Raw genomic sequence first — 225,667 nt, 5'->3', positions numbered from 1 at the left:
TGTTCCTTCCACCACTGCAATTCGTCCTGACGGTTGCCCATGATGATGGTCGGACGCGGCTTGCCGGCGGCGGCGAAGGCCTGTGCCGCGCCATAGCCGTCGCCGCCCTGATCGACGACGCCGACGATTTCCGGCAGCGACGGCAGGATCGTTGCGACCGCCTTCTGTGCTGTGGTCTGATCCCAGTCGCCGGTCACCGAACCGACGATCTTGAACTTGGGATGAGCGGCGACGCCTTCCAGAATTCCGGCGTGGATGGCGTCATCGATCGAGGTCCCAGCAAGGCCGCGAATTTCCAGCAGATTGCCGCCCTCGGGATGGAACTTGGCCATCTGCTCGACCTCCTGCCTGCCCATGTCCTTGAAGTCGACGACCACGCGATAAGCGCAGGGCTCAGTGACGATGCCGTCGAAGGAGACGACGACGATGCCGGCATCGCAGGCCTGCTTGACGGCGCCGTTGAGCGCGTCCGGCGAGGCGGCGTTGATGACGATGGCATCATAGCCTTGCAGGATCAGGTTCTGGACCTGGGCTGCCTGGGTCGGCACCTCCTTATCGGCGGTCGTGAAGATGTCTGCGGCTGCGACCACCCCGTCGGCGACCGCCTTCTTGGTGACGATGGCATAGCTGTCGAGCATCGCCTGCCGCCACGAATTGCCGGCATAATTGTTGGAAAAGGCGATCTTCTTGTCGCTGGTGTCGGCAAACGCGGCGCCTGACGCGAGCATCGCCGCAAGGGCACTCAAGACGAGTATCTTCTTCATCTGTTATCCTCCCATGGATTGCTGGTCGTTGTTGGCTACTGGTGGCTGTTTTGACGTCCCTCGTTTCAATATTGCCCTCGTTTCAATAATATTGTCAGACAAATTTAGATGGGCGCACTTGTCAACAGCGATCGGTGACGGTTTGACGATCAACTTGCGGTGCAATGATTGAAAAGCGTTCCGCTCCTGGTCTAGGGGTGGGGCAGGAGACCGAAATCGAGATGGCAGCGACGCCGACTTTTGCGCCGGGCGCACCCGGAATTCCGGCGCGCTGGACGTCAAGCGCCAAGAGCGGCGTCGGCACCGCGCTTTCGCCGGCCTGCCCTGTCTGGTTCACGATCAGCCACGGCATCCTCAACGAGGTCTATTATCCCCGCCTCGACAGCGCCTGCACCCGAGACATGGGACTGGTCGTCACCGGCCCCGGCTTCTATTTCTCGGAAGAAAAGCGCGATGCCGTGCACAGTGTCGAGCCGTTCGAGGATGGGGTGCCCGCCTACAGGCTGGTCAACACCGCCGCCACCTACCGGATCGAAAAGCGTATCGTTACGGATCCGGATCGTCCTGTTTTGCTGCAGGAAATCAGCTTCACGCCGCTGACAGGCACACATGCCGACCACCGCGTCTACGCGCTGCTGGCGCCGCATCTGGTCAACGCCGGCATGGCCAACACCGCCTGGGTCGACCACCACGAGGGAAAGCCTGTCCTGTTTGCCTCCGGGCGTGGCGTTTGCCTGGCGCTCGCATCGTCGCTGCCCTGGGGAGCATGCTCGGCCGGCTATGTCGGTGTCTCCGACGGCTGGCAGCAACTCCGTCGTGACGGCCGGCTCGACCCGGCCTGCCGCAGGGCCGAGGACGGCAATGTCGCGCTGACCGGCGAGATCGGATTTTCGGCTGCGAACCCCAAGGCGTTACTGGCGCTGGGTTTCGCAACGACGCCGCAAGAGGCGGCGGAAAATGCCTCGGCCAGCCTGAAGCGAGGCTTTGCGCCCGCGGCCGAATCGTATGTCGAGAAATGGCGGGAGTGGCAGGCTGGCTTGCTGCCGCTGGACCGGCATGGTGCGGGGATCAACACCTATCGCCTCAGTACGGCGGTTCTGGCAACGCATCGCTCATCCACCGGAGCGGCCGTCGCCAGCCTGTCGATCCCATGGGGCTTCAGCAAGGGCGACGACGATATCGGCGGCTATCATCTGGTCTGGCCGCGCGACCTGGTCGAAACCGCGGGCGGTTTCCTCGCCGCCGGCGATCCGGCGCAAGCGTCGCTTGAGATCCTCGCCTATCTCCGCTCGATCCAGCAGCCGGATGGGCATTGGCCGCAGAACGCCTGGCTCGACGGATCTGCCTATTGGCCGGGCATCCAGATGGACGAATGCGCATTTCCGCTGCTGCTCGCAGACGCGCTGCGCCGGGCCGGGCATCTGGCAGACGCCGCGTTGCGCTCCTTCATGCCAATGATCGAGCGCGCCGCTTCCTACGTCGTGCGCAACGGTCCCGTCACCGGCGAAGACCGCTGGGAAGAGGATGCCGGCTACAGCCCGTTCACGCTGGCCGTCGAGATCGCCGCCCTGCTGGCGGCGGCCGACATGTTCGAAACTTGCGGCAAAGCGGAGCCGGCAAATTATCTGCGGGAAACCGCCGATGTCTGGAACGACCAGATCGAGCGCTGGACCTATGTCACCGGCACCCCACTCGGGAAAGAGGTCGGCGTCGAGGGCTATTACGTCCGTATCGCACCGCCCGACACCGCCGGCGCGGCGTCGCCGAGGGACGGCTATGTGCCGATCAAGAACCGGCCGCCCGGCGATAGCGACCGGCCGGCCGAGGCGATCGTCAGCCCGGATGCGCTGGCGCTCGTCCGCTTCGGCCTCAGGGCCGCCGACGATCCGCGCATCGTCGACACGGTCAAGGTCATCGATGCGCGGCTGCGCTGCGACCTGCCACAGGGGCCCGTCTGGTATCGCTATAGCGGCGACGGCTATGGCGAACACGCCGACGGCGCGCCCTTCGACGGGACCGGCCAGGGCCGGCCCTGGCCGCTGCTGGTCGGCGAGCGCGCCCATTACGAACTGGCGGCGGGACACAAGGACAAAGCAGCGAGCCTGTTAAAGACCCTCGAGGATTCCGCCGGGTCTGGCGGCCTGCTGCCCGAGCAGGTCTGGGATGGTCCCGACATGGCCGAACACGAACTGCGGCACGGCGGACCGTCGGGCAGCGCCATGCCGCTGGTCTGGGCGCATTCGGAGCACATCAAGCTGCTGCGCTCGCTCAATGACGGCGCCGTCTTCGACATGCCGCTGCAAGGCGTGAAACGCTACATCGAGGACAGGACCGTGGCGCCGCGCCGGACATGGCGCTTCAATCACAAGCTCCGCGCCATGCCCGCCGGCAAGCTGCTGCGCGTCGAACTGCTGGCCCGGGCGGTGGTGCATTGGAGCAGCGACGGGTGGGCGACCATCCATGACGCCGCGACGACCGAGAACGCCTTCGGCATCCATCTCACCGACCTGCCCGTTGCCGATGTCCCGCCGGGCAATATGATCGTCTTTACTTTTTTCTGGCCCGATGCCGGCCGTTGGGAGAAGGTCGACTTTTCCGTCGGTATCGACAAGCTGGACAGAGCATGATCCCGAACCGAAGGTCCGCGTTTGCGAAAAGTGGAAACCGGTTTTCGGAAAAGGTCATGCTCCAACGAGAGAGCAAGCATGATCCCGAACCGAAGGTCCGCGTTAGCGAAAAGTGGAAACCGGTTTTCGGAAATGATCATGCTCCAAAGATAGAGCAATTAGATCTTCTATCCCTCAAGAAGCAGGACGAAAAACATGCAGATCGGAATGATGGGACTGGGCAGGATGGGCGCCAACATGGTGCGGCGTCTGCTGCGCGATGGCCACGAATGCGTGGTCTACGACATCAACCCGGCCACCGTTGAAGCCCTTGTGACCGCTGGCGCGATCGGAGCCGCTTCGATGGAGGAGTTCGTCGGCAAGCTGACCAAGCCGCGCAGCGCCTGGCTGATGCTGCCGGCGGCGATCACCAGCCGGATCGTCGACCAGGTTGCCGACCTGATGGAGCCGGGCGACATCATCGTCGACGGCGGCAATTCCTATTATCACGAGGCTGTCGACCACGCGGCGCGCCTGGCATCGAAAGGTTTGAACTATGTCGATGTCGGCACCAGCGGCGGCGTCTGGGGCCTCGAGCGCGGCTATTGCTTGATGATCGGCGGCCCCGACAGCGCGGTCCAGCATCTCGATCCGGTCTTCGCCACCTTGGCGCCGGGCGCCGATGCCGGGGTGCCTGCCCCCGGCAAGGATGCCGGAACCGCCCCGTTCGGCTATCTCCATTGCGGGCCGAGCGGCGCCGGTCATTTCGTCAAGATGGTCCACAACGGCATCGAGTACGGTGTCATGGCCGCCTATGCCGAGGGCATGAACATCCTGAAGTCGGCGAATGCCGGCAAGAGACAGCGGACCGCCGACGCCGAAACCAGTCCATTGGAAAACCCTCAATATTACCAGTTCGACATCGATATCGCCGAGGTAGCCGAGGTCTGGCGGCATGGCAGCGTCATCGGCTCCTGGCTGCTCGACCTCACGGCAGGCGCGTTGAAGGCCGATTCGGGGCTGACGCAGTTTGGCGGACGGGTTTCGGATTCCGGCGAAGGCCGCTGGACGCTGAAGGCGGCGATCGACACTGGCGTGCCGGCGCCGGTTCTGTCCTCGGCCCTGTTCGACCGCTTCTCCTCGCAAGGCGAATCCGAATTCGCCGACAAGCTGCTGTCCGCCATGCGCTATGCCTTTGGCGGCCATGTCGAAAAGCCGAAGACCGGATCGTGACGGGGAAGACACGCTCATGAACCAGGAACGGTCCGACACGCTGGTGCTTTTCGGAGCGACCGGCGACCTCGCCCACAAAAAAATCTTTCCGGCACTTTATGCCATGGTGGCCAAGGGAACGCTCACAGAGCCGGTGATCGGCGTCGCTTTCGACGCCTGGGACCTGAAGCAGTTGCAAGCGCGCGCCCGCGACGGCATCATTAGGGACATCGGCAAGGTCGATGAAAAGATCTTTGCGAAACTTGCCTCGCTGCTTCGCTATGTCAGCGGCGACTACCGCAGCGCCGCGACCTTCGAGAAGCTGAAAAGCGCGCTCGGAGCCGCGCAGCACCCGCTGCACTATCTGGCGGTGCCGCCGACCATGTTCGAGACGGTTATCCAGGGGCTGGAGCAGTCGGGCGCAGCCCAGGGCGCCCGTCTGATGGTGGAAAAGCCTTTCGGTCAGGATCTGCAATCGGCGCGCTGGCTGAACCGGGTCCTGCACCTGGTGTTCGACGAGCAGTCGATCTTTCGCATCGACCACTATCTGGGCAAGGAGGCGATCCAGAACCTGCTCTACTTCCGCTTCGCCAATTCCTTTCTCGAGCCGATCTGGAACCGCAATTTCGTCGAGAGCGTGCAGATCACCATGGCCGAGGATTTCGGCGTCGAAGGCCGCGGCCGCTTCTACGACGAGGTCGGCTGCATCCGCGACGTCATCGAGAACCATCTGCTCAACATCCTGCTACTGCTGGCCATGGAGCCGCCCGTTGGCCGCTCGGCCGACGATCTGATCGACGAGAAGGTGCAGGTGCTGCGGGCGATCCGGACGCTGACCAGGGACGATGTCGTGCGCGGCCAGTTCAAAGGCTATCTCAGCGAGCCGGGCGTCGCGCCGAATTCGCCGGTCGAGACCTTCGCGGCGGTGCGTTTCTTCGTCGACACCTGGCGCTGGCGCGACGTGCCCTTCTTCATCCGCGCCGGCAAATGCATGCCGGTGCACGCCACCGAGGTCATCGTGCGTTTGAAGCGGCCCCCGCTCGACGTCTTCGACCCGATCAAGCCGGGCGACGCAAACTACGTTCGTTTCCGCATCGACCCGCAGGTGGCGATCTCGATCGGCGCCCAGCGCAAGGCCGCTGGTGACGACATGATCGGCGAGCAAGTCGAACTCACCGCGCTCGACGACAGCAAGGGCGACATGCCGCCCTATGAGCGGCTGATCGGCGACGCCATGAACGGCAATGGCCAGCTGTTCACCCGCCAGGACGCCAGCGAGCTCGCCTGGCGGATCGTTGGCCCGGTGCTTGGCGACAGCACCCCACCACACCTTTATGAGCCGGGGACGTGGGGCCCGGCCGATGCGATGGCCGGGTTCGGACCGCCGAACGGCTGGATCAATCCGGCGAAATGAACTCGGAGGCGACGCAATGGCCAAAGCGGCGAAAAAGCCGGCACCGGACAGCGAAAAAATCGTGCTTGCGATCGATATTGGCGGCTCCCATGTCAAGATCCTCACCAGCGCCGGCGGCGAGGAGCGCAGGGCCGATTCCGGACCCGGCCTGACACCGCAGCAGATGATCGCGACCGTGCGGACGCTCGCCGATGGCTTGCCCTACGACGTCGTTTCGATCGGTTATCCCGGCCCTGTGCACCACAACAGGCCACTGGCTGACCCCGCCAATCTCGGCAAGGGCTGGGTCGGATTTGACTTCGCAACGCAGTTCGGCAAGCCGGTGAAGCTGGTCAACGACGCGCTGATGCAGGCCGTCGGCAGCTATGAAGGCGGGCGCATGCTGTTCCTGGGTCTTGGAACCGGCCTCGGTGCTGCGATGATCCTCGACAACGTCGCCCAGCCGATGGAACTCGCGCATCTGCCTTACAAGAAGCGCGGCAGCTTCGAGGACTATGTCGGGGAACGCGGCCTTGAGAAGCGCGGCAAGAAGAAATGGCGCAAATACGTCTTTGACGTCGTCGAGCTGCTGCGCGCCGCCCTTCAGCCTGACTATGTGGTCATCGGCGGTGGCAATATCGACAAACTCGACGAATTGCCTGCCGGTTGCAGGCGTGGCGACAACACACGCGCCTTCGAAGGGGGATTTCGACTGTGGCGCGACAAATCCCTGATTGTCTGATATTGTAGCGGTTCGGGCGCAAACCTGTTGATCTGGCCCGGCCGTTAGTATTGTTATTCAAAATAATGTGTGGCGTGGTGCGGCGTCATTGCGTTATGCAGATTTGCCGACTAGGAATTCTGCGACCCCACTAACGGAGAAAATAGATTGACCGACGACAGCAACAAAGCCCGCAAGGACATCGACCTTCTCGAGCTGACCGCTCACATCGTGTCCGCTTACGTCGAGAAGAACCGCTTGCCCGCTTCCGGCCTCGGCGATCTCATCGCCAGCGTCAGCGCGTCGATAGGTGGGCTTGGACAGCCCGCCGTTCCGGTCGCAGCGCCGCTGATCCCGGCGGTCAATCCCAAGAAATCGGTGACGCCGGATTACATCATCTGCCTCGAAGACGGCAAGAAGTTCAAATCCCTGAAGCGCCATATCGGCGTTCATTTCGGGCTGACGCCGGATGCCTACCGCGCCAAATGGGGCTTGCCGGCTGACTATCCGATGGTCGCCCCCAATTATGCGGCCTCGCGCTCGCAGTTGGCGAAGGCGATCGGCCTTGGCCGCAAGGCCGCCCCGCCGGCGCCGGTCAAGAAGACCAGGAAGCCCAAGGCTACGGTCTGACGCGTTCGAAGCCGGCAAACGGAAGCCTCGAAGATTAGCGGGACAGCGCCCCGTCTGTCCGGCAGGACAGAAGGGGGGCGCGGGAGAACCTTTCCACCTCCGCCGAGCCGTGCAATTAGCATGGTAGCCGGGAATCCTTGATCCAGAGCCGATTTTTGCGCGCGCGTCGGACCGAACTGCGTTAAAAGCGCTGCGGTCGGACCAGCGCCCTCGTTGAAGTGCCCCGCCGGCCGACTTCCTTGCCACGGGGCCTGATTCATGACACCCGAACCTCACGCACCGCCCGACCGGCGCTATGCCGCCTTCCGGCACAAACCCTTCCTGAGCTATTGGGCGGCGCGCTTCCTCGCCACATTCGCCACCCAGATCGTATCCGTTGCCGTCGGCTGGCAGGTGTACGACCTGACCCGCGATCCGTTCGATCTCGGCCTTGTCGGCATTGTCCAGTTCCTGCCCTCGCTGCTGCTGGTGCTGATCACCGGGGTGGTCGCCGACCGTTTCGGCCGCCGTCTGATCATGGCGCTGATGGTGCTGCTGGAGGCGATCTGCGCGCTGGCCCTGCTGCTGCTGACGCTGCGCGGCCTGAGCGGACCGGGATTGATCTTCGGCGTGCTCGCCATGTTCGGCATCGCGCGGGCCTTCTTCGGACCCGCCGCGGCGTCGCTGTTCGCCAACCTTGTGCCGCCGGAGGACTTCGGCAACGCGATCGCCTGGAATTCGTCTGCCTGGCAGACGGCGACCATCGTCGGACCGGTCGCCGGCGGCCTGCTCTACGGGCTCTCGGCGCAAGCGGCATACGGCACCGCTGCCGTTCTGATGTTTGTCGCCGCGGTGCTGGTCTTCACCATCCCAAAGCCTGCCCAGCGCAGCGAGACCGACAGGCCGACGATGCAGACCCTGTTTGCCGGCTTCGGCTATATCTGGAGCGAGAAGATCGTGCTCGGCGCCATTTCGCTCGATTTGTTCGCCGTGCTTTTGTCCGGCGCCACGGCACTGCTGCCGGTCTATGCGCGCGACATCCTCGAACTCGGCCCATGGGGCCTGGGACTGTTGCGTTCGGCGCCGGGGATCGGCGCCATCTGCGTTGCCATCTGGCTGGCCGGACATCCGATCCGCAACCATGCCGGAGTGGTCATGCTCGGCTTCGTCGCGCTGTTCGGCGCCTTCACGGTGCTGTTCGGCCTTTCCACCATCACCTGGCTGTCGATCGCAGCGCTCGCCTTGCTCGGCGCCGCCGACATGTTCAGCGTCTATATCAGAGAGACGCTGATCCAGCTGTGGACGCCGGACAAGGTTCGCGGCCGCGTCAACGCCGTCAATCAGGTTTTCGTCGGCGCCTCCAACGAGCTCGGCGAATTCCGCGCCGGCACCATGGCGGCATTGATCGGCACCGTGCCCGCGGTGGTGATCGGCGGCGTCGGCGCAGTCGTTGTCGCCGGGCTGTGGGCGGTGCTGTTCCCGCAGCTGCGCAAGATCCGCCACCTCAACGGGCGAAACTGACCCGAGGCGCTCACGACAACGCCGGCTTGCCGAAGATCGTCTGCAGGAATTCGCCGAGCCAGCGCTTCAGATGCATGTCCCAGATCAGCCGGCCGCCGAGATGATCGCGACCGGGCTGCGCGCCGGGCAACTCGAAGCGATGCGCGCCGCGAACGACCCAGCGCTGCATCATCGCCCTGGTCAATTCGCCATGGAACTGGATGCCCCAGGCATTGTCGCCATAACGATACGCCTGGTTGGGATAGGTTTCGGCCGTCGCCAGCAGCGTCGCGTCCTTCGGCAGCGAAAAGCCCTCGCGGTGAAACTGATAGACCATCTCAGGCCAGCGCATCAGCTTCCGGCCCGCCTCGGTCGCTGTCAGCGGATACCAGCCGATCTCGACCAGCCCCTCGCCATGACCCTCGACCTTGCCGCCAAGATGGTTGACCAGCATCTGCGCGCCGAGGCAGATGCCGAGCAACGGCCGGTTCTCCCTGAGCGGAATTTTTAGCCAGTCGGTCTCACGGCGGACGAAGTCGTCCTCGTCATTGGCGCTCATCGGTCCGCCGAACACCACGGTTCCGGCATGATCGTCCAGTGTTTCCGGCAAGGCGTCGCCGAGCGGCGGGCAGCGGAGATCGAGGTCGAAGCCTTCTTCGATAAGCATATGGCCGACGCGCCCGGGGCTCGAACTCTCCTGATGCAGCACGATCAGGATTTTTGGTCTCGGCCTCGGCGTGGATGGCATGGGGAACCCCGTCTATTCGTCGCTCGATGTTCCAGCCGCGCCCGGCACTTCGGCGGCCGCCTTGCGGCGTGCCTCGACGCGGTCGTGGCGTTCGACATCCATCAGTTCGGCGACCCGCCAGACGATATTGTCCTCGAACTCGTGCAATTCGCCATCGGCGTAGACGATTTCCCACATCAGGCCGATGAAGGCTTTTCGCGCGTCCGGATCGAGCTGGCGCTTCAATATGCTGGTGAAGGCGTAGAGGTCGATCGCCTCATTGTCAGCCCGCTCGCCGGCAGCCGCCAGCGCGTCGAGCTCGTCGCCGCTGATCGAATAGCTTTCCGCCAGCACTACCTTGAACCGCTCCCATTCGGCATCCTGACGCACGCCGTCGGCACTCATCACATGGTAGAGAAGGGCGGATGCGGCAACGCGCGGATCATCGGCGTTGTTGCGGGCGCGGCCGTCTCCCGGCAGGTCCTTCAGAAACGACAGAACGCGTTCGAACATGTGATTCCTACTTCCCATCGGCCAAACCTATCAAGCGCAGCCAAATCAAAACAACCGAAACTTGCGCGGTTTTTGGTCTTCCTCGTCCGGATCGACGCCGGGATCGTCAGGCAGCCGAGCCATTTCCTCCACCGGTTCGACGGCGTCGCCATCCGGCGGCACCGTGGCAGACGCCGTGGCGTTGACCGGCGCAACATCGTCTTCGCCACTTTCCGATGCCGCCGCGGTGGTCGGCCTTTCGGCCGGACCGGCGGGGTTCAGCTCGATTACATTTTCCTTTGCCGGCTTCGTCGGCGCCGCGATTGTCGGCACCGCGGCGTCCGGCGCATCCTCGTCGCTGTCGATGAACTGGCCGAGCCGCTCCATCGGCGCACGCCACTCGAAGGCGTCAAGCTTGCCGGTGATCGGCGACACCGGCGCCCAGCGTTCGGAGACGACGCCGTCGGCGACCCAGGCCGGATCGCCGGGTGCACGCACTGCCTTGGACAGAAGCTGCCGCACCTTGCCCTGATCGCCGGTCTCGGCCTCCTCGATGTCGGCCAGAAGCAGGTAGGCGCCTTCGCGGCGATCCATGCGGATAGCCGCCTCGGCCTCTTTGCGGGCGGTTGAAAAGTCGTGCGCGTCGAGCGCGGCGCGCGCCACCGCCAGCGACGATTCGGCGTGGTTCTTCTTCATCTCCTGCAGCTTCTTTGCCCGGTTCAGCCGGTCGAGCACGGCATCGCCTGGCCGGGCGTGGGTGTAAAGCTCGGCGATCTCTGGATGCGGCTCGGCTTTCCACGCCGTTTCGAGGATCTTCGCGCCCTTGCGCACATCATTCTGTCTGAACAGCAGTTTGGCTGCGATCACCGCGGCCGGCGCGAAATCCGGCCGCAGCCGGTTGGCCTCCAGAGAAGCGGTTTTGGCGGCATTGGGATCGCTGTCGATCAGCGCCTGCGCCTTGGCCGTGAGCAGCACGGCCCGACGCCGATTGGCGGCATCGCGCTCGATCTGCCGCGTCGATTTCTGCGCCTCGACCAGTTTCAGCGCGCCGTCCCAGTCGCCGCGACCGGTCAGGTCTTCCAGTGTCGATTCGGCGGCCCAGGCCAGCTGCGGCGCCATCGCCGCGGCGCGGCCGGCGTAGTGCCGCGCCGCGTTGCGGTCGCCGAGGCGTTCGGCCTCGAGATAAAGCCCGCGCAGACCGAGCAGCCGCATTTCGGGATCGTCGAGCATGGTCTCGAATTTTTCGCGGGCACCCTCATGGTCACCTTCGAGCAGCGAGGCCTGCGCCTCCAGCAATTGGATCAGCGGCTCCTGGTCGGAGCGGATGAGCTTTGCCGCTTCCCTGGTCTTCTTGCGGGCGAGGGCTCCGTCACCGGCGCCGGCGGCAATCATGCCGGTCGACAGCGCCTGATAGCCGCGATCGCGACGGCGCACGCGGAAATAGCGCGAGATGGTGTAGGGGCTGTTCCACAGCGCCTTGAGCAGCCACCAGACGATCATCACCGCGGCAACCACGGCAACGACCGCCACCGCCGCCACCATCAGGCTGACCTGGTATTGATAGCCGCTGAAGGTGACGACCATCTCGCCCGGCCGGTCTGCCAGCCAGGCGAAACCCAGCCCGAGCGCGAAAACCACGGCGAGGAAAAGCAGAATGCGAATCATCGGGGTTGTCCTCACGCCTTCATCGCACTGGCGATCAGCGCGTCAACCTGCTTCTCGACCTCGATTCGCGCCTTCAATTTGCCGGCAAATTCGGCGCCGGCAGCCTTCACCGCCTCGGGCAGCGTATCGTATTCGCTGAGCGCCTTGGCGTAATCGCCCTGATTGACCGCCACCTCAATGCGGGCGACGGTTTCCGGAGCGCCAGCGCCTTCGACGGCACCGATCGGCCTGACCTTGACCAGCGATTGCGCGCTCGACAGCAGGTTTTGCAGGAAGCTGGCATTCTGGTCGGAAGGCTCGGAGGCAGCAACCATCGCATTGGCCGCGGCAGGCATTTCGGTTGCGATCTCCGACCGGGTCGGAACGCCCTTTTCGGCGTAGGGACGCAAGGCTGCGATCTCTGGAGCACCCGGCGAAATCGCCGTAAAAGTTTCGAGTTCGGCGGCGAATGGGGCGCCACGGTCGAGTGCCGCCTTCAGCGCCGATGCGGCGATGGCGAGCGCAACCTTGGGCTGCCCGGCCTGTGCCTCGACCTTGCCGGAAAGCTGCGACACCGACTGTTCCAGCGCCGCAAGCCGGCCGTCCTGCGCCTTCGCCGTCTCACCGGCGGATTTCACCGCTGCGTCGAGCCCGGCCAGCTTCTCATTGAGCGGTCCGAGATCGACCGGCGCCGTGTTGCCGGTCTGGCCAAGCGCCGCAACCGCCGTCTCGATCTGCCTGACCTTATCGCTGAGGGCTGCAAGCCCGGCAGTGTCGCCTGCTCCGCCCTGCTCGATCGCCGACTTCAGCGCCACGACATCCGTCTTGACCTGATCGAGCGCCGACGACAGCCCGTCCACCTTGGCCGAGGCATCATTGTTGCCGGCGGTATCCCTAAGCCCGGCAATCTCGCTCTTCAGCGAGGCGATTTCGCTGTTGACGCCATCGAGCGACACGCCGCCCGAGGATAAATCGCCAGCCCCTGGCGCGCCGAGCAGGCCGGCAAACTGCAGCGCTCCGGCGGCAGCCAGCGCGATGACGCCGCCGATGACGCCGGCGGCGATGCCGTTGATGCCGCCACGCTTCGGCTGTGCTGCCATGTCTTCAGTCGCTGTCTGGGTTTCCTTCGGCGCGTCCGCGGCGCCCGCCTTGGCCGAATCGTCCTTGGCCGATGCGTCGTCAAAATTGTAGTCGAAGGCCCGCTTTGCCGATGCCTCCGAGCCGGCCGGATAAGTTGGTTTGGGCCCTTCAGGACCTTTGGCGCCACCCTCTGGCGGCTGCTCCGAGCCGTCCGGCGGGGTCGCTTCGGCATGTTCCCACGGCTCGATGTCGGTCTGGTCGGCATGCACGGGTTCTTCAGGGGCTTCCGGCTGCGACGCGTTTGCCGCTTCCTCCGCCTTCGCCTCGTCGGTCCGCCCGTTGGCGGCATCCTCGTCGGCAACGCGCGAGACAGCGCCGGGTTCGAGCTCGATGGTCACCGGCTCGCGACGGCTTTTCGAATGCCGCATCTTCGGCGTCTTGACCATGCTTGGGCTCCTGAGAATTCGCTTCGGGATGGTTCAGAAAGGGTCTAGCACATCACCAAGCGGTGAAAAGGGGCGGCGTGATGACACGGGGTCAAGGCGACGTCCGCAAAAGCTCCAGCAGCGCCTCCTCGCTGGGCTCCGGCGCAACACGAAGCTGTTCTGAGTCAACAGTCTCCAAGGCTGCGGCGATACGTCCGGACAGGGCAAAAAAACATGTCTTTCTAAAAAGCTCAGCCAGCGCCGGCCGCCCGGCCAGTGCCTGCATCGCTGTGGCCGCCTTGGCCGAATAGAGCAGCACCGCCTCGACCGGCCGGCCGGACAAGCGCGCAAGAACGGCCTCGTCGGAATAATCCAGCGCAACGGTGTCATAGGTCTCGACGGCGCGAACCTGAACGCCTGCCGGCTGCAGCCGCTGTTCGAAACCCGAAAACCGCACCTGCCCGCACAGATAGACGATGGTTTGTCCGGCGTAGTCGCCGGCAAGCGCATCCGCCAGCGCCTCGGCATCGCCCGGCCCTTCGCTAACGGACAAAAACCCGGCTGCACGGGCGGCCCCCGCTGTCCGTCTGCCGACCGCATGGCAAGGCAAACCGGCGAGCGCCGTGCGGATCTCCTTCGGCGCATGGCGCACGGCATTGGCGCTGGTGACGACAACGGCCGCGGCATTATATGCCACCCTGTCCGCATCGACCCGCAGCGCCACCGTTTCGGTCAGCGGCAGCAGGATCGGCTTAAAACCCAGGTCCTCAAGCCGCTGTGCCGTGCGCGAGGCGCCCGGCTCCGGCCTCGTCACCAGGACGCGACGCATGTCAGGCCCAGCCGTCGAAGAATTTTTCGCCGGCCTTGGCCCGCACGGTCCTGGCGGCTTCTTCGCCGAGGCGCGCGGCATCCTGCGCCGGGCCTTCCGCCTTGACCTCATGGAATTGCGCGCCGTCCGGCGAGATGATCAGCCCGCCGAACAGGACCGTTTCGCGCGATATCGTCGCATGGCCGGCAATCGGCGTGCGGCAGGAACCGTCGAGCGCCGCCAGGAAAGCGCGTTCGCAGGCCAGCGCCTGCCCGGTCGGCACGTCGTGGATTGCCGTCAGCATCCTTTGCACGTCGTCATCGCCGATGCGGCTTTCGATGCAGATCGCGCCTTGCCCCGGCGCCGGCGGAAAGCTGTCGAGCGGCATCAGGTCGGTGATGACATCTTCGAGCCCGAGCCGCTTCAGCCCGGCATAGGCAAGGATGGTGCCGTCGGCGACGCCCTCGTCGAGCTTGCGCAGCCGCGTCTGCACATTGCCGCGGAACATCACCACGTCGAGGTCCGGCCGCATCCGCCGAATCAGCGCCTGACGCCTGAGCGACGACGAACCGACCTTCGCGCCGTGCGGCAATCCGACGATGGTTTTGGCCGCCTTGCCGACGAAAGCGTCGCGGGCATCCTCGCGTGGCAGGAAGGCAGACAGTTCCAGCCCGTCGGGCAACACCGTCGGCATGTCCTTCGACGAATGCACGGCGATGTCGATGCGGCGCGCCAGCAGCGCCTCCTCGATTTCCTTGGTGAACAGCCCCTTGCCGCCGGCTTCCGACAGCGGCCGGTCCTGGATGCGATCGCCGCTGGTCGAGATGACGACCACCTCGAATGCCTCAACCGGCATACCGTGAGCGGCCATCAGCCGCGCCTGCGTTTCATGCGCCTGCGCCAGCGCCAGCGGGCTGCCGCGTGTTCCGATTTTCAAGGTTGTTTGCATGGCGCGCCGTCCGTGATAACCCCCGACAGATTGAGGTCGTTTTCCCGGCTTTCTCCTAACGGGGAAAGGCCGGCTATACAATCATCGAGGACAGCGACGACTTGATCCGCGTTCTGGGCATTGAGACGAGTTGCGACGAAACCGCCGCCAGCGTGGTAGCGCTGGACGGCGGCGGCGCGCCGAAAATCCTGTCCGACATCGTGCTCAGCCAGATCGAAGAGCATGCTGCCTTTGGCGGCGTCGTCCCGGAAATCGCCGCGCGCGCCCATGTCGAGGCGCTGGACGGCATCATCGAGGCCGCGCTTGCCGATTCGGGAGTCGATCTCGCCGATATCAACGCGATCGCTGCGACCGCCGGTCCCGGCCTCGTCGGCGGTCTGATCGTCGGGCTGATGACGGCCAAGGCGATCGCAGCCGCGGCGAACAAGCCGCTGATCGCCATCAACCACCTCGAAGGCCATGCGCTGACCGCGCGGCTGACCGACGGGCTCGACTTTCCCTATCTGTTGCTGCTGGTGTCCGGCGGCCACACGCAAATCGTCGCGGTGCGCGGCGTCGGCGACTACCAGCGCTGGGCGACGACTATCGACGATGCGCTCGGCGAAGCTTTTGACAAGACCGCCAAAATGCTCGGCCTGCCCTATCCAGGCGGGCCCAATGTCGAGCAGGCGGCGGCAACCGGCGACGCCGCGCGCTTCGCCTTCCCGCGGCCGATGAAGGGCTCGGCGCAGCCCGATTTTTCCTTTTCCGGGCTGAAGACCGCCGTGCGCCAGGCAGCGACGGCCATTGCCCCTTTGAGCGACCAGGACGTCGCCGACATCTGCGCCTCGTTCCAGGCGGCGGTGGCGGATGCGCTGGATGATCGTGTTTCGAGGGCGCTGAACCGTTTCCGCCAGGCGTTTCCGAGCGAGTTGAAGCCTGCGCTCGTCGTTGCAGGCGGTGTCGCCGCCAACCGGACGATCAAGACGACACTCGAAACCCTGTGCGAAAAAGCCGGCTTTGCCTTCGTCGCGCCGCCGCTCAAGCTCTGCACCGACAATGCGGCGATGATCGCCTGGGCCGGCATCGAACGGCTGCGCGCCGGCATCGCGGATGAAAACAGCGCCGACTTCGTGCCGCGTTCGCGCTGGCCGCTGGACAGCATCTCCGCTCCGATGGTCGGCTCGGGCCGGCGCGGAGCCAAGGCATGAACGGCGACGGGCAAAAGCCGCCAAGCGGCTGGCGCATTGCCGTGCTCGGCGGCGGTGCCTGGGGCACGGCGCTGGCACTGGCCATGCTGCGAGCCGATCATTTCGTCCGCCTCTATGCGCGCAACCCGGAGACCGTCGCCGCGATCGACCGTGGCGAAAATCCGCGCTATCTGCCTGGCATCGCGCTCCAGGCCGGCATCGTCGCAACGAGCGACATCGAGGCCGCGCTCGACGGCGCCGACTGCGTGCTGGCGGTGGCGCCGGCGCAGGCGCTGCGCGCCATGCTGGCCACCGCCAAAGCCCATATGCCGAAAGACGTCCCGCTGGTCCTCTGCGCCAAGGGCATCGAACGCGACACCGGCGCGTTGCTGTCGGCGATCGCTGGAGAGATCCTGCCTGAAAATCCGGTCGCCGCCCTGTCCGGCCCGAGCTTCGCCACTGACGTCGCCAGGGGGCTGCCGACGGCCGTGGTGGTCGCCGCCGGCAATGAGGGTCTGGCGGCCGACCTGGCCGCGCGCTTTTCGGCGCAGAATCTGCGCTGCTATTCGAGCGACGACCTGATCGGCGTCGAGATCGGCGGCGCGCTGAAGAACGTCTTTGCCATTGCCGCCGGTGCGGTCACCGGCGCCGAGCTCGGCGCCAGCGCCCAGGCCGCCATGGTGACGCGCGGCTTTGTGGAATTGCGCCGCATCGGCGCTGCTTTCGGCGCCAGGCCGGAGACGCTGATGGGGCTTTCCGGCCTCGGCGACCTGTTGCTAACCTGCTCGTCCGCCCAGTCGCGCAATTTCGCCTACGGGCTGGCGCTTGGGCAAGGCAAGCCACTCGCCGGACTACCACTGGCCGAAGGCGTGCCGACGGCGGCGATCGCCGCCCGCATCGCCGCCGAGCGCAGCATCGATGCGCCGATCATCACCGCGGTCGCCGCCATACTGGACGGCACGATCACCATTCGCCAGGCTGTGTCGGCGCTGATGACAAGGCCGCTGAAGACCGAAACCGACGTGTAATGTCGAACAATCCGGAGATGGAAAGATGCTGTTTGCGTTGATTTGCAAGGACAAGCCTGGAGAGCTGCAGGTGCGGCTCGATACGCGGCCCGAGCATGTTGCCTTTTTGGAGGGACTGAACGGCGAGAACAAGTTGGCCTTCGCCGGTCCGTTCCTCGACGACGACGGCAAGCCGAACGGCAGCCTCGTCGTGGTCGAGGCGCCGAATCTGGAGGCGGCAGAAGCGCTGTCAGCGGCAGATCCCTTCGCCAGGGCCGGGCTGTTCGAAAGCGTCGAAATCCGGCAATGGAACTGGACCTTCAACAAGCCGGCGAGCGCATGAGCCCGAAAATCGGAATCGATTTTCGCAAAGGATCATGCCCTAAATCAAAGTGCTACAGCCTCCTTTGCGCGTCTAAAAACGCGCGGCGCTGTAGCTGATCGCCAGCCCCTGGAAGGAGCAAAACAATGAACTACTGGCTGTTCAAATCCGAACCATCGGTCTTCTCCTTCGAGGACCTCAAGGCGAAGGGCAAGGCCGGCACACAGTGGGACGGCGTGCGCAACTATGCGGCGCGCAACAACATGAAGGCGATGCAGATCGGCGATCTCGGCTTCTTCTACCATTCCAACGACGGGCTCGACGTGGTCGGCATCGTCGAGGTCTGCGCGCTGGCCCGTCAGGACAGCACCACGGACGATCCGCGCTGGGAATGCGTCGATATCCGCGCCGTCAGGGATGTGCCAAAGCCGGTGACGCTGGAACAGGTCAAGGCCAATCCAAAGCTTGCCGAGATGGCGCTGGTCCGGCTCGGACGGCTTTCCGTACAGCCGGTAACGTCGGCCGAATGGAAAGAGGTCTGCCGCATGGGCGACCTGACGCCAGCGCCGTGACAGCGCTGACGCCAAACAGCGCGAGAAACTTCATCCTCGACAACACGGCGCTGATGGCGCCGCCGCATGTGCCGGAGATCCTGCTGCATCTGGCCGACGAGGCGCATGAATTGTGGCAGCGGACCGAGGATGAGCTGGCCAAGATCGGCCTGCCGCCGCCTTTCTGGGCTTTCGCCTGGGCCGGCGGCCAAGGCCTTGCCCGCTACATCCTCGATAATCCATCTGATGTGCACGGCAAGCGCGTGCTCGACTTTGCCTCCGGTTCCGGCCTTGTCGCCATTGCCGCAGTGAAGGCCGGCGCGGCAGAGGTGATCGCCGCCGACATCGACCCGTTCTGCGCGACCGCGACCCGTCTCAACGCCGGGGCCAATGATGTCGCGATACAGTTCCTCGGCTCGGACTGCATCGGAACCGACGCTGGCTGGGATGTGGTTCTGGCCGGCGACGTCTTCTACGACCAGTTCCTCGCCGACAGGCTGAAGCCATGGTTCGCAACGCTCAAGGCGCGTGGCGCCGACATCCTCGTTGGCGATCCCGGCCGCTCCTATCTGCCGAAAGCTGGACTGGAGCCGCTCGCCGTCTACGAAGTGGCGGTAACCCGAGCGCTGGAAGACGCGTTGGTCAAACGCACCACCGTCTGGCGGTTTGCTTGACGGCACCGCCGAACAGGCGTTCCATCACGCATCGATTTTGACAATGCGCGGGCGAGGGCGTGCTGTTGAGCGAGACGCTTGCGGGGAGGGAAACCATGGATTTTTCAGCAGTGAACTGGCTGGCGGTGATCGTCGCCGCGGTGGTGGCGTGGTTGTTCGGCGCTGCCTGGTACATGGGCCTGAGCAAGCCCTGGCTCAAGGCCGCCAGGCTTGATCCGGCGACCATGAGTAAATCGCCGCTGCCCTTCGTCATCAGCTTCGTCGCGGAAATTGTCATGGCGCTCGTCATGTCCCTGATCGTCGGAGCGATGACCAGCGGCGAACCGAGCCTCGTTGCCGGGCTCGTCGTCGGCTTCGTTCTCTGGCTCGGATTCGTCGCCACCACGCTATCGGTCAACCATCGTTACCAAGGTTTCGGCTGGGATCTGACCATCATCGACTGCGGCCACTGGCTCGGCGTGATGCTCATCATTGGCGCGGTGATCGGCTGGTTCGGCGCAGGGGAAGTCGCGAGCTGACGACATTGCCGGCTGATTTCAGAGCGACCTAAAGCTCATTCGGGTCCGGCTGCGGGTTGTGAACTTCGTTGAGGAGCCAATCCCTGAACGCCACGATCCTGGCGTCGCTGGCGGATGCCACGGGATAGACCAGATGATAGGCGAAGTCGGGCGGAACCCTGATGCCGAGTTCGAAGGGCCGGATCAGCCGGCCCTCGGAAAGGTCGTTCGCCACCATGGCAAAATCGGCGAGCGCAACGGCATTGCCGTCGAGCGCGGCCTGGACGGCGTCGGTCGAGGTGCCGAACACGATCGTCCGACTGTCGTCGAAATCGTCGACGCCGGCCGCCGCCATCCACATCCGCCAATTCGGCCAGGTCACGCCTTGTCGCGCCCACTCGATATGGGCGAGCGTGTGATGGAAGAGATCGCGTGGCTCGCACAGCGGCGGGCCGGAGGCCAGCAGACTGGGGCTGCACACCGGAATGATGATGTTGTCGAACAGCCGATGGCTGCAAAGGCCCGGATATTTTCCCGCACCGAAACGGATGCCGACATCGACATCGTCGAGGTCGAAATCGCGCAATTCGGAGGCAATGTCGAAGCGGAGTTCGATGCCCGGCCGCTGCTTGCGAAAATCATCGACGCGCCGCATCAGCCATTTTGTCGCGAACTGGGCGTCGAGGGTTACTTTCAGCAGCGCCGTTCCACGCGCCAGTTTGTGCGCCCGTGAGACGGCCCGGCCAAGCAGGTCGAGCGCCTCGGTCGAGGCCTCGAACAGCACCGCGCCCGCCTCGGTCAGCCGGATCGTGCGGCTGGTGCGCGTGAACAGCACGATGCCGAGCTGATCCTCGATTTCCTTGATCTGGTGGCTGACCGCGGCCGGGGTCAGGCCAAGTTCGTCCGCGGCGCGGGTGAAATTGAGGTGCCGGGCGGCTGCTTCCAGCGTCCTCAGCGCACGGGTTCCAGGCAGCAGGCGCGCTATCACAATAGGACGAGGAGAGGCCGGTCGAGCATTTCCAATCCTCAAATAAAACTTGAAGATGCGGAGAAAACTACTCGTTTCTCGTTTTAATTTCAATCCGTCATGATGTGACCATCGAACCAACATCAAACCGGATTTTATGTCCGGAGAAGCGGATTGCACCATGTCTCACATCGTCCTGAGCTCTGAAACCATCCGCCCGGCCTGGCTGCGCGCGGTGTCTGATTGGTTCCGCCATGCAAAAATGGCGGTCAACCTCCCGCCCGAGAACGTCGACGACCTCCCGGACCGCCAACTGCGCGACATCGGCGCCGAACGCAAGGACGTCGCGCGCGCGATGGACCGGGAACTCGGCCGGCTGGGTCTGCTCGACATCGGCTGGCAGAGGCCGCGGGAGTAGGGGAGTAGGGGAGTAGGGGAGTAGGGGAGTAGGGGAGTAGGGGAGTAGGGGAGTAGGAAAACAAAAGGAAGCGGCGCGCCTGCGCAACCCTACTGACACTTTCTTCCTGCCCTACTGCCCTACTGCCCTACTGCCCTACTGCCCTACTCCCCTACTGCCCTACTGCCCTACTCCCCTACTCCCCTACTGCCTACTCCCTCACTCACCTCACCACCCTCATCACCGTGCGGTCCGACAGCAGCGGCAACAGCCGGGCCATCGTGCGTGCCGTCACCGCGACGCAGCCTTGCGTCGGTGTGAAGTCGGAGCGCGCCAGATGAAAGAAGATGGCGCTGCCGCGTCCGCGGCGGCGCGGCGAAATGTTCCAGTCGAGCACCAGGCAGGCGTCATAAAGCCGGTCGGCGCGCAGCATCCGTTCGTGGCTGGCGCCATAGGGAATCTTGACCGGACGGTTGTAGTTGCGATCCTCGGGCACTTCACACCAGCCGAGATCGCGACCGATCGGCGCCATCGCCAGCCGGGTTTTGCGGCCGCCGGGAAAATGGTCGTTACGGAAATATCCCGACAGTAACCGCATCGACCCAAGCGGCGTGGCGCCATCGCCTTCGCGCTTGCCGGCCGATATACCGCCGCGCCCCAGCGCACAGGAAAACACCAGTTTGCCAGCCTGCAGAAGTCCCTGGCTGGGGTGGCCGGGCCTGGCGCGCACGGTGAGAACACGAAGCCCTTTTCGCAAAAATGCGCTCGCCTCATTGCACGCGCGTTTTTTCTTGTATGATCGTGCCACGGAACAAATCATTGTGATCGGCTGTTGTGCCGGTCAGCTTCCGCATAAACAGGCAGCGGTCAACTGAATTTTCTTTTCAAAACAACGGATTGATCCATGACTTCACGCACCATTCTGATCGTCGATGACGATGACGACCTGCGCGGCACGCTCGTCGAGCAATTGTCTCTCTACGAAGAATTCGACGTCCTGCAGGAATCAACCGCCGCCAAAGGCATCGCCACGGCCCGCGGCGGCATCATCGATCTGCTCATCATGGATGTCGGCCTCCCTGACATGGATGGCCGCGAGGCGGTGAAGATGCTGCGCAAGGGCGGCTACAAGTCGCCTATCATCATGCTGACCGGACACGACACCGATTCCGACACGATTCTCGGCCTCGAAGCCGGCGCCAACGACTATGTGGTCAAGCCGTTCCGCTTCGCGGTTCTCCTGGCCCGCATCCGTGCCCAGCTTCGCCAGCATGAGCAGAGCGAAGACGCCACCTTTTCGGTCGGCCCCTACACTTTCAAGCCTAGCCAGAAGCTTCTGATCGACCAGCGCGGCGCCAAGGTGCGGCTGACCGAAAAGGAAGCCTCGATCATCAAGTATCTCTATCGCGCCGACCAGAAGGTGGTGACGCGCGACGTGCTGCTCGAGGAAGTGTGGGGCTACAATTCCGGCGTCACCACGCACACGCTGGAAACCCATGTCTATCGGCTGCGCCAGAAGATCGAGCGCGATCCTTCCAACGCAGAAATTCTTGTGACAGAAAGTGGTGGCTACAAGCTGGTTCCTTAAACATTTAATCATTCAATCAGCGGTTAGGGAGGCGCCGCTTTCGGGTACGATCCTGAGACTGGAGGTGGTTCTGGATCGAGCTCGCTGACGCAACGGCCTAAAAACCGGATTCGTTTCTTGGAAAGCCCGGTGCGTCGATTTCAAAGCGTTTAGAGCGTCCTTTGCCGCGTCCGAAGGAACGCTCGGCGCTCCATGGAGGGATTGGACTGGCCGTTCGGGGACACAGCTAGATGGCGTTGGATGACGACATCCGCATCCTTTCCGCCGTGAGGCTCTTCGAGAGCTTCACGGAGGAACAGCTGCGTCTGCTCGCCTTTGGCGCGGAAACCACCAGGCTGCAGGCCGACCACAAGCTCTACCGCGAGGACGACGAGGCCGATTGCGCCTATATCGTGGTCAGCGGGCGCATCGTGCTGTATCGCGAGCAGGATGGTGCCCGCGTCCCGATAGGCACGGCCGGCCCCGGTACGATGTTGAGCGAACTGGCGCTGATCGCCGACACCAACCGGCTGACCAGCGCATCCGCCGAGATCGATTCGGAAGTGCTGCGGCTCAGCCGCAAGATGTTCCACCGCATCCTGGAGGAATATCCCGATATCGCGGTCCACCTGCACCAGCGCATCTCCGAGGATTTTCTGGCAATGATCCGCCGCATCGAGAAGCTGGCCCCGCGTTTCGACGACTGAACCCTTTCAACTCGCTCTCGCAATCGATGATGCGTGAAGCTATCGAATCAGGGCGGCACGGCTGAGGTGTATCGAGATTCAGATCAGGCCGAGCCGAGAATGGTGGGGTCCGAGAACCGGAACGGAGCGTACTTTTGGGTACGTGAGCACGCGCATGACCCCGAAATCGAGATCGATTTCGGAAAGGATCATGCGCAAAACCAAAGTGCTACAGCGTCCTTTGCGCGCCAAAGAGGGCGCGCGGCGCTGTAGACAAGCGCAGGAGACCACCATTCGCAGGCCGGCCTCATCTGAATATCGATACACCTAGAGCGGGATGAGATTTATGGGAGTCGTGGGATTCCCAAATCAGCGATGATCTGATTCAACCTTGCTGCTGGGCAGGAGGCCAGCATTGATGGTTGGATATTCAATGGACCTGCGCGAACGGGTTGTTGCGGCGGTCAAGGTTGAAGGGCTTTCGCGGCGCGCGGCGGCTGCTCGATTTGGCGTCAGCTACAGCGCGGCGATCGAGTGGCTGAAGCGGGTGGAACAGACGGGGAGCGTGGCGCCCCGCCAAGTGGGCGGCTACAAGCCGAAGAAGATATCGGGAGCGTGGCGCGACTGGCTTGTCGAGCGCTGCCGGGAGAAGGACTTCACCTTGCGCGGGCTTGTGGCCGAACTTGGCGAGCGTGGCCTGAAGGTTGACTACCGCTCGGTGTGGGAGTTCGTGCACGCCGAGAAGCTGTCTCACAAAAAAAGACGCTGATCGCCGCCGAGCAAGATCGTCCCGATGTTGCGCGCCGACGGAGGCAATGGGTTCTGTATCAGGACCGGATCGACCCCGCCCGCCTGGTGTTCATCGACGAGACCTGGACCAAGACCAACATGGCCCCGCTCAGGGGTTGGGCACCGGTCGGACAGCGGATCAAGGCCAAAGTTCCCAATGGCCACTGGAAGACAATGACCTTTCTGGCTGCGCTGCGTCATGATCGCGTCGAAGCGCCCTGGCTCATCGACGGGCCGATCAACGGCGAGAGGTTCCTCCTCTATGTCGAGAAGGTTCTCGTGCCCACTCTCCAGCCGGGCGACATCGTTGTGATGGACAATCTCGGCAGCCACAAAGGCAAGGCCGTGCGTCGCGCCATCCGAAAGGCCGGCGCGAGGCTCTTCTTCCTGCCGAAATACTCGCCTGACCTCAATCCGATCGAACAGCTCTTCGCCAAGCTCAAGCACTGGCTGCGAAAGGCCGCGAAGCGCACCGTTGAAACGGTCTGCAACGCCATCGGCCAGATTCTCAACCGCGTCACACCGCTCGAGTGCTCAAATTACTTCGCAGACTCAGGCTATGACCGCAGGTAATCTCATCCCGCTCTAATCCAGGTCGAACCGCGCTATGACAGGCACATGGTCCGACGGCCGTTGCCAGCCGCGCGCCGGCCGCAGGATCTCGTAGCCGGCAAAGCTCGGCACCAGGTTTGGCGACGACCAGACATGGTCGAGCCGCCGGCCTCGATCCGACGCTTGCCAATCCTGCGCGCGATAGCTCCACCAGGTGTAGAGCTTCTGCTCATAAGGCACGTTGAGCCGCATCAGGTCGACCCAGTCGCCGGCGAGCCGCATCGCCTCGAAATTTTCCGTCTCGACCGGCGTATGGCTGACCACTTTCAGGAGCTGCTTGTGCGACCAGACATCATGCTCGAGCGGGGCGATGTTGAGGTCGCCGACCAGGATCGAGCCGGACACTTCGTCGTGCTCGGCGCGGATGGCGTTCATTTCAGCGACGAAATCCAGCTTGTGCTTGAACTTGCGGTTGATGATGGGGTCTGGCTCGTCGCCGCCGGCCGGAACGTAGAAGTTGTGCAGCAGGATCGCCTTGCCGCCGGCCCGCACGGTGACCGACAGATGCCGGCAGTCCTCGATCTCGCAGAAGCGGCGCTTTTCGACAATCGCGATCGGCCGGCGCGCCACCGTCGCCACGCCGTGATAGCCCTTCTGGCCGTGGAAGGCGATGTGCTGATAGCCGAGCTTGCGAAACGCCTTCTCGGGAAACAGTTCGTCCGGAACTTTGGTTTCCTGCAGGCAGAGCACGTCCGGTGCCTGTTCGACAAGCAGGCGTTCGACGAGCGGCATGCGCAGGCGGACGGAATTGATGTTCCAGGTGGCGATTGAAAAGGGCATATCTTGGGGTTCCGGGACAGCGCAAGATCCGCCAGAGGGCTCCGACGGGCTGGTGCCTTTTTGGCGAGGCAGTTCCGGAAACTACTGCCAGCCGCGCACCGCAAAAACAAGCCGGCTGTGCTCGAAGCGCGGCCCGGGCTGGCACCAGGGTTCGCTGAGATTTAGGTCAGGCCGAGTCGAGAATGGTGGGTTCCGAGAACCGGAGCGGAGCGTACTTAAAGTACGTGAGCACCGGAAGCGCAGGAAACCGCCATTCGCAGGCCGTGCCTCACCTGAATAACAGTGGATCCTACCGCGACCTGGTGTTCAGCTCGCGGTTGGCCGTGTAGTCGATGGCAAAAGTGTCGGGGGCGAAGCTTACGCCTTCCCTGACGTTGAAGATCATCACCGTCGTGTCCTTGCCTTGCGCGTCGGTGATCGTCCACTGGCGCAATTCGTAGGTTTTCGGATCGAACATCATGGTGATCCTCGAACTGCCGAACACCGATTTGTCGGCGAGTTGGATGGTGGTGACGTCGTTCTCTTCCTTGACGCTTTTGACGCGGCCGCCGGAGAGGTCGATCCTGGTGTCGAGCAGCAGCTTGAGCGGCGTTTTCGACAGTGGGTAGAGATCGGACGTTCTCAGCCGCTTGTTGAGGATGACCACCGACTTGCCGTCGGAAATCACCCGGAAATTCGACGTCCCATCATAGTTGAAGCGTATCTTGCCCGGCCGTTCCAGAAAGAACTTGCCGCCGGTCTGCTCGCCCTTGGGTCCGAACTGCACGAATTCGCCGGCCATCGATTTGACCGAGGAAAAATGGTCGGCGATCTTCTGCGCGGTGGCTGGCACCGCCGCTTGCGCCGACGCCAGCAACTGGACCCCGGGCACGACATTGATGGCTGCGGCACCTGCCAGGCCCAGGCCGAGGCCAAGCAGTTGGCGGCGGGTCGGGGCAAAATCGCTGATCGTGGCGAAAGAAGAGTTTTTCATGCCGGTTACTCTCGTCTGGTTTATCTGTTGTCGCAGTGTTTGGCCCCCCAGTTGGGCTTAAGTTTGGCGGCCGAACAGCGCTTGGTCGTTGCAAACGCGCCAGAAGGTTCAAAGTTGCTGCCGTCAGGTTTGCAGCCGCGAAAATCCTGTCGGGTGCCGGGCGGATCAGAACTTGTCGTCCTCCGTCGGCACCAGAATCTCGCGTTTTCCGGCATGGTTGGCCGGGCCGACAATGCCTTCCTTCTCCATCTTCTCGATGATCGAGGCGGCGCGGTTGTAGCCGATGCCGAGCCGGCGCTGGATGTAGCTGGTCGAGGCTTTGCCGTCACGCAGCACCACCGCAACCGCTTGGTCATAGGGATCGTCGGAATCCTCGAAATTGCCGCCGCCACCGCCCGAGCCACCCTTGCCCGACGGCTCGTCGTCGTCCTCGTCGTCATCCTCGGTAATGGCATCGAGATATTCCGGCACGCCCTGCAGCTTCAGATGCGCGACGATCTTCTCGACCTCGTCATCGGAAACGAAGGGACCGTGCACGCGCTGGATGCGGCCGCCGCCGGCCATGTAGAGCATGTCGCCCATGCCGAGCAGCTGCTCGGCACCCTGCTCGCCCAGAATTGTGCGGCTGTCGATCTTCGACGTCACCTGGAAGGAGATGCGGGTCGGGAAGTTGGCCTTGATCGTGCCGGTGATGACGTCGACCGACGGCCGCTGCGTCGCCATGATGACGTGGATGCCGGCAGCGCGCGCCATCTGCGCCAGGCGCTGCACCGCGCCTTCGATGTCCTTGCCGGCGACCATCATCAAATCGGCCATCTCGTCGATGATGACGACGATGTAGGGCATTGGCTCGAGATCGAGGTTTTCCGTCTCATAGACCGCTTCGCCGGTCTGGCGGTCGAAGCCGGTCTGCACGGTGCGCGAGATTTTTTCGCCCTTCTTCTCGGCCTGTTGCACCCGCGCGTTGAAACCGTCGATGTTGCGGACGCCGACCTTGGACATTTTGCGGTAGCGATCCTCCATCTCGCGCACGGTCCATTTCAGCGCCACCACCGCCTTCTTCGGATCGGTGACGACTGGCGTCAAAAGATGCGGGATGCCGTCATAGACCGAGAGCTCGAGCATTTTCGGGTCGATCATGATCAGCCGGCAGTCCTGCGGCGTCAGTCGGTAGAGCAGCGACAGGATCATGGTGTTGATGGCGACCGACTTGCCCGAGCCGGTGGTGCCGGCGACCAGCACGTGCGGCATCTTGGCGATGTCGACGATGACCGCCTCGCCATTGATGGTCTTGCCGAGCGCCAGCGCCAGCTTGGCCTTGGTGGTCTCGAAATCGCGGCTGGCCATGATCTCCCTGAGATAGACGGTCTCGCGCTTGGCGTTCGGCAGTTCGATGCCGATGGCGTTGCGGCCCGGCACCACGGCGACGCGGCAGGCGATCGCGCTCATCGAGCGGGCGATGTCGTCAGACAGGCCGATGACCCGCGACGATTTGATGCCGGGCGCCGGCTCCAACTCGTAAAGCGTGACGACCGGGCCGGGGCGGACATGGATGATCTCGCCCTTGACGCCGAAATCCTCCAGCACGCCCTCGAGCAGGCGGGCATTCTGCTCCAGCGCGTCCTTGGACAGGCTGGCGTCGCGCACGACGTTCTTCGGCTCGGACAGGAAATGCAGCGACGGCATTTCGAATTGTTCGGAGCCGATCAGCGAGGACTGGGCTTCGCGCTGGACACGCGCGCCCGGAACCGGCCGCGGCGCCGGCGCCGCGACGCGGGTGGCTGCATCGGAGCGGAACGGCTGCACCTTCGCATTGGGCGCAGCGCTGCGCGCGGGCTCCGGCGCAAAATCCATGTCGTCGTCATTGTCAAAAACATCGGCATCGTCGGGATCGAGCGAGGCGCTGCGGTCATTGACCATGGCGGCGAAGAATTCCGGCTCGACGCGGGCGCGGCCATCGGCGCTCATTCGCGATTCGGCGAACTCGGCCGATTCGACCCGTTCGGCAGCGCGCCGCCAGGCGCTGGCGCGCGGCTCCGGTTCGAAATCGTCGCGCTCGCGGCGGCGGGCGGCGCGGCGGCGGAGATAGGCCCGCAACGATAGCCACCAATGCGTGATCGCGCCTAGCGCCAGAATGCCCTCGTCGCCCTCATCCTCATCATTGTCGAAAAGCAGGTCGTCGTCCTGGTCCCTCGGATCGGCTGCGGCCGGTTGCTCGAGGACGGCGAAACCGTTCTTGCGTGCTATCAGCGCCGAGCCGTAGGCAAACAGCCACAGTGCCGGCGCGGCCAGAAGCACGGCGAGCACGCTGGCGACGAGACCGGTCGGATAGCCGCCGACGACGAGGCTGGGAATCTTGAGCACCATGTCGCCGAACACGCCGCCGAGACCGGTCGGCAGCGGCCAGGTCTTGGGCGGCACCACGCAGCCGGCCACGGCCGCAGCAAGCACCGCGTAGCCGAACCAGGCGAGCCCGCGCTTCGGCAGCCTGTCGACGCCGCGCGCCGAAAACAGCAGAAAGCCCCAGACCACCGCCGGCACCAGCGCTGCGACCGCGGCAAGGCCGAAGAACTGCATGGCTAGGTCGGAGAAGACAGCGCCCACATAGCCCATGGCGTTGGTGACGATGTTGTCGGTGGCGTGGGAGAAGCTTGGGTCGGCGACATTCCAGGTGGCCAGGCTGGCGACGCCGAAGGCGACCAGCGCAAACAGCCCGGCGCCGACCAGCCGGCCGACCTGACGCCGCGCGAACGCCCGGATGCCGTGCCCCGTGTCGGCCAGCGCAAGCGGTGCTGAAGCCCCTGAACGCATGCTCTTCCCCGTCTGTCGTTGCCTGGCCGATAGCGTGCGCGCAGCTCGGCAGATTCGGGCTCCAGACTATCGGCGGGAAGGTTAAGGCAGCATTAACTATAAGGGGTTGGGGGAAGTATCTTGCGGCTAATATCTGGCTTGGCCATCTGCACGCAAAAAAGAGGCCCGGAACCGGTCCGGGCCTCAATGCGTGAGCCCTTTTCGGGAGCGTCACGACGGGAGGATGCGGGGGCGGCCGAGGCCGCCCCAGACAAGACTCACAGGTGGCTAGCCTTACGGGTGATAGGCCGCTTCGCCATGCGCGGTGAGGTCGAGCCCTTCGCGCTCTGCTTCGGCTGTCGGGCGCAAGCCTACGATCATATCGACGATCTTGTAGAGGATGGCGCTGCCGATGCCCGACCACAGGACGGTCACCAGGACACCCTTGAACTGCGACCACAGCTGCGTCGCCGTGCCGGCGTAGCCGGCGGCGAAGTCGGCCGTCGAATAATCGACGATGCCGGCGCCGCCGAGGGCGGGGTTGACTAGGATGCCGGTGCCGAGCGCGCCGATGATGCCGCCGACGCAGTGGATGCCGAAGACATCGAGGCTGTCGTCGTAGCCGAACTTGTTCTTCACGACCGAGACGAAGAAGTAGCAGACGCAGCTGGCGACGATGCCGAGCACGATGACGCCCATCGGTCCGCCAAAGCCGGCAGCAGGCGTGACGGCGACAAGGCCGGTAACAGCGCCCGAAACCGCGCCAAGCATGGAGGCTTTGCCACGCAGCAGCGTTTCAAGCACGATCCAGGTCACTGCCGCCGCGGCTGTGGCGACGAAGGTGTTGACCATGGCCAGCACAGCATAGGCGTTGGCTTCGAGGTTCGAACCGGCGTTGAAGCCGAACCAGCCGACCCACAGCAGCGACGCGCCGACCATGGTCAGCGTCATCGAATGCGGCGCCATGACGTCCTTGTTGTAGCCGATGCGCTTGCCGATCATCAGTGCGCCGACAAGGCCGGCGATGCCCGCATTGATGTGAACGACGGTGCCGCCGGCGAAGTCGATGGCGCCGAAGCTGAAGATGAGCCCCGACGGGTCGCTGTAAGCGCTCGGGCCGCCCCAGAACCAGACCATATGCGCGATCGGGAAGTAGACGAATGTGACCCACAGGATGGTGAACAGGATCACAGCCGAAAACTTGACGCGTTCGGCGAAGGCGCCGACGATCAGGGCAGGCGTGATGCAGGCAAAGCTCATCTGGAAGATGACGAACACCAGCTCAGGAATGGCGACGCCCTTGGTAAAAGTTTCCGACACCGTCGTCACGTCGACCCCGGCGAGAAACATCTTGGAAAGGCCGCCGATGAAGGCGTTGCCGGGGGTGAAGGCAAGGCTGTAGCCGTAGAAAACCCAGACGATCATGACCACGCTGGTGATGGTGAAGACCTGCATCAGCACCGACAGCATATTCTTGGCGCGAACCAGGCCGCCGTAGAAAAGGGCAAGCCCGGGAATCGTCATCAGCAGCACCAGGATGGTGGAAATCATCATCCACGTCGTGTCGCCCTTGTCGACGGTAAAGGCCGGCGCTGCTGGCGCGGCCGGAGCGGCCGGCGCCGCTTCCTGCGCGAATGCGGCGACCGTGCCCAACGCTGCGATAGCGAGTGAGCCCAGCAGCGCGGTGCGCGCCGCCGACTTCAAAGTGGAAGGAATATTCATTGAACTCTCCATTGGAATATTTTTCCGCAGCTCAAAGCGCGTCGGTGTCTGTTTCGCCGGTGCGAATGCGCACCGCCTGGTCGATGCCGAAAACGAAGATCTTGCCGTCGCCGATCTGACCGGTCTTGGCCGCCGCGGTGATGGCTTCGACGGCCTTGTCGACCATGTCCAGGCCGACCGCGACTTCGATCTTGATCTTCGGCAGGAAGCTGACCGCGTATTCCGCCCCGCGATAGATTTCCGTGTGTCCCTTCTGACGCCCGTAGCCTTTGACTTCGGTGACGGTCAGGCCCTGGATGCCGACTGCGGTGAGCGCTTCGCGCACCTCGTCGAGCTTGAACGGCTTGATGATTGCCATCACGATTTTCATAAGGTTTCACCCTTTACTGTTGCGGGTCCCCGCGTTTGCACGACTTCGCCGATCCCCATGAGAGCCGGAGAGTGCCCGCTAGGATTCAAGCTCCGTGCCAGTTGCCGAAGCAGGGTGTTAAGCTGCTGTTAAATAACGACTTGGGGAAGGTTTGTCGGCTGACTGTTCATAGTCGCGGCAGCGCAGCTGATTAAAAAGTAGGCAATTTTGCAAAATTGCCTATTCCGCGGGCGGCCGCTTCAGCCTGATCAGGCCTTCCTGGGCAACCGAGGCGATCAACGTGCCGTCGCGGGCAAACAGCGACCCGCGCGTGAACCCCCGCGACCCTCGCGTCGACGGGCTGTCCTGCGTGTAGAGCATCCAGTCGTCGAGTGGATGGCTACGATGGAACCACATCGCGTGATCGAGGCTCGCCGCCTGGATGTCGCTATCGAAGATGGCGCGGCCATGCGCAAAGGTCGAGGTATCGAGCAGCGTCATGTCGGAAAGATAGGCAAGCACGGCCGCCTGCGTGGCGCGATCGCCCGGAACCGGGCCGGTCGTGCGGATCCATATGTTCTGTTTCGGCTCCAGCTTCTCCCGGCTGGTGTAATGCTCCAGCATCACCGGCTTCATCTCGATCGGCCGGTCACGCTCCCAGTAGCGCCTGATGCCGTCGGGCACGGCCGCGCCGAACTTGCCGATCAGTTCGCGCTGCGACAGCAATGTGTCGGGCGCCGGCACGTCCAGCGGCATCGGCACCTGGTGCTCGAGACCGACTTCGTCCTGCTGGAACGAGGCTTCCAGCGAAAAGATCGCCTGGCCGTGCTGGACCGCCACGACGCGGCGCGTGGTGAAGGAGCCGCCGTCGCGGATGCGGTCGACCTGGTAGATGATCGGCACCTTGGTGTCGCCCGGCCGCATGAAATAGCCATGCAGCGAATGGACGTGGCGTTCGGGCTCGACCGTTCGCTGGGCGGCGACCAGCGCCTGGGCGATGGTCTGGCCGCCGAAGACACGCTGCCAGTCGAGTTTGGGGCTGCGACCACGGTACAGGTTGTGTTCCAGCTGCTCGAGGTCGAGAATGCCGAGAAGCTCGTCCATGGCCGCCGTCATGTTTTCGCGCCCTCGTGTCGATTTGATTCCGAAGTTCGCCTAATTTTGATATTTCACTCGAAGCGAACTTCAGAAGCCACAAAAGTGTTATGGCGGTTTCCGACAGGAATGACGGGCAGTCAAGGCCGGAACGGAATTTGGCCGGAAAGGAATTTGGCCATGGTCGACGGCAAGGCGGATGCAAAAAACCAAGCCGCGCTCGACATTCTGGTCGCCGGCGCCGGCTATGTCGGCCTTGCCGCCGCCGTATCGCTGAAACAGGCGCGACCGAGCCTGGCGGTCGCTGTCGTCGACGCCGCGCCCGCCGGCATCTGGCAAAAGGATGGCCGCGCCTCGGCGATCGCCGCCGCCGCTTGCCGCATGCTCGACCAACTCGGCGTCTGGGCCGAAATCGCCCCCGAGGCGCAGGCGATCACCGAGATGATCGTCACCGATTCGCGTACTTCCGATCCGCTGCGCCCGGTGTTTCTCACTTTCGATGGCGAGGTCGCGCCTGGCGAAGCGTTTGCGCATATGGTCGCCAACAGGGATTTGAACGGCGCCTTGCGCCGGCGCGCTGAAACACTCGGCATCGACATCATCGAAGGCGTCGCCGTCAGTGCCTTCGACGTCAACGGCGCCGGCATCACCGTGCATCTTGCCGACGGCGCGACGCTGAAGGCGCGGCTGCTGATCGCCGCCGACGGCGTCAACTCGAAGCTGCGCGACATGGCCGGCATCAAGACGGTGAAATGGGACTACGGCCAGTCCGGCATCGTCTGCACCGTCGCGCATGAGCGGCCGCATAATGGCCGCGCCGAAGAGCATTTTCTGCCAGCCGGCCCGTTCGCCACGCTGCCGCTCAAGTCGGACAAGGACGGCACCAACCGCTCGTCGATCGTCTGGGTCGAGCGCTCGGAAGATGCCGAAAAACTGGTCGATAGCGACGACCTCGTCTTCGAGCACGAGCTGGAACAGCGGTTTGGCCTGAAGCTCGGCGAAATCCGCGTTGCCGACAGGCCGCGCGCCTGGCCGCTCGGCCTGACCATCGCCCGCGATTTCGTCGCGCCGCGTATTGCGCTCGCCGGCGACGCCGCCCACGGCATCCACCCGATCGCCGGCCAAGGCCTCAATCTCGGTTTTAAGGACGTCGCGGCATTGGCCGAAGTGGTGGTCGAGGCCGACCGACTCGGCCAGGATGTCGGCGCGCTCGACGTGCTCGAACGCTACCAGCAGTGGCGGCGCTTCGACACGCTGCAGATGGGCATCACCACCGATGTCCTGAACCGGCTGTTTTCCAACGACATCGGCCCGTTGCGCGCTGTCCGCGACATCGGCCTCGGTCTCGTCGAACGCATGCCGCGGCTGAAGGATTTCTTCATCCGCCAGGCGTCCGGTCTGTCCGGCGACACGCCGAAACTATTGAAAGGCGAGGCGATCTAGAGCCCTGAAGAGCGGCAAACCAATACTGCGCGTCAGGCAATTCGTTCAGTTGACCTCGAAGCCGAGTTTCTGGCGCAGCCTCAGCATCCGCTGGTCGGATATCTTCAGGGATTGCTCACCGGCCTGCGCCGCGCGGTTCACCATCTGCAGCAAATCGTTTCGCTCAGTCACACCCAGACGTTCGCGCAGGAACGGCGCCAGCTTGTCGATGACGATCGTGGCATCGTCGATCTGTGACGCCGCCCATTTGGCGTAGACCACGGCTTCATCGGTCTTCTTGGCGTCCGCAATCTCCGAAATCATCGACCGGATCGCAGCTTCGCGCTGCGGCAGGACAGGGCCGTTCTCGGAAACGATGGCCGTGATCAGCGTCGCGGCCGCCACGACCGGATCATCGATCGCCGCAGCGGTGAGAGCGCCGCCTGCTTGCGCAGTCTCTTGCGTCGAATGTTCCCTTGCACACGCCCGACGACGTCCGCGACCTCGCGCGCCGCGTCGTTCATGGCCTTCATCCGATACCACCAGAATGCCCGTGATCCCCAAACCGCAGCGACGATAGGAGAAGTGCTGCCTCGCTTCAACGCGCAAAAGTTGCGCCCGCCGAAGAAATTTTGATTCAGCCGGACGCAAACAGAATAATCGCTAATGGTGAAAACCTAAGGCTTAGGACCCGATACAGACTTCGGTTTTAGGTGGAAAGCGGAAGCTGGCCGACAGAGCGGCGAAAGTATGCTTGGTGCTGCCACGAGCTGCCCTTAATCCGAAGGTTACTCGTGACGTTTCATCATGCCCCCTCCGCGATTTTGGGGTAGATTGAAGACCTTGGCGTTCCCGTCGCCACGAACCCGGGAGAGGGCCATGGATATTGGCGCGTGGCTGCGCGATCTGGGGCTGGGACAGTACGAACAGGCGTTCCGCGAGAACGACATCGATGGCGACGTCTTAGCCGACCTCATCGCCGATGATCTGAGCGGACTAGGCGTCGTCTCGATCGGCCACCGCCGCAAGTTGCTCGCCGCCATCGCCGCCGTGCGCGCGGGCTCGCCTCCAGCCATGTCCCCATCCATCCAGCCACAGAGCACGATCTCCGCGACAGTGGCCCTGCCGTCCCCTGAGGCGGAGCGGCGCCAACTTAGTGTGATGTTCGTCGACCTCGTCGGCTCCACGGCGCTCGCCGCGCACCTGGACCCCGAGGACATGCGCGAGGTGATCGGGACCTACCACCGCCGCATTGCCGAGACGGTTGGTCGCTTCGGCGGCTTCGTCGCGAAGTACATGGGCGATGGAGTACTGGTCTATTTCGGCTGGCCCCAGGCCGACGAGGCCGAGCGCGCAGTACGCGCCGCCTTGGCCACGTTGGAAGCGGTTGGCCAGATTGCGCCCGCCGATGAGCGGTTGTCCGCACGCGTCGGCATCGCCAGTGGCCTCGCCGTCGTGGGCGACCTGCTGGGGGCTGGGGCCGCACAGGAGCAGGCTGTAATCGGCGAGACCCCGAACGTTGCCGCGCGGCTACAATCCCTCGCTGATCCTGGGTGCGCAGTGATCGACGCGGAAACACGGCGGCGCATCGGCGGCCTGTTCGAGTGCCGCGAGCTTGATGCGGTTCACCTCAAAGGGCTAACCGGCCCAGTCCGCACCTGGCAGGTGCTGGGCGAGGCCATGGTTCAGAGCCGCTTCGACGCGATGCATCCGGCCGCCCTCACGCCGCTGGTCGGGCGCGATGGCGAGCTCGATCTGCTGCTGCGCCGGTGGCATCAGGCGAAGGGCGGCGAAGGGCAGGTCGTGCTCATCGCCGGCGAGCCCGGCATCGGCAAGTCCCGCCTGATCGCTGCGCTCGAGGAGCACGTAGCTGGAGAGGTGCATCTCAAACTCAAGTACTTCTGCTCGCCCCATCACCGTGAGAGCGCCCTGCAACCGATCATCGCACGCTGGAAGAACGAGGTAGGCTTCGTGGACGGCGAGCCTGCGGAGGCTCGGCTCGACAAGCTGGAAATCCTGCTACACCCACTCGCCGCCTCGCATGAGCTGGCGCTCATTGCCGAGATGCTCGGCGTGCCGGGTGGCGAGCGGTACCCGCCACTGGCTCTCAGCCCGGAGCGCAAGAAGGAGCAGACCTTCGGGACACTGCTTCACATCCTCGATGAACGGGCCCGCCGATCCCCCGTGCTGATGCTGTTCGAGGACGTGCATTGGGCCGATCCAAGCTCGCTGGAGCTGTTGGACAGGTTGATCATGCGCTTGGTCTCGCTGCCAGTGCTGGTGGTCATCTCCTTCCGGCCGGAGTTTGAGGCGCCCTGGGTCGGGCTGGCGGGCGTGACCTTGATGGCGCTGAGTCGTCTCAGTCCGCGTCAAGCCGCGACGCTCGCCTCTCAGGTGGTCATGGGCCAAGCATTACCGGCCGGAATGCTGGATCGGATCGTGGCGCAGACCGACGGTGTGCCCCTGTTCATCGAGGAGTTGACCAAAACCGTGCTGGAGGGTGCCAGCCAGCCCGATGCTGCTGTCTCGGCGCTTCCGATCCCGAGCACTTTGCAGGCTTCATTGACCGCTCGGCTGGATCGGCTGCCGGCCGCCAAGCAGGTGGCGCAGATCGGCGCGGCACTCGGCCGGGAGTTCAACCATGAGCTGCTGGCCGCCGTGGCGGGACTACCCGAGGCAGCGTTGGCGCAGGGACTGGACGAGCTCGTCAATTCTGGTCTCGCGTTCCGGCGCGGCACGCCGCCCGAGGCGACCTACACGTTCAAGCACGCGCTCGTGCAGGACACCGCCTACGTGAGCCTCCTGCGTGGCACACGCCAGAAGTTGCACGCCCGGATCGCCCAGGTATTGGAAGAGCACTGGCCGGAAGTGGTCGAAACCCAGCCGGAGCTGCTGGCCCATCACTTTACCCAGGCGGAACTGACCGAGCGGGCTGCGGACTACTGGCAGCGGGCCGGGGAACGCACCTTCCGGCGCTCGGCCGTTGCGGAAGCCATCGGCCATCTTACCCGGAGCATTGACCTCGTGCGGACCTTGCCCGAGAGCCGCGCCCTGGCAGAGCGCGAACTTCATCTTCAGACTATGCTTGGTCAGGCGTGCATTGCCCGGTACGGCCACGCAGCACCTGAGACCGCCTCCGCTTTCGCCCGGGCGCAGGAGTTGGTAGAGGCCGTAGGCGACGTATCACAACAGTTTCCTGTGCTGTATGGGTTCTGGGCTGTCCAATTTGTACGCATGGCGCTTCCCGAGCAGCAGAAGCTGGCCAGGCAAATTCTCGCCTTGGCCGAGCTGCACCCAGACCCGGAGCGGCTGTGCTTGGCGCACCGGATGTGCGGCGCGACAGATGAGGTGGGGGGCGAGCTGCTCGCCGCCCGCGAGCACCTCGAGTGTGCCGTTGCGCTGTACGACCCGGAACGGCATGGTTCGACGGCCTTTGTTTTTGGCCAGGACCTTGGCGTGTCCGCGCTCGCCCACCTGACCTGGGTGCTGTGGCTGCTGGGCTACCCGGATCAGGCATCCCGCCGACAAGCCGAGGGATTGGCCTTAGCCCACCGGGTCGGCCATAAGAACACCCTCGGGTTTGCCCTGATGTACAGCGCGCTGGTGGGGGCTTTTGGCCGCGACGACAGCGCGGCCGCGGCGCATGCGGCGGCGTTGCTGGAGCTGGCCCGGGAACACAAGTTGGATCTATGGGCCGCCAGCGCGACGGTGGTCCAGGGCTGGGCCATGGCTCGCCACGGTCAGGAGGCCGCCGGGATAGAAGCGATCCAGCGCGGGCTTGCGGATTGGGGGAAGAGCGGCGCGGCGTGGATGCGTCCATTCTTCCTGGGCCTGCTGGCCGAGGCTTGTGCCGTCTCGGGGGACATGCAACGGGGGCTCGGTGCACTGGATGAGGCTCTGGCAGTGATCGAGGGGACAGGGGAGCGTTGGCCGGAGGCCGAACTGTATCGCTTGCGCGGGCAGCTTTTGGCAGCCCTGCCGGACGGAAGACCAGATGAGGCGAGCGCCGCATTTGAGCACGCGATCGAAATCGCCCGGCGTCAATCCGCGAAGTCCTGGGAGTTGCGTGCGGCCACCGGTCTTGCCCGGCTCTGGCGCGACCAAGGCAAGCCTGCCGATGCGCACACCCTGCTCGTGCCCGTGAATGAGTGGTTCTCCGAGGGCTTCGAGACCCCCGACCTGAGAGAGGCCAAGGCCTTTCTCGACACCCTGAGGTGACTCAAGTCAGCTCGATGTCACTAGGGGTGGAGGCAAAACTGACTGAATGCCCGCATCGGGCTCAAACCAGCCGCCTGTTATGAGGGGTCGAAACCGGAATTTCGGCTCCGGCGCGCGCCAGACGTGCTTCTGCGGCGCATTGCGGTCTTTGACGACAGCCATCAGTCGCTGGCGATCGGTCGGCGAAACGGTGAAGGATATTCCTGTGCGCATGCGACTCGCATGCGCTTCGCCAACGGAATCCAAGCAGGACTCTTATGTTAGGCCGATACCACTAGGACCCCGGCACGTTGTAAATCGCCCTGACCTCGATCGTGCCGATTTCGGCCAGCGGAATCCCGCCGGCAATCTCCAGCGCCTCGTCGATATCCCTGGCCTCGATCATGACGAAGCCGAGCAATTGCTCCTTGGTCTCGGCGAAGGGACCATCGGTAATCAGCCGCTTGCCCTTGCGCCGGCGCACGGTTTTCGAGGTTTTTACCGACTGCAGCGCCTGCGCGATGATCAGCCGGCCGCTTTGCTCCACCGACCTGTCATAGGCCAGTGAGTCGGCGTCGAGCCTGGCCAGTCTCTCCGGGCTCATTGCGTAAAGGTCTTTTTCCTCACCATAAACCAGGCAAACGTATTTCATCTCTCATCTTCCTTGTTGTGACGAACTGTTGGCAGCCAAGGTCTCAGCCGGGCTTTTTACCGCCGCATAATCGAGAAGGGATACCGCAACCCCGATCATGGCGACCGCAGCAAGCAATCGACCGAAACCGGAAGGTTGCCGATCCAACCAGTCGGCTTCCTGTTCAGCCGCCTTTCGGCCGGTGTCTCGCCAGTGAGCAGAAAACAGATTGTTCATGGTGTCCTCCATTCGGCCGCGAAACCCGTGGCCGCCCGCAGGACGGCCGAGGCAGATGGAAGTCGACATTTTTGCAGGCGGATTTTTTTGGACTGGCCATTGGCGCGAAAGCACGGGGTGGCCTTCGTGCCCGCGCGCGCTATAGTCGACCAGACGCCGACCCCGGCTCAGCCACCACATCAAGGAGGAATTCATGGACCGCACCGCAAACGCCGTCTGGAAAGGCAATCTGAAAGAGGGCAACGGCACGCTCGACACGCAGAGCGGGGCTCTGAAAGGCACGCCCTACTCGTTCAAGATGCGCTTCGAGGATGAAAGCGGCAAGTCCGGCACCAATCCGGAGGAACTCATCGCAGCGGCGCATGCCGGTTGCTTTGCCATGCAGCTTTCGCACGTCCTGGCCGAGAACGGCACCCCCGCCACCGAACTCTACGCCAAGGCCGTGGTGACGCTGGTTCCAGGCACCGGCATCACCGGCAGCGCGCTCACGCTGGTTGGCAAGGTGCCGGGCATCGATGCCGCGAAATTCCAGGAGCTGGCCGAACAGGCCAAGGCCGGGTGTCCGGTCTCGAAGGCGCTCGGCGCCATCAACGTGTCACTCGACGCCAAGCTCGGCTGAGAGCGCTCCACGTCTGTTGAAGCAGGCTCCGCCCTCATTGCCCTGCCGGGCAAAGAGCCGGCCGCCACCGCGGCACACTTCCTGCAACGCTGACAATTGGCGAAAACCGTCGAGAGCGTCCCTCTCCCCGTCACTCTACGGGGAGAGGTCGCCGGCAGGCGAGTGAGGGGCAGCGCCAACCGGTCGATAGTGGCGGCGAACAGGATTCCTAGGAGGGGGCGCTGTCCTCTCACACGGTCGTTACCGTCCGTCGCCGGTCAGCTCGTCGATGCGTGCGCGCAGCTGCGCAACCTCCTCCTCGAGTGCGCGCACCCGGCCTTCGAGATCGGACCCCGGCGAAGGCGCCTGCAAAGGCGCCGCGGCAGCGGACAGCTGCACAGGCCTGCCCAAGAGATGCACATAGCGGTCCTCACGCTGGCCGGGAGCACGATCGATCTGCTGAACGAGCGGCGGCTTGCGGCCGATCAACAGGTCGAGATTGCTGCGAAGCTCGTCGATGGAGGGCAACCGCGCCATGCGCTCAGCTCGCGCCAGCAATTCATAAGCGGTCTGCGAACCGCGCAGCAACAGCAGCCCAAGCAGCGCGATCTGCACCGAGGTCAGCGAAAAGCGCTGCGCGACGACATGCTCGTAGCGCTCGACGCGCGAGGCAAAGACCTGCCTGACCAAGCCCTTGTGCTCGAGCTGGCCAAGCGCTCGTCTCACCTCGACAAGCTCGACCGACATCACCGGCTCGCGCGCCGTCTTCTGGTTGGCGGCGGCAAGTGCCGCATTGAGCGTCAACGGGTAGATATCGGGCGTCAGTTCCTTCTTTTCGATCAGGCAACCGAGCACGCGCGCTTCGACGGGAGAGAGAATGGGGAGTTCGGAATCGGTCATCGGATGGCTATTCCTTCTGAGGCCGGCGGGACAGCGCCCCCCTCTGTCCTGCCGGACATCTCCCCCACTTGGGGGAGATTGGATGTCACCTCGGCTTTCGCCAATCTCCAACATTGCAGACGGGGCGATATCGGTGAAGCTGCCGATCTCCCCACCTGTGGGGGAGATGTCCGGCAGGACAGAGGGGGGCGCGAAGGATCACTACCGACGAGATGTTCCCTGCAGCAACCCGTCCGAAGCTAAACCCTTCTCTCCACCATCATCTTCTTGATCTCGGCGATCGCCTTGGCCGGGTTGAGGCCCTTGGGACAGGTCTGGGCGCAGTTCATGATGGTGTGGCAGCGATAGAGCCGGAACGGGTCTTCGAGATTGTCGAGCCGCTCGCCCTTGGCCTCGTCCCGGGAATCGATCAGCCAGCGATAGGCCTGCAGCAGCGTCGCCGGACCGAGATAGCGGTCGCCGTTCCACCAATAGCTCGGGCATGAGGTCGAGCAGCAGGCGCACAAGATGCATTCGTAGAGCCCGTCGAGCTTTTCGCGGTCCTCATGGCTTTGCAGCCATTCCTTGGCCGGCTCGGGCGATACCGTCTTCAGCCACGGCTCGATCGAGGCGTGCTGGGCGTAGAAATTGGTCAGGTCGGGCACCAGGTCCTTGACCACCGGCATATGCGGCAGCGGGTAGACCTTGATCGCGCCGGAAATATCGTCGCAGCCCTTGGTGCAGGCGAGCGTGTTGGAACCGTCGATATTCATGGCGCAGGAGCCGCAAATGCCCTCGCGGCAGGAGCGGCGCAGCGTCAGTGTCGGGTCGATCTTGTTCTTGATCCAGAGCAGCGCGTCGAGCACCATCGGCCCGCAATCGTCCATGTCGACGAAATAGGTGTCCATGCGCGGGTTCTCGTCATCGTCCGGCGACCAGCGGTAGATGCGGTACTCCCGCAGATTGGTAGCATTCTCCGGCTTCGGCCAGGTTTTCCCGGCCTTAATCTTCGAGTTTTTCGGAAGGGTGAGTTCGACCATTATCTCAGGTCCTTTCGGATGACGAGCTTCAGCCCGGACCAAGTCCCGTTCACGGCGGCCATCATCAATACACTCTCGCCTTGGGCGCGATCTTGGCCAGGTTGATGCCGCCGTCTGCTTCCCTGAGCAGCGGCTCGGTGTGCACCGGCCGATAGCTGAGCGACACCTCGCCGGCCTCGCTGAGCCGGGCCAGCGTGTGCTTGCGCCAGTTCGCATCGTCGCGCGCCGAAAAATCTTCCCGCGCATGCGCGCCGCGGCTCTCCTTGCGCGCCTCGGCGGCGTAGACCGTGGTGATGGCGTTGGCCATCAGGTTTTCCAGCTCCAGCGTCTCGACCAGGTCGGAGTTCCAGATCATCGAGCGGTCGAACACTTTTACGTCCTTGAGCTCGCCCCAGATCTGCGAAATGCGCTTGCAGCCGCTTTGCAGCGATTCCTGGGTGCGGAACACCGCCGCATCGTCCTGCATCGCCTTCTGCATCTTTTCGCGCAAGACCGCCGTCGGCGTCGAGCCGTTGGCGTGGCGCAGCCGGTCGAAGCGGTCCATGGTCTTGTCGACCGAGGCCTCATTGGGAGACGGGATCGCCGCGTTGCGGTCGATCACCTGGCCGGCCCGGATCGCCGCCGCGCGGCCGAACACCACCAGATCGATCAGCGAGTTGGAGCCCAGCCGGTTGGCGCCGTGGACGGAGGCGCAGCCGGCTTCGCCGACCGCCATCAGCCCGGGCGACACCTGGTCCGGGTTCAAGGCGGTGGGGTTGAGCACCTCGCCCCAGTAATTGGTCGGCACGCCGCCCATATTGTAATGGACCGTCGGCAGCACCGGGATCGGCTCCTTGGTCAGGTCGACGCCGGCAAAGATTTTTGCCGACTCCGAAATTCCAGGAAGTCGCTCGTGCAAAACGGCCGGATCGAGGTGGTCGAGGTGGAGGAAAATATGGTCCTTGTTCTTGCCGACGCCGCGTCCCTCGCGGATCTCCAGCGTCATGCAGCGCGAGACCACGTCACGCGAGGCAAGGTCCTTGGCCGACGGCGCATAACGTTCCATGAAGCGCTCGCCTTCTGAATTGACGAGATAGCCGCCTTCGCCGCGGGCGCCCTCGGTGATCAGGCAGCCGGCGCCGTAGATGCCGGTCGGGTGAAACTGCACGAACTCCATATCCTGCAGCGGCAGCCCGGCCCGCGCCGCCATGCCGCCGCCGTCGCCGGTGCAGGTGTGCGCCGAGGTCGCCGAGAAATAGGCGCGGCCATAGCCGCCGGTCGCCAGCACCACCATTTTTGCCGAAAAACGGTGGATGGTGCCGTCGTCGAGGTTCCAGGCGACGACGCCGGTGCAGGTGCCGTCCGGCTGCATGATCAGGTCGAGCGCGAAATACTCGATGAAGAACTGCGCGTTGTTCTTCAGCGACTGGCCGTAGAGCGTATGCAGGATGGCGTGGCCGGTGCGGTCGGCGGCCGCGCAGGTGCGCTGCACCGGCGGGCCGTCGCCGAAATTCATCATATGGCCGCCGAACGGCCGCTGGTAGATCTTGCCCTCTTCGGTGCGCGAGAACGGCACGCCGTAATGCTCGAGCTCGTAGACGGCGGCGGGTGCTTCGCGCACCAGATATTCCATGGCGTCGACGTCGCCGAGCCAGTCCGATCCTTTCACGGTGTCGTACATGTGCCACTGCCAGGAATCGGGGCCCATGTTGGACAGCGAGGCGGCGATGCCGCCCTGAGCGGCGACAGTGTGCGACCGCGTCGGGAAAACCTTGGTGATGCAGGCGGTGCGCAGGCCCTGTTCGGCCATGCCGAGCGTGGCGCGCAGGCCGGCGCCGCCGGCGCCGACGACAACCACGTCGAATTTGTGATCGACATAGCTGTAGGCGGCGGACGCCGTGTTGGCGTTGTTCGCGTCCTTGGCCAAATTTCAGCCTCCAAATGCCAGTTTGAGCAGGGCGAAGATCGAGGCGACGCCGACCACTATGGGAAAGAATGTGTTGAGCGCGAGCAGCGCCAGCCTCATGCCCTCGCCATGCACATAATCCTCGATGATCGCCTGCATGCCGAGCCGCATATGGTAGAGCCCGGACAACAGCACCAGGGCCAGGACCAGCGCCACGAACGGGTTGGCAAGTGCGGCGCGCACTTGCGCATAGCCGGCGCCGTTCAGCGCGATCAGAAAGCCGACGAAGAACAGGATCAGCGGAATGTTGGCTATCGCCGTCAGGCGCTGGCGCCAGAAATGCTCCGTGCCCTCGCGGGCGGAGCCGAGGCCGCGGACCTTTGCCAGCGGGGTGCGCATGTCGGTGTTATGGTGGCTCACGATCAGGCTCCCCGCGCCATGTAGCCGGCGATCCAGATCAGCAGCGTCAGTACGATCGAGCCGGCCAGCGTCGCCCAGGCGACCCTGGAGGCGGTGTCCTTTTCAAGACCAGCCCCGGTGTCCCAGATCAGATGGCGCACGCCGCCCAGCATGTGGTGCATCAGCGCCCAGGTATAGAACAACAGCACCAGCCGCCCCAGCCAGGAGCCGAAGGCCCAGTTGACGGCGTCGAAGGTGGACTGCGAGCTCGCCGCCGCCATCAGCCACAGCGCGACCAGCAGCGTGCCGAAATAGAGCGCGCCACCGGTGATGCGATGGATAATCGACATCGTCATCGTGATCGGCGGTCGATAGACGGTCAGATGCGGCGACAGCGGCCGTTCACGTCTGGCAAATTCGCGGGTGGCTGGTGATTTGCTCATGGCTCCCCCAGTTCGGCGTCTCTGGAGCCCCAGGTGGAAATGCGGCTTTACCGCTTCCGGTTGCGACTTTGGACAGCCCGGTTTCTAATGCTCTTTTTGCACCGCGTCAAAGCCGGAAAATCGTTTCGAAAACGTAATTTAGTCTGACAAAAGGCAGTGTTTGGCTTCAATCGATTAGGGCGCGACCCTAAGCCGGCGCAACGTTCGCTGCGATGCAACATATTTGCCCGGCTTAGGCGTTCAGGGTGTGTTGAGATTCACGTCAGGCTGAGTCGAAAATGGTGGATGCCGAGAACCGGAGCGTAGCGTACTTTCGGTTACGTGAGCATCGGAAGCGCAGGGAGCCACCATCTGCAGGCCGGCCTCACCTGAACACGCCCGGTCAGCGGGTGCAGGTCAGCGGGGTGGCGCCGCCCTTCATCACCAGCGCGTCGCGCCCGTCGATCACGATTGCGTCATGCTCCGCGCCGAAGCGGCTGTTTTGATTGGCTGGGGAGGCCGGCAGGTCCTCGCTGGCGCCGTCCGGGCCAAGCACCCGCACCGAGGTGCCGAGATTTTCGATGGTGATCCTGGCGCCATCGGCGCAAGTGTAGGTCGCGCTGCGCGGCTGCGGTGAATCGGCGAGCGGATTTCCGGCCTTCGGCGCATTACAGGCAATTGTGGTCAGCAATGGACAAAGGGCCAGGTCACCCGAAACGTCCGGCCTAACGCCATGTGCTGTCTCCCTATGCGTCAATCCAGAGCGACGCTTTGCCAAGATCACCGAAGTCGCGCTCGGCGCCGGCCGCGATGGTGGTAGCAAGCATGGCCGAAAGATGGCCGCGGATATTAACCATGTTTGCCGAGACCTGACGGCCAACGGGGTTGGCATCTTAACAAAGGTTAAGAAATAGTTAATTTATGATTCGAGCAACTCTCGGCCTCTGACAAATGGGGATGCCATGCGTTCGAATTCAGGCAGATCGCGCCTTCCGGCGCCCGTCTCGATGGCCGTCGTCCTGGTGGCGGTGGCCATTGGCTTGGCAGCACCGGTACGCGCCGGTACACGCGACCGCGTCTATGCCGATTCCTTCGGCAATCTCGTCATCGAGAGCGCCGCCGGCTACAAGCGCATCCTCGTTGGCGAAGGCAACCTGGCCAAGGAACTGTCGGACTACACCGGTGCCGGCCGACCCAGAATCTATGAAAACGACGCGGATGACGTCAGCAGCCGCGACTGCTACAGGCCGCCGGTTTTCGTCAAGGGCCGCAGTTATATGTACGGCCTTTCCGACGGCGAGATGCCGGAGCTTAGCCCCTGCCGCTGATCTTCGGCCCGGCATTGGCGACAACCGGCTGCCGGGCGGCGATTGATCCTATCGAGATCCGCACGCAATTGCGTCCGCTGCCTTTCGCTTGATAGAGCGCTTCGTCGGCGCGCCGCAGCAGGTCGGAAAAACCCTCGGCCGGGTGGAGCTCGGCAACGCCGAAGCTGGCGGTGCAACGATGGTTCGCCGGCAGACAGTCGATCGGCAACGCCCCGAAAGCGCTGCGCGTGCCTTCGGCGAAGAGCCGCGCGGCGGCGAGGTTGGTTCCCGGCAGGATGATGGCGAATTCCTCACCACCGATGCGGCCGGCGACGTGATGCTCGGCGGCCGCATCACGCAGGAAGCCGGCAAAGGCCTCGATGACCCGGTCGCCGGATGCGTGGCCGAAACTGTCGTTGATGCTCTTGAAATGGTCGAGGTCGGCGATGACCAGCGCGACCGGAATACCCCTGCGCACGGCGTCACGCATGGCGAGCTCGGCATGACGCTCGAAGCCGCCTCGGTTGAGCAGCCTCGACAGCGTGTCCGTCTCCGACTTCGAGGTCGCTTCGGCGAGCACGTCGCGGACCAGAATGATCAGCATGAGAAGCGCGATTGTCATGCCGAATACCGTGCCGAGCGATTGCGACACCAGGGCGTAGTTGCTCTGCAGGTAGGCCTGCGGATTGACGCCCCAGCCGCCCAATGCATGGGCGATAAACGGCTTGCTCACGAACTGCATGGCGCTGGCCGCCAGAACGGCCATCAGCGCATGGTCGAGCCAGTCGCGTCTTTGCCTCGACGACCAGACGATGCCGACGCCGACGAACTGCATGGCGGCATAGGGAAGCTGGTAGGCCATCATGCGGGCAAGCGACTGGCGCGGCAGATCCTGCACGAAATACACTGCCACGGTGGCCGCCAACAGGAAGACGAGCATCGGCCCCCAGGGCGGCGCCACGCCGTATTTGTGGGCAAGCCCGCCATTGAAGGCGATGGTGGCGCCCAGGAAAACCGCGAAGCCCGCGACGACTGCGGGTCGCGCATTGTCGAAGACCGGAATGCAGAACTCGATAGCGAAATAGGCCATCCCGAGGAGATAACCGACCACCAGACAGCGCGCCGGCGCGCACGCCGCATCGTTGAACGATATGGTCATGAAGGCAGCCGCCAGCAGGCCGGCGACGAGCAGGTTGATTGCAAGGATGAACTCTGCGCCGCCGCCCATGTGGTCTTTCGCACTCCCCGGCGCCAGCAGATCACGAACGGGCGAAAAAGACGTTAACGTGAGGCTGATAATCAGCCGGCTTTGAGCGGACACGTCGGAACGCTCGCGGTCCAATTACCGTCCCGCTTTTTTTGCTTTTTCGGTCAATCAATTGCCGTGCGCGGTTCTTTTGCGACTGCCAAACCCATAGCCGATCATCAAGAGCAAAACCGTCGCCGCGGTGAAAATGCCAAGTCTGGTCTTTGCCGTTGAAAATCCCGCAAGTCTGCCGCGTGCCTCGGTCGTGAAGGACCCGTGGGTCTTGTGGAGCCCTTTGACCGGGTGGAAAAGATTATCATCGCGTGCAGATGATGGCTTGGTACGCCGGACCTGGCCCTTGTAAGCCGCACTAGCCAGATAGCGGTCCAGCAAGCCTGGGGCAAACATGTTTCCGATGATGGCAAAAAGGGTGCTGAAACCCAACCAGTATTCGCGGGCGGGATCGCGCGCGGCGCGGATGACATTCTCGGCCACGATTTCCGGCTGGAAAACGGGGGCCATAGGGCGAGGTTCACGGCCCGTATGCGTGCGCGCCCAATCGAATTGGGGCGTATCGACCGCCGGCAATTCGACTATCGTGACCCGTATATCGCTGTGATCGTGAATGAGTTCGGTGCGAAGAGATTCGCTGAAGCCGCGAAGTGCATGCTTGGCGCCGCAATACGCGGCCTGCAACGGAATGCCACGATAGGCCAGCGCGGATCCGATTTGCAGGATCGTACCGCGGTTGCGCGGTTTCATGTGCCGCAGCGCCGCCATCGTCCCATGGACGGAACCGAGATAGGTCACCTCGGTTACGCGGCGGAATTCTGCGGGACTTATTTCCTCCACAGGTGAGAAAACAGTCGCCATCGCATTGTTGATCCAAAGCTCGATCGGCCCCAGTGTTGACTCGATCTCGTCGGCCGCCGCAACTACTTTGGCCGCGTCGGAAACATCGGCGGCTATGGCGAGTGCCTCGCCGCCCCTGCCTTCGATTTCCGCCTTCAGCTGGCTCAGAGCAGGTTTGTGGCGCGCGATCAGAGCGACCTTCGCGCCCTCTCGTGCGAGGCGCAGCGCAACAGCGCGTCCGACACCGGCAGAAGCGCCGGTGACCACCGCTGTCTTTCCGCGATATTCAATCTGACGGCGCCGAGTTGGTATTGGCAAGGCTAAACCGCCGGTCCTTCGAGCCCGCTTCTCTCGTGCGACTTCCACAGGTACCAGCCGAGGACGGTACCGAAGAAGAATGTGTGGGCAATGAACTGCACGACCGGGCTTGCTTGCAGGAACCAAGGGAATGCGATTGGCGCGATCACATAGAAATTGACCAGCCACAAGGCGAGGCCAAAGATGCTGCCGACAACAATGAAGGTGGCTTGCCCGCGCAGCATTGCGGCAATCTCCCCGAACACGATCCCATAGGCGATGGCCAGGATTAAATGCACGATCACCCCGGCGATGCCGGCCGTCAGGAGCGGGTAGCCGGGATCGAGAGCTTCCGGTCCAAGCGCGATGGCGCCGATCATGCGCAGCGGCATGAAGAACGCTTCCGCCCCCATCATGAACGCACTCGCCGCCATTTCGAACGCCGCAAAGACGATGCCTGCAACGATACCTGCAACGGCCCCCTGCTGCAGTCCCCAGCGGATGTCGCGCGGCGTCACCGGCGTATGGATGTAATCACGGTAAGCCATAACCCTGCTCCCTGTTCTGGACGCAGATTCCTCCGTAAAATCAATGCCGGGAACGCGTCGGCGGTTCCGGATGTCCGCTACAATTCACGGGGATTTGATTGAAGTTGATGTTTCTCAAGCCGAGCGGGCGCTACATGCAGCGTGCGGAGCCAAACGGTATGCCTGCTGAATCGCCCGACCACAGCCTGGTCCGCCTGCGGGTACGGCCGGAAACGATCTATGTGAGCAAAGGCCGAACAGTTCTGGCGACCGGACGCGACGGTTTTTTCGACAACGGTTCCGATCAAGGCCTGTTTGTCCACCAGACACGGCTCCTTTCTCGCTACCGTTATCTGATCAACGGCCGTCCGCCGTACCCTGTCTCGGTTTCTAACGTGGCTCAGCACTCCTGGCTTGGCTACTACATCGCTCCGGTTCCGAAGGCGGCCAAGCGGCGCCCGACCATTTCCGAGATTGCGCAGGAGTCCATCGAGCTGCGCCTGTCGCGCTATGTCGGCGAGGGCCTGCACGAGGATGTCGATCTGGTGAATTTCACACAGGAAAAAGTCCAGTTCATGCTCGAGCTTGATCTGGACGCCGATTTCGCCGACCAGGACGAAACGCACGGTAACCGCCGACAGAGCGGCCGGCAGACCTGCAAGTGGATGGAAGGTGAAGAGCTTTCCGAGTTGATCTTCGAATATCACGCGCGCCATGGCTATGATCATCAAAATGAGAAGGGGACTGCGTCAATCCGGCGAGGTGTCAGGCTCCGCTTCTCGAACGCCACCATGCCGCCCCGATACAGGAACGGGCGCATCGCCTTCGATGTCGGCCTTGCTCCTCATGAGCGCTGGCATTGCTGCATCGATATCATTCCAGTGATGGAAGGTCGGGATCTCCTTTCGAGCTATCGGTGCCGGTCCTTTTCGCCGCAGGCCAATGACTATGATCGCCGCACGCAACGTTTTCTGAGCGATGCGCCGCGTTTTTCCAGCCCCGAAAGCACGACACTGGCGAATGTGGTGATCGGAGCGCTCGAGCAGGCCAAGCGGGATTTGGACGCGTTGCGCCTGTACGATCTCGATTGCGCGGAGCGAGCATGGACGACGGCAGCGGGGCTGCCGGTCTATATCGCGCTGTTCGGCCGCGATACGCTCACAGTTGCCTGGGAGGCTGCGCCGGTTACGACCGATATCATGCGCGGAACCTTGCCCGTGCTCGCCGGATTGCAGGGGAAAGAGATCAACGACTGGCGCGACGAACAGCCGGGCCGCATGCTGCATGAAGCCCATACCGGCCCGCTCGCCAGTCTCAACTACACGCCCAAAGCACGGTACTACGGATCGATCACGACCTCCGGCTTCTATCCTTTCGTGGCGGCGCAGCTATGGCACTGGACAGGCGACAAGAATCTCGTACGCCCATACGTCGACCCTGCGATTGCGGCTCTCAAATGGCTGGATGCGTTCTGCGATCACGACAAGGATGGCTTCTGCGAATACAAAACGCGTTCCGAACTCGGGCTCGAGAACCAAGCCTGGAAGGACTCGAGCGACGCAATCGTCTACGAAGATGGCTCCCAAGTGCGGAAGCCAATCGCGACCTGCGAGGAGCAGGGAATTGTCTACGCCGCCAAAATGAATCTCGCCGAGGTCTTATGGTGGTTCGATCGCGGAGACGAAGCAAAGTACCTGTACGAAAGCGCGAAGGAACTCAAGAAGCGGTTCAGCGAAGCCTTCTGGATGGAGAGCGAGGGTTTCTTCGCGATGGCGCTCGACCCCGATAGACGCCAAGTCAGCTCGATCGGCTCCAACGCCCTGCACTGCGTCGCAACCGGCATCGCCGACACGGCACTGGTGCCGCGCACGTTGAAGCGGCTGTTTGCCGAAGACATGTTCACCGGCTGGGGCGTGCGAACCCTTTCGTCACAACATCCGGCTTTCAATCCCTACTCCTATCACCGTGGCACCGTCTGGCCCGTCGAGCACGGTCCGTTCGCCATTGGTGCTTATCGATATGGGTGCCATGATTATGTCGAGCGGGTATGCCGTTCGCAGTTCGAAACCGCTGCGCTTTTCGACTTTTTTCGCTTGCCGGAGTGTATTGCCGGGCACCAGCGCGATCAGGATCATCCATTTCCAGCGGTCTATCCGGCCGCCAATTCGCCGCAGGCGTGGTCGACGACCACCGTCTATACGCTCCTTCAGGCGCTGCTGGGCCTGCAGCCCTTCGCGCCGCTCCGGATGCTGTTCGTCGATCCTCATCTGCCGGCCTGGCTGCCCGAGATCACGACCTCGGATCTCCGTGTCGCAAATGCGATCGTCACCATCCGATTTTTTCGCAAATCGAATGGAAGCAGCGATTACAAGGTGCTGGAAAAACGTGGCTGGCTGCACGTGGTTCGCCAACCCAGCCCCTGGTCGCTTACGGCAAGCTATAGCGAGCGCGCCAAGGACATCCTCATGAGTCTGGCACCAGGCCATTGAAATGGCATTACGATCACCGCCCGGCCCGGCAAACCTTTCGGGCTCGTCGGGTTAAGCAGCCCTATCAGCAGACCGGTGTCCAAAGGACCGTGCGCCACGCTTGCGTCAGGGAGACCTTAGAGCGGAAGCCCAAACAAGCGGTTAAGCGGATCGAATATGCGCGACGTCGCCCATGAAGCTGCACGGAACTTGAAACCGCGATCGGCGTTTTCCAGCAGCAATCGATGGAGACGCTTTCATGGCCGATACAATCATGCTGACCGACCACGAGGCAATTCGCTCTTGGGCCGCGTCACGTGCCGGATTTCCGGCAATCGTCGATGTATCGCCCGAAACAGGCACGCAAGCCATGCTGAGGCTGGTTTTCGGCCAGCATGCCTATCAGGACCAGGACCAGGCCGAACGCCCGGCCAACGCCGGTGGCTACGAACTGGTCGAATGGGACGAATGGTTCAAGCTTTTCGACGAACGCCAGCTGGCGCTCGTTGTGGCAAAGGATCAACCCGGCCGCCGTGAGCAATTCCACGAATTCGTCAGGCGCCCCGGCTGAAAGAAACGGCCCGAATCGCGTCGCGGCTCGGGCCTGGCATGCACTCATATACGGACTGTGGCAGCCCTGAACTATTTCCACTCGCGGATGTCGACGAAATGGCCGGCGATCGCCGCCGCCGCCGCCATCGCCGGCGACACCAGATGGGTGCGGCCCTTAAAACCCTGACGGCCCTCGAAATTGCGGTTCGAGGTCGAGGCGCAGCGCTCATGCGGCTTCAGCCGGTCGTCGTTCATGGCAAGGCACATCGAGCAGCCCGGCTCGCGCCAGTCGAAACCGGCGGCGACAAAGATCTTGTCGAGACCTTCGGCCTCCGCCTGCTCCTTAACTAGGCCGGAGCCCGGAACGATCATCGCATCGACATGAGGGCTGACTTTCTTGCCTTCGACAACCTTTGCGACGGCGCGCAGATCCTCGATGCGGCCGTTGGTACAGGAGCCGATAAAGACGCGGTCGAGCGCGATGTCGGTGATCTTGGTGCCTGGGGTCAGGCCCATATAGTCGAGCGCGCGCTGCTTGGACGTACGCTTGTTCTCGTCGGCGATATCGTCGGGGTTCGGCACGATGCCCTGGACCGAGACGACGTCCTCGGGCGAGGAACCCCAGGAGACGATCGGCGGCAGTTTCGCCGCGTCGAGCACGACCACCTTGTCGAAATGCGCGCCCTCGTCGGATTGCAGCGTCTTCCAGTAGGCAAGTGCTGCGTCCCACGCCTCGCCCTTCGGCGCGCGCGGCTTGTCCTTGACATAGGCAAAGGTGGTTTCGTCAGGTGCGATCAGGCCGGCCCGGGCGCCGCCCTCGATCGACATGTTACAGATAGTCATGCGGCCTTCCATGGACAGCGCACGGATCGCCTCGCCGGCATATTCGATGACGTAGCCGGTGCCGCCGGCAGTGCCGATCTCGCCGATGATCGCCAAGATGATGTCCTTGGCGGTGACGCCTTCCGGCAGCACGCCGTCGACGCGCACCAGCATGTTCCTGGCCTTGCGCTGGATCAGCGTCTGCGTGGCCAACACATGCTCGACTTCCGAAGTGCCGATGCCATGCGCCAACGCGCCGAAAGCACCGTGCGTCGAGGTGTGGCTGTCGCCGCAGACAATGGTCATGCCAGGCAGCGTAAAGCCCTGCTCCGGACCGATGATGTGGACGATGCCCTGGCGGATATCCTTCTCGGAATAGTATTCGACGCCAAAATCCTTGGCGTTCTTGGCCAGTGCCTCGACCTGGATGCGGCTTTCCTCATTCTTGATGCCGAACTTGCGCTCGGGCGAGGTCGGTACATTGTGGTCGACGACGGCCAGCGTCTTTTCCGGATGTCGGACCTTTCTGCCGGTCATGCGCAGGCCTTCAAAGGCCTGTGGGCTGGTCACTTCGTGGACGAGGTGACGGTCGACATAGAGCAGGCAGGTGCCGTCGTCCTGGCGGTCGACGACATGGTCGTCGAATATCTTGTCGTAGAGGGTGCGCGGTGCGCTCATGTGCGTAAATCCGTCGATATGAAAATGGGAAGGGGACAAACGCCGGCTAGCCGGCGAACGCGGCCTAGCGAAGTCGGCTGGTCAGAGCGCCGGAAACGCGCGCCGAGAATCGCGACGGCAGGCGTTTTCTGTCCTGCAGCACGAAACCCTTGTAAGCCGGATCGCCAAAAAGCTGTTCCATGGCGTGGCTCATATCAATGTTTTGGCTTTTCGGCAATTGGCTCGTCCAATGGCTCAGCCTTCGCAGAACCTGGGTTCCTCGCCCCACGAAGTGGGGAGAGGTGGCCCGGCGAAGCCGGGACGGAGAGGGGCCTTTCGCGCCTCTGGGAGTTCGTTGTCTCAAGGTCTCCTGATAGGCTCGTATCATGGCCTGTCTCGCGCCCTGTCCCCCACCGGCTGTGGCTTCGCGGATGCCGTCCCCCTCTCCGTCCCGGCTTCGCCGGGCCACCTCTCCCCCGCTACGCGGGGGCGAGGAACCCAAGTCCTGCAAACCGCCTCTCAAACCACCTCGAACACAAATGTCTTCACCAGCGCCTCGGGCTCGGCGATCGCATAGCAGCGGAACCACGGGCTCTCCTCGACCGGCCGCCATTTTTTCGCCTGCTCCAGTTCGTCGAACGTCGCCTGAAACCCGCCGCTCGCAAAAACCTGGTCGCGAACGGTGAAGATGGCGTGGCCGCCCTTCCCAGTGATGCGCACCAGTTCATGCAGGCCGGAGGCCGGTGCATGGCTGATGGTAAACACGCCGGTCGAGAAGAAGCCGCGAAAGTACCCGTCCGGCCAGGGCAGCGGGCCGCCGAGCATCGCCTGTTTCAGCTCGCTGTAAGCCTGCCGGCTGCCGGCGATTTTTAGCATTTCAGCCGACAGGTCGAGCCCGGCGATGTCCGGATAGCCCAGCGCCTTGAGCGACGGTCCCGACAGGCCGGTGCCGCAGCCGGCGTCGAGCAGCGGCCCCTCTCCTGACGGCACATGGCGCGCCACCCACGCTGCGATCAGGAACGGCAGGAGGTAGCCGAGCGACGCCGTTTCGCTGTCATAGGTCGCAGCCCATGCGGCGTAGGCTTGCGCAAGCGCTTCCGGCGTGTCGGCCGTATAGACCGCATCCAGCGCCGCATTGGCTTTGTCGATGACCACTGATTTCTCCGGACACAGGCATATCTGCCGCAATGGTAGCGCCGTCCTCGCCTGCCGGCTATTGCTCATGCTGGTGGCGCAGCCGTTTCTCCAGCCCCCGCAGGGCCAGCGACAGGCCGACCGTCAGGATGAGATAGATATAGGCGACGATCGAATAGGTCTCGAAGAAGCGGAACGAGCCGGCGGCGTAGATCTTGCCCATCTGGGTGATGTCGGCGACGCCGAGCACCGAGACCAGCGAGGAATCCTTGACCATGGCGACGAAATCATTGCCGAGCGGCGGCAGGATGGTGCGGATCGCCTGCGGAAACACAATCAGCCGAAAACGCTGCGTGCGCGTCAGCCCCAGCGCCTTCGCCGCCTCGATCTGGCCCTTCTCGACCGCCTGGATGCCGGCGCGAAAAACCTCCGAGATGAAGGCCGAGTAGCCGATGGTCAGCGCCATGATGGCGCGCCATAGCAACGATACGTCGCGTATCATTAGCTCGCCGAGCAGGCCGGCGCTTTGAAGCGGCGCCGTCAGCGCGTTCCAACCCGCGACGAAGGCCGGCGCGCCGGCGAAGGCGATCCAGAACAACAGCACCAGCATCGGCACGCCGCGGATGATCTCGACATAGAAGCGAGCGATCTGGCGCAGCCAGCGCGACTCCGACAGGCCCATCAGCGCAATGCCGAGCCCGATCGCCGAGGCCAGCGCGAAGGCCACCACCGTGACGAACACGGTGATGCCGATGCCCTTGGCCACGGTCGCGAAAACCTGGGCATAAAGGTCGCTTGCCGCGATGAAGATAGCCGCTGCCAGGGCGAGCGCCGCGGCCATGGCAAGCCACCACGGGAAGTCGGTTTTGGCGGTGGAGGCGAGGGGCGTTGCCATCAGGCGATGCTGACAAGGCGGCGCGCCAAGGCACCCCCCTCTGGCCTGCCGGCCATCTCCCCCTCAAGGGGGGAGATCGGCAGCTTTGACCTCGGCGCCCATTCTGCAAGGTTGAAAATTAGCGAAAGCTGATGCGACATCCAATCTCCCCCCGTGAGGGGGAGATGCCCGGCAGGGCAGAGGGGGGTCTCGTAGAGCAAAGTCGGTGAGCGTTCTAGCGCGCCATCGTCATGCAAGACGAACTACTGCCCCATCTTGTAATCAAGGAACCATTTCTTGTTGAGCGCGTCGAGTGTGCCGTCGGCCCTCAGCGCGGCGATCGCCGCATTGACCGGCTTCACCAGATCCGAGCCCTTCGGAAAAATAAAGCCGAAATCCTCGGTGCCGAGTGGTCCGCCGATCAGCTTCAGCCCGCCATTGGACGCCTCGACATAGCCCTTGCCGGCAGTGCCGTCGGTCAAAACGACATCGACGTCACCGGTCTTCAACGCCTGCACCGTGGCGCCGAACGTCTCGAACAGTTTTATGCGCGGGTTCTGCTCATTGCCGTCGAGGACGCTGTAGACGGCGGTGTAGAACGGCGTGGTGCCGGCTTGCGCGCCGATCAGCCCGTCCTTGAAAGCGGCGAGCGTCTTGGCATCGGTGAAGCGCTTCTCGTCGCCGCGCACCAGCATGAACTGCTCCGAGCGCATATAGGGGTCGGAGAAATCGACCTTCTGCTTGCGATCGTCCTTGATGGTGATGCCGGTCATGCCGATCTGGTACTGGTTGTCGGAAACTGCCTGGATCATCGCGTCCCAGGAGGTGTTCTGGTACTCGACCTGGAAATTCAGCCGCTTGGCGATCTCGTTCATCGCGTCATATTCCCAGCCGATCTGCTTGCCGGTCTTGGCGTCGATGAACTGCAGCGGCGGATAGGCATTTTCCGTCACCACCACCACCTTCTTGCCGCCGAGATCGGGCAGCGCCTGCGCCAGGGCGGCGACGGGCGCAAAAATCAGAGCCAACAGGCCGGCCAACAGCAGTTTCGATTTGATCATGGCACACCCCGAGAATTTGAACCGGCCTCGACATTGTCGAGGCTTGCTGGAAATCCGGCGCCGACTTTAGCTTTCCGCAGGCGCCTTGCAAGCCGGCCTGATGCGGCTTCGCGCGAAAATGGACTCCATGCCTTCAAGGTATTACGGAAACGATCCGTTTCGATTACGAACCGACGCGGACCGGCAAGATCGAAACCCGTTCCGCGATGCAAGAAAGGCGGCCGAAGCCGCCTTTTCCGAAATATGGTTGTTGAAGGCGCCTTATTCGGCGGCAGCGGCTTCCTCGGCCTTGGCGGCCTCGTCGGCGGCCTTCTTCTCGGCGGCGTCCTGCGCCGCCTTCTCAGCGGCCAGCGCCTGGGCGGCGGCCACCTTCTCGGCCTCGATGCGGGCCTTTTCGGCGTTCAGCGCATCGCGCTCTTCATCGTTCAGCTTGCGGGCGCGCACGCCGGTGTTTTCCGAAATGCGGGCCGACTTGCCGCGGCGATCGCGCAGGTAGTAGAGCTTGGCGCGGCGCACCTTGCCGCGGCGCACGATCTCGACGCCCTCGACCATCGGCGAATAGACCGGGAACACGCGCTCTACGCCTTCGCCGTAGGAAATCTTGCGAACGGTGAAGTTCTCCTGGAAACCGGCGCCGGCGCGGGCGATGACGACGCCCTCATAAGCCTGGACACGGGTGCGGGTGCCTTCGGTCACGCGGACCTGGACGCGCACGGTGTCGCCGGGCTGGAATTCGGGAAGCTTGCGCTTAGCTTCGATCTTGGCGGCCTGTTCGGCCTCGAGCTGACGGAGGATATCCATCTCAAAAATCCACTTCTTGTTCTTCCGACAGTCAGAGCGTCCGGCACTCGCCTTGCAGTTGCATTGACCGCTCGGCTATGCCCTTTGTTCGAGAACATTCGGGTTCGAGAACATCGGGCAGGGGCGACTACACCGTCATTGTTGACGGGTCCGGCAGATTGTTCTTGCCAGCACGGCGCGCACATACAGCTATTTCGACGCTTTGTCACGCCTTCGCCATTTCTTTTTTGGCGCCGTGTCGTTTTTGGACGTTGGCCGACATTGCAATCTTTCAGCGGCAATCTTTCTGGGCAGGGGGTTGCGTCGAAGGGCCAAGCTTTTTAAGCCGGGTAAAACGTGACTTTCCTCCGGCGGCAACACCTCCATGCCAGTTCTCGATGCGGCCCTGCTCTTTTTCGCGGGCTTTCTCTCAGGTGCCGTCAACGCCATAGCCGGCGGCGGGACGTTCATAACTTTTGGCGCCATGTCGCTGGTCGGCTTGCCGCCGATCGTCGCCAACGCCACCTCATCGCTGACGCAGCTTCCCGGCTACATCACCTCGACGCTCGCCTACTGGTCCGACATCAAGCATTTCTGGCGTACCGCGTTGCTGCTCGGCCTTATCTCGGCTTTTGGCGCGCTGGCCGGTGCGCTCATCCTGCTGGCGCTCGACAATCCGTCGTTCCGCGTTCTGGTGCCCTGGCTGCTTCTGGCGGCAACCGCGCTGTTCGCCGCCGGGCCGTGGCTGAAGCCGGCGCCCAGGCCGGGGGGTGAGGCCGCGGCGGGTTCGCTGATCGGGTTTCTGGCGCAGTTCGCCACCGCCGTCTATGGCGGCTTCTTCGGCGCCGGCATGGGCGTCATGATGCTGGCGACGCTCGGCCTCACCCAGCCTGGCGACTATCACCGCCTGAACGCGCTGAAAAACCTGCTGGCCGTGGTCATCGCAGCAGTAGCCATCCTGGTCTTCGTCTCCGGCGACGTCATCGCCTGGCCGCAGGCGATCGTCATGATACCGGGCGGCGCACTGGGCGGCTATGCCGGCGTCTGGATCGCCAAGCGTGTGCCGCAAATTGCCGTTCGCGGCTTCGTCGTCGGGGTCGGCGTGTTTCTTGCCTTCTATTACTTCACCAAGGGCTGAGCGGCTAACAGGTCCGGCCGCCGCTCCTTCGTCAATCTTTCCGATTCGGCGCGTCGCCATGCGGCGATCTTCCGGTGATTGCCGGAGGTGAGAACCTCGGGGATTTGCCGGCCCTCGAATTCCTGCGGGCGCGTGTAGTGCGGATGTTCGAGCAGGCCATTTTCAAAGCTCTCTTCATCGCCCGACATCGTGTTGCCCATCACGCCGGGTAACAGCCGCACCACGGCGTCGAGCAGCACCAGCGCCGCCGGCTCGCCACCGGAGAGGATGAAGTCGCCGATCGAGATCTCCTCAAGCCCCCGCGCGTCAATCACCCGCTGGTCGACGCCTTCGAAGCGTCCGCATACGATGACGACACCCGGCCCGGCGGCCAGTTCGCGCACTCGCACCTGCGTCAGCGGTTTTCCACGCGGGCTCATCAGCAGCCGTGGCCGTGGATCGCCTGGTGGCGAGCTATGGTCGATCGCCTTGGCCAAAACGTCGGCGCGCATCACCATGCCTGCGCCGCCGCCGGCCGGCGTGTCGTCGACGGTGCGATGGCGATCGCTGGCGAAATCGCGGATCTGGATTGCTTCCAGCGACCATGTGCCTGATACCAGCGCCCTGCCGGCCAGCGACACGCCGAGCGCACCGGGAAACATCTCCGGATAGAGCGTCAGCACCGAGGCGGAAAAACTCACCGGTTGCCCCCGGCGTCCTTCGGCCCGCGCGGCCTGCCCTTGGGGTCGAAACCATCTCTGCCGAGAGCATCGCTGTCTTCGTCATCGATCAAGCCCGCCGCCGTCGGATCGATGCGGACGAAGCCGTCCTTGATCGATACGTCAGGAACGGCAGCCTGCGTGAACGGGATCAGCACGCCTTTGCGCCCCGCCAATGTCACGTCGAGAATGTCGCCGCCGCCGAAATTATGCACGGCGACGACCTTGCCGATGTCGGCACCGGTATCGTCGCGGACCGTTAGACCGACGAGATCGGCATGATAGAATTCGTCCTCTTCGCCGTCGTCCGGCAGCATCGAGCGATCGACGAACAATTCTGTGCCGGCGAGCGCCTCGGCGGCGTTGCGGTCGCTGATCCCCTTGAAGCGCACCACCACGACGTTATTGGCCGGCCTGATATCGACGATCTGGAAGGCGCGGCCGTCCCTGGCATAGAGCGGCCCGTAGTCGGCCAGCGCCAGCGGATCGCCGGTGAAGGTTTTCACGCGCAACTCGCCCTTGATGCCATGGGCGGCGCCGATCACGGCCATCTGGACGGGGTTTTGCGGTTTGGTCATCGATGGAAAAATCCTTTGCCTTGCTCTAGCTCCACGCTCTTGTCATTTCAATGACGCGGCTCTTCACCGCTTCCTAACCCGGCTGCCGGAAGATGGCCTGGAATTGGAAGAACGAAATATCGGAAGAGCGCAATGCAGGAATTCCTCGTCCTGGCCAAACCAGACCTTCTGGCAGCCCGCGAAAGCTGGCTGAAGTTGCTGGCGCGCGAGCGCCGGCTGTCGCCGGAAACCGTGGAAGCCTATGAGCGTGACACGCGCCAGTTCCTGCACTTCCTGACCGGCCATTGCGGCGGCTCGCCCGGCATTTCGGATATCGCCGATCTGCGCCCGGCCGATCTGCGCGGCTTTCTGGCTGCCCGCCGCGCCGGAGGCGCCGGCGCCCGCACGCTCGGGCGGGGGCTTGCCGGCATCCGCTCGCTGCTGCGCTTTCTGGAGCGGCGCGGCCTCGTCAATGCGGCGGGTGCTGCGGCACTGCGCGCGCCGCGGCAGCCGAAGTCGCTGCCCAAGCCGCTGACGGCCAGCGATGCGAAACACGTCGTTTCGGTGGAAGGCCAGCTGGCGGAGGAACCCTGGATCGCCGCCCGCAACGCCGCCGTGCTGACGCTGCTCTACGGCTCGGGCCTGCGCATTTCCGAGGCGCTCGGCCTGTCGGGCGCCGATCTGTCGTCGCCTGATGAAACGGTGCTTCGCGTCACCGGCAAGGGCGGCAAGACGCGGCTGGTGCCGGTGCTGCCGATCGCGCTGCGGGCGATCGCCCAGTACCGGCGGCTCTGCCCCTATCATCTCGATCCGAAGGGCCTGCTGTTTCGCGGCGCCCGCGGCGGGCCGCTCAACCCGGCCATCGTCCAGCGCGACATGGCCAAGCTGCGCTCGGCGCTCAATCTGCCGGACACCGCCACGCCGCACGCGTTGCGCCATTCCTTCGCCACACATCTGCTTGGGCGCGGCGGCGATCTGCGCACCATCCAGGAACTTTTGGGCCACGCCAGCCTGTCGACGACGCAGATATATACCGGCGTCGACACCGCGAGGCTGCTCGAAATCTATGAAGCGGCCCATCCGCGGGCATAACCGACGCATGAATTCGCAAAGTTGCAGCCAGGATATGCCCCGTGGAACGATGTCCGAGACAATTTTGCCGCGCCGGTTAACCGTTTCGCCGTTCTTTGTCTCTAAAAGCGAGCCATGAAACGCGTCATTGCCATTGCCGACCGCACTGCTTTTGCTTCGCTGAAGCTGCTCGTGGCGCTCAACGTCCTGTTTTTCCTCTCTTTCCTCATCATCGCGTTGCTCGCCGCCGGCAAGGCGCGCGCTGAGACCCCAAGGACTGACCAAGTCTGCGCCGGCGCCGACATGCTGTCGGCCTTGCAGAAGGACGACCCGGCCGCCTACCGCAAGATCGAGACGGAAGCTGCCACGACACCGAACGGCAAGGGCCTGTTGTGGAAACTGGAAAAGGCGGGCGAAAGACCGTCCTTCCTGTTCGGCACCATGCACATGACCGACCCGCGCGTGACCACGCTGCCGCCCGCCGCGCAAAAGGCCTTTGACGCCGCCGATACTGTCGTCATCGAGACCACGGAGGTGCTCGACAAGCAGAAGATGATGGCGGCGTTCCTGAAAGAGCCCGAGCTGATGATGTTCACCGACAGCACCACGCTGTCCTCGCTGCTGTCGCCGGACGATGCGGCGGCGGTGAACAAGGCGCTCGACGCGCGCGGCATTCCACCGGCGAGCGTTGCCAAGATGAAGCCGTGGATGCTGTCGACCATGGTCGCGCTCCCGGCCTGTGAACTGGCCCGCCAGGCCGGCGGCACGCCGGTGCTCGACATCAAGCTTGCAGAGGATGCCAAAGCCTCAGGCAAGGTCGTCGATGGGTTGGAGACCGTCGCCGACCAGCTTCGCGCCATGGCCTCGCTGCCGCTTGCGTTTCATATGAAGGGCCTCGTCGACACGCTGAAGCTCGGCGACAGGGTGAACGACGTCAATGAAACCATGATCGTGCTTTACCAGCGCGGCGACACCGGCATGCTCTGGCCGCTGTTTCGCGCCGTCCTTCCCGGCGACGAAGACGATTCGGCAAGCTATGCCGCCTTCGAGGAAATCATGATCACCAGCCGCAACAAGGTGATGATCGACCATGCCAGGCCGATCCTCGCCAAGGGCAACGTGTTCATGGCGGTCGGCGCTCTGCACCTCCCTGGCGCCGAGGGCCTGGTCGAGGATTTCCGCAAGGCCGGCTACACTGTCACCGCCGTCGACTAGTTGCACGGTTGAGTTGCGGGCCCGGCAAGGCGTGATTCGGGGCGACGTCTTGTTCGAGTCACCGGAGGTTTGTCTCAGCCCAGGACGGTCGAAAGGTCTGATTTGGCTCGATCACTGCGAGTTTTGCGAGTAAAGTGCTTGCAGACAAACGATTCCCGGCGAAGAATGCCCTGTTTTCGGCGTTTTCGATTCCTAGCGTGAAACCTGTTCAACGATTGCGCGTTGATGTGTGTTGATTGATACTTTTCATCCACGGAGGACACTTTTATGGCGAATCCAAACGACCCGTACACCACTCCGACCCCCCCTCCCAAGTCGGGTGGCGGCAGCACCGGCTGGCTGATTGCCCTGGTCGTCGTTATCCTGGCCATTGTCGCTTATTATATTTTTGGAACAACCGGTGAGGCGCCAGAGCCTGGTGAACCGCCGGCTGCAACCACGCCGGCCCCGGCGCCAGCGCCCGCTGAACCGACGCCTGCCCCGGCCCCGGCCCCTGCAGAGCCTGCACCGGCCCCGGCGCCTGCAGAACCAGCGCCTGCTCCGGCGCCAGCACCTGCTCCGGCACCTGCTGAGCCAGCACCTGCTCCGGCGCCCGCACCAGCCCCGCAGTGATCGGCTGCTGACTTCAAATGCCGAACGGCCCGCTGAAAAGCGGGCCGTTTTGCGTTGAGCCGTCAGATGGCTGCCGGAGTTCCTTGGCAAAGCCTACATGTGGATCGGCTTGAAGAAGGTCGCCAGCGCCGCTTCCTTCACCGCTTCCGACATCGTCGGATGGGCGTGGCAGGTGCGGGCAAGATCTTCCGACGAGCCGCCGAACTCCATCAGCACCGCCGCCTGGTGGATCATCTCGCCGGCGCCGAAGCCGACGATGTGGACGCCGAGCACGCGGTCGCTTTGCTTGTCAGCCAGGATCTTCACGAAGCCGTCGGTGTGCAGCATCGCGCGCGCCCGGCCATTGGCGCTGAACGGAAACTTGCCGGCCTTGTAGTCGATGCCGGCCGCTTTCAGCTCTTCCTCTGTCTTGCCCACCGAGGCGATTTCCGGACTGGTATAGACGACGTTCGGGATCACCCCGTAATTCACATGGCCGGCCTGGCCGGCAATGATCTCGGCCACCGCCACGCCCTCGTCCTCGGCCTTGTGGGCGAGCATCGGCCCGGCGATGACGTCGCCGATGGCGTAGATGCCGGGGACATTGGTCGTGAGATGGCCGTCGGTCTTGACCCGGCCGCGCTCGTCGACCTCGACCCCGGCCTCCTTCAGCCCGAGACTGTCCGAATAGGCCCGGCGTCCCGTCGCGATCAGCACCGCATCCGCCTCGATGGTCTCGGTCGCGCCGCCCTTGCGCGGCTCGAAGGTGACGGTGGCGCCCTTCTTGGCCTTGGCGACACCGGTCACCTTGGCGCCGAGCCTGAATTCGATGCCCTGCTTGGACAGCATGCGCTGGAACTGTTTGGCGACTTCGCCGTCCATCCCGCCGAGAATGGTGTCGAGGAACTCGACGACGGTCACCTTGGCGCCGAGCCGCGCCCATACCGAGCCGAGTTCCAGCCCGATGACGCCGCCGCCGACCACCACCAGGTGGCCCGGCACCTTTTCCAGCGACAACGCGCCGGTCGACGACATGATCACCTTCTCGTCGATGTCGACCTTGACCCCCGGAATGTCGGCGACGTCGGAGCCGGTGGCGATGACGATGTTCCTGGTCTCGATCTCCTCGACCTTGCCGTCCTCGCCGGTCACCGACACTTTTCCGGCGGACAGGACCTTGCCGGTGCCGCGAAAGCTGTCGATCTTGTTCTTCTTGAACAGGAAGGCGACGCCGTTGACGTTGGACGCCACCGTCGCGTCCTTGTGCGCCATCATCTTTTCCAGATTGAGCTTCGGCGCGCCGATCTCGACGCCCAGCGTATCGAAGGAATGACCGGCCTCGGCAAATATCTCGGAGGCATGCAGCAGCGCCTTGGACGGGATGCAGCCGATATTGAGGCAGGTGCCGCCGAAGGTCGGGTTCTTCTCGACCACCGCCGTTTTCAGGCCGAGCTGTGCCGCCTTGATGGCGCAGACATAGCCGCCTGGTCCCGATCCGATGATAACGACGTCATAAGCCATGATTTGTCCTTCTGGTCTGCACTCAGCCTTGGCTGGGATTAGCGGCCGCCGCCCACTTCCAAATTCGCGCCTGTCGTATAGGACGCCCCGTCCGACAGGAGCCAGAGAATTGCCGCGGCGACCTCTTCGGTGGTCCCCGCCCTTTGCATAGGCACGCCGTGACGCATCCTCTCGACGCGATCCGGCTGTCCGCCGGAGGCATGAATTTCGGTATCGACAATCCCTGGACTGACCGCGTTGACGCGAATGCCTTCGCCGGCCACTTCGCGCGCCAGGCCGATCGTGAAGGAATCGATCGCGCCCTTCGAGGCAGCGTAGTCGACATATTCGCCCGGCCCGCCAATTCTCGCTGCAATCGAGGAGACATTCACGATGGCGCCGCCGTTGCCGCCATGGCTGGTCGACATGCGCTTCACCGCTTCGCGGGCACAGAGCATGGAGCCAATGACGTTGATGCGCATCATGCGCTCCAACCGTGCTCCGCTCATTTCCTCGACACGCGCCCTCTGGTCGACGACGCCAGCGTTGTTGACGAGCGCATCGAGCGGCCCGAAGACATGATCGATCCTCTCGAACATCGCCTGGATCTCGGCCTCGCTGCCAACGTCGCCCTTGATGGCCAGCGCTTCGCCGCCGGCCTGTTCGATCGCCTGGACAAGCGCGGCGGCGGCGGCCTCGTTCGATGCGTAGTTGATCGCGACGCGGTATCCAGCCTTGGCGGCAAGCCTGGATGTGGCAGCGCCGATGCCGCGGCCGCCGCCGGTCACCAGCAGCACTTTTGCCGCGCTCATTCCTGACAGCCCTTCAACGAAAAAACATCCCACGGCACCTTTGAAAACCCGTTGGCGCCATAGGCGGTCGACCTCTGCAGCGACGGTCCGAGGTCGGGAAAGATCAGGGTCTTCGGCGCGTCCACGACTTCGGCCGGCAGCAGAGCGACGTTGCCCTTGTCATCCGCACTGTAGACGACCCCCTCCCAGAGCGTGCAGGCGGCGAGTTCATCGCCGGTGACGTCGCCTGTCGGGCATTTGTACATCAGCGAACCATGCGGCCGCGCCACGCCTTGCGTCCACATGACGATGCCGTCGAGCACGACATCGTTATCGAGCACCATCTTGAAGGTGTTGGTGACCACAGCCGATCCCTCGGTCGGCCTGAAATCGATCTCGGCCGCATTTTCGGCATCGCCATAGACGGCGAGTTCGAGCGGGCATGCGGCAAAGGCTGCCGATGCCGTCAACGCAACGCCGGCCGCGCACAGCGTGAAAAACACTCCGGAATGCAAACGAGAGGAGCTCATTCGGTGGCGCAGATCCATTCTCCGGCTCACCTCGACCGGGCTAGAGATCGAGCACCAGTCGCTCCGGATCCTCCAGGCTTTCCTTGACCCGCACCAGGAAGGTCACCGCTTCCTTACCGTCGACGATGCGGTGATCGTAGGAGAGCGCCAGATACATCATCGGCCGGATCACGATCTGGCCGCCGACCACCACCGGCCGCTCCTGGATCTTGTGCATGCCCAGGATGCCCGACTGCGGCGCGTTGAGGATCGGCGTCGACATCAGCGACCCGTAGACGCCGCCGTTGGAAATCGTAAACGTACCACCTTGCATATCCGCCACGGAAAGCTTGCCGTCACGCGCAGCAATGCCCAGCCGGCCGATCTCCTTCTCGATCTCGGCTATTCCCATCTGGTCGGCGTCGCGCACCACCGGCACGACGAGGCCCTTTTCGGTGCCGACGGCGACGCCGATATGGGCGTAGTTCTTGAAGATGATGTCGGTGCCGTCGATCTCGGCATTGACGGAAGGGATTTCCTTCAGCGCATGGGTGACGGCCTTGGTGAAGAAGCCCATGAAGCCCAGCTTGACGCGGTGCTTCTTCTCGAACACGTCCTTGTATTTGGTCCTGAGCGCCATCACCGCGCTCATATCCACCTCGTTGAAGGTGGTCAGCATGGCGGCGGTCGACTGCGCTTCCTTGAGGCGGCGGGCGATGGTCTGCCGCAGCTTGGTCATGCGCACCCGCTCTTCTCGCGACGCGTCGTCGGCAGAGGACGGCGCACGGGCGGCGGCCGGCGCAGGGGCCTTCGGCGTCTCGGCCGGCTGCGATGGAGCGCCCCTGGCGATCGCGTCGAGCACGTCGCCCTTAAGCACCTGGCCGCGCTTGCCGGAACCCGAGATCTGGTCGACCGCGAGATTGCTCTCGGCCAGCAGCTTCGCCGCCGCTGGCGCCGGCGGCATCGCGCGCGCCTCGATCGGCCCGGCATCGCCGGCGATCTTGGCGGTCTCGGCCGCAGCTTGCTTGACGGTGGCTGCGGCGGTCGGCGCAGAGGCCTGCGATACCGCGTCCTGCTTCGGTTCAGACGTTGGCGGCTTCGCGGGTTCGGGTGCTGCCGCCTTTGCCCCGTTGCCCGCCGAAATCATGCCGAGCAAAGCGCCGACTTCGACCGTCTCGCCTTCCTTGACGGCGATCTCGCTGAGCGTTCCTGCGGCCGCGGCCGGCACTTCGACCGTTACCTTGTCGGTTTCGAGCTCGACCAACGGCTCGTCGGTGGCGATCGCGTCGCCCACTTTCTTGAACCATTTGCCGATGGTCGCCTCGGTGACGGATTCGCCAAGAGTGGGGACGCGGATTTCGGTAGCCATTGTGCCTGTCCGTTTTTCTGTCGGTTCTGTTCTATTCGCCGAACTCTGTTCTATTCACCAAGCGCGTCTTCGAGCAAGGCGGCAAGCTGGGCGAGATGCTTCGACATCAACCCGGTCGCCGGCGACGCGGCGGCCGGCCGGCCGGTATAGCGCACCCGCTGATGCTTGGCGTCGATATGCGCCAGCACCCATTCCAGATACGGATCGATGAACGACCAGGCGCCCATGTTCTTGGGCTCCTCCTGGCACCACACCATCTCGGCGTTGCGGAAGCGTGACAGTTCGGTGATCAGCGCCTTGGCCGGGAACGGATAGAGCTGTTCGACGCGCAGCAGATAGATGTCGTTGATGCCGCGCTTCTCGCGCTCCTCGTAGAGGTCGTAATAGACCTTGCCCGAGCAGAGCACGACGCGGCGGATCTTCGAATCCTTGGTGAGCTTGATCGCCTGGCCGGGGAGCTGTTGGGCATCGTCCCACAACAGCCGGTGGAATGCGCTTTCGCCCGACATCTCCGGCAGCGTCGACACCGCCCGCTTGTGGCGCAGCAGCGACTTCGGCGTCATCAGGATCAGCGGCTTGCGGAAATCCCGCTTCAACTGCCGGCGCAGGATGTGGAAGTAGTTGGCCGGCGTCGTGCAGTAGGCCACCTGCATGTTGTCTTCGGCGCAAAGCTGCAGGAAGCGCTCGAGCCTGGCCGACGAATGCTCCGGCCCCTGGCCTTCATAGCCATGCGGCAGGAGGCAGACGAGGCCCGACATTCTGAGCCACTTGCGCTCGCCCGACGAGATGAACTGGTCGAACACCACCTGGGCGCCGTTGGCGAAATCGCCGAACTGCGCTTCCCAAAGCGTCAGCGCCTTCGGCTCAGCCAGGCTGTAGCCATATTCGAAGCCGAGCACGGCCTCTTCCGACAGCATCGAGTTGATGACCTCGAAACCGGCCTGCGCCGCCGACAGATTGTTGAGCGGGATGTAGCGTGTCTCGTCGCGCTGGTCGTAGAGCACGGAGTGGCGTTGCGAGAACGTGCCGCGCTCCGAATCCTGGCCCGACAGCCGGACCGGATTGCCGTCGAGCAGGATGGCGCCGAAAGCCAGCGCCTCGGCCGTCGACCAATCGATGCCTTCGCCCGACTCGATCGCCTGGCGGCGGTTTTCGAGAAAGCGCAGGATCGTCTTGTGGGCCTCGAAATCCTTCGGCACCTCGGTCAGCTTCTTGCCGATTTCCTTCAGCGTTTTGACCGGCACGGCGGTCTTGCCGCGCCGCTGTTCGTCCTGGTTGTCGGCCGTGCGCAGGCCCGACCAGGCGCCGTCCAGCCAGTCGGCCTTGTTGGGCTTGTAGTGCTGGCCGACCTCGAATTCCTGCTCGAGATGTGCCCGCCAATCGGCCTTCATCTTGTCGTATTCGGCCTTGCTGATATGGCCTTCGGCGATCAGCCGGTCGGCATAGATCTGCACCGTCGTCTTATGGTTGCGGATGTTGCGATACATGATCGGCTGGGTGAAGGCCGGTTCGTCGCCCTCATTGTGGCCGAAGCGGCGGTAGCAGAACATGTCGACCACGACAGGCTTGTGGAACTTCATGCGGAATTCGATCGCCACCTTGGCGGCATGGACCACGGCTTCCGGATCGTCGCCATTGACGTGGAAGATCGGCGCCTCGATCATCTTGGCGACATCCGACGGATAGGGCGACGAGCGCGAGAAGCGCGGGTTGGTGGTGAAGCCGATCTGGTTGTTGATGATGAAGTGCAGCGTGCCGGCGACGCGGTGGCCGCGCAGGCCGGACAGGCCGAGGATTTCGGCGATCACGCCCTGGCCGGCAAAGGCGGCGTCGCCGTGCAGGAGCAGCGGCAGCACCTTGGCGCGCTCTTCCAGCGGCACGATCTCCTCGCGGCTGCGGCCAAACAGAGAGTCCTGCTTGGCCCGCGCCTTGCCCATCACCACCGGATCGACGATTTCCAGATGCGAGGGATTGGCGGTCAGCGACAGGTGGACCTTGTTGCCGTCGAACTCGCGGTCCGACGAAGCACCGAGATGGTACTTCACGTCGCCCGAGCCCTCGACCTCGTCGGGAGCGGCCGAGCCGCCCTTGAACTCGTGGAAGATGGCGCGGTGCGGCTTGGCCATGACCTGGGAGAGCACGTTCAGCCGACCGCGATGCGCCATGCCGAGCACGATCTCCTTCATACCGAGCTGGCCGCCGCGCTTGACGATCTGCTCCAGCGCCGGGATCAGCGCCTCGGCGCCGTCGAGGCCGAAGCGCTTGGTGCCCTTGTACTTGACGTCGATGAACTGCTCGAAGCCTTCGGCCTCGACCAGCTTCTGCAGGATCGCCTTCTTGCCGGCGGCGGTGAAGGAGATCTCCTTGTCGGTGCCCTCGATGCGCGCCTGGATCCAGGCCTTCTCCTCGGGATCGGAAATATGCATGAACTCGACGCCGAGCGTCGAGCAATAGGTGCGGGCCAGGATGTCGAGCATCTGCCGTATGGTGCCGAATTCAAGCCCAAGCACGTTGTCGAGGAAGATCGGGCGGTCGTAGTCGGCGCCGGTAAAACCGTAATTTTCCGGCGACAGCTCGTTGTAATCCTCGAGCTTGGCGATGCCGAGCGGGTCGAGATTGGCGTGCAAATGGCCACGCATGCGGTAGGCGCGGATCATCATGATGGCGCGCACGGAATCGCGCGTCGCCTGATGGACGTCGGCGTCGGACAGGGCGACGCCGTTCAACACCGCCTTGCTCTGGACCTTCTTCTCTATGTGCTTCTCGACGATGCCCCAATCGCCGTCGAGCGCCGAGACCAGTTCGCCATTGGCCTGAAGCGGCCACGAGGGCCTGGCCCATGAGGCGCCCTTGGCATTCTTGCGGACGTCTCCGGCGTCGTCCTTCAGCGCCGCGAAGAAATCCTGCCATTCGGGATTGACGGATTCGGGATCGTCCTCATAGGCGGCGTAGAGCGCGTCGATATAGTCGGCATTGCCGCCATAGAGGAAAGAGGTAAGCGAAAATTGGTCGTTGGCCTGATCTTGTCTTGCCATTTTTTCAGCGGAGGCTTCGCTCCGTCTCCTGTTTTGGAGGGGAGTAGGGCAGTAAGGGAGTAGGGCCGTAGGGAAAACCAGGCACTTGCCATCGTTCGTCCCGTTCTTCCTATTCCCCTACTCCCATACTGCCCTACTCCCTTACTGCCTTAACCCTTTATCGCCTCGACCAGCGTCGTGCCGAGCCGGGCCGGCGACGGCGAAACCTTTATTCCGGCCGATTCCATGGCCGCGATCTTGTCCTCGGCGCCGCCCTTGCCGCCGGAGATGACCGCGCCTGCGTGACCCATGGTGCGGCCGGCCGGGGCCGTGCGCCCGGCGATGAAACCGGCCATCGGCTTCTTGCGGCCACGCTTGGCTTCGTCCTTGAGGAACTGCGCGGCGTCTTCCTCGGCCGAGCCGCCGATCTCGCCGATCATGATGATCGACTGGGTCTCGTCGTCGGCGAGGAACATCTCCAGCACGTCGATGAACTCCGTGCCTTTGACGGGGTCGCCACCGATGCCGACGGCGGTGGTTTGGCCGAGGCCGACATTGGTGGTCTGGAACACTGCCTCATAGGTAAGCGTTCCCGAGCGGGAAACAACGCCGACCGAGCCCTTGCGGAAGATGTTGCCGGGCATGATGCCGATCTTGCATTCGTTGGGGATCAGGACGCCGGGGCAGTTGGGGCCGATGAGCCGCGACGTCGAACGGTCGAGCCGCGCCTTGACCTTGATCATGTCGATCACCGGGATGCCCTCGGTGATGCAGATGATCAGCGGGATCTCGGCTTCGATCGCCTCCAGGATCGCCTCGGCGGCGCCCGCCGGCGGCACATAGACGACAGACGCATTGGCGCCGGTCTTCGACTTGCCTTCAGCGACGGTGGAAAAGATCGGCAGGCTCTCGCCTGTGGCGCCGGTCCAGGTCTCGCCACCCTTCTTCGGGTGGATGCCGCCGACCATTTTTGTCCCGTGATAGGCCAGCGCCTGTTCGGTATGGAACGTGCCGGTCTTGCCGGTCAGGCCCTGCACGAGCACCTTGGTGTTCTTGTCGACGAGAATGGACATTTTTTAGCGACCTGATCAGTGAGTGCGGAAGGGGTTGACGGCGACCACGGAGCCGTAGGCCTGCCCGTGGTTGAGGTCTTCGGTGTAAAGTGTCTTGACGCCAAGGCGCTCGGCGGCGGCGATGATTGCGCCATACTCCGCGCGCTTGCAATCGTGTCCGATGGCGGCATGGACGAGCATGCTGGTGTCGAGGAAGCACTCAGCGGTCATGGAGAGCTTCCCGGTTCCACTTCTTGCCGCCCATGTCGCCTGAAGCCTCGCGGGCAAGCCTCAGCAGGGCCTGCCGTGCCTCGTCCTTGGCGCGCCGCTTCGTGGCCACTGTCGCGAAAAACTCCCGCACCATGGCATTGACGGTCGTTCCCTGTTCAGCGGCCGCCTGCTTGACCTGTTCCAGAACCTCGTCTTCGACGGCTAGAGTGATGTTCTTCATTTCTCTTCCTTGCACAAGCTCCCTAAAGCCGCTTGAGATCGGCGACGGTGAGATTGCTCTTGGCGTTGCCGGTGTTCAGCGTCGTCGCCGGCTCGAACATCAGCACCACCGGCTGTTCGCTCAGCGAGCGCGGCCGGTGCTCGACGGCGCGCGGCACGACGATGAACTCGCCGCTGCCAAGTTCCACCGTGCCGTCGCGGAAATCGATGGCGATGCGGCCGCGCAGCACCAGGAACGCTTCGTCCTCGTTGTCATGCGCATGCCAGTCGAAGACCTCGCCGAACTTGGCGATCTTGACCTGGGCATCGTTGACGTCGCCGGCGATATGCGGATCGAAGACCTTCTTGATCTTCTGATCCGCCGCCTCGACCAGGTTTATCTTGTGCGGAGGCACCAGATCAGCCCTTCATGCTTGTGGATGGAGGAGGAGTTCCAAAACGAAAAACCCCACTGAACTTTTCATCTACCGGCTTGTCGCAGATGGTCCAGATAACGAGGCATGCGGCGCTGCCGTCCCCAGCGGCGTGGCATGGCTTGTTTGCGTAGACCCGAACGTAGTTTAGGACCGCCAGATCGCCAAGAAGCCCCTCCTTTGGCACCTCGATCAAGCCCCGCGAGCGAGCGTAGTCATCAAACTCTGGCATTCGATTAGTGGTTCCGAAGATCTTACAGATATTGAGCAAAGACTCGTTCCCGTTTGATCCTGCCGGATTGAGTATGACAAACGGCGCCGAGAGCGTTCCAGTGCTCGTTCGATCGAAAGTCTTTCTACCACGATCATCATCATGGATCGAAAATCCATTCTCGATCGCCAATTGCTCCGCTTTAGCCAAATCGCCGTTTGATGCGATACAGATATTCTTATAGAGCACCACTGCGTCCGAAATCTCTTCCGCGTGCGCCGGCAGGGCGAAGCAGCCGAGTCCAATTGCACACAGAAGTCGGGTCGAGATCATCGACTGCCCCTTCAGCCCTTCATTGCCGCCACGATTTTCTTGGCTGCATCGTCGAGGTCGTCGGCCGAGACGACGTTGAGCCCGCTGTCGTTGATGATCTTCTTGCCGAGCTCAGCATTGGTGCCTTCCAGCCGCACCACCAGCGGCACTTGCAGCCCGACTTCCTTGACAGCCGCGATAACGCCCTCGGCGATGATGTCGCACTTCATGATGCCGCCAAAGATGTTGATCAGGATGCCTTTGACCGCCGGATCCCTGGTGATGATCTTGAACGCCGCCGTCACCTTCTCCTTGGACGCGCCGCCGCCGACGTCGAGGAAGTTGGCGGGCTCGGCGCCGTAGAGCTTGATGATGTCCATCGTCGCCATGGCGAGCCCGGCGCCATTGACCATGCACCCGATATTGCCGTCGAGCGCGACATAAGCGAGGTCGTATTTCGACGCCTCGATCTCCTTCTCGTCCTCTTCGGTGATGTCGCGCAGCTCCATCACGTCGGGATGGCGGAACAGCGCGTTGTTGTCGAACGACACTTTTGCGTCGAGCACGCGCAGCCGGCCATTCCTCATGACGATCAGCGGATTGACCTCGAGCAGGCTCATGTCCTTTTCGACGAAGGCTTTGTAAAGGATCGGAAACAGCGTCTCGCCGTCCTTGGCCGCCTCGCCGTCGAGCTTCAGCGCGCCGTTGAGTTCGTTCAAATCATCCGCCGTCATGCCTTTTTCCGGGTCAATCGCGACGGTGATGATCTTTTCCGGCGTGTCGTGGGCGACCGCCTCGATGTCCATGCCGCCCTCGGTCGAAACGACGAAGGCGATGCGGCCGACGGAGCGATCGACCAGCAGCGACAGATAGAGCTCGCGCTCGATGTCGGCGCCGTCCTCGATGTAGAGGCGGTTGACCTGCTTGCCGGCCGGACCGGTCTGCTTGGTGACCAGCGTGTTGCCGAGCATCTCGTTGGCGTTGGCGACGACCTCGGCCACCGATTTCGCCAGCCGCACACCGCCCTTGGCCTCGGGACCGAGCTCCCTAAACTTGCCCTTGCCGCGGCCGCCGGCATGGATCTGGCTTTTCACCACATAGAGCGGGCCGGGCAGCGCCTTGGCGGCAGCTTCCGCCTCGCTTGCCCTGAACACCGGCACGCCCTCGGCCACCGGTGCGCCAAAGCCCTTCAGCAGCGCCTTGCCCTGATATTCATGGATGTTCATGCTGGATATCTCCGGGTCACTTGCTGCAAGATCACTTGGCGGCGAGCTGCGGAGCGATCTTGACGCAAGCCTCGCACAGGCCCTGCACCGCCGCCACCGAATTGTCGAACATCTTCTGCTCTGGCTTGCTGAGCTCGATCTCGATGATGCGCTCGACGCCACCGGCGCCGATCACCACCGGCACGCCGACATAGGTGTTCTTGACACCATACTGGCCGGAGAGATGCGCCGCACAGGGCAGCACGCGCTTCTTGTCCTTGAGATAGGCTTCGGCCATGGCGATCGCCGAGGCGGCCGGTGCGTAGAAGGCCGAGCCGGTCTTGAGCAGGCCCACGATCTCGGCGCCGCCGTCGCGGGTGCGCTGCACGATCTGGTCGAGCCTTTCCTTCGAGGTCCAGCCCATCTTGATGAGGTCGGGCAGCGGGATGCCGGCAACCGTCGAATACCGGATCATCGGCACCATGGAATCGCCGTGGCCGCCGAGCACGAAGGCGGTGACGTCCTCGACCGACACCTTGAATTCCTCGGCCAGGAAATAGCGGAAGCGTGAACTGTCGAGCACGCCGGCCATGCCGACGACATGGCTCTTCGGCAGGCCGGAGAACTTCTGCAGCGCCCAGACCATGGCGTCGAGCGGGTTGGTGATGCAGATGACGAAGGCTTTCGGCGCGTATTTCTTGAGACCCGCGCCAACCTGCTCCATGACCTTCAGATTGATGCCGAGAAGGTCGTCGCGGCTCATGCCGGGCTTGCGCGGCACGCCGGCAGTGACGATGCAGACGTCGGCGCCCTCGATGCCGGCATAATCGTTGACCCCGGTCAGCCTGGAATCGAACCCGTCGACCGGCGACGACTGCGCGATATCCAGCCCTTTGCCTTGCGGGATGCCCTCGGCGATATCGAACAGCACAACGTCGCCGAGATCCTTGAGGCCGATCATGTGGGCGAGCGTGCCGCCGATCATGCCCGAGCCGATGAGCGCTATCTTGTTGCGTGCCATGTCAGGATGTTTTCCCTTAGATTGGATGACGGCGTCGAGGAAGGAGGCTACGGGGAAGCCGCGAAGATTTCGCCGCACCCAATAGCCCCGGCGCACAAAATATTCAATGGATTATTTTGGAGTGAGATTTTTCAATCGGTTAGATGGTTTGGGATTTACGTAAACGTCAAAGTTTGTGAGCCGACTTGGGAAAGTTACGCAATGAAGATGGAGATAAGAAGGCTGTCCCCCGGCGATGACGCCCTTGTGATGCGGATCGCCGAAGATGTGTTCGATGAACCCGTCAGTCTGGATCGGCTCGCCGCCTATCTCGCCTCATCAGGTCATTTCATGATCGTGGCATTGGCCGATGGCATAGTCGTCGGCCAATGCGCGGCCGTCATCCACCGCCACCCGGACAAGGTGAGCGAACTCTACATTGATGAAGTCGGCGTGGCGCCGGCCTTCCAGCGCCAGGGCATAGCGACGAAGATGCTCGACGCCATGTTTGAACTCGGCCGCGAGCATGGCTGCGAGGAGGCTTGGGTCGGCACCGAGCCGGACAACGTGGCGGCCCAGGCGCTTTATGAGTCGCGCAAGGAGCCGCACGGGCCTGCGGAGGCGTTCGTGATGTATGTGTATCTACTATAGGCGCCGGCGGGACAGCGCCCCCCTCTGTCCTGCCGGACATCTCCCCCACATGGGGGGAGATCGGCAACTTCGACGCTCCGTTCACGCCTGCCACGCAGGAGATTGGCGAAGGCAGGGATGACGGCCGATCTCCCCACTTGTGGGGGAGATGTCCGGCAGGACAGAGGGGGGCGCGAAGGATCGCGACGTTCCGGAGACTATCTTCAGGCCCGAGCCTGCTGCGCTTCGGTCAGCGTCGCCTTCTGCCTCTCCACCCAGTCTTCCAGCCATTCGTGGCTCTGCATCTCGATCAGCCGCGACGCAGTGCGCTCGAACTCGAAGACCTCGTTGCCACGCTTGGCCGTATAAAGCTCCGCTGGCGGTGCGGCCGCACTCACCACCAGCCGCACATGATGGTCGTAGAGCGTGTCGATCAGCAGGATAAAGCGCTTCGCCTCGTTGCGCATGCCTTCGCCAAGCACCGGCACATGATCGATTAAGACGGTCGAGAAGCGGCTGGCAATCGCCAGGAAATCGCGGGCGCCGAGCGGGTTTTCGCAGAGATCGGCAAAGGAAAACCGCGCCGCGTCGCCGGCGGCGCGCGGCACGACGACCTGCCGGCCCTTTACCGTCAGCGCCGTCGCCGGCGTCGGCCTGCCATGCGTCATCACTTTCCAGGCCTCGTCGAGGACAGCATCGGCGGCGGCATCGGCAGGGGTGACATAGACCGGCAGGCGGTTGAGCTTGTCCAGCCGATAGTCCTTGTCGGCATCGAGGGCAATCACCTGCGCATGCCGCTCCAGGATGCCGATGAAGGGCAGGAAAAGCTTGCGGTTCAAACCGTCCTTGTAGAGATCCTGCGGCGCGACATTGGACGTGGCTACCAGCACGACGCCGTTGGCAAACAGCGCCGAGAACAGCCGCGACAGGATCATGGCATCGGCGATGTCAGTGACGGAAAACTCGTCGAAGCACAGCACCCAGGCTTCCTCGGCCAACGCGCGGGCCACCGGCGCGATCGGGTCGTCTTCCCTGACGATGCCGTCTTTGCGCGCCTGCCGGTGCTTTTGGATGCGGTCCTGCACATCGGCCATGAAGTCATTGAAGTGCACACGGCGCTTGCGCCTGACCGGCACCAGCTCGAAGAACATGTCCATCAGCATGGTCTTGCCGCGGCCGACGCCGCCGTGGATATAGAGGCCCTTGACCGCCTCGCGCGTCTCACGTTTGCGAGCGAACAGCCAGCCCAGCGCACTCGATTTGTGCGCCAGCCGTTTTGCCGAAATCTCGTCGATCAGCCGGTCGAGTGCCGCGACGACCCGCTCCTGCGCCCGATCGCGGTCGATCACGCCCGTATCGACCCAATGGTCGTAACGCTGCCGGACGGTCGCATGGGTCTGAAGGCCGTCACGCAGATGCATCGGTCACGTCGTTCCGGAGCAATTCCAAGAAAAGTGTTTAGCGGTTTTCTGTCCGGAATTGCGTAAAAACAAAAGAGAGCAATTCCGGAGAAAGCGTGTAGCGGTTTTCGGCCCGGAATCGCGTAAAAACAATAAGGGCGGGCGGGTCAGCCTCTTGTCAGCGAGATCGGCAGGCCGTTGGAAGTCTGGCCGTCGAATTTCTCGCCGCCCGAGGAATAGAGCCGTGCCAGCGTGCCGCCATTCTCATCGTACAGCGTCAACTGCTTGCCGGAGACGTTCCAGGATTTGATGCCGTTGATCGGCGCCGGGCAATGCAGCGGCCCCGCCCGATAGCCGGCGCCGAATTTGGTCTGCGGCGTCGCCACCTGGCAGCTCTGGCCGGACACGCTGGCCTTCCACACGCCGGCGACGCTGGACGCGGTGAGATCCGGGGCTCCTGCCGGAGCCGTTCCGTCCGGCGGCAGCGAGGCGACCTGGGGCGCGTCTTGCGGCGCCGTCGGAAATTTCGACGGGTCGGCCGTGCCGGGCGAGGCCGGCGGCGGCAGCTGGTTGGCGGTCACCGTGCCGGAGGGTGCGGCTTGCAGCGGCGCCGGCTGCTGGTCCATGGAGGAGAACCGTGACGTTGAACAGCCGCTCGCAAACAGCGCGGCCAGCGATACGGCCAGCAAACCGGTTTTCGAAAAATTCATTTCAAACCTCCGTCGGATCCGGCTGGGCTGCCGTCCGCACAATATCCCCTTTACCAAGACGGAGAAGGTGGCAAAATTTCAACCCTCTATGGTTAAATTAACATTTGCGGCGGCACCTGTTGCAACTTTGCCACAAATGCGTGCCGCCTGAAAACCTGCCCAAGGGGTCTGACCCGGGACTGCGCCGCGGTTGGCCTGCACCGGGCGTCCGGCCGCCAATGCTTGCGCCAATCCGCTTCGGTCCTATCTCTGATGAAACCGAACCTTGCCGGAGGCGAAATCTTGGCTGCGAGGAAAAGGGTGGCCAACCGCTACTATAGCGGGCCGCCTAGCGATCATTTCGACGGCACCTTGTTCTTCAATCCCAACGGCAAGCCGCCTGCCCGCTTTTCCGATCTTTTGAAGTGGCAGTTGGGCGGCGAACGCTCGAAATGGCCAACGGCGGTTCCGAGTCCGTTTCGCCAGGCGACACCGGCCAAGCGGATCGACGGCTCCGGGCTGAGGCTGACCATGGTCGGCCATTCCTCGCTTCTCATCCAGACAGCCGGCCTGAATATCCTTACCGACCCGGTGTGGTCGCAGCCCGCCTCGCCGCTCCCCTTTGCCGGGCCGAAACGGGTCAATCCGCCGGGCATCGCCTTCTCCAGCCTGCCGCCGATCGACCTCGTGTTGGTCAGCCACAACCACTACGATCATCTCGACCTCGCCACGTTGAAGCGGCTGAAGACAAAGCACGACCCGCTGGTGCTGACGCCGCTCGGCAACGACGCCATCATCGACGCTGGCGTTCCCGGCATGCGGCTTTCCGTGCATGACTGGGGTGAGCGGGTCGAGATCGGCAACGACGTCGCCGTCCATGTCGAGCCGGTGCACCACTGGTCGGCGCGCGGCACCCGCGACCGGCGCATGGCGCTGTGGGCGGGTTTTGTGGTCGAGACGCCGGGCGGAAAGGTCTATTTCGCCGGCGACACCGGTTTCCATGACGGCATCAACTACCGGCTGATGGCCGAAAGGCACGGCGGCTTCCGCCTCGCCATCCTGCCGATCGGCGCCTACGAGCCGCGCTGGTTCATGGCGCCACACCACCAGAACCCGGAAGAGGCGGTGCAAGGCATGCTGTTGTGCAACGCCGCCTATGCCGCCGGCTGCCATTGGGGCACGTTCCGGCTCACCAACGAGCCGATCGACGAGCCGGCAAGAAAGCTGTGCGAGGCGCTCGTCGATCAAGGCGTCCCGCAAGACCGCTTTCGCGCCCTGCGTCCCGGCGAAGTCTGGGACGTGCCGGCGCTCTAGGCGAGGGGAACCGGGGACTTCGTAAACGCGTTGGTAGTCGTCCACAACCGCCGGCTGCGAGGGATTCTCCCATGATCAAATGGATCATCATTCTTCTGATTATCGCGGCCGCGGCCAGCCTGCTTGGCATGCCGGCATTGGCCGGAGCGGCCGCCACCGGTGCCCGCATCCTCATCGGCATTGTGCTGATCATCTTCCTGCTGGTCATGCTTGGCGTCTTGGCGGTAGCGTAGACAGCATCGGCCCGAAAATCGGAATCGATTTTCACAAAGCACGATGCGCAGGTTCAAAAATGTCAGAGCGTGCTCTCCAAGTCGACCGCACGTCGCGCTGGCGTCTCGCACTGGTAATTCCGGCCGCTATCCGCCATATAGGCGCCAAACCGGCATGAGACCTCTCGATCCATGGCAAGCACTGCCCCCTTCGCCAAGATGAACGGCATCGGCAACGAGATCATCGTTGCCGACATGCGCGGTCGTGCCGATCGGGTGTCGCCGGCTGCCGCCCTTGCGCTCAATGCCGATGCGGCGACGAAATTCGATCAGATCATGGCGATCCACGACGCAAGAACGCCGGGCACCGCCTTTTTCATCGACATCCTGAACTCCGACGGAACCGGCGCGCAGGCCTGCGGCAACGGCATGCGCTGCGTGGTGCAGGCGCTTGCCGCCGAGACCGGCCAGAAGACCTTCGCCTTCGAGACCGTCGCCGGCATCCTCAATGCCGAAGAACATGCCGACGGGCTGATCTCGGTCGACATGGGCAAGCCGCGTTTTGGCTGGCAGGATATTCCGCTCGCCGAGGAATTCCGCGATACCCGCATGATCGAGCTGCAGGTCGGCCCGATCGACGCGCCGGTGCTGCACTCGCCCTCGGTGGTGTCGATGGGCAATCCGCACGCCGTCTTCTGGGTCGACCGCGACGTCTGGTCCTATGAGCTCGACCGCTTCGGTCCGCTGCTCGAAAACCACCCGATCTTCCCCGAACGCGCCAACATCACCATCGCGCGGGTGACCTCACCCGAGACGATGGTCATCCGCACCTGGGAGCGCGGCGCCGGCCTGACCAAGGCCTGCGGCACGGCGGCTTGTGCGGCCGTCGTCGCTGCCGCGCGCACCAGGCGGACCGGACGCAGCGTCTCTCTGGTGACGCCCGGCGGCGGCTCCCTGCATGTCGAGTGGCGCGGCGACGACCACGTCATCCTCACCGGTGCCGCCGAATGGGAATTTTCCGGCAGCTTCGACCCGTCGACCGGCGTATGGGCCCGCGACACCGAAAGCGCCGCCTGATGGCTCCTCTTGCCAAACGGGTTGACGTCGTCACCTTCGGCTGCCGGCTGAACACCTATGAATCCAAGGTGATGCGGCGAGAGGCGGAAAGCGCCGGCCTTGGCGCGCTGGAAGGCGGCGCCATTATCTTCAACACCTGCGCCGTCACCGGCGAGGCGGTGCGCCAGGCAAAACAGTCGATCCGCAAGGCCCGTCGCGAGAACCCGCAGGCCCGCATCATCGTCACCGGCTGCGCCGCGCAGACCGAGCCGCAGAACTTCGTCGCCATGGACGAGGTCGATCTCGTCCTCGGCAATGAGGAGAAGCTGAAGGCGCATTCCTATCGCGCGCTGCCTGATTTCGGCGTCAACGACACCGAGAAGGCTCGCGTCAACGATATCTTTTCGGTGCGCGAGACGGCCGGCCACATGGTCGACGCCATCGAGGGCCGGGCACGCGCCTTCGTCCAGGTTCAGAACGGCTGCGACCACCGCTGCACCTTCTGCATCATCCCCTATGGCCGCGGCAATTCGCGCTCGGTGCCGATGGGCGCCGTGGTCGAGCAGGTCAAGCGGCTGAGCGGCAATGGCTATGCCGAGATCGTGCTGACCGGCGTCGACATGACCAGTTTCGGCGCCGACCTGCCGGGCAGCCCGAAGCTCGGCAAATTGGTCAAGACAATCCTGAAGCAGGTGCCTGACGTGAAACGCCTGCGCCTTTCCTCGATCGATTCGATCGAGGCTGACAACGAGCTGCTCGACGCCATCGCCACCGAGCCTCGGCTGATGCCGCATCTGCATCTGTCGCTGCAGTCCGGTGACGACATGATCCTGAAGCGGATGAAGCGCCGGCACAACCGGGATCAGTCGATCCGTTTTTGCGAAGATTTGCGCAAATTGCGTCCCGGCATCGTCTTCGGTGCCGACATCATCGCCGGCTTCCCGACCGAGACGGACGCCATGTTCGAAAAATCGCTGGAGATCGTCGAGGAATGCGGCCTGACTCATCTCCACGTTTTTCCGTTTTCGCCGCGCCAAGGCACCCCCGCCGCGCGCATGCCGCAGCTTCGCCGCGAACTGGTCAAGCAGCGTGCGGCACGGCTGCGCGCCGCCGGTGACGCCGCCTATCGCAGCCACCTTTCCTCGCTCGCCGGAACACGCCAGTCGATCCTGGTCGAGCGCGACGGGCTCGGCCGCACCGAAGGGTTTACGCTTGCCGCGGTCTCCGCCGGCGCGCCGGGCGAGATCGTTGACGCCGCTATCGCCGGCGATGACGGTGTCAGACTGATCGCGGCGCCGCTTGCCGCCCGCGCCGCCTGAGACGCAAGAACATGGCTGGTTTTTTCAAGAAGATATTTTCGTTCGGCAAGAAGGAAGTGGTCGAGGAGCGGATCGACGAGACCGCACCGCTGCCGCCGATCAAATGGGACGCGCTAGAAGCGCTTAAACCGGCCGCCGAGCAGGCTGTTCCGCACCCTCCCCTTGATGGGGAGGGTCGCCGCGAAGCGGCGGGGCGGGGTGACAGCGCCGAGGCCGCTCACCCCCACCCCCGAGTTGCGCTCGGGACCTCCCCCATCGAGGGGGAGGTAAGATCAGCGCCCGCGGAGCCGACGCCCGAGGAAATCCCGGCCGCTCCCGTCAGCCCCGAGCCAGTTCCTGCACCAGAGGCGCAGGAAATTTCTGAGCCCGAGCCGCCGCCGGCCGAAATCCCGCCCCCCATTCGCCAGCCGGCGCCGGTCGAGGCGAAGCCGGTCCTTGCCGAGATCGCGCCCGAGCCTGAAGCCATGCCAGCGCCCCACCCTCCCCTCGATGGGGAGGGTCGCCGCGAAGCGGCGGGGCGGGGTGACAGCGCCGAGGCCGCTCACCCCCACCCCCGAGCTGCGCTCGGGACCTCCCCCATCGAGGGGGAGGTAAGATCAGCGCCTGCTGAACAGCCGGCGCCCGAGGAAATCCCGGCCGCTCCCGTCAGCCCTGAGCCAGTTCCTGCACCAAAGGCGCAGGAAATTCCTGAGCCCGAGCCGCCGCAGCCGCAAGAAATCGCCCCATCCGATCCGGAACAACGGCCTGAGGCGCCGGCGGCCGAAATCCCGCCCCCCATTCGCCAGCCGGCGCCGGTCGAAGCGAAGCCGGTCCTTGCCGAGATCGCACCGGAGCCTGAAGCCATACCAGCGCCCCACCCTCCCCTTGATGGGGAGGGTCGCCGCGAAGCGGCGGGCTGGGGTGACAGCGCCGGCGCCGGCGCCAGTCATCCCCGAGCTTCGCTCGGGACCTCCCCGATCGAGGCGGAGGTAACGCGCGAGCCCGTTCCGCAACCACCGCCGGAGCCAAAGCCGGCTCCCGGCAAGGTCACCGTCGCAAAAAAGGTCGAACAAAGAGCCGAGCCGCAGAAGGCGCCGGAACCGGCGCCGAAACGCTCGTGGTTCCAGCGCATGAAGGAGGGGCTCGCCCGCTCTTCCCGGGAACTGTCGGGCAACATCGCCGGCGTCTTCACCAAGCGCAAGCTCGACGAGGACACGCTGCAGGATCTGGAGGACGTGCTGATCCGCGCCGATCTCGGCATGGAGACGGCGTTGCGCATCACCGATTCGCTGGCTGCCAGCCGCTACGGCAAGGACGTCTCCGAGACGGAAGTGCGCGCCATCATGGCGACCGAGGTGGAGAAGGTGCTGACCCATGTCGCCTTGCCGCTGGAACTCGACCTCAGCCACAAGCCGCATGTCATCCTTGTCGTCGGCGTCAACGGCACCGGCAAGACCACGACCATCGGCAAGCTGGCGGCAAAGCTGACCGATGGCGGCCTGTCGGTGATGCTCGCCGCCGGCGACACGTTCCGCGCCGCCGCGATCGAGCAATTGAAGATCTGGGGCGAGCGCACCAGGTCGCCGGTCATCGCCTCGAAGCTCGGCGCCGACGCCGCCGGCCTCGCCTACGATGCCTTCGAACAGGCCAGGCAAGCCGGCTCCGACGTGCTGATCATCGACACCGCCGGGCGGCTGCAGAACAAGACCGAGCTGATGGCGGAACTCGAAAAGATCGTCCGGGTGCTGGGCAAGCTCGATCCGGAGGCACCGCACACCGTGCTGCAGACGGTCGACGCCACCACCGGCCAGAACGCGCTCAGCCAGGTCGAGATCTTCCGCAACGTCGCCGGCGTCAACGGCCTGGTGATGACCAAGCTGGACGGCACGGCACGCGGCGGTATTCTGGTGGCGATAGCGGCAAAGCACAAACTGCCGGTTTATTTCATCGGCGTCGGCGAACAGGTCGATGACCTCGAACCATTCTCCGCAAGCGAGTTCGCCAGGGCGATCGCTGGAGTGGCGTAACAAGCGAGTTCCCAAAAAGTGCAGACTTTTTGAGATCATGCGCAAGAAGGAAAGCCTATGAACCCGCGCATCCTCGAACGTGACCCGTCCGACCCGCAGAAACAGAAGAAGGAAGGCGTCAATCCGCTGCTCAAGCTGGTGCTGGAGCTCGGCCCGTTGATGGTGTTCTTCTTCGCCAACGCCCGTGGCGCATGGCTATCGCAGAAATTTCCGGCGCTGGCCGAATTCGGCGGGCCGATCTTCGTCGCCACCGGCCTGTTCATGGCCGCGACCGCGATCGCGCTGGCCGCGTCCTGGCTCCTCACCCGCACCTTGCCGATCATGCCGATGGTGTCGGGCGTCGTCGTCTTCGTCTTCGGCGCGCTGACGCTCTACCTGCAGGACGACATCTTCATCAAGATGAAGCCGACCATCGTCAACATGCTGTTTGGCGGCGTGCTGCTCGGCGGCCTGTTCTTCGGCAAGTCGCTGCTTGGCTACGTCTTCGATTCGGCCTTCAGCCTCGATGCCGAGGGCTGGAAGAAACTCACCTTCCGCTGGGGCCTGTTTTTCCTGTTCCTGGCCCTTGTCAACGAACTGGTCTGGCGGAATTTTTCCACCGACGCCTGGGTTACCTTCAAGGTCTGGGGGATCATGCCGATCACCCTGCTTTTCACCTTCAGCCAGATGCCGCTGATCATGCGCCATTCGCTTGAAGGCAAGACCGGAACAGAAGGGAAGCCCGGCAAGTAACCGGCCCCGGCTAGTAACTGGCAAGGAGGCGGCATGGAATTCGTCACCACGCGCGAACAGCTGAGAGCGATCTACAAGACGCCTCGGCCGACCGACGGCTCGATCCGCAAGGAACTGAAAGCGCTGGATGGCCACTGCCGTTCCTTCATCGGCAAAAGCCCGTTCGTGCTGATCGGCTCCTCGGACGGCGCCGGCAATGCCGATGTGACGCCGAAGGGCGACAGACCGGGCTTCGTCGCCGTGCTCGATGAGAAGACCATCGCGATCCCCGACCGGCCCGGCAACAACCGGCTCGACACGCTGGAGAACATTCTCCTCAACCCTTCGGTCGGGCTGCTCTTCCTCATCCCGGGCATGAACGAGACGCTACGCGTCAATGGCGACGCCCGCATCACCGTTGATGCGGCTTTGCGCGAGCGGCTCGCCGTCGACGGCAAGGAACCGCAAAGCGTCGTCCTGGTGACGGTCAAGGCCGCCTACATGCATTGCGCCAAGGCCTTCATGCGCTCTGATTTGTGGAAGCCGGAAACCTGGTACGACCGCGCGACGCTGCCGACGCTCGGCCAAATCCTGCGCGACCAACTGGCGCTCGCCGATTCGGCCGAGGCGACCGATCGCTGGCTGGACGAAGAATACAAGCAGACGATGTGGTAGTGTGCCCGGCAACGAATCGGCAGAAAACGGCGGCCACCGTGCTTTCGTTGGGGCGGAGCGAAGGCAAGGGAGGAGATCGGCCGTCATCCCCCCCTTTCGCTAACCTCCAACCTTAAAAGACTGGGCAAGGCGACGAAACTGCCGATCTCCCCCAAGTGGGGGAGATGCCCGGCAGGGCAGAGGGGGGCGCTGTCCGGGGGCGCTGTCCCGCAGCCTCTCGCAAAACTTCCTTTCCGTCTCAACGTCTCGACATTGGTTTCGCCGACGAACCAGTCACGCGCAGGACCTCTTCGAAAACCCCACGGCCGCTCAAAATGTCTTTGCGCCGTTGACCATCAGCCGGACCATGTAGAGCGAGGTCGTGCCGGCGATGTAGAGACAGTTCAGCTTGTTGCCGCCGAACACGCAATTGGCGACGACTTCCGGCACCTTGACCTTGCCGATCAGCGTCCCGTCCGGATCGTAGCAATGGATGCCGTCGGCGGCACTGGTCCAGATCCGGCCCTGGTCGTCGAGCCTGAAACCATCGAACAGGCCGGCCGTGCAATCGGCAAAGATCTTTCCGCCAGAAACCTTTTTGCCGGCCTCGTCGACATCGAACACCCGCATATGCGCCGGATTGTCCGCACCATGCGTGCGGCCGGTATCGACGACATAGAGCTTGCTCTCGTCGAGCGAGAAGGCGAGCCCGTTGGGCCTGACCATGTCGGTGATCACCGCTTCGATCTCGCCAGTGCCGGGGTCGGCCCGGTAGACGTGGCAGGCGCCGATCTCGCTCTCGGCCTTGTCGCCCTCATAATCCGTATCGATGCCGTAGGTCGGGTCGGTGAACCAGATCGAACCATCGGACTTGACCACAGCATCGTTGGGCGAGTTCAGCCGCTTGCCGCGCCATTTGTCGGCGATGGTGGTGATCGAGCCGTCATGCTCGGTGCGGCTGACGCGGCGGCCAGAATGTTCACAAGTGACCAGCCGGCCCTGCCGGTCGACGGTGTTGCCGTTGGAATTGCCCGACGGCTGCCGGAACACGCTGACGCTGCCGTCGGTCTCGTCGTAACGCAGCATGCGGTTGTTGGGAATGTCGGACCAGACCACATAACGGCCGGCCGCAAACCAGGCCGGCCCTTCCGCCCACCGGCATCCGGTGAACAGCTTGTCCACCTGCGCGTTGCCGTTGAACAGCCGCGCAAAGCGTGGATCGAGAATTTCGTAGTGTTCGGCGGCCATGGTTTCCTCCCGGTCATGCAAATCGTTGGTGCCCGCGCGATCAAGCCAGCCGGCGATCGATATGGCAAGATCGTTGATATCGGTCTCACCGGGCCATGCGCCGTTAACCGGCTATGCGCCCAGCGCAATGGTGCATTGCAACATCTTATTTTTGCAGCGCACCATAACTATGTCATGCTGCGTATCGATCAGGGAGGAACAACCTGCCGCAGCAATGCGGCGCAGAAGGAACCTCGCCATGATTTTCGACAGCCTCATGAACCGCGCTCGCACCAGCATCGCCAAGCGCCGGCAATACAACCGTCTCATCGCCGAAATCGACTCGTTTTCCAGCCGCGATCTGGCCGACATGCGCGCCGACCGCAGCGAAATGCTCTACCAGGTCCACAAGCAGATCTACGGCTGAATCTTCGGTCGACCTGTCACGTTCGGTAGCCCGTGATTTCACGCGTTGACAGCGGCGGGCCATCAGCCGGGTGCTGCCAACGCCTTCTCGATCTCCGGCAAAAGCAGCGTTTGTGCCGAGCCCGGCGTCAGCGGGCCGACGTGCTTGTAGGCGATCTTGCCGTCCTTGCCGACGACGAACGTTTCCGGCACGCCGTAGACTCCCCAGTCGATCGCCGCGCGCCCTGCCGCGTCGACGCCGATCGCCTGGAACGGGTTGCCGAGATTACCGAGGAACCGGCGGGCGTTTTCCGGCTGATCCTTGTAGTTGAGCGCGGCGATGACGAAGCGCTTGTCCTGCGACAGCGCCAGCAGCAGCGGATGTTCGTCGCGGCACGGCCCGCACCACGATGCGAAGACGTTGACCAGCGTGACCTTGCCGGCGAACTGCCTGGAATCGAGTCCCGGCAAATCCATGCCCTCCAGCGCCGGCAGATTGGTCTGCGGTGCGGGCAGGCCGATCAGCGCCGATGGTACTTCCGAAGTGTCGCGGCCGGACAGCAGCTGCGTCAGGAACAGCCCCGCCAGCGCGAGAAAAATCAGCAGCGGCAACAGCACGATCAGGCGGCGTGAGCGCGCCGGCGTTTCCGTCTCGGTGCTCATGATTTCCCCGCCTTGTCGGAGCGCCGCCGCACGCCGGATGCTTCCAGCTCGGCGAGATCTCGTCTGCGTGCCCGCTGGTCGAGCAGGATCCAGCCGATCAGCCCGGCCAGAACCACGGCCGTGATGGCATAGGCAGCGGTCACATAAAGCGCATGTGCGCTCATATCGGTCGCTCCTCCGATGCAAAACCTTTCAGCCGGACCATTTCGCTTCGTTCCAACATTCCTTCCCTTAACCTTGCGCCATCGGCTTCGCAATCGACAGCAGCGCCGCAGCCTTTGACGCCATGTGATCATGAACGATGTAATCACGAACGATGGCCGGCCACATCAGTCGGTTCCATGGCGCAGCGCCAACGCTGCCGCAACCGGTCCCAGCACGGCAAGAAACAAGGTCAGCGCGGCAAGAATGAGGAAAGGCTGCAGAAACGGATCAGGGTTCGCCACCGCGCCATAGCTTGCCGAGACGCCGAAGATCAGCACCGGGATGGTCAGCGGCAGCACCAGCACCGAGATCAGCAGCCCGCCGCGCGGCAGCGCCACCGCTACCGCCGCACCGGCAGCGCCGATGAAGGTGATCGCCGGCGTGCCGACCAGAAGGGTCAGCGCCGTGGCGCCGATGCCGATCGGCTCCATATTCATGAACAGGCCGAGCAAGGGTGCGGCGATGACCAGCGGCAGCACGCTTCCCGCCCAATGCGCCAGGCATTTCGTCAGCACGGTCAGCGCCAGCATCTGCCGGTCGTCGCTAAGCACCAGCAGGTCGAGCGAGCCGTCTTCCCGGTCGGCCTGGAACAATCGGTCGAGACCGAGCAGGCAAGCCAGCAAGGCGCCGATCCACAGGATCGCCGGACCGATGCGGGCAAGCAGATTGAGGTCCGGCCCGACGCCGAAGGGGATCGTGGCGATCACCGCTAGAAAGAAGATCACGCCGGTCAGCGTCCCGCCGCCGGCCCGGATGCTCAGGCGGATGTCGCGCAGGAAGAGGGCTAGCATTGCGAGGCGATCCCGAATGAGTGAAAGCCAAGCAAAGGATGGAGCACCGACATCAAACTGCCTCCCCCATCACCAGTTCCTGCGCCCCCTCCAACCCCAGCGGCAGATGCGTCGCCGCAATGATGATTCCTCCCTCATCAAGGTGCTCCCGCATCAACCCGTCGAATCGCTCTTCCGAAGCCTTGTCCAGCCCGGCCGTCGGCTCGTCGAGCAGCCACAGCGGCCGCCGGCTGACCAGCAGTTTTGCGATCGCCGCGCGGCGGCGTTGCCCGGTGGAGAGATAGCCGAACGGCAGATGGCCGATACCGTCAAGCCCGACCGTTGCCAGCGCCTGTTCGGCGCTCAAAAAATCCGCGCCCGAAAAATCGCGCCAGAAGCGCAGGTTTTCCGCCACGCTCAACGCCGTCTTCATCGCGTTCTGGTGGCCGAGATAATGGCAGGCCGAGGCTACCGACGGAAAATCCTCAGCCCCGCCTTGGATAAGCAAACGGCCTGCCGCCACCGGCAGCAACCCGGCGACCACCCTGAGCAGTGTCGATTTTCCCGCGCCGTTCGGCCCGGTGACGATCAGCGCCTGGCCTTTGCCAAGGGCAAAGTTGAGGCCGGAAAAAATCGTCTCGCCGCCGCGTTCGCCGCCTAGATTTTCGGCGATCAGCCGCATTTCTTGCCCGTCCCGAAAACGCCGCTTCACGGCAGCTGCCGCATTGCACAAAATAGCCGTTCGACTGTCTAGAACTATTCCAGGAAATTCTCTATATGCGAGGCATCCGTGCCAGCGGTCGGCACGGGAAGCGAATTAGCGCCGAACCAGCGCACGCGCCGCCTTGAACGGCTCGGGTTGGCTGGGAACGGACAGCGGAAATGGCCGTACCCGCACCTTTGCGCGTGATTGCATGCCATCGGCGTCCGTTCCCTTTCAGGCTGAACAGACAAGGACGGATCGCACGTGTCAAAATCCCTCGATAGTTTCAATTGCCGCCGCACGCTGACTGCAGGCGGCACCGACTATGTTTATTACGACCTCGTCGAGGCCGAGAAGAACGGCCTCACCGGCATCGCCCAGCTGCCCTATTCGATGAAGGTGCTGCTGGAGAACCTTTTGCGTAACGAGGACGGCCGTTCCGTCACCAGGGAGAGCATCCAGGCGGTCGCCGGCTGGCTGACCGACAGGGGCACCGCCGGGGTCGAGATCGCCTATCGTCCGGCCCGCGTGCTGATGCAGGATTTCACCGGCGTTCCGGCCGTGGTCGACCTGGCCGCCATGCGCGACGCCATGGCTTCGCTCGGCGGCGACCCGCAAAAGATCAACCCGCTGGTACCGGTCGACCTGGTCATCGACCACTCGGTCATCGTCGATGAGTTCGGCACGCCGCTGGCTTTCGCCAGGAATGTCGAGCTTGAGTACGAGCGCAACGAAGAACGCTACAAATTCCTGAAATGGGGCCAGCAGGCCTTCCGCAATTTCCGCGTCGTGCCGCCCGGCACCGGCATCTGCCACCAGGTCAATCTCGAATATCTCGGCCAGGTCGTGTGGACCAACAGCGAAGGCGGCGAAACCACCGCCTATCCCGACACCTGCGTCGGCACCGATTCGCACACCACCATGATCAACGGCCTTGGCGTGCTCGGCTGGGGCGTCGGCGGCATCGAGGCCGAAGCCGCGATGCTCGGCCAGCCCGTCTCCATGCTGTTGCCCGAAGTCATCGGCTTCCGGCTCACCGGCAGGCTCAGGGAAGGCGTCACCGCCACCGATCTCGTGCTCACCGTCACCCAGATGCTGCGCAAGAAGGGCGTTGTCGGCAAGTTCGTCGAATTCTTCGGTCCGGGTCTGTCCAACATGACGCTGGCCGACCGCGCCACCATCGGCAACATGGCGCCCGAATATGGCGCCACCTGCGGCTTCTTTCCGGTCGATGGCGAAACCATCCGCTACCTCACCATGTCCGGCCGCGAGGAAAACCGCATCGCGCTGGTCGAGGCATACGCCAAGGCGCAAGGCATGTGGCGCGAGGACGGCTCGGCCGACCCGGTCTTCACCGACCTGCTCGAGCTCGATCTCGGCAGTGTCGTGCCGTCGATGGCCGGCCCCAAGCGGCCGGAGGGCCGGGTGGCGCTAGAAGGCATTCCGGCCGGCTTTGTCAAGGCGATGGAAAGCGAATACAAGAAGGCGGTCGAAATCGACAAGCGCTATGCCGTCGAGGGCACCGGCTACGACCTTGGCCATGGCGACGTCGTCATTGCCGCCATCACCTCCTGCACCAACACCTCGAACCCGAGCGTGCTGATCGGCGCCGGACTTTTGGCGCGCAACGCCAACCGCCTCGGGCTCAAGCAGAAGCCGTGGGTCAAGACATCGCTGGCGCCGGGCAGCCAGGTCGTCGCCGAATATCTGGAGAAATCCGGCCTGCAGAAGGAACTCGACCAGATCGGCTTCAACCTGGTCGGCTTCGGCTGCACCACCTGCATCGGCAATTCCGGCCCGTTGCCGGCGCCGATCTCCAGGACCATCAACGACAAAGGCTTGATTGCCGCCGCGGTGCTGTCCGGCAACCGCAATTTCGAGGGCCGCGTCTCGCCCGACGTGCAGGCGAACTACCTCGCATCGCCGCCGCTGGTCGTCGCCCACGCGCTGGCCGGGACCGTGACCAAGGACCTGACCACCGAACCGCTTGGCGAGGACCGCGACGGCAACCCGGTCTACCTCAGGGACATCTGGCCGAGTTCGGTCGAGATCCAGGAGTTCATCGAGAAGAACGTGACGCGCGAACTGTTCGCCCGCAAATATGCCGACGTGTTCAAGGGCGACGAATATTGGCAGAACGTGAAGGCGCCGGAAGGCCAGACCTATGCCTGGGACAACAATTCGACCTATGTGCAGAACCCGCCCTACTTCGCTGGCATGACATCGGGCTTCGGCACAATCGGCGACATCAAGGGCGCCCGCGTGCTCGGCCTGTTCGGCGACAAGATCACCACCGACCACATCTCACCGGCCGGCTCGATCAAGGCGGCCTCGCCGGCCGGCAAGTACCTCATCGATCATGGCGTCGGCGTTGCCGACTTCAATCAATACGGCACACGGCGCGGCAATCACGAGGTGATGATGCGCGGCACCTTCGCCAATATCCGCATCCGCAACCACATGCTGGGCGAGAACGGTCGCGAGGGCGGCTACACGATCCACTATCCGTCGAAGGAAGAGAAATCGATCTACGACGCCGCCATGGAGTACAAGAAGGAAGGCGTGCCGCTGGTCATCTTCGCCGGTGTCGAATACGGCAACGGCTCGTCGCGCGACTGGGCGGCCAAAGGCACCAACCTGTTGGGCGTTCGCGCCGTCATCGCTCAGTCCTTCGAGCGCATCCACCGCTCGAACCTGGTCGGCATGGGTGTCATCCCCTTCGTCTTCGAGGAGGGCACCTCATGGGCCTCGCTCAACCTCAAGGGCGACGAACTGGTCGAAATCGACGGACTGAGCGCCATCAAGCCGCGTCAGAAGATGATCGCCAAGATCACTTATGGCGACGGCACGGTGAAGAACATTCCGATCATCTGCCGCATCGATACGCTGGACGAGCTCGACTACTTCAAGAACGGCGGCATCCTGCAATATGTGCTGCGCGATCTGGCAGCTTAGGGAAGGGGAGTAGGGCAGTAGGGGAGTAGGGGAGTAAGGGAATAAGGCAGGGAACACATCCCCTACTGCCCTACTGCCCTACTGCCCTACTGCCCTCCCTTCCCGAACCGCGCCGCCGCCGCCAGCAGCACGCCGAGCATCAGCCCGTTGAGGATGTGCCACAGGAAATGCGTGCCGAGCGGGAAGCTGCCGCAGACCAGCGGATCGATCGTCCTGAAGATGACCGACACGACGAAGATCGCCGAGCCGGCCAGATTGTACCAGCCGGCGCGGTTGCCGCTCGCCACCACCCAGGCGCCGAAGAAGGCGAGCGCCAGGAAGGGCGGCAGGTAGCCGGTCGTGCCGTTCGATGCCTGGCGCAGCCAGTCCGGCACAGCCCAGGTCAACACCCCGGTGACGGCATAGAAGGCAAGGAAGATGGCGATCGCCTTGCCCCATTTCATACCGAGGAAACGGCGCAGGTTGAACAGCGTATAGGCCAGCGTGAACCCGGCGATCGGCAGCACGTCGGCCCAGACCGTGGCATGGTTGGCAAAGGTGTGGAACAGCGCCGAGCCGATGCCGATCGCCACCACCCACCAGGCCAGCATTTCGGCGAAGATGCCTGTGCCACGCCGGCGCACCTCCCGGACACCCCACAGTCCGGCGACAAGAAAAGCCAGGTTGGTCAGTGCGTTGACCGGCTCGGCCCAGAACTCCGGCCCCACCCGCTCGCAGTACAGGTCGACCGGCGTGAGGAAAGTTTGCCACATGCTGATTGTTGCCCGAATCGGTATCTACCCTGAAGTGTAGCCGTCCTGTTGCGCCCTTGCAGTTGGCTACACGGTAAAAGTTTCACCGCAACGTGACTTCCCGTTGACTGCCGCTTCTGCCACATATTTCGCCAACCAGAACAAAGCCGGCCATCACCGGCGGGAGTCGAAACGGCCATGACACCTCGAAGACCATTGCGGCTTGCGGCATTGGCGCTGGCCCTCTCGGCGTTTGCCGGCGCTGGACTTGCTGGCAATGCGCTGGCCGGCGAGGCCGACAAGCTCCGGGCTGATAAAGCCTCGACTGATCAACCCTTGGGCGTGGTCGAGCTCTTCACCAGTCAGGGCTGCAGTTCCTGCCTGCCGGCCGATGCGTTTTTCGCCGAGCTTGCCGCCAAGGAGAACATCGTCGCGCTCGCCTATCATGTCGACTACTGGGATTATCTCGGTTGGAAGGACACGCTGAGCCGCAAGGAGAACACGGAGCGTCAGTATGAGTACATGCGTGCCTTCGGCAGCCGCTCGGTCTATACGCCACAGGCCGTCATCAATGGCCGCAGCCATGTCAACGGCGCCCGCCGCGAGGAAGTCGACGGCGCACTCGCCCGCATGGAAACATCCGGCGAAGGCATGCAGGTCGCCATCAAGGTCAGCCGGACCAGCGACCGCGTCATCATCGACGCCGGCGATGCCGGGAGCGGCCCCAGCGATGCCCATGTCGTCATCGTCTATTTCGACCCGCCGCAGACCATCAAGATCGGCAAGGGCGAGAACACCGGCCGCAGCATGACGTATTGGAACGCCGTCTCCGGCATCCAGACCGCCGGCATGTGGCACGGCAAGGCGCAGCGCTACGAATTGCCGATGAGCGTGGTTGCCAAGAAAGGCGGCTGCGCCGTGCTGCTGCAATCGGTGGGCAAGGACGGCTTGCCGGGTCCCATCCTGGGCGCCGCAATGATCCACAAGCCCTGAACGCCCTCTCCTTCTTCCACAAGGGAAGGGAAGGCGGCGAATCAATAAAAAACCGACGTCAGCTTGCTTCTGACGCCGGTCATTTAGGTATTGGGATCGTCGCACTCGTTTTCTCCAGGGGAGAAACCGAGGTTGGTTCGATCCGACGCAGACCCGTGGGCGGGGGGCTTGGGGTTACGAGCCAGTGCCGGACCGAACCGTCTCAGGCAACACCGGTAAATTCGTCGGAGATTGGGGCTTTAGCGCGGATAAAAGAAGGCAGAATTGTGGCAAAGCATCACCAATTTCAACGCGCGTTTTTATAAACGTGACTGGACACCGCGGAAACGGTGCGCCGCAAGCCTTTACCCAGCCGGGCTTGCAATTCCATGGCGAAAGCGCCAATTTTGATGAGTGTAAGATTCACTCGAAGGGATCGAGGCATGACTGATCACGGCAGTGGGACGGAGGATGGGGACGCATCCGCAATACTGATCCCGCTGCATGAGGCAAGACGTGAACGCCTCGACCAGCCGGTGCGGTTCGACCGGCGTGAATTGGACCAGATCCTGAGGCTTTACGGGCGCATGGTCGCCGCCAATGAATGGCGCGACTACGCCATCGACCATCTTGCCGACCGCGCCGTCTTTTCGGTCTTCCGTCGCACCAGCGAGGTGCCGCTGTTCCAGATCGTCAAGGATCCGAAGCTGGCGCGCCGGCAAGGCGCTTTCGTCGTCATTGCCGCCGGCGGCCGCATCCTCAAGCGCGGCCAGGAACTTGGCCGCGTGCTTGGCGTCTTCGACCGCACGCTGAAGCTGGTCGAGGCCTGACTATTTGTTTTGATTCAGGAATCTCCGTTCCGGCAGTGAGTTGGGATCGGGCGGAACCTGAGACCCGCCATTGATTGGTAGTTGCATGAACACCGTGTCGAGCCAGCGTCCGTGCTTGTAGCCGGAGGCTTCCAGACGGCCCGAATGGCGAAAGCCGAGCTTTTCATGCAGCCGGACCGAGGCACTGTCCGGCCGACCGTCGCCGATCACCGCGATGATCTGGCGGAAGCCCGCCGCCTCGGCCGCCGCGATCAGCCCTTGCATCAGCTTCAGCCCGATGCCATGGCCCTTGGCCTCGGGTGCGACATAGACCGAATCTTCGACGATAAACCGGTACGCAGGCCGCGGCCGGAAGGGGCCGGCATAGGCATAGCCGAGAACGATGCCGTCTTTTTCCGCCACCAGATAGGGAAAGCCGCCCGTTATCAAACTGTCGAAGCGCTCGCCCATCTCGGCACGATCAGGCGGCTCCAGTTCGTAGCTCGCCGTGCCGTGGGTCACCGCATCGGCATAGATGTCGGTGATCCGGTCGAGATCGGTCGAAGCCGCGGGCCGTATCGTGATGTTGCTCATAATTTATGCACGTCAATCATCTGCCGGCCATTTCATCAAAGACCGGAGCAATAGAAAAGGGCGGCCGTTGGGCCGCCCTTTCCAAATTCGCTGGTCCACAGACGCAGGGACCGTCTTTTTAGCGGCGATCGCCCATGAACTGCAGCAGGAACATAAACAGGTTGATGAAGTCGAGATAGAGCCTCAGAGCGCCCATGATCGCCTTGCGGCCGGCGACATCAGTCTCGTCGCCCTCGAAATACATCTGCTTGATGTTCTGGGTGTCGTAGGCGGTCAGCCCTGCGAAGACCAGCACGCCGATCGCCGAAACGGCGAAGGTAAGCGCCGACGACTGCAGGAAGATGTTGATCACACTCGCGATGATCAAACCGACCACCCCCATGATCAGGAACGAACCGAGCCCGGAAAGATCGCGCTTGGTCGTGTAGCCGTAGAGCGACAATCCGCCAAAGGCGGCGGCGGTGGCGAAGAAGGTCTGCGAGATGCTGGCGGTGGTGTAGACCAGGAAGATCGACGACAGCGACAGGCCGACGAGGCCGGCATAGACCCAGAACGTCGTCTGTGCCGCCGAAACGCTCATCGACTGGACACGGAACGACAGGAAGATCACCGCTGCCAGCGGGGCAAAGATCACCAGCCATTTCAGCGGCGAGCCGAAGATCGCGTAGCCGAAGGATGTCAGCATGTCGCCGTTCGGCAGCGTAGCGACCGCCGAAGCCGGATCGGTGGTGGTGGCCAGCATGATCGTTCCGACCGCGACGAGGCCGGTGATGAGGAGGCCAAGCCCCATCAGATTGTAGACCTTGATCATATAGGCGCGCAGGCCCTGGTCGATAGCAGCATCGACGCCGACGCCGGGCACGGCACGCGTCTGATAATTGCGAACGGGTTCAGCCATGGAAATCCTCATATTGCTTCTGCCCCGTCCGGTGTCCGGTCCATTTCGGACCGAGGCGCCGCTGGCGGGGCTCCAGCATGCCTGCGGCGAAATATGATGGTTATCGGCGTCAAGAACAAGACCGTAACCGGGCGTAATGCTTCGTGAAGACACAAAAATCCGGATTTATCGGCCTTCCGAAGCCCAACATTAACAAGATTTAACCAATCCCGGTCGCGTTGAGCTTGCAGTTCCCTCGCAGATCAGAGATTGCGCAGCACCGGCGCCGCCTTGTGGCCGAGCACCCGCCAGGTGCCGGCCAGGCCGATGCCGACCGTGACCAGCAAAGCAAAGAGGATGGTCGCCACCGCCACTTCGGGCATGAAATGCGACGGCAGCGTCATGACGCGCGCGACAACGAACCACGCCGAAATCCCGCCTGCCGCCAGCGCGAAGATCGCGGTGGCGAGGCCGATCAGCATGTATTCCAGCGAAAAGGCCGCGATCAGCGTCTTCCTGGTGGCGCCCAGCGTCTTCAGCACCACCGCATCGTGGATGCGGGCGCGGTTGCCGGCCGCCAACGCCCCGGCCAGCACCAGCACCGAGGCGATCAACGCCACGCCGGCCGCAGCCCTGATCGCGGTGCCGAGTTGCGCCACCAGCCGGTTGACGATGTCGAGCGCGTCCCTGACCCTGACTGTCGTCACCGCGGGAAAGGCACGGGTGACGGCGTTGAGAAGACGGGCATCGTCGGCCGGCGACGCGCCCTTTTCGGTCAGCGTCGCCAGCCAGCTGTGCGGCGCGCCGGCAAATGTGCTGGGCGAGAACACCATGACGAAATTGATGCCCATCGTCTCCCACTCGACCTGGCGGAAATTGGCGATCTTCGCCGTCACGTTGCGGCCAAGCACGTTGACGGTGACGGTATCGCCGAGTTTCAGCCCGATCTCTTTGCCTTCCTCGGCCGAAAACGACACCAATGGCTCGCCGGCATAATCGTCCGGCCACCATGCGCCTTCGGTCAGCGTCGCATTCGCAGGAATTCTGGCCTCATAGGTCAGCCCGCGATCGCCGCGCAGCACCCAGGCCCCTTCCGCCGGCACCTTGACCTTGTCGACGTCGACGCCGTTCAGCGCCATTATGCGGCCGCGCAGCATCGGCACCTTCATCAACGTGCCTTGCGGCGCCTCCCTGCCGACCAGCGCCGAGAACGCTTCGACATCGCTGCTCTGGATGTCGACGAAGAAGAAGTTCGGCGCCCGTTCCGGCAGGCTGCCGGAAATCTGCCGTCTGAGATTGCCGTCGATCAGCGCCAGTGTCACCAGAAGCGTCAGCCCCAGCCCCAGCGACAGCACCACCGATGGCGTCAAGGCGCCCGGCCGATGGATGTTGCCGATGGCCAGCCTGAGCACAGTCGAGCCAACGCGCGGGCTCTTCTTGGCGGCCCACTGCACCAGCGCGCCGACAAGGCGCAGCACCAAAAAAGCAAAAATGGTGGCGCCGACGAAGATCGAGGCGATGTAGCGGTCGCCGGAAAACAGAATGGCCAGCGCCGCCAGCAGCAGCGCGATGCCGAGCGCCGCCGCCATGTAGAGCGGACGCGGAAAACCGCGGCCCTCAAAACCCATTTCACGAAACAGCGCCGTCGCCGGCACGTCGCGCGCCCGGCCGAGCGGCAGCAAGGTGAAAGCCAGCGTCACAAGCAGTCCGAACAGTGCCGCCATGCCGAGTGCGCCGGGATAGAACCCACCTTCCGCCGGCACCGGAATGACCGACTGGAGTACCGCGCTCGCCGCAAACGGCATCAGCGCGCCAAGCACAAGGCCGACCGTGATGCCGAGCCCGGCGATCATCAGGATCTGCACCAGATAGACGGTAAAGACGAAACCGCCCGAAGCCCCCAGGCTCTTGAAGGTGGCGATGACGCCGCGCTTGCCGTCTAGATAGGCGCGCACCGCATTGGCGACGCCGACGCCGCCGACCACCAGCGCCGTCAGCCCGACCAGCGTCAGGAACTGCGAAAACCGTTCGATGTTGGAGGACAACGCCGGTGCTGCGTTGCTGCGCGTGCGGATCGACCAGCCGGACTCGGGAAAATCCTCCGCCGCCTGATCCTGAATGGCTTTTATGCCCGCCTCGCCGGTGCCGCCGGGCAGGCGGACCTTGTAGGCGTTCTCGACCAGGCTGCCGGGCTGGATCAAACCGGAAGCGGCAAGCCCGTCCGTCGAGATCATCAGCCGCGGCGCAAAGCCGAAGCCGTCGGACACCGCGTCCGGTTCGCTGACGAGCCTGGCGCGCAGTTCGAATGTGGCGCTGCCCAGCTTCAGCCGGTCGCCGACCCCAAGGCCCAGCCGCTCGAACAAAAGGTCGGGTGCGGCAGCGCCGAAAACACCGGATTTTTCGCCGAACAATTCCTGCTTCGACAGCGCCGGCTCGGTCTCCAGCGCGCCATAGAGCGGATAGGCTCCATCGACCGCCTTGGCCTCGACCAGCGCCTGATCGGAGCCGTCCTCGAGCCGCGCCATCGAGCGCATGTTGGCGCTGTGCGAGACCGTGCCCAGCCCGTCAAGAAAGACGTGTTCGGCTTGCGTCGCGGCGCGCTGATTGAGCTCGAAACGAAGGTCGCCGCCGAGCAGCGACTGGCCTTCGTTGGCGACGCCGGCGGTAATCGCCCGGGCCACCGAATTGACGCCGCCGATCGCCGCGACGCCAAGCGCAATGCAGGCAAGGAAGATCAGGAAGCCGGACAGCCCACCGCGCATCTCGCGCAGCGAGAAGCGGAAGGCGAGCTTCAGCGTGCGCGACAGCGGCATCAGGCCGGCACCTTGCCGGGCTTTGGTGCTGATTCTGGCGCATCCTCGATCCGGCCCGACCGCATCGACACCTGTCGGGAGCAACGTGCGGCGAGCGCCGGATCGTGGGTGACCAGCACCAGCGTCATGCCGCGCTCGGCCGCTTTGGCGAACAGAAGATCGGCGACCTGCCGTCCCGTTGCCTGGTCCAGATTGCCGGTCGGCTCGTCGGCGATCAGGATGCGCGGCGAAGGCGCCAGCGCCCGGGCGATCGCCACACGCTGCTGTTCGCCGCCGGACAATTCGCCGGGATAGTGAGTGACGCGGTCGCTCAAGCCCACCGCCTCGAGCTCCCGCGCCGCCACCGCGAACGGATCGGCATGGCCGGCTAGTTCCAGCGGCACTGCGACGTTTTCGAGCGCCGTCATGTTGGGAATCAGGTGGAAAGACTGGAAGACGATGCCAATGTTTCGCCCGCGAAACGATGCGATCGTGTCTTCGCTCTTGCCGTTCAGCAATTCGCCGGCGATTCGTACCGTACCCGAATCGACCCTTTCCAGCCCGGCCAAGACCATCAGCAGCGTCGACTTTCCCGAGCCCGACGGACCGATGATGCCGGTCGCCTCGCCACTCGCCACGTCGAGGCTGACGCCTTTCAGCACATGAACGGAAGACGCACCTTCGCCGAGCGTCAGCGAAACATTTTTCAGCGCGATGACGGCTTCTGTCAAAATAAAATCGTCCTATATGGGAGAGGGAGGGCAGAATTCCGCCTACCGCCAGTATAATGTTCTCGGACATATGGGGCCCTGCCGCATGGCTTTCAAACACCGACTTGCCGCAGCCTTCGTCCTTGTCCTCGGAATTTGCGGCGCCATTTCTTCGGCGCGCGCCGAGCCGTTCAAGATCGTCGGTTTCGGCGACAGCCTGATGGCAGGCTTTGGCCTCGGACCGGACGAAGCCTTCACCCGAAAACTGGAGGCAGCACTTCGCGCCAAGGGCCACGATGTGACCGTTGCCAATGCCGGAGTCTCCGGCGATACGTCGAGTGGCGGTCTGTCGCGGCTCGACTGGTCGGTGCCGGACGGCACGCAGCTTGTCATTCTCGAACTGGGTGCCAACGACATGCTGCGCGGCGTTTCTCCCGATATCACCCAGAAAAATCTGGACGCCATGCTGGCGAAGCTGAAGCAGCGCAACATCGCCGTGCTGCTGGCCGGCATGCGCGCCGCCCCCAATCTCGGCGCCGACTACCAGAACGGCTTTGACGCGATCTTCCCGAAACTGGCGGAAAAATACGACGTCCCGCTTTATCCGTTCTTTCTCGACGGCGTCGCCGGCGAACCAGCTTTGCAACTTGAGGACGGCCTGCACCCGAATGCCAAGGGCATCGACCGCATGGTCGAGCGCATACTGCCGGATGTCGAGAAAGCCATTGCCGTGGTTAAGGGCAACTCTTGAAGGGACCGGATTTCGATGAGGCTACGCATTCCACACACGATTTGATTTTAGGCCAGGTGCAACCAACAAACCGCTTGCCCCGCTCGATTTTCGATGATTCGCTAGGGGCAAGAGTTCGATTCGAGGACAGGAGGCTTACCATGCCGCGTCTTTTCACCGCCCTCGAAATACCGCGTGAAGCCGCCCTTTCGCTGTCCCTGCTCCGGGGCGGCCTGCCCGGGGCCCGCTGGATCGACGTCGAGAACTACCATATGACGCTGCGCTTCATTGGCGATGTCGAGGGCCATGTCGCCGACGAGATCGCCAACGCGCTCGACCGTGTCCACCGCCCGTCCTTCGCGCTGACACTGTCCGGCGTCGGCGCCTTCGGCCAAAAGAAACCGCACGCGGTGTGGGCCGGCGTCTCCGCCTCGCCCGATCTTGCGGCGCTGCAAGCCGAGATCGAGCGCATCTGCCAGCGCCTCGGCATCCCCGCCGACCCGCGCAAATTCATGCCGCATGTGACGCTGGCCAGGTTGCGCAATTCGAGCCCGCTCGACGTCGCCCAGTATCTTTCGGCACGCGGTAATTTTTCGACGCTGCCCTTCCGTGTCGGCCGCTTCGTCTTGATGTCGTCGCGCGATTCGGTCGGCGGCGGACCCTATATCGTCGAGGAGGCCTGGCCGCTGTCGGGCACTGATGCCCGTGCCTCGAGCCGCGTCGCCAGCGCCTCCGACGCTTCGCGGATCATGCGGTAGACCGAGGCAAACGCCTCAGGCCCCTGGTGATAGGGGTCCGGCACGTCGCCCACCCTTCCCTCGGCGAACTCGAGGAACAGATGGACACGGTCGCGCATGGCGGCAGGCACCAGCGCTTTAAGATCCCGGAGATTCGATCGGTCCATGGCGAGGATGAGGTCGAAACGCAAAAAATCGTCCGGCATCAGCTTGCGCGCCGTCTGTCCGGAAATGTCGACGCCGTGCCGCTTGGCGATCGAGATCGAGCGCGGGTCGGGTGCCGAGCCGGCTTCCCAGTCGCTGGTCCCGGCCGAATCGAGCAGGATGTCCCGATCGAGGCCGCGCTCCGCCAGGACGGCGCGCAACACGCCCTCCGCCAGCGGCGAGCGGCAGATATTGCCGAGACAGACGAAGAGAATGGATTTTATCGGCTTTGCACTCATCGATCCGGCACTATGCTGAAGACTGCAACCCAGATAGCACGGGAAACGACCATGGCGAGAGAGAAACTGAGCAGTGAGGCGGTCGCCGAGGCGCTGGCCGGGCTCGACGGCTGGTCGCTTGCCAAGGATGGCGGCTCGATCGCGCGCAGCTTCACCTTCAGCGATTTTTCCGAAGCCTTCGCCTTCATGCCCCGCGTCGCCCTGGCGGCGGAGAAGATCGACCATCACCCCGACTGGTCGAACGTCTACAAGACCGTGAACGTGACGCTGAACACCCATGATGCCGGCGGCCTGACCGCGCTCGACTTCGAACTGGCCAGGACGATGAACCGCTATTTCGGTTAGGTCGTTGCAGATCTGTCGAGGCCGTAGCCCGATTTCAGGCCGGGGGAACGGCCGAGCTCTTGTAGTGGAGCGGCGCTTTCACCACATTTTCCGCTGGCAGGCGCGCGTGGAACGCCATGCCCAGCCTGGTTAGGAGAGACTGATGGCGCAAAAATCAGGTTTTGATTTCTTCGGCTTTGGCGGCAAGCCGGGCGACGAGAGCGAAGTGCGCGAGAAGTTCTGGCGCACGGCCAAGCGGGCTGCCCGGCAGATCCCGTTCATGGAAGAGCTGGTCGCCGCCTATTACTGCGCCATGGACAAGAACACGCCGCTGCGCGCCAAGGGCATCCTGGTGGCGGCGCTCGGCTATTTCGTGCTGCCGGCTGACGTCATCCCCGACTTCGTCCTCGGACTGGGCTTTACCGACGACATCGCCGTGCTGACCGCCGCGATCACCACCGTCAAAGCCCATATCACACCGGCGCATCGGCTCGCCGCCAGGCAGGCGATCGCCGACAATAGCTGAGCCGGCGATAAGGCAGAAAAGTCAAACTCTTGCCGCTTTCGTGGCATCCAAGTCGCGAAAGGGACGTTGCAACTGCCGCTTTCGAGCGACGGGCGCAAGGATGGCGGCGGTTTCCTGGGGTGGATGTCCTTTTCCTGAAGGAAGTTCACCGTTTGGTAACCCAGATTAAATCAAAATGAAGCGACGGGCAGGACGCCGAGCCGGCCTGCCTCCGCACCATATATGGGAAAAGCGATGCGCGGATTGATTGCTACAATTTCGAGCCTGGCACTGGTGGCCATGACAGCGCCGGCTCTGGCGCAGTCGGCAACCAAGATCGGCCAGCACAATGCCTGGGGCACCTACAGCTACCAGGCGTCGGGCGGCAAGGTTTGCTATGTGTTGACCGTGCCGACCGACAAGCAGCCGCCGACGCTTGACCATGGCGACATGTTCTTCTTCGTCAGCCAGCGGCCGGGACAGCAAGTGTCCTACGAGCCGCAATTCATCGCCGGCTACAATTTCCAGGAAAACTCCAAGGCCACCGTCACCATCGACGGCAAGAGCTTTTCGATGTTCACCCGGGGCAAGTCGGCCTGGGTCGAGAACGCCGCCGAGGAGCCGGTGCTGATCGCCGCGATGAAGTCAGGCAGCGACATGAAGGTGCAGGCGAAGTCCGGCCGCGGCAACACCACGACCTATGTCTTTTCGCTGAAAGGCATTTCGGCGGCGCTGTCGTCCATCGCCAGATGCAACTAGCCGGCTCTCCCTTCTCCCTTGTGGGAGAAGGAAACCGCCGCACCAATGACTCCGCCGCCAAGCTGTGCTATGCGCCGCGCTTCAGTTCGGGCACGATGCTGTAATCGGCCGTAAATCGCTTATATTGGCGCAACAATGACCCTTTCATTCGACCTCACCGCCGAAGGCGCCCGTGACGCGTCGCGCGCCCGCGCCACGCCGGCCGAAAAACCGTCGCTGATCGGCCTGACCCGGGCCGAGCTTGGCGCTGCCCTTGTTGCATCAGGCATCGTGCCGGAGCGGCAGGCCAGGATGCGCGCCCAGCAGCTCTGGCACTGGATGTATGTGCGCGGCGTCTCCGACTTTGCCGGCATGTTCAACATCTCCAAGGATTTGCGCGCCGAGCTCGACAAGCATTTCACCGTCGCCAGACCCGAGATCGTCGAGGAGCAGATCTCCTCCGACGGCACGCGCAAATGGCTGTTTCGTTTTCCACCGCGCGGCGCCGGCCGGCCGGTCGAGATCGAGACCGTCTACATTCCCGAAGAAGGCCGCGGCACGCTCTGCATCTCGTCGCAGGTCGGCTGCACGCTGACCTGCTCCTTCTGCCACACCGGCACGCAGAAGCTGGTGCGCAATCTGACCGCAGAGGAAATCCTCGCCCAGCTTCTGACCGCCCGCGACCGGCTCGGCGATTTCCCCGACCGCGACACGCCCGATGGCGCGATCGTTCCGGCCGAGGGCCGGAAAGTGTCCAACGTCGTCATGATGGGCATGGGCGAGCCGCTCTACAATTTCGAGGCGGTGAAGAAGGCGCTGCTGATCGCGTCCGACGGCGACGGGCTTTCCCTGTCGAAAAGACGCATCACGCTGTCGACCTCCGGCGTCGTGCCGGAGATCTTCCGCACTGGCGAGGAGATCGGCGTCATGCTGGCGATCTCGCTGCACGCCACCAATGACGATTTGCGCGACCTTTTGGTGCCGATCAACAAGAAATATCCGTTGAAAGAGCTGATCGCCGCCTGCCGCGCCTATCCCGGCCTGTCGAACGCCCGCCGCATCACCTTCGAATATGTGATGCTGAAGGACGTCAACGATTCGATCGAGGACGCCAAGGGGCTGATCAAGCTGCTCAAGGGCATTCCGGCCAAGATCAATCTGATCCCGTTCAATCCGTGGCCGGGCACCAACTACCAGTGCTCGGACTGGGAGACGATCGAGAAATTCGCCGACTACATCAACAATGCCGGCTACGCTTCGCCGATCCGCACGCCGCGCGGCCGCGATATCCTCGCCGCCTGCGGCCAGCTCAAGTCCGAATCCGAGCGCATGCGCAAGGTCGACCGGCTGGCGCTGGAAGCGATGATGATCGCCGGGCACGGCGAGACGTGAACCGCCTTATCGCCTATTTCATTCGCTTCGCCGTCATCCTGATTGGCTATGGCGTCGCCGCACTGGCGGCCAGTGCATTCCTCAACATCACGTTCCTGGCCTCTCTTGGGCTGATGACGGACGAGACGCAGCCGGCAGCGCAGGCCTCGCTGTGGTTTTCCGTTCCCTTCGTTGCGCTGTTCGTCGCCTATTTCGCCTTCATGCCGGCAGCAGTGGCGATTCTCGTCTCGGAAATCCTCGGACGGCGCGACTGGCTGTTTTATGCGCTGGCGGGCGCAGTGGTCGCGGCGGTCTTCCTCGGCTTCGCCCGCCAGACCTCCGATGCGAATTTCGAGATCACCGATCCGCGCGTCGCCGCTGCCGTGATCGGCTGCGGCATGGTCGGCGGCATTTTCTACTGGCTGAGCGCCGGGCGCTCGGCCGGGAGCTGGCGCCAGATCGGACCATGATCCCGAACCGAAGGTCAGCGCAGCAAAAAGTGGAGGCCGGTTTTCGGAAAAGATCATGGTCAAGCAAGAATAGGCCTATTTCGCCTGGGCGGTCAGGATCTTGAGCGCGAAAGCCGAAAACACCCCGGCGAACAGATAGTCGACGACGCGCGTCACCCGCGGGCTGGTCTTCATCGTTGCCGAGAATTTTTCTGCCGCAAAGACCATCGGCGCTGTTACCGGGATCGACAAAACGACGAACATCGCGCCGAGGAAAAACAATTTTCCGGGCGCGTTCGGATCATGCGCGGAGACGAACTGCGGCAGGAAGGTCATGAAGAACAGGATGATCTTCGGGTTGAGCAGATTGACGCCGAGCCCTGCCGCCCAGGCGCGGAACAGCGAAATCTCAGGCCCGCTCTTCTTCTCGGGCGAAAAGGCCGATCCTTTGGTGATCGCTTGCCAGGCTAGGAAGACGAGATAGCCGGCGCCGAACATCTTGAGCGCAAAAAAGGCCGCCGGCGAGGCGACGATCAACGCCGAGATCCCGACCACCACAAGCGTGGTGTGGATCAGCGTGCCGAACAGCGCGCCGGCCATCGAGGCAAAGCCGGTGGCGCGGCCATGGCTCAGCGTGCGCGACACGAACAGCGTCATGTCGGGCCCGGGCGTAATCGCCAAGATCACGGTGGCGATGGCGAACTGGATCAGCGTGGCGGTGTCGGGAATGAAGGACATCTGCGGGCCCTGGATAAAGAAAGCGCAGCCTATAGCGCAGGTACTTTTTAGACGCCAGCTTCTCGCAAGCACGGCGTCTGGTCTAGCGAGACTCCGACAAACAATCGCGCCCAACTCGTGAAGCGAATTGTCAAATGTCGGCGCCGCCCCTCATTGCCCTGCCGGGCATTTCTCCCCGTATAGTGACTGTATAGTGACGGGGAGAAAGGGCTGGCGCAGCCTCAGCGCCGTTCTTGCAGCGTTAGAGATTGGCGAAACCCATGAAGCCGCCCCCTCTCCCCGTCACTATGCGGGGAGAGGATGCCGGCAGGCAGGTGAGGGGCGGTGCAAACGCCCGGAAGGAACGATTGCCCTCCGGAACACTGTTCGTCCCTTGCGCTAGCCGGAACCGGCGTGATACCTCGCCCGCGAAGAACCCTGTCGCGGAACAGCCAAATGTCGAAAGCAAAAGCCGTCAAGAAGGTCGTGCTCGCCTATTCCGGCGGCCTTGATACCTCCATCATCCTGAAATGGCTGCAGACCGAGCTTGGCGCCGAAGTGGTCACCTTCACCGCCGATCTCGGCCAGGGCGGCGAGCTGGAGCCGGCGCGGCGCAAGGCCGAGATGTTGGGCATCAAGGACATCCGCATCGTCGACGTGCGCGAAGAGTTCGTTTCCGACTTCGTCTTCCCGATGTTCCGCGCCAACGCGGTCTATGAAGGCACCTATTTGCTCGGCACCTCGATCGCCCGCCCGCTGATTGCGAAGCACCTGGTCGAGATCGCAAAAGAAACCGGCGCCGATGCGATTGCGCATGGCGCAACCGGCAAGGGCAACGACCAGGTCCGTTTCGAGCTTTCGGCCTATGCGCTCAACCCCGACATCAAGGTCATCGCGCCATGGCGCGACTGGTCATTCAAGTCGCGCACCGACCTGATCAACTTCGCCGAGCAGCACCAGATTCCGGTGCCGAAGGACAAGAAGGGCGAGGCGCCGTTTTCGGTCGACGCCAATCTTCTGCATTCGTCTTCCGAAGGCAAGGTGCTGGAAGATCCGTGGAGCGAACCACCGGAATTCGTCCACCAGCGCACCATCTCGCCGATGGATGCGCCGGACAAGGTCACCGAGATCGAGATCGAATTCCTGAAGGGCGATCCGATCGCGCTCGACGGCAAAAAACTATCGCCGGCGACGATGCTTGCGGCGCTCAACGATCTCGGCCGCGACAACGGTATCGGCCGGCTCGACCTGGTCGAGAACCGTTTCGTTGGCATGAAATCGCGCGGCGTCTACGAGACCCCCGGCGGCACCATCCTGATATCGGCCCACCGGGCGATCGAATCGATCACGCTCGACCGAGGTGCGGCTCACCTCAAGGACGAGTTCATGCCGCGCTACGCCGAGCTGATCTACAACGGCTTCTGGTTCGCGCCCGAGCGGCTGATGCTGCAGGCGATGATCGACAAGAGCCAGGAAGATGTCGAAGGCACGGTGCGGCTGAAACTTTACAAGGGCAACGTCATCGTCACCGGCCGCAAGTCGAAGAAGACGCTCTATTCCGATGCGCTGGTCACCTTCGAGGACGACCGCGGCGCTTACGACCAGAAGGACGCCGAAGGTTTCATCCGCCTCAATGCGCTGAGGTTGCGGACGCTGGCGGCGCGCAATCGTAAAAGCTAACCAGCATATGGGGATGTGGAACCCGGCGAAGGCCGGGTTCTTTATTTGGCTTATCTAATATACCAATAACAAAAGACTGAACCAGACGCTTTCTCGCTTGACCTTTTGGCAAACTTATCCAACTGCTTTTCGCAATAGGCGGGGGATTTGCTGTGAGATTGGGATCTTTAATTTTGCCTGCAATGGTCGGCGCGTTGGCAGGCTGCCAGACCGGACAAGACGTTGTGAAGCAGGATCCCAAGGCAGCATTCGACCGATGCATCGCGCAGGTCTCGACATGGAGCATTACCGCCAAACATGAAGCCACCGCTTTCATAGGTGTTTCCGAAGAACGCATGCCGGCCGTTTTCTGTCGGCGCCTGGTCGACGCGATGCTCAGCGGCCGAATTACTTTATCCGACATAAATAACCTCAAGCTCAACCAATCCACTGACGTCTGGAAGGTCATCAAGGGCAAGTGACAGGCGGTGGCTATGTTGCGAATCGTCGCGCAAATTCCGCTGGTCCTTCTGGTGGGCGTTGCGGCGGCCGGAGCGGAGGAATTCGATCCCACCTCGCTCGACCTCGCTGCGCTGATCGAATGCAGGGCCGACGTGCCGGCCTATAATGGGTTGGCTTTCTGGCTAAGCGGTGAAGCTGGCGCGGCGGAAAAACTTGGCTGGAAGGAAGTTCCCGCCGGCAATCCGTTCCTCAGGCAATACGAGCTGCCGGCCACGGTCCGCGTCTTCGGGTATGAGACGGCATCCATCGTCTTTACCGCGACCGGGCCGTTGGCGGCGCTTGACGGCGTTTCTGCACCGGACCTCGCCCGGGAGCTCGGCATCTCGCCCGAAGTCGCGACGCCGGAAAAATTCCTCGGCGAAAAGATCGTCGTCGAAAGCAGCGAGGAAGCCGACGGCATGACATTTTCCACGCGCATTGGGCTCAATGTCTCGACCGTCGATTCACATCCCGGCAAAGTGCTTGCCGGCTGTTCCTACGCCCTCGATGTGAATTGAGGCCCTGTTCGAGAAACACCCCCGCCTGGCCCATAGCCGGAAGGCACTTCCTCAGCTCAATATCGCCTGAAGAGTATGCGAGGGAACCCATGCGAAAACTGATCTCCACCGGCTCGCCCTTCGAGAAGGCCGCCGGTTATTCGCGCGCCGTGGTACAGGGCGACTGGTGTTTCGTTTCCGGAACGACGGGCTACGACTATGCGACCATGTCGATGCCGGAGACGGTCGAGGCGCAGACGCGCACTTGCCTGGCGACGATCGCCAAGGCGTTGCAGGATGGCGGCTTCGAGATGGCCGATGTGGTGCGGGCGCATTACTACATAACCGACGCGGCTTTCGTCGACATCGTCTTTCCGATCCTGGGCGAGGCCTTTGGCGACATCAGGCCGGCGGCGACGATGATCGTCTGCCAACTCAACAAGCCGGAAATGAAGATCGAGATCGAAGTGACGGCACTTAAGCGCACAGGCTGAGTTCGGAGGCCGTGCAGGAGCTTGTGCGACCTCGTCGGGGGATCGTCAAAGGTGCTCTGAACCAAACGCTTGCGCGCCAGCCGCTTCGCGTTTAGCAAGGCCGCGGCTCACGACAGCGCCGCGCGTGCTTTTGGACGCGCGAAGGACGCTGTAGAATTTTGGTTCTGCGCATGATCCTTTCCGAAATCGCTGCCGATTTCGGAGCCATGCACCACAGTTTAGGACGGCTTTGATGGCTTCGAAAAATCTTCTCCTGCTCGCTGGCGACGGCATCGGCCCCGAGGCGATGGCCGAGGTGAAGAAGCTGATCGCCGCCATGAACGTCAAGCTTGGCAGTGGTTTTATCACCGATGAGGGGCTGGTCGGCGGCTGCGCCTATGACGCGCATTGCGCAGCGATTTCCGATGCCGACATGGCCAAGGCGATGGCCGCCGACGCGGTGCTGTTCGGCGCCGTCGGCGGGCCGAAATGGGATGCGGTGCCTTATGAGGTGCGCCCGGAGGCCGGTCTGCTGCGGCTGCGCAAGGACATGGAGCTGTTCGCCAATCTCAGGCCCGCCATCTGCTATCCGGCGCTGGCGGCGTCCTCCTCGCTCAAGCAGGAGGTGGTCGAGGGGCTCGACATTCTGATCGTCCGCGAACTCACCGGCGGCGTCTATTTCGGCGAGCCGAAGCAGATCATCGATCTCGGCAACGGCCAGAAGCGCGGCATCGACACCCAGGTCTACGACACGTTCGAGATCGAGCGCATTTCGGGCGTCGCTTTCGAGCTGGCGCGGACACGCCGCAACCACGTGACTTCAATGGAAAAGCGCAATGTTATGAAGTCAGGCGTTTTGTGGAACGAAGTCGTCAGCCAGACCCACAAGGCCAGATACGCAGACGTCAAGCTCGATCACATGCTGGCCGACGCCGGCGGCATGCAGCTGGTGCGCTGGCCGAAACAATTCGACGTCATCGTCACCGACAATCTGTTCGGCGACATGCTGTCCGACATCGCCGCCATGCTGACCGGCTCGATCGGCATGCTGCCGTCGGCGTCGCTCGGCGCCCCCGATGCCAGGACGCAGAAGCGCAAGGCGCTCTACGAGCCGGTGCATGGCTCGGCGCCCGACATCGCGGGCAAGGGCATCGCCAACCCGATCGCCATGATCGCCTCCTTCGCCATGTGCATGCGCTACTCCTTCGGCATGGTGGCCGAGGCCGACAAGCTCGAAGGCGCGATCGCCGCCGTGCTCGACCAGGGCTTGCGCACCAGGGATATTCATTCCCCTGGGATGACCGAGGTCGGCACCACTGAGATGGGCGACGCGATCATCGCTAAGTTCCTGGGCTGAGCCTGTGGCGGTCGACGTCCGCCCGGCTTCCAGCCTCTCAAAATCGCTGTGTCGAGCAGCTAGGCCCTGATGCCCGCCGGCACCGGGCCCCACTGATTTTCACGGGCCTGCGTCGGGATCAGCGCGAAGACCAGGATGATCAGCCAGCCGATCGTCGGGATGAACACCACCAGAAAAAGCCAGCCGGTCAGGCCGATGTCGTGCAGGCGACGCACGTTCAGTCCGATCCAAGGCGGGATTGTCGCCAGCACAAACGTGCCGCAAAGACCGACCGTCACTGCCGGCAATTCGTCAGAATTGCCCATGGCGTCGTCGATGAAGAGGCCGACGCCGGCGGCCGCGATCAGCGCGATCGTCCAGAACAGGCAATAGCTCCAATATTCCTTGCGGCGGGCACGGCCAGAGAAATTGAAGTAATTGTCAGTCAGGCCCCGCCAGAAATAATCCCACAATCCGGTAGCCGCGGCGGGACGACTTTCAGCGGACCGGCCGAAATGTTGCGGCGCCCCGGGCGCATTGCCGGTTTGCGTCGGGGCGGCGGTTGCGGCAGGCGGACTGGCAGCTTGGGCACGGATCGAAAAAACGTCGCGAGCCCGCCCGCCGGCCGGCTGGAACTCGATGGCCGTGCCCCTGCCTATCGCCACCTCTCGGCGCAGATCCTCTCGCGCGAAGGTGTAGCGGTTGCCGTCGGCTCCGGTGATGAAACCGAAGCCGTGGTCCTCGTCATAGTGAAGCACTTCGCCGCGCATGTCCTGCCCCTCGTCCCGCTGGTCAGACTGTTCAAAGTTGCGGCAGACCGCAAGGGGTACGGGCGCGGGAGCATCGCTTCAGTTGAAACGACCAATCGTCGAAGTCTGCGCCGCCCCTCATCGCCCTGCCGGGCAGTGACGGGGAGAAGGACGCTGTCATCGCCGGTATCGCCAATGGCGGACGTCGCGGAATGAACGCCAAGGCTGCGGCCAGCGGGCTTCTCCCCGTAAACGGGGAGAAGGTGCCGGCAGGCGGATGAGGGGCGGCGCAGACCTGAATCGATTGCCTTGGCGAAGGACAGCCCATTCCAGGCCATGACAAGCCAACAATGCCGGCAAATCGCTAAGCCGACCGCTTCTTCGATTTCTTGTTCTTGGCGGGTCCGGCCTTGTCGAATTTCGGCTTGCCTGCCTTCCCGGCCCAAGGCTTTGCCTCGGGCGCGGCGGGGCGCTGATCGGCTGACGGTGCGCGCTTCTCGAATTTGGGCGCGTTCTGGTCGAACGTCCGCTTGCCGCGGTGCGGCTTCTTGTCCGGCCGTGGCTCCTGATAGCCGGCCCGCGACAGGTCGGGCGTGCCGTCCAGCCGCTTCACCGTGATGTTGTTCTGCAGCTTGCGGTCGGGCCCGATCGCCTGGAGAAACCGGTCGGCCCAATCCGCCGCGATCTGCACGAAGGTTTCCTCCGGCTGCATCTTGATGGCGCCGATCTCGCGCTTGGAGATGCCGCCGGTCCGGCACAGCATCGGGATCAGCCAGCGCGGCTCGGCATTCTGCCTGCGTCCTACCGACAGCGAGAACCAGACGCTGTCGCCGAAGTCGTCGCGGCGGCTTAGCGCCTCGTCGCGACGGGCAGATCTATCGCCAGAGGGCCTGTCGCTCGACGGCGTGAACGGAGCGACGTCTAGGAGATCCTCAGGCGCCGAGCGGCTGGAGCGGCACAGACGCACGAAGCCGGCGGCCACCTGATCGGGGCCGTGCTGCTCAAGAAGCGCACTGATGAAGCCGCGTTCATCATCCGTCACAGGCTCGCTCAAAACCGGGTCGGCGAGGATGCGCTCTTCGTCGCGGCGCAGCACGTCATCGGCCGAAGGCGGGCTTGCCCATATCGCCGCAAGGCCAGCGCTTTGCAGCAGCCGTTCGGTGCGCCTGCGGGCATTGTTGGGCACGATCAGGGCGCTGACACCCTTGCGTCCCGCCCGTCCGGTCCGCCCGCTTCGGTGCAGAAGCGTCTCCGGATTGGTCGGCAGGTCGGCGTGGATCACCAGTTCGAGGTTGGGCAGGTCGATGCCGCGCGCCGCCACGTCGGTGGCGATGCAGACTTTTGCGCGGCCGTCGCGCATCGCCTGCAGCGCGTGGCTGCGCTCGTTCTGGCTCAGCTCGCCCGAAAGCGCCACCACGGAAAAGTTTCGGTTGTTGAATCGCGCGGTCAGGTGATTGACGGCAGCGCGCGTGTTGCAGAACACCAGTGCGTTCTTCGCCTCGTAATAGCGCAGCACGTTGATGATGGCATTTTCCCGGTCGGCCTGGGCCACGCTCAGCGCCCGGTACTCGATGTCGAGATGCTGCTTTTCCTCGCCGGCAGCCGAGATGCGCACCGCATCGCGCTGGTAGCCCTTGGCCAGCGTGGCGATGGAGCGCGGCACGGTGGCCGAAAACATCAAGGTGCGGCGCTCGGCCGGCGCGGCGTCGAGGATGAATTCCAGATCCTCGCGAAAGCCGAGATCGAGCATCTCGTCGGCCTCGTCCAGCACCACTGCCTTCAGTTCGGACATGTCGAGCGAATTGCGGGTGATGTGGTCGCGCAGTCGGCCGGGCGTGCCGACAACGATATGGGCGCCGCGCTCCAGCGTGCGGCGCTCGGTGCGCATGTCCATGCCGCCGACGCAGGACGCTATCGCTGCGCCGGTCAGTTCGTAGAGCCATTCGAGCTCGCGCGTCACCTGCAAGGCGAGCTCCCGCGTCGGTGCCACGGCCAGCGCCAGCGGTGCTGCGGCGTGGGAAAAGCGCTCGGCGCCGTCGAGAAGGGTCGGCGCCAGAGCCAGCCCGAAGGCTACGGTCTTGCCGGAGCCGGTCTGGGCGGAAACCAGCGCATCGGCTTGCCCGAGCTCGAGAACCGCCTTCTGCACCGGCGTCAGCTCGACATAGCCGCGTTTTTCCAGCGCCTTTGCCAGCGCGGGGACAAGTGCTTCGAAATTGGACATTTCACTCTTTCGGAATTCGGATTCTTTTATGCCCGGCAATGGGGCGGCGAGCGCCAGGAGCGCCACGAGCCAAACGATCCAATCGTTCGTACTTCGCGCCGCCGCCATTGTACAGGGCAAGCCGCCTCGCCGCGTCGCGATTGACTCTTTACGCAAACCGCGTAAAAGCCGGCACCGAATGGGGTAGTTTCGATGCGCGGCCTTTTGATGGCGCTTCTTGCCTTCGACTTCCCCGGCCGCAATGCGAACCATTGGGCCGGGCGTCTCGGCGCGTCTGCTCGTTCCAGCAAAACCACGTTCTTGGCCAAAAAAACCGGTAAAACGGTCTGATTCCCTTGGCCTAACCACCCTCTCCCGGGTCCGGCCCGGGGGTTGAAACCCGCATCGGCCGGCGGGTTTTCTCCAAAAAAACCGAGCGGAGAGGACAGGAGATTTCGATGAGTTTCAAGGTTGCAATCGTCGGCGCCACGGGCAATGTGGGCCGGGAAATGCTCAACATACTGGAAGAGCGCGGCTTTCCGGTGAGCGAGGTGGTGGCGCTGGCCTCGCGGCGCAGCCAGGGCACGGAAGTGTCGTTCGGCGATCGCACGCTGAAGGTCAGGGCGCTCGACCAATATGATTTTTCCGATACCGACATCTGCATCATGTCGGCCGGCGGCAACGTTTCGAAGGAATGGTCGCCGAAGATCGGCAAGCAGGGCTGCGTCGTCATCGATAATTCGTCGGCCTTCCGCTATGACCAGGACGTGCCGCTGATCGTGCCGGAAGTGAACCCGGACGCGATTTCGCTGTTCACGCGCAAGAACATCATCGCCAACCCGAACTGCTCGACGGCGCAGCTGGTCGTGGCGCTGAAGCCGCTGCATGACCTCGCCACCATCAAGCGTGTCGTCGTCGCCACTTATCAATCGGTGTCCGGCGCCGGCAAGGAAGGCATGGACGAACTGTTCACGCAGACCCGCGCGGTGTTCGTCGCCGACCAGGTCGACGTCAAGAAGTTCACCAAGCGCATCGCCTTCAACGTCATCCCGCACATCGACGTCTTCCTCGACGACGGCTTCACCAAGGAAGAGTGGAAGATGGTCGCCGAGACCAAGAAGATGCTCGACCCCAAGATCAAGCTGACGGCGACCTGCGTGCGCGTGCCGGTGTTCATCGGCCATTCGGAAGCGGTCAATATCGAGTTCGAAAAGCCGATCACCGCCGAGGAAGCACGTGAGATCCTGCGCGAAGCGCCGGGCTGCCAGGTTCTCGACAAGCGCGAGGACGGTGGCTACATCACGCCGCTGGACTCGGCCGGCGAGGACGCGACCTTCATCTCGCGCATCCGCGAGGATTCGACCGTCGACAATGGCCTGTCGATGTGGATCGTCTCCGACAATCTGCGCAAGGGCGCGGCACTCAACGCAGTGCAGATCGCGGAGCTGCTGATCGAGCGCGGGCTGATTCAGCCGAAGAAGAAGGCGGCTTAGTCTCGCTCACGGGCCGTATCGCCGCTGCCGCGTCGGGCCCTCCGCGGGGGCGCCGGACGACCGGCGGCCCGCGGTCGCGGGCTCGGCCTTCGGCCATTAGCTCCCTTCTCGCCGCTCACGGGCCGTATCGCCGCTGCCGCGGCGGGCCCTCCGCGGGGGCGCCGGAATGCCGGCGGCCCGCAGTCGCGGGCTCGGCCTTCGGCCGTTAGCTCCCTTCTCCCCGTTCACGGGGGTGAGAAGTGGTCCGCGAAGCGGACGGAAAGCCAATTGCTTGGCTTTTCGAACGACGAACGCCCGTAGCGACAGCGAAGGGCCGGGGTCCCGGCAGGGGGATGAGGGGCCGCACCGGCGTCTCAGATAGGTACCATCGGGCCGGCATCGCTCCTCTGGCTCTGCTCTGCCCTCAAACCGCCAACACGACATCGCCATGTCGCTGGCGGCTGGGCTTATGGGTGTTTTGCATCTCACAATGGAACCGACCAGGATCATTGCCGGTCCCGTGAAAGGGTTTTTTTATGATTGTTCGCCCGCGCCCGGGATTCCTGCATCTGTTCTTCATCATGCGCGGCTCGGTGGTGCCGCGCATCCTGCCGCAGATCTTCGGCTTTGGCATTTATGGCGCACTCGTGTTGCTGGCGGTCAGGGCGCTGGGGCTTGACCTCGGCAATGCCGGGCCCGCGCCGTTCGCCTTGCTCGGGGTGGCGCTGTCGATCTATCTCGGCTTCCGCAACAATGCCGCCTATGACCGCTGGTGGGAGGCGCGCAAGCTATGGGGCCAGCTTGTCTTCGACATTCGCAACCTGGCGCGCGCCAGCACCGGGCTGATCGAGGATCGGGTCGAGCTGCGCGGGCTGTTGATGGAGGCGATCGCCTTCTGCCACTTCTTGCGCGGGCTGCTTCGGCGGGTCGACGCCACGAGCGAAGCACGCGCGTTCATCGGTGAAGAGGCCGAAAGTGCTGCCAGACTGGCCAACCCGCCAGACGCCATGCTGCGGCGGATGGGCGAGCGAGCCGCGGCGTTGTACAGGGCCGGGGCGATCGATGTGATCGGCTATCGCATCCTCGACGAGCGCCTGTCGCAAATCGCTGCAGCGCAGGCAGGCTGCGAGCGCATCATGGGAACACCGCTTCCGTTTGCCTACACGCTGCTGTTGCAGCGCACCGCCTATATCTTCTGCCTGCTGCTGCCGTTTGGGCTGGCCTCGACTGCCGGCTGGGCGACGCCGCTGTTCACGGCGCTGATCGCCTACACCTTTTTCGGTCTCGATGCGCTCTCGGAGGAACTCGAGGACCCGTTCGGCACCGAGGCCAACGATCTCGCCCTCGACGGCCTGTGCCGCGTCTGTGAAATCTCGGTGCTGGAGGCGCTCGGCGAGGCGCCGCCAAAAATGATCCCCGCCGAAAAGTTCTATTTTTCCTAGGGCCGCTTTTTCCTGCGCAATCCCAAGGTGCGCGCGCAGATCCCGTTCAACCGATAGCGGCGACTTCAAGAAGGCCGTTCTATGGCGCTCGCGCCGCGAGAGAGGGCGCTGTCTGCCGCCATCCTTCTTCCTTGTCCTTGGATCAAATTGCCCGGTTACGAGTTAGACCATGTGGGGCGAGGACGGAGAACCCCATTTGGGAGGAGCGACGATGAAGAAACTGGTAGTCCTGATGGTATTGGCAATCTCGCTCGCAGCCTGTTCCCGGACGGAACAGGGCGCCGCGGTCGGTGGGCTGGGGGGCGCTGCTATCGGCGCTGCAGTGGCCGATGACGAAGTTGAAGGTGCGGTGGTCGGTGGTGCCGTCGGCGCCCTCGCCGGCGCACTGATCGGTCGTGCTACCGAACCCGGCCGGTGCCGCTATCGCGATCGCTATGGACGCGTCTACATCGCCCGCTGCCCGGCAGGCTATTGATCGGGCCGCGTCATTAGCTCCGAAGAAATAAAACGGCGGGCAAAGCGCCCGCCGTTCCGTGGGCGATAAAAAGCAGATTATTCGGCGGTCGCGGCTTCCGCCTCGGCCGGCGCGGCTGCCGCGGCGGCAACAGCGGCGGCTGCATCGTCCTGCGCCTTCTTCAGAAGTGCGGCGCGTTCCTGCGCCTTCTTGCCGGGCTCGGCCTTCTTCGGGTTGGAGCGGGCCTCACGCTTGGCGATGCCGGCCTCGTCGAGGAAGCGCAGCACGCGGTCGGTCGGCTGGGCGCCATGCGAGAGCCAATGCTTGACGCGGTCGGCGTCGACCTTGACCCGCTCGCCTTCCTTGGGCAGCAGCGGGTTCCACGAACCGAGCGACTCGATGAAACGGCCGTCGCGCGGCGAACGGGCGTCGGCGACGACGACGTGGTAGTAGGGACGCTTCTTCGAGCCCGCACGGGCCAGTCGGATTTTCAGTGGCATTTTCTTTCTCCTAAAATTCTGATGTTCGTTGATCGGGGTTATGGCTGTCGTCTTTATGCATGTCGTTGTCCGACTGCACTGGTCCTCAGCCGGTTTTCGTTACGCCGTTGGATGCGGCGATATGCTCGTGATGCCGGATCACTTCGCGGACGACGAAATTCAGGAATTTCTCCGCGAAATCCGGGTCGAGATGGGCGTCCTTCGCCAGCTGGCGAAGGCGGGCGATCTGCTGCTGCTCGCGTGCCGGATCGGCTGGCGGCAGGCCATGCGACGCCTTCAGTTCGCCGACCGCCTTGGTGCAGCGGAAACGCTCGGCCAGCATGTGGATGAGCGCTGCGTCGATGTTGTCGATCGAGGCGCGGTAGTCGACCAGCGCCGCACGAGCGTCGGCCATGTCCTTCTCTTCGTTCATGGCGCCCTCACTTCTTCTTGCCGGGGCCGCTCTTGCCAAGAATTGGCAGACCGCCGCCAGATCCCGGCAAACCAGGAAGCTTCATGCCGCCGGGCAGCCCAGGCAGGCCACCGCCACCTGGAAGGCCACCGGGCAGGCCCTTCATGCCGCCGAGACCGGCCGCCTGCGCCTGCTTCTGCAAGGCTTCGAGTTGCTTGGGGTCCATCTTGGACAGGTCCGGCATGCCGCCTCCCATCATGCCGCCCCCCATCATGCCACCTTGGCCACCCATGCCCCCTGGCATCATGCCGCCGAGGCCCATCTTCTGGGCCAGGCCGCCCATCATGCCGCGCATCAGGCCACCGCCTTTGCCCTTGCCGCCCATCGCCTTCATCATGTCGGCCATGCCGCGATGCATCTTCAGGAGCTTGTTGATCTCGGCCGCGTCGGTGCCGGAGCCGGCGGCGATGCGCTTCTTGCGCGAGTGCTTCAGAATATCGGGGTTGGCGCGCTCGGCCTTGGTCATTGACGAGATGATCGCGAGCTGGCGGCCGAACATCTTGTCGTCGAGACCGGCGGCGGCCATCTGATCCTTCATCTTGCCCATGCCCGGCATCATGCCCATGATGCCGCCCATGCCGCCCATCTTCGACATCTGCTGAAGCTGGCCGGCAAGGTCGTTCAGGTCGAACTTGCCCGACTGCATTTTCTTGGCCATCGCCGCCGCCTGCTCGGCGTCGATGTTCTCGGCAGCCTTTTCGACCAGGCTGATGATGTCGCCCATGCCGAGGATGCGGTCGGCGATGCGCTTGGGATGGAATTCCTCCAGCCCGTCCATTTTCTCGCCGGTGCCGATCAGCTTGATCGGCTTGCCGGTGACGGCGCGCATGGAAAGTGCTGCACCACCACGGCCATCACCATCCATGCGGGTCAGCACCAGCCCGGTGATGCCGACGCGCTCATCGAAGCTTTTTGCCAGATTGACGGCGTCCTGGCCGGTCAGCGAATCGGCGACCAAAAGGATTTCGTGCGGCGACGAGACCTTCTTGATGTCGGCCATCTCGACCATCAGCGGCTCGTCGATATGGGTGCGGCCGGCGGTGTCGAGGATGACGACGTCATGGCCGCCGAGCTTTGCCGCCTGCACGGCGCGGCGGGCGATGTCGACCGGCGTCTGGCCCCCGACGATCGGCAGCGTGGCGACCTTGACCTGCTCGCCGAGCTGACGGAGCTGCTCCTGCGCGGCGGGACGCCGCGTGTCGAGCGAGGCCATCAGGACCTTCTTGTTCTGACGCTCGGTGAGACGCCTGGCGATCTTGGCCGATGTCGTGGTCTTGCCGGAGCCCTGCAGGCCGACCATCATGACGACGACCGGAGCCGGCGCATTGAGGTCGATGGCGACGCCCTCGGCGCCCAACATCTCGATCAACTCGTCATGGACGATCTTGACGACCATCTGGCCGGGCTTGATCGACTTCAGCACGGCGGCGCCGACGGCCTTTTCGCGCACCTTGTCGGTGAACGAACGCACCACTTCCAGCGCCACGTCGGCCTCGAGCAGCGCACGGCGCACCTCGCGCAGCGCCGCCGAGACATCGGCCTCGGACAGGGCACCGCGGCCGGTAAGGCCGTTCAGGATGGAGCCAAGGCGCTCCTGAAGGGATTCAAACATTTGTCTTCCTTCAATCTCGGTTCGGGTTCGATCCGAGAGGTAATACGTTCGCGCGCAGTATCCAACTCAAAGCCAGCCCAAACAAAGCCAGCCCGGGCAAAAGCCCAAAGCCAAAAAGCACCCGGGGGCGCACAGCGCTGCCGGATGTTGGCCTCCAGGATCGATTTACAGCACGTCACCTCAAACAGGCTTCGGCGTCCCGGTCGGCTTGCTCGGAGGAATACTCGTCGCGGAATTCGCGGGCTGTAGACAGGAAATCGGCCGCGGAGTCAAGGTGCGGGGCCGAATACGCTGAACCGGGCCGGTTCGGTTTATGGCAGCACCACCAGCGTGATGCGCATCAGCTTGGGCCGCCGGGGTGCGAAAAATCCGGCTCGACCTTCAGCGGCGAGCACGGGTGCAGCAGCAGCAGAACGGTCAACAGGCTGCAGACGATGCCGATCGCCGCGATGAGGACGGCGTCAAGCGTCGTCCAGCCGGGGCCCTCGAGCGGCTTGGCGTTGAACAGGGCGAAGGAATTGTAGCTTTGCTGATGCGAGATCAGCAGGAAGCCGGTCAGATTGTTGCCGAGGTGGGCGCCGAAGGCCGCGCCGAGATTGCCCGTGGCATAGACAACAAGCGTCAGGAGCAGCGCGAAAGCGGCGATCGAGGCCAGCACGCAGGCGTTGATGACGTTTGTCGAGCCTGGGTTCCAATGCATCGCAGTGAACAGAAGTCCTGGCAGCAGCGCCCAGATCAAGGGATTTTGAAACCGGTTGGCCAGGCCCCTGAGGAGATAGCCGCGAAACAGCACCTCTTCGGACGAGGTCTGCAGCAGGGTCAGCGCGGCAATCGGGATCAGGAACAGCAGCCAGGACGACAGGCCTATCGCACCGCGCGCAATGTCGGGCTGCAAAAGGTAGAGCAGGATCTCGGAGAGCAGCGATGTGACCAGCACCGCGGCCAATCCCCTAAGAAATCCCGAGCGCGAAACGCGGCGGCTGGTGCCGATCAGCGCCATCAGCGGCTCGTGATGGACCCAGCGCATGGCAGCCCACAGGCCGAGCCAGATTCCGGCAAACGAGGCGAGCGCGGCGAGAATCCCGGCGGGCGAGGCCATGAAATTCTGCACCGCCCCTCCTTCTATCGGGGCGCCGGACGACGCTTGCCAGACGACGAAGAAATAGGCGCCGCCGAACAGCACGGCGATGGTTGTCGCGACCCAGAACAGGACGACGATCGCCGTTCCGAGCAGCAGCCGCGGCAGGGTCGTCTTGGCGTTGGGAGTATGCCGGTAGCGCTCGAAGGCGGCAGGGTCTGATATCACGCGGGTTCCTTGCCTGATGCATCGGGTCGCATGATCTAGAGCATCGGACCCAAAAGTGGAACCGGTTTTGGGATGCTCGAACAAAAGGCTGGAGCGGCGGGCACGCCGCTCCAGCACGAAGCTCAGGTTAACGATATCGGACAGAGGCGACCGCCGCGGACTCTTGCCGGGCGGCCGCCTGATTGCTTGCTGATGTCAGCGCTCGACGTACATGATGCGTCGGGTGCCGGGGTCGACCAGTGCCGGCTGACCGTTCACATAGACATAGCGGTAGTCGTAGTCCGGAATCTCGCGCAACTCGACGGTATCGGGCAGGGTCGCGCCGGTAACCACCTCGCCCTCGAGATAGACCGGGTCGATCCGGTTGGTCTCGATATAGGTGCGAACTTCGGCGGGCGGCCGTCTGATCGGCTCGATCGGCTCGCCGGCGACGATCGCTCCGGTATAGATGTCGGGATCGTCGACGTCGGCGGGCGCTTCGACGATGGTAATGTCTGCGTCGGCCGGGCGCCGGGTCAGGACGACCTCGTTACCGCCGAAATCGGCCGTCACATAGTCGGAATAGATCCAGCCCTGGCCATTGGCCTCGGCTATGGTGCACCATTTGCTGTTTTGGATGCAGCCATCGAGCGTAGCCGACTGGCCGGCGGCGAGCACGCCGATGACCGGGTATTGCGGGCCTGGGCCGGCGCGAATGTTGAGATCGGCGACCGCCGAAACGGCGGTATCGGCCAAGGCTGTGCCGGACATGGCGACAAGCGCTCCGGCGACAGCAGGAAACAGTATGCGCTTCATGGTTTTCGCTCCGTGTTGATGGTCCCTCGCGAACGAAAACGAAACAGGACTTCATGCGTTCCGGCTAAAGCGCCTCAGCCGGCTCACGTTTTGTTCCGGATTCTTTCACTACGGTCAGCAACTCATGGACGAAGGCCAGCTTCTGTGCCGTCAGCTCCGAGATGACGAAGGGATAGAGGTCGGGAAGGCCCATGCAGCGGTTGATCGAGTTGGACGCTTCCGACAGCACCAGCCAGCGGGCCAGGATCTTCTCGAACGGCTCGGGAACGGCGGCAGGTTCCGACGGCGCCGGTTGCAGCTCGCCGCCGGTGTCGCCCCGCGACAGCTCGTTGGCCTCCATGGTTTCCAGCCGGCCGAGCGGGAAATTCAGCGCATGCACCATCTCCAGCGTATCGGTGATGTGCAGATGGTGCGCCCATGTCTCGGCCCAGTCCTCCCAGGGATGGGACGTGGCATAGGCGGAAATGTGGTCCTGCTGCCAGTCGGGCGGCGCGCCATTGGCATGGTAGGCCTTCAGCGCCTGCTCGTAATCGGCGCGCTCGTCGCCGAACAATGCGCGGAAGGCGGCAAGCCGTTGCGGGTCGTCGCGGATCAGGCGGTCCCAGTAATAGTGGCCGAGCTCGTGGCGGAAATGGCCGAGCAAAGTGCGGTAGTTCTCGCCCATCTCGACGCGCCGTCTTTCGCGCTCGGCCGAGTCCGCCTCGGCGACATTGAGTGTGATCAGGCCGTTGTCATGGCCGGTCAGGATGCGCGCGCCACCCGGACCGCCGATCGGATCAGCAAGGAAGTCGAAGGCGAGGCCGGCCTCGTCGCCGGCGTTCCGCTTGGGCGTGACCGGCAGTCCGGCGGCGAGCAGCGAATAGATCGCCCGCTTCTTTGCCGCTTCGACGCGGATCCAGCGACGGCGGTTGCCATCGACCGAAAGGTCGGGGATCAGCTGGTTCAGCGCGCAGGCGCGGCAGAAGGCATGGCCAGGTTCCGCCATCCAGTTGCAGGCGCACTCGTCGGCATTGGTGCACTGGAAAACGCCGTCGGCGCCAGACAGCACGAAGCGCGCATGCCCGGGATCGTAGAGCACGGGGCTGGCGCAGTTCAGGCACTGGGCGTTCTCGAAATAGAGGCGGTGGCCGCAATGCGGGCAATCGAAGAGCTTCATCCCAATCTCAAATCACCAGGTCTCAACTCACCCAAGTCCCAAATCATCAGGCCCGGATATAGTGCGCAGCGGCATATCGCCCAAACGCCTGTCAGCGATCGGTGTTCCTGCCAACGACCAGCTTGAAGGAAAGGCCGGCCGCACGCAGGGTCTTGGCCGCGGAACGTCCCGCCGAGCCGGCGCCGATGGCCACGACGTCAACGTCTTCCATGAATATTCCAGCCCCCGCCACAATAATTACTTGATCGTAGGCAAGTTGTCCGGCATTCGCCAGCGCTGCGGCGAGGATGCGTAAACGAGTTCTTGGCGCATCGGCCCCGAAAGTCGGGTCCGATGCTCGGAAAGCACGATGCGCAGATTGTAAAGTGTCGCAGCGTACTGCATCCAGGCGGACGCACGTCGCTCCAACGGTGACAAGCGGGCGTTTCGCTGGCAAATTCGTATTCGGGATAAGATTCAGGCAATCAGGAGAACAACATGGCATTTTTTGCCAAGGCAAAGATTTTCGCAGCGGCGGCATCGATGATGCTTGCGGCGGCAACAGCGGCACAGGCCGCCCAGTGCGGCAATAATGGCGCCGGCTTCGAAGCGTGGAAGGCGGAGTTCGCGCAGGAAGCAAGGGCCAGCGGTGTGGGCTCGAAGGGTCTGGCCGCTCTGGCTAGCGCGACCTATGCAAAAAGGACGATCGCCGCCGACCGCGCTATCCACAAGTCTTTCGGCGGCTCGGTGGAAGCTTTCATGAAGCGCCGTGGCGCGTCCACCATCATTTCCAAGGGCCGTTCGCTGAAGAAGTCGAACGCCGCGCTGTTCGACAAGATCGAACGGACTTACGGCGTGACGCCGGGTGTGTTGCTCGCCATCTGGGGGATGGAGACCGGCTTCGGTTCCTTCCTGGGCAAGCAGAATACGGTCTCTGCCATTGTAACGCTTGCCTATGATTGCCGCCGCCCGGAGTTCTTCTACCCGCATGCTGTTGCAGCCCTGAAACTGGTTGATCGCGGCGCGTTGAGCGCCTCGTCGGTCGGCGCCATGCATGGCGAGATTGGCCATACGCAGTTCCTGCCCGGAAATGTCTTGAAATACGGGGTCGGCAGCGGAAATCTGCGCGACAAGGCCACTGCGTTGGCTTCCACCGCCAACTTCCTCAAGGCTCATGGTTGGCAGCCCGGTGCCAGCGCGCAGGCCAATCTCGGTGCAATTGCCGGCTGGAATGACGCGAGCAACTATCAACAGGCCATCGCCCGTATCGCCACGGCGATCGACGGCGAGTGATACAAATCTCTATTCGACGGAAAGCCCGGCCATGCGCCGGGCTTTTTTGTTGATAGTCCTGCCGTTCAGGCCCAGGGCCGCAGCTCGGCGTTCTTCTTCTCGAACGAGGCGATGGCGTCGGCCTTCTCCATGGTCAGGCCGATATCGTCGAGGCCGTTCAAGAGGCAGTGCCGCTTGAAGTCGTCGAGGTCGAACTTGACCACGCCGCCGTCCGGTCCGCGGATTTCCTTGGCTTCGAGGTCGATCGACAGCGTTGCGTTGGCGCCGCGCGAGGCGTCGTCCATCAGCTTGTCCAGATCCTCCGGGCTGACGGTGATCGGCAGGATGCCGTTCTTGAAGCAGTTGTTGTAGAAAATGTCGGCGAACGAGGTCGAGATGACACAGCGGATGCCGAAATCGAGCAGCGCCCACGGCGCATGTTCGCGCGACGAGCCGCAGCCGAAATTGTCGCCGGCGACCAGAATCTGCGCCTTGCGATAGGCCGGCTTGTTGAGCACGAAATCCGGATTTTCCGAGCCGTCGTCCTTGTAGCGCATTTCGGCAAACAGGCCGCTGCCGAGCCCGGTGCGCTTGATCGTCTTGAGATAATCCTTGGGGATGATCATGTCGGTGTCGACATTGACGATCGGCATCGGCGCGGCAACGCCGGTGAGCTTGGTGAATTTTTCCATAGGTCTTGCCCGTCTTCTTTCGCTGCGGGGATGTGTTGCGCCCGGTTTACACAAAGCTGCAGGCAAATAAAAGGCGGCTGTTTTCGGCCGGCTTTGGTGCTGGAGCATGGACCCCTTCAAAATTGCCGCCCTGTGGTGCACCTTGGCCGGCATGACGACACGTGCCAAAGTCCTCTATGCCAGCGAACCGGCCCTCGACGCAGCCGAGTTCCGTCGCGTGCTGGTGGAATCCGGCCTCGGCGCCACCCGGCCCATCGATGACGACCTCCGCCTGAAGGCGATGCTTGCCAATGCCGATCTGGTGTTGACGGCGCGCCTCGATGAGGCTGACAAGCCGCTGATTGGCCTTGCCCGCGGCATCACCGACTTCTCGTGGGTGTGCTATATTTCCGAGCTCGCCGTTTGCAAATCGGCGCAAGGGCTCGGCATCGGCAAGGGCCTGCTCGACGAAGCGCGGCGGCAGCTCGGCCCATCCGTCGCCATGTCACTGATTTCCGTGCCCGACGCCGTCGGCTTCTACGAACGGATCGGCATGACGCGCATGGCAGACGCGTTCTGGTTCAGCCGCGAGCGCTGACGGTTCGCCGTGCGGTGCGGAACCGTTGATGTCGGCGGGACAGCAATGCTGTCCTGCCAGCGTTAGATCACATTCAATTCCCTGAAAGCCCGCCCCTCGGCGACACGGCTGTACCCGAACGCCGCGCAATCGACCGTGCGAAAACCGCCATGCACGATCAGCTCGGCCAGCGCCTTGCCGACGGCCGGCGCCTGCTGCAGGCCGTGGCCGGAAAAACCGTTGGCGAAGAGGAAATTTTCCACTTGCGGATGCGGGCCGATCACCGCGTTCTGATCGAGCGTGTTGTAATCGTAATGACCGGCCCAGGCGCGCGTCGGCTTGATCGCCTCAAAGGCCGGGATACGGGTCGCCAGCACTGGCCAGATCACCTCTTCGAACAGCGGCCAGTCGGGCTCGAAATCGCTCGCGTCGGCGGGGCCGTCGCCCTCTTCCGGCTCTGCCCCGCCGGTGATGTAGACCGAGCCTTCCGGCCTGACATAGATGCCTGAGGGATCGACCAGCAGCGGCATGTCGTCATATTTCTCGCGCGCCTCGAAAATGAAGACATTGCGCTTGCGCGGCTCTACCGGCAGCACCAGTCCGGCCATTGCCGAAACCTTGCCAGCATTCGGCCCGGCGGCGTTGACGACGATGCCGGCCTCGAGCCGCTCGCCATTGTCGAGGCTGACACCAGTGACGCGGTCGCCCTGCCGTTCGATGGCGGTCACATCGGCGGTGATGAAATCGATGTTTTTGTCGCGCAGCGCCTTGCGGAACAGCATCAGCATGGCATGCGCGTCGAACCAGCCCTCGCCCGTGCGGCCATAGGCGCCGGCGGTGATGCCCTCCGCCGACAGCCACGGAAACCGGCGGACGAGCGCCTCCGCATCCTCAAGCACGATGTCGGCGCCCTCGGCCAACTGCGTCTCGTGGTTGGCCTTGAGGATCGGCAACCCGTTCTCGCCGGCAAGGATGAGATAGCCGCCTTCGCGAAAGCCGATATCGGCATCCGGCCCGAACTCTTCCGTCAGCCGCCGGAACAGCTTCAGCGTGAACTGCGACAGCCGGATGTTTTCCGGAATCGAAAACTGCTGGCGGATCGAAGCGCAGGACAGCGTCGTCGCCGCATGGGCGAACTGCGGGTCACGCTCGACCAGCGCGATCGAACCTGAAAACCCTTCCTCGCGCAGATAATAGGCGATCGAGGAACCGACGATGGCTCCGCCGATGATGACGACGTCGTAGCGCACTTTTTCGCTTCTCCAGTTCTAGAGCCCGAAGCCGGTTTTCTGAAACGATCATGCTCCATTTCATGCAGCCGGCAGGATGATCTCGAAGCGCGCGCCGCGCTCGGAGTCAACCAGGCGAATCGTGCCATCATGCGCTTTCAGCAGGGCCAGAACGATGCCGAGGCCACTTGTCGATCTCGGCGCCGCCCCTCATTGCCCTGCCGGGCATTTCTCCCCGTATAGTGACGGGGAGAAAGGGCCGGCCGCAACGCTGGCGCCCTTCCTGTAACGCTGGTGATTGGCGAAACCGCCGATGCCAGCGCCCCTCTCCCCGTCACTATACGGGGAGAGGAAGCCGGCAGGCAGGTGAGGGGCAGCACCAACGCCCGGAAAGATAGGGGAAAATTCAAACCGGAAGCGATTGCCCGGTGCAGGAGCCAGACTGCTTGCTTCGATCGCCTCCAGGCGGCATAGATCTGAGATGACCGAAACCTACCGCCCGCGCCGCTCGGTGCTTTACGTCCCGGCCTCGAACGACAAGGCGCTGGCCAAGATCCCATCGCTGGCCTGCGATGCCGTCATCATCGATCTTGAAGATGCTGTCGCCCCGGCCGACAAGGTTTCCGCGCGGCAAAAGCTGGCCGGCATCTTCGCTCAGCGCCGAAACCTGCGCTGCGAAATGGTGGTGCGCATCAACCCGCTCTCCAGCGAATGGGGCGCCGACGATCTGCTGGCTGCGGCAGGCTGCGAGCCCGACGCCATCCTGCTGCCCAAGGTCGACACGCCGCGCGACGTCCTGGAAGCCGGCGACGTCCTCGACGACAATTTTTCACCCGACGCGGTGAAGCTATGGGCGATGATCGAGACGCCTAAGGCGCTGCTCAACATCGGCCCGATTGCCGAGCTTGGCCGCGATCCGGCCTCGCGGCTGGTCTGTTTCGTTGCCGGAACGAACGACTTGGTCAAGGACACCGGCATTCTCGCCACGCCCGACCGGCGCTATCTCACACCATGGCTGATGCAGATGGTGCTCGCCGCGCGCGCCGGCGGCCTCGATCTGCTCGACGGTGTCTTCAACGATTTTCGCGATCTGGACGCTTTTGCGCGCGAGTGCACGCAAGCGGCCGCCATGGGGTTCGACGGCAAGTCGCTGATCCACCCGGCCCAGATCGATGCCGCAAACCGCGCCTTCGCGCCATCTGCCGAAGCCGTGGCCGAGGCGCGTGCGGTCAAGGATGCCTTCGCGCTTGCCGAAAATGCCGGCAGGCAAGTCATTGCGCTGAATGGAAAGATGCTCGAACGGCTGCATCTGGCGCAGGCCGAAAAACTGCTGGCGAAGGCGGCCGCCAGCGGGGCATGATTGGCGACTCATCACAGGAATGAAAAATGAAACTCTACCGCTTTCTGTCCGGCCCGGACGATTCCAGCTTCTGCCACAAGGTGACGGCGGCGCTGAACAAGGGCTGGCACTTGTTCGGCTCGCCGACCTATGCCTACGACAAGCAGACCAAGACCATGCGCTGCGGCCAGGCCGTGGTGAAGGATGTCGAGGGCCAGGAATACGGGCCCAACACCAAGCTCAGCGATTGGTAAGGAGGTTTGCTGAAGCGCCCGTCTTTCGTCATCCTAGGGCGGAGCGACGCGAAGCGGAGTGCAGACCCTAGGATCCATGCCGTTACCTCTGCCGAAGGGCACGGCGGATCAGGATTTTATGGCCCCGCTTGCCCATTACCGCGCAATCGAATGGTGAGCGTTCGGTTCTGCACCGCCGGAGCACTGCACCACCGTCCCGGCATGGATCCCAGGGTCTCCGCGCGTCGCTTCGCTCCTGCTCCGCCCTGGGATGACGAAGCGGGGAGCCCCCTATTCGGCCGCCTCTTCGATCCGCTCCATATCATCGTCAGACAGGCCGAAATGGTGGCCGATCTCGTGGATCAGCACATGGGTGACGATGTCGCCCAGCGTCTCCTCGTTCTCGGCCCAGTAGTCGAGGATGGCGCGGCGGTAGAGCGTGACGCGGTTCGGCCCCTCGCCGGTCTGCGGATTCCAGCGCTCGGCGATGCCGCGCCCCTCGAACAGGCCGAGCAGGTCGAAAGGCGTTTCCAGCGACAAATCGTCCATGATCTCGTCGGTCGGGAATTCGGCGATCTGGATGACGATCTCGCCGGTCAGCTTGCGAAACTCCTCCGGCAGATGGGCGTAAGCCTCCAGGGCCAGGAACTCCATTTCCTCCATCGACGGCGAAAGCTCGCCGTGCCAGGTGCGGGTCTTGTAGATGCGGGCCATGCGTTGTCCTTCTGATCCCGGCATATAGGCTTTCGCGCCGGACTCGGCAATTGGCCGGGTTGCCGTCCATGTGCGGCAGGAATAAATTCCTCATGACTGCGCGCATGACTCCGCTTGACTCTTCGGCCGCCCTCTGGAATCTATTAGAACATAACAGGAACAATTGTGAGTGGAAGCTGACCGTCATGGCGACAAGCGCCGTGGCGCGGGAGACTGTTTTTGCCCTGCGCCGCCAGATCGCGAAGATCGAGGGAACGCTGCCCGAGTGCCTGCAGGCGCCGGCCGGCGCTCCCGTTGATGCGCCCCGGAATCCAACAGCTGATGTCACTCCCAGAAATATCACGCCCGGGGATCTGACAATCGTCCGCCGCGGCCTCGCCGTGGCGCCGCCCGATGCGTTTGTGCGCACCGGCGCCGAAGCTCTCGATACCGCGCTCGGCGGCGGCCTGCCGAAGGCGGCGCTGAGCGAGATCCATGGCGCCGCGACCCGCGATGCCGGGGCCGTCGCCGGCTTCGCCCTGTCGCTCGTCAGCCTGATCCTCAAACAAGGGCCGCGACTGCCGGTCCTGTGGATCGGCACCACGGAAATCTTCCGCGAGGCCGGCTTCCCCTATGCCACAGGGCTTCATCGCCTTTTCGGCATCGAGCCGGAGCAATTGCTGTTTTCCGAGGCGCCAAGGCTCCTCGACGCGCTGTGGACCGCCGAGGAGGCCGCCCGGATGACGGCGCTCGCCGCCGTCTTCCTCGAAATCCGCGGCAGTCCGCAGCGGCTGGACCTCACCGCGACGCGGCGGCTGCACGCCCGGGCACAGAGCGCCGGCCGGCCGGTGTTCCTGCTGCGCCAGGCCGGCGAACCCGAGCCGACGGCGGCACCCGTCCGCCTCGTCCTGTCGGCGGCGCCGTCGGCACCGCGCCAGACGATCGCCGGGCCGCTCACCGGCTCGATCGGCCGCCCCGCCTTCACCGTCAGCATCGGCAAGAGCCGCACCGCCTTGCCGGGACAATTCATACTGGAGTGGAACCCCGATGAACGCAGTTTCGAGCAAAGAAGGACCAGGGAAGGACGGCAGGAACCGGCAGCGAATCCTGTCCCTGTGGTTTCCGCATCTCGCCGCGGAAAGGATCCTGCGCCAGCGTCTGGGGCGGTCCTGGCGTTCGCGGCCGTCGGATCACCTGCCGCTGGTGATCAGCCATCGCCAGGCGAACGCGCAGCGCATCGCCGCCCTCGACGAGCGGGCTGAGGCGCTTCACCTGAAGCGCGGCATGGGCATAGCCGACGCGCGCGCCATGCATCCGTCGATCGACGTGGTGGAAGCCGATCCCGAGGCCGACCGCCGCCTGCTCGAAAGCCTCGCCGACTGGTGCGACCGCTACACCCCGCTGGTGGCGATCGACGCAGCCGATGGCCTGTTCCTCGACGTCACCGGCTGCACCCATCTTTTCGGTGGCGAACGGGCGATGCTGGACGACATCCTGTCGCGCTTTTTCCATCAGGGTTTCGATGTCCGCGCTGGCCTTGCCGCCACACCAGGTGCGGCCTGGGCGGCAGCGCGGTTTTCTGGTGACCGCATCGTCCCCGGTGGCGAGGAGGAGGCGCTTCTCGCACCCTTGCCGCTGGCGGCGCTGCGCATCGAGCCTGACATCCGCGCCAGCTTGGAAAGCGTCGGCCTGCGCACGGCAGGCGCCGTCATGGCAGCACCGCGCGCGCCGCTCGCCCGCCGCTTCGGCAGATCGCTGCTTTTGCGTCTCGACCAGGCGCTCGGCCGCCTCGACGAGGCGGTGTCGCCGCGCCTGCCGGTGGCGCCGCTTTCGGTCGAACGCCATCTCGCCGAACCCATCATGCTGACCGACGAAATCGAGCGGCTGGTGAAAATGCTGGCGACGACATTGAAGGCGGACCTCGAGCGCCGCGGCGAAGGCGCAAGAAGGCTGGCGCTGCTGCTCTTCCGCGTCGACGGCGCCGTCAGCCGGATCGCCGTCGGCACCTCGCAGCCGTTGCGCGAGCCGCTGCTGATCCAGAAATTGTTCCACGAAAGGCTTGCCGCGCTCGAACAGGACATCGATGCCGGCTATGGCTTCGATCTCGTGCGCCTCTCGGTCCTGTCGGCCGCCGCCTTCGACATGCAGCAGGCGGATCTGACCGGCGAGACGCGCGACGACGGCGCCGACATCGCCCTTTTCGCCGACCGCATCCGCGCCCGGCTCGGCGACAGCGCGGTATTGAAACCGGTTGCCGTCGAGAGTCATCTGCCCGAGCGCGCCGTCGCCACGCATCCCTATGCGGAGGCGCCGCAAAGGCTCTCTCCGCCGAAGAAGCCGGACAAGATACAAGATACTAGGCCTGTCTTGCGGCCGGAACGGCCGATCCGGCTGTTCCGTTCGCCTGAGCCGATCGAGGTGCCGGCCACCGAAATGCCTGAAGGACCGCCGTTGAACTTCCGCTGGCGGCGCGCGCTGTACCGGGTGGCGCGCGCCGAAGGGCCGGAACGCATCGCCCCGGAATGGTGGCGGGAGGCAGTGGGGCAGGAAGCGACCCGCGATTATTTCCGCATCGAGGATAGCGACGGCCGCCGTTACTGGCTTTATCGCCAAGGTCTCTACGGCGCCTCTCAAGTCGCGCCGCGCTGGTTCATGCACGGGGTCTTCGCATGAACGCGCTGGCGACCGTTGCCTATGCCGAATTCGGCATCCAGTCGAATTTCTCGTTCCTGCGCGGCGCCTCAAAACCGGAAGAACTGGTGGTCGCGGCAAAGTTCCTCGGCTTCTCGTCGATCGGGCTTGCCGACCGCAACACGGTGGCCGGCGTCGTGCGCGCCTGGCAACAGGCCAGGGTGGAAGGTCTTTCCTATCATCCCGGCTGCCGCCTGGCTTTTTGCGATGGCACTTCAGACGTTCTCGCCTATCCGCAGGACCGCAAGGGCTGGGGCCATCTGTGCCGCATGCTGACGCAAGCCAATATGCGCGACGACAGCGAAAAGGGCGCACCGCTGCTCTATCGCGACGACCTCTTCGAATGGGGCGATCTCATGTCGCTGGCGATCCTGCCGGATCTGTCGACGCCGGCCGAGGATCTCAGGCTGATCAGCCGCCTGAAAGATCGCTTCGGCAAGACCCTGCGGCTTGCCGTTTCGCCGGATTATCACGGCAACGACCGCTACCGTATCGAGCAGGCGGCTGCCATGGCCGAGGCATCAGGCATTCCGCTGATGGCGACCAACGACGTTCTTTACCATACGTCCGAACGGCGCCGGTTGCAGGACGTGCTGACGGCGATCCGCCTCAACGTGCCTGTTGCCGAAGCCGGGCTGGAACTGGCGGCCAATGCCGAGCGCCATTTGAAGCCGCCAATGGAGATGGCGCGGCTGTTCCGGCGGCATCCGCAGGCACTGGCGCAAACGCTGCGCTTTGCCGGCGAATTGAGCTTCTCTCTCAGTGACCTGCAATACAATTATCCCGACGAACCGACGGAATCCGGCCTCGGGCCCCAGGCCGAACTGGAAAGGCTGGCTCGGGAGGGAGCCGCGATACGCTACCCCTCGGGTGTTCCCGCCGATGTGACCAGGCGCATCCGCGAGGAACTCGCTTTGATCGAGCGCCTGAACTACGCGCGCTATTTCCTGACTGTCTACGACATCGTCAAATTCGCCCGCAGCCAGGGCATACTCTGCCAGGGGCGTGGCTCCGCGGCCAACTCGGTGGTCTGCTATTGCATTGGCATCACCGAAGTGGGGCCTGAGCGGATCGATTCGCTTTTCGAGCGTTTCATTTCCGAGGAAAGAAACGAGCCGCCCGACATCGATGTCGACTTCGAGCATGAAAAGCGCGAGGAGGTCATCCAGTATATCTACTCGAAATACAGCGCCAAGCGCACCGCGCTTGCCGCGGCCGTCGTCAGCTACCGGGGCCGCTCGGCGATGCGCGAAGTGGCCAAGGCGATGGGCCTGTCGGACGATGTCAGGAGCGCGCTGTCCAGCTCGATCTGGGGTTGGTCGACCTCGGAGCTCGGCGAAAAGGAGACCAGGGCCGGCGGCCTCGATCAAACCGATCCGTCGACAAGGCAGGTGATCGAATGCGCCAACGAGATCATGGGCTTTCCCCGTCATCTGTCGCAGCATGTCGGCGGCTTCGTCATCACCAGGGACCGGCTCGACGAGATCGTGCCCATCGTCAAGACGGCGATGGACGAGCGCAAGATGGTCGAGTGGGACAAGGACGATCTCGACGCGGTGAAAATCCTAAAAGTCGACGTGCTGGCGCTCGGCATGCTGACCTGCCTGCAGCGCGCCTTCAGCCTGCTTGAGGATTATTATCCCGATGCGCGCGATGACTATGGCCGGCCCTATGTGCTGGCCACCCTCCCGCCGGAGAACAAACATGTCTACGACATGATCTGTCGTGCCGACACGATCGGCGTCTTCCAGATCGAATCGCGCGCCCAGATGTCGATGCTGCCGCGGCTCAGGCCGAAAACATTCTATGACCTCGTCATCGAGGTGGCGATCGTGCGGCCCGGCCCGATCCAGGGCGACATGGTCCACCCCTATCTGCGCCGCCGGCAGGGCAAGGAAAAGCCCGAATATCCCAAGCCGGAACTGGAAGAGATACTCGGCAGGACACTGGGCGTGCCGCTGTTCCAGGAGCAGGCGATGAAGATCGCCATTGTCGCCGGCGGCTTCAGGCCTGGCGAGGCCGATGAACTGCGCCGCGCCATGGCCACTTTCAAGCGCACCGGCACGATCGGCAATTATCGCAAGCGGATGGTCGACGGCATGATTTTGCGGGGTTACGAAAAGGACTTCGCCGAGCGCTGCTTCAAGCAGATCGAGGGTTTTGGCGAATATGGCTTTCCCGAAAGCCATGCCGCCTCCTTCGCCCTGCTGGTCTATGCCTCCTGCTGGTTCAAGACCTTCTATCCCGACGTGTTCTGCGCCGCGATCCTGAATTCCCAGCCGATGGGGTTTTATCAGCCGGCTCAGCTTGTCCGCGACGCGCGCGACCATGGCGTCGAAATCCGCGAGGTCGACGTCAATTTTTCCGGTTGGGATTGCGCGCTGGAGGAAGCACCTTTCGACCCGGCCCGCGTCCTCGACCGCCATGCCCAGATGCGCGGCGTCATCCGGACCAGCCATGCCGTCCGGCTGGGCTTTCGCCAGGTCAAGGGCCTGTCGAAGGACCGCATGGAGGTGTTTGTCGCCAGACGCGGCAACGCCTACGCATCCGTTCGCGATGTCTGGCTGCGTTCGGGCCTCTACGTCGACGAGATCGAGAAGCTGGCGCAAGCCGACGCTTTCCGTTCGCTCGGCCTCGACCGCCGCGACGCCCTGTGGGCGGTCCGCGCGCTCGACGGCAGGAGTGCCACGGAGACCCTGCCGCTGTTCGACCGGCCGGCGATCCGCTTGCGCGATCTCGAGCCCGCGACCAGGCTGCCGATAATGCCGCTCGGCGAGCACGTCGTCCACGACTACCGTTCGCTCGGCCTGTCGCTGAAGGCGCATCCGCTTGCCTTTCTGCGCCAGCGGCTGGACGGTTCCGGCGTCACCCCCAATGCGCGCCTCGGCCAGGTTCGGGACGGCAAGCGCGTTTCGGTCGCCGGCCTTGTCCTGGTGCGGCAGCGACCAGGTAACGGCAAAGCGATTTTCCTGACGCTGGAAGACGAGCAGGCGGTCGCCAACGTCATTTTCTGGGAAAGGACCTTCAACCGCTACCGGCCCATTGTCATGGGCGCGCGGCTGGTCCGCGTCACCGGCAAACTGCAGTCGGAATCGGACGTCATCCATATCGTTGCCGAGAAGGTCGAGGACCTGACACCCTGGCTGTCCGCGCTTTTTGAGGAGAAGCCCGATGGTCCCGTCGTGCAAAACGACCGGCACGCGACGCTATCGGGGAAGGCAGAAAGGGTCATGCCCAAGGGGCGGAATTTTCAATAGGGCATACCCGTGCGGCGGTGCGCAATCTTGAATGCCGGCGGGACAGCGCCCCCCTCTGCCCTGCCGGGCATCTCCCCCACGAGGGCCCACGAGGGGGGAGATTGGCGGCTTGGCCGACGGCGCCTTTCTTCAGCATTGGAGATTGGCGAAACCCGATGCGACATCCAATCTCCCTCCTTGTGGGGGAGATGTCCGGCAGGACAGAGGGGGGCGCGAAGGATCACCACGCTTCAAGACGGCCCACCCATCTATGCCTAGAGGCGCGGCGGCGGCAATCCGTCGTCGAAGGGCAGCGAGCGTGCCTCCGAAGGCAGCATGATCGGGATGCCGTCACGCACCGGATAGGCAAGCCGTGCGACCCGCGAGATGAGCTCGTTGCGCTCCGGATCCCAGGTCAGCGGCCCCTTGGTCAGCGGGCAGGCCAGCAATTCCAGCAGCTTGGGATCGACATTGGCCTTCTTTCCGTCACGCCCATCCACCATTTTTGTCAGTCCTCTCTCGTTCGTCCTCAGACTTCGGGCGTTGACGCTGCCCCTCACCTGCCTGCCGGCATCCTCTCCCCGTATAGTGACGGGGAGAGGGACGCTCTCATCGCTGGTTTCGCCAATCACCCGCGTTGAAGAATGTCCGCCAAGGCTGCCGACAGCCCCTTCTCCCCGTCCCTATACTGTCCCTATACGGGGAGAAGTGCCCGGCAGGGCGATGAGGGGCGGCGCCGACTTTCGCAATTGGCTTAGTCCCCGTTTTCCACCCACCTACTGCAAACTCGACCCGAAATCCTCGTTTTCGCGTGCCAGCGCCATTTCGGTGATGGCGATCAGCGTTTCAGCGCGGGTCTTCAGGTCCGCCGCTTCGAGCAGCGCCTGTTTCTCGGCCGGCCCGTAGGGTGCCATCATCGACAGCGCATTGACCAGCATGGCGTTTTCGGCGCGGCTGACGCTTTCCCAGTCGGCTTCAAGATCGTTGGCCTGCAGATAGGCGCGAAATGCCTTGAGCAGCGCCGGCCGGTCGATCTCGGCCTCGGCCTGATCTTCGTCGAGATCGGTGAGAAACGGCGCAAACCGGCACTGTCGGAAGGGCGTCTTGACCGCAAGCTCCTGCACGATGCGAAACCGGCACACACCTTGCAGCGAAATCAGGTAGCGGCCGTCGCCGCTCTCGGAAAGCGCGATGATGCGTCCGGCGCAGCCGACATTGCAAAGCGCCGGCTCGCCGTCGGCACGCCGAGCGCCGTCGAGGCTGGGCTGTATGACGCCGATCAGCCGCGGTCCGGCGATCGCCTCGTCGACCATCTCCAGATAGCGCGGCTCGAAAATGTTGAGCGGCATGCGGCCGCCCGGCAGCAGCAAGGCGCCTTCAAGCGGGAAGATCGGAACCGTCGGCGGGAAATCCGTATCGAGCCGGTAATGCGCGTTTCCCACCTGCACGTCAAACCTCCGCTCGCTCGCGCATCAAGCCCGCCGTCCCTTCGCAACCTGACGCGTGATCGTCACCGAAGAACGGATCGGTCAGGCCTCCTAATCTGGCGCAGCCGTCGCCGACCGCAAGACCGTTACGCAAAAACAGCTTGTGGCGCGCTCAGGAAAACAGCAGCGACGACAATTTGCGCCGGGCCGCCAGCGTCGCCTCGTCGGTCATCCCCCATGCCTCGAAGAACTGCAGCAACTGCGTCTTGGCGCCGTCGTCGTTCCACGAGCGATCGGCTTTGACGATCGCCAGCAGATTGTCGGCTGCGGCCATGCGCTCGCCGTTCGCGTTCTGGATCATGGCAAGCTCGAAACGTGCCTGATGATCACCGGGGTTCTCAGCCAGGCGCCGCTCGAGCTCGGCCGGATTGCCAAGTGCTGCCGCCTGCGCGGCAAGCGCCATCTTGGCGCGCACCGCGGCGAGCGGCGGCGCATCCTTCTTGGCTTCCGGCGCCCGCGCCAGCACGGCTTCGGCGCCCTCGGCATCGCCGGCCTCGAACAGCAGATCGCCCAGCCCGGCGATCGCCTCGATCGTCTCCGGCGCCTGTTCCAGGATCGCGTCGTAGATATCCGCCGCGGTCTGCACATCGCCGGCGGCGCGCGCCTCGGCGGCCGCGGCAAGCACCTCGGCCACCTGCGGCGCGCCATTACCCTTGCCGCCGACCTTCTGGATGAAAGCGGCGATCTGGCTCTCGGGAATCGCGCCCATAAAACCGTCGACCGGCTGGCCGTCCCTGAACGCGATGACCGCCGGTATCGACTGGATGCCGAGCTGACCGGCGATCGAAGGATGGTCGTCGATGTTCATCTTGACCAGCTTGACCTTGCCGCCGGCGGCGGTGACCGCCTTTTCCAGCAGCGGCGTCAATTGCTTGCAGGGCCCGCACCATGGCGCCCAGAAATCGACCAGCACCGGCTGACGGCGCGATTCCTGGATGACGTCGGCAGCAAATGTGGCGGTCGTCGTCTCCTTGATGACGTCGGCAGCGACAGGCGGGTCGCCAAGCGCGACTTTCGCCGGGCTGGCGTCAGTGCCGCCATATTGCACGCTGGTGGCATATTGGCCGCCATTGCTGCCAAATGGGCCGCCAAATTGATTGTTGTCGCTCATCTCGTGCCCTTTCGGTCGCCGCCCGGCCGCCAGCCCGGCGCAACATCCTTAATTCTCACTCAGAAAGTCGGTTATCGTCATCCATGTGGCGATCATGCCGTGACTTTCAAGATAACAGCATCATGCCCGGTTGCCTCGACGAATTTGACCAGGTCGGCGGCGCCGATCGATGTCGTTGCCTCGTTGGTCAGCGGATGGGCGTTGATGACGGCGTGGCGCATCAACTCCTGGTCGAGAACGACCTTGACCCGCAACTGCGTATCGTTGATCAAGCCGAACACGGTGACCGCACCCGGAACGACGCCGAGAAGCTCCATCAGCATCTCCGGCTTGCCGAAGGAAACGCGCCCGGCGGCGCCGATGATCTGGTGGATCTGCTTGAGATCGACCACCGCCTCCTCATCGACGCTGACCAGGAAGAAATTGTCCTTTCTGTCCTTGAGGAACAGGTTCTTGGTGTGCCCGCCGGCGATTTCCCCGCGCAGCGCCTGCGAATCGGCGACCGTGAACAGCGGCGGATGGCGCAGCGTCGAGACCTCGATCCCGAGATCGGCGAGAAAGGCGAAAAGCTCGGCTTCGGTTTTCGGCATGTGGTTTCTTGTCGGACTTTTTGTTGTCGCGGTTTGGATCATGCCGTTTACGGCCAATGACGCGGCCGAGACAAGACCATTGCACAGCAAGGCTGCCGATTGCGTTCTATCCGCGCTGGGGAAGGCTCGTTTACGTCGCCGGTGCGGTCAAAAACCTGCGATTTCCCTGTTGCAATCGCCGCGCCCTTCAGCCATATAGGCTCGGCTTGCGGCCCAAAAGCCGCGCGAGCGGGTGTAGCTCAGGGGTAGAGCACAACCTTGCCAAGGTTGGGGTCGAGCGTTCGAATCGCTTCACCCGCTCCAGTTTCCCAAGGGGGATCAAGCATCGAAAAGCCGCGGTTCGCCGCGGCTTTTTCGCGTTTGGGCTGCACGGCATCACCCAGCAGGCGGAGCGAGCTTGTCGTTTGCCTGTGGCCTGCAGGCGCTTCGTTCGCCGCTCAGAGTACCCCCAATAGAGTTAGGACTTTTGCTTTTCAATTTCGGACCAAGGTCCCTTGCGGACAGGTGTATTTAAACCAAACTGGCTAAGTAGTGGACCATCATATTAGAGGGTCCTCATATCATAGTCCGCAATCATCCTCGCGGGAGGGCTGCTCGAAGGAGGAATTATGAAAACTCGAACCCGTCTGTTCGCAGCGGTCGCCGCTCTCGCCGTTGTCGCGTCTCCAGTCCTCGCCGGACCCGGCGGCAATGGCGGCGGAAAGGGTAACGGCGCAAGCAACGGCAACGGCGGCAACTCGGCCGCGGCCGGATCGCAGGGACACGGAGCCGCAACATCTGCGGCGGCCAGGGATAAGTCCACTCGGGGAATTGCCCATGCAATGGCTGTCGTTTCGACGACGCCGGCCTCGCCGCAGGCCACCCTGTCTTTGCAGGCAGCCTTGGACAAGTTCCTGGCAAGAACGGCCGCGGATGATCCGGTAGAGTCTTCCGGCGACACCTCCGGCGAAATTCCCGACGCAGCCGAATAGAATTGCAAATCGTGCGCTGCGCGGCGGCGCACCGCATTATCGAGATTCTTGCCCGGTTGGCGGGCTCCTTCATCTGTTCGGCCGATGCCATGGGTCAGGAAAAAGTCGACTTTCGAGCCCGATCCCTAAGGGATCCCCTGGAACGGTCCTGCCCCAACAGACGGTCCAGAGAGCACCACCGGCCTCGGGGCCGGTGGTGCGTTTTTTCGTGGCGCGCTCAACTGGCGCTTGCCGAGGCCGTTTCCGGCCGATCTTCATCTATGCGCGTTGGCCCTGGTTCGAGCGCGGCGGCATCGACCCAGCCATGCCCTGCGCATCGGCTATCTGACGCCCGCGCCTTTGCGAAAATCCGACGGCGACATGCCGGCCAGTTTGCGGAACGATTTGTTGAAGGCGCTAAGCGAGCCGAAGCCGGAGTCCATGGCGACGCGCAGCACGTTGGCGTCCTGGTGCATCAGCAGAGCCTGGGCGTAGCTGAGCCGCAACAGATTGACATATTCATTGAGCGTCATGCCGGTCGATTTCTTGAAAACGCTCATGGCGTATTTGGGGTGGATGTCGGCCGCCGCCGCGATGTCGACGCAATCGACGTCGTAGAGGAAATTCTCGGCGATGAAGTCGCACATGCGCCCGACATTGCGCAGCGATTGCTGGTCAAAGGGGCTGCCTGCCTCCTGCTCGATCGGCGTTTCGGGTACCAGCCGGAAGGGCTCGAAGCGCACCCGCTCCAGCCGTAGCAGCAGTTCGTTGACGGCGTGCTCGGCCTTGCCCGCATCGCCTGAGCGGACGTAGCGGTTCCAGCGCTCGAAATTGTCGCTGTCGGACCGGTCGGTGGCATTGGTCACCAATGTCGCGCCGGTCATCAGCCGGTTGCGGACGTCGGCGGGCAGGTGCAGCCGGAAGAAATGCACCAGCGGCAGATGCGCGCCGGCATAGACGGCGTCGTCCGACGCATCGTCCATCTGGTGCGGCAGGCCGCCCCAGAACAGGCACATGTCACCGGCCGAAAGCGCGATCTCGTGCTCGTCCATGCGGTAGTGCACAGCGCCGCGGACGATGAAATTCACCTCGACCTGGGCATGCCAATGCGGCTTCAGCATCACCAGGGGCTGGGTGTGAAACATCTGCAGCAGCAGCGGCAGACCCTCCACGCTGCTGGCGCCAGGCTGGTAGAACGGCCTTTGCGGCATCTTACTTTCCGCCAATTTCTTATTCCCTTTGTCGCGGACAAGCCTTCCCCAGCCCCTAGTCTAGCCATGCTCGCGAAGAGAGAGCAAATGAAATGGGAGGATTTCAATGCGCACCATACTGACCTGCGCCGCGCTCGCGCTTGCCCTGGGCTCCGCCCCGGCCTTTGCGCAATCCGGCGAAATCACGATCTGGAGCTGGAACATCGCCGCTTCGTCGCTGAAGGCCACCATAGAAGGTTTCAACAAGCAATTCCCCGACATCAAGGTCACGGTCCAGGATCTCGGCAACAACCCGACCTACGACAAGTCGATCGCCGGCTGCGCCGCCGGCGGCGAGGGGCTGCCGGACATCGTGACGATCGAGAACGGTGAAGCCGAGAACTACTGGAGCCAGTTCCCGGACTGCTTCGTCGACCTTCACACGCTCGGCTATACGGCCGAAGACCAGGCAAAATTCCCCGATTTCAAGCGCACCGAACTTGAAGTGGAAGACAAGGCCTATGCGATGCCGTGGGATTCAGGCCCGGTGGCGATGTACTACCGCCGCGACTTCTACGAGAAGGCCGGCGTCGATCCCGCATCGATCAAGACCTGGGACGATTTCATTGCCGCCGGCAAGAAGATCCAGGAGGCCAATCCTGGTGTTAAGATGACCAACGCCGATTTCAACGGCGACTCCGAGTTCTTCCGGATGATCGCCAACGAGCAGGGCTGCGCCTATTTCGCCGCCGACGGGCAGTCGATCACCGTCAATCAGCCGGCCTGTGTGGCGTCGATGACCAAGATCAAGGAGATGAATGACGCCGGCATCATCACCTCGGCCGACTGGAGCACCAAGATCACCAACAACACCGCCGGCACCGTCGCCACCCAGATGTATGGCGGCTGGTACGAGGGCACCATCCGCACCGAGTCGCCCGACGGCAGCGGCAAATGGGGCGTCTACCTGATGCCGAGCCTCACCGCTGACGGCCCGCGCGCCGCCAATCTCGGCGGCTCCTCGCTCGCCATCACCTCGGTGTCCAACAACAAGGAAGCCGCCTACGCCTACCTGAAATACTCCCTCGCGACCAACGAGGGCCAGATAGCGATGCTGAAGGGTTTTGGCCTGGTGCCGTCGCTGATCTCGGCGCTCGACGACCCCTATGTCTCCGAAGGCCAGCCCTATTGGGGCGGTCAGGCGGTGTGGAAGGACATCCTCGGCACCTTGCCAAAGGTCGTCCCCAGCCGCGGCACGCCGTTCCAGAGCGACGCGGAAATCATCGTCCGCGCGGTGCAGACCAAATATCTGGGCGGCGGCTACCCCGACGCCAAGGCGGCGCTCGACGATGCCGCAAGCCAGATCGCCTCGGCGACCGGCCTGCCGGTCGCCGAGTGATATGAACGCGGCTCCCCCTTCTCCCCTTGTGGGAGAAGATGTCGCCGAAGGCGACGGATGAGGGGTGTTCCAGCTTGGCAGGGACGGTACTCCGTCCAGCACCCTCATCCGTCTCGGCGCTGCGCGCCGATCCACCTTCTCCCACAAGGGGAGAAGGCAAGGCAGGCGCAGCGCCGACCTCGACAGCAAGCCGGCAAACCCAGAGACAGGAAGGAGAAGGAATGCGCTATCAGAACGCCACGGCGTACCGCTTCCTCGCGCCCTATCTGCTGATCTTCTCGATCTTCTGGCTGTGGCCGATCATCAGCTCGTTCCTGATCTCCTTCCAGGCGACGCGCACCCTGCCGTGGCGGTTCGCGCCGACCTTCAACTGGGGCCGGCTGATCGGCGACCCGGCCTTCTTCAACGCCTTGAAGAACACTTTGCTCATCCTGGTCATCCAGGTGCCGGTGATGATCAGCTTGGCGATCGTCATGGCTGTGCTGCTCAATTCGCCGCTGTTGAAAGCCCGTGGCCTGTTCCGCTTCGCCTTCTTCGCCCCGGTCGTGGTCGGCGAAGTCGCCTATTCGGCGGTGTTCCGGCTGATGTTCAATCTCGATTACGGCATCATCAACAAGCTGCTCAACAGCGTCGGCCTGCCGCGTATCGACTGGTTCTCCAACGTCACCCCGGCGATGGCGGTGATCATGATCGCGGTGACCTGGCGCTGGGCCGGCTACAACGCCATCATCCTGCTCGCCGGTCTTCAGTCCATCCCCCAGGACGTCTACGAGGCGGCGACTCTGGACCGCGTCAGCAAGCTCAAGCAGTTCTTCTACATCACCCTGCCGCTGCTCAAGCCGATCATCGTCTTCTGCGCCGTGCTGTCGATCATCGGCACCATGCAGCTGTTCACCGAGCCGTTCCTGATCACCGAGCGCGGCGGACCGGGCGGCGGCACCGAAACGCTCGGGCTGCTGCTTTACCGCCAGGGTTTCAGGTCGCTCAATTTCGGCTACGCCTCGGCCATCGCCTACACCATGGCCGGGCTGGCGATCGCCATCTCGCTGGTGCAGCTGTGGCTGACGAGGGAGCCGAAATGAGCTCACGTTCCTCTTCGAGCCGTTCCTCCTCCAGATTGGGACGCAGCATCGCGCTGCATCTGTTCCTGACGCCGCTGGCGCTGATCTGGCTGTTTCCGCTGTGGATGATGGTGATCTTTTCGACCATGCCCGACAGAGGCATTTTTAGCCCCAGCATCGAGCTTTTGCCGCACGGCAGCTTCCTCGACAATGTCGACAATTTGCAGCGCGACACCAATTTCATTGGCGCCATCGGCATCTCGGTCTCGGTGGCGGTGACCTACACGTTCCTGTCAGTGCTGCTCACCTCGATGGCCGGCTGGGCTCTGGCGCGCTACCAGTTCTTCGGCAAGGGCGTCGTCGTCGCCATCATTCTCGGCACCATCACGCTTCCCTATGCTGTCGTGCTGATCCCGCAATTCATCATGGTGGCGCGCGACTTCAAGCTCGCCAACACCTGGGTGGCGCTGATCGTGCCGCCGCTGTTCAATTCGCTCGGCGTGCTGTTCATGCGGCAGAGCTTCTCGATGATGCCGGGCGACCTATTCGATGCCGCCCGCGTCGAAGGGGTCAAGGAATGGCGGATCTTCCTGTTCGTCGCGCTGCCGCTGGCGCGACCGATGCTGGCAGCGCTCGCCATCATCCTGTTCCTTGCCTCCTGGAACAATTATCTCTGGCCGCTGCTGATCAATTCCAAGCCCGGCGCGATGACGGCGCCGGTGGCGCTCGGCACGCTGATCGGCCTCACCAAAGTGTCGTGGGGCGGCATCATGGCGGGCGCCGTGATGCTCACCGTGCCGATGCTCGTCGTGTTCGTGCTCTTGCAGCGCCATTTCGTCGCCGGCATTGCCGCCGGCGCCATCAAATAGGATCAGCATGGCAGCGGTCACACTCAAAAATGTCGTCAAGCGCTTCGGCGTCTTCGAGATCGTTCACGGCGCGAACATCGACGTCAATGACGGCGAATTCGTCGTCTTCGTCGGCCCTTCCGGCTGCGGAAAATCCACGCTGCTCAGGATGATCGCCGGGCTCGAGGACATCAGCGGCGGCGAGATCGCCATCGGCGGCAAGCTGGTGAACGATGTCGAGCCGGCCGACCGCGGCATCGCCATGGTGTTCCAGTCCTACGCTCTCTACCCGCATATGAGCGTCGAGCAGAACCTGAGCTTCGGGCTGAGGATGAACGGCAACCCGAAAGCCGACACCGAGCGGCGGGTGAAGCGGGCCGCCGAGATCTTGCGCATCGCCGAGCTGATGAAGCGGCGCCCGAGGCAATTGTCCGGCGGCCAGCGCCAGCGCGTCGCCATCGGCCGCGCCATCGTGCGTGAGCCGCAGGTGTTCCTGTTCGACGAGCCACTGAGCAATCTCGATGCCGAGCTCAGGGTGCAGATGCGGGTCGAGATCTCGCGCCTGCACAAGGAGCTCGGCGTCACCATGATCTATGTGACGCATGACCAGACCGAAGCGATGACGCTGGCCGACAGGATCGTCGTGCTCAACGCCGGCAATATCGAGCAGATCGGCGCGCCGCTCGATCTCTATGACGACCCGGCCAACCGCTTTGTCGCCGGCTTCGTCGGTTCGCCGAAGATGAATTTTCTGGCGGCCCAAGTGGTCGGCAACGACGGCAATGCAACGGTCCTCCAACTCGCCAACCATGGCGGCGCTCGGCTGCGGAAACCGCTGTCGGACGCCCCGCCTGCGGTCGGCGCCGAGGTCGTGCTCGGTGTGCGGCCGGAGCATTTCTTCGAGGCCGGCGAAGGCGATTGCGATATCGCCGTCAAGGCCGATGTCGCCGAGCACCTTGGATCGGTGAGCTACATTTATGCCAATGCCGGACCAGAGGAACTGATCATCGAGCGCGAGGCATCGCGGCAGCGAGCGAGCGGCGACCACATGGTGGTGTCGATCAAGGCCGGCCGGTCGCTTCTCTTCGACAAGTCAGGTGCTCGCATTCGCTAGTGCCCCAAGCATGCCCTCGGGCGTGAACCGCGCAGCGGTTTGGCACAACGACATGCACACCAGGACACGGAACTTTTTTTCACCAACTCGCGACACCGAGGCGACCCCAAGGAGATCTGAAATGACGTCCGAACCGCAAAAAATCCGCTGGGGCATTCTCGGGCCCGGCACCATAGCCAAGGCCTTTGCCGGCGGCGTCGCCCATTCACGCACCGGCACATTGGCCGCCATTGGCGCGCGCAATCCCGGCAAATCAGGCCTTAATGAAAACTTCCCCGGCGCCCGCATCCTCGACGGCTACGAGGCCCTGCTCGCCGACCCGGACGTCGATGCGGTTTACATTTCGACGCCGCACCCCAGCCACGCTGAATGGGCGATCAGGGCGGCCGAGGCCGGAAAGCATGTGCTTTGCGAAAAGCCGATGGGGCTCACCGCTTTCGAGGCCGACGCGATGATCCATGCGGCGCGCAAGGCCGGCACGTTCCTCGGCGAGGCCTTCATGTACCGGCTGCATCCGCAGACGGCAAAGCTGGTCGAGCTGATCAGGTCTGGCGCGATCGGCGAGGTGCGCATGGTGAAGTCGAGCTTCGGCTTCGCCATGCCTGGCTTCATGCCGGAGCACCGGCTCTACGCCAATGATCTGGCCGGCGGCGGCATTCTCGACGTCGGCGGCTATCCCGTTTCGATGGCGCGGCTGATTGCCGGAGCAGCATCGGGAAAACCCTTCGCCGAGCCGGACAAGGTCGCCGGTGCTGCGCATCTTGGTCAGTCCGGCGTCGACGAATGGGCTTCGGCGCTGCTGCATTTTCCCAGCGGCATCGTCGCCGAAGTCTCCTGCGGCATTTCGCTGGCGCAGGACAATGTCCTGCGCATCCTTGGCACCAGAGGCCGCATCGAGGTCGCGGATTTCTGGTATGCGAGCGGCAGGGAAGGCGGCACCGGCGAGATCCGCATCATCCGTCCGGGCGGTGAGGAGGTGGTCGAGGTCAAGGAAGACCGCTGGCTCTACGCCTTCGAGGTCGACGCCGCCGGCGAGGCGATCCTGGCCGGAAAGCAGGAGTTTGCCTGGCCGGGCATGGGCTGGGCCGACAGCCTCGGCAATCTGCGCGTGCTCGACAGATGGCGCGCCGCCATCGGCCTCGAATACGAGATCGAGAAGCCGGAAAAACGCGTCAACACCATCTCCGGCCGGCGGCTGCGCTCCGCCGGCACCGCCATCCCGAAGCGCGAAATTCCGGGCCTGCCGCGGCCGGCCTCGTGCCTGGCGCTCGGCTTCGAGGATTTTCGCACCTTCTCCTCGGGCATGATCTTGCTCGACGCCTATTTCGAAGCCGGCGGCAACGTCTTCGACACCGCCTTCATCTACGGCAGCGGCTACACCGAAACGCTGCTCGGCCAATGGCTGAAAAACCGCGGTGTGCGTGAGCACTCGGTGGTCATCGGCAAGGGCGCGCACACTCCGCTCTGCTATCCCGATGTGATCGGCAGGCAACTCACCCAGTCGCTCGACCGGCTGCAGACCGATCATGTCGACGTCTATTTCATGCACCGCGACGATCCCGACGTGCCGGTCGACGAATTCGTCGACGCGATGGACCGCGAGGTCAGGGCTGGCCGCATCCGCGGTCCGTTCGGCGGCTCGAACTGGACGCGGGAACGCATGGACGAGGCGATTGCCTATGCCGAGCGGACCGGCAAGCAGAAGCCTGGCGCGCTTTCGAACAATTTTTCGCTGGCCGAGATGCTGGTGCCGATCTGGCCGGGTTGCGTCACCTCGTCCAGCGACGAATGGAAGGCCTGGCTGACCGCCCGGCAGATGCCCAATTTCGCCTGGTCGAGCCAGGGACGCGGCTTCTTCACCGGCCGCGCCGGGCGTGACCAGCGCGACAATGAAGAACTGGTCCGGGTCTGGTACTCCGAGAAGAATTTCGGCCGCCGCGACCGGGCGATCGAGCTCGCCAACAGGCTGGGCAAGAGCCCGATCCATGTCGCGCTCGCCTACGTCCTGGCCCAGCCATTCCCGTCCGTCCCGCTGATCGGGCCGCGCACGCTCGATGAACTGGAGGACAGCCTGCAGGCGCTCGACATTGCGCTTTCGCCCGACGACATTGCGTGGCTGGATGATGGCGGTTCGGATCGGAAACTCGCGCGGGGCTGACATCGCTGCCCTTGCCTTCTCCCCTTGTGGGAGAAGGTGGCCGAGCGAAGCTCGGTCGGATGAGGGGTGTTCCAGCTTGGCAAAGACGGCACTCCGTCCAGCACCCCTCAACCGTCTTGGCGCTACGCGCCAATCCACCTTCTCCCACAAGGGGAGAAGGGGAGCCGCGCGAGATCCCGCAGAGAATCTGCCTGTAACTCTCCGACATTGCCGTCAAACGGCGACCACGGCTTTCGCTGGCAAGATCGCTACGCTCAGCCACATGTGTTTGTTTCAAAGCGCTTTTTTCTATTTCTTGAAAAGCTTGTTGCTTTCCTACATACTTCGGCGAGCAGGCAAGCGATGCGCAAACATGGTCGAGTTCCACGAACGGCGGGGATGAGTCATGACCGAAGCAGACGGCCAGGGACGGCCAACCTCGGACGGCGACCCGGATGCACGCGTCAAGCGCATCCCCGACATCATTTCGCTGGTCAAGGACTCTTACAGTGAATTGCGGCCGGCAGAGCGACGCGTCGCCGATGTCGTGCTCGACGACGTCAGCTTCGCGGTCGACGCCTCCAATGCCGTGCTCGCCCAGCGCGCCCAGGTCAGCGAACCCACGGTGACCCGGTTCTGCCGCGCCATCGGCTGCGAGGGGGTGCGCGATTTCAAACTGAAGCTGGCGCAGAGCCTGGTCGTCGGCGCGCTCTATCTGAGCAAGCCGCCGCCGGTGAGCAGCGACAATGGCATGCCGTTCTGGAATGCCGTGTTCGGCGAGGCCCGCCGGGCGCTGCAGGAAGCAGAACGGCAGCTTGACCCGGCGCAGCTTATGAAGGCCGCCGAGCTCATCGCCAAGGCGCGCCAGGTCACGGTGTTCGGCCTCGGCGGCAGCTCATCGGCGCTGGCGCAGGAGACCCAGTACCGGCTGTTCCGCTACGGCATCACCGTCAGCGCCCAGTGCGATCCCTATCTGATGCGGATGACCGCCTCGACCCTGAAGCCCGGGGACCTGGTGATCGCCATTTCGGCGACCGGACGCACGCGCGAAGTGATCGAGGCCGTCGAACTCGCCAGGCATTACCGCGCCAACGCGATCTGCGTGACCGCGCCCGACACCGAGCTTGCCCGCGCCTGTGACGTCAGGCTGACGGTGGCGGTATCAGAATATCCCGACACGCTGAAGCCGACGGCCTCGCGGTTTGCCTTTCTGGCCGCGATCGACCTGATGGCAGTGGCGGCCGCGTACAAGCTCGACGGCTCGGCCCGCGAAACGGTCCGCCGCATCAAATACAACGCCCAGATCCACAGAACGGGCAAGGAGATGGAGCCGCTGGGAGACTGAGGGCGCGATCTTCCTTCTCCCCTTGTGGGAGAAGGTGGATTGGCGCGCAGCGCCAAGCCGGATGAGGGGTGTTGGACGGAGTGAGACGTTGGTGTTCTCTGGAACACCCCTCATCCGACCGAGCTTCGCTCGGCCGCCTTCTCCCACAAGGGGAGAAGGACAGACCGGCTGCACCCACTCGAAGGAGAGAAAAAACAGATGCTCGACATGGCACCCTCAAAGCTGGCGGCCAGCTGGCTTTCCTCGCTCTCCCGCGCCCTCGAGGCGGGCGACGCCGAGGGCGCGACCGATCTGTTCGCCGAAGACTGCTACTGGCGCGATCTGCTGACCTTCACCCGGAACATCAAGACCATGGAAGGCCGCGCGGCGATCCGCGACATGCTGGATGCCACGCTGGCGGCGACAAAGCCGACTGCCTGGCAGCTCACTGGCGAGGCAAGCTCGCACGAAGGCACGATAGAAGCCTGGTTCACCTTCGAGACGTCATCGGCGTGGGGCCAGGGCATCATGCGCTTGGCAGACGGCCGGTGCCGCACGTTGTTCACGGCGATGAGCGACCTCAAGGGTTTTGAGGAGCGCAAGGGACCGGCGCGGCCGCTGGGTGTCCGCCACCAGGCCGACCCGGACCGCGAGACCTGGGCCGAGGCGAGGGCGCGCGAAACGCGTGATCTCGGCGCCATTGAGCAGCCCTATTGCCTGGTCATCGGCGGCGGCCAGGGCGGCATCATGCTGGGCGCACGCTTTAGGCAGCTCGGCGTGCCGACCATCGTCATCGAGAAAAACGCGCAGGCCGGCGATTCCTGGCGCAACCGCTATCGCTCGCTCGTGCTGCACGATCCGGTCTGGTACGACCATCTGCCCTACATCCCGTTTCCGGAAAACTGGCCGGTGTTCACGCCCAAGGACAAAATGGGCGACTGGCTGGAAATGTACACGCGCGTCATGGAACTGAATTACTGGACCTCCACCAGATGCGTCAACGCCAGCTACGACGAAGCCGAAAAAATCTGGACGGTCGATGTCGATCGCGCCGGCGAGCGCATCACGCTGATGCCAAAACACATCGTCTTTGCGACCGGCGCCTATGGCCCGCCGCGGCAGATCGACCTGCCGGGCGCCGCGGCGTTCCAGGGCGAGATCCTGCATTCCAGTCAGTATGTTAGCGGCGAGAAATTCCGCGGCAGACGCGTCGCGATCATCGGCGCGGCGAGTTCGGGACACGATATCGCCGTCGACCTCTGGGAGAGCGGCGCTGCGGTGACCATGATCCAGCGCTCGCCGACGACGGTGGTCAAATCAGACACGTTGATGGAGGTCGGCTTCGAGATCTTTTCGGAAAAGGCACTGGCCCGCGGCATCACCACCGAAAAAGCCGACATGATCGTCGCCTCGACGCCGTTCGCGCTGCTGCCGCAAAGCCAGCGGGCGCTCTACGACATCATAAAGGCACGCGACGCGGCCTTCTTCGACCGCTTGCGCAGCGCCGGCTTCGCCATCGATTTCGGCGACGACGAGACCGGGCTGCTGATGAAGGCCTATCGCACCGGCTCGGGCTACTATATCGACGTCGGCGCTTCCGATCTGATCATCGACGGCGAGATCGGCGTCCGCAGCGGTGTCGAGATCAAGTGGCTGACGCCAACCGGAATCCTGTTCGACGACGGCAGCGAACTGGCGGCCGACGCGATCATCTCCTGCACCGGCTATCAGTCGATGAACGAAACTGTGGCCGCGATCGTCTCGCGCGAGGTCGCCGACAAGGTCGGGCCGTGCTGGGGGCTCGGCTCTGGCACCAGGGGCGACCCGGGACCATGGCAAGGCGAACTGCGCAACATGTGGAAGCCGACGGCGCAGGAAGCGCTATGGTTCCACGGCGGCAATCTGGCACTGTCGCGCTTCTACTCGAAATATGTGGCGCTGCAGATCAAGGCGCGCATGGAAGGCGTTGCGACGCCGGTTTATGGGGCGCCGGGGTGAAGCTGTGATCTCCCCCCTTGAGGGGGAGATGTCGCCGAAGGCGACAGAGGGGGTCGGTTCGACCGGGCTCGCCTTCCTGCAACGGATGGAGGTTGGCGCTCGACGTGCGGCGCCCCCCTCTGGCCTGCCGGCCATCTCCCCCTCAAGGGGGGAGATCACCCACGCCCGAAATGCCTGGCCACCACCTCGACATGCGTCTCATGCGCATGCGCTTCGAAGCGTTCGGTATCGCCAAGATCGTTAGCCGCTTCGTTCGGCCACCAGGTGCCGCCAATCACGATGCCGTCCGATACCAGCCTCTGCTCGGCGATCAGCGAGGCACCGACCGCATCGACGAAAGTGAACCGGCCCGGACGCAGCCGCAGCACCGCGACGTCGCCGACGGCGCCGACCTTAAGCGTGCCAAGCTCGGGCCTTGCGATCGCCTCGGCCGGCCGTTGTGTCGCCGCGCGCAGCACGTCGACCAGCGGCATGCCGAGCGCCAGCAGTTTCGACATGCAGACCAGGATGTCGAAGGCCGGACCGTCGACGCAGTAGAGATGCACGTCGCTGCTGATCACGTCAGGCGCCAGCCCTTCGCTGAGCATCGCCTTGGCGACCGCGAAATCGAACGAGCCCATGCCGTGGCCGATGTCGAAGATGACGCCGCGCTCGCGCGCCAGCCGCATGTCGGGCCGCACCGCGCCAGAGGCGAAGACAGGCGCATTGGGAAACGGCCGGAAGCAGTGGGTGAGGACATCGCCCTTGCGCAGCCGCGGCAGCACTTCCGAACGGCCGGGCGGCGGCTCGTCGATATGCGCCATCAGCGGCAGGCCGGCCTGGTCGGCGGCCTCGAGCGCCAGATCGACCGGCGCAATGCCGCTGCTGCCGCCGGCATGGCGACCCGAGCGTACTTTGACGCCGACCACCACGTCCGCGTGCTCGCGCACCGCCGCCACCGTCTCGCGCGGTTCGCAGAGCCGCAGATCGCTGCACTCGCCGACCGAAACGGTCTGCGAGAAGCCGAAAATGCCGGCAAAGGAAATGTTGACATAGGCCAGGATGCGGACCTTCGAGCGCTCGATGACGTGGCGGCGAAAGCCGAGGAAGTTGCCGGCGCCGGCACTTCCCGCGTCGATGAAGGTGGTGGTGCCGCTTTTTGCCGCGAGCCGGTCGGCATCGACGCCAAGCGAGGTGCCGCCCCAATAGACGTGGCTGTGCAGGTCGATGAGGCCGGGCGCGACGATGGAGCCTGTGGCATCGACGACGCGCGCGGCACGCTCGAAGGAAATGTCGGCATCGATCGCGGCGATGCGGCCGTTGGCGATGGCCAGATCGCGTTGCGCGTCGAGGCCGGACGCCGGGTCGATGAGGCGGCCGCCCTTCAGCAGGAGATCAAATTGCATCGGCGTCCGGCTCCTGTCCGTTCTCATCCAAGCGGCCCGTCCGCGCAATTCTCCTACAGGCTGTGTTGGAAAGCAACATTTTTCGGGGATTCATGTTGCTTTGTTACAGGAGCGTCGCAAGCGTGAGCAGAGCGCCAAAATTGCCGATCTCCCCCTTGAGGGGGAGATGCCCGGCAGGGCAGAGGGGGGTGCTGTCCCGCCAGCGCTTCTGGGCCGCGCCAACGCGGGCAGCATTCACCGATCAATCCGCGTCGACAGGATGATCGACGACGATGTCCGCTCGACCCCGTCCATCGCGCCAATCTCATCGAGAAGCGTGTCGAGGTCCTTGATCGACGGCGCGTCGACGATGACGATCATGTCGAAATTGCCGCTCACCGAATGCAGAGTCCGCACCGGCGCCAGTGCCTGCAGGCTGCGCACCACCTTGTCGGCAAGCTTGGGCGTGACGGTGAGCAGGACATGCGCCCGCACCAGTCCCTGTTCGTAATCGGGCGAAAGCCTGACGCCATAGCCGGTGATGATGCCGCGCTGTTCCAGCCGCTCGATCCGGCTCTGCACCGTCGTCCGCGACACGCCGAGCCGCCGCGCCAGCTCGGCCGTCGAGGCGCGCGCATTCGCGCGCAGCAGGGAGAGCAGGGCCAGTTCGGCGTTATTAAGCACTTTCGACGAACCTCATCGGCATACTGTTCAATTTGGCGCTTCGTTTCGAACAGTTCAACACTTCCTTTCGACAGGCAAGCTGCGATTCTATCGGCTCTTTGAAAGGCAAGGCGAGGCAACTGTGAGGCAACTGTCATGAAGAACATCATCGTTGTCGGCGCCGGCAAGATCGGCTCGACCATCGCCGAGATGCTGGCTTCCACCGGCGACTATCACATAACCCTCGTCGACCGCTCGGCCGCACAGCTCGGCGCGGCCGAACTGCCGGAAACGGTCGAAACGCTGGAGCTCGACATCGAAGCACCAGGCATGCTCGAAGCGGCCCTGGCCGGCAAGTTCGCGGTGCTCAGCGCCGCGCCCTTCCACCTGACCGTGCGCATCGCCGAAGCGGCGGCCAACGCCGGTGTGCATTATCTCGATCTGACCGAGGACGTCGTCGCGACCCGGCGCGTCAGGCACTTGGCGCGTACCGCCAACAGCGCCTTCATCCCGCAATGCGGGCTGGCGCCGGGCTTCATCTCGATCGTCGCCAATGATCTCGCCAGCCGCTTCGACACGCTGGAAAGCGTGCGCATGCGGGTCGGCGCGCTGCCGCAATACCCGTCGAATGCGCTGAACTACAATCTGACCTGGAGCACGGACGGCGTCATCAACGAATATTGCGAGCCTTGCGAGGCGATCGTCGAAGGCGAGCTGATCGAGGTGCCGCCGCTGGAGGAGCGCGAGGAATTCTCGCTCGACGGCGTCACCTACGAGGCGTTCAACACCTCGGGCGGGCTCGGCACGCTGGCCGAAACGCTGAAGGGCAAGGTGCGCACGCTGAACTATCGCACCATCCGCTACCCCGGCCATGCCGCGATCATGAAGGCGCTGCTCAACGATCTCGGCCTGCGCCACCGCCGCGACGTGCTGAAGGACATTTTTGAGAGCGCCCTGCCGGCGACGCTGCAGGACGTGGTCATCGTCTTCGTCACCGTCAGCGGCCGCAAGAACGGCCGCCTGCTGCAGGAAACCTACGCCAACAAGATCTACGCCAAGCGCGTCGGCGACAAGGTGCGCAGCGCCATCCAGATCACCACCGCCTCCGCCATCTGCGCGGTGCTCGACATGCTGGCCGACGGCACCTTGCCGGCGAAGGGTTTTGTCAAGCAGGAAGACATCGCGCTCGACGCCTTCCTCGCCAACCGCTTCGGCCGCGCCTACGCGCAACACGAGATGGTTAGCCGGCTTGCGGGGTGAATGCCCTTGTGAACGCTGGTGGGGCAGCACCCCCCTCTGCCCTGCCGGGCATCTCCCCCTCAAGGGGGGAGATTGATAGCTTCGTCGTCTCACTTAGCTGATAGTATTGATCGTTAGCGAAGGCGGGCATGACATCCGCCCCTTGAGGGGGAGATGTCCGGCAGGACAGAGGGGGGTGCTGTCCCGCCGACATCTCCAGTTTTCGCGCCGTCGCGAACTAGAGCGGGATGAGATTTATGGGAGTCGTGGGATTCCCAAATCAGCGATGATCTGATTCAACCTTGCTGCTGGGCAGGAGGCCAGCATTGATGGTTGGATATTCAATGGACCTGCGCGAACGGGTTGTTGCGGCGGTCAAGGTTGAAGGGCTTTCGCGGCGCGCGGCGGCTGCTCGATTTGGCGTCAGCTACAGCGCGGCGATCGAGTGGCTGAAGCGGGTGGAACAGACGGGGAGCGTGGCGCCCCGCCAAGTGGGCGGCTACAAGCCGAAGAAGATATCGGGAGCGTGGCGCGACTGGCTTGTCGAGCGCTGCCGGGAGAAGGACTTCACCTTGCGCGGGCTTGTGGCCGAACTTGGCGAGCGTGGCCTGAAGGTTGACTACCGCTCGGTGTGGGAGTTCGTGCACGCCGAGAAGCTGTCTCACAAAAAAAGACGCTGATCGCCGCCGAGCAAGATCGTCCCGATGTTGCGCGCCGACGGAGGCAATGGGTTCTGTATCAGGACCGGATCGACCCCGCCCGCCTGGTGTTCATCGACGAGACCTGGACCAAGACCAACATGGCCCCGCTCAGGGGTTGGGCACCGGTCGGACAGCGGATCAAGGCCAAAGTTCCCAATGGCCACTGGAAGACAATGACCTTTCTGGCTGCGCTGCGTCATGATCGCGTCGAAGCGCCCTGGCTCATCGACGGGCCGATCAACGGCGAGAGGTTCCTCCTCTATGTCGAGAAGGTTCTCGTGCCCACTCTCCAGCCGGGCGACATCGTTGTGATGGACAATCTCGGCAGCCACAAAGGCAAGGCCGTGCGTCGCGCCATCCGAAAGGCCGGCGCGAGGCTCTTCTTCCTGCCGAAATACTCGCCTGACCTCAATCCGATCGAACAGCTCTTCGCCAAGCTCAAGCACTGGCTGCGAAAGGCCGCAAAGCGCACCGTTGAAACGGTCTGCAACGCCATCGGCCAGATTCTCAACCGCGTCACACCGCTCGAGTGCTCAAATTACTTCGCAAACTCAGGCTATGACCGCAGGTAATCTCATCCCGCTCTAAACATGCAACACCCGCCCAAGCGCCTTCAGCGCCGCCTCCTGAAAACCCTCGCCCTGCGTCGGGTGGGCATGGATGGTGCCGGCGATGTCCTCCAGCCGCGCGCCCATCTCCAGCGCCAGGCCGAACGCCGTCGACAGTTCCGACACGCCCTGGCCCACCGCCTGGATGCCGAGCACCAGCTGGTTGTCGGCGCGGGCAACGACCCGGACGAAGCCATCCTCACTCATCTTGGTCATCGCCCGGCCGTTGGCGGCGAACGGAAACAGGCCGACCTTGATCTCGCCGCCAAGCCTTTTGGCCTCGTCCGGCGACAGGCCTGCGGTGACCAGCTCCGGATCGGTGAAGCAGATGGCGGGAATTGAGCGCTTGTCCCAGCTGCGCTTGTGGCCGGCGACGATCTCGGCGACCATTTCGCCTTGCGCCATCGCCCGGTGCGCCAGCATCGGCTCGCCGGTGACATCGCCAATGGCAAAGATGCCGCGCATCGAGGTGCGGCACTGGTCGTCGATGCGGATGAACTTACCCGCCATATCGAGGTCGATCTGCTCCAGCCCCCAGTCTTCGACCACCGGCTTGCGCCCGACGGTGACCAGGATCCTGTCGGCAGCGATCTTGGCATTCTTGCCGCTCGCCGTTTCGACCAGCAGCGCATCGCCCTTGCTCGACAGGCCCTTGGCCTTGGCGTTCACGAGCACCTCGATGCCGAGCTCGGCGAGCCGCTTCACCACCGGCCGGGTCAGCTCGGCATCATATAGCGCCAGCACGCGCGGCAAGGCCTCGACGACGCTCACCTTGGCGCCCAGCTTGGCGAAGGCGATGCCGAGCTCGAGCCCGATATAGCCGCCGCCGACGACGGCAAGCCTTTCCGGCACTTCGCTCAGCGCCAGCGTTTCGGTCGACGAGATCACCGCGCCGCCAAACGGCAGGAACGGCAGCTCGACCGGCGCCGAGCCGGTGGCGATCACAACCGTCTCGGCGCGGACGACCTGCATGCCGGTCTCGGTCTGAACCTCGACGGTCTTGCCGTCGCGGAATTTCGCCCAGCCATGCACGGTCTTGACCCCGGCTTTCTTGAGCAGGCCGGCAACGCCGCTGTTCAGCCGGCTAACGATACCGTCCTTCCAGGCGATTGTCGCTTCGAGATCAATCGACGGCTTGGCGATTGAAATGCCGAGCGGGCTCTTGCCGGTCGCCATGTGCGAGATTTTCTCAAACTCCTCGGCCGCATGGATCAGCGCCTTGGACGGAATGCAGCCGACATTGAGGCAGGTGCCGCCCGGCTTGCCGAACTCGACGATCACCGTGTCGATGCCGAGCTGGCCGGCGCGAATGGCGCAGACATAGCCACTCGGACCGGCGCCGATGACGAGCAGCTTGCAGGATACTTCCTTCATCATGGCTGTCCTTGCGCCGATGGCCGTTGCGCGCCTTTCCTTCTCCCCTTGTGGGAGAAGGTGGATCGGCGCGCAGCGCTGAGACGGATGAGGGGTGTTGGACGGAATGCGATCGGTGCCAAGCTGGAGCACCCCTCATCCGTCGCCTTCGGCGACACCTTCTCCCACAAGGGGAGAAGGGGGAGCCAGCGTCCTGACGCCCCGAACGGCCTCCGATTGAGAGCGCGCTTTGACCTCATCATCTCAATCCACAAAGATCAGCGCCGGGGTCTCCAGCAGCGTCTTGATCCGTTGAATAAACACCGCGGCGTCCCAGCCGTCGATGACGCGGTGGTCGAAGCTGGACGACAGGTTCATCATCTTGCGCGGCATGAACTGGGTGCCGTCCCACACCGGCCGCACCATCATCTTGTTGACGCCGAGGATCGCCACTTCCGGATGATTGATCACCGGCGTCGTCGCCACACCGCCCATGGCGCCGAGCGAGGTGATGGTGATCGTCGATCCCGACAGCTCGTCGCGCGTCGCCGTGCCCGATCTGGCCGCCTCGGCCAACCTGAAAACCTCGGCGGCGCAGTCCCAGATGTCGCGTGCCTCGGCGTGCTTGACCACCGGCACCACCAGCCCCGAAGGCGTCTGCGCGGCAATGCCGATATGGACGCCGCCATGCTGGTGGACGATGCCGGCCTCGTCGTCGAACAGCGCGTTGATATTGGGCTGGTCGGCGATCGTCTTGACCATCGCCCGCATCAGGAAGGGCAGCAGCGTCAGCTTCGGCCGCTCCGCGCCGCTGCGCTTCTCCTTGTTGAGCGCCGAGCGCAAATCCTCCAATGCCGTAACGTCGATCTCCTCGACATAGGTGATGTGCGGGATGCGCGACTTGGCCAGCGCCATCTTCTCGGCGATCTTGCGCCTGAGGCCGATGATCTTGATGTCCTCGACCGCCTCGTTGCGGGCGAGGCCGGAGACCTTCGCAAGCTGCGGGCCGCGCGCCAGGAAGGCGTCGACGTCCTCGTGGAGAATGCGGCCGGCCGGGCCGCTTCCCCTGATCCGTCGGAGATCGACGCCGGCCTCTTTTGCCCTGAGGCGGACGGCCGGCGAGGCCAGCGGCTTTTCACCTTCGGGACGCGGCGCGGCGACGGATGCAGTACCCTCATCGACCGCAGTACCCCGACCCCTAGCCCCTCCCCACAAGGGGGAGGGGGATTCCGTCACCGGCTCACTTTCGCGCACCGAAGCTCTTTCGGGCAATGGCGGGGCTGGTTTGGCTTCGGCCTTGGGAGCCGAAGGTTGTCCCTCTCCCACTTGTGGGGGTCCGAAGGACGGGCGAGACCGGTGGCTCGCCCCGGCAGGGCCAGGGGTGGGGGTAATCTTGGCGCCCGCCTCGCCGCCCGGCTCCGTACCTGCCTTCACATTGCCCTCACCGGCCACTTTCAAGCGTACAATGGGCGAGCCGATCGCCACCGTGTCGCCGATCTCCGCACCCAGCCAGACGATCTCGCCGTCGACTGGCGAAGGAATCTCGACCGTCGCCTTGTCGGTCATGACGGCGGCAAGCACCGCGTCCTCGCGCACGAGATCGCCGACCTTGACCTGCCACTCGACCAGCTCGGCCTCGGCGACGCCTTCGCCGACATCGGGCAGCTTGATCACATATTCGCCCATCGTCGTCAGGCCTCCCTCCTACAGCGCCGCGCGTCCTTTTGGACGCGCAAAGGACGCTGTAGCAATTTTGAATCTGCGCATGATCCTTTCCGAAAATCGATTCGATTTTTCGGGGTCATGCGCTAGGCTTCCATCGTTTCGACGAGCGCGCGGCCGAGCCTGGTCGGACCGGGAAAATAATCCCACTCCTGCGCATGCGGATAGGGCGTGTCCCAGCCGGCGACCCGCACCACGGGCGCTTCCAGGTGGTAGAAGCAGTTTTCCTGCACCAGCGCCGACAACTCGGCGCCGAAGCCGGATGTCAGCGTCGCCTCGTGCACGACCACGCAGCGGCCTGTCCTGTTGACCGAGTCGACGATCGTCTCGAGATCGAGCGGCAGCAGCGTCCTCAGATCGATGATCTCGGCGTCGATGCCGGTCTCCTCGGCCGCCGCCTGCGCGACATAGACCATTGTGCCGTAGGCCAGAACGGTGACCGCGGCGCCCGGCCGACGGATCACCGCCTTGCCGAGCGGGACGGTGTAATGCCCGTCGGCGACCTCGCCGAGCTCATGCTTCGACCACGGCGTTACCGGGCGCTCGTGATGGCCATCGAACGGGCCGTTGTAGAGCCGCTTCGGTTCCAGGAATATCACCGGATCGGGATCCTCTATCGCCGCGATCAGAAGACCCTTGGCGTCATGCGGATTGGACGGCACGACGACCTTCAGGCCGGAGACATGGGTAAACAGCGCCTCCGGGCTCTGGCTGTGGGTCTGGCCGCCGAAAATGCCGCCGCCGGTCGGCATCCTGACCACGATCGGGCAGGTGAAATCGCCGTTCGAGCGATAACGCAGCCGCGCAGCCTCCGAGACGATCTGGTCATAGGCCGGATAAACATAGTCGGCAAACTGCACCTCGACGCAAGGTTTCAGGCCGTAGGCGGCCATGCCGATGGCCGAGCCGACGATGCCCGATTCGCTGATCGGCGTGTCGAAACAGCGGCTCTTGCCGTATTTCGCCTGCAGCCCTTGCGTGCAGCGAAACACGCCGCCGAAAAAACCGACATCCTCGCCGAACACGATGACGCGTTCGTCGCGCCCCATCGACACGTCCATGGCGTCGCGGATCGCCTCAATCATGGTCCGTCTTGGCATGGTCAGACCCCCGCCTGCTGGCGCTGGCGTCTGAGATGCGGCGGCATCTGCGCATAGACGCCCTCGAACATGTCGCGCGTCGAAGGCTTGCCGCCGGCATGCAGCGTGCCGTGGCGTTCGGCCTCCGTTTGCGCCGCGATCACCGTTTCGAGGATTTCCGCCTCGGCCTGGGTGTGGCGCTCGTCCGACCAGACGCCGCGCTGGATGAGATGGTTCTTCAGCCTGACGATCGGGTCGCCGAGCGGCCAGGCGTCGGATTCGGCCTTCGGCCGGTAGGCCGACGGATCGTCGGAGCTTGAATGCGCGCCGACCCGATAGGTGACATATTCGACCAGCGTCGGCCCGAGATTTTTCCGCGCCCGCTCCGCGGCCCATTTGGCCACCGCGTGGACGGCGAGATAATCGTTGCCGTCGACCCGCAGCGATGGAATGCCGAAGCCGAGGCCGCGGGCGGCAAATGTGCCGGAGCCGCCGCGGGCGATGCCCTGAAAGGTCGAGATCGCCCACTGGTTGTTGACAACGTTGAGCACGACCGGCGCCTTGTAGGTCGAGGCGAAGACCAGCGCCGAATGGAAGTCGGACTCGGCCGTCGACCCGTCGCCGATCCAGGCGGCGGCGATCTTGGAATCATTACTGATCGCGGAAGCCATCGCCCAGCCGACCGCCTGGATATATTGCGTCGCCAGATTGCCGGAGATCGAGAAGAAGCCATGCTTCTTCGACGAATACATGATCGGCAGCTGCCGGCCCTTCAGCGGATCGGCCTCGTTCGAATAGATCTGGTTCATCATCGTGACCATCGGGTAGCCGTCGGCGATGAGCAGGCCGGCCTGTCGATAGGTCGGAAAGTTCATGTCGCCCGGCGCCAGCGCCTTGCGGAAGGCGCAGCTCACCGCCTCTTCGCCGAGATGCTGCATGTAGAACGAGGTCTTGCCTTGGCGCTGCGCCATCTGCATGCGCGCGTCGAAGCTGCGCAGCGTCATCATATGGCGCAGGCCTTCCAGCAGCTCGTCGTCGGAAAGCAGGCCGGCCCACGGCCCGACGGCTTCGCCGGCGCGGTTGAGCACACGGATGATCGAAAACGCCAGATCACGGATATCACGCGGATCGACATCGATCTCGGGACGCGGCACCGAGCCGGCCTTGGCGATGGTCACATCTGAGAAATCCGGCGTCCCGCCCGGCCGCACCTCCGGCTCCGGCACATGGAAGCGCAACATTCCCGCATCGGCCATGACCTTCGTCCTCCCATGTTGCCCGGCCAAGATATTTGCACACCGGCAGACCAGTGCCAATTCGTCGGGCAAGGCTTCCGGCCAGCGACGCGCCGCCGGCAGCACGCGTCAGGATGAAGATATGTCAGCGAAATTTCTTGTCGATCTTCCGGGTCCGCGCGCAATTTGACGCATCATTGCGCCGGGTTTCCCGCCAGATTGGACAACGCCTCGGATTGAGGCCTCGCGCCGTGGCCGGAGCTGCCAATCTCCCCCCTTGTGGGGGAGATGCCCGGCAGGGCAGAGGGGGGTGAAGGAACGCCACCTTGTTCATTTGCGATCAGCCGGGAACCATGCCTGAGCGCGTGATTTGCATCGAATGAGAGGTCGGCGGAACAGCGCCCCCCTCTGTCCTGCCGGACATCTCCCCCACAAGGGGGGAGATCACGCTCCTCATCGTTTGTCCGCAGCGAGTGCCCACCTATCGTTTCACCCGGCGCCCGCATCATGCTAACCCATAGCCCATGGCACAGAAGAAAGGTTACGAGGTCGATTCGTGGTTGGCGCGGCCGGATCCGCGCATCTCGATCGTCCTGTTTTACGGGCCCGACCGCGGGCTGGTCGCCGAGCGGGCAAAGGCCTTTGCCGGCAAAACCGGCCTGCCGCTAGACGATCCGTTCTCGGTGGTCAGGCTGGACGGGTCGGAAGTCGATCGCGACGAGGGCCGCCTGCTCGACGAGGCACGCACCGTGCCGATGTTTTCGGACCGGCGCCTGCTCTGGGTGCGCAATGCCTCCGGCCAGAAGGCGCTTGCCGACGACGTCAAGGCGCTGACCACTGAGCCGCCGCGTGACGCCATCATCCTGATCGAGGCCGGCGACCTGAAGAAGGGCGTCGGGCTGCGCGCCATCGTCGAGGCGGCCGACATTGCCATGGCGCTGCCGTGCTACGCCGACGAGGCGCGGGACATCGATACCGTCATCGACGACGAATTGCGCAAGGCCGGCATGTCGATGACGCTGGAGGCCCGCCAGGCGCTGCGCCGCAACCTCGGTGGCGACCGGTTGGCCTCGCGCGGCGAGATCGAAAAGCTGGTGCTCTATGCCCACGGCCGGAGCGAAATCGGCCTCGACGACGTCAAGGCGACGTCGGGCGACGTCTCCGGCCTGTCCTTCGACGACGCCGTCGATGCCTTGCTCGAAGGCAAGGTCGGCGACTTCGACATCGCCTTCACCCGTCACTGCCAGTCCGGCGGCCAGGCTTTTCTGGTGCTTTCGTCGGCGATGCGGCAGCTGCAGGCGATCCAGGCGATGCGCGGTCTGATGGACACCGGCGGCCGCAACGCTGCTTCGGTCGTCGCCGCGGCGCGCCCACCGGTTTTTTTCGCGCGGCGCAAGCTGGTCGAAAAGGCCCTCGAACGCTGGAGCAGCGAGGCGCTCGGCCGCGCCTTGACCCGGCTGCAGACGGCGGTCCTGCAGACGCGGCGCCGGCCGGACCTCGCGGTCGCGCTGGCCCGACAGGCGCTGCTCGGCATTGCTTTGGAGAGTGCAAGGTTGGCGCAGCGGTAGGTGCTCCGTCTTGCCTTCTCCCCCTGTGGGAGAAGGTGGCCGAGCGAAGCTCGGTCGGATGAGGGGTGCTGGAAGGAATGAGGCGTTGGTGATCTCGAACTCGTCGTCCTTAACACCGCCGCCACCGATGGCGCCAAGCTGGAACACCCCCTCATCCGTCTTGGCGCTACGCGCCAATCCACCTTCTCCCACAGGGGAGAAGGAAGAAACCGAGGTGACCACCCCTCGACTGATTCCGCTACACTTTGCCGGCTAATCACCCCTCCTGCTTCAGCCGCCGGCATAGCTCGTCGAGCTGCTCCAGCGTCCGATAGGCGACGCTGATCACGCCGCCGCGCTCGTTGTGCTCGATGGTGACGAACATGCCGAGCGTGTCGGTCATCAGCTTTTCCAGCGCCCGCGTATCAGCATCCTTTTGCACCGGTGCTGCAGGCTGTCGCTTCACCGTCGGCGCACCCGCCGGCATCTGCGCCAGTGCTTCGGCCTGGCGCACCGAAAGCCCGTCCTCGACGATGCGCTTGGCCAGACCCGCCGGATCCTGCGCCGTCACCAATGTACGGGCATGGCCGGCCGACAGCGCGCCGTCGACCAGCATGTCGCGGATCACGTCCGGCAGCTTCAACAGCCGCAGCGTGTTGGCGACATGGCTGCGGCTCTTGCCGATCACCTGGCCGAGATCGGCCTGGGTGTAGCCGTGATCGTCGATCAGCTGCTGGTAGCCCATCGCCTCCTCGACCGGATTGAGGTCGGTGCGCTGGACATTTTCGATGATCGCCAGTTCGAGCGCGGTGCGATCGTTGACATCGCGCACGATGATCGGGATCTCGCTCAGCCCGGCGCGCTGCGCCGCGCGCCAGCGCCGCTCGCCGGCAATGATCTCGTAGCGGCCAGCTTGCGTCGGCGATGGCCGTGCCACCACCGGCTGCACCACGCCATGTTCGCGGATCGACTGGGCAAGATCGGTCAGGTCGGCGTCGCCAAAATGCCGGCGCGGATTCTTGGGGTTCGGGCTCAGGAACTCGATCGGCACCTTGCCGTCGGCATTCATGCCCGGCTTTTCCACTGCTGCCGGACGATCGATTTCGCCGATCAGCGCCGCCAATCCCCGGCCCAGTCTTTTTCTCGAAAGGTCTTCGCTCATCGTCTGTCCAGATCGTTTCGGTGTTGTGTCAGCGTCTAGGCGGCGCGCAGTTTGCGCTCGCGGCGGATCACCTCGGAGGCAAGCTGCAGATAGGCCTGGCTGCCGGAGCATTTGAGATCGTAGAGGATCGCCGGCTTGCCGTAGGACGGCGCCTCGGAGACACGCACATTGCGCGGGATGACGGTTTCATAGACCTTGTCGCCCATGTGCGCCCGCACATCCTGCACCACCTGGTTGGCGAGGTTGTTGCGCCCGTCGAACATGGTCAGCACGATGCCCTGGATCGTCAGCTCGGGATTGATCGAGCGGCGGACCTGCTCGACCGTTTCCAGCAGCTGGCTCAAGCCTTCGAGCGCGAAGAATTCGCATTGCAGCGGCACCAGCACCGAATCGGCCGCCGCCATCGAGTTCAGCGTCAGAAGATTTAGCGATGGCGGGCAATCGATCAGCACATAGCCAAAATTCGCCGAGCGCTCGGCCGAGGCGCGCAAGGCGTTGCGCAGCCGTAGCACCCGGTCCGGCGCCGAGGCGATCTCCATCTCGATGCCGAGCAGGTCGAGTGTCGACGGCACGATCGACAGGCCCGGCACCGCTGTCGGGATCGCCGCCGCCTCCAGATCGAGCTCGCCGGTCAGCACGTCGTAGGAGGAAACGGTGCGGTCGCGCCGGTCGATGCCGAGGCCGGTGCTGGCATTGCCTTGCGGATCGAGATCGACGATCAGCACCCGCTCGCCGATCGCCGCCAGCGCCGTCGCCAGATTGATGGCCGTCGTCGTCTTGCCGACGCCGCCCTTCTGGTTGGCTACGGTGATGATTCGGGGGCCATTCTTCATCATGGGTCTATGCCAGAAATTCATGCCGAGGTCGCCGATCTTAAGTCAGTTGGCGCAAATCAGACAGTTCGAGGATGACGCCATGAGCGTCGGTCGCGCTGGCATGTTCTACCAGATCGAACGACCATCGTTGAGCGCTTTCTGCCACTTCAGTGCGGTAATCCCGGCCTTTGTGGAACAGGCCGCAGGCGCCCGCCGTCAGCCAAGGCGCCGACAAATCGAGCAACACCGGAAGCGATGCCAGCGCCCTGGCCGTGACGATTTGAGGTGTCGAAACAAGCGGATAGGCATCATCGATGCGCCGTGCGACGACTCTCGCGGGCAGGTTGAACTGGCCGACGACCGCTTGCAGGAACGATGCTTTTTTCCGGTTGCTTTCAACCATATCGATGCTGGCGCCGTCGCGCTCGGCCAGCAGAAACGCCAGCACCAGGCCGGGAAAACCGCCACCGGAGCCGAGATCGACCCAGCGCTTCGCGTCTGGTTTGATTCGCGCCAGCTGCGCGCTGTCGAGGATGTGGCGGCGCCAGACATCGCCCTGCGTCGACTGCGCCGCCAGGTTTATCCGGCGGTTCCATTTCTGAAACACCGTCTCGAACTCGACCAGGCGTTCGAATGTTTCACGTGAAACCGGACCGGCAGCCGCTTGCAGGCTCGCCCATGCGGCAGCGCTCACGCAACATTCCTTCGCGCGGCGGCTTCGGCGTTGCGGACATGCGCGACGATGATCGCCAGCGCCGCCGGCGTCATCCCTTCCATACGCTGAGCGTCGGCGATCGAGCGCGGCTGGCGCGCCAGCATCTTTTGCTTCAGCTCGTTGGACAGGCCAGGAACCGAAGCAAAGTCGAGAGAAGCCGGGATCAACCGGCTCTCCTCATGCCTGATCTGGGTGACGTCGGCTTGCTGGCGATCGAGATAGACGGAATATTTCGCTTCCGTTTCAAGGCGTTCGGCCGTTTTGCTGTCAATGCCCGCAAACTGCGGGGCGATTCGGCCCAGCCAGGCGACATCGACGCCGGGATAGGCCAGCAATTCATAGGCCGAGCGGCGCACCCCATCCCGGTTGATCTCCAGCCCATGACGCGCCGCTTCGTTGGGGGTCATGGTCGTGCCAAGCGCAAGGTCCCGCGCCTTTTCAAGGTCCTGCACGACGTCGTTGAAGCGTTGCGTCCGCTCCTGCGAGGCAATCCCGAGCTTCATCGCCAGCGGCGTCAGCCGCTCATCGGCATTGTCGGCGCGCAGCGACAGCCGGAATTCGGCCCGCGAGGTGAACATCCGATACGGTTCGGCGATGCCGCGGCTGGTCAGATCGTCGACCATCACCCCGATATAGGCCTCGGTGCGGCTGAGCACGACCTGATCGCTTGCCGACGCTTTGCGCGCGGCGTTCAGGCCGGCCAACAATCCTTGCGCCCCGGCCTCCTCGTAACCGGTGGTGCCGTTGATCTGCCCGGCAAGAAAAAGACCGCCAATCCGCTTCGTCTCCAGCGTCGGCTCGAGCTCGCGCGGATCGACATGGTCGTACTCGATGGCATAGCCGGGCTGCAGCATGGTTGCGCGCTCAAGGCCTGGGATGGTCTTCAAAATGTCGAGCTGCGCGTCCTCCGGCAGCGAGGTCGAAATGCCGTTCGGGTAGACGGTGTCGTCGTCCAGCCCTTCCGGCTCCAGAAAAATCTGGTGGCCTTCGCGGTCGCCGAACTTGACGATCTTGTCCTCGATCGACGGGCAGTAACGCGGCCCCACCCCTTCGATCGATCCGGAATACATTGCGGAACGACCCAGATTGGCGCGGATCAGCTCGTGCGTCGCTCCAGTTGTGCGCGTGATGCCGCAATGGATCTGCGGGTTGTCGATGCGGTCGGTCATCAGCGAGAACGGCACCGGGTCGTCATCCGCCGCCTGGCTCTCCAGCGACGCCCAATCGATCGTTCGCCCGTCCAGCCGCGGCGGCGTGCCGGTCTTCAACCGCCCGAGCCTGAAGCCGGCGCGGCTCATCGTCGCCGACAGGCCGAGGCTGGCCTGCTCGTTCATGCGGCCGGCAACGATTTTCTTCTCGCCGATATGGATCAACCCGCGCAGGAAAGTCCCGGTGGTCAGCACCACGGCGCCGCAGGCAAGCCGGCGGCCATCCGCCAGCAGCACCGCCGCCAGGCGCCCATGGGCGATTTCGAAATCCAGCACCTCGCCCTCGACCACGTCGAGACCCGCCTGTTCGCGAATCGCCGCTTGCATGGCGAGCCGATAGAGTTTTCTGTCGGCTTGCGTCCGCGGCCCGCGAACTGCCGGGCCCTTGCGGCGGTTGAGCAAACGGAACTGGATGCCGGCCGCATCGGCAACGCGCCCCATCAGCCCGTCCATGGCGTCGATCTCGCGAACCAGATGGCCCTTGCCAAGCCCGCCGATTGCCGGATTGCACGACATGACGCCGATCGTCGCGAAGCGCAGTGTCACCAAAGCGGTCTTCGCGCCAGCGCGCGCGGCAGCACTGGCCGCCTCGCAACCAGCATGGCCGCCGCCCACCACAACCACATCATAGTGATCGGTCATTTTAGAATCCCGAGTTCAAGAGCACCGACACATGTGCCCGGATGCACGCGCTGTCAAGAATACGTGGCGCTCGTTTCACGTGAAACAATGCCTTCGAGCTGATCGCGTGGTGTTTCACGTGAATCACCCGAAGCCATCCAATCTCCCAATGTTTCACGTGAGTCACTTGCCAATACAAAACTGCGAGAAAATAACATCCAGCATGTCCTCGACATCGACCGCTCCAACAATGCGGCCAAGCCGATCCGCTGCCAGCCGCAATTCCTCGGCCCGCAGCTCCTGCCCGCGATCCTCCCCCTTCACCGCCGCACACAGGAAACCCATCGTCTCGGTGAGCAGATCGACGTGCCGCAGCCGCGACGGCAGGATATCGCCGGCCTGGCCGACCTGCGCCGCGGCAAGTTGGCCGATCTCGGCCAGCAGTTCCGCCAGCCCGGTGCCGTCCCTCGTCGAGATTACCGAATCGTAGTGCATCGCAAGCGATTCATCCCCCAGCAAATCGACCTTCGTCCCGATCCGCAACGCCGGAACATCGTCCGGTATTGCGCCGATCGGGACCGGCTCCACCATATCCTCCAGCACCAGCAGCAGATCGGCAGTGCCGGCCTTGCTCCTCGCCCTTTCGATGCCGATCGCCTCGATCCTGCCGGGCGTCTCGCGCAAGCCGGCGGTATCGGTTATCCTTACCCGCATCCCCTCCAGGTCCAGCACCACTTCAAGCAGATCGCGGGTGGTACCGGGCTCCTCGGTGACGATCGCCGCTTCGCGCCGGGCCAGAGCGTTGAACAGGCTCGATTTGCCTGCATTCGGCGCACCGAGGATGACGACCTCGAAGCCGTCACGGATGATTTCGGCGGCTCGGAACCCTTGGACATGACGCTCGATCTCCTCGATCATCGCGCGAACGTCCAACCAGACCGTCTCCGCAGCGGAACCCGGCACATCGTCTTCGTCGGCAAAATCGATTTCCGCCTCGATCATCGCCCGCGCATGGATCAGCCGACGGCGCCAGTCGAGGTAGAGCTCGCTTTGCACGCCTTCGGCATTCTGCACGGCAAAGCGCCGCTGCGCCTCGGTCTCGGCATTGACGAGATCGGCCAGCGCCTCGGTTTCGACCAGATCGACTTTGCCGTTCAGAAAGGCGCGGCGGGTGAATTCGCCCGGCTCGGCATGCCTGACGTCGTCGAAGCCGGCGATCACCTCCAGCATCTTCGCCACGACGGCTCGCCCGCCATGGACATGGAACTCGGCAATATCCTCGCCGGTAAAGCTGTTTGGGCCGGCAAAGAAAACGACCAGCCCGCTGTCGAGCACCGATCCGTCCGGCGCTCTGAACTGCCGATAGGTGGCAACACGGTTCTGAACCATGGAACCGGCAATCGTTTCAACGACGAATCGGCTTTGCGGGCCGGAAATGCGGATCACGGCAACCCCTGCCGGCAGCCGGCCGCTCGACAGGGCGACAATGGAATTACCTGAAATCATTTGCCGACCCAGCACAACCGCCCTAGCTTCGCTTGTTCACCGACAGATTGCCGAGTTATCGACAATGACGTTGCCCGCGAAAAATCTGCTTGCCGAAGAGGCCAGCCCCTATCTGCAGCAGCACAGCGGCAACCCGGTGCATTGGCGGGCGTGGTCGCCGGCGTCTCTCGCCGAAGCCAAGGCGCTCGAGCGGCCGATCCTGCTCTCGGTCGGCTACGCCGCCTGCCACTGGTGCCATGTCATGGCGCACGAAAGTTTTGAGAACGACGACGTCGCCGCCGTCATGAACCGTCTGTTCGTCAATATCAAGGTCGATCGCGAGGAGCGGCCGGACATCGACCAGATCTATATGGCCGCATTGTCGGCGATGGGCGAGCAGGGTGGTTGGCCGCTGACCATGTTTTTGACGCCCGACGGCAAGCCGTTCTGGGGCGGCACCTATTTTCCGCGCGAAGCCCGCTACGGCCGTCCGGGCTTCGTCCAGGTACTGGAGGCGGTCGACAAGGCATGGCGCGAGAAGAAACAAAGCGTTAACCAAAGCGCCGACGGCCTGACCACGCATGTCGAGGCGCGTCTGGCCGGCAGCCATGCCAAGGCGGTGCTCGACCGCGACACGCTGGCGACGCTCGCCAACGGCATCGACGGCATGATCGACAGGGACCTGGGCGGCCTGCGCGGCGCGCCCAAATTCCCCAATGCGCCGTTCATGCAGACGCTGTGGCTGTCCTGGCTGCGCGACGGCGCCACGGCCCATCGCGACGCTGTCCTGCTCAGCCTCGAAAAGATGCTGGCGGGCGGCATCTATGACCATGTCGCCGGCGGCCTCAGCCGCTATTCGACCGATGCCGAATGGCTGGTGCCGCATTTCGAAAAGATGCTCTACGACAACGCGCAGCTCATCAGGCTGTGCAACTGGGCTTACGCGGCGACCGGCAATGATTTGTTCCGGCTGCGAATCGAAGAGACTGTTCGTTGGCTGTTACGCGAGATGCGCGTCGATGGCGGCGCTTTCGCTGCCAGCCTGGACGCTGACAGCGAGGGCGAGGAGGGGTTGTTCTACACCTGGAGCAGGGATGAGATCGAAACCGCTCTCGGCGACGAATCAGCGTTGTTTTTCCCATACTTCACGCTTTCCAGCCCGCATGGCTGGGAAGGCAAGCCGATAATCCACCAGACTGCGGTCCAGCAAAAACAAAGCGTTGCCGATCGCGACCGGCTCATCCCGCTCAAAGAAGAACTCCTGGCAGCCAGGGAGCAGCGCGTCAGGCCCGGGCGTGACGGAAAAATCCTGACCGACTGGAACGGCCTGGTGATCGCGGCTCTCGCCGAAGCCGGGCGCGCCCTGAAACGGATCGACTGGATCGAGGCGGCGGAACAGGCGTTTGCTGCCATTGCCAGTGCCGGCCGAGACGGCCGCCTGCCGCATTCTATGCTTGGCGCAAAGAAGCTGTTTCCGGCGCTGTCGAGCGATTACGCCGCCATGGCCAACGCCGCGATCTCCTTGTTCGAGGCCACCGGCACGTCGAGCTATGCCGAACTGACCGGCCAATTCATCGCGCAGCTCGATCAATGGCACAGCGATGAGAACAACACCGGCTACTATCTCACCGCGTCGGACAGCAGTGACGTGCCGATCCGCATCAGGGGCGATGCCGACGAGGCCATTCCTTCAGCCACCGGCCAGATCATCGAGGCCATGGTCCTGATGTCCTCGCTTTCGGGCGATCCCGAATTGCAGGAAAAGACCTGGAAGGTCGCCGAACACGCGGCCGGCCGTGCGGCGCATCAGGCCTATGGCCAGGCCGGTATCGTCAACGCCTGCGCCTTGGCGCTCGAGCCGTTGAAACTGGTGCTGGTGGATAGTCCCGAGAATCCGGGGCTTGTTCCGGTTGCGAATCGAAATCCGGACCCGCGCCGGATCGACACGATCGTGCCGGTCGGTTCGGCGACAGACCTGACGACACTGCCAGGCGGCGTTTTGCCGCCAACGACCGAGCCCGGCGCCTGGCTGTGCACCGGACAGGTCTGCCTGCCGGTGATAACGGACGCCGAGGAATTGGAGCGGCGGTTGCGGCGCGGATAGGAGAGGGGATGCGGCACGGCTCTCCCTTCTCCCCTTGTGGGAGAAGGTGGATCGGCGCGTCAGCGCCGAGACGAATGAGGGGTGCTGGAAGAAATGAGGCGTCGGTGTTCCCTGGAACACCCCTCATCCGACCGAGCTTCGCTCGGCCACCTTCTCCCACAAGGGGAGAAGGGAGAACTGCGCCTTTGCCCCTTACGTATTCATCGAATCGAAGAAATCCGCGTTGGTCTTGGTCTGCTTGAGCTTGTCGATGAGGAACTCGATGGCGTCGGTGGTTCCCATTGGCGCCAGGATGCGGCGCAGCACGAAGATTTTTTGCAGGTCCTGGCGGGCGACCAGAAGATCTTCCTTGCGGGTGCCGGACTTGAGGATGTCCATGGCCGGGTAGATGCGCTTGTCCGCCACCTTGCGGTCGAGCACGATTTCCGAATTGCCGGTGCCCTTGAACTCTTCGAAGATGACCTCGTCCATGCGGCTGCCGGTGTCGATCAGCGCGGTGGCGATGATGGTCAGCGAGCCGCCTTCCTCGATGTTGCGGGCAGCACCGAAGAAGCGCTTCGGCCGCTGCAGCGCATTGGCGTCGACGCCGCCGGTCAGCACTTTGCCGGATGACGGCACCACGGTGTTGTAGGCGCGGCCGAGGCGGGTGATCGAATCCAGCAGGATTACGACGTCACGCCCGTGCTCGACCAGGCGCTTGGCCTTCTCGATCACCATTTCGGCGACCTGGACGTGGCGCACCGCCGGCTCGTCGAAGGTCGACGAGACGACTTCGCCCTTCACCGAGCGCTGCATGTCGGTGACTTCTTCCGGCCGCTCGTCGATCAAGAGCACGATCAGGTAGCATTCGGGATGATTGCTGGTGATCGAATGGGCGATGTTCTGCAACAGCACCGTCTTGCCGGTGCGCGGCTGCGCCACTATCAGGGCGCGCTGGCCCTTGCCGAGCGGCGCCACCAGGTCGATGACGCGCGCCGAAATGTCCTTCGAGGTTGGAACGTCCATTTCCATCTTCAGCCGCGAGGTCGGGTAAAGCGGCGTCAGATTGTCGAAATGGATCTTGTGGCGGATTTTTTCGGGGTCGTCGAAATTGATCGTGTTGACCTTGAGCAGCGCGAAATAGCGCTCGCCCTCTTTCGGGCTGCGGATCGGACCTTCGACCGTATCGCCGGTCTTCAGCGAAAAGCGGCGGATCTGCGACGGCGAGATATAGATATCGTCCGGACCCGGCAGGTAATTGGCATTGGCCGAGCGCAGGAAGCCAAAACCGTCCTGCAGCACTTCAACGACGCCGTCACCGATGATCTCGATGTCCTGGGTCGCCAGCCGCTTCAGGATCGCGAACATCAGCTCCTGCTTGCGCATCACGCTGGCGTTCTCGACCTCGAGCGATTCGGCATAAGCGATCAGCTCTGGCGGTTTCTTGTTCTTGAACTCTGTGAGTTTCATTTCTTGCATCATCTAGACGGACTCTGAGTAAGCTTTTGGGAAAAATATCGGCGGGATGCGACAAATGCCGGGCGCGGCCGAAGCGATGAATGGGGCGGCGCATGACGGGAAGGAAGACCCGTCTTTTATCGCCGGTCGAGTGAAAGAGCAAGCTGCCTTTTGTGAGCGCCAATCGCTTCAGATTTGCGCTGCCCTCACTCAGCGAAGCGTCGTCGGTCGGCGCTGCCCCTCATTGCCTTGCCGGGCATTTCTCCCCGTATAGTGACGGGGAGAAAGACGCTGCCATGAGTGGTTTCGCCAATTGGCAGCCAAGCTCAAAACGGCTTCACGATGACCAGCACGACAATGACGATCATCAGCAATGTGGGGATCTCGTTGACGATCCGCCAGTGCTTTGCGGGCCTTTCGTTGCGGTCCTCGGCGAATTTGCGCACCGCGCCGGCCAGATAGCCATGAACGGCCGAGAGCCCGAGCACAGCAGTGATCTTGGCATGCAGCCAGCCGCCCTGAAAGCCAAAGCCTTTCCAGGCCAGCCAGAGGCCGAACGCCCAGGTGATGATCATAGCCGGATTGATGATGCCGCGCAGCAGCCGGCGCTCCATCACCTTGAAAGTCTCCGACTGGACGGAGCCTTTTTCCGCATCGGCATGATAGACCAGCAGCCGCGGCAGATAGAGCATGCCCGCCATCCACGAGATGACGGCGATGACGTGGATCGCCTTTGCCCAGGGATAAAAGTCATCCGGCCCGAACAGGAACAGAAGCGCCGCCAGGACGAGGAAGATGCCGATGGCGATCGACGCTCGACGCATCGCTGCACCACCGCTGCTGCCCGCACCATTGTTGGCGTTGTTCATGTCGGTCATCGATGTGCCCGCACCAGTTTCACCATCGCCTCGACATGCGCGATCGGCGTCTCCGGCGTGATGCCGTGGCCGAGATTGAAGATCAGCGGTCCATCGCCCAGTGCTTTCAGGATCGCGTCGACACCGTCCGAAAGCGCCTTGCCGCCGGCCACCAGCCGCAACGGATCGAGATTGCCCTGCACGGCGCCGTCGCGCTGCAATTCCTTCGCCGTCGTCAACGGCACGGTCCAGTCGAGCCCCAGCCCGGTCACACCGGTTTTTTGGCGATAGCTGCGGTAGTGGGCACCGGCGCCCTTGGGAAAGCCGATGATCGGAATGTCGGGATAGACGGCCCGGACCTGCCTGACGATCTCCGCCACCGGCCTGACGCAAAACGCCTCGAAAGAAGCTTCGTCGAGCACGCCGGACCACGAGTCAAAGATCTGCACCACATCGGCGCCGGCTTCGATCTGTCGGATCAGATAGGCGGCCGAGTGATCGGCAAGCACTTTCAGCAACTGTAAAAAAGCCGCCGGCTCTCGATAGGCAAAAAGCCTGGCCGGGGCCTGGTCTGAGGTGCCGTGGCCGGCGATCATATAGGTCGCCACCGTCCACGGCGCGCCGCAGAAGCCGATCAGCGTCGTTTGATCAGGCAGTTTTGTCCGCAATCGCCTGACCGTCTCGTAGACCGGTTCGAGATTCACGTGAAACGTTTCGCCGTCGAGAGCGGCAATCTCCGTCACCGCGATTGGCGTCAACAGCGGTCCGCGGCCCTCCTCGAAGCGCACGTCGCGGCCCAGCGCATGCGGCACGACAAGGATATCGGAAAACAGGATCGATGCATCGAAGCCGAAACGCTCGATCGGCTGCAGCGTCACTTCGACGGCAAGATCGGGATCGTAGCAAAGATCGAGGAATGATCCGGCCCGCCTGCGTGTCTCGCGATATTCCGGCAGATAGCGGCCGGCCTGGCGCATCATCCAGAGCGGCGGCGGAGATACCGTCTTGCCTCTCAACACGTCCAGCATGATGCGGTTTTCAGGCATTCAGCGCTCGCCTCTCCAGGCTTCTCTATAATTAAATATTCTATTTCTAGGAATCTTATGATTCTAAGAGTCTGTTGGTATCGGTGGTTGTCTGCTGTCCCGCCTTGCTCCGGAAAAGGCCAGCCAGCATATTGTCGCGTGCTTCTTCCGCCGGATGGGAGGAGTTTGGGGACAGTTGGAAATTCCCGATTGGGAACAATACCTTGCCGCTCGCCTGGAGAAAATCGCCCTGTGGATGAGGCCGAGTCGAAAATGCCTGTCCCCGGACTTGTCCCCAGCCGCCCGACGAAGCGAATAGCGCATCGAATTGTGGACAAACCGGCATCTGATACAGTCGCCCCGAACCGGCCGATCTTTCCGACCGCCCTTATCCACATCGGCCCACAGCTTGGAACCAACCCCTGTGAACAAACCCCAGAGCTTCTTTCACCTTCACCTGATTTCCGATGCTACCGGTGAGACGCTGCTGGCGGCCGGGCGCGCGGCTTCGGCGCAATACAAGGATGCGCGTGCCATCGAGCATATCTACCCGCTGATCCGCACCGAAAAGCAGGTGACGAAAGTGTTCGAGGATATCGAGGAGGAGCCGGGCATCATTCTTTATACGGTCGTCGACCAGAAGCTCGCCCGCGGCATCGACGAGCGCTCCGCCGCCATGGGGCTGCCTTGCGTCTCCGTGCTGGAACCGGTGCTGACCGTGTTCCAGTCCTATCTCGGCACGCCGGCCGGCCGCCGCGTCGGCGCCCAGCATGTCCTCGACGCCGAATATTTCCGCCGCATCGACGCGCTCAACTTCACCATGGAGCATGATGACGGCCAACTGCCTTCCAATATGGATGACGCCGATATTGTGCTCGTCGGCATTTCGCGCACCTCGAAAACGCCGACCAGCATCTACCTCGCCAATCGCGGCATCAAGACCGCCAACATCCCGATCGTGATCGGCGTGCCGGTGCCGGAAAGCCTGGTCAACGCCAAAAGGCCGCTGATCGTTGGGCTGATCGCCACCGCCGAGCGCATCTCGCAGGTCCGCCAGAACCGCATCCTCGGCAATACCAGCGCCTACGAGCCGACCGACTATGTCGACCGCGCCGCGATCAGCGAGGAACTCGCCTACGCCCGCCAGATCTGCACGCGGCATGGCTGGCCGATGATCGACGTCAGCCGCCGCTCGATCGAGGAGACGGCGGCGGCGATCGTTGCCCTGCGGGGAAAGACACGATAACTGAAGTCAGGACATGGTGAGGTTTGTCTAGCCGTTCAGCGCTGCAAGGCACGAAGGTCACGGCATGGATCCTAGGGTCTGCGCCGCGTCGCTTCGCTCCTTGCTTCGCCCTAGGATGACGAAGTGAAGAGGGTTTCAGCTAATCTCGAAGGTTTGCGATTTGGCATCAGCCGCCACCCGGTATGCGCGACGCAACTGCCAATCTCAGACATCTGCGATTGGCCTTACACCACTATGCCTTCGTCATCCTAGGGCGGAGCAGGAGCGAAGCGACGTAGCGGAGACCCTAGGATCCATGCCGTTCACTGTGCCCGAGAAGCGCAGCGATCCAGCGACTGTCTGCGCGCCCGTCTCCGGATCGGAATCTCAACCAACCTTAGGCGATAAACATGACCGAAAAAATCGTTCTTGCTTCGGGCAGCCCGTTCCGCAAGGCGCTGCTTGTCCATGCCGGCGTGCCGGTCGAGGCGGTTCCGGCGGAAGTCGACGAGCGGGCGCTCGAGGCGCCGCTGAAAGACAGCGGCATCTCGCCGGAGGATGTTGCCCTGGTGCTGGCCGAGGCCAAGGCCACCGAGGTCAGCGAGCGAAAGCCCGGCGCCCTGGTGCTCGGCTGCGACCAGACGCTGTCGCTCGGCGACGAAGTGTTTCATAAGCCGGCCGACATGGAAGCCGCCCGCCGCCATCTCCTGGCGCTGTCGGGCAAGACCCATCAACTCAACAGCGCCGTGGTGCTGGCCCACGACGGCGCAGTCCTGTGGCGGCATATCGGCGTCGCCAGCCTGACCATGCGAAAGCTCGATCCGGCCTTCATCGGCCGCCATCTGGCGCGCGTCGGCGCCAGGGCGCTGTCCAGCGTCGGCGCCTACCAGATCGAAGGCGAGGGCATCCAGCTGTTCGAAAGAGTAGAGGGCGACTATTTCACCATTGTCGGCCTGCCGCTCCTGCCCGTCCTGGCCAAACTGCGCGAGCTCGGAGCGATCGATGGCTGAGGTGGCGAAAAAGGCCTTCGTCATCGGTCACCCGGTCGCGCATTCGCGGTCGCCGAAGATCCACGCCCACTGGCTGGCGAAATACGGCATCGACGGCAGCTACCGGGCGATCGACGTTGCGCCGGAGGCTTTTGCCGAATTCGTCGAAACACTCGAGGCGAATGGCTATCGTGGCGGCAACGTCACCATCCCGCACAAGGAGGCCGCCTTCGCGCTGGCGGCGCGCCGCGACGCTGCGGCCGAACAGATCGGCGCCGTCAACACGCTGTGGCTCGAGGGCGGAAAACTGTGCGGCGGCAACACCGACGTCCATGGCTTTGCCGCCAATCTCGACGAGCATGCGCCGGGCTGGGCCACAAACGGCCCAGCGGTGGTGCTCGGCGCCGGCGGCGCCGCCCGCGCGGTCATCCATGCGCTCAAACAGCGCGGCATCAGTGACATCCGCATCGTCAACCGGACGCTCGCCCGAGCCGAGGAACTGCGCCACCGCTTCGGCGCCGGGGTCTCGGCCCATGGCACGGCGGCGACCGGCGAGCTGCTTGCCGATGCCGGCCTGCTGGTCAACACGTCAGCGCTTGGCATGCATGGCAATGAAGGCCTGTCCGCCGATCCGGCCAGGCTGCCGGACCATGCCATCGTCACCGACATTGTCTATGTGCCGCTGGAAACGCCGTTGCTGGCCGCCGCCAAAGCGCGCGGCCTGAAAACCGTCGACGGGCTCGGCATGCTGCTGCACCAGGCGGTGCCCGGCTTCGAGCGCTGGTTCGGCATCAGGCCCGAGGTCACTGCCGAATTGCGGCAGCTGATCGTCGCCGATCTCGGCGCCGAGGAGTAAAAAAGCATGATCGTGCTCGGCCTCACCGGATCAATCGGCATGGGCAAGTCGACGACGGCCAGGATGTTTGCCGAGGCCGGCGTGCCTGTCCACGATTCGGACGAGGTGGTGCATCGTCTCTACGCCGGCAAGGCTGCTCCGCTGGTCGAGGCGGCGTTTCCCGGAACGACAAAATCCGGCTCGGTCGATCGCACCAAGCTGGCCGAGCGGGTGCTCGGCGATGCAGCCGCACTAAAACGGCTCGAAGCGATCATCCACCCACTGGTCCGCGCCGACGCTGACGCTTTCCTCGCCAGACACCGGGCTGCCGGCGCGCCGCTTGTCGTTCTCGACATCCCGCTGCTGTTCGAAACCGGCGGCCGCGACCGTGTCGACAAGGTCGTGGTCGTCACCGCGTCGCCCGACATCCAGCGCGCCCGCGTGCTGGCGCGGCCGGGCATGAGCGAGGACAAACTGGCGTCGATCCTGGCCAGGCAGGTTGCCGACGCTGAAAAGCGTGAAGCGGCCGATTTCGTCATCGACACCGGACAGGGTTTTGATGCGGCGCGCGCGGCGGTCAAAGCGATCGTCGCTGAACTGGTTGGGGATAAGCCCGGCAGAACTGCATAACGGCGCTTGCGTCCGGCGCAGTATGTTGCCAATTTGTTCTCATATGATTCGGCTGGACCAACGCCGGACCCAACGGACTGAATCGATGCGCGAGATCATCTTCGATACGGAAACCACCGGCCTCGATTTCCGCGATGACCGCGTCATCGAGCTCGGCTGCATCGAGCTGGTCAATCGTTTCCCGACCGGCCGCACCTTCCACCACTACATCAATCCGCAGGGACGACCGATCCATGCCGAGGCGCAGGCCGTTCATGGCATCAGCGCTGCCGACCTCATGGGCAAGCCGACTTTCAGCGACATCGCCGAGGAGTTCCTTGCCTTCATCGACGGCGCCAAGCTGGTCGCCCACAATGCGACTTTCGATATCGCCTTCCTCAATGTCGAATTCGGCCGGCTTGGTCATCCGGTCGTCGACCCCGGACTTGTCGTCGACACGCTGGCGCTGGCGCGTCGCAAGCATCCGATGGGGCCCAATTCGCTGGACGCGTTGTGCCGGCGCTACGGCATCGACAATGCCCGCCGCACCAAGCACGGCGCGCTGCTCGATTCGGAATTGCTGGCCGAGGTCTATATCGAGCTCATCGGCGGCAAGCAGGCGGCGCTCATCCTCGACAGCGCCACGGCGCCGGCCGGCGGCAGGAGAAACGTCGACGACATCGACATCAGCATCGGTGCGCGGCCGATAGCGCTGCCGTCTCGCCTGACCGAAGCAGAGCGCGCCGCGCATGCGAGCATGGTCGGCACTTTGGGCGAAAAGGCGCTCTGGCTGCGCGTCGCCCGGGAAGCGAGTTCCGCGGCATAGTGATTTTTGGCGGGTGCGCCCGGTCGGCCCCCCAATGTCCTGCCGGACATCTCCCCCATCAGCCTTCGCCAATCTTCATCGTCGCAGGAATGAGCGAAGACGCTTGGGCTGCCGATCTCCCCCCTTGAGGGGGAGATGGCCGGCAGGCCAGAGGGGGGCGCTGTCCCGCCGACGTCCCAAACAAAAAACCCGGCGCGAGGCCGGGTTTTTCAAACGTCACCGAGCTTCAGCTCACCTTGACCTTGCTGGCGGCCTGGTCCTCGGCCAGCTTCTGCTGGAACATCTGCGCGAAATCGATCGGATCGAGCATCAGCGGCGGGAAGCCGCCATTGCGCGTCGCCTCGGCGACGATCTGCCTGGCGAACGGGAACAGCAGCCGCGGGCATTCGATGAACAGCAGCGGCAGCATGTGCTCCTGCGGGAAGCCGCTGATGGCGAACACGCCGCCATAGACCAGCTCGACGTTGAACAGCACTTCCTTGTCGAAGGACGCCTTGGCGTTCAGCGTCAGATTGACGTCGAACTGCTTGTCCGAAAGCGGGTTGGCGTTGACATTGACGTTGATGGCAATGCCGGGAGCCTTGTCGCGGCCGCGCAGCGAGTTCGGCGCGCCGGGGCTTTCGAAGGAAAGGTCCTTCACATATTGGGCAAGCACGCTGAGCGAAGGCTGCGTCGCGTCGCCGTTGCCACTGGCCGCGCTGGTCGGCGCGTCGTCATTGCTGGCCATAAGCCTTTGTCCTTTTGCCTCGGCAGCGTTGCTGACCGGATTGAAATCGGGCGTTCGCTACCATGGCCGGCATGACAAGACAAGGTTTGCGCTGCTCTCCCTCCGCTCTTCCTTCTCCCCTTGTGGGAGAAGGTGGCCTCGCGAAGCGAGGTCGGATGAGGGGTGTTCCAGCTTGGCTGCGATGCACTCCGTCCAACACCCCTCTTCCGTCTCGGCGCTACGCGCCGATCCACCTTCTCCCACAAGGGGAGAAGGAAGAAAGCGCCGCGCCTACTCGTCCTTGAGGCGGCGCCAGGGGGAATTGTGATCGGGGCCGCGCTCGTCGCCGCGCGAATAGTCGCTGTCGTCGAGTTCGATGGTCTTGTCGCGCGGCCTCGCCCGGAATCCGCCGCTGCCGAAACTGGTCGCCATCACGATGCGGCCTTTCAGCCGCCGCCAGGCGAGGTCGCGGACCGGCGGCAGCAGCAGCAGAATGCCGAAAATGTCAGTTATGAAGCCGGGAATGATGAGCAGGATCGCTGCCAGCACGATCATGGCGCCATGCGCGAGCTGACGGCTTGGATCACGTCCGGCGTCCATTTCGGCACGGACCCGGGTCATGACGCCGAACCCCTGGTATCGCAACAACAGCGCGCCGGCGATGCTCGAAGCGAGCACCAGGCCGACCGTCGCCAGGGCGCCGACCTCCTGGCCGACAACGACGAAACCGGCGATCTCCAGCAGCGGAAGCGCCAGGATGAACAGGGGAAGCAGCGAAATGCGCAAATCTGGACCGATCGTTCTCGATGTTTTGCCGGCCGGCGGGCAATCGCCGCTGGCACTGAGCCTTTTAGATAGGTATGGCTGCCTTTAATTTGAATGATTGCAGCTTGCGTTCTATATGCTTTGGATGTTGAACGCTATGCGACCGCAGCCAGCGCCTGGCCGGGCGGTCCAGCCGGAGTAGGGATTGATTGGCGGAAGATATGGGATTCTTCGACTTCGGCACGATTTTCTTTCTGGTTGCGGCGGTTGTGATCTTTTTCCAGCTGCGCAATGTGCTCGGCCGCCGCACCGGCAGTGAGCGCCCGCCCTTCGATCCCTATACGGCCGGCCGCACCCGCGACGACGCCCAGAAGCCCGAGAATGTGGTCTCGCTGCCGCGCAAGCGAGCGCCGGGAGAGCCGGCAAACGACGCCTATGCGGCGATCGACGCCTTCGCCAAGCCTGACACCGATCTCAACAAGGGCCTGCGCGCGATCAAGGACAATGATCCGGCATTCGACCCCAAGAGCTTCGTCGACGGCGCCAAGATGGCCTATGAGATGATCGTCATGGCCTATGCCGATGGCGACCGCAAGACGCTGAAGAACCTGTTGTCGCGCGAGGTCTATGACGGCTTTGTCGCAGCGATCGGCGACCGCGAGGCGAAATCGGAAAAGATCCAATCCTCCTTCGTCGGCATAGACAAGGCCGATATCGTTTCCGCCGAGATGAAGGGCAGCGAGGCGCATATCACTTTGCGCATCGTCAGCGAACTGATTTCGGCAACGCGCGACAAGGCCGGCGCCGTCATCGACGGCGATCCCGAAACCGTCGCCGAGGTCAAGGACGTCTGGACCTTTGCCCGCGATACGCGCTCGCGCGACCCGAACTGGAAGCTCGTCGCCACCGAAGAAGAAGACTGAGCCCGGACCACGGCGGGGTCTGTCGTGTCGCTTTCTCAGGCGTTCCGCGAAAAATCCTTTGGCGATCTGCCCGGCTGGGACGAGGACGACCATCTGGCCGCGTTCGCCGCTTTCCGGCGTTCGGCTTTTCACATCCTGACGAAACCCTATCGCTCCGGCGGGCTCGGTGTCGACTTCGATGCCTTCATCGAGGCCTATGCTGCTGCCCGCGCCGTTTCGCCAACCGACCGACGCGAAGCCCGCGCCTTCTTCGAGCGTCATTTCATCCCGGCACATATTGCGGCGGAAGGCGGCGGCGCCGGCCTCGTCACCGGCTTCTATGAACCGGTTGTCGATGCTTCGCCGGTGCGAACCGAACGATTTACGGTGCCGCTGCTGTCGCGTCCGGCCGATCTCGTCGACATCGACGACGCCAACCGGCCCGACGGAATGGATCCCTATCTCGCCTTCGGCCGCGCCACGCCGGAAGGACTGGTCGAGTATTTCGACCGCGGCGAGATCGAGCGCGGCGCGCTCGCTGGCAAGGAATTGGCGGGCAGGGGATTGGAAATCGCCTGGCTCGCCGACAAGGTCGATGCCTTCTTCATCCACGTGCAGGGTTCTGCGCGGCTCGCCATGACCGACGGCCGGCTTTGCCGCGTCACCTACGCCGCCAAATCCGGCCAGCGCTTTACCGGACCGGGCAAGATCCTGGGTGAGCTGGGCGAAATCCCGCTGGAAGCGGTAACCATGCAGTCGGTCCGCGCCTGGTTCAAGGCGCATCCTGAGCGCCTCGACGAGGTCCTGTGGCGCAACCGCTCCTATATTTTTTTCCGCGAGATTTCCGCCAGCGAGGCGGCGGCGGCCGACGACCTGGAACTCGGGCCGATCGCCGCCGCAAAAGTGCCGCTGACGCCGGGCCGCTCCGTCGCTGTCGACCGTCTGCTGCATACATTCGGCACGCCGTTCTACATCGATGGGCCGTCGCTGACCGCTTTCGACAACAAGCCGTTCCGGCGGCTGATGATCGCGCAGGACACCGGCTCGGCCATCACCGGCCCAGCCCGTGGCGATCTGTTCACCGGTACGGGAGATGCGGCCGGCGAGATCGCCGGCGTTGTCCGCAACCCTGCCGATTTCTACGCGCTGATCCCGCGTCGGCTTGTGCCGGGAGCGGCGCGATGACCCGGCGCATCGACAGGCTGACCGAGGACGACCGGGTCCTGTGGAACCTGGTGGCGCGCACGGCCAAGCCGCTGAAGGGCAAGGCCGCCATCGAGATCCCGGATATTGGCCCGGCGGACACCGCTGATGACACCAAGACGCGTGCCCAGGCGATGGCTCCTGCTGCGGCCACGAAAGCCAGGACGCAGCATGTTTCGCATGCGCTCGACGAGCCGACGCTGGAAAAACTGTCGAAGGGCCGGCTGCCGATCGAAGGCCGCGTCGATCTGCATGGGCTGAGCCAGGACGAAGCCTATTCGCTTCTGTTTTCCTTCCTGCACCGGGCGCATGCCGGCGGCATCCGCTATGTGCTGGTGATCACCGGCAAGGGCTCCTCGTCCGGCGGCGACGGCATCTTGCGGCGCGCCGTGCCGGCCTGGCTGTCGACACCCGCATTCAGGCCGCTGGTTTCCAGCCACGACCACGCCGCCCGCAAGCATGGCGGCTCGGGCGCGCTCTATGTCCGCCTGCGGCGCGCGCGCTGATGCGGATGCGCACATACCCCACGAGGATGGACTTGTGACCCCGTTCGGCGAAAAGCTTCGCGCCCTGCGGAGCGAACGCGGCGTCAGCCAAAAGGCGATGGCCAGGGCGATCGGCGTCAGCGCCGCCTATCTGTCGGCGCTGGAGCACGGCCGCCGCGGCGCGCCGACCTGGACGCTGATCCAGAAGATCATCGGCTATTTCAATGTCATCTGGGACGATGCCGAAGAACTCGCGCGATTGGCCGAGACCTCGCACCCGCGGGTGAAGCTCGACACGTCGGGTCTCAGCCCCGCCGCCACCGAGCTTGCCAATGTCCTGGCCGAAAACATCGAAAAACTCGACGAGGCGGAGCTTCGCCGCATCACCGCATCGATCCGCGCCGCGCTGGGGCGGACGTAGTGTTTGTCCGACTCGTGTGGAGGGGATCAATTGTCGATGCCGGCGCCGCCCCTCATTGCCCTGCTGGGCATTTCTCCCCGTATAGTGACGGGGAGAAAGGGCTGGCCGCGACGTTGGCGTCCTTTTCTGTAACGCTGGTGCAGGTTAGGGGCAGCGCAAATGGCTGGACCAGGGTACGGCGAAACGAAGCGATCCAGTGATCGCTTGTGAAGACCTTACTGGACCGCGCCGACCAGAACCGGCTGGCCATCACGGATCGACACCCAGCGACCGGTATTGTCGATCGCCTGCCGCTTGAGGAAGCGGTAGCCGGTCCGGTCCCAGGCGCGGACTTTTCCTTCCAGATTGTCGAGGACGTAGTCGCCCTTGCTTGTGCGCACGGTCAGCACGGCATGGCCCTCGCCGTCCGGCTTGCGCACGACGGTCATCAGAAGATTGGCGTAGGACACGCCCAAGCGGTTCAATTCGCGGCGTTTTTCCAGGACATAGTCCTCACAGTCGCCAACGCCCCTGACGGGGTAGGCCCAGACCTCGTCCTTGCCATAAATGTCGATGTCGCTTATCGGCTTGACGGCGTTGTTAACCCTGGCGTTGACGCTGAGAATCTTGCGCCAGAGCGCGCCGGTCATGGTGGCGGGGGCGAGATTGCCCGGGTGGATCGAGCATTCGGCTGGACTGGTCTTGCAGAAATCGTAATGGCCGATCGGCTGCGATGTCGGGCCGCCGGTCGCCATTGGTCCGGCCGCCGAAGCCGCGGTCGACCAGCCTGTCGCACAAGCCAGCCCTAACAGGGCGCACACGCGCAGCCCTCTCGCCATTGGTGAGGAAATCATAGTCCCCCTCGTCCCTTGTTGTTAATGAAACGTTAAGGGCGATCTACAGTCCCTGTCAATTATACCAACGGCCAGTTTTGCGATATGGTTACCCACACGGCCGAAAGCGCGGCTATTGTGCAACAGGTCGACTTGAACAGCGGCTGCCATCCGGGAGATCTTTACTTTTTGGCGGTTCGAACCAGCCTCGGCTTCACCGCAACGCGGGTCTGGCGGCCATAGCTGGTGATGAAGTCGACAATGCGCGGCACGATTTCGGAGCGAAAGCGCGAGCCGTTGAAGACGCCGTAATGGCCGACCGCCGGCTGCACGTAGTGAGCGTGCCTGTCCGCCGGGATGTTGATGCAGAGGTCGTGCGCGGCCTGGGTCTGGCCGAGGCCGGAAATGTCGTCGTTCTCGCCCTCGACAGTGAACAGCGCGACATTGCGGATGTCTGCGGGATCGATGGCGACGCCGCGATGCATCATTTCGCCCTTGGGCAGAGCATGGCGGACGAACACGGTGTCGACCGTCTGCAGGTAGAACTCCGCTGTCAGATCCATCACCGCCATATACTCGTCGTAGAAGTCGCGGTGCTTCTCGGCACTGTCGCCGTCATTCTTCACCAGGTGCATGAAGAAGTCCTTGTGGGCGATGATGTGGCGGTCGAGATTCATGCTCATGAAGCCCGAAAGCTGCAGGAAGCCGGGATAGACCTCGCGGCCGAAACCCGGCACCGGCCACGGCGCCTGCATGGTGACGTTGTCGCGGAACCAGCCGGTGCCCTTTTCCTCGGCCAAAAGGTTGACCGCGGTCGGATTGCGGCGGGTGTCGATCGGCCCGCCCATCAGCGTCATCGTCGAGGGAACGAACGGGTCGCCGCGCGTTTCCATCAGCGCCACCGCCGCCAGCACCGGGACCGAAGGCTGGCTCACCGCCATGACGTGGGTGTCGGGACCCAGCGCATGCAGCATGTCGACGATGTAGTCGATGTAGTCGTCGAGGTCGAAGCTGCCCTCGCTGAGCGGCACCATGCGGGCGTCGACCCAGTCGGTGATGTGAACCTCGGCATACGGCAGCATCGCCTCGACCGTGCCGCGCAGCAGCGTCGCGTAGTGGCCGGACATCGGCGCCACGATCAGCAGCTTCGGATCAGGCCGGCGGCCGGCGGGAACCGCCCGCTCGAAACGGAGCAGATTGCAGAACGGCCGCGACCACACCGTCTTTTCGGTGACATCGACGCTTTTCCAGTCGACGACGGTCTTGGTCAGGCCGAATTGCGGCTTGCTGTAGCGGCGCGTCGTGCGCTCGAACAATTCCGCCGTCGCCGCGACCGAGCGGCCCCACGACGTGTGCGCAAACGGATTGAGCGGATTGGTGTAGAACATCCGCACCGCATCGGCATAGACGCGGGCCGGCTGCACGGCGGCGTGGTTCAATTCGTAGAGCTGGTAGAACATTAAGAACTCCGCTGCTGCGACAGAAGGGACGACAGCAGTGCCGAGCCTTGAATCTCTCGCGCGAAGGTTAACAACAAACTGCTGCGATGCAATACGTCAATTGAATTGATTTATGCTCATACTTTGGTCTAAGGCATTGAAAATCGGTTTTGACGGCGGCTGCCGGCTTATTGTGCAACTGCGAAAAGTTGCCGGCGTGAGCAATCGCTTCAGGTTCGCGCTGCCCCTCATCCGCCTGCCGGCACCTTCTCCCGTATAGAGACGGGGAGAAGAGGGCTGGCCGCAACCTCGGCGCCTATCTGCAACGCCGGAAATTGGCGAAATCCTTTGCGAAGGCGTCCTTCTCCCCGTCACTATACGGGGAGAAGTGCCCGGCAGGGCGATGAGGGGCGGCGCAGCCTTCCGCCGTGTGATCGGACCACCCGTATCTCAGACGCGTGGCATCACACCCGGTTGGTGCACACAGCGGTATGGCCAGAGCTGATGAAGCCGAGCCGCCCCGCGGCGCCCTTCGACAGGTCGATCACGCGACCCTTGATAAACGGGCCGCGGTCGTTGATGCGCACGACGACGCTGCGGCCGTTGTTGCGGTTGGTGACCCTAAGCCTGGTGCCAAACGGCAAGGTGCGGTGCGCGGCGGTCAGCGCCGACGGGTTCATCCGCTCGCCGGAAGCGGTCTTCGAGGTCAGCGCGTACCAGGAGGCTCGGCCGCATTGCGCGGCGGCAGGGGATACGCCGACCATCAGGCCAGCCGCAATCGTCGCCGCGACAAGCGCGGTCTGGTTGGATTTGTTCATCTGTGGCATGGGGCTCCGTTTGACAGACCCGGCCGGTTACGTATGGAATGTGGCACCAAATGCGGCAGTCGTCTGGCGGTTCCATGACTACAGTACACGTTTGGAGTCGGTGGGAAACAGTCTGTCATGGAATGTCGGGATTGCGCCGATGTATGTCTGGTGGTCTTCGCACCAGCACCCGGGTTTTTCAGGCAAGACCCGGCCTTTTTATGCAAGTAGATGTGAGAGCGATCGGGTCGTTTCCTTTCGGCTTGCCATCGCGGTCATTGCGGAATTGACGATCGACTTGGGAAGGGAATTCCGACGATGAGATTGATCAAAAATCTGCTGGCGCTGATTGTGCTCGCCATCGGTGCGTTGTGGTCGCTGCAGGGCATCGGCCTCGTCGGCGGCAGCTTCATGACCGGCCAGTCGCAATGGCTCTATATCGGCATCGTCACTGCGCTGGTCGGCCTCGGCGGCCTGGTGTGGGCGAACCGGCGCGGTTGAGAGTTACATCGGGAAGGAGCGCTGATCCGGCCGGGCACCTTCTTCGAGATCGACGCCATTCTTGACATCCGCGTCCAGTGCGCTCGGCTGAGCCGGCGGCTGCTGGGGCAGGGATTTGAAGCCGGCGCTCTACGGCGCCCCCCTCTGGCCTGCCGGCCATCTCCCACTCAAGGGGGGAGATCGGCAGCTTCGGCACCGCACTCGTTCCTGCAACGTTGGAGATTGGCGAAATCAGTCGCGACAGCAAATCTCCCCCCTTGAGGGGGAGATGTCCGGCAGGACAGAGGGGGGTGCTGTCCCGCGGCCCTATCGTGATTAGCTAGCGGTCCTGTGGCCGAAAAGCCCTGGAATCCCATTCCCCGTCTGGCCAATGGATTGGCACGATCTATCTTCTTTCAGACTGCAAACGGCTGGAAAAGAAGATACGCTGACAGCCTGCCCAAGGCGGTCGCTTGACCATGGAGCATCAGCATGAGCGTGCACAAGATCGCCCTCCCGGACAGGGCAATGTCCCGCCTGCGTCCGCCCTATGCATCGGTTCTCGACCTGATCGGACAGACGCCGATTGTCGAGCTAAGCAAATTCGACATCGGCAAGTGCCGGCTGTTCATCAAGCTTGAAAGCCAGAATCCGGGCGGCTCGATCAAGGACCGCATTGCGCTGTCGATGATCGCCGACGCCGAAAAACAGGGCAAGCTGAAGCGCGGCGGCACCATCGTCGAGGCGACCGCCGGCAACACCGGGCTTGGCCTGGCCCAGGTCGGCATCCCAAAAGGTTATCGCATCATCCTGGTCGTGCCCGACAAGATGTCGCGCGAAAAGATCCAGCATCTGCGGGCGCTTGGTGCGGAAGTCCGCATGACCCGTTCCGATGTCGGCAAGGGCCACGCCGAATACTATCAGGACATGGCCGAAAAGATCGCCGCCGAGCTGCCCGGCGCCTTCTATGCCAACCAGTTCGCCAATCCGGCCAATCCGGACGCCCATGAAACCACGACCGGTCCGGAGATTTATTCGCAGCTCGACGGCGACGTCGACGCGGTGGTCGTCGGCGTCGGCTCGGGCGGCACGCTGACCGGGCTTGGCCGCTATTTCGCAAAGATCTCGCCGAAGACCGAGATGATTCTCGCCGATCCGGTCGGCTCGGTGCTGGCGCCCCTGATCAAGACCGGCAAGATGCAAGAGGCTGGCAGCTGGACCGTGGAAGGCATCGGCGAGGATTTCGTCCCGCCCAATGCCGATCTGTCGCTGGTCAGGAAGGCCTACTCGATCCCCGACAAGCAAAGCATGCTGGCGGTGCGCGACCTGCTTTCCAAGGAGGGCATCCTCGCCGGCTCGTCCTCCGGCACGCTGCTTTCGACAGCGCTGCGCTATTGCCGCGAGCAGACCGTGCCGAAGCGGGTCGTCACCTTCGTCTGCGACAGCGGCAACAAATATCTGTCGAAAGTGTTCGACGATTTCTGGCTGATCGAGCAGGGTCTTGCCGAGCACGAGCAGCATGGCGATTTGCGCGACCTGGTGATGCGCACGCACCGCACCGGCGACATCGTGTCTGTCGGCCCGGACGAAAGCCTGCTCAACGCCTATGGCCGCATGCGCCGTTCGGACGTCTCGCAGCTGCCGGTGCTGGACGACGGCAAGCTGGTCGGCATCGTCGACGAAAGCGATATCCTCGCCCACGTCGAAGGCCCCTACGACAGCCGCTGGGACCGCTTCAAGGCCCCGGTGCGCACGGCGATGACCGCCAATCTGCACACGCTGCAGGCCAGCCAGACGCTGGACGCGCTGCTGCCGGTGTTCGACCGCAACGAGGTCGCCATCGTCTTCGACGGCGACGAATTCATCGGCCTGATTACCCGCATCGACCTGATTAACCATCTGAGGCGCCGCGCAAAATGACCATCAAAGCCACCGTGTCGGGCAGCAACCGCCTGGCCTTCTCGACGCGCACCATCCATGGCGGCCAGAGCCACGACCCGACGACCGGCGCGGTGATGGTGCCGATCTATGCGACCTCGACCTACGGCCAGCAGAGCCCGGGCGTGCACAAGGGTTTTGAATATGCCCGCAGCCAGAACCCGACCCGCTTTGCCTTCGAGCGCGCGGTGGCCGATCTCGAAAGCGGCGCAGCCGCCTTCGCTTTCGCCTCGGGGCTGGCGGCGATCGCCACGATTTTCGAACTGCTCGATTCCGGCGCCCATATCGTCGCCACCGACGATATCTATGGCGGCACGTTCCGGCTGCTGGAGCGGGTGCGCAAGCGCTCGGCCAATTTGCAGGTCGACTTCGTCGACTTCACCGATCTGGCCGCGGTCGAAGCGGCGATTCGCCCGGAAACCAAGCTTCTCTGGGTCGAGACGCCGACCAATCCGCTGCTGCGTGTTGTCGATCTCGAAGCGGTCGCGGCCCTGGCCCGGCGCAAAGGCGTGCTCTCGGTCGCCGACAACACCTTTTGCAGCCCCTATCTGCAGCGGCCGCTGGAGCTCGGCATCGACATATCGGTGCATTCGACGACGAAATACCTCAACGGCCATTCCGACATGGTCGGCGGCGTCGCCGTGGTCGGCGACAACAAGGATCTGGCCGACCGGCTGAAATTCCTGCAGAACGCCATCGGCGCCATTTCCGGACCGTTCGACAGTTTTCTGGCGCTGCGCGGCCTCAAGACGCTGGCGCTGAGGATGGAGCGCCATTCGTCGAACGGCCAGAAGATCGCGCACTGGCTGGAGCGCCGCCCTGACATCCGCCGCGTCATCTATCCCGGTCTCCCCAGCCATCCGCAGCACGCCATCGCCAGGCGGCAGATGCACGCCTTCGGCGGCATGATCACAGTCGAGCTCGACCGCGACCTCGCCGGCACCAAACGCTTCCTCGAGCACACGCAGCTGTTCACGCTGGCCGAAAGCCTCGGCGGTGTCGAAAGCCTGATCGAGCACCCGGCGCTGATGACGCATGGCTCGATCCCGGCGCAAAAACGGGCCGAGATCGGCATTTCCGATTCGCTGGTGCGGTTGTCGGCCGGGATCGAGGACGGCGATGATCTGATCGCCGATCTGGATCAGGCGCTGGGGGGTTGAGGGGGAGCCGTGCCTTAGCCCGTTGGATAGTGAGGTCAGTTTGAAATTTCCTGGCTGAATGGCGCATCCCAACTGTGAATTGACAAAGCGACGTACCCTAGCTTTGCTATCGGGGCAACCTGGGAGGGAAAGCCATGGCTTACTCGTATCGTTGCAGCGACTATCCAGGAAACGAGGCCTGTCCAGCGATGTTCACGGCTGAGACCGAGGCGGAAGTGATGAAGCACGTCGAGCTTCACGGCGCGATCGCTCATGGGGAAGACCCGAAGCAATGGTCGCCGGAAGACCGTAAACAGGTCAAGAAGCTAATTGTAGCGACCTAAACTCGCTTCTTGTACGGGCCGCGCAGTACGCCCGTCACTATCTCAAATGCTGGCAAGCATTTAGGAAGTTCTGCCGATAGGCGACAACGTCTAGGCGCGGTCGGAAATTTCAAACGGACCCATCACCGCCCGTTGACGTGAGTGGCATCCGGCGGAATTGTGCCTCTCCTGCAATTGCCGACAGGCACGGTTGAAGCATGACCATTCGCGAGCGCCACCGACCGACGTCAACCGACACCCCACTCACCTTCGCGGTCGTGGTCTTCCCCGGCTTTCCGATGATGGCGTTCAGTTCGGTGATCGAGCCGTTGCGCGCGGCCAATGTGCTGGCCAAGCGGGACTGCTATCGCTGGATCATCGTCGGCGCCGCTCAAGGTCCGGTCGAGGCCTCGAACGGGGTCGTCATGCAGCCCGGCTTTTTCGCCGGTGATGCGCCGAAGGTCGATCGCATTGTCGTCTGCTCGGGCGGCAATGCCGATCATCTTGTCGCCGACGATGCCGTGAGCTGGATCCGCAGGAGCCTGCGCGGCGGCGCCCATATCGGCGCGGTGGCGGATGCCGCCTTCTTTCTGGCGCGGGCCGGCCTGCTCGACGGCCATGCCTGCACCCTGCACTGGACCAGCCAGGCGGCCTTCACCGAGGCGTTTCCGGACATCGAGCTCAGGCGCGATCTTTACGTCATCGACCGCAAGCGCTTCACCTCGGCCGGCGGCGTCGGCAGCCTCGACATGATGCTGGAGATCATCACATCGGACTATGGCGCCGACCTTGCGGCCGGCGTCGCCGAATGGTTCGTGCACAGTCCGCTGCGCTCCAGCGTCGACCGCAAGCTGATGCCGCTGCGCCTGCGCACCGGCGTCCAGAACGAACTGGTGCTGTCGGCGATCGCCATCATGGAGGATGCGGTGGAGGAACGGCTCGGCATGGCGGCGCTGGCGGCAAAGCTCGGCGTCTCCTCCGACAAGCTCGAACGGAACTTCCGCTCCGAACTCAGCATCTCGCCCAACGGTTATTACCGCCGCCTGCGGCTGAAGCGCGCCGCCGATCTCCTGGCGCATTCCACGCTGATGGTGCGCGACGTGGCACTCGCCTGCGGCTTCGCGTCTATGTCGAGTTTTGCTCGGGCTTTCAGGGAAGAGCACGGGCATGCGCCGAAGGTTATGAGGAGGCATTAGGTCCTTTCGGGACATTGGCGGGACAGCGCCCCCCTCTGGCCTGCCGGCCATCTCCCCCACTTGGGGGAGATTGGCTGTCACCGCTGATTTCGCCAATCGCCAACGTTACAGGAATGAGCGGAACGCCGAAGCCGCCAATCTCCCTCCTTGTGGGGGAGATGTCCGGCAGGACAGAGGGGGGCGCCGTAGAGCGCTACGAAAGACTTCAAGCGGCATCCCGCACAACATCTGCGGTATCCCGCACAGCCTCTGAACGACGCATGGCTCATCTTCCCCGCTTCAGGAGGCACCCCATGAGCATTGTCGTGTTCGACCCCGACAGCACTGAGGACGTCGACTTCAAAGACCGCATGCGCCATCCGGCGGCGGCCGATCCGGCCGGCGGCATGTGGCTGTCCGACACCGAGCCGTCCTTCATCGACGCGGACGCGCTCCGCAAGGGGCGGCTGGCGAAGCTGCGCGCCTGGATGCGCGAGGCCGGTTATGGCGCCGTCGTGCTGTTCGACCCCTATAACCAGCGCTACGCCACCGGCTCGCGCAACATGTTCGGCTATTTCCTGCGCAACTCGACCCGTTACTTCTTCATCCCGACCGAAGGGCCGATCGTGCTGTTCGAATATCCACAGAGCTACCATGTCTCGATGGTGCTCGACACGATCGACGAGGCGCGCCCGTCCAAGCTGGTGTGGTCTTCGGTGTCGGGGCGCGACGACGAAACCGCCGGTCCGTTCGCCGACGAGATCGCCGAACTGCTCAAGGCGCATGGCGGCGGCTCGATGAAGCTCGGCCTCGACCGCTGCGGCCATCTGCAGGCGCTGGCGCTGGAAAAGCGCGGCTGCGAGGTCCGGGACTGTCAGGGCGAGATTCTCGCCGTGCGGGCGGTCAAGACGCCCGAGGAAGTAAAATGCCTGCAGGTGTCGATGGCCGGCGCCGAGGCGGCCGTCTATGCGGTGCGCGAGGCGATCAAGCCCGGTGTGTCCGAAAACGACCTGTTCGCCATCATGTATCACGAGGTGATCCGCCAAGGCGGCGAGTTCATCGAAACCCGGCTCTTGACCTCGGGCCAACGCACCAACCCGTGGTTCAACGAGGCGAGCGGCCGCAAGATCAGGCCGGGCGAACTTTTGGCGCTGGATACCGATACGATCGGCTGCTACGGCTATTATTCGGACTTCTCGCGCACCTTCCGCTGCGGACCGGGCAAGCCGACGGATTATCAGAAATCGCTCTACCGCATGGCCCACGATCAGGTTCAGCACAACATCTCGATCGTCAGGCCGGGCATGGCGTTTCGCGAGATTGCCGAAAAGGCCTGGAAGATCCCGGACCGCTTCGTCGACCAGCGCTACACGTCTGTCATGCACGGCGTCGGCATGCATGGCGAGACGCCGTTCATCGCGCACGCCATGGACTACGAGACCTATGGCCGCGACGGTTTTGTCGTGCCCGGCATGGTGGTGAGCGTCGAGAGCTATATCGGCGAGAAAGGCGGACGCGAGGGTGTCAAGCTCGAGGACGAGATCCTGGTCACCGAGACCGGCACCGAGCTTGTGTCGCGCTTTCCCTATGAGGACGATTTTCTGGAGAAACAGGTTTGATCCCAGCATCCACCACTGGGCGCCGTGCGGTATCGCAAACCTTCGGGACTAGCCGCAGCGCTCATGCTTTCGTCATCCTAGGGCGGAGCAAGGAGCGCAGCGACGCGGCGCAGACCCTAGGATCCATGCCGTTACATCTAGGCTTCGAGACGGTGCAGAACTCTGTTCCGCTGCATTTTTCGCTAGAGGTAACGGCATGGATTCCAGGGTCTTCGCGACGCCGCTTCGCGGCTGCTACGCCCTGGAATGACGAAGTTCAGGTATCCGCATGAAGAGCCCGGTCTCGATCGAGCGCGGCACGGTGGCCGCGGTGTTCGTCGATCTCCAGGAGGAGCACCGGCAGGACAAGCGTTACCTGGTCGACGGTTTTGCCGACATCCTCGTCAATGTCCAGCGCCTGCAGGCAGCGGCGCGGGCCAACGATGTGCTGCTCTACCATTCTGCCTATATCGTCGATCTCACCAGGGAGGCGCGGCGGTTCCATCCGGTCGATGCCAATGGCAGGTCGGCTTTCTCCGACAAGGACGATCCGCTGACGGCGATCTGCCCGGAAGTGGCGCCGGTCGCCGGCGAGATGATGCTGGTCAAGACTGAGGCCAGCGCCTTCGGTGCCGGCCCTGCCGCAGGCCGGCTCAAGGCCGAAGGGATCGAGTGGCTCGTCGTTGCCGGCGTGTGGACCGAGGCCTGCATAGACGCCACCGTCAGGGATGCGGTGTCATCAGGCTTTCGGGTGCTGCTGGTCAAGGATGCCTGCGGCAGCGGCAGCACGGCGATGCACCAGACCGCCATCCTCAATCTTGCCAACCGGCTCTATGGCGGCGCCGTCACCACCACCGACGGCGCCTGCCGGCTGATGGCAGGCGAGACGGTCGATGCATGGCAGGTCGTGGGCTCGGTGCCTTTGCGCTTCACCTATGAAAACGCCGCCGGGCTATATGACGAACTCTGACGCTTCCAGGTCGGACCGGATGGCGATGATCGGTGATGCCGCAAAGCCCGAGACAGCAAAACCGGGATACGCGACGCTGCTCGACTCGGCACTGTGGACCTATATCGACCGCGTCAATGCATGGTATCCGCCCGAAATGGACCTGCCGGTCGACAAGCAGCGGGCGGTCTATGACGCAATGTGCCGGGCGTTCCACGCGGGCACTCCCGCAGGCGTTGAAGCCAGCGACGGCACAGTTGCCGCAGGCGATCATGCGATTCCGATCCGGCGCTATCAGCTGGCGGGCAAGGCACCGCAAGCGATGGTCGTCTACTATCACGGCGGCGGCTTCGTGCTTGGCGGACTCGACAGCCATGACGACATCTGCGCCGAGATTTGCGCCGGCACCGGCTTTGCCGTGCTGTCCGCCGACTACCGGCTGGCGCCCGAACATCTGCATCCGGCCGCCTTCGACGATGCGCTGGCGGTGTTCGAATGGGCGGCGGCGACAGCCGGGCTGCCGATCGTGCTGTGCGGCGACAGCGCCGGCGGCAATCTCGCCGCTGGGGTGGCGCATGCGACGCGCCGCCACCCTCGCCCCGCAATCGGCCAGGTGCTGATCTATCCCGAGCTGGGCGGTCCGGGGCCAGGCGGCAAAGAGAGCGGCGGCTCCTATGTCGAGCACGCCGCGGCGCCGCTGCTGACGCTCAGCGACATCGAATTCTATCGCCAGGTCCGCTCCGGCAAAGCACAGTCACCAGACGACCCGACCTTCTCGCCGCTGCGCGACAGCGACTTTTCTGGCCTGCCGCCGACGGTGGTCGTCACCGCGCAATGCGATCCGCTGTCATCGGACGGTGGAGCCTATCGCGAGCGCATCCTTGCCGCCGGCGGCCACGCCTGGTGGTACGAAGAGCAGCGCCTCGTGCATAGCTTTCTACGCGCCCGCAAAACCGTGCCGCGGGCCGCCGAAGCCTTCACCCGCATCGTCGCCGCCATCGCCACGCTCGGCAAGGGCGACTGGTTGTAGTGAACCGCGAATGTCCCCTCATCCGGCCCTTCGGGCCACCTTCTCCCCGAGGGGAGAAGAGATCGCCCACGCGGGTGCCAGCCTCTTCTCCCCGCCGGGGAGAAGGTGGCCCGAAGGGCCGGATGAGGGGGCCTTACAAGCAAGCCCCTCTCCACCTCTGCGGAACAGCGCACAACAACTGCGGAAACCTGAACATTTCCTCGCTCACGCCCGCACTATCATCGCCTATGGCCAGAGGCGCCCGGCCGACCGCATCCGCCCCCCGCGACGCAGTCGGCCGGGCGCCGACAGGGAGGATCGACGATGAAATTCATGCTGACCGACAGAGCGTTGCATCCGCAGGCTGAGCCCGTCGCCGACGGCTTCAAGAAAGGCAGCATGACCCGGCGCGAATATCTCGCTACCATGGCAGCACTCGGCGTCAGCGCCGCCGGCGCGCTGGCGCTTGGCGGCCTCGCGCCTTCGCCGGCCAGGGCGCAGGCGCCGAAGCGCGGCGGCGTCTTGCGCGTCGCCATGAACGTCAAGGGCTGGAAGGACCCGCGCACCTTCGACGGCGTCGAGATGTCCAACATTGCCCGCCAGTGCAACGAATATCTGGTGCGCTGGAACCGCGACTTCACCTTCGAGCCGTGGCTGCTCGAAAGCTGGGAGACCAGCGACGACGCGCGCGTGCTGACGCTGCATGTCCGCAAGGGCATCACCTGGTCGAATGGCGACACCTTCAACGCCGACGACGTCGTCCACAATCTGACACGCTGGTGCGACGCCGGCGTCCCCGGCAATTCGGTCGCCGAGCGCATGGGCGCGCTGGTCGACGCCGCCACCAAGAAACCCATCGACGGCGGCATCGAGCGTGTCGACGACTTTACCGTCCGGCTCAATCTGCCGAAGCCCGACATTTCGCTGATTGCCGGCATGACCGACTATCCGGCGCTGATCATGCATCGCAGCTACGACGGCGACGGCGATCCGCTGAAGGCGCTGGCGATCACGTCAGGACCTTGCGAACTGGTATCATGGGACGCCGAGGTCGGCGCTGAAGTCCGCCGCAAGGACAAGCCGTGGTGGAAAGGCGATTTCTGGCTCGACGGCATCCAATGGGTCGACTACGGCTCCGATCCCAATGCCATGTTCTCGGCTTTTGAATCGGGCGAGATCGACACCAACCACGAAACCGCCGCCGATACGGTTTCGCAGACCGACGCCATGGATCTGAGCAATTCGGAGCTTGCCACCGGCTCGACCATCATCGCGCGCTTCAATGTCGGCAATCCACCCTATGACGACATCAGGGTGCGGCGCGCCGCCCAGTTGGCCGTCGACAACGCCGCAATCCTGAAGATCGGCATGGACGACCGCGGCAAGCCGGCCGAGAACCACCATGTCGGCCCGATGCACCCCGAATACGCCGACATCGGCCCAGCCGTCCGCAATATCGATCAAGCCAGGGCGCTGCTTGCCGAGGCCGGCAAATCCGACCACGAATACGACCTCATCTCCGTCGACGTCGACTGGCAGAAGAACACCGGCGACGCTATCGCGGCGCAGATGCGCGACGCCGGACTGAAGGTCAAACGCACCGTGCTGCCGGCGGCGACGTTCTGGAACGACTGGAGCAAATATCCTTTCTCCTGCACCGAATGGCTCGGCCGGCCGCTCGGCGTCCAGGTGCTGGCTCTGGCCTACAGATCGGGTGCTGCCTGGAACGAGAGCGCTTATGCCAATCCCGAGTTCGACGCCTTGCTCGACACGGCGCTGGCCACACCCGATGCCAGTGCACGCAAGGAGATCATGGCCAAGATCGAACAGAATCTGCGCGATTCCGGCATCATCATCCAGCCCTATTGGCGCTCGGTTTACCGGACGTTCCGCAAGGGCGTGCATGGCTGCGAGCAGCACCAGTCGCTGGAGCAGCATTTCGATAAGGTTTGGCTTGAGGCGTGAGCTTGTCGCAGGCTCGATCGGTCGGCAGCATCCGCCTGCGTCCAGCGTTGTGATTGGCGAAAGCCTCTCACGACCTGGGTTCCTCGCCCACCGCGAAGCGGGGGAGAGGTGGCCGCGAAGCGGCCGGAGAGGGGGCTTTCGTAGAGCGCGGTTCCCCCTCTCCGTCTCGGCTTCGCCGAGCCACCTCTCCCCCACTTTCGTGGGGGCGAGGAACCCAAGCTGGAATGAAGCCGCTTTCCCGCCAACCTCGGAGCATTGACGATCGTCGCGCCACACGGGTCAGCGAGCCGTGCCAGGCCTCGACATCTCCTGTCCAAGCCGAACCGTTTCGCGCACCAGCAGGTCCAGATCCTCGCGCCGGGTGCGGTGGTTGTTGATCGCTACCCTGAGGCAATGCTGGCCGTGTACCGTCGTATCCGAAACGGCGGCGATGCCGTCTTCCTGCAGCCTCAGCATGATCTCGGTGTTAAGCGCCTTCTGCCGCTCTCCCGTCAGCCCGCCGCCACGGTAGCGAAAACAGACGATGTTGATGCTGGTCGGCGCTGTCAGCTCGAGGGTTGGCTCAGCCTCGATCAGCCCGGACAAATAGTGGCCCTGTGCGATGTTCTGGTCGATCAGGCGGCCGAACTTCTCGATGCCGTGCTGCTTCAGCGCCATCCACACTTTCAGCGCCCTGAAACCGCGCGACGTCTGCAGGCCAAAATCATGCAGCCACTGGCCGGAGGCGAGGCCGCGCGGCGTCGATTCCAAATATTCCGGCGTCACCGCGAACGTGCTGCGATGCGCCGAGGCATCTCGGATCAGCACGCAGCCGACCTCGAACGGGGCGTGCAGCCATTTGTGCGGATCGAGCGCGATCGAGTGGGCCTGCTCGATGCCGGCCACACGATGGGAATTTTCCGGCGCGATGGCGATCAGCGCGCCGATGCAGCCGTCGACATGGAACCACAGGTCCTCTTGCGCCGCCAGCCTTGCAAGCGCCTGCAGATCGTCGATGGCGCCGGTGTTGACGGTGCCGGCCGTGCCGATCACGCAGGCCGGCCGAAACCCCGCCTGGCGGTCGTCGGCGATCGCCGCCCGCAAGGCGTCGACGTCGATCCGCAATCCGGCATCGGTCGGGATGCGGCGCAGCGCCCGGTTGCCGAGGCCCAGCGCCTCCATCGCCTTGCGGTGGCAGGAGTGAAGCTGGTCCGAGCCATAGAAACGCAGCGGCTTGTCGATGGCGGCAACACCATGCTCGCGCACGTCGATGCCTGCCCTGGCGTTGCGGGCCACGGTCAGGCCGAGGATGTTGGCCATCGAGCCGCCGCTGACCAGCGTGCCGCTGGCCGATTGCGGAAAACCCATCATCTGCTTGCACCAGTCGACGACCTGGCTGTCCATCAGCGCAGCGGCGTGGTTGCCGCCGCCGAGATTGGAACCCTGGACCGCCGCCAGGAAATCGCCGAGCGCCCCGGTGAAATTGCTCGACCCCATATACCAGGACCAGAAGCGCGGATGGATGTTGCCCATCGGGTAGGCCATCACGTTGCGGGCGACCTCACCATAGACCTCGGCCAGCGGTTGAGGCGATTGCGGCAGCGGTGCGGCGAAAAATTCCCTCACCGCCGCCGGCATCTCCTGCCACACCGGGCGTTCCCTGATATCGCGCAGATAATCGACGGCGTCGTCGACGATCCGGTGCGATAGCGCCTGCACATCGGCCCAGTCGACGGGATCGAGCGTCTCTTCGGCAACCATGCCGGCAGTGCCGGCGGCTATGGCATCCATCCGCGTTGCTCCCGATGCGCAATCATTCGGCCGGGAACTGGCAGCCGGGCGTCGAGCGCGACAGCGCGATCTCCTCGGCGTCCATCTCGGCTTCGATGGCGTCGAACAGCGGCGTCGTCATGTAGCGTTCGCCGGTGTCGGGAAGCATGCACAGGATCACCGAGCCGGGTGCGGCTTTTTCGGCGATCTGGCGCGCCACCGCAAAACTGGCTCCGCCGGAAATGCCGGTGAAAATCCCTTCCTTTTGCGCCAGCGCCTTGGCCCATTTGATGCCCTCGGGCCCGGCAACAGGCACGACCTCGTCATAGAGGCTGGCGTCGACCGCCTCCTGCAGGACGTTGGGAATGAAATCCGGCGTCCAGCCCTGGATCGGGTGCGGCTCGAAGGCCGGATGGCTGGCGGCGGGTGCGCCGTCGGCGCCGCGCTCCTGCGCCTTGCCGCTGCCGATCAGCTGGGCATTGGCCGGCTCGGCCAGCACGATGCGGGTTTCGGGACGCTCGCGGCGCAGCACGCGCCCGACACCGACGACGGTGCCGCCGGTTCCATAGCCGGTGACGAAGCAGTCGAGCCGCGATCCGGTAAAATCGTTGATGATCTCGCGCGCCGTCGTCGCCTCGTGAATGGCGGCATTGGCCTTGGTCTCGAACTGGCGGGCCAGGAACCAGCCATTGGCCTCGGCGAGCTCGACCGCCTTGTTGTACATGCCAAAACCCTTCTGGGCACGCGGTGTCAGCACCACCTTGGCGCCCAGCATGCGCATCAGCTTGCGCCGCTCGATAGAGAAACTGTCGGCCATCGTCACCACCAGCGGATAGCCCTTCTGCGCGCAGACCATGGCCAGACCGATGCCGGTGTTGCCGCTGGTCGCCTCGACGACGGTCTGGCCCGGTTTCAGGGCGCCGCTGCGCTCACCCTCCTCGATGATGTTGAGCGCCAGCCGGTCCTTCACCGACGCCGCCGGATTGAAGAACTCGGCCTTCACATAGATCGTCACATGATCTGGGCCGAGATTGTTGATCCTGATCACCGGCGTATCGCCGACAGTGTCGACAATGCTGTCGAACAGACGGCCGCGACCGGCCGTGGTCCTGATTTTCCGTTGCTGCAACATGTCTGCTCTCCCCTTTTTGTTGTCGTCACGAGGTGTTCGTTGTCACGAGCCGGTTACAAACCGGCAGCTTGGGCGGCGAGGTTTCGAGACCTTGCCGCGATACGGTCCGTTGCCGTCAACGCGGCCCGGAAAGCTGGCAATGCCGGCAACCGGCGCGGAAAATTCGTTGCCGGATGCACTCGATCGCTTTCGATGGTAGAACAGAGGACAACTGGCCAGCGTGGGAGCAAGCGTGGAAACGCACGTGGAATCCGCTCGATCGAGCCTGGACGGCGCAGCGGCCGGGCTGTCCGTGCGGCTGCTCGGGCCGCTGACGGTCATCCGTGACGGCGCCACCGTGCAACTGCCGGCATCGCGCAAGCTGCGCGCGCTCTTCGCCTATCTGGCGCTGGCGCCGCATGCCGTCGGCCGCAGCCGTCTGTGCGAGCTTTTGTGGGATGTGCCGAACGATCCGAGGGGCGAGCTTCGCTGGTGCCTCAGCAAGCTCAGGGGCATTCTTGACGAAGCGGATCGCCACAGGATCGAAACATCAGGCGACACGGTCGCGCTCGATCTGAAGGGCGTTTGCGTCGACGCCTTCGATGTCGCCTCGGCCGCCGCCAGGGGCATCGAGACGCTCGATCTTGAGCGGCTGCAGGCGCTGTCCGGCCTATTTGTCGGCGACTTCCTCGACGGGCTGGAGATCGACCGCAGCCCGCATTTCAACAGCTGGCTTATCGCGCAACGCCGCCGCTTCAGCTCGTGGCACGCCGCCATTCTGGAACAGCTCGTCAGCAAGCTGCCGGCGGATGCCGACGAAATGTCGGCGCATCTGGAGAAATGGCTGGAACTCAATCCCTTCGACGAGCGCGCGCACGTGGCACTTCTGACCAGCCTGGCGCGGCGCGGCCAGATCGGCGCGTGCGAGGACCATCTCGCTTCGGCGGCACAGCTGTTTGCCTCGGAGGATCTGGATTTCGGACCCGTTCGTGAGGCATGGCGGTCGATCCGCAGCGAACGACCTGCCGCCACGCTTCGGGCGCAGCCGGCGCTGTTGCCCGCGGCCGCGCAAGCGTCAATTGTGCTTCCCCATTCCGATACTGCTACGGCGAAGGCGTCGCTCGCGGTAATGCCGTTTGTCGAGGAGGCAGCTGTCGGCTGCTCTCGCGGCGGTCCCTCTCCCCGCGGTGGATTGGCCGACGGCCTCACCCACGACATCATCACCCGTTTGGCCAAGCTCAGGGATTTCTTCGTCATCGCCCGCGGCTCGGTCTTTGCCTTGGCCGAAAAGAACATCGCGCCGGAAGATGCCGGCCGGCGGCTCAACGTCGACTACGTCGCCACCGGGACGGTGCGCAGCCAGGCTGGCCGTGTCGCTGTCAGCGTCGAACTTGTCGAGGTGCGCACGGCCAGGATCGTCTGGGCCGAGACCTTCGAACGCCGGCCCGACGACATCTTTGCCGTCCTCGACGACATCGGCGACAGCATCGTCTCGTCGATCTCCGCCGAGATCGAGATGGTCGAGCGCAACCGCGCCATGCTGAAGGCCCCAAGCTCGCTGAATGCCTGGGAGGCCTACCATCGCGGCCTCTGGCACATGTATCGCTTCACCCGCACGGAAAACCAGCAGGCCCGGCATTTCTTCGGCATGGCCCTGAAGCTCGATCCGACCTTCGCCCGCGCCTATGCCGGCCTGTCCTTCACCCATTGGCAGAACGCCTTTCAGCGCTGGGGCGACCGCGACCAGGAAAGCGCGCTCGCCTTCGAGGCGGCCGGCCAAAGCCTACTGGTCGACGATCACAATCCGGCCGCGCACTGGGCCATGGGCCGGGCGCTGTGGCTGCGCGGCGAGCGGGACGGCTCCCTCATCGAGCTGCAACGGGCCGTCGATCTCAGCCCGAATTTTGCGCTCGGCCACTACGCGCTTTCGTTTGTCCACTCGCAATCGGGGGATCCGAACGCGGCGATCGGTTCATCCGACCATTCGCGCCATCTGAGTCCGTTCGATCCGCTGCTGTTCGGCATGCTCGGCGCCAGGGCGATGGCGCATGTCCGCCTCGGCCAGTTCGACGAGGCCGCCGAATGGGCGCTGAAAGCCGCCGCCCGCCCCAACGCCCACGCCATCATCCTGGCGATCGCGGCGCACTGCCTTGCGCTGGCGGGGCGGCTTGACGAGGCCCGCAGTTTCGCGGCCGCCATCCGCAAGACGCTGCCAAACTACTGCGCCGACGATTTCATCGGCACCTTCCACTTCGAGCCGGACGCCGCAGCCCTGTTCCGGCAAGGCGCCAGGCGCATCGGGTTGGGGTGATCACGCGGCGAATCTCAGTGGCCATCGCAGACCTCCAGAATTAGCCGAAACACGCCTCCCTTCGTCATCCCAGGGTCTACGCCGCGTCGCTTCGCTCCTTGCTTGCCCTGGGATGACGAAGTGGAGGGGTGCTTCGGCCAAGCTCAAAGGTTTGCGATTCGCCACTGACGGGAATTATCGACGTTCGCTGCCGATCGCCGATCAGTCGAACAGGAAAACCGCGCTTGTCTCAGAGGCTTGCCTCAATGATATGCCGAGTATCGACTATATGCCGAGGATCGACTTGGCCTGGTTGAGCGCAGCCTCTGATCCTGCATGATCGCCGGCGGCGTGCAATTTCTCGCCCTGGGCGCGCAGTTCCTTGACTTTGGTCTTGTCCGCCTCGGCGATGGTTGCGGTCGGCAACGCCGCGTCGATCTCGGCCATGATGGTCGGGCATGAATTGGCAAAGACTGTCGCAGGAACGACCGCCAGGAAAACCGCAAGCGAAATTGATCGTAACATGGACGTTTCTCCCTTGCCGGAACTTCGGCGCCCGGCGCAGGAATGGTACAGCCAATGCCCGAACGTGCCAATCGCGATGATGGCGCTGGCTTGAGGCACGTTGCGGCCGGGCTTTTCTCGTGGTCTCTGAACCTTTCACCACGGCTGGTCGCCAACGTCGTCACGTCAAAATCGACGCCAGATTCGCGGCAATCGTCAGATCGCCGCAAAATCCTTCGACCAGAGCCGATCAGGTGGGCTGAACGGATTTGACATTGCCGTCCGTATCGACAAGGCAGCTTGTCTTTTTGCCGCTGGCATCGAGTTCGACCTGATAGGTTTTGGAATCGATCTTGCTCGATGAAACCGGAAGTATCTTGGTGCCATCGGCGCCGCTCGCCTTGGCGACCGCGTCGGCGCAAAGCAGCTGAAGGTCCGCCGGGGCCGTCTCGACCTGGGTCCTAGACATCTGGTCCTGAGGCGGCGGTGGCGGCGCGCTGACGCAAGCACTCAGGGCCCCCGCCAAGAATCCAATTGCTGTTGCCCGGATCGAAATTCTCACTGCAGGTTTTGCCGACATTGCTTGGTCCCTCTCCGAATGCCGCTTCTCACACCCGGCTTTACACACCCCGGGCTTCACACACCCCCGGCTTCACACACCCTTGTAAAGTGCCGCCCCCTGCATGAGAACGATGACCTTGGCTCCAACTTTGACGCGGGATGCGAGGTCGGTGATGTCGTCGTTCCTCATCCGGATACACCCTGATGACACGTCGAGCCCGATCGTCCACGGCTCCGGCGTGCCGTGTATCCGGTAGATCGTGTCCTGGTCGCGCTCATACAGATAGAGCGCCCTGGCGCCGAGCGGGTTGTCAGGCCCTCCCGGCATGCCGCCCGCATGTTTGACCGCATTCGGATCACGAGCGATCATTTCGGCCGGCGGCGTCCAGGTCGGCCATTCCGCCATGCGGCCGACGCGCACGATGCCGGCCCAGCCAAACCCTTCCCGGCCGACGCCGATACCGTAGCGCATGGCGCGCTGACCCGGCTGCACAAGATAGAGAAAATGCTGGTTGCCATCGATGATGATCGTGCCGGGCACTTCCGCGGTGCGGAACTTGACCATCTGCGGGCGAAACGCCTCTGGCAGTTGATTGTGCGCGGCATAGTATTTGCGCGCCTTGGTGCGGTCGTAGTCCACCCATTTGCGAGTTTTCGGATCGAAAACCTGGGTTCCAGCAGCCAGCGCCGCCACCGCGACAAGACCGAGCGCTATCGCGACAATTGCCGTCAGGGAGCGCCGCTGGAGAGCGGCGCGTCCCGTGATCGTCAGCTTTCCGGTCATGGATTTGCCCACCCGTGCACCCGAGCGCCCTGCGCGGCAACCCATTGTTTGGCGTACTCGTAAGGATCCTGACGCTCCACCTGGAGCGCATAACTCATCTTGGTGGCGTCCTCGGGCTTGAGGTCGACCTTTTCCAGGAACGCGACCACCTTCGGATATTTTTTGCGCAATGAGGTGGCATAAGCGATGTGGAAATGTGCGGTGTCCCATGACACCGGCGCGCTGGACTTCGAGACCCAGAGCGGGTCCTCGGAAGGGAGCACGATCTTCCACTTTGCCGGGTCAAAAGGCGGCTCGGCAAGCCGGACAATTTCGTGCAGTTCAAACACGTGATGCGGCGCATAGCAGGCAAACACCATCGGTTGAGCCGTGGCGACCGCGGCATCGACAGCCGCCATTCCGACATCCTCCGACGTCTCCAGCAATGTCATTGTTTTGGCATAGCCATAGCTGTTGGCGCGGACACGCTCGATAGCCGTCGAGGACCAGCCCTCGGCGCCAATCCACAGTTCTCCGCGTCCGTCCCGATCAGTGTCCAACGCAGCGGTCTTGCGCGGGTCGGTGAGGTCCGAAATGTCGCGAATGTCAAATTTGTCGGCCGTTTCGCGGGTAGCGCAAATGCCTTGCCATGCCGGCACGCCGATGGGACTGATGGCTACCGTGCCGGCGCCGTCGACATACTTCTTCACCAGATTGTCCAGGTTGGGCAGCCAGATTTCGGGATGAATGTCCACCTCGCCGGAATCGAGGCCGGCAAAGGCAATAAGCGTCCCCATCTCGCGCACATCGGCATCGAGCCCGAAATGTTGCTTCAGGCTGACCTTGAGGATGTTCGCCGTCGCCTGGCCCGACGGCCAGTTCGGCATTGCAATGACAAGATCAGCCGCGTGGACCGGGACCGCCAGCATCGTCAATGCCGCCAGCGACATTCTCCGCAGGCACCGCCGCAATCGGTTGTGCATTCTTTCCCCCTCGCTTCGGTGCTGAAAATGAACCGGGACGGGAACAATCTGTCACGGCAAGCACCGGGTTGTGACAGCAGCCCAATGGTCTGACGGCAACTGCTGAAGGTGCAGCAGTGCATTCGCCAAAGAGAGCGCCGTCACATGCCGCCCCTGCACGCTACTCGATGACATTCCGTATGGGAAGATGCTGACAACGCGGCCGCCGGGCGCCAATTTTGAAGACGTTCGCGGGCATGCGCCTTACGAACCAGGGGGCGTATTGGGACGCCTTGTTGGGTGAGGTCATTCGCAAAGCGACAGCACCTTTGTGTAGCAGCCGATGACCGGGAAACCTAAGGTTTCCAGGAAATCAAGAGCTTACAAAGGGATTGGTGCCCAGAAGAGGACTCGAACCTCCACTCCTTGCGGAACACGGACCTGAACCGTGCGCGTCTACCAATTCCGCCATCTGGGCTGGTGCGGGCTCTTTAGGCGGGCAAAGGGTGAGTGTCAACGCGCTTTTTTTGAGGCTAGGCACCGCTTGCCGGTTTCGTCCTCCAGCCAGTGCTAGCGTTAGCTGTTCGAGGCGTTGGCGCTGCCCCTCACCTGCCTGCCGGCATCCTCTCCCCGTATAGTGACGGGGAGAGGGCGCTGTCATCGATGGTTTCGCCAATCAACCATCGTCCGCATGAAAGCCGCCAACGTTGCGTCCAGCCCTTTCTCCGTCACTATACGGGGAGAAATGCCCGGCAGGGCAATGAGGGGCGGCGCCGACTTCGAGAAATCGGTCCCGAACTGATTCGATTACCCCCCCAGCACTTCCTTGGATGACACCGTCGAATCGGCGTTGAGCTTGTAGATGACCGGCACGCCGGTGCCGAGCTCAAGCCTGACGATCTCCTCGCCCGACTTGCCGTCCAGCGCCATGATCAGCGCGCGCAGCGAATTGCCGTGCGCCGCCACCAGCACTGTGCCGCCGCGCAGCACATGCGGCTGCAGGTCGTGCAGATAATAGGGCCAGACGCGCGCGCCGGTGTCCTTCAGGCTTTCGCCGCCGGGCGGCGGCACGTCGTAGGAGCGGCGCCAGACATGTACCTGCTCCTCGCCCCATTTCTGGCGCGCGTCGTCCTTGTTGAGGCCGGAGAGGTCGCCATAGTCGCGCTCGTTCAGCGCCTGGTCGCGGATAGTCTCGAGATCGCTCTGGCCGACGGCGTCGAGAATGTGCTGGCAGGTCTTCTGCGCCCGGATCAGCGACGAGGTGAAGGCGATGTCGAATTTCATGCCGCGCGCCTTCAGCTTGGCGCCCGCCTCCCTGGCCTCGGCGTGGCCCAGTTCGGTCAGGTCGACATCGCGCCAGCCGGTGAAAAGGTTCTTCAGGTTCCATTCGCTCTGGCCATGGCGCACGAGCACGAGAGTTCCCGACATTTTTGCTCCTTCGGTTTGGTGGATCAGATCGTCTCAGGCGAGTCCGAGCACGTCGCGCATCGAATACAGACCCGGCTTCCTGCCGCGCGCCCACAGTGCGGCCTTGACCGCGCCGCGGGCGAAGATCGCCCGGTCCTCGGCGTGATGGGCAAGCGTGATGCGCTCGCCGGTGCCGGCCAGCACGACACTGTGGTCGCCGACCACCGAGCCGCCGCGCAGCGTGGCGAAGCCGATCGCGCCGGTCTTGCGCACGCCGGTATGGCCGTCGCGCACGCGCGTATCGTTGCCCTCAAGCGTGATGCCGCGCCCAGCGGCGGCAGCTTCACCGAGCAGCAGCGCCGTGCCCGACGGCGCGTCGACCTTGTGCCGGTGATGCATTTCAAGGATCTCGATATCGAAATCGTCGGCATCGAGCGCGCGCGCCGCCTGCTCCACCAGCACCGCCAGCAGATTGACGCCGAGGCTCATATTGCCTGATTTGACGATCGTCGCGTGGCGCGCCGCCGCCGCTATCTTTGCATTGTCGTCCGCCGAGCAGCCGGTGGTGCCGATGACATGGGCGATGCGCGCCTGCGCCGCGTAGCCGGCGAATTCGACGGTCGCCGCCGGGCTGGTGAAATCGAGCACGCCGTCGGCCCTGGCGAAAGCCGGCAGCGGATCGTCGCCGATCACAACGCCGATAGTGCCGATGCCGGCCAGTTCGCCGGCATCCTTGCCGAGATGCGGCGAGCCGGCCCGCTCGATCGCGCCGGCGACGCGGGCGCCCGGAATGGTGTGGATGGCGCGGATCAGCGCCTGGCCCATCCTTCCGGCCGCGCCGACCACCACCAGGCCCATTTCATTGACGTCGTTTGTGGCCGTACCGCTCATAAATTTCTCCCGACCGCCTTCTTCGCGCGTTGCCCCGGAGTTTGGATTGGCTTGCCGTCGTCGACAAGTCTCAGCCCCTTGTCGTCATCGACAAGTCCCAGCCCCTTGTCGTCATCGACAAGCCCCAACCCCTTGTTGCCCTGCACCCGGTGGAACCGGGCATAGACGCTGTGCGGGTCGGCCATCAGCGCGGCATGTGTGCCCTGCTCGACCAGCCGGCCCTGTTCCAGCACGATGATATGATCGGCATTGACCACGGTCGACAGCCGGTGCGCAATGACGATGGTCGTGCGCCCCGCCATGATTTGGGTCAGCGCCTGCTGGACGCGCGCTTCCGCTTCGTTGTCGAGTGCCGAGGTCGCCTCGTCGAGCAAAAGGATCGGCGCCTGCCGCACGATGGCGCGGGCGATCGACAGGCGCTGGCGCTGGCCGCCCGACAGCGTCAGGCCGCCTTCGCCGACAGGAGTATCATAGCCCTGCGGCTGCTGGCGGATGAAGCCATCAGCCTCGGCCTGTTGCGCGGCCAGCTCGATCTCGGCGTCGCTGGCGCTCAGCCGCCCGTAGCGGATGTTGTCGCGAATGCTGCCTTCGAACAGATAGGGCTGCTGCGAGACATAGGCGATGGAGCGGCGCAGCGACTGCTTGGTGACCTTCGAAATGTCCTGGCCGTCGACCTCGATGCTGCCCGCGTCGACATCGTGGAAACGCTGCAGCAGCGCCACCAGCGTCGACTTGCCGGCGCCCGAGGCGCCGACGATGGCCGTCATCTTGCCGGCGGCGGCAACGAAGCTGAGATCCTGCAGCACCGGAGCGTCGGCGACATAGCCGAACGACACATTGTTGAAGCGCACCTCGCCGCGGGTGATCTTCGCTTCGGCCGCTCCGGGCGCGTCGCCCTGCTTCGGCTCGAGGTCGAGCAACTCGTAGATCATGCGCGCATTGACCAGCGCCCGTTCCATGCCGACCTGCATGCGCGCCAGCCGCCGGGCCGGGTCGTAGGCAAGCAGCAGTGCGGTGATGAAGGAAAAGACCGCACCGGGCGGCTGGCCGCCGACGGCTGCCCGGTAGCCGGAATAGGCGATGACGCCGGCGACGGCGAAACCGGCCAGCATGTCGGAGATCGGCGATAGGCGTTCCGAGACGCGAGCGATGCGGTTGGCCCGCTGCTCGGCGCCGGCGACAAGATCGCCGATGCGGCGCGACAGCTCGTCCTCGAGCGTAAACGCCCTGACGATGGCGATGCCTTGCGTTGCTTCCTGCATGGCGCCGATCAGCCGCGCGTTGATCTGCACGGCTTCGCGCGTGGCGCGCCTTATCCTGCGGGTCAGATAGACGACGGTGTAGATCAGCGGCGGCCCGACCAGCAGCGACATCAGCGACAGCATCGGATCCTGCCAGATCATGACGCCGATCAGCGCGATCAGCGACACGGCGTCGCGTGCCAAGGATGTCAGCGTCATCGAAAGCAGGTCGCGGATGCCGTTGACGTTCTCGTTGATCTGGGCGGCCAGCCGTCCCGAGCGCGTGTCGTTGAAGAAACCGATGCCGAGCTTCATCAGATGAGCGAAGATGCGGCGCTGGTAGCGCGCCACCAGATTGTTGCCGATCCTGGCCAGCGTCACCGCCTGGCCGTAGGTGGCCAGCCCGCGCAGCATGAAGGCGCCCAGGATCAACAAGCAGATCAGCGCGATGAGATCGCCGCGCTGCTGGTAAAATATCTGATCGACGACATCCTTCATGATCCAGGCGGTGAAGGCGGTCGTGGCCGCAACCATCACCAGGCACAGAACGGCCAGAACATAATACCAGCGATAGTCGCGGCCGTTCTCGGCGAGGATGCGGCGGATCACCGCCACGATCTCGCCGGGCCGGGCTTTGGCTTGCTGGTTTGGCGCTTGCTGGTTTGGCGACTGGTTCAAGTCGGGGTCGTTTCCGTGATGTCGGTCCGGCTCCGTGGCCGGGTTAATTCGGCATCCTCTTAGCGCCCCGGTGGCCGCTTGCCTATGCAAAGGCGGGCAAAAACTTCGTCGGTCAGGCCCGCCAGCGCCGCCCCGCGGTCTGGACGCCGAACAGCGACGGGTTTCTGGCATAGGCGGCAAGCCCGGAAAGCGCTGCCAGCGGATGGGTGATCACATAGACCGGCATGGTGCGCATCAGCTCGCTGTGCGGCGCCTTGTCCTCGAAGGCGGCGCGGAAATTGCCCGTCTTCAGCGCCGGCAGGATTTTCTGCGCGATGCCGCCGGTGAGGAAGACGCCGCCGCGGCTCATGAACACCAGCGCAAGGTCGCCGGCGGTACGCCCCAGGCAGGTGACGAACAGCGACAGCGCTTCCTCGGCCACCGGATCCGACTTCGCCAGCGCCGCGGCGGTGACCTCGGCCGGCGTGGTGAACGGCGCCGGCTTGCCGTCCGCCCTCGCCACCGCCCGGTAGGCATTGACCAGGCCGCGTCCGGACAGGATCTGTTCGCCGGAAATTCTGCCCTCGAGCTTCTCGATATGCGCAAACACCTGGAAATCGCGCGGCGAGCGCGGGCCGATATCCATGTGCCCGCCCTCGCCGGGCACCGGTATCCAGTGGTTCAGCGCGTGGACCAGGCCGGCGACGCCAAGCCCGGTCCCGGGACCGAGCACCACGCGCCCGGCATTGGGTTCCGGCGCATCGCCGCCGATCTTTTCCATATGCTCTTCGCCGAGCGCCACGACGGCCAGCGCCTGCGCCTCGAAATCATTGAGCACCACGACGTCGCCGAGGCCGAGGCTGGCAAACATTTTTTTCGGCTTGACGACCCACGGGCAGTTGGTGAGCGGGATCTCGTCGCTGTCGACCGGGCCGGCCACCGCCAGCACCGCGGAGTTGGGCCGCACCGACGAGCGGTCGAGCACCGCCGCCTGGATCGCCGCGTCGATGGTGCTGAAATTGGCGGTCTGGACGATCTGCGGTTCGGTTGGTTCCGAATTCGCGTCGAGCACCATTGAAAAGCGCGCATTGGTGCCGCCAATGTCGCCGATCAGGACCGGAAACTGCAGCACTGTGTCGTCGTCGCCTGGCATGCTCTCGTCCGTCCCGGTTGCCGTTCTTTTGTTGACTAGCGCATGACCCGGGAAAGGGAAAGTCGCTTCAGCGCTGGCGCTGCCCCTCACCTGCCTGCCGGCATCCTCTCCCCGTATAGTGACGGGGAGAGGGGCGCTGTCATCGACGGTTTCGCCAATTGCCGGCGTTCAAAGAAGGGGTGCCGAGGCTGCGGCCAGCCCTTTCTCCCCGTCACTATACGGGGAGAAATGCCCGGCAGGGCAATGAGGGGCGGCGCCGACGTCTACAGTTGGTCGGCCTCAGCCCCCTGGTCGGGGTCGCGGCAGCGGAATGCCGATCTCCGGCGTTGCCGCGAAGGCGTTGGCCGCGGCCGGCAGCGCTGCCGCGGCGCTTGCCGATGCCCGCGCCGGCGACGGAGCCTTCGTGAGAACGGGTGCAACCGCGACCGGCACGCCGTCGCCATAATAGTCGCCATAATAGGTGACCGCCTCCGCCGAAGCCGGATCTGGCCCGTCGAGCACGGCCTGGCATGCTGCGGGCAGGCTCGCCATCGTCATCAGGTCGCGCGCTTTCGGCCTGTCCGGGTTCTTGTTGGGGCGCCACGGCTCCTCGGTGAACCACCATGCCAGCGACTGGTCGCAGCCGTCGCCCGGCGCCGTGTTTTCCTGCGCCTTGCATTTGGGCGAGCCGGGCTGGCAGCCGATGCGGATGTGGAAGTGATAGTCGTGGCCCCAGAACGGCCTGACCTTGCGCAGCCATCCACGGTCGCCTTTCACCGTGTCGCAGAGCTTCTTCTTGATGCCGGGATTGACCAGGATCCGCTCGACTTCGGCATAGCTTGCCGCGCGCTTCAGCAGCCGCGTATGCGCCGGTGCCCAGAGCGCATCTTTCACCAAATGGGTCTTTTCGTCGACAAGCAAGGTGGCGCTCATGTTTTCGCGCTGCTCGAGCGTAAGCTTGCGGTCGGGCATTGGCGTCAGCCAGATGTCGGCGTCGAGGCCGATCTGGTGCGAGGCATGGCCGGTCAGCATCGGGCCGCCGCGCGGCTGCGAAATGTCGCCGACCAAAAGGCCGGGCCAGCCATCGGCCGCGGCGTCGCGCGACAGTTTCTCGATCAGCGCGATCATCGTCGGATGGCCCCAGCGGCGGTTGCGCGAAGGCCGCATCACCTCCCATTTCGGGCCGTTCAGGGGTATGGCGACACCGCCGGCAAAGCAGCCCTTGGAATAAAAACCGATCGACTGCGGCGCAGCCACGGCCGGCAGTTTTTTTGCGCCGAACAGGTTTTTTGCCAGCTCCTCGGCCGCCGCAGGTCGCGCTGCAAGCCCGGTAATGGCGAGAACGGCGAGCGCTGCTGTCAGCAACAGCCTTCTGCCGGGCAATGCTCGCGTCAATGTTTTCATGTGGCAGAACCCCTCTGCGAAATTAACTCGCATCATATCACGCCCGGCGCGCGATTTCGATCACGACCGCTTCATCGGGCTGCGCGCCTCGCCGTCGCGCCAGTTTCCCTCAGCCCACATATGGTCGAATGCCCTGCGGAAGTCGGGAAAGCGGAGGCGATAGCCGGCCGCCTTGATCGCCGTGTTGGCGACACGCTTGTTCTCGCCATAGAAGGACCGCGCCATCGGCGAAAGTTGGGCTTTCTCGAAGGGAATTTCCGGTGGCGGGGTGATGCCCATCAGCCCTGCTGCATAGGTGACGACGTCCTGCGGCGGCGCCGGCAGGTCGTCGGTGACGTTGAAGATGCCGCCGCTGTTGTCCTTGAGCAGATGCCAAAGCGCCCCCGCAATGTCATCGCAATGGATGCGGTTGAACACCTGGCCGGGCTTGATCAGCCGCCGCGCGGTGCCGTTTTCCAGATTGACCAGGGCATTGCGGCCCGGCCCGTAAATGCCGGAAAGCCGCAGGATCGCCACCGGCCGGCCGATGTCGCGACCCAGCTTCAGCCAGTCCTGCTCGGCGGCGACACGCATCATCGAGCGCTTCGACACCGGCCGGCATTCGGCGGTTTCGTCGACCCAGCCGCCGCCATGGTCGCCGTAGACGCCGACGGTGGAGAGATAGGCGATCCATTCGAGCGCCGGCATCTTCGCCGCGATCGTCCCGCGCGCCGCATTCAGCACCGGGTCGCCGGCCTCGTCCGGCGCCACCGAGACGACGAGGTGGGTCGTTGTCTCGAGCGCGTCGCTGATTTCAAGCGTCAGCGCGCCATCGAAAAGCAGCGGCTGGATTCCGGCCTGCCGCAGCGCTTCGAATTTTTCGGGCGCGCGTGTCGTGCCAAGGATCGTGCCGGCATCCTTGCTGGCGCGGGTAAATGCCTTGCCCGAATAGCCGGCGCCGAAAATGAAGATCCGCTTCTCGCTCATGCATGCGCCTCGATTTGATTTGCCAGCGCCAGGCGCCATTCGCGTCGCACCGCCTCGTCGCCTTCTGCCTCCACCGCAGCGCTGGCACATTCGGCAAATTCCGAAGCCGGCACAAGCCGTGACAGCGCCCATACCGCCGCGCCGCGCACCAGCGACGAGGCGTCGCCGAGCAGCGCACGCACGGCGTTGGCGAGCGAGGGTTCGCCGGAATTGCCGGCGGCGATCAGCACATTGCGGACAAAGCGGTCCCGACCGATGCGCTTGACCGGAGAACCGCTAAACAACGACCGGAAAGCAGCATCGTCGAGCGCCAACAGTTCGGCGAGCGGCGGCTCGCGCAGGTCGGCGCGGGCGACGAGCTTTGCCTCGGACGCCGCCCGGGCAAACTTGTTCCATGGGCAGGCGGCCAGGCAATCGTCGCAGCCATAGATGCGGTTGCCGATTTTTTCGCGGAACGCGTGCGGGATCGGCCCCTTGTTCTCGATGGTGAGATAGGAGATGCAGCGTCGCGCATCGAGCCGGTAGGGCGCCGGAAAGGCGTCGGTCGGGCAGACGTCGAGACAGGCGCGGCACGAGCCGCAATGGTCGTCCTCGGGCGTATCGGGTGCAAGCTCGGCCGTCGTGAAGATGGTGCCGAGGAACAGCCAGGAGCCGTGCTCGCGGCTGACCAGATTGGTGTGCTTGCCCTGCCAGCCGAGGCCGGCAGCTTCTGCCAGCGGCTTTTCCATCACAGGGGCGGTGTCGATGAACACTTTTACGTCGCTCCCCGAGTGCGCCACGATCTTGCCGGCGATCTCTTTCAGCCGGCCTTTGATCACGTCGTGATAATCGCGGTTTTGCGCATAGACGGAGATCGCGCCGCGGTCGCGCTTGCCCACCACCGCACGCGGGTCGTGGTCCGGCCCGTAGTTCATGGCCAGCACGATGATCGAGCGCACTTCGGGCCAAAGCGCCGTCGGCTCGCCGCGGCGCTCCAGCATCTCGGCGATCCAGCCCATCGAGCCGTGGAAGCCGTCGGCGACGAAGGCGGCAAGACGGGCCGGCGCCTGCGGGATGGCATCGGGCGTGGTGACGGCCACGGCATCGAAACCGGCGCGCCGCGCCTCGCGGTCGATCAGCGCGCGCAGGTTTTGCGCTCTAGAAATCGAGGTCCGCATAATGTGACACCGGCGACAGGCCGCGCACCCGGTCGGACAAAAGCGGCCGGAACGATGGCCGTGATTTCACCCGTGCATACCATTCGCGCGCCGCAGCGTGTTCGCGCCAGTCGATCTCGCCGAGATAGTCGAGCACGGACAGCGCAGCCGCAGCCGCGAGGTCGGCATAGGTGACCTTGCTGCCGGCCAGCCAGTGGCGGGTGCCGGCCAGCCAGTTGGTGTATTTCATGTGCTGGCGGATGTTGGCGCGCGCGGCACGGATCGCCGCCGAATCGGGCGAACCGCCGCCCGCCGCTTCCGGCATGATCGGCTTCAGCACGCGCTCGCGAACCAGGTGCCGCGTCACCTCGCTATCGGCCTTGTTGAGATACCAGTCGGTCAGCCGGCGGATTTCGGCGCGCTCCATCGGGTCCTCGGCGAACAGCCGCTTGTCGCGCTTGAGCACGCCGCGCGTCTCGTCGAGATATTCGCCGATGACCATGGCGCCGACGATCGGCACGTCGCCCTCGGCAAGCAGGATCGGCAGCGTGCCGGCCGGGTTCAGCGCCAGGAACTCCTTGCGCCGCATCCACGGCTTTTCCTCGATCAGCGCCAGCTCCTCGCCATACTCGCCGAAAGCGAGGCGAACGAAGCGGCAGGTGGCGAACATCGGGTGATGGAAAAGCGTCAGCATGGTCCCGCGATAATAGAGCGCACTGGCAAATCGCCGGTTGCGCCGGTAAGTCTTGGCCGCCGCGATTCAGGTGGCCGTCAGGGTGCTGCGACCTATAGGAGGAGTTCCGCGCCATGACAAGCAAGCCGTTCTTCAAAGCCCTCACTCGAACGCCGAGGTTTCCATGCAAAGCCAGACCATTGTCGAAGCGCTGCTGCTCGGCATGATCGAGGGCATGACCGAGTTCATTCCGGTCTCGTCAACCGGCCATATCCTGCTTGCCGGCCATTTTCTCGGCTTCCATTCGACCGGCAAGGCCTTCGAGATCCTGATCCAGCTCGGCGCCATACTGGCGATCCTCAGCGTCTATTTCCAGCGCCTGTGGCAGATCCTGGTCGATCTGCCGCGTGATCGGGTGACGCGGCATTTCGTTCTCGGCATCCTCGTCGCCTTTCTGCCGGCGGCCGCCATCGGCGCGCTGGCGCATGGCTTCATCAAGACGGTGCTGTTTGAATCGCCGAGGCTGATCTGCATCATGCTGATCATCGGCGGCCTGGTCCTGCTGTGGGTGGATCGCTTCAAGCCAAAACCGCTCTATCACGACGTCGAGCGGTTTCCGCTCCGGCTCTATCTGCAGATCGGACTGTTCCAGTGCCTTTCGCTGATCCCCGGCACGTCGCGCTCCGGTTCGACGATCGTCGGCGCGCTGCTTCTGGGCGTCGACAAACGGGCGGCTGCGGAATTCTCCTTCTTTCTCGCCATGCCGACGATGGTCGGCGCCTTCGCCTTCGACCTGTTCAAGAACCGCAATGTGCTGACCAGCGCCGATCTGCCGATCATCGCTGCCGGTTTCATCGCCGCCTTCGTCGCGGCGCTTGTCGTCGTGCGCTTCCTGCTCAACTACGTGTCGCGCCACGGCTATTCGCTGTTCGGCTGGTGGCGGCTGGTCATCGGCAGCGTCGGCCTGGCGGCGCTGCTCGTCTGGGGGTGAGGCGGCACGCTTATTTTGTCGCCAGGACTCTATTTGTTCGCTTGGCCTGACAATGTCGGCTGACGGTGGGGGACGACCAGCGTAGACCCGCCCCTCCGACCCAAGCCGTCCTCGCCGGGCCGTCCTCGCCCGCTTGGTGCATCCGATAGCCAAATCGACTGCGTTCACCACTCTTCAGAACTTTTTCACGCCGATATCATGACTTCGAACGAGCCCTCGCGTCCTCTCCCACGACGTTCCCACACGGTTCGGGCGTCGAATTGAGGAGATAGAGGATGATCAACCGCATCTTGGGAGTTCTCGTGATCGGCGCCGCAACCACCGCGTCCGCTGGGGATGATCTGACCCGCTACATTGTCGAACGGGCAGCAAGCTGTTGGACTACGCAGACGGCGATGCGCGGAATCAGCTTCAGTGCAGATGTCCACGTCAGCTTCACCAGCGAGGGGCACGTCAGTGCCATCCAAATCGTCGATGTTGCGCCACAGACCGAGACGTTCAAGGGCTTGGCCAAGGATTTCGCCGACGCATTGAAGCGCTGTGGCCCGTACGTCACCGAAGGCATGAGCGAAATGAACCTCAATCTCTCATGGCCGCTGTAAAACACAGCGAAGTGCTGCTACTTCGTCACCGAGAATTCATAACGCTTGAAGCGAGGCAGCAGGATGTATTCGTTCGCGGCTCCGGGTGTGCCGTTCAGGTTGCGGAACACGGCGCCACAGCCCGTCAGTTTACGCGGATAGGCGCTGCACAGGCTGTCGCCCTGCACCCACATCCGACCGGTCACGACCTCCTCACCAACTCTTCGGGTCACGCTGCCGTCTGCCGCAATCAGAGCATGGTAGGCTAAGACATCGGGCAGAACCTGGCGTCCCGTCAGTTCGCGTCCGAATATGAGATTGCCGATCTCGACGCCATTCATCCGTTCAGCGGATTCGGGTTCCATTCCGGCAGGAAGCTCAGAAACCCCAGCCTTCCTCAAGCCATCGAGCAGGCGAGCAATGTCTTCCGGTCGCTTGTAGACGAAGAACTGCTGCGCAATCAGCAGGTTCGGCTGACCTTCCTGCCTTTCCGACAGCAAGCCTCGGAGCTGCTCCAGGGCTGAGGCCGCTTCCGGCAGGCGATCGAGATGCGCAAGCGCTGCGACAAGAACATGCAGGCCGTAGAACTTCGTCCAGGGATTGGGCGACCGAACATCGACCTGCTCAAGCTGCGCGACCGCCTCCTCGTAGCGGCCCTGGCCGAACGCTGCCAAGCCAGCCTGGTAGTGTCGCCACTCCGTCCACCCGGGATCGACGCGTAGGGCCGCGTCGAGAAAGGTTCGCCCCTCTGCCGGCCTGCCGTTGAAGATGAGGGCCTGGCTCAGCCCTTCATAGGTCCAGGAATCGCTCGGGTCGAGCGCTATCGCCTTTTGCAGGGCAGCCACCGCCTCGTCGGACCTGTGCTCCCGGACCAGAAGCTCGGAAATCAGCTGATAGTAACCGGGAGACGGATTTCCGGCAGCGATGGCCAGATTGCCGTAGAGCTCGTCGTCGATTTCGGTCCAACTGAGCCCTAGAGCCTGTCTCCTCGCGTCGTCGGCGTCCCAATGGAGCCATGCCAGTTCCGCGGCCGCCGCGCCGAAATCGGCATCCAGCGCCAAGGCCTGGCGCAGGTAGTCAGATGCTTCCACGGTGCCTGATGGCGTATCCGTCCGTCGCGCCTCGATAGCGCGCCGAAAAGCCTGGTAAGCTTCCGGATCGTCAGTATCGCCGGACACCGCCAGGTTTGCTTTTCCCGGCACGAGCTTCAGCTGCAGGGCGGCGACAATCTGACCGGTCACCTGGTCCTGGAGCTTGAACACATCGCTGAACGGACCTTCGAACCGCTCGGCCCAGATCTGGCCAACCGTCGAGGCATCGACCAGGTGCGCATTGATGCGCACTTCATCGCCGAGGCGTCTAACCGAGCCCTCCAGCAGGTAGCGGACGCCGAGCTCTTTGGCGATCTTCGCCGGCGGCAGACCGCTGTTGCGATATGCACGCGTGGCATTGCGCGAGACGACGAACAGTCCGGGAACGCGAGCCAGCTCTGTCGTCAGATCGTCGGCGAAACCGTTGGCAAGATAGGCCTGCTCCTTGGCTTCGCTGAGATTTGCGAACGGCAGAACCGCGATCGAGAGCGAGGTCGGCACTTCCGTATCAAATGTAGGCCTCCAGATGAACGCCGCGACTGCGGCAACGATTGCCAGTGCAGCGCTTAAAAATATCAGGCTTCGCCGGCTTTTGGTCTCGTGCTGATCAGGAGAGGCAGTGCCGTGAACCTGCGGGTAGCGATCGTGAGGTATGCCGGGCGCTTGGCTTTCGGGGACAAAGCGATATCCCCGTCGCGCGACTGTCTTGAGCAGGCTCTGCTTCTCGTCGCCGATGGCTTTCCTGATTTCGCTGATACACTGGGAAAGACTGTTTTCCGTCACCGCGATGCCGGGCCAGACAGCGTCCAGGAGCTCCTCCTTGGTCACGACACGGTTGGCGTTGGCGACCAGATGCTTCAGCACCGCGAGCGATTGAGGCCGCAGCGGGACATCTTCACCATGCTCGCCGTGCAGGAGACCGGCGTCGAAATCGAACTCGACACCGTTTAGAACAAGGCTCGGCGGATTGACCAGGTTCAAAGCTGCTCTCGATCATCGTGCTGATCGTTCGGGCGGCAAGTTGCTCGGCAGGCCGCCTTGGACTTGAGAATCGGCGCCTGTAGCCGAAAGTCAACTGGCGTTTGAAGGTCGGCACTACTTCCCGGGACGAAACTTCGCGCTGCGACCGCAAACGTGTGGAAAGCCGCGACCGAGCCGGCTGGCGCATCGACCTGGATTATGCCTCGATGGAGCTTTCTACGTGGAATGGTCCATGCGCTGCGATCCGGATCCGATCGGCGACTTCCAGAGCCTAGCTCCGCCCGTAAAAAACGTTCTCGACATGCACCGGCCAGCGCCACGGCAGCACCGCGACCATGTCGAAGCGCACCGTCAAACTGCCATAGTCGGACTGGCGCGACAGCCAGAGATCGGCGGCGCTTTCGATGCGGCGCTCCGATTCGTAGCGAACAGCTTCCATCGCTTCCGTCAATGTACGGCGCGCCTTCACCTCGACGATCAGCACCAGGTCGCCGCGCCGCGCGATCAGGTCGATCTCGCCGAACCGCGTGCGGTGGCGGCGGGCCAGGATCCGATAGCCCTTCACCATCAATGCCGCAGCCGCCAGCCACTCGCTGCGGTGGCCGCGCCGATAGGCCCGCTGGCGGCTGGCGACCGGGCGTTCAGCCATCGCCGTCTTTGCCAGTATCGCCCTTGTTCCCAGTATCGCCCCTGGTCCCAATATCCTTGAGTTCGAGCAGCCGCCGGTAAAGCGCCTGCTTCTGGCCGCCGGTCATCCTGGCGGCTTCCGCCGCCGCCTTGGAGGCCGGCATCTCGGCGGCAAGCGAAAGCAGAAGCCGGTCGATGTCGGCCGGCTCGTCGGCCGTTGCGTCTGCCGGGCCGACGCAGATGACGATCTCGCCCTTCGGCGTGTCGGCCGCCGCGTAATGATCGGCCAGCGACTGCAAGGTGCCGGTCCGTATCTCCTCGAAGGCCTTGGTCAACTCGCGGCCGATCGCCGCCTTGCGGGCGCCACCCAGCGCCTCGACCATGGCACTAAGCGTCTCGGTCAGCCGGCGCGGCGATTCGAAGAAGATCAGCGTCGCCGGCACCGCCTTCAGCGCTTCCAGCCGCGTCAGCCGCTGGCCGGTCTTCACTGGCAGGAAGCCGGCGAACAGGAAGGCGTCGGAAGGCAGTCCGGAGGCGGTCAGCGCCGCGAGTGGCGCCGACGGGCCGGGGATCGGCACGACGCGAATGCCCTGGTCGAGCGCTTCGCCGACCAGTCGGTAGCCCGGATCGGAAATCAGCGGCGTGCCGGCGTCCGAGATCAGCGCCACGCTCTGCCCCGCCAGCAAGGCTGCGATCAGTTTTGGGCCGGCCTCGCCGGCATTGTGCTCATGATAGGCCGTGGTGCGGCGGCGAATGCCGTAGCGGTCGAGCAGCACGCGGCTGACACGCGTGTCCTCGCAGGCGACGATGTCGGCGGCGGCGAGCGTTTCAAGCGCGCGTAATGTGATGTCGGCGAGATTGCCGATCGGCGTCGCCACCAGGTAGAGCGCCGGCTCGAGCGGCCGGGCCGATATCTCGGTCTGGCCGATCACGTAGCTGCGTTTTGCCGACTCGCCGGTCACTTGTGTCCCCCGTCAGGCTCTGACCTTGAATGCATTCGGCCCTGTTTGGCACGGCTCACGCCGGGTTGCAAAACCCATGCCGGAGTGACGCGGCCGTCATGCCTTCGCCACAGTACGGAACGAAACCGTGCCCGGCGGATTTATGCCTGATCTCGGGAGGAGCAGGATGGACAGCCTCAAGATACAGGACGTTTTCGAACCTTACTATGCAGGCCGCAAGCGCTTTGCCGCGCGAACGGACAAGAGTCTGCCTGCCAAAGCCGGCGCCGGCTTGGCTGAAAAGCCGCGGAAGCGCCGTCGGTCAAAGGCAACCAAGCTGGAAATCGAGCCCTCGACCGGCACCGGCAGCACGATGGAGCACTGACCAGACGATGCCCAATCGCTTCGACATTTTCATCACCCGCCTTGAAACGAAAAGCTCCCGCAACGGAGCGTCCCCACATCCGACAAGCGATCGATACCGCGCCCGCCGCGACAAGGGTGAGGCCAAGCCGGCTCGCGACGGTGAGGCGGACGCCGAGAAAGATCACGCCAAGCGCCGCCCCAGGCACGACGCCTGACTACCGCAACCCTGGCGATTGGCCCGAGACACTTCTCTCAAAAGCATGGGGAAACGCTCGGCCGCATTATTCGCCAGATACTACGAGGCGCGCTCCAGCAGACGCACCAGACCTGCGCAAGCGGTTCTGGCTGCAGACGAAGAGGACGTCTTCACCAACTCCTTTTGTATGATGGACCGCCAGTCTCTGTTCGCAACGCTCCGTGTTAGTATTGGTCCTGCGTGCGCGATTGAGCGTACGGGAGAGGACTATGTCGGCAATTTTAACCGAACTGAGCAACAGAGAGGCCTATGAGCTGGGAGATTTCAACCTGATTGGTCGTGGCGAAAATGCCACCATACGCCTGGCAGACGGGGAAGTTTCGCGCCAGCATGCAACGATCCGGCGCGACGGCGCGAACTACTGGGTTGTTGATGTCGGCAGTGCCAATGGCAGCTATGTGAATGACGTGGCGCTGACAACCGCGCGTGTGCTGCACACCGGCGATCGCGTCCAGTTCGGCAGATCGATTTTTCTTTTCGAACAGGGCACGACTGCCCCCGATCTGGATTCGCCAGCGGCGAACACAAAAACGCAATGGGGCAAGCCGGCAGCCCCCAAGAGCCGGCCGGCCACCCTGTTCGTTGCTGATTTGAAGGGGTTTACCGGAATTAGCGCAAGGCTATCGCCGGAACAGGTGGCCGCCCTCCTGGCCGAGTGGTATATGGACTGCAATGTGATCTTGAAGCACTACGGTGCCTCGATCGACAAATTCATCGGTGATTGTGTATTTGCTTATTGGCACGGGACCGCAGCGGATGTCTGTGTCTGTGCGGTTCAGGCTGCCCAGGCGCTGCGCGCTGCGGAAGACGCGGCTACGTCGCCGACCCGAGTACTGGTCAGGGAACAACACGACATCGTACTCGACTGCCGCATTGGCCTTCATGTCGGTGAAGTTGCTATCGGCGCCATGGGCAAAGGCATCAACACCGCGCTGGGCGATGCCGTGAATTTGGCCTTTCGTATTGAGGGATTGACGCGAAAACTGGACAAGCCGCTGTTGGTCAGCGCCCAATTCGTCGAGCACTGGCCTGAAGGCAGACATTATTTCAGGTCCTGCGGCTATCACGAGGTCAAAGGGCGCGCCGAGACGATCGAGGTATTCAGCCTGAAATAGGCGCGCCAGCGGCTCCTGATCCGATGCTTTACCGCGCCAAATCCGCCACCACCGCGTCGAGCACGATCATGCCGGCCGGCGTGGCGCGCAGGCGGGCGTTGCCGATCGGCGCCACCAGTCCCTCGCCCTGCAGCACCGACAGCCGCGCCGTCGACAGGCCGCGGCCGGAAAACGCTTCGTAGCGTGAGAGGTCGATGCCCTCGGCCAGCCTCAGCCCCATCAACAGGAACTCGTCTGCCTCTTCCGAGCGCGTCAAGATCTCGCCGCCGGTGACGCCATGGCCCTTGGCCTCGACCAGATTGGCCCAGGTTTCCGGCATTCTTTCGGCGATCGTCACCACGCGTCGGCCGTTTTCGACGAAGCGGCCATGCGCGCCGGGACCGACGCCGACATATTCGCCATAGCGCCAATAGGTGAGATTGTGCCGGCTTTCGGCGCCTGATCTGGCGTGGTTGGAAATCTCGTAGGCCGGCAGCCCATGCGCCGCGGTGATCTCCTGCGTCAACGCGTAGAGATCGGCGGCATGGTCATTGTCGGGGATAGCGAATTTCCTGGCCGCATGCAGTGCGTGGAACGGCGTGCCTTCCTCGATGGTCAGCTGGTAGAGCGACAGGTGGTCGGCGGCGTGGCCGATCGCCTGCTCGAGCTCCGCCTGCCACGCTTCCGCTGTCTGGCCGGGCCGTGCGTAGATCAGGTCGAACGACAGCCGCGGGAAAATCTCACGCGCCAGACCGATTGCATGCAGCGCTTCATCGACACTGTGCAGTCGGCCGAGGAAGCGCAGATCCTTGTCGTTCAGCGCCTGCACGCCGAGCGACACCCGGTTGACGCCTGCCGCCCGGTAGCCGCGAAAGCGCTCGGCCTCGACCGAAGACGGGTTGGCTTCCAGCGTCACCTCGATGCCGGCGGGCACTGTCCAGTTCTTCGCCACCGCGTCCAGCACCGTCGCCACGGTTTGCGGCTTCATCAGCGATGGCGTGCCGCCGCCGAGAAAAATGCTGGTCACCTCGCGCGGTCCGGTGCGGTTGCGCATCGTCGCAAGCTCGGTCTCGAAGGCGCGTGCAAACCGCTCCTGATCGACCGGCTGGTGGCGGACATGGCTGTTGAAGTCGCAATAGGGGCACTTGGCCGCGCAGAACGGCCAGTGAACGTAGACGCCGAAACCGGGGCTGCGGTCGAGCAGCATGGTCATTTCACGGTCGATCGCGCCAAATCCAGTCTGGCCAGCGCGAATTTCTGGAAGGCGCGAGCCCGATGCGACAATGCCGTCGGCTGGCCAGGCTTCCAGCCATGTTTCTCCTCTGCGGTCATCTCGCCGAAGGTCTTTTCGAAACCGTCCGGCACGAACACCGGGTCGTAGCCGAAGCCGAGTTCGCCGCGCGGCGGCCATATCAGCGTGCCCCCGACCTCACCGCGGAAATATTCGGCCGCGCCGTCGGGAAAGGCCAGGCAGATGACGGCGACGAAGCGACCCTTGCGCTGCGCAGGATCAACCGCGCCGACTTCCTGCAACGCCACTTCGGCTCGCTGCATCGCCATGCCGAAGTCGCGGGACCCGTCCGGCGCCTCGGCCCAGTTGGCGGTGTAGACGCCGGGCGCTCCGCTTAGCGCATCGACACACAGGCCGGAATCGTCCGACAATGCCGGCAGACCCGTCGCCTTGGCGGCGGCAACAGCTTTGATATAGGCGTTCTCCTCGAAGGTGGTGCCGGTCTCGTCCGGCTCCGGCAGGCCATAGTCCTTGGCCGACTTCGCTTCTATTCCGAACGGCGCCATCAGATCGGCGAATTCGCGCAATTTGCCGGCATTGTGGCTGGCGACAACGATCTCATGTCCATCAAGCGAATGCATCAGATGCCCCAGATTCTTGGTTCTGCGAATTCGATCGAATTGCCGGAGGGGTCGCGAATATAGATCGAGCGGCCACCCTGCGGCCATTCGAACTCGCTTTCGATGGCGATTTTCTTGCGCTCAAGATGCGCTCTCCAGCGCACGATCTCGTCCGCGCTCGCCGCAAAGCAGAGATGGCCGTCGCCGACCGTGCCGTGCGGCGGCACTTTCAGCCTGGCATCGGGCGCCGGCGGCACCTTGGTCGCCTCGGCGTTGAAGATAAGCAGCACGCCGTCCCCGCAACGGAAGAAAAGATGCCTGCCGTCGACCTTGCCCAGCAGATCGAGCCCAAGCACATCGGTGTAGAATTTTTCCGCAACATCGAGGTCGGTGACGTACAGCGCTGATTCGAGGATAGCGGAGGGGGTCATGACCGGGTTAAGCTACAGCCATCTGCTGCAGGCTGACCAGTCGCGTAATACCTTTCTTGGCCAAATCCATCAGCGCCGCAAATTGCTCTTCCGAGAAAGGCTCGCCCTCGGCCGTGCCTTGTATCTCGACGATGCCGCCCTTGCCGGTCATGACGAAATTGGCGTCGGTGCCGGCCGATGAATCCTCGAGATAGTCGAGGTCGATGACAGGCTGGCCGTCGTGGATGCCGCAGGAGACAGCCGCGACATGGTCCTTCAGCACCTTGGCGACACTGGCCATCTGCCGGGCTTCCATCCAGCGCAGGCAGTCGTAAAGCGCCACCCAGCCGCCGGTGATCGAGGCGGTGCGCGTGCCGCCATCGGCCTGGATCACGTCGCAGTCGACGGTGATCTGCTGCTCACCCAGCGCCTGCAGATCGACCACTGCACGCAGCGAACGGCCGATCAGCCTCTGGATTTCCAGTGTGCGGCCGCCTTGCTTGCCGGCCGAAGCCTCGCGGCGCATGCGCTCTCCGGTCGAGCGCGGCAGCATGCCGTATTCCGCCGTCACCCAGCCCTTGCCGGAATTGCGCATCCAGCCCGGCACCTTTTCCTCGAGGCTGGCGGTGCAAAGCACGTGGGTGTCGCCGAACTTCACCAGGCACGAGCCTTCCGCGTGCTTGGAGACGCCGCGCTCAAAGGAGATGGCGCGCATTTCGTCGAATTGGCGTTTGGAAGGGCGCATTCAGGCTTCTTTCCTGTCATTTTAGGATTCGTGGCCGGCTTGTAGCCGCACGCGACGAGAGGCGCAAAGGAAAATGGACCAGTTGCGCGGGCGCGGCCGAAGTCTATATCTTTGGGCCGGAGGTATTTGGCTCGAAATGACCAAGGCAGTCGATCCCAGTTCCCAATCGGCGGCAGCGCTCCAGTCACCCGCGCTTCAATCGCCCGCCCTTCAATCACTCGACATGCGCTCGCGCGATATCTTTCGGCGCATTGTCGATTCCTATCTGAAGGACGGCGAGCCGGTCGGCTCGCGCAGCCTGTCGCGTATCCTGCCGTCTTCGCTTTCGCCGGCCACCATCCGCAATGTGATGAGCGATCTCGAGCATCTCGGCCTGATCTACGCGCCGCATATCTCAGCCGGCCGATTGCCGACCCAGGCCGGCCTGCGCTTCTTCGTTGATGCCTTTATGGAGCTTGGCGATCTCTCCGACGAGGAGCGCCGCGCCATCGAGGCGCAGGTGCGCGCCTCCGGCTCTGGTGCGACGCTGGAGCACATGCTCACCGAGGCCAGCCAGATGCTGTCCGGCATGTCGCGCGGCGCCGGCCTCGTGCTTGCCGCCAAGAACGAGGTGGCGCTCAAGCATATCGAATTCATCCAGCTCGAACCGAACAAGGCGCTGGCCGTGCTTGTGTCGCAGAACGGCGATGTCGAAAACCGTGTTGTCGACCTGCCTGCCGGCATCACTGTCTCGCAACTGCACGAAGCCTCGAATTTCCTCAACGCCCATATCCGCGGTCGCACGCTGGCCGAGGCGCGGGTCGAGATCGCCCGCATCAAGGAAGAAACCAAGGCCGCCCTCGACACGCTGTCGCAGGAATTGGTCGAGAAGGGCCTTGCGGTTTGGGCAGGCGCCGAGAGCGGCTTGCCTGCGCGTCTCATCGTGCGCGGCCGCGCCAATCTGCTGGAAAATGTCACCGCCCAGGCCGACATCGAGTTGCTGCGGCATTTGTTCGAGGATCTGGAGACGCAGGACGGGCTGATCCAGCTTCTCGACCTCGCCGAGGAAGGCTCCGGGGTGCGCATCTTCATCGGCTCGGAAAACAAGCTGTTTTCGCTGTCGGGCTCGTCGCTGGTCGTGGCGCCCTATCGCGACAAGGACGCCCGCGTCATCGGCGCGCTCGGCGTCATCGGCCCGACCCGGCTGAACTATGCACGCATCGTGCCGATGGTCGACTATACCGCGCAGCTTATTTCCCGCATGCTGCGATAATGCATGTCGCCCAAAAAAACCGAAGCGCGTCGCACGAAACCCTTCCAGCGCGACACGCTTAAGGCAACCTCAAGGAGAAAAAAATGGCGCTGGAATCATTCAAGGCTCAGATCAGCCTGTTGCTCGAGCAGATGATCAACCAGCCCGAGGATCAGCATGAAGTGCAGGAGCAGCTGCGCGAAAAGCTGAGGGAAATGCGCGCCATGGGCCTGCCGCTGCCGGCCGATCTCGTCGCGCTGGAAAAGCGCCTCGACGACGATTTCTACGCGGCCGGAAATTGAGGCGACGACCAAAACGGTCGATTTGCTTCAACTCTCCGTGGCGAACCACTCAAAGCGGAACTTGATCGGTGAGTTCGCCCGGCCGGCGGCGTGGTGCAATCGAATCCGACTCTCAGGGAGTACACGCCTGCCCGCCTTTGTGCGACAAGGTTCAGTCTTCATGCGCTAAGGCCGAAACCATGACCCTCACCGGATTCCTCGCTTATAGCGCGGCGCTCGGCATCGCCGCCGCCATCCCTGGCCCGGGGTTGACCGCGCTTATTGCGCGTGCGCTCGGATCCGGCTTTCGCTCGGCGCTCGCCATGTCCTTCGGGCTGATGCTCGGCGATCTCATCTATCTCACCGCCGTGGTGCTTGGCCTCGCTCTCGTCGCACAGACCTTCGGCATGGCCTTCCTGGCGATTAAATGGCTGGGCGTCGCCTATCTCGCGTTCCTTGGCTGGCGCTTCTGGACGAGCGGCATCACGCCCGAAACCGTGCAGGCGAAGAAAGGCAGGGGCGGGCTGGTGTCGAGCTTTATTGCCGGCCTCGCCGTTACGCTCGGCAATCCGAAGACAATGATCTTCTATCTCGCCATCACGCCGACCATCGTCGATCTGAAGACCATTACGCTAGCCGACTACGGCATCCTCGTCGGTCTGACGCTCGTCGTGCTCCTGATGGTGCTGGTGCCCTATCTGGCGCTGGCGGCCAAAGCGCGCGGGTTCCTGAAGTCGCCGAGCGCGCTGAGGGCGCTGAACCGCACCGCCGCCGGTTTCATGGTTGGAGCTGCGGCTGCGATCGCCGCCCGGCAATAGCCAGTTTTGGCCTCGGCTGAATGCTTTTCCCGGGGGGCGAGGGTGTTTTCAGCATTCGACCCACTCGGATATTTTCAAACGGCAGACTAGCTTGCGCGGCCGAAGGCTTTATCCTGCCTGGTCGAGACTTAGCTGCCTGACTCTTGCCCGTCTGACTCTTGCCCGCCTAACTCTTGGGAGCGAAACCAATGAACAAGCCCGCCACCACCGCGCACATGCCCGGCCGCGGCCGCATCTACAATTCGATCACCGAGACGATTGGCGACACGCCGCTGGTGCGGCTCGACAAATTCGCCAATGAAAAGGGTATCGTCGCCAATCTGCTGGCCAAGCTCGAATTCTTCAACCCGATCGGCTCGGTCAAGGATCGCATCGGTGTCTCGATGATCGAGGCGCTGGAGGCATCGGGCAGGATTGCGCCCGGCAGGACCACGCTGATCGAGCCGACCTCGGGCAACACCGGCATCGCGCTCGCCTTTGCCGCCGCTGCCAAGGGCTACAAGCTGATCCTGACCATGCCGGAAACCATGTCGGTCGAACGCCGCAAGATGCTGGCGCTGCTCGGCGCCGAGCTGGTGCTGACCGAAGGGCCGAAAGGCATGAAAGGCGCCATCGCCAAGGCCGACGAGTTGGCTGCGACGCTGCCCGACGCCATCATTCCGCAGCAGTTCGAAAATCCCGCCAATCCGGAAATTCACCGCCGCACCACTGCCGAGGAAATCTGGAACGACACTCATGGCGAAGTCGACATCTTCGTCGCCGGCATCGGCACCGGCGGCACCATCACCGGGGTCGGCCAGGTGCTGAAGCAGCGTAAGCCCTCCGTGCATGTCGTCGCCGTCGAGCCGGAAGCCTCGCCGGTGCTGTCGGGCGGCCAGCCCGGCCCACACAAGATCCAGGGCATCGGCGCCGGCTTCGCGCCGAAGATCCTCGACACGACCATCTATGACGAGATCGTCAAGGTCTCCAACGAGGATTCGGTCGCCAATGCGCGGCTCGTCGCCCGCCTCGAAGGCGTGCCGGTCGGCATCTCGTCGGGCGCTGCCCTGCAGGCGGCGATCGTCGTCGGCTCGCGGCCGGAGAATGAGGGCAAGAACCTGGTGGTCGTTATTCCGTCCTTCGCCGAACGCTATCTGTCGACGATCCTGTTCGAAGGGCTGGGGGCTTAGGGCATATTGGTATTTGTGCCGGCCTGCGGTTGCGGTTTTCCTACGCTTCCGTATCGCCCGCTAATTGTCGAAGCCGGCGCTGCCCCTCACCTGCCTGCTGGCATCCTCTCCCCGTAAACGTGGGCGAGGGGCGCTCTCATTTTGACGGCTTCGCCAATCGCCAGCGTTGCAGAAAATCGTTGCAGAAAAAAGTGCCGACACCGCGACCAGCCTCTTTCTCCCCGTTTACGGGGAGAAATGCCCGGCAGGGCAATGAGGGGCGGCGCCAGCGCTCGGCCCTAGACCCCAAAACATCGGATCATGTCTGACCCCGGCCTTTTCCGGACCTCATTCTTCGGCTGCGAGCCCTGCCCGCCGTTCCTGCAGGAACCGGCGCACGGCTGGATCCCGTTCGAGACCGATCGCCCGGTTGTAGGCCTCGGCCGCTTCCCGAGTTTTGCCGAGCCTGGCCAGGAGGCCCGCGCGGGCGGCCCAGTAAGGCTGATAATCATGCAGCCGCTTGTCGTCGCCAAGCTCGTCAAGTGCGCTCAATCCCGCCGCGGCGCCGTCGGCCTCGGCGATGGCCACCGCGCGGTTGATCGATACAACCGGCGAGCCGGCAATCACCGACAGCGCATCATAGAGCTGTTTGATCGCGGCCCAGTCAGTCCGGCCGCTCAGCCGGGTTGCCGTATGGGCGGATTGCACGGCTGCCTCGAGCTGGTAGCGGCCGACAACGCCCTTGGTCGCGGCGCACTTCAGCAACGTCTCCGCTTCGTCGATCAAGGCGCCGTCCCACAGCGCAAGCTCCTGCTCGGCCAATGGCACATAGTCTCCGGCTGCGTTGCGCCGCGCCGCACGCCGCGCCTCGGCAAACAGCATCAGCGCCAGCAGGCCGAGCGCTTCCGGCTCTTCCGGCATCAGCGACGTCACCAGCCGGCCTAGCCAGATGCCTTCGGTCGCGAGATTTCGACGCCGCGTTTCGGTGCCGGCCGGGTCGGACCAGCCTTCGGCAAACGCGGCGTAGATCGCTTCCAGCACCGCATCCAACCGCTCGCCGAGCTCGGTTCTTTCAGGCACCCGGAATGGGATGCCGGTCTCGCGGATGCGGCTTTTGGCGCGCACCAGGCGCTGGCCCATCGTTGCCGGCGACACGAGGAAGGCCGAGGCGATCGTCGCTGCGTCGAAGCCCAGAATGGTCTGCAGGATCAGCGGCGCGCGTATGCCGGCTTCGATCGCCGGATGGGCGCAGGCAAACATCAGCCGCAGCCGCTCGTCGGGCAGGTCTTCATCGGGCATGCGGGCCTCGATCTCCTCGGCGATCAGCCTGAGATGGTCGCGGCCTGCCTCGCTGGTCAGCCGCCGCCGGATCGCGTCGACGCGGCGTCGGCGCGCCACCGCTAGCAGCCAGGCTTCTGGCTTCTGCGGCACGCCGGTTTGCGGCCAGCGCTCCAGCGCCGCCGCAAAGGCGTCGGCCAGCGCGTCCTCGGCGCCGGCCACGTCGCGCGTACGCGCGGCCAGATAGGCGACCAGCTTGCCGTAGCTTTGCCGGGCGGCCGCTTCCGCCGCCGCCCGCGCGGTGTCGGGCTGTTCCGACATCACATGGTCAGTTCCCAGATCGGCCGCACCTCCACGGTGCCGGTGCTGGCACCCGGGCAGCGCGCCGCCCAGGCAATCGCCGCGTCGACGTCCTCCGCCTCGATCATGTAGAAACCGCCAAGCTGTTCCTTGGTGTCGGCATAGGGGCCATCGAGCACGTTGGTCTTGCCGTCGGCTACCCGCACCGAAGTGGCGGATTGGGTCGGCTTCAGCCGGTCGCCGGCGAGCCAGGCGCCGGATTTCTTCAACGCTTCCGTGTAG

At 63.7% G+C, this 225,667-nt stretch carries 220 protein-coding genes and 2 tRNA genes (2 of these 222 only partly in view); 101 read left to right on the top strand and 121 right to left on the bottom strand.

Annotation, left to right across the window (positions count from 1 at the left end; genetic code table 11):
- A protein-coding gene (locus tag JG739_RS04330; RefSeq protein ID WP_202365404.1) for a substrate-binding domain-containing protein crosses the window boundary here: on the bottom strand, positions 1-764 show its 5' portion. Its footprint begins 250 nt before the window's first position; the window shows 764 of its 1,014 coding nt (coding positions 1-764); its start codon is at positions 762-764; its stop codon lies off the left edge, out of view.
- A 221-nt stretch (positions 765-985) separates the two neighbouring features.
- Between JG739_RS04330 and JG739_RS04325 the strand changes: the two genes are divergently transcribed.
- The 6 genes from JG739_RS04325 (at position 986) to JG739_RS04300 (ending at position 8,826) form a co-directional block, all read left to right on the top strand.
- Positions 986-3,391, top strand: coding sequence for a glucan 1,4-alpha-glucosidase (locus tag JG739_RS04325; RefSeq protein ID WP_202365403.1), 2,406 nt, complete (start codon positions 986-988; stop codon positions 3,389-3,391).
- A gap of 195 nt (positions 3,392-3,586) precedes the next feature.
- The gene (gnd, locus tag JG739_RS04320; RefSeq protein ID WP_202365402.1) at positions 3,587-4,603 is read left to right on the top strand and encodes a phosphogluconate dehydrogenase (NAD(+)-dependent, decarboxylating); all 1,017 of its coding nucleotides are present in this window, start codon (positions 3,587-3,589) and stop codon (positions 4,601-4,603) included.
- 16 nt (positions 4,604-4,619) lie between these two features.
- Positions 4,620-5,996 (top strand): glucose-6-phosphate dehydrogenase, encoded by a 1,377-nt coding sequence (zwf, locus tag JG739_RS04315; protein WP_202365401.1) that lies wholly within the window; start codon positions 4,620-4,622, stop codon positions 5,994-5,996.
- A gap of 16 nt (positions 5,997-6,012) precedes the next feature.
- Positions 6,013-6,717, top strand: coding sequence for an ROK family protein (locus JG739_RS04310; protein WP_202365400.1), 705 nt, complete (start codon positions 6,013-6,015; stop codon positions 6,715-6,717).
- Between the two features lie 147 nt (positions 6,718-6,864).
- Positions 6,865-7,326 (top strand): MucR family transcriptional regulator, encoded by a 462-nt coding sequence (locus JG739_RS04305; protein WP_202365399.1) that lies wholly within the window; start codon positions 6,865-6,867, stop codon positions 7,324-7,326.
- A gap of 258 nt (positions 7,327-7,584) precedes the next feature.
- Entirely contained in the window at positions 7,585-8,826 is a 1,242-nt protein-coding gene (locus JG739_RS04300; protein WP_202365398.1) for an MFS transporter, read from the top strand.
- A 10-nt stretch (positions 8,827-8,836) separates the two neighbouring features.
- Here JG739_RS04300 and JG739_RS04295 read toward each other — a convergent pair whose 3' ends face one another.
- The 6 genes from JG739_RS04295 to hemC all read right to left on the bottom strand — a co-directional run bounded on the left by JG739_RS04295 (position 8,837) and on the right by hemC (position 14,930).
- Complete coding sequence (locus JG739_RS04295; RefSeq protein WP_202365397.1) at positions 8,837-9,553, bottom strand: glutamine amidotransferase; 717 nt, start codon at positions 9,551-9,553, stop codon at positions 8,837-8,839.
- Positions 9,554-9,565: 12 nt separating this feature from the next.
- On the bottom strand, positions 9,566-10,045 hold the full coding sequence (locus tag JG739_RS04290) for a tellurite resistance TerB family protein (protein WP_202365396.1): 480 nt from the start codon (positions 10,043-10,045) through the stop codon (positions 9,566-9,568).
- Between the two features lie 45 nt (positions 10,046-10,090).
- Positions 10,091-11,689: a heme biosynthesis protein HemY gene (locus JG739_RS04285; protein WP_202365395.1), complete on the bottom strand. Its 1,599-nt coding sequence runs from the start codon at positions 11,687-11,689 to the stop codon at positions 10,091-10,093.
- An 11-nt stretch (positions 11,690-11,700) separates the two neighbouring features.
- Positions 11,701-13,194 (bottom strand): COG4223 family protein, encoded by a 1,494-nt coding sequence (locus tag JG739_RS04280; RefSeq protein ID WP_202365394.1) that lies wholly within the window; start codon positions 13,192-13,194, stop codon positions 11,701-11,703.
- A gap of 91 nt (positions 13,195-13,285) precedes the next feature.
- The gene (locus JG739_RS04275) at positions 13,286-14,002 is read right to left on the bottom strand and encodes a uroporphyrinogen-III synthase (RefSeq protein ID WP_202365393.1); all 717 of its coding nucleotides are present in this window, start codon (positions 14,000-14,002) and stop codon (positions 13,286-13,288) included.
- A 1-nt stretch (position 14,003) separates the two neighbouring features.
- A complete protein-coding gene (hemC, locus tag JG739_RS04270; protein WP_202365392.1) occupies positions 14,004-14,930 on the bottom strand; it encodes a hydroxymethylbilane synthase in 927 nt (308 codons plus the stop codon).
- A gap of 104 nt (positions 14,931-15,034) precedes the next feature.
- On the opposite strand from hemC, the gene tsaD reads away from it, so the two are divergent.
- The 6 genes from tsaD (at position 15,035) to JG739_RS04240 (ending at position 19,171) form a co-directional block, all read left to right on the top strand.
- Positions 15,035-16,120, top strand: coding sequence for a tRNA (adenosine(37)-N6)-threonylcarbamoyltransferase complex transferase subunit TsaD (gene tsaD, locus JG739_RS04265; RefSeq protein ID WP_202367334.1), 1,086 nt, complete (start codon positions 15,035-15,037; stop codon positions 16,118-16,120).
- Positions 16,117-17,127: an NAD(P)H-dependent glycerol-3-phosphate dehydrogenase gene (locus tag JG739_RS04260; RefSeq protein ID WP_202365391.1), complete on the top strand. Its 1,011-nt coding sequence runs from the start codon at positions 16,117-16,119 to the stop codon at positions 17,125-17,127. Before tsaD ends, JG739_RS04260 begins: the two co-directional genes overlap by 4 nt.
- Before the next feature lie 25 nt (positions 17,128-17,152).
- A complete protein-coding gene (locus JG739_RS04255; protein ID WP_202365390.1) occupies positions 17,153-17,449 on the top strand; it encodes a YciI-like protein in 297 nt (98 codons plus the stop codon).
- A gap of 125 nt (positions 17,450-17,574) precedes the next feature.
- Positions 17,575-18,000, top strand: coding sequence for an EVE domain-containing protein (locus JG739_RS04250; RefSeq protein WP_202365389.1), 426 nt, complete (start codon positions 17,575-17,577; stop codon positions 17,998-18,000).
- 53 nt (positions 18,001-18,053) lie between these two features.
- Entirely contained in the window at positions 18,054-18,653 is a 600-nt protein-coding gene (locus tag JG739_RS04245) for a class I SAM-dependent methyltransferase (RefSeq protein ID WP_244749924.1), read from the top strand.
- A 95-nt stretch (positions 18,654-18,748) separates the two neighbouring features.
- On the top strand, positions 18,749-19,171 hold the full coding sequence (locus JG739_RS04240) for a DUF1761 domain-containing protein (protein ID WP_202365387.1): 423 nt from the start codon (positions 18,749-18,751) through the stop codon (positions 19,169-19,171).
- A 28-nt stretch (positions 19,172-19,199) separates the two neighbouring features.
- Here the strand turns inward: JG739_RS04240 and JG739_RS04235 are convergent, their stop codons facing one another.
- Complete coding sequence (locus JG739_RS04235) at positions 19,200-20,135, bottom strand: LysR substrate-binding domain-containing protein (RefSeq protein WP_202367333.1); 936 nt, start codon at positions 20,133-20,135, stop codon at positions 19,200-19,202.
- 163 nt (positions 20,136-20,298) lie between these two features.
- Here JG739_RS04235 and JG739_RS04230 point away from each other — a divergent pair, with 163 nt between their 5' ends.
- Positions 20,299-20,535 carry a hypothetical protein gene (locus tag JG739_RS04230; RefSeq protein ID WP_202365386.1) on the top strand — a complete coding sequence of 79 codons (237 nt, stop codon included), beginning with the start codon at positions 20,299-20,301 and terminating at the stop codon, positions 20,533-20,535.
- 202 nt (positions 20,536-20,737) lie between these two features.
- On the opposite strand, the gene JG739_RS04225 is transcribed toward JG739_RS04230, so the two are convergent.
- Positions 20,738-21,334 (bottom strand): L,D-transpeptidase family protein, encoded by a 597-nt coding sequence (locus JG739_RS04225; RefSeq protein WP_202365385.1) that lies wholly within the window; start codon positions 21,332-21,334, stop codon positions 20,738-20,740.
- 84 nt (positions 21,335-21,418) lie between these two features.
- Here JG739_RS04225 and JG739_RS04220 point away from each other — a divergent pair, with 84 nt between their 5' ends.
- From JG739_RS04220 to JG739_RS04210, 3 genes are all read left to right on the top strand, one after another.
- Complete coding sequence (locus tag JG739_RS04220; protein WP_023800565.1) at positions 21,419-22,102, top strand: response regulator transcription factor; 684 nt, start codon at positions 21,419-21,421, stop codon at positions 22,100-22,102.
- Between the two features lie 230 nt (positions 22,103-22,332).
- Entirely contained in the window at positions 22,333-22,788 is a 456-nt protein-coding gene (locus tag JG739_RS04215; protein ID WP_023800566.1) for a cyclic nucleotide-binding domain-containing protein, read from the top strand.
- A 397-nt stretch (positions 22,789-23,185) separates the two neighbouring features.
- A protein-coding gene (locus JG739_RS04210; RefSeq protein WP_446720535.1) for an IS630 family transposase occupies positions 23,186-24,129 on the top strand; the annotation gives its coding sequence in 2 pieces (ribosomal slippage) (positions 23,186-23,522 and positions 23,522-24,129; 945 coding nt in all).
- Between the two features lie 12 nt (positions 24,130-24,141).
- Here JG739_RS04210 and JG739_RS04205 read toward each other — a convergent pair.
- The 6 genes from JG739_RS04205 to tesB all read right to left on the bottom strand — a co-directional run bounded on the left by JG739_RS04205 (position 24,142) and on the right by tesB (position 31,898).
- On the bottom strand, positions 24,142-24,948 hold the full coding sequence (locus JG739_RS04205; protein ID WP_202365383.1) for an exodeoxyribonuclease III: 807 nt from the start codon (positions 24,946-24,948) through the stop codon (positions 24,142-24,144).
- 289 nt (positions 24,949-25,237) lie between these two features.
- Positions 25,238-25,921 carry an outer-membrane lipoprotein carrier protein LolA gene (locus JG739_RS04200; protein WP_202365382.1) on the bottom strand — a complete coding sequence of 228 codons (684 nt, stop codon included), beginning with the start codon at positions 25,919-25,921 and terminating at the stop codon, positions 25,238-25,240.
- Between the two features lie 165 nt (positions 25,922-26,086).
- On the bottom strand, positions 26,087-28,732 hold the full coding sequence (locus JG739_RS04195) for an FtsK/SpoIIIE family DNA translocase (protein WP_202365381.1): 2,646 nt from the start codon (positions 28,730-28,732) through the stop codon (positions 26,087-26,089).
- A gap of 273 nt (positions 28,733-29,005) precedes the next feature.
- Complete coding sequence (locus JG739_RS04190) at positions 29,006-30,433, bottom strand: ammonium transporter (protein ID WP_202365380.1); 1,428 nt, start codon at positions 30,431-30,433, stop codon at positions 29,006-29,008.
- 31 nt (positions 30,434-30,464) lie between these two features.
- Positions 30,465-30,803 carry a P-II family nitrogen regulator gene (locus tag JG739_RS04185; RefSeq protein WP_023800571.1) on the bottom strand — a complete coding sequence of 113 codons (339 nt, stop codon included), beginning with the start codon at positions 30,801-30,803 and terminating at the stop codon, positions 30,465-30,467.
- Between the two features lie 219 nt (positions 30,804-31,022).
- The gene (gene tesB / locus JG739_RS04180) at positions 31,023-31,898 is read right to left on the bottom strand and encodes an acyl-CoA thioesterase II (protein ID WP_202365379.1); all 876 of its coding nucleotides are present in this window, start codon (positions 31,896-31,898) and stop codon (positions 31,023-31,025) included.
- Positions 31,899-32,057: 159 nt separating this feature from the next.
- On the opposite strand from tesB, the gene JG739_RS04175 reads away from it, so the two are divergent.
- Complete coding sequence (locus tag JG739_RS04175) at positions 32,058-33,320, top strand: ubiquinone biosynthesis hydroxylase (protein WP_202365378.1); 1,263 nt, start codon at positions 32,058-32,060, stop codon at positions 33,318-33,320.
- A 45-nt stretch (positions 33,321-33,365) separates the two neighbouring features.
- Here the strand turns inward: JG739_RS04175 and JG739_RS04170 are convergent, their stop codons facing one another.
- Together JG739_RS04170 and JG739_RS35210 are read right to left on the bottom strand one after the other, a co-directional pair.
- Positions 33,366-33,704 carry a hypothetical protein gene (locus JG739_RS04170; protein WP_244749686.1) on the bottom strand — a complete coding sequence of 113 codons (339 nt, stop codon included), beginning with the start codon at positions 33,702-33,704 and terminating at the stop codon, positions 33,366-33,368.
- Positions 33,686-33,823 carry a hypothetical protein gene (locus JG739_RS35210; RefSeq protein ID WP_244749685.1) on the bottom strand — a complete coding sequence of 46 codons (138 nt, stop codon included), beginning with the start codon at positions 33,821-33,823 and terminating at the stop codon, positions 33,686-33,688. The genes JG739_RS04170 and JG739_RS35210 overlap by 19 nt, the downstream gene beginning before the upstream one ends.
- Positions 33,824-34,178: 355 nt before the next feature.
- Here JG739_RS35210 and JG739_RS04165 point away from each other — a divergent pair, with 355 nt between their 5' ends.
- Positions 34,179-37,517 carry an adenylate/guanylate cyclase domain-containing protein gene (locus JG739_RS04165; RefSeq protein WP_202365377.1) on the top strand — a complete coding sequence of 1,113 codons (3,339 nt, stop codon included), beginning with the start codon at positions 34,179-34,181 and terminating at the stop codon, positions 37,515-37,517.
- Positions 37,518-37,791: 274 nt separating this feature from the next.
- On the opposite strand, the gene JG739_RS04160 is transcribed toward JG739_RS04165, so the two are convergent.
- Both JG739_RS04160 and JG739_RS04155 read right to left on the bottom strand, forming a co-directional pair.
- Positions 37,792-38,148, bottom strand: coding sequence for a YciI family protein (locus tag JG739_RS04160; protein WP_202365376.1), 357 nt, complete (start codon positions 38,146-38,148; stop codon positions 37,792-37,794).
- A gap of 3 nt (positions 38,149-38,151) precedes the next feature.
- Positions 38,152-38,364, bottom strand: coding sequence for a hypothetical protein (locus tag JG739_RS04155; protein WP_202365375.1), 213 nt, complete (start codon positions 38,362-38,364; stop codon positions 38,152-38,154).
- Between the two features lie 193 nt (positions 38,365-38,557).
- Here JG739_RS04155 and JG739_RS04150 point away from each other — a divergent pair, with 193 nt between their 5' ends.
- On the top strand, positions 38,558-38,983 hold the full coding sequence (locus tag JG739_RS04150; RefSeq protein WP_202365374.1) for an OsmC family protein: 426 nt from the start codon (positions 38,558-38,560) through the stop codon (positions 38,981-38,983).
- Positions 38,984-39,223: 240 nt separating this feature from the next.
- Here JG739_RS04150 and JG739_RS04145 read toward each other — a convergent pair whose 3' ends face one another.
- The 6 genes from JG739_RS04145 to JG739_RS04120 all read right to left on the bottom strand — a co-directional run bounded on the left by JG739_RS04145 (position 39,224) and on the right by JG739_RS04120 (position 44,278).
- Complete coding sequence (locus tag JG739_RS04145; RefSeq protein WP_202365373.1) at positions 39,224-39,862, bottom strand: YceH family protein; 639 nt, start codon at positions 39,860-39,862, stop codon at positions 39,224-39,226.
- Positions 39,863-40,101: 239 nt separating this feature from the next.
- A complete protein-coding gene (locus JG739_RS04140; RefSeq protein ID WP_202365372.1) occupies positions 40,102-40,881 on the bottom strand; it encodes a succinate dehydrogenase iron-sulfur subunit in 780 nt (259 codons plus the stop codon).
- A 64-nt stretch (positions 40,882-40,945) separates the two neighbouring features.
- Positions 40,946-42,787: a succinate dehydrogenase flavoprotein subunit gene (gene sdhA / locus JG739_RS04135; RefSeq protein WP_202365371.1), complete on the bottom strand. Its 1,842-nt coding sequence runs from the start codon at positions 42,785-42,787 to the stop codon at positions 40,946-40,948.
- A 3-nt stretch (positions 42,788-42,790) separates the two neighbouring features.
- Entirely contained in the window at positions 42,791-43,165 is a 375-nt protein-coding gene (sdhD, locus tag JG739_RS04130; protein ID WP_370463441.1) for a succinate dehydrogenase, hydrophobic membrane anchor protein, read from the bottom strand.
- A 23-nt stretch (positions 43,166-43,188) separates the two neighbouring features.
- Positions 43,189-43,608, bottom strand: coding sequence for a succinate dehydrogenase, cytochrome b556 subunit (gene sdhC / locus JG739_RS04125; protein WP_077380892.1), 420 nt, complete (start codon positions 43,606-43,608; stop codon positions 43,189-43,191).
- A 382-nt stretch (positions 43,609-43,990) separates the two neighbouring features.
- Positions 43,991-44,278 carry a hypothetical protein gene (locus JG739_RS04120; protein ID WP_244749682.1) on the bottom strand — a complete coding sequence of 96 codons (288 nt, stop codon included), beginning with the start codon at positions 44,276-44,278 and terminating at the stop codon, positions 43,991-43,993.
- A 271-nt stretch (positions 44,279-44,549) separates the two neighbouring features.
- Here JG739_RS04120 and JG739_RS04115 point away from each other — a divergent pair, with 271 nt between their 5' ends.
- The gene (locus tag JG739_RS04115; protein WP_202365369.1) at positions 44,550-44,915 is read left to right on the top strand and encodes a hypothetical protein; all 366 of its coding nucleotides are present in this window, start codon (positions 44,550-44,552) and stop codon (positions 44,913-44,915) included.
- Here the strand turns inward: JG739_RS04115 and JG739_RS04110 are convergent.
- From JG739_RS04110 to JG739_RS04100, 3 genes are all read right to left on the bottom strand, one after another.
- Positions 44,899-46,122: a GGDEF domain-containing protein gene (locus tag JG739_RS04110; protein ID WP_202365368.1), complete on the bottom strand. Its 1,224-nt coding sequence runs from the start codon at positions 46,120-46,122 to the stop codon at positions 44,899-44,901. The genes JG739_RS04115 and JG739_RS04110 overlap by 17 nt on opposite strands.
- A gap of 147 nt (positions 46,123-46,269) precedes the next feature.
- Positions 46,270-47,259, bottom strand: a complete 990-nt coding sequence (locus JG739_RS04105; RefSeq protein WP_244749681.1) for an SDR family oxidoreductase — start codon at positions 47,257-47,259, stop codon at positions 46,270-46,272.
- 53 nt (positions 47,260-47,312) lie between these two features.
- Positions 47,313-47,837, bottom strand: coding sequence for a hypothetical protein (locus tag JG739_RS04100; protein WP_202365367.1), 525 nt, complete (start codon positions 47,835-47,837; stop codon positions 47,313-47,315).
- 107 nt (positions 47,838-47,944) lie between these two features.
- On the opposite strand from JG739_RS04100, the gene JG739_RS04095 reads away from it, so the two are divergent.
- Together JG739_RS04095 and JG739_RS04090 are read left to right on the top strand one after the other, a co-directional pair.
- A complete protein-coding gene (locus tag JG739_RS04095; RefSeq protein WP_244749923.1) occupies positions 47,945-50,305 on the top strand; it encodes an amylo-alpha-1,6-glucosidase in 2,361 nt (786 codons plus the stop codon).
- Between the two features lie 238 nt (positions 50,306-50,543).
- Positions 50,544-50,855: a hypothetical protein gene (locus tag JG739_RS04090; RefSeq protein ID WP_095495597.1), complete on the top strand. Its 312-nt coding sequence runs from the start codon at positions 50,544-50,546 to the stop codon at positions 50,853-50,855.
- A gap of 71 nt (positions 50,856-50,926) precedes the next feature.
- Here JG739_RS04090 and leuC read toward each other — a convergent pair whose 3' ends face one another.
- The 5 genes from leuC to rplS form a co-directional block, all read right to left on the bottom strand.
- Positions 50,927-52,336, bottom strand: a complete 1,410-nt coding sequence (gene leuC, locus JG739_RS04085; protein ID WP_202365366.1) for a 3-isopropylmalate dehydratase large subunit — start codon at positions 52,334-52,336, stop codon at positions 50,927-50,929.
- A 498-nt stretch (positions 52,337-52,834) separates the two neighbouring features.
- Positions 52,835-53,470, bottom strand: a complete 636-nt coding sequence (locus JG739_RS04080) for a class I SAM-dependent DNA methyltransferase (RefSeq protein ID WP_202365365.1) — start codon at positions 53,468-53,470, stop codon at positions 52,835-52,837.
- 58 nt (positions 53,471-53,528) lie between these two features.
- Positions 53,529-54,344 (bottom strand): amino acid ABC transporter permease, encoded by an 816-nt coding sequence (locus JG739_RS04075; RefSeq protein WP_202365364.1) that lies wholly within the window; start codon positions 54,342-54,344, stop codon positions 53,529-53,531.
- Positions 54,345-54,586: 242 nt separating this feature from the next.
- Entirely contained in the window at positions 54,587-55,384 is a 798-nt protein-coding gene (locus JG739_RS04070; protein WP_202365363.1) for a transporter substrate-binding domain-containing protein, read from the bottom strand.
- 261 nt (positions 55,385-55,645) lie between these two features.
- Complete coding sequence (rplS, locus tag JG739_RS04065; protein ID WP_202365362.1) at positions 55,646-56,185, bottom strand: 50S ribosomal protein L19; 540 nt, start codon at positions 56,183-56,185, stop codon at positions 55,646-55,648.
- A 364-nt stretch (positions 56,186-56,549) separates the two neighbouring features.
- Here rplS and JG739_RS04060 point away from each other — a divergent pair, with 364 nt between their 5' ends.
- Positions 56,550-57,302, top strand: a complete 753-nt coding sequence (locus tag JG739_RS04060; RefSeq protein ID WP_202365361.1) for a sulfite exporter TauE/SafE family protein — start codon at positions 56,550-56,552, stop codon at positions 57,300-57,302.
- On the opposite strand, the gene trmD is transcribed toward JG739_RS04060, so the two are convergent.
- Positions 57,284-57,982 carry a tRNA (guanosine(37)-N1)-methyltransferase TrmD gene (gene trmD, locus JG739_RS04055; protein WP_202365360.1) on the bottom strand — a complete coding sequence of 233 codons (699 nt, stop codon included), beginning with the start codon at positions 57,980-57,982 and terminating at the stop codon, positions 57,284-57,286. The two genes, JG739_RS04060 and trmD, sit on opposite strands and share 19 nt — an antisense overlap.
- Positions 57,979-58,578, bottom strand: a complete 600-nt coding sequence (gene rimM, locus JG739_RS04050) for a ribosome maturation factor RimM (protein WP_202365359.1) — start codon at positions 58,576-58,578, stop codon at positions 57,979-57,981. The genes trmD and rimM overlap by 4 nt, the downstream gene beginning before the upstream one ends.
- A 132-nt stretch (positions 58,579-58,710) precedes the next feature.
- Here rimM and JG739_RS04045 point away from each other — a divergent pair, with 132 nt between their 5' ends.
- Together JG739_RS04045 and JG739_RS04040 are read left to right on the top strand one after the other, a co-directional pair.
- Positions 58,711-59,649 carry a tyrosine recombinase XerC gene (locus JG739_RS04045; RefSeq protein ID WP_202365358.1) on the top strand — a complete coding sequence of 313 codons (939 nt, stop codon included), beginning with the start codon at positions 58,711-58,713 and terminating at the stop codon, positions 59,647-59,649.
- 114 nt (positions 59,650-59,763) lie between these two features.
- Positions 59,764-60,843 carry a TraB/GumN family protein gene (locus tag JG739_RS04040; RefSeq protein ID WP_202365357.1) on the top strand — a complete coding sequence of 360 codons (1,080 nt, stop codon included), beginning with the start codon at positions 59,764-59,766 and terminating at the stop codon, positions 60,841-60,843.
- A gap of 358 nt (positions 60,844-61,201) precedes the next feature.
- Here the strand turns inward: JG739_RS04040 and JG739_RS04035 are convergent, their stop codons facing one another.
- The 13 genes from JG739_RS04035 to mdh form a co-directional block, all read right to left on the bottom strand.
- Entirely contained in the window at positions 61,202-61,423 is a 222-nt protein-coding gene (locus JG739_RS04035) for a hypothetical protein (RefSeq protein ID WP_202365356.1), read from the bottom strand.
- Between the two features lie 125 nt (positions 61,424-61,548).
- On the bottom strand, positions 61,549-62,955 hold the full coding sequence (gene lpdA, locus JG739_RS04030) for a dihydrolipoyl dehydrogenase (protein WP_202365355.1): 1,407 nt from the start codon (positions 62,953-62,955) through the stop codon (positions 61,549-61,551).
- 38 nt (positions 62,956-62,993) lie between these two features.
- A complete protein-coding gene (locus JG739_RS04025) occupies positions 62,994-63,746 on the bottom strand; it encodes an SDR family oxidoreductase (RefSeq protein WP_202365354.1) in 753 nt (250 codons plus the stop codon).
- Entirely contained in the window at positions 63,743-64,255 is a 513-nt protein-coding gene (locus tag JG739_RS04020) for a hypothetical protein (RefSeq protein WP_202365353.1), read from the bottom strand. The genes JG739_RS04025 and JG739_RS04020 overlap by 4 nt, the downstream gene beginning before the upstream one ends.
- 40 nt (positions 64,256-64,295) lie before the next feature.
- A complete protein-coding gene (gene odhB, locus JG739_RS04015) occupies positions 64,296-65,603 on the bottom strand; it encodes a 2-oxoglutarate dehydrogenase complex dihydrolipoyllysine-residue succinyltransferase (protein WP_202365352.1) in 1,308 nt (435 codons plus the stop codon).
- Between the two features lie 50 nt (positions 65,604-65,653).
- Positions 65,654-68,638: a 2-oxoglutarate dehydrogenase E1 component gene (locus JG739_RS04010; protein ID WP_202365351.1), complete on the bottom strand. Its 2,985-nt coding sequence runs from the start codon at positions 68,636-68,638 to the stop codon at positions 65,654-65,656.
- A gap of 149 nt (positions 68,639-68,787) precedes the next feature.
- On the bottom strand, positions 68,788-69,690 hold the full coding sequence (gene sucD / locus JG739_RS04005) for a succinate--CoA ligase subunit alpha (RefSeq protein WP_202365350.1): 903 nt from the start codon (positions 69,688-69,690) through the stop codon (positions 68,788-68,790).
- Between the two features lie 15 nt (positions 69,691-69,705).
- Entirely contained in the window at positions 69,706-69,900 is a 195-nt protein-coding gene (locus JG739_RS04000; RefSeq protein WP_202365349.1) for a hypothetical protein, read from the bottom strand.
- Entirely contained in the window at positions 69,890-70,120 is a 231-nt protein-coding gene (locus JG739_RS03995; RefSeq protein ID WP_202365348.1) for a DUF6364 family protein, read from the bottom strand. Before JG739_RS03995 ends, JG739_RS04000 begins: the two co-directional genes overlap by 11 nt.
- A gap of 22 nt (positions 70,121-70,142) precedes the next feature.
- Positions 70,143-70,514: a cupin domain-containing protein gene (locus JG739_RS03990; protein WP_202365347.1), complete on the bottom strand. Its 372-nt coding sequence runs from the start codon at positions 70,512-70,514 to the stop codon at positions 70,143-70,145.
- A gap of 4 nt (positions 70,515-70,518) precedes the next feature.
- Positions 70,519-71,076, bottom strand: coding sequence for a hypothetical protein (locus JG739_RS03985; protein ID WP_202365346.1), 558 nt, complete (start codon positions 71,074-71,076; stop codon positions 70,519-70,521).
- Between the two features lie 11 nt (positions 71,077-71,087).
- Positions 71,088-72,281, bottom strand: coding sequence for an ADP-forming succinate--CoA ligase subunit beta (gene sucC / locus JG739_RS03980; protein ID WP_202365345.1), 1,194 nt, complete (start codon positions 72,279-72,281; stop codon positions 71,088-71,090).
- A 31-nt stretch (positions 72,282-72,312) separates the two neighbouring features.
- Positions 72,313-73,281, bottom strand: a complete 969-nt coding sequence (gene mdh, locus JG739_RS03975) for a malate dehydrogenase (protein ID WP_202365344.1) — start codon at positions 73,279-73,281, stop codon at positions 72,313-72,315.
- A 201-nt stretch (positions 73,282-73,482) separates the two neighbouring features.
- Here mdh and JG739_RS03970 point away from each other — a divergent pair, with 201 nt between their 5' ends.
- Positions 73,483-73,911: a GNAT family N-acetyltransferase gene (locus tag JG739_RS03970; protein WP_202365343.1), complete on the top strand. Its 429-nt coding sequence runs from the start codon at positions 73,483-73,485 to the stop codon at positions 73,909-73,911.
- A gap of 203 nt (positions 73,912-74,114) precedes the next feature.
- On the opposite strand, the gene zapE is transcribed toward JG739_RS03970, so the two are convergent.
- Together zapE and JG739_RS03960 are read right to left on the bottom strand one after the other, a co-directional pair.
- Positions 74,115-75,311 carry a cell division protein ZapE gene (gene zapE, locus JG739_RS03965; RefSeq protein ID WP_202365342.1) on the bottom strand — a complete coding sequence of 399 codons (1,197 nt, stop codon included), beginning with the start codon at positions 75,309-75,311 and terminating at the stop codon, positions 74,115-74,117.
- 146 nt (positions 75,312-75,457) lie between these two features.
- Positions 75,458-76,000, bottom strand: coding sequence for a protease inhibitor Inh/omp19 family protein (locus tag JG739_RS03960; RefSeq protein ID WP_202365341.1), 543 nt, complete (start codon positions 75,998-76,000; stop codon positions 75,458-75,460).
- A gap of 282 nt (positions 76,001-76,282) precedes the next feature.
- Here JG739_RS03960 and JG739_RS03955 point away from each other — a divergent pair, with 282 nt between their 5' ends.
- The 7 genes from JG739_RS03955 (at position 76,283) to JG739_RS03925 (ending at position 83,272) form a co-directional block, all read left to right on the top strand.
- Positions 76,283-77,293: an MBL fold metallo-hydrolase gene (locus JG739_RS03955; RefSeq protein WP_446720534.1), complete on the top strand. Its 1,011-nt coding sequence runs from the start codon at positions 76,283-76,285 to the stop codon at positions 77,291-77,293.
- 71 nt (positions 77,294-77,364) lie between these two features.
- Positions 77,365-77,526: a DUF1328 family protein gene (locus JG739_RS03950; RefSeq protein WP_202365339.1), complete on the top strand. Its 162-nt coding sequence runs from the start codon at positions 77,365-77,367 to the stop codon at positions 77,524-77,526.
- 171 nt (positions 77,527-77,697) lie between these two features.
- The gene (gene dapF / locus JG739_RS03945) at positions 77,698-78,582 is read left to right on the top strand and encodes a diaminopimelate epimerase (RefSeq protein WP_202365338.1); all 885 of its coding nucleotides are present in this window, start codon (positions 77,698-77,700) and stop codon (positions 78,580-78,582) included.
- A complete protein-coding gene (mtaB, locus tag JG739_RS03940) occupies positions 78,582-79,880 on the top strand; it encodes a tRNA (N(6)-L-threonylcarbamoyladenosine(37)-C(2))-methylthiotransferase MtaB (RefSeq protein ID WP_202365337.1) in 1,299 nt (432 codons plus the stop codon). The genes dapF and mtaB overlap by 1 nt, the downstream gene beginning before the upstream one ends.
- Positions 79,881-80,344: 464 nt before the next feature.
- Positions 80,345-81,886, top strand: a complete 1,542-nt coding sequence (ftsY, locus tag JG739_RS03935) for a signal recognition particle-docking protein FtsY (RefSeq protein WP_446720558.1) — start codon at positions 80,345-80,347, stop codon at positions 81,884-81,886.
- Between the two features lie 57 nt (positions 81,887-81,943).
- Complete coding sequence (locus tag JG739_RS03930) at positions 81,944-82,618, top strand: septation protein A (RefSeq protein WP_202365336.1); 675 nt, start codon at positions 81,944-81,946, stop codon at positions 82,616-82,618.
- Between the two features lie 33 nt (positions 82,619-82,651).
- Positions 82,652-83,272: a pyridoxamine 5'-phosphate oxidase family protein gene (locus JG739_RS03925; protein ID WP_202365335.1), complete on the top strand. Its 621-nt coding sequence runs from the start codon at positions 82,652-82,654 to the stop codon at positions 83,270-83,272.
- A gap of 309 nt (positions 83,273-83,581) precedes the next feature.
- Here the strand turns inward: JG739_RS03925 and JG739_RS03920 are convergent, their stop codons facing one another.
- On the bottom strand, positions 83,582-84,499 hold the full coding sequence (locus tag JG739_RS03920) for an SMP-30/gluconolactonase/LRE family protein (protein ID WP_202365334.1): 918 nt from the start codon (positions 84,497-84,499) through the stop codon (positions 83,582-83,584).
- A 238-nt stretch (positions 84,500-84,737) separates the two neighbouring features.
- On the opposite strand from JG739_RS03920, the gene JG739_RS03915 reads away from it, so the two are divergent.
- The gene (locus JG739_RS03915; protein ID WP_202365333.1) at positions 84,738-84,905 is read left to right on the top strand and encodes a hypothetical protein; all 168 of its coding nucleotides are present in this window, start codon (positions 84,738-84,740) and stop codon (positions 84,903-84,905) included.
- Positions 84,906-84,967: 62 nt separating this feature from the next.
- Here JG739_RS03915 and JG739_RS03910 read toward each other — a convergent pair whose 3' ends face one another.
- The 4 genes from JG739_RS03910 to ccmA form a co-directional block, all read right to left on the bottom strand.
- Positions 84,968-85,546 carry a DsbE family thiol:disulfide interchange protein gene (locus JG739_RS03910; RefSeq protein WP_202365332.1) on the bottom strand — a complete coding sequence of 193 codons (579 nt, stop codon included), beginning with the start codon at positions 85,544-85,546 and terminating at the stop codon, positions 84,968-84,970.
- Positions 85,543-85,710 carry a heme exporter protein CcmD gene (gene ccmD, locus JG739_RS03905; RefSeq protein ID WP_023803344.1) on the bottom strand — a complete coding sequence of 56 codons (168 nt, stop codon included), beginning with the start codon at positions 85,708-85,710 and terminating at the stop codon, positions 85,543-85,545. The genes JG739_RS03910 and ccmD overlap by 4 nt, the downstream gene beginning before the upstream one ends.
- A 165-nt stretch (positions 85,711-85,875) precedes the next feature.
- Positions 85,876-86,541: a heme exporter protein CcmB gene (gene ccmB, locus JG739_RS03900; protein WP_202365331.1), complete on the bottom strand. Its 666-nt coding sequence runs from the start codon at positions 86,539-86,541 to the stop codon at positions 85,876-85,878.
- A 52-nt stretch (positions 86,542-86,593) separates the two neighbouring features.
- A complete protein-coding gene (gene ccmA, locus JG739_RS03895) occupies positions 86,594-87,202 on the bottom strand; it encodes a heme ABC exporter ATP-binding protein CcmA (protein ID WP_202365330.1) in 609 nt (202 codons plus the stop codon).
- Between the two features lie 285 nt (positions 87,203-87,487).
- On the opposite strand from ccmA, the gene acnA reads away from it, so the two are divergent.
- The gene (gene acnA, locus JG739_RS03890; RefSeq protein ID WP_202365329.1) at positions 87,488-90,178 is read left to right on the top strand and encodes an aconitate hydratase AcnA; all 2,691 of its coding nucleotides are present in this window, start codon (positions 87,488-87,490) and stop codon (positions 90,176-90,178) included.
- Positions 90,179-90,264: 86 nt separating this feature from the next.
- Here acnA and JG739_RS03885 read toward each other — a convergent pair whose 3' ends face one another.
- Complete coding sequence (locus tag JG739_RS03885) at positions 90,265-90,930, bottom strand: ceramidase domain-containing protein (RefSeq protein WP_202365328.1); 666 nt, start codon at positions 90,928-90,930, stop codon at positions 90,265-90,267.
- A 177-nt stretch (positions 90,931-91,107) separates the two neighbouring features.
- Here JG739_RS03885 and JG739_RS03880 point away from each other — a divergent pair, with 177 nt between their 5' ends.
- Together JG739_RS03880 and JG739_RS03875 are read left to right on the top strand one after the other, a co-directional pair.
- A complete protein-coding gene (locus tag JG739_RS03880; RefSeq protein WP_202365327.1) occupies positions 91,108-91,902 on the top strand; it encodes a DUF1223 domain-containing protein in 795 nt (264 codons plus the stop codon).
- A 422-nt stretch (positions 91,903-92,324) separates the two neighbouring features.
- A complete protein-coding gene (locus JG739_RS03875; protein WP_202365326.1) occupies positions 92,325-92,711 on the top strand; it encodes a DUF2794 domain-containing protein in 387 nt (128 codons plus the stop codon).
- Here JG739_RS03875 and JG739_RS03870 read toward each other — a convergent pair whose 3' ends face one another.
- The 4 genes from JG739_RS03870 to JG739_RS03855 all read right to left on the bottom strand — a co-directional run bounded on the left by JG739_RS03870 (position 92,712) and on the right by JG739_RS03855 (position 97,684).
- The gene (locus JG739_RS03870; protein ID WP_202365325.1) at positions 92,712-93,284 is read right to left on the bottom strand and encodes a GNAT family N-acetyltransferase; all 573 of its coding nucleotides are present in this window, start codon (positions 93,282-93,284) and stop codon (positions 92,712-92,714) included. It abuts the gene before it with no gap.
- A 118-nt stretch (positions 93,285-93,402) separates the two neighbouring features.
- Positions 93,403-94,182 (bottom strand): Bax inhibitor-1/YccA family protein, encoded by a 780-nt coding sequence (locus tag JG739_RS03865; protein ID WP_202365324.1) that lies wholly within the window; start codon positions 94,180-94,182, stop codon positions 93,403-93,405.
- 242 nt (positions 94,183-94,424) lie between these two features.
- Positions 94,425-96,974 (bottom strand): ABC transporter permease, encoded by a 2,550-nt coding sequence (locus JG739_RS03860; RefSeq protein ID WP_202365323.1) that lies wholly within the window; start codon positions 96,972-96,974, stop codon positions 94,425-94,427.
- Positions 96,974-97,684 (bottom strand): ABC transporter ATP-binding protein, encoded by a 711-nt coding sequence (locus JG739_RS03855; protein WP_202365322.1) that lies wholly within the window; start codon positions 97,682-97,684, stop codon positions 96,974-96,976. Before JG739_RS03855 ends, JG739_RS03860 begins: the two co-directional genes overlap by 1 nt.
- A gap of 85 nt (positions 97,685-97,769) precedes the next feature.
- On the opposite strand from JG739_RS03855, the gene JG739_RS03850 reads away from it, so the two are divergent.
- Both JG739_RS03850 and thpR read left to right on the top strand, forming a co-directional pair.
- Positions 97,770-98,414, top strand: a complete 645-nt coding sequence (locus JG739_RS03850) for an arylesterase (RefSeq protein ID WP_202365321.1) — start codon at positions 97,770-97,772, stop codon at positions 98,412-98,414.
- A 140-nt stretch (positions 98,415-98,554) separates the two neighbouring features.
- Entirely contained in the window at positions 98,555-99,151 is a 597-nt protein-coding gene (thpR, locus tag JG739_RS03845; RefSeq protein ID WP_202365320.1) for an RNA 2',3'-cyclic phosphodiesterase, read from the top strand.
- Here the strand turns inward: thpR and JG739_RS03840 are convergent.
- A complete protein-coding gene (locus JG739_RS03840) occupies positions 99,055-99,573 on the bottom strand; it encodes a low molecular weight protein-tyrosine-phosphatase (RefSeq protein WP_202365319.1) in 519 nt (172 codons plus the stop codon). The two genes, thpR and JG739_RS03840, sit on opposite strands and share 97 nt — an antisense overlap.
- Before the next feature lie 51 nt (positions 99,574-99,624).
- On the opposite strand from JG739_RS03840, the gene JG739_RS03835 reads away from it, so the two are divergent.
- The 5 genes from JG739_RS03835 (at position 99,625) to JG739_RS03815 (ending at position 102,981) form a co-directional block, all read left to right on the top strand.
- Complete coding sequence (locus JG739_RS03835) at positions 99,625-99,918, top strand: 4a-hydroxytetrahydrobiopterin dehydratase (RefSeq protein ID WP_202365318.1); 294 nt, start codon at positions 99,625-99,627, stop codon at positions 99,916-99,918.
- Positions 99,919-100,060: 142 nt separating this feature from the next.
- Positions 100,061-100,423, top strand: a complete 363-nt coding sequence (locus tag JG739_RS03830; RefSeq protein WP_202365317.1) for a YkvA family protein — start codon at positions 100,061-100,063, stop codon at positions 100,421-100,423.
- Between the two features lie 234 nt (positions 100,424-100,657).
- Positions 100,658-101,161, top strand: a complete 504-nt coding sequence (locus JG739_RS03825) for an invasion associated locus B family protein (protein ID WP_202365316.1) — start codon at positions 100,658-100,660, stop codon at positions 101,159-101,161.
- 135 nt (positions 101,162-101,296) lie between these two features.
- Complete coding sequence (rlmN, locus tag JG739_RS03820) at positions 101,297-102,532, top strand: 23S rRNA (adenine(2503)-C(2))-methyltransferase RlmN (RefSeq protein WP_202365315.1); 1,236 nt, start codon at positions 101,297-101,299, stop codon at positions 102,530-102,532.
- On the top strand, positions 102,529-102,981 hold the full coding sequence (locus JG739_RS03815; protein WP_202365314.1) for a hypothetical protein: 453 nt from the start codon (positions 102,529-102,531) through the stop codon (positions 102,979-102,981). The genes rlmN and JG739_RS03815 overlap by 4 nt, the downstream gene beginning before the upstream one ends.
- Before the next feature lie 75 nt (positions 102,982-103,056).
- On the opposite strand, the gene JG739_RS03810 is transcribed toward JG739_RS03815, so the two are convergent.
- Positions 103,057-103,698, bottom strand: a complete 642-nt coding sequence (locus tag JG739_RS03810; protein WP_202365313.1) for a LysE family translocator — start codon at positions 103,696-103,698, stop codon at positions 103,057-103,059.
- 435 nt (positions 103,699-104,133) lie between these two features.
- On the opposite strand from JG739_RS03810, the gene JG739_RS03805 reads away from it, so the two are divergent.
- The 5 genes from JG739_RS03805 to leuB all read left to right on the top strand — a co-directional run bounded on the left by JG739_RS03805 (position 104,134) and on the right by leuB (position 108,164).
- On the top strand, positions 104,134-105,357 hold the full coding sequence (locus JG739_RS03805; RefSeq protein ID WP_202365312.1) for an argininosuccinate synthase: 1,224 nt from the start codon (positions 104,134-104,136) through the stop codon (positions 105,355-105,357).
- Between the two features lie 173 nt (positions 105,358-105,530).
- Positions 105,531-105,818, top strand: coding sequence for a hypothetical protein (locus JG739_RS03800; RefSeq protein ID WP_202365311.1), 288 nt, complete (start codon positions 105,531-105,533; stop codon positions 105,816-105,818).
- A 12-nt stretch (positions 105,819-105,830) separates the two neighbouring features.
- Positions 105,831-106,355, top strand: coding sequence for a hypothetical protein (locus JG739_RS03795; RefSeq protein ID WP_202365310.1), 525 nt, complete (start codon positions 105,831-105,833; stop codon positions 106,353-106,355).
- Between the two features lie 89 nt (positions 106,356-106,444).
- Positions 106,445-106,828: a RidA family protein gene (locus JG739_RS03790; protein WP_202365309.1), complete on the top strand. Its 384-nt coding sequence runs from the start codon at positions 106,445-106,447 to the stop codon at positions 106,826-106,828.
- A 232-nt stretch (positions 106,829-107,060) separates the two neighbouring features.
- Entirely contained in the window at positions 107,061-108,164 is a 1,104-nt protein-coding gene (leuB, locus tag JG739_RS03785) for a 3-isopropylmalate dehydrogenase (protein ID WP_202365308.1), read from the top strand.
- A 59-nt stretch (positions 108,165-108,223) separates the two neighbouring features.
- On the opposite strand, the gene JG739_RS03780 is transcribed toward leuB, so the two are convergent.
- On the bottom strand, positions 108,224-108,913 hold the full coding sequence (locus JG739_RS03780) for a DUF805 domain-containing protein (protein ID WP_202365307.1): 690 nt from the start codon (positions 108,911-108,913) through the stop codon (positions 108,224-108,226).
- Between the two features lie 343 nt (positions 108,914-109,256).
- Positions 109,257-111,113 carry a DEAD/DEAH box helicase gene (locus tag JG739_RS03775; RefSeq protein WP_202365306.1) on the bottom strand — a complete coding sequence of 619 codons (1,857 nt, stop codon included), beginning with the start codon at positions 111,111-111,113 and terminating at the stop codon, positions 109,257-109,259.
- Between the two features lie 192 nt (positions 111,114-111,305).
- On the opposite strand from JG739_RS03775, the gene JG739_RS03770 reads away from it, so the two are divergent.
- The 4 genes from JG739_RS03770 to JG739_RS03755 all read left to right on the top strand — a co-directional run bounded on the left by JG739_RS03770 (position 111,306) and on the right by JG739_RS03755 (position 114,481).
- A complete protein-coding gene (locus tag JG739_RS03770; protein WP_202365305.1) occupies positions 111,306-111,443 on the top strand; it encodes a hypothetical protein in 138 nt (45 codons plus the stop codon).
- A gap of 107 nt (positions 111,444-111,550) precedes the next feature.
- Positions 111,551-112,585, top strand: a complete 1,035-nt coding sequence (locus JG739_RS03765) for an aspartate-semialdehyde dehydrogenase (RefSeq protein WP_091592145.1) — start codon at positions 111,551-111,553, stop codon at positions 112,583-112,585.
- 515 nt (positions 112,586-113,100) lie between these two features.
- Positions 113,101-114,006 carry a bestrophin family protein gene (locus tag JG739_RS03760; protein WP_202365304.1) on the top strand — a complete coding sequence of 302 codons (906 nt, stop codon included), beginning with the start codon at positions 113,101-113,103 and terminating at the stop codon, positions 114,004-114,006.
- A gap of 211 nt (positions 114,007-114,217) precedes the next feature.
- Positions 114,218-114,481 (top strand): YMGG-like glycine zipper-containing protein, encoded by a 264-nt coding sequence (locus JG739_RS03755; RefSeq protein ID WP_202365303.1) that lies wholly within the window; start codon positions 114,218-114,220, stop codon positions 114,479-114,481.
- 77 nt (positions 114,482-114,558) lie between these two features.
- On the opposite strand, the gene rpsP is transcribed toward JG739_RS03755, so the two are convergent.
- From rpsP to JG739_RS03725, 6 genes are all read right to left on the bottom strand, one after another.
- The gene (rpsP, locus tag JG739_RS03750; RefSeq protein WP_202365302.1) at positions 114,559-114,960 is read right to left on the bottom strand and encodes a 30S ribosomal protein S16; all 402 of its coding nucleotides are present in this window, start codon (positions 114,958-114,960) and stop codon (positions 114,559-114,561) included.
- An 85-nt stretch (positions 114,961-115,045) separates the two neighbouring features.
- Positions 115,046-115,372, bottom strand: a complete 327-nt coding sequence (locus JG739_RS03745; protein WP_095495656.1) for a chorismate mutase — start codon at positions 115,370-115,372, stop codon at positions 115,046-115,048.
- A 7-nt stretch (positions 115,373-115,379) separates the two neighbouring features.
- Positions 115,380-117,023, bottom strand: a complete 1,644-nt coding sequence (gene ffh, locus JG739_RS03740) for a signal recognition particle protein (protein ID WP_202365301.1) — start codon at positions 117,021-117,023, stop codon at positions 115,380-115,382.
- A 340-nt stretch (positions 117,024-117,363) separates the two neighbouring features.
- Complete coding sequence (locus tag JG739_RS03735) at positions 117,364-118,329, bottom strand: CPBP family intramembrane glutamic endopeptidase (protein WP_202365300.1); 966 nt, start codon at positions 118,327-118,329, stop codon at positions 117,364-117,366.
- Positions 118,330-118,524: 195 nt separating this feature from the next.
- Positions 118,525-119,124: a DUF1236 domain-containing protein gene (locus tag JG739_RS03730; RefSeq protein ID WP_202365299.1), complete on the bottom strand. Its 600-nt coding sequence runs from the start codon at positions 119,122-119,124 to the stop codon at positions 118,525-118,527.
- 64 nt (positions 119,125-119,188) lie between these two features.
- Entirely contained in the window at positions 119,189-120,280 is a 1,092-nt protein-coding gene (locus JG739_RS03725) for a zinc-binding metallopeptidase family protein (protein ID WP_202365298.1), read from the bottom strand.
- Positions 120,281-120,757: 477 nt separating this feature from the next.
- Here JG739_RS03725 and JG739_RS03720 point away from each other — a divergent pair, with 477 nt between their 5' ends.
- On the top strand, positions 120,758-121,552 hold the full coding sequence (locus tag JG739_RS03720; protein ID WP_202365297.1) for a lytic murein transglycosylase: 795 nt from the start codon (positions 120,758-120,760) through the stop codon (positions 121,550-121,552).
- A gap of 65 nt (positions 121,553-121,617) precedes the next feature.
- On the opposite strand, the gene leuD is transcribed toward JG739_RS03720, so the two are convergent.
- Positions 121,618-122,223 carry a 3-isopropylmalate dehydratase small subunit gene (gene leuD / locus JG739_RS03715; protein ID WP_202365296.1) on the bottom strand — a complete coding sequence of 202 codons (606 nt, stop codon included), beginning with the start codon at positions 122,221-122,223 and terminating at the stop codon, positions 121,618-121,620.
- Positions 122,224-122,374: 151 nt separating this feature from the next.
- On the opposite strand from leuD, the gene JG739_RS03710 reads away from it, so the two are divergent.
- On the top strand, positions 122,375-122,800 hold the full coding sequence (locus tag JG739_RS03710; protein WP_202367329.1) for a GNAT family N-acetyltransferase: 426 nt from the start codon (positions 122,375-122,377) through the stop codon (positions 122,798-122,800).
- A 62-nt stretch (positions 122,801-122,862) separates the two neighbouring features.
- On the opposite strand, the gene JG739_RS03705 is transcribed toward JG739_RS03710, so the two are convergent.
- Positions 122,863-124,029, bottom strand: a complete 1,167-nt coding sequence (locus tag JG739_RS03705; RefSeq protein ID WP_202365295.1) for an NAD(P)/FAD-dependent oxidoreductase — start codon at positions 124,027-124,029, stop codon at positions 122,863-122,865.
- Between the two features lie 460 nt (positions 124,030-124,489).
- On the opposite strand from JG739_RS03705, the gene JG739_RS03700 reads away from it, so the two are divergent.
- Complete coding sequence (locus JG739_RS03700; RefSeq protein ID WP_202365294.1) at positions 124,490-125,368, top strand: HpcH/HpaI aldolase/citrate lyase family protein; 879 nt, start codon at positions 124,490-124,492, stop codon at positions 125,366-125,368.
- A gap of 26 nt (positions 125,369-125,394) precedes the next feature.
- Positions 125,395-125,601 carry a DUF1737 domain-containing protein gene (locus JG739_RS03695; RefSeq protein WP_202365293.1) on the top strand — a complete coding sequence of 69 codons (207 nt, stop codon included), beginning with the start codon at positions 125,395-125,397 and terminating at the stop codon, positions 125,599-125,601.
- A 270-nt stretch (positions 125,602-125,871) separates the two neighbouring features.
- On the opposite strand, the gene JG739_RS03690 is transcribed toward JG739_RS03695, so the two are convergent.
- On the bottom strand, positions 125,872-126,294 hold the full coding sequence (locus JG739_RS03690) for a metallopeptidase family protein (protein WP_202365292.1): 423 nt from the start codon (positions 126,292-126,294) through the stop codon (positions 125,872-125,874).
- 185 nt (positions 126,295-126,479) lie between these two features.
- Between JG739_RS03690 and JG739_RS35205 the strand changes: the two genes are divergently transcribed.
- The 3 genes from JG739_RS35205 to JG739_RS03680 are packed head-to-tail and all read left to right on the top strand — an operon-like array spanning position 126,480 to position 132,221.
- Complete coding sequence (locus JG739_RS35205; RefSeq protein ID WP_244749680.1) at positions 126,480-127,535, top strand: ImuA family protein; 1,056 nt, start codon at positions 126,480-126,482, stop codon at positions 127,533-127,535.
- Positions 127,477-128,946 (top strand): DUF6504 family protein, encoded by a 1,470-nt coding sequence (locus tag JG739_RS03685; protein WP_244749679.1) that lies wholly within the window; start codon positions 127,477-127,479, stop codon positions 128,944-128,946. The genes JG739_RS35205 and JG739_RS03685 overlap by 59 nt, the downstream gene beginning before the upstream one ends.
- Positions 128,943-132,221, top strand: a complete 3,279-nt coding sequence (locus JG739_RS03680) for an error-prone DNA polymerase (RefSeq protein WP_202365290.1) — start codon at positions 128,943-128,945, stop codon at positions 132,219-132,221. The genes JG739_RS03685 and JG739_RS03680 overlap by 4 nt, the downstream gene beginning before the upstream one ends.
- A 254-nt stretch (positions 132,222-132,475) precedes the next feature.
- Here JG739_RS03680 and JG739_RS03675 read toward each other — a convergent pair whose 3' ends face one another.
- The 4 genes from JG739_RS03675 to JG739_RS03660 all read right to left on the bottom strand — a co-directional run bounded on the left by JG739_RS03675 (position 132,476) and on the right by JG739_RS03660 (position 135,388).
- Positions 132,476-132,703: a Trm112 family protein gene (locus JG739_RS03675; RefSeq protein WP_202365289.1), complete on the bottom strand. Its 228-nt coding sequence runs from the start codon at positions 132,701-132,703 to the stop codon at positions 132,476-132,478.
- A 273-nt stretch (positions 132,704-132,976) separates the two neighbouring features.
- On the bottom strand, positions 132,977-133,648 hold the full coding sequence (locus tag JG739_RS03670) for an LON peptidase substrate-binding domain-containing protein (protein WP_202365288.1): 672 nt from the start codon (positions 133,646-133,648) through the stop codon (positions 132,977-132,979).
- Positions 133,649-133,799: 151 nt separating this feature from the next.
- Complete coding sequence (gene trxA / locus JG739_RS03665; protein WP_202365287.1) at positions 133,800-134,798, bottom strand: thioredoxin; 999 nt, start codon at positions 134,796-134,798, stop codon at positions 133,800-133,802.
- A gap of 92 nt (positions 134,799-134,890) precedes the next feature.
- On the bottom strand, positions 134,891-135,388 hold the full coding sequence (locus JG739_RS03660; RefSeq protein ID WP_202365286.1) for a prolyl-tRNA synthetase associated domain-containing protein: 498 nt from the start codon (positions 135,386-135,388) through the stop codon (positions 134,891-134,893).
- Positions 135,389-135,616: 228 nt separating this feature from the next.
- Between JG739_RS03660 and JG739_RS03655 the strand changes: the two genes are divergently transcribed.
- Positions 135,617-135,691, top strand: a tRNA-Gly gene (locus JG739_RS03655).
- A 305-nt stretch (positions 135,692-135,996) separates the two neighbouring features.
- On the top strand, positions 135,997-136,359 hold the full coding sequence (locus JG739_RS03650; RefSeq protein WP_202365285.1) for a hypothetical protein: 363 nt from the start codon (positions 135,997-135,999) through the stop codon (positions 136,357-136,359).
- Between the two features lie 320 nt (positions 136,360-136,679).
- Here the strand turns inward: JG739_RS03650 and JG739_RS03645 are convergent, their stop codons facing one another.
- Entirely contained in the window at positions 136,680-137,549 is an 870-nt protein-coding gene (locus JG739_RS03645) for a helix-turn-helix domain-containing protein (protein WP_202367328.1), read from the bottom strand.
- Between the two features lie 106 nt (positions 137,550-137,655).
- On the opposite strand from JG739_RS03645, the gene JG739_RS03640 reads away from it, so the two are divergent.
- The 7 genes from JG739_RS03640 to JG739_RS03610 all read left to right on the top strand — a co-directional run bounded on the left by JG739_RS03640 (position 137,656) and on the right by JG739_RS03610 (position 147,409).
- Complete coding sequence (locus JG739_RS03640) at positions 137,656-138,927, top strand: ABC transporter substrate-binding protein (protein ID WP_202365284.1); 1,272 nt, start codon at positions 137,656-137,658, stop codon at positions 138,925-138,927.
- Positions 138,928-139,148: 221 nt separating this feature from the next.
- Entirely contained in the window at positions 139,149-140,009 is an 861-nt protein-coding gene (locus JG739_RS03635) for a carbohydrate ABC transporter permease (RefSeq protein ID WP_202365283.1), read from the top strand.
- Positions 140,006-140,857, top strand: a complete 852-nt coding sequence (locus JG739_RS03630; RefSeq protein WP_202365282.1) for a carbohydrate ABC transporter permease — start codon at positions 140,006-140,008, stop codon at positions 140,855-140,857. Before JG739_RS03635 ends, JG739_RS03630 begins: the two co-directional genes overlap by 4 nt.
- Before the next feature lie 7 nt (positions 140,858-140,864).
- The gene (locus JG739_RS03625; RefSeq protein ID WP_202365281.1) at positions 140,865-141,950 is read left to right on the top strand and encodes an ABC transporter ATP-binding protein; all 1,086 of its coding nucleotides are present in this window, start codon (positions 140,865-140,867) and stop codon (positions 141,948-141,950) included.
- Positions 141,951-142,071: 121 nt separating this feature from the next.
- On the top strand, positions 142,072-144,108 hold the full coding sequence (locus JG739_RS03620) for an aldo/keto reductase (RefSeq protein ID WP_202365280.1): 2,037 nt from the start codon (positions 142,072-142,074) through the stop codon (positions 144,106-144,108).
- 385 nt (positions 144,109-144,493) lie between these two features.
- A complete protein-coding gene (locus JG739_RS03615; RefSeq protein WP_202365279.1) occupies positions 144,494-145,432 on the top strand; it encodes a MurR/RpiR family transcriptional regulator in 939 nt (312 codons plus the stop codon).
- A gap of 198 nt (positions 145,433-145,630) precedes the next feature.
- The gene (locus JG739_RS03610; RefSeq protein WP_202365278.1) at positions 145,631-147,409 is read left to right on the top strand and encodes an NAD(P)/FAD-dependent oxidoreductase; all 1,779 of its coding nucleotides are present in this window, start codon (positions 145,631-145,633) and stop codon (positions 147,407-147,409) included.
- 155 nt (positions 147,410-147,564) lie between these two features.
- Here the strand turns inward: JG739_RS03610 and JG739_RS03605 are convergent, their stop codons facing one another.
- Both JG739_RS03605 and JG739_RS03600 read right to left on the bottom strand, forming a co-directional pair.
- The gene (locus JG739_RS03605; protein WP_202365277.1) at positions 147,565-148,794 is read right to left on the bottom strand and encodes an amidohydrolase/deacetylase family metallohydrolase; all 1,230 of its coding nucleotides are present in this window, start codon (positions 148,792-148,794) and stop codon (positions 147,565-147,567) included.
- A 234-nt stretch (positions 148,795-149,028) separates the two neighbouring features.
- Entirely contained in the window at positions 149,029-149,457 is a 429-nt protein-coding gene (locus tag JG739_RS03600; protein WP_202365276.1) for an Lrp/AsnC family transcriptional regulator, read from the bottom strand.
- Positions 149,458-149,592: 135 nt separating this feature from the next.
- On the opposite strand from JG739_RS03600, the gene JG739_RS03595 reads away from it, so the two are divergent.
- Both JG739_RS03595 and JG739_RS03590 read left to right on the top strand, forming a co-directional pair.
- The gene (locus JG739_RS03595; RefSeq protein WP_202365275.1) at positions 149,593-150,696 is read left to right on the top strand and encodes a saccharopine dehydrogenase family protein; all 1,104 of its coding nucleotides are present in this window, start codon (positions 149,593-149,595) and stop codon (positions 150,694-150,696) included.
- Positions 150,697-151,004: 308 nt separating this feature from the next.
- Positions 151,005-151,948 (top strand): IS630 family transposase gene (locus tag JG739_RS03590; RefSeq protein ID WP_446720497.1). Its coding sequence is split into 2 segments (ribosomal slippage): positions 151,005-151,341 and positions 151,341-151,948, totalling 945 coding nucleotides; the frame shifts between segments, so codons are not numbered across the junction.
- Between the two features lie 12 nt (positions 151,949-151,960).
- On the opposite strand, the gene lpdA (JG739_RS03585) is transcribed toward JG739_RS03590, so the two are convergent.
- From lpdA (JG739_RS03585) to JG739_RS03570, 4 genes are all read right to left on the bottom strand, one after another.
- Positions 151,961-153,358: a dihydrolipoyl dehydrogenase gene (gene lpdA, locus JG739_RS03585; protein WP_202367327.1), complete on the bottom strand. Its 1,398-nt coding sequence runs from the start codon at positions 153,356-153,358 to the stop codon at positions 151,961-151,963.
- Positions 153,359-153,601: 243 nt separating this feature from the next.
- Positions 153,602-155,023, bottom strand: a complete 1,422-nt coding sequence (locus JG739_RS03580; protein WP_202365274.1) for a dihydrolipoamide acetyltransferase family protein — start codon at positions 155,021-155,023, stop codon at positions 153,602-153,604.
- Positions 155,024-155,145: 122 nt separating this feature from the next.
- Positions 155,146-156,159 (bottom strand): alpha-ketoacid dehydrogenase subunit beta, encoded by a 1,014-nt coding sequence (locus JG739_RS03575; protein ID WP_202365273.1) that lies wholly within the window; start codon positions 156,157-156,159, stop codon positions 155,146-155,148.
- A gap of 2 nt (positions 156,160-156,161) precedes the next feature.
- Positions 156,162-157,394, bottom strand: a complete 1,233-nt coding sequence (locus JG739_RS03570; RefSeq protein ID WP_202365272.1) for a 3-methyl-2-oxobutanoate dehydrogenase (2-methylpropanoyl-transferring) subunit alpha — start codon at positions 157,392-157,394, stop codon at positions 156,162-156,164.
- A 503-nt stretch (positions 157,395-157,897) separates the two neighbouring features.
- Here JG739_RS03570 and holA point away from each other — a divergent pair.
- Positions 157,898-158,941 (top strand): DNA polymerase III subunit delta, encoded by a 1,044-nt coding sequence (gene holA, locus JG739_RS03565; protein ID WP_202365271.1) that lies wholly within the window; start codon positions 157,898-157,900, stop codon positions 158,939-158,941.
- Between the two features lie 256 nt (positions 158,942-159,197).
- Here holA and JG739_RS03560 read toward each other — a convergent pair whose 3' ends face one another.
- The 5 genes from JG739_RS03560 to mnmE all read right to left on the bottom strand — a co-directional run bounded on the left by JG739_RS03560 (position 159,198) and on the right by mnmE (position 164,947).
- Positions 159,198-160,082, bottom strand: a complete 885-nt coding sequence (locus JG739_RS03560; protein WP_202365270.1) for a ParB/RepB/Spo0J family partition protein — start codon at positions 160,080-160,082, stop codon at positions 159,198-159,200.
- 35 nt (positions 160,083-160,117) lie between these two features.
- The gene (locus JG739_RS03555) at positions 160,118-160,918 is read right to left on the bottom strand and encodes a ParA family protein (protein WP_084646769.1); all 801 of its coding nucleotides are present in this window, start codon (positions 160,916-160,918) and stop codon (positions 160,118-160,120) included.
- A gap of 37 nt (positions 160,919-160,955) precedes the next feature.
- Entirely contained in the window at positions 160,956-161,591 is a 636-nt protein-coding gene (rsmG, locus tag JG739_RS03550) for a 16S rRNA (guanine(527)-N(7))-methyltransferase RsmG (protein ID WP_202365269.1), read from the bottom strand.
- Positions 161,588-163,462 carry a tRNA uridine-5-carboxymethylaminomethyl(34) synthesis enzyme MnmG gene (gene mnmG, locus JG739_RS03545; RefSeq protein WP_202365268.1) on the bottom strand — a complete coding sequence of 625 codons (1,875 nt, stop codon included), beginning with the start codon at positions 163,460-163,462 and terminating at the stop codon, positions 161,588-161,590. Before mnmG ends, rsmG begins: the two co-directional genes overlap by 4 nt.
- A gap of 162 nt (positions 163,463-163,624) precedes the next feature.
- The gene (gene mnmE / locus JG739_RS03540; protein WP_202365267.1) at positions 163,625-164,947 is read right to left on the bottom strand and encodes a tRNA uridine-5-carboxymethylaminomethyl(34) synthesis GTPase MnmE; all 1,323 of its coding nucleotides are present in this window, start codon (positions 164,945-164,947) and stop codon (positions 163,625-163,627) included.
- A gap of 64 nt (positions 164,948-165,011) precedes the next feature.
- Between mnmE and JG739_RS03535 the strand changes: the two genes are divergently transcribed.
- Complete coding sequence (locus JG739_RS03535; RefSeq protein WP_202365266.1) at positions 165,012-167,030, top strand: thioredoxin domain-containing protein; 2,019 nt, start codon at positions 165,012-165,014, stop codon at positions 167,028-167,030.
- 192 nt (positions 167,031-167,222) lie between these two features.
- On the opposite strand, the gene rho is transcribed toward JG739_RS03535, so the two are convergent.
- The 3 genes from rho to hemE form a co-directional block, all read right to left on the bottom strand.
- Positions 167,223-168,488 (bottom strand): transcription termination factor Rho, encoded by a 1,266-nt coding sequence (rho, locus tag JG739_RS03530; RefSeq protein WP_202367326.1) that lies wholly within the window; start codon positions 168,486-168,488, stop codon positions 167,223-167,225.
- A gap of 305 nt (positions 168,489-168,793) precedes the next feature.
- Entirely contained in the window at positions 168,794-169,345 is a 552-nt protein-coding gene (hemJ, locus tag JG739_RS03525; RefSeq protein ID WP_446720533.1) for a protoporphyrinogen oxidase HemJ, read from the bottom strand.
- Positions 169,342-170,370 (bottom strand): uroporphyrinogen decarboxylase, encoded by a 1,029-nt coding sequence (hemE, locus tag JG739_RS03520; RefSeq protein WP_202365265.1) that lies wholly within the window; start codon positions 170,368-170,370, stop codon positions 169,342-169,344. Before hemE ends, hemJ begins: the two co-directional genes overlap by 4 nt.
- A 403-nt stretch (positions 170,371-170,773) precedes the next feature.
- Between hemE and JG739_RS03515 the strand changes: the two genes are divergently transcribed.
- The 5 genes from JG739_RS03515 to dnaQ all read left to right on the top strand — a co-directional run bounded on the left by JG739_RS03515 (position 170,774) and on the right by dnaQ (position 174,833).
- On the top strand, positions 170,774-171,595 hold the full coding sequence (locus JG739_RS03515; RefSeq protein ID WP_202365264.1) for a pyruvate, water dikinase regulatory protein: 822 nt from the start codon (positions 170,774-170,776) through the stop codon (positions 171,593-171,595).
- 389 nt (positions 171,596-171,984) lie between these two features.
- Positions 171,985-172,584 carry a Maf-like protein gene (locus JG739_RS03510; RefSeq protein WP_202365263.1) on the top strand — a complete coding sequence of 200 codons (600 nt, stop codon included), beginning with the start codon at positions 171,985-171,987 and terminating at the stop codon, positions 172,582-172,584.
- Positions 172,577-173,419 carry a shikimate dehydrogenase gene (locus tag JG739_RS03505; protein WP_202365262.1) on the top strand — a complete coding sequence of 281 codons (843 nt, stop codon included), beginning with the start codon at positions 172,577-172,579 and terminating at the stop codon, positions 173,417-173,419. The genes JG739_RS03510 and JG739_RS03505 overlap by 8 nt, the downstream gene beginning before the upstream one ends.
- A gap of 6 nt (positions 173,420-173,425) precedes the next feature.
- Complete coding sequence (gene coaE / locus JG739_RS03500; RefSeq protein WP_202365261.1) at positions 173,426-174,028, top strand: dephospho-CoA kinase; 603 nt, start codon at positions 173,426-173,428, stop codon at positions 174,026-174,028.
- A gap of 85 nt (positions 174,029-174,113) precedes the next feature.
- On the top strand, positions 174,114-174,833 hold the full coding sequence (gene dnaQ, locus JG739_RS03495; protein ID WP_202365260.1) for a DNA polymerase III subunit epsilon: 720 nt from the start codon (positions 174,114-174,116) through the stop codon (positions 174,831-174,833).
- Positions 174,834-175,059: 226 nt separating this feature from the next.
- Here dnaQ and secB read toward each other — a convergent pair whose 3' ends face one another.
- Together secB and JG739_RS03485 are read right to left on the bottom strand one after the other, a co-directional pair.
- On the bottom strand, positions 175,060-175,560 hold the full coding sequence (gene secB / locus JG739_RS03490; protein WP_202365259.1) for a protein-export chaperone SecB: 501 nt from the start codon (positions 175,558-175,560) through the stop codon (positions 175,060-175,062).
- Positions 175,561-175,830: 270 nt separating this feature from the next.
- Positions 175,831-176,325 (bottom strand): FxsA family protein, encoded by a 495-nt coding sequence (locus JG739_RS03485; protein WP_202365258.1) that lies wholly within the window; start codon positions 176,323-176,325, stop codon positions 175,831-175,833.
- 200 nt (positions 176,326-176,525) lie between these two features.
- Here JG739_RS03485 and JG739_RS03480 point away from each other — a divergent pair, with 200 nt between their 5' ends.
- Genes JG739_RS03480 through JG739_RS03465 form a run of 4 tightly spaced genes read left to right on the top strand, consistent with a single transcriptional unit; the run spans position 176,526 to position 179,315 of the window.
- Entirely contained in the window at positions 176,526-177,227 is a 702-nt protein-coding gene (locus JG739_RS03480; RefSeq protein ID WP_202365257.1) for a Tim44/TimA family putative adaptor protein, read from the top strand.
- Between the two features lie 24 nt (positions 177,228-177,251).
- A complete protein-coding gene (gene mltA, locus JG739_RS03475; protein WP_202365256.1) occupies positions 177,252-178,391 on the top strand; it encodes a murein transglycosylase A in 1,140 nt (379 codons plus the stop codon).
- Entirely contained in the window at positions 178,388-178,915 is a 528-nt protein-coding gene (locus tag JG739_RS03470) for a Smr/MutS family protein (RefSeq protein WP_202365255.1), read from the top strand. Before mltA ends, JG739_RS03470 begins: the two co-directional genes overlap by 4 nt.
- A gap of 34 nt (positions 178,916-178,949) precedes the next feature.
- Positions 178,950-179,315 carry a helix-turn-helix domain-containing protein gene (locus JG739_RS03465; protein WP_023802676.1) on the top strand — a complete coding sequence of 122 codons (366 nt, stop codon included), beginning with the start codon at positions 178,950-178,952 and terminating at the stop codon, positions 179,313-179,315.
- Between the two features lie 215 nt (positions 179,316-179,530).
- Here the strand turns inward: JG739_RS03465 and JG739_RS03460 are convergent, their stop codons facing one another.
- The 3 genes from JG739_RS03460 to JG739_RS03450 all read right to left on the bottom strand — a co-directional run bounded on the left by JG739_RS03460 (position 179,531) and on the right by JG739_RS03450 (position 182,384).
- Positions 179,531-180,148 carry a transglutaminase-like cysteine peptidase gene (locus JG739_RS03460; RefSeq protein WP_202365254.1) on the bottom strand — a complete coding sequence of 206 codons (618 nt, stop codon included), beginning with the start codon at positions 180,146-180,148 and terminating at the stop codon, positions 179,531-179,533.
- Positions 180,149-180,309: 161 nt separating this feature from the next.
- Complete coding sequence (locus JG739_RS03455; RefSeq protein ID WP_202365253.1) at positions 180,310-181,587, bottom strand: polyhydroxyalkanoate depolymerase; 1,278 nt, start codon at positions 181,585-181,587, stop codon at positions 180,310-180,312.
- Positions 181,588-182,030: 443 nt separating this feature from the next.
- Positions 182,031-182,384, bottom strand: coding sequence for a septal ring lytic transglycosylase RlpA family protein (locus tag JG739_RS03450; protein ID WP_202367324.1), 354 nt, complete (start codon positions 182,382-182,384; stop codon positions 182,031-182,033).
- Between the two features lie 306 nt (positions 182,385-182,690).
- On the opposite strand from JG739_RS03450, the gene JG739_RS03445 reads away from it, so the two are divergent.
- From JG739_RS03445 to JG739_RS03405, 9 genes are all read left to right on the top strand, one after another.
- Positions 182,691-182,873, top strand: a complete 183-nt coding sequence (locus JG739_RS03445) for a hypothetical protein (RefSeq protein WP_202365252.1) — start codon at positions 182,691-182,693, stop codon at positions 182,871-182,873.
- Positions 182,874-183,344: 471 nt separating this feature from the next.
- A complete protein-coding gene (locus tag JG739_RS03440; RefSeq protein WP_202365251.1) occupies positions 183,345-184,772 on the top strand; it encodes a pyridoxal-phosphate dependent enzyme in 1,428 nt (475 codons plus the stop codon).
- Complete coding sequence (locus JG739_RS03435; protein ID WP_202365250.1) at positions 184,769-185,950, top strand: cystathionine gamma-synthase; 1,182 nt, start codon at positions 184,769-184,771, stop codon at positions 185,948-185,950. Before JG739_RS03440 ends, JG739_RS03435 begins: the two co-directional genes overlap by 4 nt.
- A gap of 134 nt (positions 185,951-186,084) precedes the next feature.
- The gene (locus tag JG739_RS03430; RefSeq protein ID WP_202365249.1) at positions 186,085-186,273 is read left to right on the top strand and encodes a DUF1059 domain-containing protein; all 189 of its coding nucleotides are present in this window, start codon (positions 186,085-186,087) and stop codon (positions 186,271-186,273) included.
- A gap of 197 nt (positions 186,274-186,470) precedes the next feature.
- Positions 186,471-187,448: a GlxA family transcriptional regulator gene (locus JG739_RS03425; RefSeq protein WP_202365248.1), complete on the top strand. Its 978-nt coding sequence runs from the start codon at positions 186,471-186,473 to the stop codon at positions 187,446-187,448.
- 293 nt (positions 187,449-187,741) lie between these two features.
- Entirely contained in the window at positions 187,742-189,046 is a 1,305-nt protein-coding gene (locus tag JG739_RS03420; protein WP_202365247.1) for a M24 family metallopeptidase, read from the top strand.
- A 268-nt stretch (positions 189,047-189,314) separates the two neighbouring features.
- The gene (locus JG739_RS03415; protein WP_202365246.1) at positions 189,315-189,995 is read left to right on the top strand and encodes an isochorismatase family protein; all 681 of its coding nucleotides are present in this window, start codon (positions 189,315-189,317) and stop codon (positions 189,993-189,995) included.
- Positions 189,996-190,014: 19 nt separating this feature from the next.
- The gene (locus JG739_RS03410; RefSeq protein ID WP_244749678.1) at positions 190,015-191,004 is read left to right on the top strand and encodes an alpha/beta hydrolase; all 990 of its coding nucleotides are present in this window, start codon (positions 190,015-190,017) and stop codon (positions 191,002-191,004) included.
- Between the two features lie 303 nt (positions 191,005-191,307).
- A complete protein-coding gene (locus JG739_RS03405; protein ID WP_202365245.1) occupies positions 191,308-192,948 on the top strand; it encodes an ABC transporter substrate-binding protein in 1,641 nt (546 codons plus the stop codon).
- A gap of 279 nt (positions 192,949-193,227) precedes the next feature.
- Here the strand turns inward: JG739_RS03405 and JG739_RS03400 are convergent, their stop codons facing one another.
- Together JG739_RS03400 and JG739_RS03395 are read right to left on the bottom strand one after the other, a co-directional pair.
- A complete protein-coding gene (locus JG739_RS03400; RefSeq protein WP_202365244.1) occupies positions 193,228-194,718 on the bottom strand; it encodes a pyridoxal phosphate-dependent decarboxylase family protein in 1,491 nt (496 codons plus the stop codon).
- A gap of 22 nt (positions 194,719-194,740) precedes the next feature.
- Entirely contained in the window at positions 194,741-195,829 is a 1,089-nt protein-coding gene (locus tag JG739_RS03395) for a PLP-dependent cysteine synthase family protein (protein ID WP_202365243.1), read from the bottom strand.
- A 232-nt stretch (positions 195,830-196,061) separates the two neighbouring features.
- Here JG739_RS03395 and JG739_RS03390 point away from each other — a divergent pair, with 232 nt between their 5' ends.
- Positions 196,062-198,119, top strand: coding sequence for a BTAD domain-containing putative transcriptional regulator (locus JG739_RS03390; protein WP_244749677.1), 2,058 nt, complete (start codon positions 196,062-196,064; stop codon positions 198,117-198,119).
- 264 nt (positions 198,120-198,383) lie between these two features.
- Here JG739_RS03390 and JG739_RS03385 read toward each other — a convergent pair whose 3' ends face one another.
- From JG739_RS03385 to JG739_RS03325, 13 genes are all read right to left on the bottom strand, one after another.
- Positions 198,384-198,623 carry a hypothetical protein gene (locus tag JG739_RS03385; RefSeq protein ID WP_202365242.1) on the bottom strand — a complete coding sequence of 80 codons (240 nt, stop codon included), beginning with the start codon at positions 198,621-198,623 and terminating at the stop codon, positions 198,384-198,386.
- Positions 198,624-198,852: 229 nt separating this feature from the next.
- Positions 198,853-199,071, bottom strand: a complete 219-nt coding sequence (locus JG739_RS03380; protein WP_342216433.1) for a hypothetical protein — start codon at positions 199,069-199,071, stop codon at positions 198,853-198,855.
- 183 nt (positions 199,072-199,254) lie between these two features.
- On the bottom strand, positions 199,255-199,947 hold the full coding sequence (locus tag JG739_RS03375; RefSeq protein ID WP_202365240.1) for a L,D-transpeptidase: 693 nt from the start codon (positions 199,945-199,947) through the stop codon (positions 199,255-199,257).
- Positions 199,944-200,876 carry an ABC transporter substrate-binding protein gene (locus tag JG739_RS03370; RefSeq protein ID WP_244749676.1) on the bottom strand — a complete coding sequence of 311 codons (933 nt, stop codon included), beginning with the start codon at positions 200,874-200,876 and terminating at the stop codon, positions 199,944-199,946. The genes JG739_RS03375 and JG739_RS03370 overlap by 4 nt, the downstream gene beginning before the upstream one ends.
- A 405-nt stretch (positions 200,877-201,281) precedes the next feature.
- Positions 201,282-201,366 (bottom strand) — tRNA-Leu (locus JG739_RS03365).
- A gap of 329 nt (positions 201,367-201,695) precedes the next feature.
- A complete protein-coding gene (locus JG739_RS03360) occupies positions 201,696-202,316 on the bottom strand; it encodes a 2,3-bisphosphoglycerate-dependent phosphoglycerate mutase (protein ID WP_202365238.1) in 621 nt (206 codons plus the stop codon).
- A 33-nt stretch (positions 202,317-202,349) separates the two neighbouring features.
- Positions 202,350-203,186, bottom strand: coding sequence for a 4-hydroxy-tetrahydrodipicolinate reductase (dapB, locus tag JG739_RS03355; RefSeq protein ID WP_202365237.1), 837 nt, complete (start codon positions 203,184-203,186; stop codon positions 202,350-202,352).
- Entirely contained in the window at positions 203,183-205,105 is a 1,923-nt protein-coding gene (locus tag JG739_RS03350; protein WP_202365236.1) for an ABC transporter ATP-binding protein, read from the bottom strand. The genes dapB and JG739_RS03350 overlap by 4 nt, the downstream gene beginning before the upstream one ends.
- Positions 205,106-205,217: 112 nt before the next feature.
- Positions 205,218-206,237: a glucokinase gene (locus JG739_RS03345; RefSeq protein ID WP_202365235.1), complete on the bottom strand. Its 1,020-nt coding sequence runs from the start codon at positions 206,235-206,237 to the stop codon at positions 205,218-205,220.
- Between the two features lie 279 nt (positions 206,238-206,516).
- Positions 206,517-207,620: a penicillin-insensitive murein endopeptidase gene (mepA, locus tag JG739_RS03340; protein WP_202365234.1), complete on the bottom strand. Its 1,104-nt coding sequence runs from the start codon at positions 207,618-207,620 to the stop codon at positions 206,517-206,519.
- A 60-nt stretch (positions 207,621-207,680) separates the two neighbouring features.
- Positions 207,681-208,586, bottom strand: a complete 906-nt coding sequence (locus JG739_RS03335; protein ID WP_202365233.1) for an SDR family oxidoreductase — start codon at positions 208,584-208,586, stop codon at positions 207,681-207,683.
- Complete coding sequence (queG, locus tag JG739_RS03330; RefSeq protein ID WP_202365232.1) at positions 208,583-209,743, bottom strand: tRNA epoxyqueuosine(34) reductase QueG; 1,161 nt, start codon at positions 209,741-209,743, stop codon at positions 208,583-208,585. Before queG ends, JG739_RS03335 begins: the two co-directional genes overlap by 4 nt.
- Positions 209,724-210,416, bottom strand: a complete 693-nt coding sequence (locus tag JG739_RS03325) for a glutathione S-transferase family protein (protein ID WP_202365231.1) — start codon at positions 210,414-210,416, stop codon at positions 209,724-209,726. The genes queG and JG739_RS03325 overlap by 20 nt, the downstream gene beginning before the upstream one ends.
- 163 nt (positions 210,417-210,579) lie before the next feature.
- Here JG739_RS03325 and JG739_RS03320 point away from each other — a divergent pair, with 163 nt between their 5' ends.
- Together JG739_RS03320 and JG739_RS03315 are read left to right on the top strand one after the other, a co-directional pair.
- Entirely contained in the window at positions 210,580-211,386 is an 807-nt protein-coding gene (locus tag JG739_RS03320; protein WP_202365230.1) for an undecaprenyl-diphosphate phosphatase, read from the top strand.
- A gap of 275 nt (positions 211,387-211,661) precedes the next feature.
- Positions 211,662-211,988 carry a hypothetical protein gene (locus tag JG739_RS03315; protein ID WP_202365229.1) on the top strand — a complete coding sequence of 109 codons (327 nt, stop codon included), beginning with the start codon at positions 211,662-211,664 and terminating at the stop codon, positions 211,986-211,988.
- 17 nt (positions 211,989-212,005) lie between these two features.
- On the opposite strand, the gene JG739_RS03310 is transcribed toward JG739_RS03315, so the two are convergent.
- The 3 genes from JG739_RS03310 to rsmI form a co-directional block, all read right to left on the bottom strand.
- Positions 212,006-214,039 (bottom strand): winged helix-turn-helix domain-containing protein, encoded by a 2,034-nt coding sequence (locus tag JG739_RS03310; protein WP_202365228.1) that lies wholly within the window; start codon positions 214,037-214,039, stop codon positions 212,006-212,008.
- 271 nt (positions 214,040-214,310) lie between these two features.
- On the bottom strand, positions 214,311-214,688 hold the full coding sequence (locus tag JG739_RS03305) for a YraN family protein (protein WP_202365227.1): 378 nt from the start codon (positions 214,686-214,688) through the stop codon (positions 214,311-214,313).
- Positions 214,681-215,628 (bottom strand): 16S rRNA (cytidine(1402)-2'-O)-methyltransferase, encoded by a 948-nt coding sequence (gene rsmI / locus JG739_RS03300; RefSeq protein WP_202365226.1) that lies wholly within the window; start codon positions 215,626-215,628, stop codon positions 214,681-214,683. Before rsmI ends, JG739_RS03305 begins: the two co-directional genes overlap by 8 nt.
- A gap of 166 nt (positions 215,629-215,794) precedes the next feature.
- On the opposite strand from rsmI, the gene JG739_RS03295 reads away from it, so the two are divergent.
- The 3 genes from JG739_RS03295 (at position 215,795) to JG739_RS03285 (ending at position 217,344) form a co-directional block, all read left to right on the top strand.
- Complete coding sequence (locus JG739_RS03295) at positions 215,795-215,992, top strand: hypothetical protein (protein WP_202367730.1); 198 nt, start codon at positions 215,795-215,797, stop codon at positions 215,990-215,992.
- Between the two features lie 7 nt (positions 215,993-215,999).
- Positions 216,000-216,188, top strand: a complete 189-nt coding sequence (locus JG739_RS03290; protein ID WP_202365225.1) for a hypothetical protein — start codon at positions 216,000-216,002, stop codon at positions 216,186-216,188.
- 250 nt (positions 216,189-216,438) lie between these two features.
- On the top strand, positions 216,439-217,344 hold the full coding sequence (locus tag JG739_RS03285) for an adenylate/guanylate cyclase domain-containing protein (protein ID WP_202365224.1): 906 nt from the start codon (positions 216,439-216,441) through the stop codon (positions 217,342-217,344).
- A 28-nt stretch (positions 217,345-217,372) separates the two neighbouring features.
- On the opposite strand, the gene hemW is transcribed toward JG739_RS03285, so the two are convergent.
- Genes hemW through rph form a run of 4 tightly spaced genes read right to left on the bottom strand, consistent with a single transcriptional unit; the run spans position 217,373 to position 220,329 of the window.
- Positions 217,373-218,536 (bottom strand): radical SAM family heme chaperone HemW, encoded by a 1,164-nt coding sequence (gene hemW / locus JG739_RS03280; RefSeq protein ID WP_202365223.1) that lies wholly within the window; start codon positions 218,534-218,536, stop codon positions 217,373-217,375.
- Positions 218,533-219,195: an RdgB/HAM1 family non-canonical purine NTP pyrophosphatase gene (rdgB, locus tag JG739_RS03275; protein ID WP_202365222.1), complete on the bottom strand. Its 663-nt coding sequence runs from the start codon at positions 219,193-219,195 to the stop codon at positions 218,533-218,535. Before rdgB ends, hemW begins: the two co-directional genes overlap by 4 nt.
- On the bottom strand, positions 219,195-219,605 hold the full coding sequence (locus JG739_RS03270) for a VOC family protein (protein ID WP_202365221.1): 411 nt from the start codon (positions 219,603-219,605) through the stop codon (positions 219,195-219,197). The genes rdgB and JG739_RS03270 overlap by 1 nt, the downstream gene beginning before the upstream one ends.
- A gap of 7 nt (positions 219,606-219,612) precedes the next feature.
- On the bottom strand, positions 219,613-220,329 hold the full coding sequence (gene rph, locus JG739_RS03265; RefSeq protein WP_202365220.1) for a ribonuclease PH: 717 nt from the start codon (positions 220,327-220,329) through the stop codon (positions 219,613-219,615).
- Between the two features lie 136 nt (positions 220,330-220,465).
- Between rph and hrcA the strand changes: the two genes are divergently transcribed.
- The 4 genes from hrcA (at position 220,466) to cysK (ending at position 223,828) form a co-directional block, all read left to right on the top strand.
- Positions 220,466-221,581 (top strand): heat-inducible transcriptional repressor HrcA, encoded by a 1,116-nt coding sequence (hrcA, locus tag JG739_RS03260; RefSeq protein WP_202365219.1) that lies wholly within the window; start codon positions 220,466-220,468, stop codon positions 221,579-221,581.
- Positions 221,582-221,664: 83 nt separating this feature from the next.
- The gene (locus tag JG739_RS03255) at positions 221,665-221,862 is read left to right on the top strand and encodes a hypothetical protein (protein ID WP_029347942.1); all 198 of its coding nucleotides are present in this window, start codon (positions 221,665-221,667) and stop codon (positions 221,860-221,862) included.
- A 179-nt stretch (positions 221,863-222,041) separates the two neighbouring features.
- The gene (locus tag JG739_RS03250) at positions 222,042-222,659 is read left to right on the top strand and encodes a LysE family translocator (protein WP_202365218.1); all 618 of its coding nucleotides are present in this window, start codon (positions 222,042-222,044) and stop codon (positions 222,657-222,659) included.
- A 188-nt stretch (positions 222,660-222,847) separates the two neighbouring features.
- Positions 222,848-223,828, top strand: coding sequence for a cysteine synthase A (gene cysK / locus JG739_RS03245; RefSeq protein ID WP_202365217.1), 981 nt, complete (start codon positions 222,848-222,850; stop codon positions 223,826-223,828).
- A 327-nt stretch (positions 223,829-224,155) separates the two neighbouring features.
- On the opposite strand, the gene JG739_RS03240 is transcribed toward cysK, so the two are convergent.
- On the bottom strand, positions 224,156-225,406 hold the full coding sequence (locus tag JG739_RS03240; protein WP_202365216.1) for an RNA polymerase sigma factor: 1,251 nt from the start codon (positions 225,404-225,406) through the stop codon (positions 224,156-224,158).
- On the bottom strand, positions 225,406-225,667 hold the 3' portion of the coding sequence (locus JG739_RS03235; RefSeq protein ID WP_202365215.1) for a YciI family protein. It continues 92 nt past the right edge of the window; 262 of the gene's 354 nt are visible here — the last part of the coding sequence; its start codon lies beyond the right edge, outside the window; it ends in the stop codon at positions 225,406-225,408. The genes JG739_RS03240 and JG739_RS03235 overlap by 1 nt, the downstream gene beginning before the upstream one ends.

The sequence above is a fragment of the Mesorhizobium sp. L-2-11 genome, from assembly GCF_016756595.1.
GTDB lineage: Bacteria > Pseudomonadota > Alphaproteobacteria > Rhizobiales > Rhizobiaceae > Mesorhizobium.
The sequence above is the reverse complement of the archived record's forward strand: the minus strand, read 5'-3'. Positions and strand labels throughout refer to the sequence as shown.

Coding starts and splice junctions, on each gene's coding strand:
- JG739_RS03295 (WP_202367730.1), top strand. CDS start 215,795: ATGGACAGCCTCAAGATACAGGACGTTTTCGAACCTTACTATGCAGGC.
- zwf (WP_202365401.1), top strand. CDS start 4,620: ATGAACCAGGAACGGTCCGACACGCTGGTGCTTTTCGGAGCGACCGGC.
- hemC (WP_202365392.1), bottom strand. CDS start 14,930: ATGCAAACAACCTTGAAAATCGGAACACGCGGCAGCCCGCTGGCGCTG.
- JG739_RS03440 (WP_202365251.1), top strand. CDS start 183,345: ATGAGCGTGCACAAGATCGCCCTCCCGGACAGGGCAATGTCCCGCCTG.
- JG739_RS04165 (WP_202365377.1), top strand. CDS start 34,179: ATGGATATTGGCGCGTGGCTGCGCGATCTGGGGCTGGGACAGTACGAA.
- JG739_RS04275 (WP_202365393.1), bottom strand. CDS start 14,002: ATGCGTCGCGTCCTGGTGACGAGGCCGGAGCCGGGCGCCTCGCGCACG.
- JG739_RS03240 (WP_202365216.1), bottom strand. CDS start 225,406: ATGTCGGAACAGCCCGACACCGCGCGGGCGGCGGCGGAAGCGGCCGCC.
- JG739_RS04230 (WP_202365386.1), top strand. CDS start 20,299: ATGTCTCACATCGTCCTGAGCTCTGAAACCATCCGCCCGGCCTGGCTG.
- JG739_RS04290 (WP_202365396.1), bottom strand. CDS start 10,045: ATGTTCGAACGCGTTCTGTCGTTTCTGAAGGACCTGCCGGGAGACGGC.
- JG739_RS03875 (WP_202365326.1), top strand. CDS start 92,325: ATGACTGATCACGGCAGTGGGACGGAGGATGGGGACGCATCCGCAATA.
- JG739_RS03555 (WP_084646769.1), bottom strand. CDS start 160,918: ATGATGAAGAATGGCCCCCGAATCATCACCGTAGCCAACCAGAAGGGC.
- JG739_RS04145 (WP_202365373.1), bottom strand. CDS start 39,862: ATGACCGATTCCGAACTCCCCATTCTCTCTCCCGTCGAAGCGCGCGTG.
- JG739_RS03610 (WP_202365278.1), top strand. CDS start 145,631: ATGCTCGACATGGCACCCTCAAAGCTGGCGGCCAGCTGGCTTTCCTCG.
- JG739_RS04075 (WP_202365364.1), bottom strand. CDS start 54,344: ATGGCAACGCCCCTCGCCTCCACCGCCAAAACCGACTTCCCGTGGTGG.
- JG739_RS03570 (WP_202365272.1), bottom strand. CDS start 157,394: ATGGCCGATGCGGGAATGTTGCGCTTCCATGTGCCGGAGCCGGAGGTG.
- mdh (WP_202365344.1), bottom strand. CDS start 73,281: ATGGCACGCAACAAGATAGCGCTCATCGGCTCGGGCATGATCGGCGGC.
- JG739_RS03360 (WP_202365238.1), bottom strand. CDS start 202,316: ATGTCGGGAACTCTCGTGCTCGTGCGCCATGGCCAGAGCGAATGGAAC.
- hrcA (WP_202365219.1), top strand. CDS start 220,466: ATGACCAAGGCAGTCGATCCCAGTTCCCAATCGGCGGCAGCGCTCCAG.
- ccmB (WP_202365331.1), bottom strand. CDS start 86,541: ATGCTAGCCCTCTTCCTGCGCGACATCCGCCTGAGCATCCGGGCCGGC.
- JG739_RS03865 (WP_202365324.1), bottom strand. CDS start 94,182: ATGGCTGAACCCGTTCGCAATTATCAGACGCGTGCCGTGCCCGGCGTC.
- JG739_RS04310 (WP_202365400.1), top strand. CDS start 6,013: ATGGCCAAAGCGGCGAAAAAGCCGGCACCGGACAGCGAAAAAATCGTG.
- ffh (WP_202365301.1), bottom strand. CDS start 117,023: ATGTTTGAATCCCTTCAGGAGCGCCTTGGCTCCATCCTGAACGGCCTT.
- JG739_RS03430 (WP_202365249.1), top strand. CDS start 186,085: ATGGCTTACTCGTATCGTTGCAGCGACTATCCAGGAAACGAGGCCTGT.
- JG739_RS04215 (WP_023800566.1), top strand. CDS start 22,333: ATGGCGTTGGATGACGACATCCGCATCCTTTCCGCCGTGAGGCTCTTC.
- JG739_RS03720 (WP_202365297.1), top strand. CDS start 120,758: ATGGCATTTTTTGCCAAGGCAAAGATTTTCGCAGCGGCGGCATCGATG.
- leuB (WP_202365308.1), top strand. CDS start 107,061: ATGGCTTCGAAAAATCTTCTCCTGCTCGCTGGCGACGGCATCGGCCCC.
- JG739_RS03780 (WP_202365307.1), bottom strand. CDS start 108,913: ATGCGCGGCGAAGTGCTTCACTATGACGAGGACCACGGCTTCGGTTTC.
- JG739_RS03250 (WP_202365218.1), top strand. CDS start 222,042: ATGACCCTCACCGGATTCCTCGCTTATAGCGCGGCGCTCGGCATCGCC.
- JG739_RS03315 (WP_202365229.1), top strand. CDS start 211,662: ATGATCAACCGCATCTTGGGAGTTCTCGTGATCGGCGCCGCAACCACC.
- JG739_RS03710 (WP_202367329.1), top strand. CDS start 122,375: ATGACGACACGTGCCAAAGTCCTCTATGCCAGCGAACCGGCCCTCGAC.
- sucD (WP_202365350.1), bottom strand. CDS start 69,690: ATGTCCATTCTCGTCGACAAGAACACCAAGGTGCTCGTGCAGGGCCTG.
- JG739_RS04000 (WP_202365349.1), bottom strand. CDS start 69,900: ATGACCGCTGAGTGCTTCCTCGACACCAGCATGCTCGTCCATGCCGCC.
- JG739_RS04160 (WP_202365376.1), bottom strand. CDS start 38,148: ATGAAATACGTTTGCCTGGTTTATGGTGAGGAAAAAGACCTTTACGCA.
- tesB (WP_202365379.1), bottom strand. CDS start 31,898: ATGACGGCGGCCATGGACGAGCTTCTCGGCATTCTCGACCTCGAGCAG.
- hemW (WP_202365223.1), bottom strand. CDS start 218,536: ATGACCATGCTGCTCGACCGCAGCCCCGGTTTCGGCGTCTACGTTCAC.
- JG739_RS03925 (WP_202365335.1), top strand. CDS start 82,652: ATGGAATTCGTCACCACGCGCGAACAGCTGAGAGCGATCTACAAGACG.
- JG739_RS04185 (WP_023800571.1), bottom strand. CDS start 30,803: ATGAAAATCGTGATGGCAATCATCAAGCCGTTCAAGCTCGACGAGGTG.
- JG739_RS03480 (WP_202365257.1), top strand. CDS start 176,526: ATGGGATTCTTCGACTTCGGCACGATTTTCTTTCTGGTTGCGGCGGTT.
- rpsP (WP_202365302.1), bottom strand. CDS start 114,960: ATGCCACTGAAAATCCGACTGGCCCGTGCGGGCTCGAAGAAGCGTCCC.
- JG739_RS03405 (WP_202365245.1), top strand. CDS start 191,308: ATGAAATTCATGCTGACCGACAGAGCGTTGCATCCGCAGGCTGAGCCC.
- lpdA (WP_202365355.1), bottom strand. CDS start 62,955: ATGGCTTATGACGTCGTTATCATCGGATCGGGACCAGGCGGCTATGTC.
- JG739_RS03615 (WP_202365279.1), top strand. CDS start 144,494: ATGACCGAAGCAGACGGCCAGGGACGGCCAACCTCGGACGGCGACCCG.
- ftsY (WP_446720558.1), top strand. CDS start 80,345: ATGCCAGCGCCCCACCCTCCCCTCGATGGGGAGGGTCGCCGCGAAGCG.
- JG739_RS03730 (WP_202365299.1), bottom strand. CDS start 119,124: ATGAAGCGCATACTGTTTCCTGCTGTCGCCGGAGCGCTTGTCGCCATG.
- JG739_RS03995 (WP_202365348.1), bottom strand. CDS start 70,120: ATGAAGAACATCACTCTAGCCGTCGAAGACGAGGTTCTGGAACAGGTC.
- JG739_RS04260 (WP_202365391.1), top strand. CDS start 16,117: ATGAACGGCGACGGGCAAAAGCCGCCAAGCGGCTGGCGCATTGCCGTG.
- JG739_RS03410 (WP_244749678.1), top strand. CDS start 190,015: ATGGCGATGATCGGTGATGCCGCAAAGCCCGAGACAGCAAAACCGGGA.
- JG739_RS03805 (WP_202365312.1), top strand. CDS start 104,134: ATGTCGAAAGCAAAAGCCGTCAAGAAGGTCGTGCTCGCCTATTCCGGC.
- JG739_RS03745 (WP_095495656.1), bottom strand. CDS start 115,372: ATGAACGAAGAGAAGGACATGGCCGACGCTCGTGCGGCGCTGGTCGAC.
- JG739_RS03680 (WP_202365290.1), top strand. CDS start 128,943: ATGAACGCGCTGGCGACCGTTGCCTATGCCGAATTCGGCATCCAGTCG.
- JG739_RS03505 (WP_202365262.1), top strand. CDS start 172,577: ATGGCTGAGGTGGCGAAAAAGGCCTTCGTCATCGGTCACCCGGTCGCG.
- sucC (WP_202365345.1), bottom strand. CDS start 72,281: ATGAACATCCATGAATATCAGGGCAAGGCGCTGCTGAAGGGCTTTGGC.
- JG739_RS03760 (WP_202365304.1), top strand. CDS start 113,101: ATGATTGTTCGCCCGCGCCCGGGATTCCTGCATCTGTTCTTCATCATG.
- JG739_RS03790 (WP_202365309.1), top strand. CDS start 106,445: ATGCGAAAACTGATCTCCACCGGCTCGCCCTTCGAGAAGGCCGCCGGT.
- JG739_RS03370 (WP_244749676.1), bottom strand. CDS start 200,876: ATGTCGCTGGCGGCATTGACGATGCTGGCGGTCCCGGTCCACGCGGCT.
- JG739_RS03305 (WP_202365227.1), bottom strand. CDS start 214,688: ATGGCTGAACGCCCGGTCGCCAGCCGCCAGCGGGCCTATCGGCGCGGC.
- thpR (WP_202365320.1), top strand. CDS start 98,555: ATGCCGCGTCTTTTCACCGCCCTCGAAATACCGCGTGAAGCCGCCCTT.
- JG739_RS35205 (WP_244749680.1), top strand. CDS start 126,480: ATGGCGACAAGCGCCGTGGCGCGGGAGACTGTTTTTGCCCTGCGCCGC.
- JG739_RS04020 (WP_202365353.1), bottom strand. CDS start 64,255: ATGAGCTCCTCTCGTTTGCATTCCGGAGTGTTTTTCACGCTGTGCGCG.
- JG739_RS03775 (WP_202365306.1), bottom strand. CDS start 111,113: ATGTCCAATTTCGAAGCACTTGTCCCCGCGCTGGCAAAGGCGCTGGAA.
- JG739_RS03420 (WP_202365247.1), top strand. CDS start 187,742: ATGAGCATTGTCGTGTTCGACCCCGACAGCACTGAGGACGTCGACTTC.
- JG739_RS03910 (WP_202365332.1), bottom strand. CDS start 85,546: ATGAGCACCGAGACGGAAACGCCGGCGCGCTCACGCCGCCTGATCGTG.
- JG739_RS04190 (WP_202365380.1), bottom strand. CDS start 30,433: ATGAATATTCCTTCCACTTTGAAGTCGGCGGCGCGCACCGCGCTGCTG.
- JG739_RS04295 (WP_202365397.1), bottom strand. CDS start 9,553: ATGCCATCCACGCCGAGGCCGAGACCAAAAATCCTGATCGTGCTGCAT.
- JG739_RS03470 (WP_202365255.1), top strand. CDS start 178,388: ATGACCCGGCGCATCGACAGGCTGACCGAGGACGACCGGGTCCTGTGG.
- JG739_RS03880 (WP_202365327.1), top strand. CDS start 91,108: ATGACACCTCGAAGACCATTGCGGCTTGCGGCATTGGCGCTGGCCCTC.
- mnmG (WP_202365268.1), bottom strand. CDS start 163,462: ATGACCGATCACTATGATGTGGTTGTGGTGGGCGGCGGCCATGCTGGT.
- JG739_RS04195 (WP_202365381.1), bottom strand. CDS start 28,732: ATGCGTTCAGGGGCTTCAGCACCGCTTGCGCTGGCCGACACGGGGCAC.
- leuC (WP_202365366.1), bottom strand. CDS start 52,336: ATGAGCGCACCGCGCACCCTCTACGACAAGATATTCGACGACCATGTC.
- JG739_RS03700 (WP_202365294.1), top strand. CDS start 124,490: ATGACCGAAACCTACCGCCCGCGCCGCTCGGTGCTTTACGTCCCGGCC.
- JG739_RS03560 (WP_202365270.1), bottom strand. CDS start 160,082: ATGAGCGAAGACCTTTCGAGAAAAAGACTGGGCCGGGGATTGGCGGCG.
- JG739_RS35210 (WP_244749685.1), bottom strand. CDS start 33,823: ATGAACGACGCGGCGCGCGAGGTCGCGGACGTCGTCGGGCGTGTGCAA.
- odhB (WP_202365352.1), bottom strand. CDS start 65,603: ATGGCTACCGAAATCCGCGTCCCCACTCTTGGCGAATCCGTCACCGAG.
- JG739_RS03290 (WP_202365225.1), top strand. CDS start 216,000: ATGCCCAATCGCTTCGACATTTTCATCACCCGCCTTGAAACGAAAAGC.
- JG739_RS04250 (WP_202365389.1), top strand. CDS start 17,575: ATGAACTACTGGCTGTTCAAATCCGAACCATCGGTCTTCTCCTTCGAG.
- sdhC (WP_077380892.1), bottom strand. CDS start 43,608: ATGAGCAAATCACCAGCCACCCGCGAATTTGCCAGACGTGAACGGCCG.
- JG739_RS03620 (WP_202365280.1), top strand. CDS start 142,072: ATGACGTCCGAACCGCAAAAAATCCGCTGGGGCATTCTCGGGCCCGGC.
- JG739_RS03970 (WP_202365343.1), top strand. CDS start 73,483: ATGAAGATGGAGATAAGAAGGCTGTCCCCCGGCGATGACGCCCTTGTG.
- JG739_RS03320 (WP_202365230.1), top strand. CDS start 210,580: ATGCAAAGCCAGACCATTGTCGAAGCGCTGCTGCTCGGCATGATCGAG.
- mnmE (WP_202365267.1), bottom strand. CDS start 164,947: ATGATTTCAGGTAATTCCATTGTCGCCCTGTCGAGCGGCCGGCTGCCG.
- JG739_RS03770 (WP_202365305.1), top strand. CDS start 111,306: ATGCGCGGCCTTTTGATGGCGCTTCTTGCCTTCGACTTCCCCGGCCGC.
- JG739_RS04090 (WP_095495597.1), top strand. CDS start 50,544: ATGGCCGATACAATCATGCTGACCGACCACGAGGCAATTCGCTCTTGG.
- JG739_RS04220 (WP_023800565.1), top strand. CDS start 21,419: ATGACTTCACGCACCATTCTGATCGTCGATGACGATGACGACCTGCGC.
- JG739_RS04040 (WP_202365357.1), top strand. CDS start 59,764: ATGAAACGCGTCATTGCCATTGCCGACCGCACTGCTTTTGCTTCGCTG.
- JG739_RS03415 (WP_202365246.1), top strand. CDS start 189,315: ATGAAGAGCCCGGTCTCGATCGAGCGCGGCACGGTGGCCGCGGTGTTC.
- zapE (WP_202365342.1), bottom strand. CDS start 75,311: ATGCATCTGCGTGACGGCCTTCAGACCCATGCGACCGTCCGGCAGCGT.
- JG739_RS03795 (WP_202365310.1), top strand. CDS start 105,831: ATGTTGCGAATCGTCGCGCAAATTCCGCTGGTCCTTCTGGTGGGCGTT.
- sdhD (WP_370463441.1), bottom strand. CDS start 43,165: ATGCGCACCCCGCTGGCAAAGGTCCGCGGCCTCGGCTCCGCCCGCGAG.
- mtaB (WP_202365337.1), top strand. CDS start 78,582: ATGGCTCCTCTTGCCAAACGGGTTGACGTCGTCACCTTCGGCTGCCGG.
- JG739_RS03825 (WP_202365316.1), top strand. CDS start 100,658: ATGCGCGGATTGATTGCTACAATTTCGAGCCTGGCACTGGTGGCCATG.
- queG (WP_202365232.1), bottom strand. CDS start 209,743: ATGCGGACCTCGATTTCTAGAGCGCAAAACCTGCGCGCGCTGATCGAC.
- JG739_RS04325 (WP_202365403.1), top strand. CDS start 986: ATGGCAGCGACGCCGACTTTTGCGCCGGGCGCACCCGGAATTCCGGCG.
- hemE (WP_202365265.1), bottom strand. CDS start 170,370: ATGCCTGAAAACCGCATCATGCTGGACGTGTTGAGAGGCAAGACGGTA.
- trxA (WP_202365287.1), bottom strand. CDS start 134,798: ATGAGCGACAACAATCAATTTGGCGGCCCATTTGGCAGCAATGGCGGC.
- JG739_RS03860 (WP_202365323.1), bottom strand. CDS start 96,974: ATGCCGCTGTCGCGCACGCTGAAGCTCGCCTTCCGCTTCTCGCTGCGC.
- hemJ (WP_446720533.1), bottom strand. CDS start 169,345: ATGACCGACATGAACAACGCCAACAATGGTGCGGGCAGCAGCGGTGGT.
- JG739_RS04300 (WP_202365398.1), top strand. CDS start 7,585: ATGACACCCGAACCTCACGCACCGCCCGACCGGCGCTATGCCGCCTTC.
- JG739_RS03725 (WP_202365298.1), bottom strand. CDS start 120,280: ATGAAGCTCTTCGATTGCCCGCATTGCGGCCACCGCCTCTATTTCGAG.
- JG739_RS04140 (WP_202365372.1), bottom strand. CDS start 40,881: ATGGTCGAACTCACCCTTCCGAAAAACTCGAAGATTAAGGCCGGGAAA.
- coaE (WP_202365261.1), top strand. CDS start 173,426: ATGATCGTGCTCGGCCTCACCGGATCAATCGGCATGGGCAAGTCGACG.
- rph (WP_202365220.1), bottom strand. CDS start 220,329: ATGCGCCCTTCCAAACGCCAATTCGACGAAATGCGCGCCATCTCCTTT.
- JG739_RS03425 (WP_202365248.1), top strand. CDS start 186,471: ATGACCATTCGCGAGCGCCACCGACCGACGTCAACCGACACCCCACTC.
- JG739_RS04150 (WP_202365374.1), top strand. CDS start 38,558: ATGGACCGCACCGCAAACGCCGTCTGGAAAGGCAATCTGAAAGAGGGC.
- JG739_RS03690 (WP_202365292.1), bottom strand. CDS start 126,294: ATGGCCCGCATCTACAAGACCCGCACCTGGCACGGCGAGCTTTCGCCG.
- JG739_RS03435 (WP_202365250.1), top strand. CDS start 184,769: ATGACCATCAAAGCCACCGTGTCGGGCAGCAACCGCCTGGCCTTCTCG.
- JG739_RS03870 (WP_202365325.1), bottom strand. CDS start 93,284: ATGAGCAACATCACGATACGGCCCGCGGCTTCGACCGATCTCGACCGG.
- JG739_RS03580 (WP_202365274.1), bottom strand. CDS start 155,023: ATGGGCGAATATGTGATCAAGCTGCCCGATGTCGGCGAAGGCGTCGCC.
- JG739_RS03255 (WP_029347942.1), top strand. CDS start 221,665: ATGGCGCTGGAATCATTCAAGGCTCAGATCAGCCTGTTGCTCGAGCAG.
- JG739_RS03535 (WP_202365266.1), top strand. CDS start 165,012: ATGACGTTGCCCGCGAAAAATCTGCTTGCCGAAGAGGCCAGCCCCTAT.
- JG739_RS03765 (WP_091592145.1), top strand. CDS start 111,551: ATGAGTTTCAAGGTTGCAATCGTCGGCGCCACGGGCAATGTGGGCCGG.
- JG739_RS03810 (WP_202365313.1), bottom strand. CDS start 103,698: ATGTCCTTCATTCCCGACACCGCCACGCTGATCCAGTTCGCCATCGCC.
- JG739_RS04225 (WP_202365385.1), bottom strand. CDS start 21,334: ATGATTTGTTCCGTGGCACGATCATACAAGAAAAAACGCGCGTGCAAT.
- JG739_RS03270 (WP_202365221.1), bottom strand. CDS start 219,605: ATGACCCCCTCCGCTATCCTCGAATCAGCGCTGTACGTCACCGACCTC.
- JG739_RS03915 (WP_202365333.1), top strand. CDS start 84,738: ATGATTTTCGACAGCCTCATGAACCGCGCTCGCACCAGCATCGCCAAG.
- JG739_RS04255 (WP_202365390.1), top strand. CDS start 17,153: ATGCTGTTTGCGTTGATTTGCAAGGACAAGCCTGGAGAGCTGCAGGTG.
- JG739_RS03375 (WP_202365240.1), bottom strand. CDS start 199,947: ATGACCGGAAAGCTGACGATCACGGGACGCGCCGCTCTCCAGCGGCGC.
- JG739_RS03645 (WP_202367328.1), bottom strand. CDS start 137,549: ATGCCGCAAAGGCCGTTCTACCAGCCTGGCGCCAGCAGCGTGGAGGGT.
- JG739_RS03675 (WP_202365289.1), bottom strand. CDS start 132,703: ATGGTGGATGGGCGTGACGGAAAGAAGGCCAATGTCGATCCCAAGCTG.
- JG739_RS03660 (WP_202365286.1), bottom strand. CDS start 135,388: ATGCCGAAAACCGAAGCCGAGCTTTTCGCCTTTCTCGCCGATCTCGGG.
- JG739_RS03755 (WP_202365303.1), top strand. CDS start 114,218: ATGAAGAAACTGGTAGTCCTGATGGTATTGGCAATCTCGCTCGCAGCC.
- JG739_RS03445 (WP_202365252.1), top strand. CDS start 182,691: ATGAGATTGATCAAAAATCTGCTGGCGCTGATTGTGCTCGCCATCGGT.
- rlmN (WP_202365315.1), top strand. CDS start 101,297: ATGACCCTTTCATTCGACCTCACCGCCGAAGGCGCCCGTGACGCGTCG.
- JG739_RS03400 (WP_202365244.1), bottom strand. CDS start 194,718: ATGGATGCCATAGCCGCCGGCACTGCCGGCATGGTTGCCGAAGAGACG.
- JG739_RS03575 (WP_202365273.1), bottom strand. CDS start 156,159: ATGCCAAGACGGACCATGATTGAGGCGATCCGCGACGCCATGGACGTG.
- rho (WP_202367326.1), bottom strand. CDS start 168,488: ATGCAAGAAATGAAACTCACAGAGTTCAAGAACAAGAAACCGCCAGAG.
- JG739_RS03595 (WP_202365275.1), top strand. CDS start 149,593: ATGAAGAACATCATCGTTGTCGGCGCCGGCAAGATCGGCTCGACCATC.
- JG739_RS03510 (WP_202365263.1), top strand. CDS start 171,985: ATGACCGAAAAAATCGTTCTTGCTTCGGGCAGCCCGTTCCGCAAGGCG.
- JG739_RS04245 (WP_244749924.1), top strand. CDS start 18,054: ATGGCGCCGCCGCATGTGCCGGAGATCCTGCTGCATCTGGCCGACGAG.
- JG739_RS04115 (WP_202365369.1), top strand. CDS start 44,550: ATGCGTTCGAATTCAGGCAGATCGCGCCTTCCGGCGCCCGTCTCGATG.
- JG739_RS03885 (WP_202365328.1), bottom strand. CDS start 90,930: ATGTGGCAAACTTTCCTCACGCCGGTCGACCTGTACTGCGAGCGGGTG.
- JG739_RS04100 (WP_202365367.1), bottom strand. CDS start 47,837: ATGGCTTACCGTGATTACATCCATACGCCGGTGACGCCGCGCGACATC.
- JG739_RS04285 (WP_202365395.1), bottom strand. CDS start 11,689: ATGATTCGCATTCTGCTTTTCCTCGCCGTGGTTTTCGCGCTCGGGCTG.
- JG739_RS04240 (WP_202365387.1), top strand. CDS start 18,749: ATGGATTTTTCAGCAGTGAACTGGCTGGCGGTGATCGTCGCCGCGGTG.
- lpdA (WP_202367327.1), bottom strand. CDS start 153,358: ATGAAGGAAGTATCCTGCAAGCTGCTCGTCATCGGCGCCGGTCCGAGT.
- gnd (WP_202365402.1), top strand. CDS start 3,587: ATGCAGATCGGAATGATGGGACTGGGCAGGATGGGCGCCAACATGGTG.
- rimM (WP_202365359.1), bottom strand. CDS start 58,578: ATGACCAAACCGCAAAACCCCGTCCAGATGGCCGTGATCGGCGCCGCC.
- rdgB (WP_202365222.1), bottom strand. CDS start 219,195: ATGCATTCGCTTGATGGACATGAGATCGTTGTCGCCAGCCACAATGCC.
- secB (WP_202365259.1), bottom strand. CDS start 175,560: ATGGCCAGCAATGACGACGCGCCGACCAGCGCGGCCAGTGGCAACGGC.
- JG739_RS03920 (WP_202365334.1), bottom strand. CDS start 84,499: ATGGCCGCCGAACACTACGAAATTCTCGATCCACGCTTTGCGCGGCTG.
- JG739_RS04060 (WP_202365361.1), top strand. CDS start 56,550: ATGCCAGTTCTCGATGCGGCCCTGCTCTTTTTCGCGGGCTTTCTCTCA.
- cysK (WP_202365217.1), top strand. CDS start 222,848: ATGAACAAGCCCGCCACCACCGCGCACATGCCCGGCCGCGGCCGCATC.
- dapB (WP_202365237.1), bottom strand. CDS start 203,186: ATGAGCGGTACGGCCACAAACGACGTCAATGAAATGGGCCTGGTGGTG.
- JG739_RS04010 (WP_202365351.1), bottom strand. CDS start 68,638: ATGGCAAGACAAGATCAGGCCAACGACCAATTTTCGCTTACCTCTTTC.
- JG739_RS04045 (WP_202365358.1), top strand. CDS start 58,711: ATGCAGGAATTCCTCGTCCTGGCCAAACCAGACCTTCTGGCAGCCCGC.
- ccmD (WP_023803344.1), bottom strand. CDS start 85,710: ATGAGCGCACATGCGCTTTATGTGACCGCTGCCTATGCCATCACGGCC.
- holA (WP_202365271.1), top strand. CDS start 157,898: ATGGCACAGAAGAAAGGTTACGAGGTCGATTCGTGGTTGGCGCGGCCG.
- JG739_RS03335 (WP_202365233.1), bottom strand. CDS start 208,586: ATGAGCGAGAAGCGGATCTTCATTTTCGGCGCCGGCTATTCGGGCAAG.
- JG739_RS03640 (WP_202365284.1), top strand. CDS start 137,656: ATGCGCACCATACTGACCTGCGCCGCGCTCGCGCTTGCCCTGGGCTCC.
- JG739_RS03830 (WP_202365317.1), top strand. CDS start 100,061: ATGGCGCAAAAATCAGGTTTTGATTTCTTCGGCTTTGGCGGCAAGCCG.
- JG739_RS03630 (WP_202365282.1), top strand. CDS start 140,006: ATGAGCTCACGTTCCTCTTCGAGCCGTTCCTCCTCCAGATTGGGACGC.
- JG739_RS03835 (WP_202365318.1), top strand. CDS start 99,625: ATGGCGAGAGAGAAACTGAGCAGTGAGGCGGTCGCCGAGGCGCTGGCC.
- JG739_RS04025 (WP_202365354.1), bottom strand. CDS start 63,746: ATGAGCGCGGCAAAAGTGCTGCTGGTGACCGGCGGCGGCCGCGGCATC.
- JG739_RS03455 (WP_202365253.1), bottom strand. CDS start 181,587: ATGTTCTACCAGCTCTACGAATTGAACCACGCCGCCGTGCAGCCGGCC.
- JG739_RS03960 (WP_202365341.1), bottom strand. CDS start 76,000: ATGAATTTTTCGAAAACCGGTTTGCTGGCCGTATCGCTGGCCGCGCTG.
- JG739_RS04200 (WP_202365382.1), bottom strand. CDS start 25,921: ATGAAAAACTCTTCTTTCGCCACGATCAGCGATTTTGCCCCGACCCGC.
- rplS (WP_202365362.1), bottom strand. CDS start 56,185: ATGGATATCCTCCGTCAGCTCGAGGCCGAACAGGCCGCCAAGATCGAA.
- JG739_RS03285 (WP_202365224.1), top strand. CDS start 216,439: ATGTCGGCAATTTTAACCGAACTGAGCAACAGAGAGGCCTATGAGCTG.
- dapF (WP_202365338.1), top strand. CDS start 77,698: ATGGCAAGCACTGCCCCCTTCGCCAAGATGAACGGCATCGGCAACGAG.
- JG739_RS03625 (WP_202365281.1), top strand. CDS start 140,865: ATGGCAGCGGTCACACTCAAAAATGTCGTCAAGCGCTTCGGCGTCTTC.
- JG739_RS04280 (WP_202365394.1), bottom strand. CDS start 13,194: ATGGTCAAGACGCCGAAGATGCGGCATTCGAAAAGCCGTCGCGAGCCG.
- JG739_RS03850 (WP_202365321.1), top strand. CDS start 97,770: ATGGCTTTCAAACACCGACTTGCCGCAGCCTTCGTCCTTGTCCTCGGA.
- JG739_RS04155 (WP_202365375.1), bottom strand. CDS start 38,364: ATGAACAATCTGTTTTCTGCTCACTGGCGAGACACCGGCCGAAAGGCG.
- JG739_RS03840 (WP_202365319.1), bottom strand. CDS start 99,573: ATGAGTGCAAAGCCGATAAAATCCATTCTCTTCGTCTGTCTCGGCAAT.
- JG739_RS03450 (WP_202367324.1), bottom strand. CDS start 182,384: ATGAACAAATCCAACCAGACCGCGCTTGTCGCGGCGACGATTGCGGCT.
- JG739_RS04110 (WP_202365368.1), bottom strand. CDS start 46,122: ATGGGCGGCGGCGCAGAGTTCATCCTTGCAATCAACCTGCTCGTCGCC.
- mepA (WP_202365234.1), bottom strand. CDS start 207,620: ATGAAAACATTGACGCGAGCATTGCCCGGCAGAAGGCTGTTGCTGACA.
- JG739_RS03695 (WP_202365293.1), top strand. CDS start 125,395: ATGAAACTCTACCGCTTTCTGTCCGGCCCGGACGATTCCAGCTTCTGC.
- JG739_RS03325 (WP_202365231.1), bottom strand. CDS start 210,416: ATGCTGACGCTTTTCCATCACCCGATGTTCGCCACCTGCCGCTTCGTT.
- leuD (WP_202365296.1), bottom strand. CDS start 122,223: ATGGAAAAATTCACCAAGCTCACCGGCGTTGCCGCGCCGATGCCGATC.
- ccmA (WP_202365330.1), bottom strand. CDS start 87,202: ATGCGGCTGATCGCCGAAAATCTAGGCGGCGAACGCGGCGGCGAGACG.
- JG739_RS03385 (WP_202365242.1), bottom strand. CDS start 198,623: ATGTTACGATCAATTTCGCTTGCGGTTTTCCTGGCGGTCGTTCCTGCG.
- dnaQ (WP_202365260.1), top strand. CDS start 174,114: ATGCGCGAGATCATCTTCGATACGGAAACCACCGGCCTCGATTTCCGC.
- JG739_RS03650 (WP_202365285.1), top strand. CDS start 135,997: ATGAAAACTCGAACCCGTCTGTTCGCAGCGGTCGCCGCTCTCGCCGTT.
- JG739_RS04070 (WP_202365363.1), bottom strand. CDS start 55,384: ATGATCAAATCGAAACTGCTGTTGGCCGGCCTGTTGGCTCTGATTTTT.
- JG739_RS03460 (WP_202365254.1), bottom strand. CDS start 180,148: ATGATTTCCTCACCAATGGCGAGAGGGCTGCGCGTGTGCGCCCTGTTA.
- JG739_RS03395 (WP_202365243.1), bottom strand. CDS start 195,829: ATGTTGCAGCAACGGAAAATCAGGACCACGGCCGGTCGCGGCCGTCTG.
- JG739_RS03985 (WP_202365346.1), bottom strand. CDS start 71,076: ATGATCTCGACCCGACTTCTGTGTGCAATTGGACTCGGCTGCTTCGCC.
- JG739_RS03605 (WP_202365277.1), bottom strand. CDS start 148,794: ATGCAATTTGATCTCCTGCTGAAGGGCGGCCGCCTCATCGACCCGGCG.
- JG739_RS03380 (WP_342216433.1), bottom strand. CDS start 199,071: ATGTCTAGGACCCAGGTCGAGACGGCCCCGGCGGACCTTCAGCTGCTT.
- JG739_RS04175 (WP_202365378.1), top strand. CDS start 32,058: ATGGTCGACGGCAAGGCGGATGCAAAAAACCAAGCCGCGCTCGACATT.
- JG739_RS04095 (WP_244749923.1), top strand. CDS start 47,945: ATGTTTCTCAAGCCGAGCGGGCGCTACATGCAGCGTGCGGAGCCAAAC.
- JG739_RS03345 (WP_202365235.1), bottom strand. CDS start 206,237: ATGCCAGGCGACGACGACACAGTGCTGCAGTTTCCGGTCCTGATCGGC.
- JG739_RS03635 (WP_202365283.1), top strand. CDS start 139,149: ATGCGCTATCAGAACGCCACGGCGTACCGCTTCCTCGCGCCCTATCTG.
- JG739_RS03950 (WP_202365339.1), top strand. CDS start 77,365: ATGATCAAATGGATCATCATTCTTCTGATTATCGCGGCCGCGGCCAGC.
- JG739_RS04205 (WP_202365383.1), bottom strand. CDS start 24,948: ATGCCCTTTTCAATCGCCACCTGGAACATCAATTCCGTCCGCCTGCGC.
- JG739_RS03930 (WP_202365336.1), top strand. CDS start 81,944: ATGAACCCGCGCATCCTCGAACGTGACCCGTCCGACCCGCAGAAACAG.